The sequence below is a fragment of the Arthrobacter sp. M71 S08 genome, from assembly GCF_059089725.1.
The window spans coordinates 57,672-246,781 of record NZ_JBNHEY010000005.1 but is presented as its reverse complement, the minus strand read 5'-3'; the positions used below and the strand labels follow the sequence as shown (position 1 = coordinate 246,781).

General features: G+C 63.3%; 189 protein-coding genes, 3 tRNA genes, 1 other RNA gene, 2 pseudogenes and 1 riboswitch (1 of these 196 only partly in view). Of the genes and pseudogenes, 79 read left to right on the top strand and 116 right to left on the bottom strand.

The features are described 5' to 3' along the window. Window positions 1-61 precede the first annotated feature (61 nt). The 4 genes from ilvC to ilvD all read right to left on the bottom strand — a co-directional run bounded on the left by ilvC (window position 62) and on the right by ilvD (window position 5,648). Window positions 62-1,090 carry a ketol-acid reductoisomerase gene (gene ilvC / locus AC5RTB_RS12520; RefSeq protein ID WP_494061394.1) on the bottom strand — a complete coding sequence of 343 codons (1,029 nt, stop codon included), beginning with the start codon at window positions 1,088-1,090 and terminating at the stop codon, window positions 62-64. An 89-nt stretch (window positions 1,091-1,179) separates the two neighbouring features. Further along, the gene (gene ilvN / locus AC5RTB_RS12515) at window positions 1,180-1,692 is read right to left on the bottom strand and encodes an acetolactate synthase small subunit (protein ID WP_490889057.1); all 513 of its coding nucleotides are present in this window, start codon (window positions 1,690-1,692) and stop codon (window positions 1,180-1,182) included. A 2-nt stretch (window positions 1,693-1,694) separates the two neighbouring features. After that, window positions 1,695-3,584 carry an acetolactate synthase large subunit gene (locus AC5RTB_RS12510; protein WP_494061393.1) on the bottom strand — a complete coding sequence of 630 codons (1,890 nt, stop codon included), beginning with the start codon at window positions 3,582-3,584 and terminating at the stop codon, window positions 1,695-1,697. A 348-nt stretch (window positions 3,585-3,932) separates the two neighbouring features. Next, the gene (gene ilvD, locus AC5RTB_RS12505; RefSeq protein WP_494061392.1) at window positions 3,933-5,648 is read right to left on the bottom strand and encodes a dihydroxy-acid dehydratase; all 1,716 of its coding nucleotides are present in this window, start codon (window positions 5,646-5,648) and stop codon (window positions 3,933-3,935) included. 234 nt (window positions 5,649-5,882) lie between these two features. Here ilvD and AC5RTB_RS12500 point away from each other — a divergent pair, with 234 nt between their 5' ends. Further along, the gene (locus AC5RTB_RS12500; protein ID WP_494061391.1) at window positions 5,883-6,359 is read left to right on the top strand and encodes a hypothetical protein; all 477 of its coding nucleotides are present in this window, start codon (window positions 5,883-5,885) and stop codon (window positions 6,357-6,359) included. A gap of 3 nt (window positions 6,360-6,362) precedes the next feature. Here AC5RTB_RS12500 and AC5RTB_RS12495 read toward each other — a convergent pair whose 3' ends face one another. After that, window positions 6,363-7,331, bottom strand: coding sequence for a 2-hydroxyacid dehydrogenase (locus tag AC5RTB_RS12495; protein ID WP_494061390.1), 969 nt, complete (start codon window positions 7,329-7,331; stop codon window positions 6,363-6,365). A 307-nt stretch (window positions 7,332-7,638) separates the two neighbouring features. On the opposite strand from AC5RTB_RS12495, the gene AC5RTB_RS12490 reads away from it, so the two are divergent. Both AC5RTB_RS12490 and AC5RTB_RS12485 read left to right on the top strand, forming a co-directional pair. Continuing rightward, the gene (locus AC5RTB_RS12490; RefSeq protein WP_494061389.1) at window positions 7,639-8,766 is read left to right on the top strand and encodes a PQQ-dependent sugar dehydrogenase; all 1,128 of its coding nucleotides are present in this window, start codon (window positions 7,639-7,641) and stop codon (window positions 8,764-8,766) included. Window positions 8,767-8,856: 90 nt separating this feature from the next. Further along, window positions 8,857-8,929, top strand: a tRNA-Lys gene (locus AC5RTB_RS12485). Window positions 8,930-9,088: 159 nt separating this feature from the next. Here AC5RTB_RS12485 and AC5RTB_RS12480 read toward each other — a convergent pair. Next, window positions 9,089-9,583 carry a MarR family winged helix-turn-helix transcriptional regulator gene (locus AC5RTB_RS12480; protein ID WP_494061388.1) on the bottom strand — a complete coding sequence of 165 codons (495 nt, stop codon included), beginning with the start codon at window positions 9,581-9,583 and terminating at the stop codon, window positions 9,089-9,091. Between the two features lie 149 nt (window positions 9,584-9,732). On the opposite strand from AC5RTB_RS12480, the gene bcp reads away from it, so the two are divergent. The 8 genes from bcp to AC5RTB_RS12440 all read left to right on the top strand — a co-directional run bounded on the left by bcp (window position 9,733) and on the right by AC5RTB_RS12440 (window position 19,881). After that, the gene (gene bcp, locus AC5RTB_RS12475) at window positions 9,733-10,203 is read left to right on the top strand and encodes a thioredoxin-dependent thiol peroxidase (protein ID WP_494061387.1); all 471 of its coding nucleotides are present in this window, start codon (window positions 9,733-9,735) and stop codon (window positions 10,201-10,203) included. A 97-nt stretch (window positions 10,204-10,300) separates the two neighbouring features. Further along, window positions 10,301-10,385 (top strand) — tRNA-Leu (locus AC5RTB_RS12470). Between the two features lie 256 nt (window positions 10,386-10,641). Further along, the gene (locus AC5RTB_RS12465) at window positions 10,642-11,331 is read left to right on the top strand and encodes a fasciclin domain-containing protein (protein ID WP_494061386.1); all 690 of its coding nucleotides are present in this window, start codon (window positions 10,642-10,644) and stop codon (window positions 11,329-11,331) included. 350 nt (window positions 11,332-11,681) lie between these two features. Beyond that, window positions 11,682-13,415: an ABC transporter substrate-binding protein gene (locus AC5RTB_RS12460; protein ID WP_494061385.1), complete on the top strand. Its 1,734-nt coding sequence runs from the start codon at window positions 11,682-11,684 to the stop codon at window positions 13,413-13,415. A 128-nt stretch (window positions 13,416-13,543) separates the two neighbouring features. After that, window positions 13,544-15,040, top strand: coding sequence for a malate:quinone oxidoreductase (locus AC5RTB_RS12455; protein WP_494061384.1), 1,497 nt, complete (start codon window positions 13,544-13,546; stop codon window positions 15,038-15,040). Between the two features lie 44 nt (window positions 15,041-15,084). Further along, entirely contained in the window at window positions 15,085-18,252 is a 3,168-nt protein-coding gene (locus tag AC5RTB_RS12450) for an efflux RND transporter permease subunit (protein ID WP_494061383.1), read from the top strand. 35 nt (window positions 18,253-18,287) lie between these two features. Beyond that, window positions 18,288-19,370, top strand: coding sequence for an LLM class flavin-dependent oxidoreductase (locus AC5RTB_RS12445; protein WP_494061382.1), 1,083 nt, complete (start codon window positions 18,288-18,290; stop codon window positions 19,368-19,370). Continuing rightward, window positions 19,363-19,881 carry a MarR family winged helix-turn-helix transcriptional regulator gene (locus AC5RTB_RS12440; RefSeq protein WP_494061381.1) on the top strand — a complete coding sequence of 173 codons (519 nt, stop codon included), beginning with the start codon at window positions 19,363-19,365 and terminating at the stop codon, window positions 19,879-19,881. The genes AC5RTB_RS12445 and AC5RTB_RS12440 overlap by 8 nt, the downstream gene beginning before the upstream one ends. Here the strand turns inward: AC5RTB_RS12440 and AC5RTB_RS12435 are convergent. Then, on the bottom strand, window positions 19,874-20,677 hold the full coding sequence (locus tag AC5RTB_RS12435; RefSeq protein ID WP_494061380.1) for a transglutaminase-like domain-containing protein: 804 nt from the start codon (window positions 20,675-20,677) through the stop codon (window positions 19,874-19,876). The genes AC5RTB_RS12440 and AC5RTB_RS12435 overlap by 8 nt on opposite strands. Window positions 20,678-20,767: 90 nt before the next feature. On the opposite strand from AC5RTB_RS12435, the gene AC5RTB_RS12430 reads away from it, so the two are divergent. Further along, window positions 20,768-21,718 (top strand): oxidoreductase, encoded by a 951-nt coding sequence (locus AC5RTB_RS12430; protein ID WP_494061379.1) that lies wholly within the window; start codon window positions 20,768-20,770, stop codon window positions 21,716-21,718. 157 nt (window positions 21,719-21,875) lie between these two features. Here the strand turns inward: AC5RTB_RS12430 and AC5RTB_RS12425 are convergent, their stop codons facing one another. Beyond that, window positions 21,876-22,658 (bottom strand): hypothetical protein, encoded by a 783-nt coding sequence (locus tag AC5RTB_RS12425; protein WP_494061378.1) that lies wholly within the window; start codon window positions 22,656-22,658, stop codon window positions 21,876-21,878. 74 nt (window positions 22,659-22,732) lie between these two features. On the opposite strand from AC5RTB_RS12425, the gene AC5RTB_RS12420 reads away from it, so the two are divergent. Further along, window positions 22,733-23,044: an alpha/beta fold hydrolase gene (locus AC5RTB_RS12420; protein WP_494061377.1), complete on the top strand. Its 312-nt coding sequence runs from the start codon at window positions 22,733-22,735 to the stop codon at window positions 23,042-23,044. On the opposite strand, the gene AC5RTB_RS12415 is transcribed toward AC5RTB_RS12420, so the two are convergent. From AC5RTB_RS12415 to AC5RTB_RS12395, 5 genes are all read right to left on the bottom strand, one after another. After that, window positions 23,006-24,154: a cysteine desulfurase family protein gene (locus AC5RTB_RS12415; protein ID WP_494061376.1), complete on the bottom strand. Its 1,149-nt coding sequence runs from the start codon at window positions 24,152-24,154 to the stop codon at window positions 23,006-23,008. The genes AC5RTB_RS12420 and AC5RTB_RS12415 overlap by 39 nt on opposite strands. After that, on the bottom strand, window positions 24,151-25,077 hold the full coding sequence (nadC, locus tag AC5RTB_RS12410) for a carboxylating nicotinate-nucleotide diphosphorylase (protein ID WP_494061375.1): 927 nt from the start codon (window positions 25,075-25,077) through the stop codon (window positions 24,151-24,153). The genes AC5RTB_RS12415 and nadC overlap by 4 nt, the downstream gene beginning before the upstream one ends. After that, complete coding sequence (gene nadB / locus AC5RTB_RS12405; protein WP_494061374.1) at window positions 25,074-26,621, bottom strand: L-aspartate oxidase; 1,548 nt, start codon at window positions 26,619-26,621, stop codon at window positions 25,074-25,076. Before nadB ends, nadC begins: the two co-directional genes overlap by 4 nt. Beyond that, the gene (gene nadA, locus AC5RTB_RS12400; RefSeq protein WP_494061373.1) at window positions 26,618-27,919 is read right to left on the bottom strand and encodes a quinolinate synthase NadA; all 1,302 of its coding nucleotides are present in this window, start codon (window positions 27,917-27,919) and stop codon (window positions 26,618-26,620) included. Before nadA ends, nadB begins: the two co-directional genes overlap by 4 nt. Before the next feature lie 82 nt (window positions 27,920-28,001). Next, window positions 28,002-28,712, bottom strand: coding sequence for an NUDIX hydrolase (locus tag AC5RTB_RS12395; protein ID WP_494061372.1), 711 nt, complete (start codon window positions 28,710-28,712; stop codon window positions 28,002-28,004). Window positions 28,713-29,051: 339 nt separating this feature from the next. On the opposite strand from AC5RTB_RS12395, the gene AC5RTB_RS12390 reads away from it, so the two are divergent. Both AC5RTB_RS12390 and AC5RTB_RS12385 read left to right on the top strand, forming a co-directional pair. Next, complete coding sequence (locus AC5RTB_RS12390; protein ID WP_494061371.1) at window positions 29,052-29,852, top strand: alpha/beta fold hydrolase; 801 nt, start codon at window positions 29,052-29,054, stop codon at window positions 29,850-29,852. Between the two features lie 139 nt (window positions 29,853-29,991). Further along, window positions 29,992-30,957 (top strand): serine/threonine-protein kinase, encoded by a 966-nt coding sequence (locus AC5RTB_RS12385; RefSeq protein WP_494061370.1) that lies wholly within the window; start codon window positions 29,992-29,994, stop codon window positions 30,955-30,957. 82 nt (window positions 30,958-31,039) lie between these two features. Here AC5RTB_RS12385 and AC5RTB_RS12380 read toward each other — a convergent pair whose 3' ends face one another. Continuing rightward, complete coding sequence (locus AC5RTB_RS12380) at window positions 31,040-31,219, bottom strand: hypothetical protein (protein ID WP_494061369.1); 180 nt, start codon at window positions 31,217-31,219, stop codon at window positions 31,040-31,042. Between the two features lie 137 nt (window positions 31,220-31,356). Beyond that, a complete protein-coding gene (locus AC5RTB_RS12375; RefSeq protein ID WP_494061368.1) occupies window positions 31,357-32,232 on the bottom strand; it encodes a DNA-formamidopyrimidine glycosylase family protein in 876 nt (291 codons plus the stop codon). A gap of 147 nt (window positions 32,233-32,379) precedes the next feature. On the opposite strand from AC5RTB_RS12375, the gene AC5RTB_RS12370 reads away from it, so the two are divergent. Beyond that, window positions 32,380-33,051 carry a TetR/AcrR family transcriptional regulator gene (locus tag AC5RTB_RS12370; protein WP_494061367.1) on the top strand — a complete coding sequence of 224 codons (672 nt, stop codon included), beginning with the start codon at window positions 32,380-32,382 and terminating at the stop codon, window positions 33,049-33,051. Window positions 33,052-33,127: 76 nt separating this feature from the next. On the opposite strand, the gene AC5RTB_RS12365 is transcribed toward AC5RTB_RS12370, so the two are convergent. Further along, window positions 33,128-34,465, bottom strand: coding sequence for an MFS transporter (locus AC5RTB_RS12365; protein WP_494061366.1), 1,338 nt, complete (start codon window positions 34,463-34,465; stop codon window positions 33,128-33,130). 192 nt (window positions 34,466-34,657) lie between these two features. Between AC5RTB_RS12365 and AC5RTB_RS12360 the strand changes: the two genes are divergently transcribed. Continuing rightward, entirely contained in the window at window positions 34,658-35,365 is a 708-nt protein-coding gene (locus AC5RTB_RS12360; protein ID WP_494061365.1) for an IclR family transcriptional regulator, read from the top strand. Here AC5RTB_RS12360 and AC5RTB_RS12355 read toward each other — a convergent pair. The 3 genes from AC5RTB_RS12355 to AC5RTB_RS12345 all read right to left on the bottom strand — a co-directional run bounded on the left by AC5RTB_RS12355 (window position 35,358) and on the right by AC5RTB_RS12345 (window position 41,028). Continuing rightward, window positions 35,358-36,701, bottom strand: a complete 1,344-nt coding sequence (locus AC5RTB_RS12355) for an MFS transporter (protein ID WP_494061364.1) — start codon at window positions 36,699-36,701, stop codon at window positions 35,358-35,360. The genes AC5RTB_RS12360 and AC5RTB_RS12355 overlap by 8 nt on opposite strands. 71 nt (window positions 36,702-36,772) lie before the next feature. Beyond that, window positions 36,773-39,868 (bottom strand): AAA family ATPase, encoded by a 3,096-nt coding sequence (locus AC5RTB_RS12350; protein WP_494061363.1) that lies wholly within the window; start codon window positions 39,866-39,868, stop codon window positions 36,773-36,775. Beyond that, window positions 39,865-41,028 carry an exonuclease SbcCD subunit D gene (locus AC5RTB_RS12345; protein ID WP_494061362.1) on the bottom strand — a complete coding sequence of 388 codons (1,164 nt, stop codon included), beginning with the start codon at window positions 41,026-41,028 and terminating at the stop codon, window positions 39,865-39,867. Before AC5RTB_RS12345 ends, AC5RTB_RS12350 begins: the two co-directional genes overlap by 4 nt. A 171-nt stretch (window positions 41,029-41,199) precedes the next feature. On the opposite strand from AC5RTB_RS12345, the gene AC5RTB_RS12340 reads away from it, so the two are divergent. Further along, on the top strand, window positions 41,200-42,153 hold the full coding sequence (locus AC5RTB_RS12340) for an ADP-ribosylglycohydrolase family protein (RefSeq protein ID WP_494061361.1): 954 nt from the start codon (window positions 41,200-41,202) through the stop codon (window positions 42,151-42,153). Window positions 42,154-42,162: 9 nt separating this feature from the next. On the opposite strand, the gene AC5RTB_RS12335 is transcribed toward AC5RTB_RS12340, so the two are convergent. From AC5RTB_RS12335 to clpS, 9 genes are all read right to left on the bottom strand, one after another. Next, window positions 42,163-43,152, bottom strand: a complete 990-nt coding sequence (locus AC5RTB_RS12335) for a 3'-5' exonuclease (protein ID WP_494061360.1) — start codon at window positions 43,150-43,152, stop codon at window positions 42,163-42,165. An 88-nt stretch (window positions 43,153-43,240) separates the two neighbouring features. Then, window positions 43,241-43,891 carry a GNAT family N-acetyltransferase gene (locus AC5RTB_RS12330; RefSeq protein ID WP_494061359.1) on the bottom strand — a complete coding sequence of 217 codons (651 nt, stop codon included), beginning with the start codon at window positions 43,889-43,891 and terminating at the stop codon, window positions 43,241-43,243. Further along, window positions 43,888-44,547, bottom strand: coding sequence for a DedA family protein (locus AC5RTB_RS12325; RefSeq protein WP_494061358.1), 660 nt, complete (start codon window positions 44,545-44,547; stop codon window positions 43,888-43,890). Before AC5RTB_RS12325 ends, AC5RTB_RS12330 begins: the two co-directional genes overlap by 4 nt. 86 nt (window positions 44,548-44,633) lie before the next feature. Next, window positions 44,634-45,269, bottom strand: coding sequence for an RdgB/HAM1 family non-canonical purine NTP pyrophosphatase (gene rdgB / locus AC5RTB_RS12320; protein ID WP_494061357.1), 636 nt, complete (start codon window positions 45,267-45,269; stop codon window positions 44,634-44,636). Further along, on the bottom strand, window positions 45,262-46,065 hold the full coding sequence (rph, locus tag AC5RTB_RS12315; protein WP_494061356.1) for a ribonuclease PH: 804 nt from the start codon (window positions 46,063-46,065) through the stop codon (window positions 45,262-45,264). Before rph ends, rdgB begins: the two co-directional genes overlap by 8 nt. A 63-nt stretch (window positions 46,066-46,128) precedes the next feature. Further along, entirely contained in the window at window positions 46,129-46,920 is a 792-nt protein-coding gene (locus AC5RTB_RS12310; protein WP_494061355.1) for an MBL fold metallo-hydrolase, read from the bottom strand. Next, a complete protein-coding gene (murI, locus tag AC5RTB_RS12305; protein WP_494061354.1) occupies window positions 46,917-47,873 on the bottom strand; it encodes a glutamate racemase in 957 nt (318 codons plus the stop codon). Before murI ends, AC5RTB_RS12310 begins: the two co-directional genes overlap by 4 nt. 94 nt (window positions 47,874-47,967) lie before the next feature. Further along, window positions 47,968-48,534 (bottom strand): DUF2017 domain-containing protein, encoded by a 567-nt coding sequence (locus tag AC5RTB_RS12300; protein ID WP_494061353.1) that lies wholly within the window; start codon window positions 48,532-48,534, stop codon window positions 47,968-47,970. A 9-nt stretch (window positions 48,535-48,543) separates the two neighbouring features. Further along, window positions 48,544-48,849, bottom strand: a complete 306-nt coding sequence (gene clpS / locus AC5RTB_RS12295; protein ID WP_490889132.1) for an ATP-dependent Clp protease adapter ClpS — start codon at window positions 48,847-48,849, stop codon at window positions 48,544-48,546. Window positions 48,850-48,957: 108 nt separating this feature from the next. Here clpS and AC5RTB_RS12290 point away from each other — a divergent pair, with 108 nt between their 5' ends. Together AC5RTB_RS12290 and AC5RTB_RS12285 are read left to right on the top strand one after the other, a co-directional pair. Beyond that, on the top strand, window positions 48,958-50,289 hold the full coding sequence (locus AC5RTB_RS12290) for a nicotinate phosphoribosyltransferase (protein WP_494061352.1): 1,332 nt from the start codon (window positions 48,958-48,960) through the stop codon (window positions 50,287-50,289). Further along, entirely contained in the window at window positions 50,286-50,909 is a 624-nt protein-coding gene (locus AC5RTB_RS12285) for an isochorismatase family protein (protein WP_494061351.1), read from the top strand. The genes AC5RTB_RS12290 and AC5RTB_RS12285 overlap by 4 nt, the downstream gene beginning before the upstream one ends. A 47-nt stretch (window positions 50,910-50,956) precedes the next feature. On the opposite strand, the gene AC5RTB_RS12280 is transcribed toward AC5RTB_RS12285, so the two are convergent. The 7 genes from AC5RTB_RS12280 to AC5RTB_RS12250 all read right to left on the bottom strand — a co-directional run bounded on the left by AC5RTB_RS12280 (window position 50,957) and on the right by AC5RTB_RS12250 (window position 59,841). Next, window positions 50,957-52,735 (bottom strand): DEAD/DEAH box helicase, encoded by a 1,779-nt coding sequence (locus tag AC5RTB_RS12280; protein ID WP_494061350.1) that lies wholly within the window; start codon window positions 52,733-52,735, stop codon window positions 50,957-50,959. Beyond that, window positions 52,732-54,180: an MFS transporter gene (locus AC5RTB_RS12275; RefSeq protein WP_494061349.1), complete on the bottom strand. Its 1,449-nt coding sequence runs from the start codon at window positions 54,178-54,180 to the stop codon at window positions 52,732-52,734. Before AC5RTB_RS12275 ends, AC5RTB_RS12280 begins: the two co-directional genes overlap by 4 nt. Before the next feature lie 64 nt (window positions 54,181-54,244). After that, entirely contained in the window at window positions 54,245-54,541 is a 297-nt protein-coding gene (locus tag AC5RTB_RS12270; protein WP_490889139.1) for a DUF3039 domain-containing protein, read from the bottom strand. Window positions 54,542-54,582: 41 nt separating this feature from the next. Beyond that, the gene (locus AC5RTB_RS12265) at window positions 54,583-56,154 is read right to left on the bottom strand and encodes an ABC transporter permease family protein (RefSeq protein ID WP_494061348.1); all 1,572 of its coding nucleotides are present in this window, start codon (window positions 56,152-56,154) and stop codon (window positions 54,583-54,585) included. Next, entirely contained in the window at window positions 56,136-56,966 is an 831-nt protein-coding gene (locus AC5RTB_RS12260; protein WP_494061347.1) for an ABC transporter ATP-binding protein, read from the bottom strand. Before AC5RTB_RS12260 ends, AC5RTB_RS12265 begins: the two co-directional genes overlap by 19 nt. Window positions 56,967-57,046: 80 nt before the next feature. Further along, on the bottom strand, window positions 57,047-58,045 hold the full coding sequence (locus tag AC5RTB_RS12255) for a co-chaperone YbbN (RefSeq protein WP_494061346.1): 999 nt from the start codon (window positions 58,043-58,045) through the stop codon (window positions 57,047-57,049). 65 nt (window positions 58,046-58,110) lie between these two features. Then, entirely contained in the window at window positions 58,111-59,841 is a 1,731-nt protein-coding gene (locus AC5RTB_RS12250) for a DUF8094 domain-containing protein (protein WP_494061345.1), read from the bottom strand. A 244-nt stretch (window positions 59,842-60,085) separates the two neighbouring features. Between AC5RTB_RS12250 and AC5RTB_RS12245 the strand changes: the two genes are divergently transcribed. Further along, a complete protein-coding gene (locus AC5RTB_RS12245; RefSeq protein ID WP_494061344.1) occupies window positions 60,086-61,405 on the top strand; it encodes an AI-2E family transporter in 1,320 nt (439 codons plus the stop codon). 25 nt (window positions 61,406-61,430) lie between these two features. Here AC5RTB_RS12245 and AC5RTB_RS12240 read toward each other — a convergent pair whose 3' ends face one another. After that, window positions 61,431-62,219, bottom strand: a complete 789-nt coding sequence (locus tag AC5RTB_RS12240) for an alpha/beta hydrolase (RefSeq protein ID WP_494061343.1) — start codon at window positions 62,217-62,219, stop codon at window positions 61,431-61,433. Window positions 62,220-62,289: 70 nt separating this feature from the next. After that, window positions 62,290-62,610: an Rv1322 family protein gene (locus tag AC5RTB_RS12235; RefSeq protein ID WP_494061342.1), complete on the bottom strand. Its 321-nt coding sequence runs from the start codon at window positions 62,608-62,610 to the stop codon at window positions 62,290-62,292. A gap of 65 nt (window positions 62,611-62,675) precedes the next feature. On the opposite strand from AC5RTB_RS12235, the gene nucS reads away from it, so the two are divergent. Next, window positions 62,676-63,371 (top strand): endonuclease NucS, encoded by a 696-nt coding sequence (gene nucS, locus AC5RTB_RS12230; RefSeq protein WP_494061341.1) that lies wholly within the window; start codon window positions 62,676-62,678, stop codon window positions 63,369-63,371. A 316-nt stretch (window positions 63,372-63,687) separates the two neighbouring features. Continuing rightward, complete coding sequence (locus tag AC5RTB_RS12225; RefSeq protein WP_026545871.1) at window positions 63,688-63,891, top strand: cold-shock protein; 204 nt, start codon at window positions 63,688-63,690, stop codon at window positions 63,889-63,891. A 115-nt stretch (window positions 63,892-64,006) separates the two neighbouring features. Here AC5RTB_RS12225 and AC5RTB_RS12220 read toward each other — a convergent pair whose 3' ends face one another. The 12 genes from AC5RTB_RS12220 to AC5RTB_RS12165 all read right to left on the bottom strand — a co-directional run bounded on the left by AC5RTB_RS12220 (window position 64,007) and on the right by AC5RTB_RS12165 (window position 73,593). Beyond that, complete coding sequence (locus tag AC5RTB_RS12220) at window positions 64,007-64,438, bottom strand: DUF2550 domain-containing protein (protein WP_494061340.1); 432 nt, start codon at window positions 64,436-64,438, stop codon at window positions 64,007-64,009. Window positions 64,439-64,449: 11 nt separating this feature from the next. Beyond that, entirely contained in the window at window positions 64,450-64,734 is a 285-nt protein-coding gene (locus AC5RTB_RS12215; RefSeq protein WP_204531162.1) for a F0F1 ATP synthase subunit epsilon, read from the bottom strand. Between the two features lie 6 nt (window positions 64,735-64,740). Further along, a complete protein-coding gene (gene atpD, locus AC5RTB_RS12210) occupies window positions 64,741-66,204 on the bottom strand; it encodes a F0F1 ATP synthase subunit beta (protein ID WP_494061339.1) in 1,464 nt (487 codons plus the stop codon). 81 nt (window positions 66,205-66,285) lie between these two features. After that, entirely contained in the window at window positions 66,286-67,179 is an 894-nt protein-coding gene (locus AC5RTB_RS12205; RefSeq protein ID WP_494061338.1) for a F0F1 ATP synthase subunit gamma, read from the bottom strand. Window positions 67,180-67,264: 85 nt separating this feature from the next. Beyond that, window positions 67,265-68,899, bottom strand: coding sequence for a F0F1 ATP synthase subunit alpha (gene atpA, locus AC5RTB_RS12200; RefSeq protein WP_494061337.1), 1,635 nt, complete (start codon window positions 68,897-68,899; stop codon window positions 67,265-67,267). 101 nt (window positions 68,900-69,000) lie between these two features. Beyond that, window positions 69,001-69,816 (bottom strand): F0F1 ATP synthase subunit delta, encoded by an 816-nt coding sequence (locus tag AC5RTB_RS12195; RefSeq protein ID WP_494061336.1) that lies wholly within the window; start codon window positions 69,814-69,816, stop codon window positions 69,001-69,003. Next, on the bottom strand, window positions 69,816-70,367 hold the full coding sequence (locus AC5RTB_RS12190; protein WP_494061335.1) for a F0F1 ATP synthase subunit B: 552 nt from the start codon (window positions 70,365-70,367) through the stop codon (window positions 69,816-69,818). Before AC5RTB_RS12190 ends, AC5RTB_RS12195 begins: the two co-directional genes overlap by 1 nt. A gap of 50 nt (window positions 70,368-70,417) precedes the next feature. Then, window positions 70,418-70,621, bottom strand: coding sequence for an ATP synthase F0 subunit C (gene atpE, locus AC5RTB_RS12185; RefSeq protein WP_009356484.1), 204 nt, complete (start codon window positions 70,619-70,621; stop codon window positions 70,418-70,420). Window positions 70,622-70,697: 76 nt separating this feature from the next. Next, window positions 70,698-71,522: a F0F1 ATP synthase subunit A gene (gene atpB / locus AC5RTB_RS12180; protein ID WP_494061334.1), complete on the bottom strand. Its 825-nt coding sequence runs from the start codon at window positions 71,520-71,522 to the stop codon at window positions 70,698-70,700. A 75-nt stretch (window positions 71,523-71,597) separates the two neighbouring features. After that, on the bottom strand, window positions 71,598-71,939 hold the full coding sequence (locus tag AC5RTB_RS12175; RefSeq protein WP_494061333.1) for a hypothetical protein: 342 nt from the start codon (window positions 71,937-71,939) through the stop codon (window positions 71,598-71,600). Beyond that, window positions 71,926-72,408: a Cg1360 family ATP-synthase-associated protein gene (locus AC5RTB_RS12170; RefSeq protein ID WP_494061332.1), complete on the bottom strand. Its 483-nt coding sequence runs from the start codon at window positions 72,406-72,408 to the stop codon at window positions 71,926-71,928. The genes AC5RTB_RS12175 and AC5RTB_RS12170 overlap by 14 nt, the downstream gene beginning before the upstream one ends. A gap of 78 nt (window positions 72,409-72,486) precedes the next feature. Continuing rightward, window positions 72,487-73,593, bottom strand: a complete 1,107-nt coding sequence (locus AC5RTB_RS12165; protein WP_494061331.1) for an MraY family glycosyltransferase — start codon at window positions 73,591-73,593, stop codon at window positions 72,487-72,489. A 263-nt stretch (window positions 73,594-73,856) separates the two neighbouring features. Between AC5RTB_RS12165 and AC5RTB_RS12160 the strand changes: the two genes are divergently transcribed. Beyond that, on the top strand, window positions 73,857-74,738 hold the full coding sequence (locus tag AC5RTB_RS12160; RefSeq protein WP_494061330.1) for a glycosyltransferase: 882 nt from the start codon (window positions 73,857-73,859) through the stop codon (window positions 74,736-74,738). A 17-nt stretch (window positions 74,739-74,755) separates the two neighbouring features. Continuing rightward, window positions 74,756-75,688, top strand: a complete 933-nt coding sequence (locus AC5RTB_RS12155; protein ID WP_494061329.1) for a glycosyltransferase — start codon at window positions 74,756-74,758, stop codon at window positions 75,686-75,688. 2 nt (window positions 75,689-75,690) lie between these two features. Here the strand turns inward: AC5RTB_RS12155 and AC5RTB_RS12150 are convergent, their stop codons facing one another. The 9 genes from AC5RTB_RS12150 to argS form a co-directional block, all read right to left on the bottom strand. Continuing rightward, the gene (locus AC5RTB_RS12150; RefSeq protein WP_494061328.1) at window positions 75,691-76,464 is read right to left on the bottom strand and encodes an L-threonylcarbamoyladenylate synthase; all 774 of its coding nucleotides are present in this window, start codon (window positions 76,462-76,464) and stop codon (window positions 75,691-75,693) included. A gap of 13 nt (window positions 76,465-76,477) precedes the next feature. Continuing rightward, entirely contained in the window at window positions 76,478-77,341 is an 864-nt protein-coding gene (gene prmC / locus AC5RTB_RS12145; protein ID WP_494061327.1) for a peptide chain release factor N(5)-glutamine methyltransferase, read from the bottom strand. Window positions 77,342-77,355: 14 nt separating this feature from the next. Further along, the gene (prfA, locus tag AC5RTB_RS12140) at window positions 77,356-78,432 is read right to left on the bottom strand and encodes a peptide chain release factor 1 (RefSeq protein ID WP_494061326.1); all 1,077 of its coding nucleotides are present in this window, start codon (window positions 78,430-78,432) and stop codon (window positions 77,356-77,358) included. A 238-nt stretch (window positions 78,433-78,670) separates the two neighbouring features. Continuing rightward, window positions 78,671-80,836 carry a transcription termination factor Rho gene (gene rho, locus AC5RTB_RS12135; protein WP_494061325.1) on the bottom strand — a complete coding sequence of 722 codons (2,166 nt, stop codon included), beginning with the start codon at window positions 80,834-80,836 and terminating at the stop codon, window positions 78,671-78,673. 349 nt (window positions 80,837-81,185) lie between these two features. Further along, entirely contained in the window at window positions 81,186-82,160 is a 975-nt protein-coding gene (thrB, locus tag AC5RTB_RS12130; RefSeq protein ID WP_494061324.1) for a homoserine kinase, read from the bottom strand. After that, the gene (thrC, locus tag AC5RTB_RS12125; RefSeq protein ID WP_494061323.1) at window positions 82,153-83,283 is read right to left on the bottom strand and encodes a threonine synthase; all 1,131 of its coding nucleotides are present in this window, start codon (window positions 83,281-83,283) and stop codon (window positions 82,153-82,155) included. Before thrC ends, thrB begins: the two co-directional genes overlap by 8 nt. After that, complete coding sequence (locus tag AC5RTB_RS12120) at window positions 83,283-84,617, bottom strand: homoserine dehydrogenase (RefSeq protein ID WP_494061322.1); 1,335 nt, start codon at window positions 84,615-84,617, stop codon at window positions 83,283-83,285. Before AC5RTB_RS12120 ends, thrC begins: the two co-directional genes overlap by 1 nt. A gap of 8 nt (window positions 84,618-84,625) precedes the next feature. Next, window positions 84,626-86,086, bottom strand: a complete 1,461-nt coding sequence (gene lysA, locus AC5RTB_RS12115; RefSeq protein ID WP_494061321.1) for a diaminopimelate decarboxylase — start codon at window positions 86,084-86,086, stop codon at window positions 84,626-84,628. Between the two features lies 1 nt (window position 86,087). After that, window positions 86,088-87,728: an arginine--tRNA ligase gene (argS, locus tag AC5RTB_RS12110; RefSeq protein ID WP_494061320.1), complete on the bottom strand. Its 1,641-nt coding sequence runs from the start codon at window positions 87,726-87,728 to the stop codon at window positions 86,088-86,090. Window positions 87,729-87,865: 137 nt separating this feature from the next. On the opposite strand from argS, the gene AC5RTB_RS12105 reads away from it, so the two are divergent. From AC5RTB_RS12105 to AC5RTB_RS12090, 4 genes are all read left to right on the top strand, one after another. Continuing rightward, the gene (locus tag AC5RTB_RS12105) at window positions 87,866-88,330 is read left to right on the top strand and encodes an FMN-binding protein (RefSeq protein WP_494061319.1); all 465 of its coding nucleotides are present in this window, start codon (window positions 87,866-87,868) and stop codon (window positions 88,328-88,330) included. Next, complete coding sequence (locus AC5RTB_RS12100) at window positions 88,327-89,196, top strand: FAD:protein FMN transferase (protein ID WP_494061318.1); 870 nt, start codon at window positions 88,327-88,329, stop codon at window positions 89,194-89,196. The genes AC5RTB_RS12105 and AC5RTB_RS12100 overlap by 4 nt, the downstream gene beginning before the upstream one ends. After that, window positions 89,197-90,714, top strand: coding sequence for a ferredoxin--NADP reductase (locus AC5RTB_RS12095; protein WP_494061317.1), 1,518 nt, complete (start codon window positions 89,197-89,199; stop codon window positions 90,712-90,714). An 87-nt stretch (window positions 90,715-90,801) separates the two neighbouring features. Next, window positions 90,802-90,874 (top strand) — tRNA-Arg (locus AC5RTB_RS12090). Between the two features lie 38 nt (window positions 90,875-90,912). Here AC5RTB_RS12090 and AC5RTB_RS12085 read toward each other — a convergent pair. Continuing rightward, window positions 90,913-91,482, bottom strand: coding sequence for a DinB family protein (locus AC5RTB_RS12085; RefSeq protein WP_494061316.1), 570 nt, complete (start codon window positions 91,480-91,482; stop codon window positions 90,913-90,915). Between the two features lie 100 nt (window positions 91,483-91,582). Between AC5RTB_RS12085 and AC5RTB_RS12080 the strand changes: the two genes are divergently transcribed. Next, window positions 91,583-92,551, top strand: a complete 969-nt coding sequence (locus AC5RTB_RS12080) for a helix-turn-helix transcriptional regulator (protein ID WP_494061315.1) — start codon at window positions 91,583-91,585, stop codon at window positions 92,549-92,551. On the opposite strand, the gene AC5RTB_RS12075 is transcribed toward AC5RTB_RS12080, so the two are convergent. Together AC5RTB_RS12075 and AC5RTB_RS12070 are read right to left on the bottom strand one after the other, a co-directional pair. Continuing rightward, entirely contained in the window at window positions 92,538-93,044 is a 507-nt protein-coding gene (locus AC5RTB_RS12075; protein WP_494061400.1) for an alpha/beta hydrolase family protein, read from the bottom strand. The two genes, AC5RTB_RS12080 and AC5RTB_RS12075, sit on opposite strands and share 14 nt — an antisense overlap. A 1-nt stretch (window position 93,045) precedes the next feature. Beyond that, window positions 93,046-93,477, bottom strand: a complete 432-nt coding sequence (locus AC5RTB_RS12070) for an alpha/beta fold hydrolase (RefSeq protein ID WP_494061314.1) — start codon at window positions 93,475-93,477, stop codon at window positions 93,046-93,048. A gap of 52 nt (window positions 93,478-93,529) precedes the next feature. Here AC5RTB_RS12070 and hrpA point away from each other — a divergent pair, with 52 nt between their 5' ends. Next, window positions 93,530-97,429, top strand: a complete 3,900-nt coding sequence (gene hrpA / locus AC5RTB_RS12065; RefSeq protein ID WP_494061313.1) for an ATP-dependent RNA helicase HrpA — start codon at window positions 93,530-93,532, stop codon at window positions 97,427-97,429. On the opposite strand, the gene AC5RTB_RS12060 is transcribed toward hrpA, so the two are convergent. Genes AC5RTB_RS12060 through AC5RTB_RS12050 form a run of 3 tightly spaced genes read right to left on the bottom strand, consistent with a single transcriptional unit; the run spans window position 97,426 to window position 99,797 of the window. Beyond that, window positions 97,426-97,854: an HIT family protein gene (locus AC5RTB_RS12060; protein ID WP_494061312.1), complete on the bottom strand. Its 429-nt coding sequence runs from the start codon at window positions 97,852-97,854 to the stop codon at window positions 97,426-97,428. The genes hrpA and AC5RTB_RS12060 overlap by 4 nt on opposite strands. Further along, window positions 97,851-98,912 (bottom strand): NAD(P)-dependent alcohol dehydrogenase, encoded by a 1,062-nt coding sequence (locus tag AC5RTB_RS12055; RefSeq protein ID WP_494061311.1) that lies wholly within the window; start codon window positions 98,910-98,912, stop codon window positions 97,851-97,853. The genes AC5RTB_RS12060 and AC5RTB_RS12055 overlap by 4 nt, the downstream gene beginning before the upstream one ends. A 54-nt stretch (window positions 98,913-98,966) precedes the next feature. After that, complete coding sequence (locus AC5RTB_RS12050; RefSeq protein WP_494061310.1) at window positions 98,967-99,797, bottom strand: sulfurtransferase; 831 nt, start codon at window positions 99,795-99,797, stop codon at window positions 98,967-98,969. Window positions 99,798-99,946: 149 nt separating this feature from the next. Between AC5RTB_RS12050 and AC5RTB_RS12045 the strand changes: the two genes are divergently transcribed. Further along, window positions 99,947-101,617, top strand: a complete 1,671-nt coding sequence (locus AC5RTB_RS12045; RefSeq protein WP_494061309.1) for an alkaline phosphatase D family protein — start codon at window positions 99,947-99,949, stop codon at window positions 101,615-101,617. On the opposite strand, the gene AC5RTB_RS12040 is transcribed toward AC5RTB_RS12045, so the two are convergent. Further along, window positions 101,607-102,275 (bottom strand): MBL fold metallo-hydrolase, encoded by a 669-nt coding sequence (locus AC5RTB_RS12040; RefSeq protein WP_494061308.1) that lies wholly within the window; start codon window positions 102,273-102,275, stop codon window positions 101,607-101,609. The two genes, AC5RTB_RS12045 and AC5RTB_RS12040, sit on opposite strands and share 11 nt — an antisense overlap. A 118-nt stretch (window positions 102,276-102,393) precedes the next feature. Between AC5RTB_RS12040 and AC5RTB_RS12035 the strand changes: the two genes are divergently transcribed. Then, entirely contained in the window at window positions 102,394-102,825 is a 432-nt protein-coding gene (locus AC5RTB_RS12035; RefSeq protein WP_494061307.1) for a Fur family transcriptional regulator, read from the top strand. On the opposite strand, the gene AC5RTB_RS12030 is transcribed toward AC5RTB_RS12035, so the two are convergent. From AC5RTB_RS12030 to AC5RTB_RS12020, 3 genes are read right to left on the bottom strand one after another with little or no spacing between them, the layout of a single operon-like run. Further along, entirely contained in the window at window positions 102,822-103,703 is an 882-nt protein-coding gene (locus AC5RTB_RS12030) for a metal ABC transporter permease (RefSeq protein ID WP_494061306.1), read from the bottom strand. The two genes, AC5RTB_RS12035 and AC5RTB_RS12030, sit on opposite strands and share 4 nt — an antisense overlap. Next, entirely contained in the window at window positions 103,700-104,527 is an 828-nt protein-coding gene (locus AC5RTB_RS12025; RefSeq protein ID WP_494061305.1) for a metal ABC transporter ATP-binding protein, read from the bottom strand. The genes AC5RTB_RS12030 and AC5RTB_RS12025 overlap by 4 nt, the downstream gene beginning before the upstream one ends. A gap of 44 nt (window positions 104,528-104,571) precedes the next feature. Further along, the gene (locus AC5RTB_RS12020; RefSeq protein ID WP_494061304.1) at window positions 104,572-105,579 is read right to left on the bottom strand and encodes a metal ABC transporter substrate-binding protein; all 1,008 of its coding nucleotides are present in this window, start codon (window positions 105,577-105,579) and stop codon (window positions 104,572-104,574) included. 154 nt (window positions 105,580-105,733) lie between these two features. On the opposite strand from AC5RTB_RS12020, the gene AC5RTB_RS12015 reads away from it, so the two are divergent. Both AC5RTB_RS12015 and AC5RTB_RS12010 read left to right on the top strand, forming a co-directional pair. Then, window positions 105,734-106,072: a hypothetical protein gene (locus tag AC5RTB_RS12015; RefSeq protein WP_494061303.1), complete on the top strand. Its 339-nt coding sequence runs from the start codon at window positions 105,734-105,736 to the stop codon at window positions 106,070-106,072. Between the two features lie 21 nt (window positions 106,073-106,093). Continuing rightward, a complete protein-coding gene (locus tag AC5RTB_RS12010; RefSeq protein ID WP_494061302.1) occupies window positions 106,094-106,882 on the top strand; it encodes a nitroreductase family protein in 789 nt (262 codons plus the stop codon). A 59-nt stretch (window positions 106,883-106,941) separates the two neighbouring features. On the opposite strand, the gene AC5RTB_RS12005 is transcribed toward AC5RTB_RS12010, so the two are convergent. The 3 genes from AC5RTB_RS12005 to guaB1 all read right to left on the bottom strand — a co-directional run bounded on the left by AC5RTB_RS12005 (window position 106,942) and on the right by guaB1 (window position 111,225). After that, window positions 106,942-108,042, bottom strand: coding sequence for a hemolysin family protein (locus AC5RTB_RS12005; protein WP_494061301.1), 1,101 nt, complete (start codon window positions 108,040-108,042; stop codon window positions 106,942-106,944). Beyond that, a complete protein-coding gene (locus AC5RTB_RS12000) occupies window positions 108,039-109,388 on the bottom strand; it encodes a hemolysin family protein (RefSeq protein ID WP_494061300.1) in 1,350 nt (449 codons plus the stop codon). Before AC5RTB_RS12000 ends, AC5RTB_RS12005 begins: the two co-directional genes overlap by 4 nt. A gap of 388 nt (window positions 109,389-109,776) precedes the next feature. Continuing rightward, entirely contained in the window at window positions 109,777-111,225 is a 1,449-nt protein-coding gene (gene guaB1 / locus AC5RTB_RS11995; protein WP_494061299.1) for a GMP reductase, read from the bottom strand. 221 nt (window positions 111,226-111,446) lie between these two features. Here guaB1 and AC5RTB_RS11990 point away from each other — a divergent pair, with 221 nt between their 5' ends. Next, window positions 111,447-115,277 carry a multifunctional oxoglutarate decarboxylase/oxoglutarate dehydrogenase thiamine pyrophosphate-binding subunit/dihydrolipoyllysine-residue succinyltransferase subunit gene (locus AC5RTB_RS11990; protein ID WP_494061298.1) on the top strand — a complete coding sequence of 1,277 codons (3,831 nt, stop codon included), beginning with the start codon at window positions 111,447-111,449 and terminating at the stop codon, window positions 115,275-115,277. Window positions 115,278-115,408: 131 nt separating this feature from the next. Next, entirely contained in the window at window positions 115,409-116,008 is a 600-nt protein-coding gene (locus tag AC5RTB_RS11985; RefSeq protein ID WP_494061297.1) for a GDSL-type esterase/lipase family protein, read from the top strand. A gap of 38 nt (window positions 116,009-116,046) precedes the next feature. Here the strand turns inward: AC5RTB_RS11985 and AC5RTB_RS11980 are convergent, their stop codons facing one another. After that, window positions 116,047-117,018: a zinc-binding dehydrogenase gene (locus AC5RTB_RS11980; protein ID WP_494061296.1), complete on the bottom strand. Its 972-nt coding sequence runs from the start codon at window positions 117,016-117,018 to the stop codon at window positions 116,047-116,049. 191 nt (window positions 117,019-117,209) lie between these two features. Between AC5RTB_RS11980 and AC5RTB_RS11975 the strand changes: the two genes are divergently transcribed. Beyond that, window positions 117,210-117,284 (top strand): 50S ribosomal protein bL37, encoded by a 75-nt coding sequence (locus AC5RTB_RS11975; RefSeq protein ID WP_369299106.1) that lies wholly within the window; start codon window positions 117,210-117,212, stop codon window positions 117,282-117,284. An 87-nt stretch (window positions 117,285-117,371) separates the two neighbouring features. Here the strand turns inward: AC5RTB_RS11975 and rsrA are convergent, their stop codons facing one another. Together rsrA and AC5RTB_RS11965 are read right to left on the bottom strand one after the other, a co-directional pair. Beyond that, window positions 117,372-117,632 (bottom strand): mycothiol system anti-sigma-R factor, encoded by a 261-nt coding sequence (gene rsrA / locus AC5RTB_RS11970; protein WP_323958805.1) that lies wholly within the window; start codon window positions 117,630-117,632, stop codon window positions 117,372-117,374. Further along, window positions 117,629-118,306: a sigma-70 family RNA polymerase sigma factor gene (locus tag AC5RTB_RS11965; protein WP_494061399.1), complete on the bottom strand. Its 678-nt coding sequence runs from the start codon at window positions 118,304-118,306 to the stop codon at window positions 117,629-117,631. Before AC5RTB_RS11965 ends, rsrA begins: the two co-directional genes overlap by 4 nt. Window positions 118,307-118,619: 313 nt before the next feature. On the opposite strand from AC5RTB_RS11965, the gene AC5RTB_RS11960 reads away from it, so the two are divergent. The 7 genes from AC5RTB_RS11960 (at window position 118,620) to AC5RTB_RS11930 (ending at window position 125,466) form a co-directional block, all read left to right on the top strand. Then, the gene (locus AC5RTB_RS11960; protein ID WP_494061295.1) at window positions 118,620-119,201 is read left to right on the top strand and encodes a DoxX family protein; all 582 of its coding nucleotides are present in this window, start codon (window positions 118,620-118,622) and stop codon (window positions 119,199-119,201) included. 5 nt (window positions 119,202-119,206) lie between these two features. Then, complete coding sequence (aroA, locus tag AC5RTB_RS11955) at window positions 119,207-120,538, top strand: 3-phosphoshikimate 1-carboxyvinyltransferase (protein WP_494061294.1); 1,332 nt, start codon at window positions 119,207-119,209, stop codon at window positions 120,536-120,538. Beyond that, window positions 120,535-121,656, top strand: a complete 1,122-nt coding sequence (gene rsgA, locus AC5RTB_RS11950; protein WP_494061293.1) for a ribosome small subunit-dependent GTPase A — start codon at window positions 120,535-120,537, stop codon at window positions 121,654-121,656. Before aroA ends, rsgA begins: the two co-directional genes overlap by 4 nt. Before the next feature lie 174 nt (window positions 121,657-121,830). Then, on the top strand, window positions 121,831-122,034 hold the full coding sequence (locus AC5RTB_RS11945) for a cold-shock protein (protein ID WP_026545912.1): 204 nt from the start codon (window positions 121,831-121,833) through the stop codon (window positions 122,032-122,034). Between the two features lie 158 nt (window positions 122,035-122,192). Further along, window positions 122,193-123,017 (top strand): histidinol-phosphatase, encoded by an 825-nt coding sequence (gene hisN, locus AC5RTB_RS11940; RefSeq protein ID WP_494061292.1) that lies wholly within the window; start codon window positions 122,193-122,195, stop codon window positions 123,015-123,017. Window positions 123,018-123,073: 56 nt separating this feature from the next. Further along, window positions 123,074-123,188, top strand: a riboswitch (SAM riboswitch). 44 nt (window positions 123,189-123,232) lie between these two features. Beyond that, window positions 123,233-124,591 (top strand): aminotransferase class V-fold PLP-dependent enzyme, encoded by a 1,359-nt coding sequence (locus AC5RTB_RS11935; protein WP_494061291.1) that lies wholly within the window; start codon window positions 123,233-123,235, stop codon window positions 124,589-124,591. 92 nt (window positions 124,592-124,683) lie between these two features. Further along, on the top strand, window positions 124,684-125,466 hold the full coding sequence (locus tag AC5RTB_RS11930) for a class I SAM-dependent methyltransferase (protein ID WP_494061290.1): 783 nt from the start codon (window positions 124,684-124,686) through the stop codon (window positions 125,464-125,466). A gap of 4 nt (window positions 125,467-125,470) precedes the next feature. Here AC5RTB_RS11930 and AC5RTB_RS11925 read toward each other — a convergent pair whose 3' ends face one another. Continuing rightward, the gene (locus AC5RTB_RS11925; RefSeq protein WP_494061289.1) at window positions 125,471-125,656 is read right to left on the bottom strand and encodes a hypothetical protein; all 186 of its coding nucleotides are present in this window, start codon (window positions 125,654-125,656) and stop codon (window positions 125,471-125,473) included. Window positions 125,657-125,787: 131 nt separating this feature from the next. On the opposite strand from AC5RTB_RS11925, the gene AC5RTB_RS11920 reads away from it, so the two are divergent. The 7 genes from AC5RTB_RS11920 (at window position 125,788) to AC5RTB_RS11890 (ending at window position 131,047) form a co-directional block, all read left to right on the top strand. After that, window positions 125,788-126,696 carry a metal ABC transporter substrate-binding protein gene (locus AC5RTB_RS11920; RefSeq protein ID WP_494061288.1) on the top strand — a complete coding sequence of 303 codons (909 nt, stop codon included), beginning with the start codon at window positions 125,788-125,790 and terminating at the stop codon, window positions 126,694-126,696. After that, window positions 126,693-127,475 (top strand): metal ABC transporter ATP-binding protein, encoded by a 783-nt coding sequence (locus AC5RTB_RS11915; protein ID WP_494061287.1) that lies wholly within the window; start codon window positions 126,693-126,695, stop codon window positions 127,473-127,475. Before AC5RTB_RS11920 ends, AC5RTB_RS11915 begins: the two co-directional genes overlap by 4 nt. Beyond that, window positions 127,476-128,354, top strand: coding sequence for a metal ABC transporter permease (locus tag AC5RTB_RS11910; protein ID WP_494061286.1), 879 nt, complete (start codon window positions 127,476-127,478; stop codon window positions 128,352-128,354). A 1-nt stretch (window position 128,355) separates the two neighbouring features. Then, entirely contained in the window at window positions 128,356-129,081 is a 726-nt protein-coding gene (locus tag AC5RTB_RS11905) for a metal-dependent transcriptional regulator (RefSeq protein ID WP_494061285.1), read from the top strand. Further along, entirely contained in the window at window positions 129,078-129,479 is a 402-nt protein-coding gene (locus AC5RTB_RS11900; RefSeq protein ID WP_494061284.1) for a fluoride efflux transporter FluC, read from the top strand. Before AC5RTB_RS11905 ends, AC5RTB_RS11900 begins: the two co-directional genes overlap by 4 nt. Continuing rightward, window positions 129,476-129,874 carry a fluoride efflux transporter FluC gene (locus AC5RTB_RS11895; RefSeq protein ID WP_494061283.1) on the top strand — a complete coding sequence of 133 codons (399 nt, stop codon included), beginning with the start codon at window positions 129,476-129,478 and terminating at the stop codon, window positions 129,872-129,874. The genes AC5RTB_RS11900 and AC5RTB_RS11895 overlap by 4 nt, the downstream gene beginning before the upstream one ends. Window positions 129,875-129,946: 72 nt before the next feature. After that, entirely contained in the window at window positions 129,947-131,047 is a 1,101-nt protein-coding gene (locus AC5RTB_RS11890) for a carboxylate-amine ligase (protein ID WP_494061282.1), read from the top strand. A 68-nt stretch (window positions 131,048-131,115) separates the two neighbouring features. Here the strand turns inward: AC5RTB_RS11890 and AC5RTB_RS11885 are convergent, their stop codons facing one another. Together AC5RTB_RS11885 and AC5RTB_RS11880 are read right to left on the bottom strand one after the other, a co-directional pair. Beyond that, window positions 131,116-132,840 (bottom strand): alpha-glucosidase, encoded by a 1,725-nt coding sequence (locus AC5RTB_RS11885; protein ID WP_494061281.1) that lies wholly within the window; start codon window positions 132,838-132,840, stop codon window positions 131,116-131,118. 70 nt (window positions 132,841-132,910) lie between these two features. Beyond that, on the bottom strand, window positions 132,911-135,052 hold the full coding sequence (locus AC5RTB_RS11880; protein ID WP_494061280.1) for an alpha-galactosidase: 2,142 nt from the start codon (window positions 135,050-135,052) through the stop codon (window positions 132,911-132,913). Window positions 135,053-135,187: 135 nt separating this feature from the next. Between AC5RTB_RS11880 and AC5RTB_RS11875 the strand changes: the two genes are divergently transcribed. Beyond that, a complete protein-coding gene (locus AC5RTB_RS11875) occupies window positions 135,188-136,321 on the top strand; it encodes an ROK family protein (RefSeq protein ID WP_494061398.1) in 1,134 nt (377 codons plus the stop codon). Here the strand turns inward: AC5RTB_RS11875 and AC5RTB_RS11870 are convergent, their stop codons facing one another. The 16 genes and pseudogenes from AC5RTB_RS11870 to AC5RTB_RS11795 all read right to left on the bottom strand — a co-directional run. Then, window positions 136,322-136,546, bottom strand: a complete 225-nt coding sequence (locus AC5RTB_RS11870) for a hypothetical protein (protein WP_494061279.1) — start codon at window positions 136,544-136,546, stop codon at window positions 136,322-136,324. 49 nt (window positions 136,547-136,595) lie between these two features. Next, entirely contained in the window at window positions 136,596-138,776 is a 2,181-nt protein-coding gene (locus AC5RTB_RS11865) for a S8 family serine peptidase (protein ID WP_494061278.1), read from the bottom strand. A 153-nt stretch (window positions 138,777-138,929) separates the two neighbouring features. Continuing rightward, window positions 138,930-139,297, bottom strand: a transfer-messenger RNA (tmRNA) gene (ssrA, locus tag AC5RTB_RS11860). Window positions 139,298-139,434: 137 nt separating this feature from the next. Next, the gene (locus AC5RTB_RS11855; RefSeq protein ID WP_494061277.1) at window positions 139,435-139,806 is read right to left on the bottom strand and encodes a hypothetical protein; all 372 of its coding nucleotides are present in this window, start codon (window positions 139,804-139,806) and stop codon (window positions 139,435-139,437) included. Then, complete coding sequence (gene smpB / locus AC5RTB_RS11850) at window positions 139,803-140,276, bottom strand: SsrA-binding protein SmpB (protein ID WP_494061276.1); 474 nt, start codon at window positions 140,274-140,276, stop codon at window positions 139,803-139,805. The genes AC5RTB_RS11855 and smpB overlap by 4 nt, the downstream gene beginning before the upstream one ends. Before the next feature lie 117 nt (window positions 140,277-140,393). Further along, entirely contained in the window at window positions 140,394-141,929 is a 1,536-nt protein-coding gene (locus tag AC5RTB_RS11845) for a peptidoglycan DD-metalloendopeptidase family protein (protein WP_494061275.1), read from the bottom strand. Between the two features lie 28 nt (window positions 141,930-141,957). Then, the gene (ftsX, locus tag AC5RTB_RS11840) at window positions 141,958-142,869 is read right to left on the bottom strand and encodes a permease-like cell division protein FtsX (protein ID WP_494061274.1); all 912 of its coding nucleotides are present in this window, start codon (window positions 142,867-142,869) and stop codon (window positions 141,958-141,960) included. Further along, complete coding sequence (ftsE, locus tag AC5RTB_RS11835) at window positions 142,866-143,576, bottom strand: cell division ATP-binding protein FtsE (RefSeq protein WP_494061273.1); 711 nt, start codon at window positions 143,574-143,576, stop codon at window positions 142,866-142,868. The genes ftsX and ftsE overlap by 4 nt, the downstream gene beginning before the upstream one ends. 154 nt (window positions 143,577-143,730) lie before the next feature. Next, a complete protein-coding gene (prfB, locus tag AC5RTB_RS11830; protein ID WP_494061272.1) occupies window positions 143,731-144,846 on the bottom strand; it encodes a peptide chain release factor 2 in 1,116 nt (371 codons plus the stop codon). 37 nt (window positions 144,847-144,883) lie between these two features. Then, window positions 144,884-145,351: a pilus assembly protein TadG-related protein gene (locus AC5RTB_RS11825; RefSeq protein ID WP_494061271.1), complete on the bottom strand. Its 468-nt coding sequence runs from the start codon at window positions 145,349-145,351 to the stop codon at window positions 144,884-144,886. Then, the gene (locus AC5RTB_RS11820; RefSeq protein ID WP_494061270.1) at window positions 145,348-145,665 is read right to left on the bottom strand and encodes a hypothetical protein; all 318 of its coding nucleotides are present in this window, start codon (window positions 145,663-145,665) and stop codon (window positions 145,348-145,350) included. The genes AC5RTB_RS11825 and AC5RTB_RS11820 overlap by 4 nt, the downstream gene beginning before the upstream one ends. A 118-nt stretch (window positions 145,666-145,783) precedes the next feature. Then, window positions 145,784-146,194: a TadE/TadG family type IV pilus assembly protein gene (locus tag AC5RTB_RS11815; protein ID WP_494061269.1), complete on the bottom strand. Its 411-nt coding sequence runs from the start codon at window positions 146,192-146,194 to the stop codon at window positions 145,784-145,786. Window positions 146,195-146,198: 4 nt separating this feature from the next. After that, a complete protein-coding gene (locus AC5RTB_RS11810) occupies window positions 146,199-146,417 on the bottom strand; it encodes a hypothetical protein (RefSeq protein ID WP_494061268.1) in 219 nt (72 codons plus the stop codon). Between the two features lie 58 nt (window positions 146,418-146,475). Beyond that, a complete protein-coding gene (locus AC5RTB_RS11805) occupies window positions 146,476-147,408 on the bottom strand; it encodes a type II secretion system F family protein (RefSeq protein WP_494061267.1) in 933 nt (310 codons plus the stop codon). Beyond that, window positions 147,408-148,265, bottom strand: coding sequence for a type II secretion system F family protein (locus AC5RTB_RS11800; protein ID WP_494061266.1), 858 nt, complete (start codon window positions 148,263-148,265; stop codon window positions 147,408-147,410). Before AC5RTB_RS11800 ends, AC5RTB_RS11805 begins: the two co-directional genes overlap by 1 nt. After that, window positions 148,262-148,567: pseudogene (locus tag AC5RTB_RS11795) on the bottom strand (CpaF family protein); the annotation flags it as partial. The pseudogene AC5RTB_RS11795 and the gene AC5RTB_RS11800, both read right to left, overlap by 4 nt. A gap of 1,375 nt (window positions 148,568-149,942) precedes the next feature. Here AC5RTB_RS11795 and AC5RTB_RS11790 point away from each other — a divergent pair. Next, window positions 149,943-150,251 carry a hypothetical protein gene (locus AC5RTB_RS11790; RefSeq protein ID WP_494061265.1) on the top strand — a complete coding sequence of 103 codons (309 nt, stop codon included), beginning with the start codon at window positions 149,943-149,945 and terminating at the stop codon, window positions 150,249-150,251. A 697-nt stretch (window positions 150,252-150,948) separates the two neighbouring features. Here the strand turns inward: AC5RTB_RS11790 and AC5RTB_RS11785 are convergent. Next, window positions 150,949-151,443, bottom strand: a complete 495-nt coding sequence (locus AC5RTB_RS11785) for a hypothetical protein (protein ID WP_494061264.1) — start codon at window positions 151,441-151,443, stop codon at window positions 150,949-150,951. A 180-nt stretch (window positions 151,444-151,623) separates the two neighbouring features. Here AC5RTB_RS11785 and AC5RTB_RS11780 point away from each other — a divergent pair, with 180 nt between their 5' ends. After that, window positions 151,624-152,148, top strand: coding sequence for a nucleotidyltransferase domain-containing protein (locus AC5RTB_RS11780; protein WP_494061397.1), 525 nt, complete (start codon window positions 151,624-151,626; stop codon window positions 152,146-152,148). Here the strand turns inward: AC5RTB_RS11780 and AC5RTB_RS11775 are convergent. Further along, window positions 152,132-152,355 (bottom strand): annotated as a pseudogene (locus AC5RTB_RS11775) (ribonucleotide reductase barrel domain-containing protein); the annotation flags it as partial. The gene AC5RTB_RS11780 and the pseudogene AC5RTB_RS11775 overlap by 17 nt on opposite strands. Window positions 152,356-152,398: 43 nt before the next feature. Beyond that, window positions 152,399-153,058 carry a recombinase family protein gene (locus AC5RTB_RS11770; protein WP_494061263.1) on the bottom strand — a complete coding sequence of 220 codons (660 nt, stop codon included), beginning with the start codon at window positions 153,056-153,058 and terminating at the stop codon, window positions 152,399-152,401. Window positions 153,059-154,704: 1,646 nt separating this feature from the next. Here AC5RTB_RS11770 and clpX point away from each other — a divergent pair. Continuing rightward, complete coding sequence (gene clpX, locus AC5RTB_RS11765) at window positions 154,705-155,967, top strand: ATP-dependent Clp protease ATP-binding subunit ClpX (protein WP_494061262.1); 1,263 nt, start codon at window positions 154,705-154,707, stop codon at window positions 155,965-155,967. A 411-nt stretch (window positions 155,968-156,378) separates the two neighbouring features. Here clpX and AC5RTB_RS11760 read toward each other — a convergent pair whose 3' ends face one another. Next, on the bottom strand, window positions 156,379-156,639 hold the full coding sequence (locus tag AC5RTB_RS11760) for a hypothetical protein (RefSeq protein WP_494061261.1): 261 nt from the start codon (window positions 156,637-156,639) through the stop codon (window positions 156,379-156,381). Between the two features lie 49 nt (window positions 156,640-156,688). Between AC5RTB_RS11760 and AC5RTB_RS11755 the strand changes: the two genes are divergently transcribed. The 6 genes from AC5RTB_RS11755 (at window position 156,689) to AC5RTB_RS11730 (ending at window position 162,388) form a co-directional block, all read left to right on the top strand. After that, window positions 156,689-157,471 carry a hypothetical protein gene (locus AC5RTB_RS11755; protein ID WP_494061260.1) on the top strand — a complete coding sequence of 261 codons (783 nt, stop codon included), beginning with the start codon at window positions 156,689-156,691 and terminating at the stop codon, window positions 157,469-157,471. Between the two features lie 65 nt (window positions 157,472-157,536). Continuing rightward, window positions 157,537-157,857 carry a hypothetical protein gene (locus tag AC5RTB_RS11750; RefSeq protein ID WP_494061259.1) on the top strand — a complete coding sequence of 107 codons (321 nt, stop codon included), beginning with the start codon at window positions 157,537-157,539 and terminating at the stop codon, window positions 157,855-157,857. Window positions 157,858-158,721: 864 nt separating this feature from the next. Further along, window positions 158,722-158,856: a hypothetical protein gene (locus AC5RTB_RS11745; protein WP_494061258.1), complete on the top strand. Its 135-nt coding sequence runs from the start codon at window positions 158,722-158,724 to the stop codon at window positions 158,854-158,856. After that, window positions 158,843-159,622, top strand: coding sequence for a metallophosphoesterase family protein (locus AC5RTB_RS11740; protein WP_494061257.1), 780 nt, complete (start codon window positions 158,843-158,845; stop codon window positions 159,620-159,622). Before AC5RTB_RS11745 ends, AC5RTB_RS11740 begins: the two co-directional genes overlap by 14 nt. A gap of 90 nt (window positions 159,623-159,712) precedes the next feature. Then, complete coding sequence (locus AC5RTB_RS11735) at window positions 159,713-160,327, top strand: hypothetical protein (RefSeq protein WP_494061256.1); 615 nt, start codon at window positions 159,713-159,715, stop codon at window positions 160,325-160,327. A gap of 504 nt (window positions 160,328-160,831) precedes the next feature. Continuing rightward, the gene (locus AC5RTB_RS11730) at window positions 160,832-162,388 is read left to right on the top strand and encodes a hypothetical protein (RefSeq protein WP_494061255.1); all 1,557 of its coding nucleotides are present in this window, start codon (window positions 160,832-160,834) and stop codon (window positions 162,386-162,388) included. 144 nt (window positions 162,389-162,532) lie between these two features. Here the strand turns inward: AC5RTB_RS11730 and AC5RTB_RS11725 are convergent, their stop codons facing one another. Then, a complete protein-coding gene (locus AC5RTB_RS11725; protein ID WP_494061254.1) occupies window positions 162,533-162,688 on the bottom strand; it encodes a hypothetical protein in 156 nt (51 codons plus the stop codon). 235 nt (window positions 162,689-162,923) lie between these two features. Here AC5RTB_RS11725 and AC5RTB_RS11720 point away from each other — a divergent pair, with 235 nt between their 5' ends. Then, complete coding sequence (locus AC5RTB_RS11720; protein WP_494061253.1) at window positions 162,924-163,406, top strand: DUF805 domain-containing protein; 483 nt, start codon at window positions 162,924-162,926, stop codon at window positions 163,404-163,406. A 201-nt stretch (window positions 163,407-163,607) separates the two neighbouring features. Here AC5RTB_RS11720 and AC5RTB_RS11715 read toward each other — a convergent pair whose 3' ends face one another. Next, window positions 163,608-163,763: a hypothetical protein gene (locus AC5RTB_RS11715; RefSeq protein WP_494061252.1), complete on the bottom strand. Its 156-nt coding sequence runs from the start codon at window positions 163,761-163,763 to the stop codon at window positions 163,608-163,610. A gap of 150 nt (window positions 163,764-163,913) precedes the next feature. On the opposite strand from AC5RTB_RS11715, the gene AC5RTB_RS11710 reads away from it, so the two are divergent. The 4 genes from AC5RTB_RS11710 (at window position 163,914) to AC5RTB_RS11695 (ending at window position 165,690) form a co-directional block, all read left to right on the top strand. Further along, a complete protein-coding gene (locus AC5RTB_RS11710; protein ID WP_494061251.1) occupies window positions 163,914-164,657 on the top strand; it encodes an SOS response-associated peptidase in 744 nt (247 codons plus the stop codon). A 216-nt stretch (window positions 164,658-164,873) separates the two neighbouring features. Further along, entirely contained in the window at window positions 164,874-165,140 is a 267-nt protein-coding gene (locus AC5RTB_RS11705) for a hypothetical protein (protein WP_494061250.1), read from the top strand. Then, window positions 165,137-165,496 (top strand): hypothetical protein, encoded by a 360-nt coding sequence (locus AC5RTB_RS11700; RefSeq protein WP_494061249.1) that lies wholly within the window; start codon window positions 165,137-165,139, stop codon window positions 165,494-165,496. The genes AC5RTB_RS11705 and AC5RTB_RS11700 overlap by 4 nt, the downstream gene beginning before the upstream one ends. Window positions 165,497-165,513: 17 nt before the next feature. Continuing rightward, window positions 165,514-165,690 (top strand): hypothetical protein, encoded by a 177-nt coding sequence (locus AC5RTB_RS11695; protein ID WP_494061248.1) that lies wholly within the window; start codon window positions 165,514-165,516, stop codon window positions 165,688-165,690. On the opposite strand, the gene AC5RTB_RS11690 is transcribed toward AC5RTB_RS11695, so the two are convergent. From AC5RTB_RS11690 to AC5RTB_RS11675, 4 genes are all read right to left on the bottom strand, one after another. Then, window positions 165,687-166,640, bottom strand: a complete 954-nt coding sequence (locus tag AC5RTB_RS11690; RefSeq protein ID WP_494061247.1) for a DUF6308 family protein — start codon at window positions 166,638-166,640, stop codon at window positions 165,687-165,689. The genes AC5RTB_RS11695 and AC5RTB_RS11690 overlap by 4 nt on opposite strands. A gap of 89 nt (window positions 166,641-166,729) precedes the next feature. Beyond that, entirely contained in the window at window positions 166,730-167,578 is an 849-nt protein-coding gene (locus tag AC5RTB_RS11685) for a Fic family protein (RefSeq protein ID WP_494061246.1), read from the bottom strand. After that, the gene (locus tag AC5RTB_RS11680; protein ID WP_494061245.1) at window positions 167,571-168,299 is read right to left on the bottom strand and encodes a helix-turn-helix domain-containing protein; all 729 of its coding nucleotides are present in this window, start codon (window positions 168,297-168,299) and stop codon (window positions 167,571-167,573) included. The genes AC5RTB_RS11685 and AC5RTB_RS11680 overlap by 8 nt, the downstream gene beginning before the upstream one ends. Window positions 168,300-168,358: 59 nt before the next feature. Continuing rightward, window positions 168,359-169,069, bottom strand: a complete 711-nt coding sequence (locus AC5RTB_RS11675) for a hypothetical protein (protein WP_494061244.1) — start codon at window positions 169,067-169,069, stop codon at window positions 168,359-168,361. 265 nt (window positions 169,070-169,334) lie between these two features. Here AC5RTB_RS11675 and AC5RTB_RS11670 point away from each other — a divergent pair, with 265 nt between their 5' ends. Beyond that, window positions 169,335-169,859, top strand: coding sequence for a hypothetical protein (locus tag AC5RTB_RS11670; protein WP_494061243.1), 525 nt, complete (start codon window positions 169,335-169,337; stop codon window positions 169,857-169,859). After that, complete coding sequence (locus tag AC5RTB_RS11665) at window positions 169,853-170,470, top strand: RES family NAD+ phosphorylase (protein ID WP_494061242.1); 618 nt, start codon at window positions 169,853-169,855, stop codon at window positions 170,468-170,470. Before AC5RTB_RS11670 ends, AC5RTB_RS11665 begins: the two co-directional genes overlap by 7 nt. A gap of 108 nt (window positions 170,471-170,578) precedes the next feature. On the opposite strand, the gene AC5RTB_RS11660 is transcribed toward AC5RTB_RS11665, so the two are convergent. From AC5RTB_RS11660 to AC5RTB_RS11650, 3 genes are all read right to left on the bottom strand, one after another. Then, window positions 170,579-173,845: a S8 family serine peptidase gene (locus AC5RTB_RS11660; RefSeq protein ID WP_494061241.1), complete on the bottom strand. Its 3,267-nt coding sequence runs from the start codon at window positions 173,843-173,845 to the stop codon at window positions 170,579-170,581. A 160-nt stretch (window positions 173,846-174,005) separates the two neighbouring features. Then, a complete protein-coding gene (locus AC5RTB_RS11655; protein WP_494061240.1) occupies window positions 174,006-174,845 on the bottom strand; it encodes a hypothetical protein in 840 nt (279 codons plus the stop codon). 46 nt (window positions 174,846-174,891) lie between these two features. Next, entirely contained in the window at window positions 174,892-175,197 is a 306-nt protein-coding gene (locus AC5RTB_RS11650) for a hypothetical protein (RefSeq protein ID WP_494061239.1), read from the bottom strand. 144 nt (window positions 175,198-175,341) lie between these two features. Between AC5RTB_RS11650 and AC5RTB_RS11645 the strand changes: the two genes are divergently transcribed. After that, a complete protein-coding gene (locus AC5RTB_RS11645; protein WP_494061238.1) occupies window positions 175,342-175,548 on the top strand; it encodes a hypothetical protein in 207 nt (68 codons plus the stop codon). Further along, a complete protein-coding gene (locus tag AC5RTB_RS11640; RefSeq protein ID WP_494061237.1) occupies window positions 175,548-175,793 on the top strand; it encodes a hypothetical protein in 246 nt (81 codons plus the stop codon). The genes AC5RTB_RS11645 and AC5RTB_RS11640 overlap by 1 nt, the downstream gene beginning before the upstream one ends. 8 nt (window positions 175,794-175,801) lie before the next feature. On the opposite strand, the gene AC5RTB_RS11635 is transcribed toward AC5RTB_RS11640, so the two are convergent. Then, window positions 175,802-176,785, bottom strand: coding sequence for a GmrSD restriction endonuclease domain-containing protein (locus AC5RTB_RS11635; protein WP_494061236.1), 984 nt, complete (start codon window positions 176,783-176,785; stop codon window positions 175,802-175,804). Window positions 176,786-176,931: 146 nt separating this feature from the next. Here AC5RTB_RS11635 and AC5RTB_RS11630 point away from each other — a divergent pair, with 146 nt between their 5' ends. The 3 genes from AC5RTB_RS11630 to AC5RTB_RS11620 all read left to right on the top strand — a co-directional run bounded on the left by AC5RTB_RS11630 (window position 176,932) and on the right by AC5RTB_RS11620 (window position 178,374). After that, window positions 176,932-177,588, top strand: a complete 657-nt coding sequence (locus AC5RTB_RS11630) for an HNH endonuclease family protein (RefSeq protein ID WP_494061235.1) — start codon at window positions 176,932-176,934, stop codon at window positions 177,586-177,588. A gap of 284 nt (window positions 177,589-177,872) precedes the next feature. After that, on the top strand, window positions 177,873-178,091 hold the full coding sequence (locus tag AC5RTB_RS11625) for a hypothetical protein (RefSeq protein WP_494061234.1): 219 nt from the start codon (window positions 177,873-177,875) through the stop codon (window positions 178,089-178,091). Between the two features lie 61 nt (window positions 178,092-178,152). Further along, window positions 178,153-178,374: a hypothetical protein gene (locus AC5RTB_RS11620; RefSeq protein WP_494061233.1), complete on the top strand. Its 222-nt coding sequence runs from the start codon at window positions 178,153-178,155 to the stop codon at window positions 178,372-178,374. 50 nt (window positions 178,375-178,424) lie between these two features. Here the strand turns inward: AC5RTB_RS11620 and AC5RTB_RS11615 are convergent, their stop codons facing one another. From AC5RTB_RS11615 to AC5RTB_RS11575, 9 genes are all read right to left on the bottom strand, one after another. Next, entirely contained in the window at window positions 178,425-178,832 is a 408-nt protein-coding gene (locus AC5RTB_RS11615) for a hypothetical protein (RefSeq protein WP_494061232.1), read from the bottom strand. A 98-nt stretch (window positions 178,833-178,930) separates the two neighbouring features. Continuing rightward, on the bottom strand, window positions 178,931-179,407 hold the full coding sequence (locus AC5RTB_RS11610; protein WP_494061231.1) for a hypothetical protein: 477 nt from the start codon (window positions 179,405-179,407) through the stop codon (window positions 178,931-178,933). A 77-nt stretch (window positions 179,408-179,484) separates the two neighbouring features. Continuing rightward, window positions 179,485-180,015 (bottom strand): hypothetical protein, encoded by a 531-nt coding sequence (locus AC5RTB_RS11605; RefSeq protein ID WP_494061230.1) that lies wholly within the window; start codon window positions 180,013-180,015, stop codon window positions 179,485-179,487. Continuing rightward, window positions 180,002-180,421, bottom strand: coding sequence for a hypothetical protein (locus AC5RTB_RS11600; protein ID WP_494061229.1), 420 nt, complete (start codon window positions 180,419-180,421; stop codon window positions 180,002-180,004). Before AC5RTB_RS11600 ends, AC5RTB_RS11605 begins: the two co-directional genes overlap by 14 nt. A 145-nt stretch (window positions 180,422-180,566) precedes the next feature. Continuing rightward, complete coding sequence (locus AC5RTB_RS11595; protein WP_494061228.1) at window positions 180,567-180,764, bottom strand: hypothetical protein; 198 nt, start codon at window positions 180,762-180,764, stop codon at window positions 180,567-180,569. Window positions 180,765-180,896: 132 nt separating this feature from the next. After that, the gene (locus AC5RTB_RS11590; protein WP_494061227.1) at window positions 180,897-181,874 is read right to left on the bottom strand and encodes a hypothetical protein; all 978 of its coding nucleotides are present in this window, start codon (window positions 181,872-181,874) and stop codon (window positions 180,897-180,899) included. Window positions 181,875-183,026: 1,152 nt separating this feature from the next. Further along, on the bottom strand, window positions 183,027-183,242 hold the full coding sequence (locus AC5RTB_RS11585; RefSeq protein ID WP_494061226.1) for a hypothetical protein: 216 nt from the start codon (window positions 183,240-183,242) through the stop codon (window positions 183,027-183,029). A gap of 107 nt (window positions 183,243-183,349) precedes the next feature. Then, entirely contained in the window at window positions 183,350-184,282 is a 933-nt protein-coding gene (locus AC5RTB_RS11580) for a DUF4429 domain-containing protein (RefSeq protein ID WP_494061225.1), read from the bottom strand. A gap of 692 nt (window positions 184,283-184,974) precedes the next feature. Continuing rightward, window positions 184,975-185,721 (bottom strand): Ltp family lipoprotein, encoded by a 747-nt coding sequence (locus tag AC5RTB_RS11575; RefSeq protein WP_494061224.1) that lies wholly within the window; start codon window positions 185,719-185,721, stop codon window positions 184,975-184,977. A gap of 513 nt (window positions 185,722-186,234) precedes the next feature. On the opposite strand from AC5RTB_RS11575, the gene AC5RTB_RS11570 reads away from it, so the two are divergent. The 5 genes from AC5RTB_RS11570 to AC5RTB_RS11550 all read left to right on the top strand — a co-directional run. Continuing rightward, the gene (locus tag AC5RTB_RS11570; RefSeq protein ID WP_494061223.1) at window positions 186,235-186,543 is read left to right on the top strand and encodes a hypothetical protein; all 309 of its coding nucleotides are present in this window, start codon (window positions 186,235-186,237) and stop codon (window positions 186,541-186,543) included. A 205-nt stretch (window positions 186,544-186,748) separates the two neighbouring features. After that, complete coding sequence (locus tag AC5RTB_RS11565; protein WP_494061222.1) at window positions 186,749-187,141, top strand: hypothetical protein; 393 nt, start codon at window positions 186,749-186,751, stop codon at window positions 187,139-187,141. A gap of 105 nt (window positions 187,142-187,246) precedes the next feature. Continuing rightward, window positions 187,247-187,405 (top strand): hypothetical protein, encoded by a 159-nt coding sequence (locus AC5RTB_RS11560; RefSeq protein ID WP_494061221.1) that lies wholly within the window; start codon window positions 187,247-187,249, stop codon window positions 187,403-187,405. A 609-nt stretch (window positions 187,406-188,014) separates the two neighbouring features. Next, the gene (locus tag AC5RTB_RS11555) at window positions 188,015-188,695 is read left to right on the top strand and encodes a DUF1963 domain-containing protein (RefSeq protein ID WP_494061220.1); all 681 of its coding nucleotides are present in this window, start codon (window positions 188,015-188,017) and stop codon (window positions 188,693-188,695) included. A gap of 144 nt (window positions 188,696-188,839) precedes the next feature. Continuing rightward, window positions 188,840-189,110 carry the 5' portion of a hypothetical protein gene (locus tag AC5RTB_RS11550; RefSeq protein WP_494061219.1) on the top strand. The gene runs 92 nt beyond the window's last position, so 271 of the gene's 363 nt are visible here — the first part of the coding sequence; it begins with the start codon at window positions 188,840-188,842; the stop codon falls past the right edge of the window.

The following is a 189,110-nucleotide window of genomic DNA, read 5'->3' as shown; positions in this document are numbered from 1 at the left end:
GGAGCAGTGCGAGGGCAGCGCATCCATGACGGCGTTGACGGCGTTGAAGTGGTTGATGTTGTTAAGGGGCCCGAAGTAGTTCTTCGGTGTAGTCGTCGTTGGTCTTGATCCACGAGAACAGCTTGCGCAGCTCACGTCCCGTTGCTTCGATCGGGTGATCTTCACCCTGCTTGCGCAGCTTGGCGAATTCGGGAGCACCGGCGTCCTGGTCGTCAATGAAGCGCTTGGCGAAGGCACCGTTCTGGATGTCCGCGAGGACGGCCTTCATGTTCTCCTTCACCTCAGGGGTGATGACCCGCGGGCCGGAGACGTAGTCGCCGTATTCCGCCGTGTCGGAGACGCTCCAGCGCTGCTTCGCGATGCCGCCTTCAACCATCAGGTCGACGATGAGCTTGAGCTCGTGCAGTACCTCGAAGTAGGCAACCTCCGGCTTGTAGCCGGCCTCGGTGAGCGTCTCGAATCCGTACTGGATGAGCTGGGACGCACCGCCGCAGAGCACTACCTGCTCGCCGAAGAGGTCGGTCTCGGTCTCTTCAGTGAAGGTGGTCTCGATGACGCCTGCACGGGTGCCGCCGATGGCCTTCGCGTAAGACAGTGCCAGCTCACGAGCCTTGCCGGACGGGTTCTGCTCCACGGCAATCAGGTCGGGAACGCCCCGGCCTGCTTCGAACTCGCGGCGGACGATGTGGCCGGGGCCCTTGGGAGCCACGAGGGCCACGTCGACATCGGCCGGAGGCTGGATGTAGCCGTAGCGGATGTTGAAGCCGTGGCCGAAGAACAGGGCGTCGCCAGCCTGCAGGTTGGGGGCGATGTCCTCGGCATAGACATGGCGCTGGACCTGGTCCGGGGTAAGGACCATGATGAGGTCGGCTTCGGCAACAGCGTCGGCCACGTTCAAGACGCGGAGGCCCTCAGCTTCGGCCTTGGCACGGGACTTCGAGCCCTCCTTGAGGCCGACGCGGACGTCGACTCCGGAGTCGCGCAGGCTCAGCGCGTGGGCATGGCCCTGGCTGCCGTACCCGATAACAGCCACGGTGCGGCCCTGGATGATCGAAAGGTCTGCATCGTCGTCGTAGAACAACTCGGTCACTTGTATTTCTCCTGTGATGTGATTCTGCTGCCCACCTATCGTGGACAAGCGTGGTTTCGCGTTACTTGGTGCTGCTTGTGCGCTACTGGCTATGCGCTCCGCAGCGCCCTGTCACTCATTGACTTGGCGCCGCGGCTGATCGCGAGCGTCCCGGACTGCACTATTTCGCGGATGCCGAACGGCTCCAGCACTGACAGGAGCGCTGTGAGCTTTTCGGCGGTGCCGGTGGCTTCGATGATCAGCGAGTCTGTGGACACGTCAACCACTGAAGCACGGAACAAATCTGCTGCCTGGGTTACCTGCAGCCGTGTTGCGGCATCCGCACGGACCTTGACCAGGATGTGGTCGCGCTGCACGGAAGATTCGGGAACAAGCTCAACGATCTTGATGACGTTGATCAGCTTGTTCAGTTGTTTGGTGACCTGTTCGAGCAGGTCACCCTCTGCTTCGACCACAACCGTAATCCGGGACATTCCGGTCACTTCGGTGGGGCCGACAGCCAGGGAGTTGATATTGAAGGCGCGCCGTGCGAACAGGCTGGCGACGCGTGTCAGGACGCCCGGGACGTCCTCGACCAGAACGGAAAGGGTATGACGGGCCATGGTTAGTCCTCCTGCTCCCAGTCCGGGGTCAAGTTGCGGGCAATCTGGATGAGGTCGTTGCTGACGCCGGCAGGCACCATGGGCCAGACCATCGAGTCCCGGCTGACGACGAAGTCGACGACGACGGGACGGTCGTTGATCTCAAGCGCCTGCTGGATGGTGGCATCGATGTCCTCGTCCCGCTCACAGCGCAGTCCGGCGCAGCCATAGGCGTCAGCCAGCTTCACGAAATCGGGAACGCGAACCGTGTTGTGCCCGGTGTTCAGGTCAGTATTGGAGTAGCGGCCCTCGTAGAACAGGGTCTGCCACTGACGCACCATGCCCAGGGACGAGTTATTGATCACCGCCACCTTGATGGGGATGTTGTTGATGACGCAGGTGGCGAGCTCCTGGTTGGTCATCTGGAAGCAGCCGTCGCCGTCGATCGCCCACACCACACGGTCCGGATCGCCGATCTTGGCACCCATGGCTGCGGGCACCGCGTATCCCATGGTGCCCAGGCCACCGGAGTTGAGCCAGGCATGCGGACGCTCGTACTTGATGAACTGCGCTGCCCACATCTGGTGCTGGCCGACGCCGGCCGCGTAAACACCTTCAGGGCCGGTGAGCTCGCCGATGCGCTGGATGACATGCTGCGGCGCGGAAAGGCCGTCGTCAGGCTGGGTGAACCCGATGGGGTAGCTCTCACGGAGACGGTTCAGTACCGTCCACCAGGCGCTGTAATCAGGGGCGCCGGCGGCGGCGAACTGCTCGCGTAGAGCCGCGGTGAATTCCGGAATGATCTCCTTCACCGAGCCGACAATCGGTACGTCCGCGGTGCGGTTCTTCGAGATCTCCGCCGGGTCGATGTCTGCGTGAATGACCTTCGCGCCTGGAGCGAAGCTCGAAAGTACGCCGGTTACGCGGTCGTCAAAGCGGGCGCCGAGCGTGATCAGCAGGTCGGACTGCTGCAGAGCGGTCACCGCGGACACTGAGCCGTGCATCCCCGGCATGCCGACGTGCTGCGGATGGGAGTCGGGGAACACGCCGCGGGCCATCAGGGTGGTGACAACGGGTGCGCCGACAAGTTCGGCGAGTTCCAGCAGCTCGGCAGCTGCACGCGCCTTGACCACTCCGCCGCCCACGTAGAACACGGGACGTTCGGACGCCATGATGAGCCGGGCCGCTTCACGAACCTGCTTGGAATGGCCCCGTACAACGGTGCGGTAACCGGGGATATCGATTTTCGGCGGCCAGGAGAAGGTCATGGACCCGACCTGGGCATCCTTGGCGATGTCCACCAGCACCGGTCCGGGACGGCCGGTGGAGGCAATGTGGAAGGCCTCGGCCAGGACGCGCGGGATGTCCTGGGACTTGGTTACCAGGTAGGAATGCTTGGTGATCGGCATGGTGATGCCGACGATGTCCGCTTCCTGGAAAGCATCGGATCCGATGACGGCACTGGAAACCTGGCCGGTGATGGCGACCATTGGTACGGAATCCATGTGTGCGTCGGCGATCGCGGTGACCAGGTTGGTGGCGCCGGGACCGGACGTTGCAATACACACGCCTGGGCGATCCGTGACCATCGCATAGCCCTGCGCAGCGTGTCCGGCGCCCTGCTCATGACGAACGAGGATATGCCGGAGCTTGGTGGAAGCCATCAGCGGGTCATACGTCGGGAGGATCGCGCCCCCCGGAAGGCCAAAGATGTCATCCACGCCGAGTTCCTCGAGGGCGCGGACAATCGCCTCGGAACCGGTCATCTGGGTGGGCGGCACCGCGCGGTTGGGTCCGAGGACGGGGCTGGCGTGAGCCGCCGCAGCGTCCCTACCCGACTGTTGGCCGGGCGCCGCCGGGGCGGCTTGTTTGGCTGCCATCAGCGCTGGGCTGATGGGCGATCCCTTGGACATCCTTGAACTTCCTTTGTATCCAGCACAGCGTGATCGCTGCGCAAAATGTTCTGCGCGTTGTGTTCGGTGGGAACAAAAAAACCCCTCAGCCTGGTGGGCTCTGCGAGGGGTTTGCGCGTGACGTAGAAGTACCAGTCGAGGCTTTAGGCCACGCGCTTGGTAACTAGGACTACGGATACGAGCTGCATACCTGTAGTTTTCACTCCCCCGCGAAGAGTGTCAACAGCACCCCCCGCCGTCTCACTATGTGGACAAGGCTTCCAGTTACTGGACACTAACTGAAGACTACGACGGCGCTGAATGGCCGCCGTCGCAGTCTTCAGTCCTGCTGGTGAAACTAAGAGCGCACTAGCCGCAGTATGCGCCCTCGGAAGCCGAGTGCACCAACTTCGCGTACTTCGCCAGTACTCCCCTGGTGTACCGGGCGGGAAGCGGTTCCCAGCCGAGCTTCCGGCGCTCCAGTTCCTCAGGCTCGACCAGCAGATCGAAGGTCTTGTTCGGGATGTCAGCCCGGATGCGGTCGCCGTCCTCGACAAACGCGATCGGACCGCCGTCCACTGCCTCCGGCGCGACGTGGCCGATACACAGGCCGGTGGTGCCGCCCGAGAACCTTCCGTCCGTCAACAGGAGCACGTCCTTGCCAAGACCGGCGCCCTTGATCGCGCCGGTGATGGCCAGCATTTCCCGCATCCCGGGACCACCCTTGGGCCCCTCATAGCGGATAACGACGACGTCGCCCGCCTTTACCTCGCCTGCAGCGAGCGCCAGGAGGGCTCCCTGTTCGCGCTCGAAGACACGAGCGGTACCCTCGAACACCTCGGCGTCAAAGCCGGCAGTCTTCACGACTGCGCCCTCGGGAGCGAGTGATCCCCGCAGGACGGTCAGGCCACCGGTCTTGTGGATGGGGTTATCCAGGGCGCGCAGGATCTTGCCGTCGAGGTCCGGCGGATTGATCGACTCAAGATTCTCAGCCAGGGTCTTGCCGGTCACGGTCATCACGTCGCCGTGCAGGAGCCCGGCGTCAAGAAGTGCGCGCATGATTACGGGGACGCCGCCGATCTTGTCCACGTCGGTCATGACGTAACGGCCAAACGGCTTCAGGTCTCCCAGGTGTGGAACCCGGTCACCGATTCGGTTGAAATCATCGAGCGTCAGATCGACGTCGGCTTCGCGTGCAATGGCGAGGAGGTGGAGGACCGCGTTCGTGGATCCGCCAAAGGCCATGGTGACCGCAATAGCGTTCTCGAACGCCTTCTTGGTCATGATGTCGCGGGCCGTGATACCAAGGCGCAGCAGGTTGACGACAGCCTCTCCCGACTTACGGGCGAAATCGTCACGACGGCGGTCGGCTGACGGTGGCGCGGCAGAACCCGGCAGCGACATGCCGAGCGCCTCGCCGATGCAGGCCATGGTGTTCGCGGTGTACATACCTCCGCAGGCTCCCTCTCCCGGGCAGATCGCGCGCTCGATGCGGTCGAGATCCCCCTTGGACATCTTTCCCGCTGCGCACGCGCCGACGGCTTCGAAGGCGTCAATGAGAGTGACTTCCTTCTCGGTGCCGTCTTCCAGCTTGACCCAGCCGGGCATGATCGAGCCTGCGTACAGGAAGACGCTCGAGAGGTTGAGGCGGGCAGCCGCCATGAGCATGCCAGGCAGGGACTTGTCACAGCCAGCCAGCAGGACGGAGCCATCGATGCGCTCAGCCTCCATCACGGTCTCCACGGAGTCAGCGATGACCTCGCGGGAGACGAGCGAGAAGTGCATTCCTTCATGGCCCATCGAGATACCGTCGGAGACCGAGATGGTTCCAAACTGCATGGGGAACCCGCCGCCTGCGTGTACGCCTTCCTTGGCTCCCTGGGCAAGCCGGTTCAGGGAAAGGTTGCAGGGCGTGATCTCGTTCCAGGAGCTCGCGACGCCGATCTGGGGCTTGGCGAAGTCAGAATCGCCCATCCCGACCGCGCGCAGCATGCCACGGGCGGGCGCTCGCTCCATGCCGTCCGTGACTGCACGGCTTCTCGGCTTGATATCTGGTGTTGCTTTGGCTTCGCTATCCACGCTCATGGGTAAAAGTCTAGGCCCGGCGCGACACCGCCTCGTGCGTGTGACCCACCTATTACAGGAGTGCCGGTCGGTGTGCCGCCTCACATCCGGGATTAATCCCTGCCAAAACGGCTCCGAAGAACACCGGCGTGTTCATCGGGTAGGGTGGTCGGCGCGGACCTTGTGCGGCCGGCCATCGGCGACCGCATCCTGACCAGCCGTCCCGCGGGCATATCCCCTACCCAGGCTCATGACATGACCCCCCAGTTGCCGCACGCCTCATCCAACGAGCCCGACAGCGACGCTCTCAAAACCATACTGAGGGGGATCTTTGACTCCCAGATCCTGAACTACGGTGACTACAACCTGGTCTTCGCCGTGAACGAGCGTCGCGAGGGCAGGGACGCCGATGGTGTCCGGATCAGTAAACCGAGGTACTACGTCATCGGTTACCGTTGGCAGCCGGCAGAGCTCATGGTGGCTCCCGTCAACGGCCAGACCCTCACAGGCGGCGGTGTCCCGGTGGAGCTGAATATGACCAACCTCTCCCATGCGGTTCAGTTGGCGGGCGGCGACTATGAGGTGGGCACAAGCACGGGCAGAACGTTCCGCTTCGGAGTTCAGCCCGAAGTGATCTTCAAACCTGCGCCGGGCAAAGAACTTCGGCTCGAACAGGCGAACGACTGCGCCGACTTCGAACTCTTCATGCAGGCATTCGTCGCAATGGCGTAGGCGCTACCCCCCGGTGCGGTCGGGTCCCCACGGCCCGGGCACCACCAGGTTGACCGGCTCCTGTCCGGCAGCGAGCGCTTCGAGCTGCTTCCGGAGCAGTCGCACGATTCGCGGCCGGAACGCACCGGTATTTCCGCCGTTGTGAGGGGTGATGATCGCATTGTCCGCAGCCCAGAGCGGGTGATCGGCGGGAATGGGCTCAGGGTCGAAGACGTCCACGGCGGCGCGCAGGCGTCCGCTGACAACCTCAGCCGTAAGTGCGTCCGAGTCCACCACGGGTCCGCGTGCCACATTGACCACGAGGGCGCCGTCGGGCAGAGCTGCGAGCACCTCCCTGCCCACCAGGCCGCGGGTGGAGTCTGACAGCGGGGTAATAATGATCAGCACATCGTGTTGGGCCGCCAGTTCGACGAGCTCGTCGCTGCTGTGCACCTGTCCGCGTTCATCCGACCGGGCGCTGCTTCCGACCCTCGTGAGCTCAACCTCGAAAGCGTCGAGGCGCCTGGCGATCTCCTCTCCGATACCGCCCACTCCAAGCAGCAGTACCCTGCGATCGGCGAGACCGGGGAAACGACCCGGCTTCCACACGCCCTCACGCTGGTTGAGTACCGCGACATCGATACCGCGAAGTGACGCGATTGCCAGTCCGATTGCCATCTCCGCAGTGGCCGCCGCATGGACTCCAGCTGCACTGCACACCGCGACGCCGTCCCCTGCCATCTCCGGCACGCCCTCGTATCCGGTGGACTGGGTCTGCACCAGTTTGAGCGCCGGAGCAGCCTGCAGCTGTTCGCTGAGATCGCCCCTGGACATGTACGGCAGAACCGCAACGTCGATGTCCTGCAGGTCCGCACCGACCGGCGCGGCCTGGAAGTCCCACACGGCGAGGTTGATTCCTTCAGGAACAGGCTGAAGGGCTTCCAGGAGATCGTGATCGGGCACTGTGACGATACGGATGGAGGGAGCTGTCATCCGTTCAGCGTATCGGCAGCAAAGGACCGCCCGAACGTCACCGCTGCATGCCCGTGTGTCCCCGGCTGAGCCGGACGGGCGTATGGACAGCCGTTTTCCGCCGTCGTAACGTTCTAGGCATGCGGGCCGCGCGGGATGGAAAGCGGGACGGTGGGATGGACTCAGCACTCTGGGCTCTGCTCATCAGCTCCGCGGTGCTGGCAGTCCTCTGGTACCGGAACCGGTCAGAGGCCGCTCAGAGCACAACCCGGAACGAGTGGACGTTGACGCTGGCTGAGACCGTAATCCCCTCTTCCAGCAGGAAAAAATGACGGTGTGCCGCCCCGGGTTGCCCATCAGACGTGCCGCGGGCATTGTTACAGCATTCAGCCTGCTCGTCGGCCTCACCGCGTGCAACGTCGGACCTGAATCCGCCCCGATTATCCAGCAGCCCGATCCTTCAGAGCCGACGCCGCGCGCGTCCACCACCACGGAATCCGTTCCGCCGGAGGCAGACCCGACAGTCACAGCCGACCTCGTCACCGGTCTCGGCATCCCCTGGGCCATGGCGGCGCTGCCGGACGGAAGCCTCATCGTCACTGAGCGGGATACTGCGGAGGTTAAGCGGATCGTTGACGGTGAGGTTGAAGTCATCGGCGTGGTGGAAGATGCAGTCGCTGCCGGCGGTGAGGGCGGACTGCTCGGTGTTGCGGTTCCACCCGATTTCACGGAGGATCCGCGCCTGTTCCTCTACTACACGAGCCCGGACGACAACCGGGTCGTCAGCATGGCCTATGACGAAGGCGGACTGGGCAATATGGAAGAGATCCTGACCGGGATCCCGAAGGCAAACATACACAACGGAGGGCGCATCAAATTCGGCCCCGACGGGTACCTATACATCGGCACCGGTGACGCAGCCGACGCAGACAATGCCCAGGACCGGACGAGCCTCGGGGGGAAGATTCTTCGCTTGCGTGCCGACGGTGCACCCGCACCGGGTAATCCTTTCGGTACTGCTGTTTATTCGCTTGGTCACCGCAATGTGCAGGGTCTGGACTGGGACTCCGAAGGCCGACTCTGGGCGAGCGAGTTCGGCCCCGACCGCGATGACGAGCTGAATCTCATTGTGCCCGGCGGCAACTATGGGTGGCCCGCCGTCACCGGGGCCCCGGGAGACAGTGACTTCATCGACGCCCAGGTCGTGTGGCCGTCCACCGCCACCTCGTCGCCGAGCGGCATGGCCATTGTCGATGATGTCGCCTTCATCGGCGGTCTGCGGGGCGAGCGGCTGTGGCGGGTTCCTCTGGCCGATGCTTCCGTGGGAGAGCCGGTCAGCTACTTCGACGGTACTTACGGACGGTTGCGGGACACGATTGCGGGGGGTGACGGCGAACTGCTGATAGCGACCAACGAGGGTGGCAGTTCGCGTATCCTGCGGGTGAAAGTGCAGTAGCTCACTTTCGGCAGTGCAATTTCAACTTTTCGCCAGAGTGCTGGTAGAGTTTAGTGCTGTTGCGGAACGCGGTAGGACCGGATTTCGCAGGCACCTCTAGCTCAACTGGCAGAGCAATTGACTCTTAATCAATGGGTTCCGGGTTCGAGTCCCGGGGGGTGCACAAAGAAGAGAATCCTCCCGCCGGGCGCACCGGCGGGAGGATTTTCTTATCCTCCTCAGGCACAAACGGCAGGGGCAACCGATGGCTCACCGGTTGCCTCTGAATGGAAATTCTTCTACTGCTGGTCTTCCTGCAGGCCCGGACTGTACCGGGACGCTGCTAATCCTTACTCAGCGCAGGCTCCGGCAGGCCCACCTGCGGCACACCAGAACCAGGAGCCGCGGCTTCCCAGCTCCAACGAGGTGCGCCAAGATCCCGAATGACGCCCTGCAGGTGCGATCTCAGTTCGTTCGATACGAGCCCCTCGCCGGGGATGAGCGTGCGCTCGACGTCCTGGGCTTCGCCGAGGACACGACGTCCCTCCGGCGTGATCGAGACAGCATGGCTGCGACGGTCCACATCGCTGCGGGTCCGGGCAATGTGTCCCCGCACTTCAAGGCGTGACAGCGTCTTGCCCATGGTCTGAGCCTGTACACGAACAAGTTGCGCGAGGTTGGCCTGCGTCATGGCACCCTGGGATTCCAGGACCCCAAGCGCGATCACCCCGGCATGCGTTACGCCAATGGAAACCAGCCGTTCATTCCATGCATGCTCCACCAACCGAGCGGCCGTCGTCAGTAGTCGACCTGTCGGCCATTGCTCGAGATCCGGCATTTGCTGAAAACTTCCTTCCGCCCCACGCTGCCTCGTGCAGCCTCGCTGGGGACCTTCAAATCCACCCCCATATGATAGCTACGGCCGAAGCCGTAACTCGGGCGAGTTGCACGGCTGATGCACAATTGAGACCGAAAAGAGAGGCTCGTATGTCAGAACGATTCCAGGCCGGGGACCGCGCACCCGACTTCACACTCCAGTCGGCGGACGGTTCCACCGTTTCACTAGGCGACTTCGCGGGAGAGAACGTCGTTGTCTATTTCTATCCGGCGGCAGCAACACCGGGCTGCACGACTCAAGCCTGTGATTTCCGGGACAACCTCGCCTCACTGGGTTCAGCGGGTTACAGGGTCGTCGGCATCTCCCCCGACTCAGAGACCAAGCTCCGCTCCTTCACCGAAACCGAGGAGCTTACCTTTCCGCTGCTCTCTGATCCTGACCACGCAGTGGCCGAGGCCTGGGGAGCCTGGGGCGAGAAAAAGAACTATGGGAAGACCTACGAGGGTCTCATCCGTTCCACCGTCGTTGTAGATGGATCGGGCCACGTTGCACTGGCCCAGTACAACGTGAGGGCTACCGGACATGTCGCCAAATTGCGCCGCGACCTGGGGATCGATTAACCGGTCAGGGATCAACCCGTAACCAGGAACTGAACGCCGACTGAACTGAGTACAATGGAGCGTGCGTTGGCCGGTTTCGGCAAGTCAGCGCACCTAAGCGCGAGTGGCGAAATTGGCAGACGCGCTGGATTTAGGTTCCAGTGTCTTCGGACGTGGGGGTTCGAGTCCCCCCTTGCGCACCAGTCATTACGGTCGTCTCAGACGCCGAATGTAGACCCCCGGCCTTGCCGGGGGTCTACTGCTTTAACCTCGGCCGGTTGACCTCACGCGGTCCTCGATCACCCTCCCCCGACAGCCGTGTGCAATTTCTTTTCATCCTCACCCATCCACCGACATTTCCCAGCCGAAGTAAACGTGAGACATCTACACGGTGTGTTCGTCCGGAAATCAGACCATCACGTTTTGTCGCGGGGTCGAAATCTTTAAAGGAGAATTGAAATGGAACTTCTGAAGCGCAGGAACCTTTCCGTACTCGGTGTCGCAGCTGTGGCTATGTTCGGCCTGGCGGCATGCGGCGGCGGCGAGGAAGCCGCCACCGGCGATTCTGAGACCACCGAATCGACAACGACGGAGACCTCCGAGGCGGAGATGACGGAGGAATCGACGGATGAAGCAATGGACCCCGCCGCAAATCTGGTGGGTCCCGGTTGTGAAGATTACGCAGCGCAGGTTCCGGATGGAGCAGGCTCTGTTTCCGGCATGGCTGAGGACCCCGTGGCGACTGCTGCCTCCAACAACCCGCTGCTCACCCAGCTGACGGCGGCTGTTTCCGGCGAACTCAACCCCGAGGTTGATCTTGTCGACACCCTCAATGGCGGCGAGTTCACAGTCTTCGCACCGGTCGATGAAGCCTTCGAGGCCCTTGATGCCGAAACCGTTGAGGCTCTGAAGACAGATGCAGACCTCCTCAGCGGCATCCTCACCTACCACGTCGTTGAGGGCCAGATGGCTCCCGAGGAGGTGGCGGGAACCCACACCACGGTCAACGGTGCTGAGCTGATGGTCGAGGGCGAAGGCGACTCCATCACTGTCGGCGAAGAGAGCGCGGCCGTGATCTGCGGCGGCGTCCAGACCGCCAATGCCACGGTGTACCTGATCGACGCCATCCTGATGCCCCCGGCCGAGTAATTCCCCCGAACAACAACGTCGAGCAATTGGGTTGGATAATCAAGCCACCCACGTAGGCCAAGTGATTCAGCCCGGCGATTGAGCCAGTTTATTAGGCCATGTAAGTGGTCCGCGTAATCAGGCAAAACAATCATGCGAGAAGACGCTCGATATAAACTCCCTGATTCGAATCCTCTAATATGCTTCAGGGAACAAGGCGGGTATCTGCACCTCGGTGCAGATACCCGCCTTTATCCGTCTTGAGGCTGCCACTTTCACGGCGCCGCGATCAGCCGTCGTCCAGCCTGGTGACCTACACTGGATATTCCGTCCGCAGTCCTTGCCCACTGCACGCGCGCCCAGAGGAGACCATGCCAGCGAGCCCCACGCACCGCCGTCGTAGGCTGTCGCTGCCACTGCGTGCGCTCGCGGCCGCTACTGCTCTCGGGCTCACCGCGTGCACTGCGGGAACTCCAATACCCACCACGACGACGGCGCGCGCCACCTCCACGGAACCGTCGAAACCGGTCGGAGACACCACCACCGGCACGTTCGCCTTCGGCACCGCCGCGGATCCCACCGGCCTGGACCCGGCGCTTGCAACAGATACTGAGTCATTCCGGGTCACCCGGCAGGTACTCGAGGGCCTTGTCGGGATTGATCCGCTCACCTCTGAACCGGCTCCGCTTCTGGCCACCTCATGGGAAGAACGGAACGAAGGCCGGGCCTACGCCTTTGATCTGCGCGAGAACGTGCTCTTCCATGATGGCCAACCGTTCAACGCGGCGGCTGTCTGCGCCAACTTCGAGCGCTGGTACACAATGCCCGCGGAGACCCGTCTGGCGGACGCGGCTATCGCCTTCAGATCCGTGTTCAAAGCATTCTCGGACAATCCCGAGGCGTCTGTCTACGACTCCTGCCAGCCTCTCGGCGAGCATAAAGTGCTCATCCGGCTCACCGGGCGCCTGACCTCGTTCATACCCGCCCTGGCCCTGCCCGGTTTCGGCATGGCCTCGCCCCAGGCGCTTGAGGAGCTCAATGCCAACGAGCGGACTGTGGAGAAGGACGGCAGGCAACTCTCCGAGTTCGCACTCAGCCCCGTGGGTACGGGACCGTTCACCTTCGAGGCGTGGTCCGAGGATGAAGTGACCCTGAGCGCCTATGACGACTACTGGGGCTCGCCGGGTGAAATCCAGACCGTGACGTTCCGGACGATCCCCCACCCGGATGCCCGCCTTCGTGCCCTATTGGACGGGGACATCGACGGCTACGACCTCGTGACCGTGGACAACGCCGCTGAGCTGGCCCGCGAGGGTCAGCAGATTCTCCAGCGCGACCCCTATTCGGTGCTCTACCTCGGGATGAATCACGACTTCCCCGGTGTCGACGATGCGCTGTTCAGGCAGGCAGTTTCCCACGCCATCGACAAGTCAGCACTCATCGATGGCCGCTTCCTGGACGGCACAAGCCCTGCAACGCAATTCACCCCGCCAAAACTCGGCGTCACCAACGAGGAGATCACCGACTACGAGTACAACCCGGAGCGTGCAAGGGAACTTCTGGACGAAGCCGGATATGACGGGGAGCCTCTCCCCTTCCACTACCCCCGCAACATCTCCCGCCCATACCTTTCCTCCCCGGAAAAGGTATATGCCGAGCTGAGCCGCCAGCTCACCGCGTCCGGCTTCAACATACGGCCCGTCCCCACCGAGTGGTCACAGGGCTACATTGAGACCGTCCAGACCGATGACAACCGGGCCTTCCACCTGCTCGGTTGGAGTGGAAGCTACCAGGATCCCGACAACTTCGTCGGAGTGCTCTTCGGCAGTTACAAGGAAGAGTTTGCATTCCGCGACAACCAGCTCTTCAGCAAGGTCGCGCGCGCCGTCACCCTTCCCAACGGTGAAGAACGCACAGCCGCTTACCGGGACATCAACGAGAGCATCGCCGTCGACGTTCCGGCGATTCCGCTCGCGTTCCCCATCTCGGCCGCGGTGGTCTCGCCGCGGGTGCTCAGTTACCCCGTGAGCCCGGTGATGCACGAGGTGTTCAACAACATTGACCTCGCCGATGTCGAGCAGCCCACACCCTCGAGAGGCAGCTGAATACGGAACTCGCCAGCCAGCTTGACTGGGATGAGGATCACGCCGCCGGCGGGGTGTTCCAATTTAGGGAACACCACCGCCAGAGGCTACGCTTCAAGGGCTAGCGCCCTTGCTATTGGAGACCCATCGTGACTGCTGAGAGCCAGGCGGGAAAGCCCGCGAACCACACTGACGTCGTTCTTATTGGCGGCGGAATCATGAGCGCCACCCTCGGTGCGTTCCTCAAGCAACTGCAGCCGGACTGGGGTATCACTCTTTTCGAGCGGCTCGACCGAGCCGGGCTGGAAAGCTCGGACCCCTGGAACAACGCCGGAACCGGCCACGCCGCACTCTGCGAGCTCAACTACGCCCCGGCCGGCACGGACGGCTCAGTCGATCCGTCCAAGGCCATCGCCATCAACGAGCAGTTCCAGGTCTCCCGGCAGTTCTGGGCCCACATGGTATCGAACGGCCATCTCAGCGATCCCGGCAGCTTCATCAACGCTGTACCGCACATGAGCTTTGTGTGGGGCGAAGGCAACGTGGAGTACCTCCGCCGCCGGTATGAGGCCCTCCGCACGCAGCCGCTCTTCAAGTCGATGGAGTTCGCTACGGACCACTCCGCCATTGCCGAGTGGTCCCCGCTCATCGTGAAGGACCGCAATCCCTCACAGCTCGTGGCGGCGTCGCGGGTGGCCGGTGGAACAGACGTCGATTTCGGCGCACTCACGCGCGGCCTCACAACCTACCTCGGCGAGAACGACGTCGATCTCCGGTACGGACAAGACGTCACCAACCTGTCCAAGACTTCCCAGAACCGCTGGGATGTCACGGTCCGCAACCGCGCAACCGGACAGCAGCACACGGTCAACACCCGCTTCGTGTTCATCGGCGCCGGTGGCGGTGCGCTGCACCTGCTCCAGAAGAGCGGAATCCCTGAAGGGCGAGGATTCGCCGGGTTCCCGGTCTCCGGTCAATTCCTGCGCTGCACCAACCCCGATACCGTCCAGCAGCACAATGCCAAGGTGTACGGGCAGGCGTCGGTCGGTGCACCGCCCATGTCCGTACCGCACCTCGACACCCGCTACGTCAACGGGGAACGGTCTCTGTTGTTCGGTCCGTACGCCGGATTCTCCACCAAGTTCCTGAAGCGCGGATCGCTGCTGGACCTGCCGACCTCAATTCGGCCGTCCAACCTCGTGCCAATGCTCGCAGTAGGCAAGGACAACATTCCGCTCACGAAGTACCTCATCAGCGAGGTGCTCAAGAAGCGCGAGGCGAAGAACGAGTACCTCAGGGAGTTCGTACCGTCAGCCGATGGCGACCGGTGGGAACTGATCACCGCGGGCCAGCGTGTACAGGTCATCAAGAAGGCCCCCGGGAAGGGCGGCGTCCTGCAGTTCGGCACCGAGATCATCACTTCGGCTGACGGCACTGTCGGCGCCCTGCTCGGGGCATCCCCCGGAGCGTCGACCGCGGCACCGATCATGATCGAGCTGATGCGCCGGTGCTTCCCCGGACAGCTTGCTGCCTGGGAGCCCAAACTGAAGGAAATGATCCCCGGCTACGGGACGAAGCTCAACGAGAATGAGTCGCTTGCCGATGACGTCCAGTCAATGACGGACAGGGTGCTGGGGCTCAAGTAGATCGCGGCGCCACCAGGACTGGTTGCCCGCAGAAGGCAGAACCGATGTTCCGTTTGGCGCAACTGTCCCTGGGGAATCGCGCACTGATTGCCCTGATCACCGTGTTCGCTGCGGTGTTCGGGGTAATTACCATGGGCTCCCTGAAGCAGGAGCTCATTCCCTCGCTGGAATTTCCCCAGATCACGGTGGTGTCCTCCCTGCCCGGGGCCAGTCCGGAGTATCTGGACAAGCAGGTCAGCGAGCCGCTGGAACGAGCGCTGAGCGGTGTGGAAGGGCTGGAGTCGTCGTCGGCGACCTCACGCAACGGCGTCTCCACGGTCAGCCTGATGTTCGCCTACGGCACCGACCTTGACCGCGCCCGCGGCCAGGTTGACCGCGCTATCTCGACTGTGCGGCCAGTGCTTCCGGAGGATGTGGAACCCCAATCGCTGGCGGGCAGCATCAACGACCTCCCCATCGTCTTCATGGCGGTGTCCTCTGATCAGCCGCTCAGTGAACTGGGTGAAGAACTGTCGCGCCTCACCGTGCCGCAGCTCCAGAAGATAGAGGGGGTACGCAGCGCGGAGATCACCGGCGGCGCGGAACAGCATATCTCCATCCTTCCCGCCACTGGGGACCTTGCAGCCCAGGGACTCACCATCGGTGACATCGTTGACGCCCTCGAAAACAACGGTGAACTGTTCCCCATCGGCACAATGGACGAGGGCGAACGCTCGCTGACCATCCAGGCCGGCAGCCCTATCCAGTCACTGGAAGACATCCGGAACCTGCCCATCCTCCCCCAGGACCCGCCGGCTGGTTCCGACGCCACCGCCCCTGTGACCATCGGCGACGTTGCGGACGTGACAGTAGCGGACGACGACGCGACCTCCATCACGCGGACCAACGGCGTCGAGACGCTGGCACTGACCGTGACGAAGGTTCCATCGGCAGATACCGTCACGCTCTCGAACGCAGTCGCCGCCTTGATCCCGGAGCTAGAGGCCGAACTGGGTGACGGTGCGAACATCACGGTGATCTTCGACCAGGCGCCCTTCATCGAGCGTTCCATTTCCGATCTCACCACCGAGGGCCTGCTGGGACTGGGATTCGCCGTCCTCGTCATTCTGGTGTTCCTGCTCTCGGCCCGCTCCACCCTGGTCACCGCGGTGTCCATCCCGCTGTCATTGCTGATCACGTTCATCGGGTTGGCAGCCACCGGTTACTCGCTCAACATCCTGACGCTGGGCGCGCTCACAATTGCGATCGGTCGCGTTGTCGACGATTCGATCGTGGTCATCGAGAACATCAAACGCCATCTCAGCTACGGGGAAGACAAACGCTCGGCGATCCTCACAGCCATCCGTGAGGTGGCCGGGGCCATCACCGCCTCCACCCTCACAACGGTGGCGGTGTTCGCCCCGATTGCCTTCGTCGGAGATCTCGCTGGTGAGCTGTTTCGGCCGTTCGCGCTGACCGTCACCATGGCCCTGCTCGCGTCGCTGGCCGTCTCGCTGACGATCGTTCCGGTGCTCGCTTACTGGTTCCTGCCCAGGACCCGGCTTTCCTCCGGCCCGAAGGATCCCGCGACTGCGGCGGCCGAGCAGCGGTACCTGGCAGAAGAGAAGGAGAAGCGCTCCTGGCTTCAGCGTGGCTACCTTCCCATTCTCCGCACCACCCAGCACCACCCGGTCTGGACTGTAGCGGCCGGAGTGCTGGTGCTTGCCGGGACGGTTGCGTTGGTGCCCTTCATGCAGACGAACCTTCTGGGCAACACCGGCCAGAACAGCTTCAGCATCACTCAGCGCCAGCAGCCGGGCTCGAGTCTGGAGAACACCGTTGCCGAAGCCGGGCGCGTGGAGGAAGTCCTCTCCCGTTTCGAAGAAATCCGGGATGTGCAGGTGACCGTCGGGAACGCGCCCGGAGCTGTTGGTGCCCGGTTCTCCGCGGGTGCTTCCACCGCAGCGTTCACGGTGACGACGGAGGAAGAAGCCGACCAGCAGCAACTGCAGAACGATGTTCGTGCCGCGCTCAGTGCACTCGAGGGAGCCGGCGAGATCGCCCTGTCGACCCAGCAGGGTGGTTTTGGCACGTCCAACACGGTGGACATCAACATCACCGCGCCGGAGCCTGACATTCTGGCCGAGGCAAGCGACGCCGTCGTCGCCGCCATGCAGGGTGTACCGGGGTCGAGGGACGTGACGTCCAACCTCGCTGCGGCTCAGCCGCAGATCCAGGTCAGCGTGGACCGGGCGGCCGCGGTTCGGGCCGGGCTGAGCGAGGGCCAGATTGGCGCCCTGCTCGGAGGCAACGTCAGCGCCGTCCCCGGCGGTGTGGTCCGGCTTGAAGCCACCGATTATCCCATCCTGATCGGGGAAGGGACCGAGATCACCAGCCTCGACCAGCTCCGCGATCTCTCGGTGCCGACCCCCGCCGGGCCGGTCCCCCTGACGGATGTCGCAACAGTCGAGGAGGTACAGGTTCCGCTGACGATCACCAGCTCCAACGGTGAACGGACAGCGCGGATCTCGATCACGCCGTCGGAAGACAACCTGGGCGCCCTGACCGCGGCGGTCACCGAACGCCTGGAGGACGTGACGCTGCCGGTCGGGGCAACGGCCACCCTGGGCGGGGCATCGGAGCAGCAGGCGGAGTCCTTCGGCCAGCTGTTCCTCGCACTGTGGGCTGCGGTAGCCATCGTGTACGTCATCATGGTTGCCACGTTCAAGAGCCTCATCCAGCCGCTGATCCTTCTCGTATCGGTCCCGTTCGCCGCGACGGGCGCCATTGCCCTGCTGGTGATTACCGGGATCCCATTGGGTCTGCCTTCGCTGATCGGCATGCTGATGCTGGTGGGGATCGTGGTCACCAATGCAATCGTCCTGATCGACCTGATCAACCAGTACCGCCGGCCGCATGACGGTTCTGTTGGGCTCAACGTCGCGGACGCGATCACGCGTGGAGCCAGGCAGCGGCTTCGTCCGATCCTCATGACGGCGCTGGCGACCGTCTTCGCCCTGACGCCGATGGCGCTCGGTCTGACCGGCGAAGGCGGCTTCATCTCCCAGCCGCTCGCCGTCGTCGTCGTTGGAGGCCTGGTTTCCTCAACGCTGCTGACGCTGGTGCTGGTTCCGGTGCTGTACCGGCTGGTCGAAGGCCGCCGGGAGAAGCGTGATGAGGTGGCGGAGGAGTGGGAACAAATCCAGGAAGACGCTGGTTACGGAGTACAGTAGATGCAAATGCATGTACTTCTAGGAGGAGGAATCCCATGCAGATCGGTATCTTCAGCGTCGGTGACGTAACGGTTGACCCCACCACCGGCACAGCTCCCACCGAGCACGAACGCATCAAGGCCATGGTGACCATCGCGAAGCACGCCGAAGACGTTGGACTGGACGTCTTCGCCACCGGCGAGCACCACAACCGCCCGTTCGTCCCGAGCTCCCCCACCACCATGCTCGGATATGTGGCGGCGCAGACCTCACGCATCATCCTCTCGACCTCCACGACGTTGATCACCACCAATGATCCGGTCAAGATCGCCGAAGACTACGCGATGCTCCAGCACCTCGCCGACGGCCGGGTGGACCTGATCCTCGGACGCGGGAACACCGCGCCCGTTTACCCCTGGTTCGGCAAGAACCCGCAGGACAGCGTTGAACTCACGGTCGAGAACTACCATCTGCTGCGCCGGCTCTGGGACGAGGACGTGGTCACCTGGGAAGGCAAGCACCGCACGCCGCTGCACAACTTCACCTCCACCCCCCGTCCGCTCGACGGCGTCGCCCCCTTCGTCTGGCACGGCTCCATCCGGACGCCCCAGGTCGCCGAGATCGCGGCGTACTACGGTGACGGCTACTTCGCGAACAACATTTTCTGGCCGAAGGAGCACTACCAGCAGCTCATCTCGCTCTACCGGGAACGGTATGCGCACTACGGGCACGGCACTGCGGAACAGGCGATCGTCGGGCTGGGCGGGCAGTTCTTCATCCGCCCCAACTCCCAGGATGCCATCAACGAATTCCGTCCGTACTTCGACAACGCGCCGGTGTACGGTCACGGCCCATCGCTGGAAGACTTCAGCTCCCAGACGCCACTGACCGTGGGCAGCCCGCAGGAAATGATCGACAAGACGCTTTCCTTCCGCGAATTCTTCGGCGACTACCATCGCCAGCTATTCCTCGTGGACCATGCCGGGCTCCCGCTGAAGACGGTGCTGGAGCAGCTCGACCTGTTCGGTGCCGAGGTGCTGCCTACCCTGCGCAAGGAGTTCGCCGAGCGCACACCTGCATCGTTGCCCGCTCCCCCGACATTCGAGAACCGCAAGGCTGCGGTGACCGCCGATGTCTGAGTCCGCCGGGGCACCGATGCGCCTAACCGCCGAGGCCTGGGAGTCCCTCTTCCGGGCGCAGGTGGCGGTGATGCGTAGGCTCCGGCGGGAAGGGTCCTTCTCACCGCTCGCAATCGGTGAGTACGACGTCCTTTTCAATCTCAGCCGCTGCCCCACCGGCTGGACCAGGCTCAACGAGCTGAACAGCCACCTTCTCATCAGCCAGCCGAGCCTCAGCCGGATGGCGGAGCGCCTTGAAGACAAGGGATTGATCCAGCGCAAGCAGGCGCCCGACGATCAGCGCGGTGTCCTGCTGGCCCTCACCGACGAAGGACGCCGGCTCCAACGCGAGATCGGTGCGGCGCATGTGCGCAGCATCCATGCCCTGCTCGGGCCGATCCTTGACGAGGAGGAACTCGAGCAGCTGCTGCGCCTGACCACAAAGCTCAGGGCAGGTCTGGAGAACGACGCCGCGCCCCCCGGCCGGTCTGACGGCCGGCTTGCGCTGGGCCGGCGGATGTTGCCTAGCTGAGCTGCACCAGCGAGGTGCCGTCGTCGTCGTGCAGGGTACCTGCCGTGGCCGTGACCTTGAGTGTGTCCAGGGTGAGACTGCCACCGACGGTGGACAGGAACGCCGTATCGGAGGCGTCGCGTCCTGTTGCAATGCGCAGAAGGTTGGTCCGTGGTGCCAGCCCTGTTGCATCGACGACATGCCACGCGCCGTCCACCCACGCTTCCACCACCGCGTGGAAGTCCATCGGCGTCAAACCCGGCGCGTACACGGAGACCAGTCGGGCGGGGACGTCCTTGGCACGCAACAGCGAAATCACCAGATGCGCATAGTCGCGGCAGACTCCGCGGCGGGACAGCAGCGTATCCGTTGCGCCGTCGGTATGTCGGGATGAGCCGGAGACATAGCTGAGGTTGCCGCTCACCCATTCCCGCACGGCCGACAACAGTTCACTGCCCTGCATGCTTCCGAACAGGGCGTACGACGACGGCAGCAGACGGTCCGATTCGCAGTAGCGGCTGGGACGCACATAGCGGATGAGGTCGGCGTCGTCCTTTTCGGCGGCGGCCGCCGTGCCCGAGACCTCCGCACGATAGTTCAGTTCAAGCGTTGCCGGCCGATCGAGCGTGAGTGTATGAAGGATCCCCCCATGGAGGTCCTCGACGGGAGTGAGCGCCACCGGTTCTCCGTCGGCCGTAACCTCAAGGACTTCGTCAACGGATGAGTACCCGGCATTGCGCGCAATCGCCACAGAGAAGGCCATCGACGTGTTGGCGCGGGTGTTGGCGGTCAGGTGAGCCGTGACGGTTCGATTCATTCCTCAAGCTCCTGGCGGATGTCGGTGAGCGTTGACTGTGCCGGTCTGGAACACTGGCTGTAACACGGTACGACGAGAAAGGCGCACTTTGTGAATCGCTCAATCAAGGACACGTCCGGAGAGTCCCGCCTGGACGGGCTGACCGCCGTCGTGACCGGTGCCAACAGCGGCCTCGGACTGCAAACCGTTATCGGCCTGGCCCGGCGCGGCGCGTCAGTGGTTCTGGCGTGCCGCAACGAGGAACGGGGTGCGGCCGCCCTGCAGCGGGCGCGCGACGCGTCCGGGAGCACGTCGCTGACCCTCCGGCAGCTCGACCTCGCAAATCTCGCGTCAATCCGGTCCTTCAGCCGTGCCTGGTCCGGCCCGCTGGATCTCCTGGTCAACAACGCGGGGGTGATGGCAACACCGCTGAGGCGCACGGCTGACGGCTTTGAGCAGCAGTTCGGGATCAATCACCTTGGTCATTTCGCGCTGACGGGACTGCTGCTGAACGCACTGCGCCAGTCGGCCTCGGCGAGAGTGGTCACGGTCTCCTCGCTGGCCCACAATCGCGGGCGAATCGACTTCGAGGACCTCAACGCCCGTTCCCGGTATCGGCCGTGGAAGGCCTACAACCAGAGCAAATTCGCCAATCTGCTGTTCACGATGGAGCTCGACCGCCGGGTGCGCGCTGCAGGCTGGCCGCTGGTCGCCGTTGCCGCACATCCCGGGTTGTCCACGACCAACCTCACCACCGGAATGCGTGGTGCGGCAGTTCTCGACCTGATGGGCGGTTTCTTCCGCCTCATGGGCCAGTCGGATGTGGAGGGCGCAAAGCCGATCCTGCTGGCTGCCACCGGGACGCAGGTGCACGGCGGCGACTATTACGGCCCGAACGGACCCGGCGAAACCCGCGGCGCCCCGGTTCTTGTTGCTCCCTCTCCCTCAGTACTCGACGAGGCTGTCGCTGCGAGACTTTGGGCAGTCAGTGAGGAACTTACCGGTGTGACGTACGAAGGACTTCCCGCCGGCCACAGCTCTGACTTCCGCTCCGCCCCTTGAACAGAGCCGAATGGTAAGCATTCTGTTTCCCCGACAAGGAGTACGAGTCGCCCGCCGAGGTCAGCAGAGCCGTTTCCAAGTAGGGACTCCCCGTCTGCCAGAATGTGGCAGACGCCCATATAGCAGTCGGCCTGACTGGCAATCTACGTGAGGAACGTCAGCTCGCTACCTGAAGCGACATGATCATCCTGCGTATCTGGTCGAAGTCCTTCTGACCGAACCGCTTCTGAGCCTCCGCAATCGTCGCAAAGGAGGCGGTTCGGGAGCCTACCTGCGCCGGCTCCAGGGCGCGAAGCTGGATGCCGTCGCCGAAGGAATACAGCCCGATGTGCTCCGGTCCCTGGACGGTGTTGTACAGGACGCACGCCGCGCCTTCCGCTCCCCCGACCATGTCAGTAATCCCGTATGAACTGAAGAAGCGGTACCCCTGGATCAGCCGTACCACGAAGCGTGGCTCAATGGACCTCTCTGCTTCCGCTGTCGATGGGATGTCGACCGGCTCGCTGCTGAGCACAATGTAGGGCCTCGCGGCGTCCGCTGCACAGTCCCCCGATGGAGGGGTGATCCGGGTATGCAGTTGAGCCACGGTTGCACCGTCGGCATTCGACACGTCAAAGTGAATACCGCCCTCATCGAAACCTTTCCCCGGGTCTTCGATCGCCTCTACCGTCCAGTCCTCCGGCACCTCGAAACTGACAAGCCGTTGCTCGTCTGTGAAGGCGGTCCACCCGTCGCCCGGCGCCGCTCGTTCCGGAAGCATCGGAAGCGCAACAGGGGTCGGGCTGGCTGTTGCCGGAGCGGAGCTCGCCGGTGGGGCACTTCCGGAAGGACTGGCCGGTGGACGATCACCAATCTCGAAGTCCTCGCACCCCGTGATCGTCGCCGTAACGGTCAGAAGCATGACAGCACCGAGGAAACCAAACCTCACTGGTCGCGTCATAATCGATCCTTCCGGGTAGCCCTGCTTCCACTCTATGCAGTGAAGCAAGCCGCCTGGAGGCATCCGAGGCAGGCGTGGCGCAGAATCACTACCATGAAGTGCTTTGTCCACGGCCGGCGTCATTCATTGCTGCAGCGAGCGCGTTGAGAAAGTACGACGTCGGCACCTGGCAATCCATCGCGACGCCGACAGTTCTTGCACGGGGAAGCAGGGACATCTTCACCCCACCGTCCGAACTGCGCGCGCTTGCAAACCTCATTTCGCATGCCCGGAGCATGGAGCTGGCCGGCTCCGGGCACTTCGCGCACCTTGAGGATGCGGCCCATACCGCCGCACTGCTCACGACCCTAAGCGCGGCTACCCAACCCCTGGACAGTCTTGACTGACGAGACAACGGCTCGTGCGGCGAGCGCGATCTCTGCGTCGCTCGTTGCAGCTGTCCAGGACAGGCGCAGTGCGGTCTGGGCGACCTCGGCTTCGAGGCCCAGTGCCAACAGCACCGCGGAGGGCTCACTGTCACCCGCAGCGCATGCCGATCCACTCGAGGACACCACACCCGCACGCTCAAGTTCGAGCAGGATCGCCTCACCGCTGGCGCCCGGGAAACAGAACGAAGCGATATTGGGCAACCGCTGCGTACTGTGTCCGGTCAGAATGGCGCCGTCCACTCCGCCGAGCACAGCGTCAATCACATGGTTTCGGCACATCACCGAGGCAGCCGAATGAGCAACCCGCTCCTGCTGCGCCAGCCGTAACGCCGTCGCGAGCGCCACCGCGCCCGCAACGTTCTCGGTGCCGGACCGCTTCCCGCGCTCCTGCCCACCCCCGTGTACAAGCGGCTCCAACGGAAGCCGCGAGCGGACGAAGAGAACGCCGCAGCCTTTCGGCGCGCCGAGCTTGTGACCGGAGATGCTCATCGCGTCCACACCGAGCTCGACGGTATCCAGAGTCAGCCAACCGGCAGCCTGAACGGCATCGGTATGGAAGGGCACTCCCTGCTCATGGCACACTGCCGCCAACGCAGGGATGGACTGCACGGTGCCGACCTCGTTGTTTGCGTACATGAGCGTGCACAGTGTGGTCTCTTCGGTCAGCGCGGCGCGGAGAGTCTCTTCCTCCACAAGGCCCTCCGCGGTCACGGGAAGGAGGGTGATCCGGAAGTCGTGCAGCCGCTCGAGGTAATCCAGGGTTTCGAGCACGGCCGGATGTTCAATCGCCGACGCGACGATATGTTTCCCCCTGGGCCGCGCCAGTGCGATCCCCTTGATTGCGAGATTGTCCGCCTCCGTGCCCCCCGAGGTGAAGACGACGTCGTTCGGTTTGCAGTTCAGCTCCGCTGCTACCAGCCGGCGCGCATAATCCAGGGCCCGTGCGGCAGACTCACCCACGGTGTGGTGGCTGGACGGGTTCCCGTACTCGGTGGTGAGCAGCGGCCACATGGCTTCGAGCACCTCCCGACGTACTTCGGTAGTGGCAGCGGCGTCGAGGTAGATCACCGCACGCCGTCCGCAATGCTCTGGCTGGGGCCCCCTGCATCGAACGCGGCCGTGTCGATACGGATGTCGAGGCCGAGATCGAGCGCCCGGACACTGTGGGTCAGGGCTCCCGACGAAATAATGTCTACGCCTGTGCGCGCGATGGCACCGACGGTTTCCAGCCTCACGTTTCCGCTTGCTTCCACGAGTGCGCGCCCGGCAACCAGTTTCACTCCGGCTGCAAGGTCTTCGAGACTGAAGTTGTCGAGCATGATCGTATCCACACCGGCTGCCAGTACCGGTTCCACCTGGTCAAGGCGGTCCACCTCGACCTCGAAATGGACGGTATGCGGCAAGCGCCGGCGCGCAGCCCGCAGCGCGTCTGTTACATCGATTGCACCGCCCTGCGTCAGTACCGCAAGGTGATTGTCCTTGGCCATGACGGCGTCCGACAGGCTGAAACGATGATTGGTCCCTCCGCCGCAGCGCACCGCATACCGTTCAAGAACCCGCAGCCCCGGGGTTGTCTTTCGAGTGTCCACCACGCGGGCTCCGGTTCCGGCGACCTCGGCAACAAATCGGCCAGTTAGCGTCGCGATACCGCTCAGGCGCTGTGCCAGGTTCAGTGCCACACGCTCGGCAGTGAGGACGGGCCGTGCGGGGCCGGACACGACAGCCAGCGCCGCACCGGCGTCGAACGCGTCGCCGTCACGGACCTCGAACGTGACCCGGATCCGCGGGTCGGTCAGGCGCATGGCTGCCTCGATGACCTGTTCACCGCAGAAGACGCCCGGTTCGCGTGCAATGACGGCCGCTTCCGCGTGTGCTTCCTCGGGTATGAGCGTCTGGGAAGTCACGTCTCCCCAGGGTGCGTCTTCGGCGAGCGCAGCCGCAACGATGCGGTCGATGTCAGCAACGGACGGTCTGGCGAGTGCAAAAGTCACGAGGTGCTCCTCAGGATGATGGGGCTGCCCGACGCGTCGGACATGGCGGGGTAGTCGGCACGGTAGTGAGCTCCACGTGATTCCCTGCGCGCGAGTGCTGCCGAGGCGATGAGCCGGGAGCAGAGCAACAGGTTCGCGGTTTCTCTCTCCCCGAGCGAGGAGCCGGTGGAATGCCATTCGGCGAGTTGCTTGGAGGCAACGCGGAGGCCGGCATCCTCGCGGAGGATTGAAACGTATTCGGACATGACACGCCGCACATCACCGCGGGCAACCTTGAGCGGACCCGGTGCCAGTGTGAGCGTCTCAGCTTCGACGATTGGCCAGGCCGCGGGTCCGGCGGCAATCGCTTCCGCGGCCCGTGCACCGAAGACCAGTCCCTCCAGCAGAGAGTTGGACGCGAGCCGGTTGGCGCCGTGCACCCCGGTCCGGGCAACCTCTCCTGCCGCATACAGCCCCGGCAGGGACGTCCGGCCCTCGGTGTCCGTGACCACACCGCCCATCCAGTAGTGCGCCGCCGGGACGACCGGCAGCACGTCGCGCCCCCAGTCGAGCCCGGCTTGCCTGGTCACCGCGGTCAGACTGGGAAACCGCCGGGCCAGGAAGTCACCGCCGAGCGAGGTTGCATCGAGGAACACCTCCGTACCGCCGGTCCGCGCGAGATGCAGCGCAATGCTCCGGGAAACCACATCACGTGGGGCGAGTTCAGCGGCGGGATGGTAATCGGCCATGAACCGGTGCCCGGTCCCGTCCCTGAGCACCGCTCCCTCGCCACGCACCGCCTCGGAAATGAGCGGGTGTCCGGGAACGTTGAGCGATGTCGGGTGAAACTGGAAGAACTCAAGGTCAGCGACAGCCGCACCTGCCCGCCAGGCGGCAGCAACGCCGTCGCCCGTGGCGAGCGACGGATTTGTGCTGTGCTCGAAAATACCTCCCGCGCCGCCTGTCGCGAGCACGACGGCGTCGGCGGACACCGCCCGAAGCCCACCATCGCGGAGAACGACGGCGCCCGTCACCTTCCCGCCGCTCACGACGAGGTCGGTGACGAACGCGTGTTCCTCCAGGCTGATACCCGGATCCGCCTGGACAGCACGGATAAGCGGAGCAGCCATTCCTGCTCCGGTCGCGTCACCGCCGATGTGGAGGATGCGCGCTGCTGCGTGCGCCGCTTCCCGCCCGAGAGCCAGGTGTCCGTCGACGGTGCGGTCGAAGAGTACACCGAGGTGGATCAGCCTGCCGATACTTGCCGCCGCCCCGGAGGACAGCACGCGCACTGCTTCTTCGTCACAGTGCCACGCACCTGCGGCGAGGGTGTCTGCCATATGGGACCCGACGCTGTCCTCGCCCGGCGCTGCCCCAACCCCGGACCTGTCGAGCAGCGTTGAATCGGGAAGGACCGCCGCTATGCCGCCCTGGGCGTACCAGGTATTGCTTTCGGCAACCTCGCCCTTGGCAAGAATCGTGACGTGCACATCCGAACGCCGGCGTAGTTCCAACGCCGTGTACAAACCGGCAATACCGGTGCCGATCACGAGGACATGATTCACGGCTTGGCCGCCAGCATCCGTTCCAGTGCCACTCGTGCATGAGTCGCCACCTCCGGGTCCACCACGATCTGGTTGCGGACTTCTCCCGCTACAAGACCCTCAAGCACCCAGGCCAGATACCCGGGATGGATGCGGTACATCGTCGAGCACGGGCAGATGACCGGGTCGAGGCAGAAGATGGTGTGCTCGGGGTACTCCGCGGCAAGCCTGTTCACCATGTTGATCTCCGTACCCACCGCGAAAGTGGTGCCCGGAGCTGCCGCGGCGATAGCTTTCCGGATGTAGTCCGTTGAACCGGCTTCATCCGCAGCATCGACCACCGGCATGGGACATTCCGGGTGCACGATGACCCGGACGCCCGGGTACTCGGCGCGCGCTTTCTCGATCTGGTTGACGGTGAACCTCTTGTGGACGGAGCAGAAGCCGTGCCAAAGGATCACCCGTGAATCCAGCAGCTCCTGCTCGGAGTTGCCGCCTAGCACCTTGCGGGGGTTCCACATGGGCATCTGGTCGAGTGGTACACCCATTGCCTTCGCCGTGTTGCGTCCAAGGTGCTGGTCGGGGAAGAAGAGAACCCTCTGGCCGCGTTCGAAAGCCCATTCGAGCACTGTGGCGGCGTTGGAAGAGGTACAGACGATGCCGCCGTTCCGGCCGCAGAATGCCTTGAGCGCTGCGGAGGAATTCATGTAGGTGACCGGGATGACCGGTTGGCGGCCGGCGTCGTCGGGCTCTGATCCGAAAAGTTCCTCAAGCTGCTCCCAGCAGTCGGCTACCGAGTCGGCGTCAGCCATGTCTGCCATCGAGCAGCCGGCGGCAAGGTTGGGCAGGATCACGTTCTGATCGGACAGGGAGAGGATGTCCGCGGTCTCGGCCATGAAGTGCACCCCACAGAACACGATGGCCTCAGCGTCCGGTCGGGTCAGCGCCGCGTTGGCAAGCTGGAATGAATCACCCACGAAGTCGGCATGCTTCACAACCTCGTCACGCTGGTAGAAGTGGCCGAGGACCACGAGGCGGTCTCCTAGCGTTTCCTTCGCCGCAAGGATGCGCGCTTCGAGTTCCGCCTCACCGGCAAGCCGGTACTCCTCGGGCAGCGCGCCCTGACGGGGGGTCGAAGCCGGAGCGATGTCCTGCATGGATGCACCGGGACCGTAATCAGGACCCTGTGCAGGGCTGGTGGGGATGTCGAAGTCCCATGGGTTCTTGGCGAGGTCGGGACTGCACGTTCCGCCCCGTGCTCCTGACCGCCCCGCGTCCTCGCGCGTCATGAGCTGAATGGCGGTATTAATGCTCGTCATGGGACTCTCCCTGGTGGAAACGGGCTCGTGTAAGCCGGTGGGTACTGGGTGGGGTTGGGTGGAGGTTCATGGTCACGGCGCTTCAGCCTGCTGCGGCTGACGCATTGCCGTCTGGCACCGGACCGGCGTAACGGTAGAGCCGCGGCGGTCGGTGGCGCGTGCCGGTGAGGTAGTCGTCGGTGGGCTCAATGTGCGGCGTTGCACGGAGCTGGCGACGGAAATTAGCCGGATCCAGTTCCTTGTCCAGCACCGCCTCGTAGACCTCGCGGACCTGGGCCAGCGTGAAGCGATCCCCGAGGAGGTGGTAGGCGATGGAACCGTACTCCATCTTGTTGCGCAGTCGCCAGAGCGCGTAGTCGACAATCTCGTTGTGGTCGAACGCAAGCCCTTCCAGCCGGTCCGCCCGAAACCATCGAACGTTCTCGGATTCGCGCGTCAACGCAGCCTCGTCCGGTTGCACCAGCGCCCAATAGACAATGGACACCAGACGCTGGCCGACAGAGCGATGCATGCCCCCGAAGGCGTACAGCTGTTCGAGGTATCGAGGCGCCAGGCCGGTGGTTTCAAGCAGATTGCGTGACGCCGCGTCCTGCAGGGATTCGGAATGCGCCAGGGGCCCTCCCGGAAGCGCCCACTGGCCAAGGTATGGCTGGCGGATGCGCCGCACCAGCGGCAGCCACAGGGTCGGGCGTCCGGAGGCCTCGCTGGGGCGCAGGCCGAAAATGACCGTAGAGATAGCCAACGACGGCGGCTGCTGACTCCGCTCGGAGACATTGGCTGACGTTGTGCTCATCCGGCACCCCCTTCCAGGTACGCTGCGACGGGTTATCAGACTAGTTATGGTCAAAGTGACCATAACTCATTGTAGACCGCTCCCCTGCCAGGAACGAATCGGCCCCTGCGAGGCGGTCCTTTACCTCACGCGTCTGGGAACTGCATGGGAATACGTCCCTTCGATTTGCTTTCTCACAGGAGCGGTGACTAAAGTCACACGGGTTGGCCACTGCTGGCCGGGCGGCGGAGATCTGTTCAATGGAGCACAGTTCTCTGCCGCTTTTCTTTTCCCGGCCACCCGCCCTCGGGGCGATAGAGTTCAGGGAAGAGCCGCAGCACGGAGACCCGGGAGGAACGCATGGGACGACACAGCGATCACCTTGTTGAGGGGACGAATCCGGGGCTGAATGTAGTCGTTCATGAGCCGGCTTCAGCATCTGCGCTGAGGCCGGTACTGCTCCTTCACGGATTTGCATCCTCCGCCAAGCTCAACTGGGAAGATTCCGGCTGGGTGCGTGCACTGACGGACGCCGGCCGCGAAGTCATCACGATGGACCTGCCCGGCCATGGTTCAAGCGCCGCGCCGGAAGAAATGGACGCCTACTCCCCCAGCCGCATCCGCGCCGATCTGTTGCAGATCCTGCTGGATGCGCATGTCCGCCCCCTGGTCGAGGATCGCCCCGATAGCGGCGTCGACATCATTGGCTATTCGCTGGGCTCACGGCTCGCCTGGGAATTCGGCGCAACACAACCGGAACTGGTGCACCGAATGGTTCTGGGCGGACCGGGAACCGGTGACCCCCTGGCCTCGTTCGACCTTGCCGCTGCGCAGCAGTTCCTGACCGACGGAACCCCCATTGAGGACCACTCAACCAACGAGCTCCTACGCATGGCACGCCTCATCCCGACAAACGACGTTTTCGCGCTGCTGACCATGGTGGAGGCCATCAAGCGGGAGCCCTACGTTCCCGCAGATGCAGTACCTCACATGCCCCTGCTTCTCGTGGCCGGAGACCAGGACGAACGCGCACGCACCCTTCCGGATCTGGCGGAACTGAGCGGCCGGGCGGAAATTGTATGGCTGCCCGGGCGCACCCATACCAACGCGGTCACTTCGCGCGCCTTCAAGAGCGCGGCGATAGACTTCCTCGCTGCGTAACAATTCCCAAACTTTTGATCGCTGACGTAGTGGGCTGTCTTCCGTACTGCCTCCGACACGGTAGAATAATCGAGGTGATCAGCATGCTTATCACCTGCTTTTCACCCCATAACTTTTCTTTCTTCCCCGGAGGTCTCACGTGGATGAACTCCTGGCCGAGCGGTACCAACCCATTGAGTTGATCGGTACCGGCGGCGCAGCATCGGTGTTTCGGGCACTGGACCGGAACCTCGGCCGGGACGTAGCGATCAAGGTCTTCAACCCCACTACATCCGATGATGACGACTACCGGCGGCAGCACACGGAAACGATGCTGCTGTCGACGCTGAACCACCCCGGATTGGTGACGCTTCATGATGCCGGTCTCCAGGAAGACGGCACCGGCAAGACCACCAGCTTCCTGGTCATGGAACTGGTGGACGGTCTGGACCTGCGCAAACTGCTGAAGTCAGGCCCGCTGCCTTCCGAACACGTTGCGCAGCTGGGCGCCGATCTCGCAGACGCTCTGGCGTACATTCACGCGCAGGGCGTCATCCACCGTGATGTGAAGCCGGCCAACATCCTCATGTACCACTCGGGCGAACACGAAACACGTCTCTACCCCAAGCTGACTGATTTCGGCATCGCACGGATGGTGGAAGCAACCCACTCCACAGCCCACGGCGCCACTATTGGCACGGCCAACTACCTCAGCCCGGAGCAGGCGGAGGGAACCACCGTGGAGGCTCGTACCGACATCTATTCGCTGGGCCTGGTGCTCCTCGAATGCCTGACCGGCGAAAAGGCGTTTCCCGGCCCCGTTGTTGAAGCGGCCGTCGCCCGCCTGCTGCGGGACCCCGAGGTGCCCGAATCTCTCGGCCGCGATTGGGTCCGGTTGCTGACACGCATGACCGCCAGGGACCCGCAGGCCCGCCCCGATGCTCATGAGGTCGCTGTGGCGCTGCGTGCTTTGGGGTCCGACAAGGACGATGACGGCACCATGACGCTCAACCTGCCGACCACGAGCGAGGCACAGATGGACACGCCCGACGTCATTACGGGCGGGATAACCACCGGAAACGTGCACATCCCGGAACCGCCGTCACGGGCGCCGTCCCTCGGCTAGCTCCTTTCCCGAACAAGGAACGGACCCGCAGCACGAAGGCGCTGCGGGTCCGTTCTTAGTTACGGGGTTCGTGAGGCTGCCGCTAGCTGCCGCCCCCTTCGGAGTCCTTCCCGGTGTCTTCCTCGGGTTCGAAGCTGCTCGGCTCCTCAGTGGTGGTGGCGCCAACGCCGTCCTCTGTATTGGGAATGGTTCCCTCCGGCTCCGTGTGCGACGAATCCTCGCCCTGGTCGTCCTGCGCGCGGTCGCTTGGTTCACTTGTCATGATGACCTCCGTGGTTGGAACCGGATTTCTTACACTCTCGATCTTAGGGTTCCCGGTGGAGCAGTAAAAGGGCAGGGCATCAGCGACGATCCTAATCCGGCAGACGAGTGCACCTCAGAAGGTATTAAGGTGCCCGGTCACTTCAGGAATTTGGAGGTCCGCCGGTCAGCAAGCGGTTTGCCTCCCGTTTGGCACTTCGGGCAGTACTGGAGCGCCGAATCGGCAAATGACACCTCCCGAACGGTGTCACCGCACACGGGGCAGAGCTCGCCGGTTCTACCGTGCACTCTCATTTCGCGCCGCTTGGCATCCTTCAGTTCCTTCGCTGGTTTGCCTGCAGCAGCGCTGATAGCGGCTCCGAGAACCGAGTGCATGGCCTCGTGCAGCGTCACCAACTGCTCGTCACTGAGGTTGGCCGCCAGCGCAAACGGGGAGAGTCTTGCGGCATGCAGGATTTCGTCGCTATAGGCGTTGCCGATCCCCGCAATGAACGATTGATCACGCAGCACACCTTTCAGTTGGCTGCGATGTCCGTGCAGCATCGCCACGAACTGTTCCTGCCCGACATCCAGCGCTTCCGGACCCAGTCTGCTTACGCCCGGGACCTCGGCGACATCACGCACAAGATAGACCGCGGCTGACTTCTTGGTGCCGGCCTCTGTGAGGTCGAACCCATGGCCGGAAGGTTCGGTGCACCTCAGCCTGAGCGCGATAGGGCCTTTACCGGGCCGCAGAAGGGTGTCAGGCATGGAATCGGACCACCGAAGCCACCCGGCACGCGCCAGATGCATCACGAGGTGGACACCTTCCAGACTCAGGATGAGGAATTTACCCCGCCTGTCGACGCCGATGAATTTCATGGAGGACACCGCTGAAAGCGGCACCTCGGCCGTCTTGAGCACGGCGAAGGAACCAAGCTGAATGTCCCGTACACGGGCGGGGGCGCCGCCGTCGGGAACCAGTTTGCTGGCCAGGAACTGGGCGAGCCCCTGCACCTCAGGCATCTCCGGCATGGCACTACGGTAGCAGCGGACACGCTGCCCAGGAGGGCGGCGCCACGCACCATCCGTGTCCGCGGGACCACTGCAGGATGTCTTCCATTACCGTGTAGGTGAGGGAGCATCCCGCTCCGGGCTGGGAAGGATTCAGGAATACACGCAATGGTCAGCGCAACCGGTTCGTCCCGTCGATCAGCCGGCAGGCCGCTGAGCAGGGTTCTCTCCCAGGAAGCCATCACCCGGGCCGCCCTCACGCTCATCGAATCCCGCGGGTATGAGGGGCTGACCATGTCCTCCCTGGCGCGCGCGCTGAAGGTGGCACCGTCGTCGTTATACAACCACGTCGAGTCCAAGGGTGACGTACTGATTCTGGTGCAGGACCACGTGATGACCCAGGTTGACGTATCGGGGTTCGAGACAGAGCCGTGGAATGAGGCCATCCGCCGGTTCGCATGGTCCTACCGCGATGTCTTCACCCGGCACACTCCGCTTATCCCGGTGATCGCCGTATTGCCGGTGAGCGGTGCCCCGCAGACCCTGGCCGTCTATGAGGCGGTCACCCGCGGGTTTGAAAGGGCGGACTGGCCGGAGCCCCTAATTGTTCCGGCAATCATCGCGTTGGAGTCCTTCATTTTCGGGTCCGCTTTCGACGCGACTGCCCCTGAGACGATCTTCGAGTCGGGGCAGCTCGCAGGACACTATCCGCGATTTACCTCCGCAGTATCTGCGCAGAAGAAGACCGCGGACCAGCGGCAGGCCGACATAGCATTCGGCATGGGGCTTGACGCGCTCATCCTCGGCTTGCGAGAACGGGCGGCCGGGTACTCAACGTAGCCACAGGCAGCAGGAAGGCCGCCCCACCGGCACCCGGTATTCCTACCTGCGGGCGGTGAAGCGGCCTTCTCCGGTGCTACTTCGCTTCCGTGTGGCTTTCGGTTACACGCAGCGGCACCCCGCGTGTTTCCTTCACAAGGGTCACGCCCACGAAGGAAATGACGCACAACACCATGATGTACACGCCGATCGAGATCGAGGATCCGGTGCCCGTCAGCAGCGCTTCCGCGATCAGCGGGGCGAAGGCTCCGCCCAGGATCGCGCCCAGGGCGTACCCGATTCCGATCCCGGAGTACCGCACGTTCGCCGGGAACATTTCGGCGTACATCGCCGACATCGGTCCGTAGGACAACCCGAGGCCGATCGTGAGGATGAACAGTGCAACACCATAGGCGACGATATTGCGGGTATCGATCATGAGGAAGAGCGGAATCATCCAGACAAAGATGAGAGCGTAGCCAATCTGGAACGTCCGCACCCGGCCTATGCGGTCTGAGAGGATTCCTCCGTACATTGTGAAGGTGAGCCACCCGAATGAGGCCAGCAGGGTGGCGAACAGCACGGGTCCTCCAGGCATGCCGAGCGTACGCTGGGCGTAGGCTGAGAAGAACGCGATGAGCAGGTAACCGGCTGCGTTGTTTGCAATGAAGATAGCTGCCGTGAGCACAACCTGCTTGGTGCTGTGCTTGAAGAGTTCCTTGAGCGGAACCGACGACTCCAGCTTCCGCTGGGTCATCTCCTTGAAAACGGGGCTCTCGGCGACTGCCATGCGAATGAAGAACCCGACCACGATCAGCACGACGGAGAGCAGGAACGGCACACGCCATCCCCAGGTGAGGAAAGCTTCCTCGGACATCGACGAGCGGAGCACGAACAGCACGAGGGTCGCGAGGATCATTCCAAGCGGAACACCGATCTGGGGGTATGCGCCCCAGAAACCGCGCTTGTTCACAGGTGCGTGCTCAACGGCCATCAGGGCAGCCCCACCCCATTCGCCGCCGGCCGAGAAGCCCTGGAGGACACGCAGGAGCATCAGCAGGATGGGCGCCGCGACGCCAATCTGGGCGTAGGTCGGGAGGAGGCCGATCAACGCCGTGGCTGTGCCCATCATCATCAGGGTGAAGACGAGCGTGGCCTTGCGCCCGATGCGGTCGCCGAGGTGACCGGCGACTACTGCCCCGAGTGGCCGGAAGAAGAAACTGATACCGATCGTGGCCCACGAGACCAGCTGTGCGAGTCCGGGACTGTCCTCGTTCAGGGGCGCAAAGTACAGCTGCGCGAAGATGAGACCCGCCGCCTGCGCGAAAATGAAGAAGTCGTACCATTCGATGGTTGTGCCAACCATTGTCCCGGCGACTACCTTGCGGTCCTCCCGGGACATACGCTGCCGAGGGGCAGCCGTTGAAGACGTCATTGTTACTCCAAGTGGACGGATTGAATTACCGACAGAACGTTCGGTAATTGTGGTCTAGATCATACCCGTAATCAAGAGTGCGGCCCAGTCCTGCGGAGATCGCATGCAAGTCTAGTGGGGAGAGGGTGGCTGGGATTTCCCTTGTTGTTCGATAGTTGAACATATCGTTCCGATATAGAATAATATCCGAACGTGACCCCCGACACAACGATTCAGCATTCACAGACCCTCTCCCGCGGTCTGCGTTCCCTCGAGATACTTGCGGACGCCCCGAGGGCGTTATCCATCGCAGAATTATCCGCGGAACTGGGAGTGCATCGTTCCATCGCGTATCGGATCGTTCGGACACTGGAGGATCATTCGCTTGTCGTCAGGGATGATGCGGGCAAGATCTCGTCGGGTCCCGGTCTTGCCGCGCTCGCCCGGGGAGTCTCCCGCGACCTTCAGACCGCTGCGCTTCCGGAACTGACCGTTCTGGCGAATGAACTGGGTATGACCGCTTTTGTTGCTGTCTGGGACCGCCATGACTGCGTGACGCTCGTTACCGTGGAGCCGCGTCATTCCCGTGCCGCCGTCGCGCAGCGTCCGGGGACCCGGCACGCCTTCAGCGCGGGAGCGCCTGGGATAGCGATTCAGTCCGCTGTCAGCGAGGAGGAGTGGGAACGGCTTGCGCCCGGTCAGCTTTACCGCGCCGAATCTGCTTCGGCGCGGACGCAGGGATTTGCCACCAGTCACGACGAGGTCATTGCCGGCCTGTCTTCTGTTGCCGCGCCAGTCAGGGTACCGGGGCGCCTGCCCGCGGCGGTTGCCGTCGTCTATATCCGTTCGGCCCACCCGGAGGCCGAACTCGGCGCCCGGATTGCAGCCAGTGCCCGCGCCATTGAGGAACAGCTCAGCTGACCTCTGCGGCTTCCGGACTGCGACGAAGGACACCGGCTGAGACGAGACCCAGGAACAGCAGCACGACGGCGGCCACGACAGGCACCAGGAAAGCATTCGGCACACTGCCCTCCGCCAGCGCTCCGGCAATCGAAGCGCCGATGGCGGTGCCTGCGACGATTCCACTCGCCAGCAGGGTCATCACGGTCCCGACCAGATGCTTGGGCGCCACCAGCGAACCAACGCTGAAGATGCTGACCATTGTTGGTCCTACGGGGAGGCCGAGGACAAGCAGTGCGGCGAGCATCAGCGGAATGTCAGGCGCGAGGAGGGGCAGGAACGCGGCGATGCTCATGGTCCCGGCTGAGGCCACCCACCGCAGCGGGTGCCTGAATCGCCGCGGCCAGTACGCCACGGACAGCGCGGTGAGCGCGGAGCTGATGCCCATGACGGCATAGAGCAGGCCGGCAGCCGTCTCAACGCCGAAGCCGCCGGCGAAGGCGATCAGTGCCGTCTGCGTTGAGCCGAAGAACGTTCCCATACTCACCATGCCAAGAACCGGCAGCGCCACGAGCAACCGCGCGCGCGAAGTTCCTTGCTTGCCTACCATGCGGGACTCCTGAACCTTGGGACGGCGGCGCAACGGAATCACCGCCCGTTCGGTGGGGTGGACAGCGAAGGCGGAAACGAAGGCAACAGTGAGCGCCGCTGCCAGCGCCAGCGGCAGCCAGGGCGCAATGAGGCTGGCCAGTAGCCCGACCAGGGCAGGACCGAGTACGAAAGTCAGCTCGTCCGCCGTGCTCTCGTAGGAGAGCGCGGTATCAAGGTCGGTTGGACGCTTGCCCTGGGTCAGTGCCATCCAGCGAACCCGTGCCAGGGGGCCAATCTGCGGGCAGGTTGCACCCATCAGGAACGAGGCAATCAGCGTGGGCAGGAGGCCGGCGCCATCACCCTGGAGTCCGCTGACGGCAAGCAGGGCGACGATGGCCAGAGCGTTGAGCGCAGCCGCGACCAGCAGGGCCGGGCGCTGGCCGTGACGGTCGGCCAGGTAGCCGAGAACCGGCGCGCCCAGGGCGGAGCCGATTCCCACCGACCCGGCTGCGAAACCGCCGAATGCATAGGAGTCAGTGGCGGCGGTGACGAGGGTGAGCGCTCCGATCGTGAGCATCGCCAGTGGCAACCGTGCGACCAAACCCAGCGGAATGAAGCTTGAGCCGGCAATGTCCGGCAGACGGCTGAAGCGTCCACGATCGCTAGCGGGCGGAAGTGTGTTGCGGGGAACGGGCGGTGTACCCGATCGTGCGGCGGACGCCTGTTCGGGCGGAAAAGTCTCAGATTCAGAGGTTGGTGTAGCCATGTGTCTTCCGGGTACTTCGAAACGCGCATCGTCCCTCCTCCCGATGCGCCCAACCCGATAACAGCTCGATTTTACACTCGCTGGAGCTGATTCACTAAGCGGACGCTTGAGCCTCTCCGGCCCTTGGAGACGTGCAGCTGCGCCGGTATCCGTTGCTTGAGTTCGCCGACGTGGCTGACCAGGCCGACCACGCGTCCGCCGTCGCGCAGGTTTTCGAGGGCGTCCATCACCTGTTCGAGTGACTGCTCGTCAAGGCTTCCGAATCCTTCATCGACGAACAGTGTTTCGATGTCGAGGCCGCCTGACTCCTGCTGTACAACGTCCGCCAGCCCCAGCGCGAGCGCCAACGAGGCCATAAACGATTCCCCACCGGAAAGCGTTGCGGTGTCGCGGCGCATTCCGGTCCAGCTGTCGATGACGTTGAGTCCGAGCCCGGACTTCCGGTTTCCCGACTTCGAGTCGCTGTGCACCAGAGAATACCGCCCGTCCGACATCTTCTGCAGCCGCGCGGTGGCGGCGTCTGCGACCTGTTCCAGGCGGGCGGCAAGCACGTAGGTCGCCAGGCTCATCTTGTAGAGGTTCTCGCCGTTGCCACGGGCTGTATCCGCGACCGATTTCGCGAGCTGGTATGCCTGCCGCAGCGGGATCAGACGTTCCTCAAGGGCTGCAGCGCGGTCCGCGTACGAACCCAGCTGAACTACGGACTGTTCAAGCAAACCCACCTCAAGCACAGCGCGGTCAAGCCGCCTGGCCGATTCTGCTTCGTCGTTGGCGGCGGAGGCAATTTCGTCCTCCCCAGGGAGCGCCCCGCCATCCTTCTCCAGGGCGGCCGCGGCAAGATTCTCCGGTCGCTCCAGGTCCCGTTCGATCCGGTGAGCTGAATTCTCGGCGTCCCGGATGGCCTGCTCGGCACGCTCCACCTGCGCGTCACTCAGCAGGGCGTCACGGACAGCATCCGGCGACGCGAAATTCGTTGCTGTCAGTTCGGTATGTAATGCGGCTTCGGCTTTCTCCAGTCTCGTCTCTGCCTGCTCGCAGCGGCTCAGTGCGGCGCACACCGCGCCAAGCCGTCGCTCCGCCGTCTCAAGCGCCGCTGCCTTTTCAGACGCGGAGTTGTAGGGACCGCGCACCTGGGAGAGCCTCGCGGTCAATGCAGCCCGTTGTTCCAGAAGCGCTTCAAGCCGTGATGAGTCTTCAGCCTGGCTCCGAGTGAGGTCAGCCTGTTGGTCCTGCAGGCCGGTGAGCTTTTGCTCCAGCTCGGATTTTCGTGCGCTGATTTCCGTGGCCGCGCGTACCGCCTGTTCCGCTTTGGCATGTTCCTGTTCAAGTGATGAGAGCGCGGCGCGTAATTCAAGTTCCGGTGTGTCCCCGCTACGGGCGCGCAGACCAGCGGCTCTGAGAGCCGCTGAGTCGCGAGCCGCTGAGGTCTCCCGCAGCCGGACCTCGGCGTGTTCCTGGTGCGCACGCGCGAGCTCCTCTTCCTCGCGGCTCACCAGGGATTGCGACCCTGCTGTTGCCGGCATCGGATGTTCTTCGCTCCCGCAGACCGGACATGGCTCGCCTGCGCTCAACCGAGCCGCGAGTTCCGCTGCTGTTTGTTCCAGACGCAGCTGGAGCTTCCGCAACCAGTCCCCCTTCGCGGTGAGGAAGAGCGCCTGCTGTTCCTTTTGCTGCTCCTCGAGCTCCCGCAGGGAACGTTCCGCTAGTTCCGCCTGCGCCAGCAACTCCAACCGGGCGCCAGCTTCCGCACAGTCAGTTGCCAGCTGCGCCGCGCGTCCTGCTGTTGCCTCGGCAAGGGCCAGCCCCGCTGTGAGCTCCGTAAGCTCCTGTCCGAATTTCTCCTGGGCCCGCCTGCACTGGGCCGCTTCCAACCTCTGGTCTTCGAGCCTGCACTTGAGATCCTGGATTCGCCGCGCGAGCTCGGTGAGGTCATCTTCCAGCGGAAGAACCGCCCGCGCCTCGGCCAGCTTTTCCCGAATCTGCTCGTGTGCCCGCGAGGAGCAGGCCAGCGACCCCATAGCCTCCGGCTCGAGGAGTTCGGGTACCTCGTGCCCCACCGCAGGGTCCGTCTTCAGCTGGAGCGTTGCGGAAAGGAGTTGCTCCTGGTCGATGCACAACTGTTCCGCTGTCTCATCCCGAGCGTGGAGAGGTCCGTGGAGGATCTGTGCCCGCCTGTGGTTCTCCAGGCTGGACCGCAGCGCTGCCGCCTTCCCCAGCGCAACCTGGTTCGCCTCAGCCTCGGCCGTGAGGCGGCGGAAGGCAATGCGGTCACGGCGTTCGGCCTCAAGCCTGGAACGCTGCTTTGCCGAGGCATCCCGCAGTGCGGTGAGCTCCTTGGCGTGGCGACGCCCTGTAGCCAGGGCGGCCGTCAACCGATCCTGCAGTGCACCAAGATCCGGTTCCGGGGCAGCAGGTTCGCTTCCCCCCGGGATCGTGTCGGACAATTCTTCTTCGGGAAGCACTGAGGGAGTCGACAAGGGTTCGGCAGATAAGCCGTGACGCTGTACTTCTTCAGCAGCCCGGGCGAAAACATCCTCCAGTTCCCCCTCGACCTTTTGAACCCGTGCAGCGGCTTTGGCGGCGTGGTCCGCGAGCATCTGCTCCACGGTGGAAAACCGGTCGGTCGCGAACAACCGCTGCAGGAGCTCACCGCGAGCGGTAGCGTCCGACCGGAGGAACGCCGCGAACTCGCCCTGCGGCAGCATAACCACCCGTGTGAACTGCTCACGGTTCATCCCGAGGAGGTTCTGCAGTTCCGCTCCAGCCTCATCGTTGCGGGTGGAGCGGACGACCCACTCCCCCGCAACCCGCTCGCGCAGGAGCGTTTTTGCCTGCTCCGTGGTTGTTCCGATGCCCCGCCTGGACGGCCGGTTCCAGGACGGGTTCCGCGTGACTTCCAGACGCCGGGCTCCCGCCGAGAATTCGCAGACCACCTCCGGCGCGAGGCCGTCTGGGGCGTGGTCGCTGCGCAACCGCTTGGCGTTCTGGCGCGCCCCGGGGACAGAACCGTACAGGGCGTAGCAGATCGCGTCGAGCACACTCGACTTACCCGCGCCGGTAGGCCCGTTCAGCAGGAACAGCCCCTGCTCGGTGAGGGTGTCGAAATCGATGTGCTGGCGTTCAGCGAACGGGCCGAAGGCCTGTATCTCGAGCCGGTGGATTCTCATACGCCGCTCTCCGCAGCACGCAGGGCATCAATTGTTTCGGCGAACAGGGCCGCCTCCTCCGCGTTGGCCTTGCGCTGGCGTACGTGCTCAAGGAAGCCGCAGCAGATCGCGGCGTCGTCAGCCGCCTGTGCGATGCGTTCACTGTAGGTCCGTTCCTCACCGGGGGTTCGCGACGCAGGTTCGAAGGCGAGCACCAGTGTGCCGGGGAAACGGGCGCGCAGCCGTTCCATGGCGTGCTGCGGCCGCTCAGTGTCAGTCAGCGTCACGTGGCACCAGGCACCCTCTGCTTCAACATAGTCGGGTGAGGAGATGAGCTCATCAATGGGACCGCGCAGAATGGCCAGGTGGCGTGGCGGTGTCCACCTCACCGTCCTGATCCCGCCCACACCATCCAGCCCGATGTCGATGAGCCAGGCACCCTTCGACTGATGTGCCTCCGAGAATGAATATGCCAGCGGAGAGCCGGAGTACCGGACGCGCTCACGCAACTGCTGTTGACCGTGCAGGTGACCCAACGCAGCGTAGTCAAAATCCTTGAAGAGATCCAACGGCACCACGCCGAGGCCGCCCATGCTGAGCTCCCGCTCGCTGTCCGACCCGACACCACCGCTCACGAAGGTGTGTGCCATGACCACTGAATGTACGGTGTTCCGACTCCGACGGCGCGCCAGATCAGTCCGCACCCGTTCCAGCGCCGCGGACGTCACAGCAGTATGCGTTGCACTCACACACCCAAGCCGGTCCGCAACCATGCGCGGTTCCAGATACGGCACTCCGTACACTGCAACCTCAACGCCATTCTCCAGCGGGAATACCGCAGGGCGTCCGATATCTTCCAGCCGCGTGCGCAGGTGGACGCCGCCGCGCTCGATCAGCTTTCCACCGAATCCCAGCCGCACTGCTGAATCATGGTTGCCGCTGCTGACAACCACTTGCGCGCCCGCCTCCGTGATCCGTTCCAGCGCCTCGTCGAAAAGTTCGACGACGTCGACAGCAGGCAGCGCGCGATCATAGACATCACCGGCAATCAGGACCACATCCACGTTCTCCTCGCGGACCGTCTTCTCCAGCTGGTCGATGAAAAGTTGCTGCGCCTCAAGCATTCCCACCCCATGGAAGGATCGACCCAAATGCCAGTCCGACGTGTGCAGTAACCTCATGATTCCAAGCTACCGGCCACCTCCGACAGTTCCGGACGGCAACGCCGCGGCACCGTCGAACAAGGCGCGAACAGGGCTGGTGATCTCCATTACCGGCTGCCGGCGGAGCTGTCGTTCGTCCCGAAGCGACGCTGTACGAAATCACGCGCATCAGCTGCCTACACTGGCGGGGTGACTCATTCCGCACGCTTCTCCAGCACACTCCGCAACAGAATCACCGGTTCGCTCCTGGGCTGCGCGCTCGGTGAGGCAGCCGCAGGATCACCCGACGCTTCCTCGTTCGCCGATGCCACCCAGCTCACGCTTTATACGGTTGACGGCATGACCGAGGTGCTCGAGTGGGCCAACGACGGCGTCGCGGCCGACGAAGCCGCCTGCCTCTGGCTCGCCTATCTCCGCTGGCTCGGCACCCAGGGTGAGACACCGCCGTCGTCCGCTCCCGCTCCTCCCGCCCGCTGGATCGACCGGCAGGAGGTTCTCCACCGCCGCCGGGAACCCGACGCCGCCAGCCTCCGCGCACTCAGGAGCGGTGACATGGGCAGCCGTCAGCGCCCGCTGGAACGGGCCGACGACGGACCAGGCGCGCTGCAGCGCTCCGCGCCTTTCGGACTGGTCGCCAATGTGCCGCCCGCGATGATCGAGAAGCTGTCACTTGACGCTGCAGCAATCACTCACGGCAATCCCAGCGCCCAGGTTCCCGCGGCCGTCTTCGCCGGCCTGATTCACGTGATCGTCGTGGACAATCATTCGCTGCCTGAAGCGGTGAGTGCGGCGGCAGAGCATGCAGCTACGTTGGGGGCGGCGCCGCTGTCCGAACAGCTGCAGGCATTGAGCGCAGCTACCCCTGCGGTCACGGGAGAGGATGCAGCGAGCGTTCTGTGCGCGGGGATCCGACTGGTCCTTGCCACCGCGGATGACGACGGCGCGGCTTCCATGCGCGCGCTGCTCGCCGCAGCGGCGGAGCAGGAAGGACCGGCAACACGGGTCGTCGGTGCTGTTGCCGGCGCCATCGCCGGGGCTTTACACGGTCGTGACTCCCTCCCTCCCGCTGCATACGAGCGGCTGGAAGGATCCGGCGTCGTCGAGGAAGTGGCCGCGCGCTTCGCCGCGGCGATGGGCGCCTGAGGGGCAGCGCTACTGGCTGGTGACGGGCCAGCGTCCGCCGGTCATCTGCAGGAATTCCGCTTCGGAGAGTACTTCGATGTTCTGTCCCCGGCTGTGCAGTTCCATCACACGCCGGGCTTTGCCCGTCACGCGACCGCTGCGCAGGTCCGCGGCCACGAAGCCGTTGCCGACCACCAGCACCGTGGTCCTTCGTGTCACCGTGCTCGCAGGCTGCGCGCCCAGCACCGCTGCACGCTGCTTCGCCTGTGGTCTCGGGATACCCAGATCGCCGGTGAATACAACGGTCTGTCCATACAGCGGATGCGTCGGGTCCGCACCCGGGTTCGGCTCCGGGTTCAGCCCCTCGTCCGGCCACCCTGCCCAGCCCGAGGCAGGCCCGCGTTCCAGTGCCGTCCGGGTTGCCTTGGACAGCTCAGACACCCCCGGCTCGTAGGCCTGCAGGCGAGACAGTTGGAGGCGGTGCCCTGATACCAGTTCATCGATCGTCGACGCTTCCGCGCGGCGCGCGATATCCACCATAATGCCGGCGCATGCGCGGGCATCCTCGACGGCGTCGTGATGGTTCACCAGCGGCACGCCGGCGGCCTCCGCGACATAGGGCAGCGAGTAGGAGACAAGGAAATAGCTGCGTCGTGACAGCAGAACTGTGCAGGCGTAGTCATAGGCAGGACCTGCCAGGTTGGACACCTCGAGCGCCGAGCGGATAACCCCCATATCGAAGGCGGCGTTGTGCGCCACCACGACGTCGTTCCCGATGAAAGCGCCGATCTCCGGAAAGAGCTCACCGAAGCGTGGCTGTTGCGCCACCATGTCGGCGGTGATTCCGTGAATGGCGACGTTGCGCGAATCGAATTGATCGTGGCCGGCGGGCGGGCGCATCAGCCACTGTGCTTCCTCGACGATGCGGCCGTCACGGACCTTCGTGAGCCCTACGGCGCAGGGCGAACCGCGAAACCCGTTGGCAGTCTCGAAGTCGATCGCCGTAAACTCAATTGCCACCAGATCACGGTATCGGGTGATGGGTCTCCAACCCCGGAACCGGCTCCGCGTGGCGGGCGGCTACTGCGCCCTGCGAGCCCCCGGCGCTCTACTGCGCTCCAAGAGATGGCAGGATCCGTTCCACGCCATCCACCTCCAGCGCCCAATCCGGCCGTCGGAACCGGCCTGCCTCGAGGCGCATGTGCACTTGCTTCGTCACCTCACATGCGCGGGCAACTACTTCGGAAACACCGTTGGGTTCGTAACCCAACCCGCGGGAAACCCCGAGTGAGGCGCTGTTCCATTCGGCCGCTTCGGAGAGGGCAGTTTCAGCACCGAGGTGGTCGAATGCAAACAGGAGGATTGCCGACCGCATTTCCCTGCCGATGCCACGTCCCTGCACGGACTGCGTGAGCCAGGAGCCGCTGCTGACTGTCCGCAGGATCGAGAAATCGCGGGCAGAGAGGTCCTGCATGCCAACCACGCGGCCGTCGAAGCTTACGGCGAAATTGATGGTCCAGTGATCGCGTTCGAGGGAACAGCGCTGGCGCCACTGGTGCTTGACCGTCTCGCGGATCAACACATCGCGGGGAGCATCTGTCCACGGCACGCTGAACGGCATCAATGCCGGATCATGGACGCCGGCCAGCACCGCATCGACCAACTGGGGCAGCTGTTCGTCCCGGACGGGCGTCAGCGACAGCCGCGGAGTTCGAAGCTCCAGTCCGAAGAGCGGCCACACGTCGGTAAGCCGCATCATGACGCTTCGCGCTTGCGCCGCACCTTCCGCACCTTGCTGATGACGAAGAACGCCATCAGAAGCACGACGGCGGCAATCACCAGTTTCTGGAAGATGTCCGCATACTGCTCCACGAGGTGCCAGTTCTCACCCAGATGGAAGCCGGCCAATACGAAGATGGAGTTCCAGATGAGGCTCCCGGCGAGGGTCAAGCTGAGGAAGGTCCAGACGGGCATTCGTTCGATGCCGGCAGGAATGGAGACCAGGCTGCGGAAGATCGGCACCATCCGCCCGAAGAACACGGCCTTGTAGCCGTGGCGGTTGAACCAGGCCTCAACGCTGTCAACGTCCTCAAGATCAACCAGCGGCACCTTGCCCACCAGTCGGCGCATGCGGTCGCGTCCGAGCAGCACGCCCAGCATGTACAACAGGTAGGCACCCACGACAGACCCGGTGGTGGTCCAGAACAGCGCTTCGAAGAGGGTGAAATCTCCACGGCTCGCGGTGAATCCAGCCAGCGGAAGGATGACTTCGCTCGGAAGGGGCGGGAAGAGATTCTCGAGAGCGATGGCAAGGCCTGCACCGGGCGCGCCGATCGTCTCCATCATGGTCACCGCCCAGTCAGCGACACCTCCGAGTGTGGATTCATTCCCGGTCTGCAGGGGCAGGTAGCTCACGAAAGTCCTCATATCCCGGTTAAGTTTGCCCTATCGAACTGCGCGTGCCGTAAGCGGCTGCTGAACGCCGGCGCATGACGGGACGGTCAGCGCAGGACCTCGATGATCGACGGCAGCAACGCGGCGAACGCCCTGGCCCGGTGGCTGATGGCGTTTTTCTCTTCAGGGGTCAGCTCGGCACAGCTCCGGTTTAGACCGTCGGGCTGGAGGACGGGATCATATCCGAAACCGCCGTCTCCGCGCGGCTCGTTGAGCAACGTCCCCTTCAGTTCGCCTTGCGTCACGACGTCGGCGCCGTCAGGCACCGCCAGCGCCGCGGCGCACACGAACCTCGCCGCCCTCCGGTCCGCCGGAATGTCGGCAAGCTGGCTGAGCAGCAGCCGCAGATTCGCCGAGTCATCACCGTGCCGCCCGGCCCACCGGGCCGAGAAGATTCCGGGAGCGCCTCCCAGCACGTCAACGGCCAGGCCGGAGTCATCGGCCACTGCGGGGATGCCCGTGGCTTCCGCTACTGCACGTGCTTTGAGAAGCGCATTCTCCTCGAAGGTTGTGCCGCTCTCCACCACGTCAGGAGCACCCGCCGCGACGGCATCAATCACCTGCGTGTCGACGTCGAGGCCGGGGACCTGGTCCCTCAGCAGGGCGCGCAGTTCACGCAGCTTGCCCGCATTGCGGGTGGCGAGAACCAGCCGTGCCGGTGCGGACTCAGTGTGCTCAGGCACCGGCAGCTTCCCCCAGCGTCTCGCGCTGAATCTGTGCAAGCTGTGACGTGCCCAGCAGGGCGAGGTCAAGCAGTGCGTCCAGTTCGTCCCGGTCGAACGGAGCGCCCTCGGCGGTCCCCTGAACCTCGACGAAGCTTCCGCTTCCCGTCACGACGACGTTCATGTCAGTCTCCGCCCGGACGTCTTCGACGTAGGGCAGGTCCAGCATCGGCACACCGTCGATGATGCCGACACTCACTGCCGCGACCGTGTCGGTCAATGGACGGGAGGACTGCGGGATGATTCCGTGTTCCTTGGCGTACCGGATTGCCTCAGCGAGCGCCACATAGGCGCCGGTGATCGCGGCGGTGCGGGTGCCGCCGTCGGCCTGCAGCACATCGCAGTCCAGGACAATGGTGTTCTCCCCCAGCGCCCGGGTGTCAATGATCGATCGGAGGGACCGGCCGATCAGGCGCGAAATCTCGTGGGTACGTCCGCCGATTCGGCCCTTCACCGACTCCCGGTCTGAGCGGGTGTTGGTGGCACGGGGAAGCATGGCGTACTCGGCTGTCACCCAGCCTTTGCCCTCTCCCTTCAGCCACCGGGGAACGCCGGTGGTCAGCGAAGCAGTGCACAGGACCCTTGTATTGCCGAACTCGATCAGTGCGGACCCTTCGGCCTGGTTGGACCAGCCGCGCGTGATGCTGATGTTCCTGAGCTGGTCCGGCGCCCTGCCGTCTGCCCGGACAACTCCACTTCCGGAAGTGGATGGGGACGTGGATGCGGAAACGGACCCGGGAGAGGAAGGGGAAGTCATGGGTCCAGTCTGCCAGAGGCGGTTCTGTGTGAGCGATTCACGCCGCTGCTGCCCGTCCCGCCGTCATACCGAGTAGGAGACCCCTGCAACCGCGACGGCGACGTCCCCCGAATAGCTGCTGCGCGCCTCTTCCATGGTGCGGACGGCGTCATTCCAGACAGGGAGGTGGGTAAGCAGCAGCCTCCGCGATGCGGCTGCGGACGCGACGTCGCCGGCCCGCTTTCCCGTCAGGTGGACACCGCGGACGGCGTCGTCCCTGCCTTCATGGAAAGCAGCTTCGCAGAGGAAAATGCTTGAATCGGCTGCCGCCTCAATGAGACCGTCGCACGCGTCAGTGTCGCCCGAGTAGGTCAGGATCCGCTTGCCGCCCGGAGCATCGGGGTCCGCCACCTCGACGCGTAGCGCGTACGCCTCCTCGACCGGATGAAGGACGGGATAGGGCGTGATGCTGAAGGGCCCGACCTGCACGGGCGTCCTCGGTGACCAGGCGTGGAACTCGAAGTCCTCATGCATCCCCGGTTCCGGGTCCAGCCCGTAGGCGGTGGCCATCCGGTCAGCAGTGCCGGCGGGCCCCCACACGGGGATTCGCGGCTGGTTCCAACCGGCAGGGTCCCAGTGGACTGCCACATGCAGCCCGCACAGATCCATGCAGTGATCGGGATGCAGGTGGGACAACAGGACGGCGTCAATATCCCGCAGGTCCATGTAACGCTGCAGCGCGCCCAGTGACCCGTTGCCGAGGTCAAGCAGGATCCGCCACGTCTTGCCATCCTCCTGCACCGTAACGAGGTAGCAGGAGGCAGGCGAATGCGGCCCTGGGAAAGATCCGCTACACCCCACAATGGTCAATTTCATGCGCGGCGGCCCCCGCCGGAGCCGGCATCGGAGCGGGCGGTCGCAATCATCTCGGGCGTGATGCGAGCCATGCTTCCCGTCGGATACTGGGCCGACACATGGTCCACGTGCTCCACGCTGAGGACTTCCGGCCCTAGAAAGCGCCGTGCGAGCTCCTCGAATCGCGCTGCGTTCCCGGTGGCGACGAAGTGATGCTGGGGCTGGCCGGAGCCGGTGCGCAGGAGGTCATGGGAAACGAGTGCACGATAGACGTCCTTGGCGGTTTCCTCCGCACTGGAGACGAGCGTTACGGAATCGCCCATGACATAGGAGATCACGCCCGTCAGCAGCGGATAGTGGGTGCAACCGAGAACCAGAGTGTCGACGTCGGCTTCCCGCAGCGGGTGCAGGTAGCGGGCAGCGGTTTCCAGAACCTCGGAACCTGCGGTGACGCCGGCTTCCACATAGTCGACGAAGTCCGGACAAGCCGCGGAGAATATCTCCAGATGCGGCGCCGCGGCGAACGTGTCCTCGTAGGCACGGGAGCCGACGGTGGCGCTGGTTCCAATGACACCTATCCGGCCGGTGCGTGTCGAGGCCACGGCGCGCCGGACGGCCGGCTGGATCACCTCGATGACCGGAATCCCATATCGGGCGGTGTAGCGCTCGCGGGCATCCCGCAGCACGGCAGCGGACGCGGAGTTGCAGGCGATGACCAACAGTTTCACGCCGGAATCCACCAGTTCGTCCATCACCCCGAGCGCGTGGGCTCTCACCTCCGCGATGGGGAGCGGACCGTACGGGGCGTGGGCGGTATCTCCGACGTAGAGCACCGATTCGCGGGGTAGCTGGTCGATGACTGCCCGGGCGACGGTGAGACCTCCGACGCCTGAGTCGAAGATGCCGATGGGTGCTTCGGTGGACCTCAGAGCGGCCATCTCGGCAGCCTCAGAGTCGGCAGGGTCAGAACTCATGATCCTTTGAGAATAGGACGCGCCGCTCCGGTTGGCTAAGAGATGAGGCGTGTCCTTAATCACAGTGCGCCCCCATCAGTGGGGGCCGTGTCCGTCATTCAGAGGGCTCGACAGACGCAAGGAGAGCCTGCATCAGCCCCTCCTGGACCCAGGTGACGAAGTTGTAGACCAGAGCCAGATAAGACTCAAGATCATCCGCGTCCTCAAGGTCCGCAATCTCATGCAGTCGCGCTGCGTCTTCGTCGGTTTCGATCTCGAGTCGGTCAGCCAGGACCAGCCGTACATCATTGAGCGCCCGGGCCAGGACCTGAGCCTGGTCCCGGTTCAAGACCATCTGGGTGTTCTCGAGCAGCAGCGCTGCCCCGCGCAGGGCCCCGACCTTCTCCTCCCGCAGCGAGCGCTCGGTAAGGCGGCGGAATTCCAGCGCCCCGTCGTCGTCGTCTTTCACCGCATCCGGCAGCAGGCGGATCACCGCGCTGTCGTCGGGCTTCACGGCTTCCATATCCAGCCCTACCAGTGCCACGAGGGGATCCTCGTTCTCCCGTTTTTCCGGTTCGAGCAACTGCACGACGTCGGCGAACAACCGTCGCAGCAACCTCACCTCGCCGGGTTCAAAGTCACCGGCGATACCACGCCGGGTTCTCCTGAATGCTCTGGCCACTGCCGCTCCCTACGCGTCCGCTGTCTGGAAAGTAGCCCACAGGCCGTACGAGTGCATTGCCACGGTGTCCCGCTCCGCCTGTTCCCGCGAACCGGTGGAGACAACCGACCTGCCCAGCTCATGGACCTCAAGCATGAGGGTGCGCGCTTTCGCCTCGCTGTAGCCGAAGTAGGTCTGGAAGACGTACGTCACATAGCTCATCAGGTTGACCGGGTCATTCCACACGATGACCACCCACGGCACGTCGGTACTGGTCAGCGAGTCTTCTTCCGTCGCCTCAGTCTGATGGGTTTCGGGAACAACGCCAACACTCATGGTCCCCATTGTAGGTTGGCGGGCGGTTGCCTCCTGCGCGGCCCCCAGCCGCCCATTGTGCATGCGCTCCCGGTACTCACAGAGCGACCACGGGGCTAGAGTTTTGGTGTGAGCCCACATAAAACCTGGCAGCACCCCAATTCCGCGCTCTACACAGACCACTATGAGCTGACCATGCTGCAGGCGTCCCTTCATTCGGGTGCCGCGCACCGGAAGTCCGTCTTCGAGGTCTTCACCCGGCGCCTGCCCGAGGGGCGCCGCTATGGGATCGTGGCGGGAACCGGGCGCCTGTTGGAGGGCCTGAAGCATTTCCGGTTCGAGCAGCCGCAGCTGGACGCGCTGTCCGCGGCTGGAGTCGTCGATGACGCCACGCTCGGCTGGCTCGCGGACTTCCGGTTCACCGGCAGCATCTGGGGGTACGCCGAGGGCGAAGCCTACTTCCCGTCCTCCCCCATCCTCATCGTGGAGGGCTCATTTGCGGAGGCGTGCATTCTCGAGACGTATCTGCTCTCCGTCCTCAACCATGACAGTGCCATTGCGTCCGCCGCATCCCGCATGACCGGGGCTGCCGGAACCCGCCCGTGCATCGAGATGGGTTCCCGGCGGACGCAGGAGGAATCAGCTGTGGCAGCCGCGCGGGCAGCTATCATCGGTGGCTTCGCCAGTACCTCCAACCTCGAGGCAGGACGCCGCTACGGCATTCGGACCGTCGGCACGGCAGCGCATTCCTTCACACTGCTCCACGATTCCGAGCCCGAGGCCTTCGCCGCGCAGGTCGCCGCCCTCGGGAAGGGCACTTCCCTCCTTGTCGATACATACGATGTCGAGCAGGGCGTCCGCAACGCTGTCGCCGCGGGAGGGCCGGATCTCGGAGCGGTGCGCCTTGACTCCGGTGACCTCGTTGAACAGGCCCGTTGGGTGCGGCAGCTGCTCGACGATCTGGGCAACCACCAGACGCGCATTGTGGTCACCTCCGACCTTGATGAGTACGCGATCGGCCTGCTCGCGTCCGCTCCGGTGGACTCCTACGGCGTCGGCACCTCCCTGGTCACAGGATCGGGAGCGCCCACCGCCGGCATGGTGTACAAACTGGTGAGCCGGACGGACGACGACGGCGCTTTCGTCTCGGTGGCGAAGGTTGCCAAAAACAAGGCCTCCGTCGGAGGCCGCAAATACGCGCTGCGGCGTCTCAACGAGTCAGGCACGGCGGTCGCCGAAGTGGTCGGGATCGGCAATCATCCGTACGACGACGGCAACGACCGTCCGCTCCTGCACCAGTTCGTGGCGGACGGCGAGGTGCTTCCGGGGTGGACCGGCCCGGAGGGTGTACAGCGCGCCGTCGAACGCCATCGGGTGTCCATGGCAGAGCTGCCGAGCTCCGTAATGCGGCTCCAACGAGGGGAGCCCGCTATACCCACCGAGTACGAGGAGTCCGCATGACACGCGCACTTATTATCGTCGACGTACAAAACGATTTCTGCGAGGGCGGATCCCTGGCGGTCGCCGGCGGTGCCGGCGTGGCCCAGGATCTCAGCGATTACATCGACGCGCAGGGCGACCACTACGACTACATCATCGCCACCCAGGACTGGCATATTGACCCGGGCTCCCACTTCTCCGACCAGCCGGACTTTGTGGATTCATGGCCCGTGCACTGTGTGGCGGACCAGCACGGTGCCCAGTTCCACCCGAATCTGGACACCGAGGGCCTCGACGCCGTCTTCCGCAAGGGCCAGTACGAGGCGGCGTATTCCGGCTTCGAGGGCGTTCTTGCCCCCGAGGACCAGGTGCCCACCGGTGACCAGAAACTGGGCGCGGCCGCTGCGGTCACAGCCGACGACGCCGTTTCCCTCGACGACTGGTTGCGGGACCGCGAGGTGGATGAAGTAGCGGTTACCGGCCTGGCGGCCGACTACTGCGTGCGAGCCACTGCCCTGGATGCTGTGGGAGCCGGATACACCACGCGCCTCCTGGTCGACTACACCCGTCCGGTCCACTCCGAACGCCTCAGCGAGGTTCTTGCCGAGCTGGAGGACGCCGGCGTCGAACTCGTCGACTGATGTCTTCCCCGGCCGCGGCGTTGCAGCGGACGTGCCAAGGGCGTGGGTCAGGTGCGTCCGATGAACCAGTCCTGAAGCTTCTTCAGCCGCCGCCGTAGCTGCTCCTCGTTCGCCTGGGCCACGGCCGGACCGCCGCACGCCTTGCGGAGTTCAGTGTGTACGACACCGTGCGGCATCCCGGAACGGGCAGACCACGCCGATACGTTCTTGGCGAGCTGGCCACGCAGTTCAGTGAGCTGGCGGTGGTCTATCACCTCAGGAGCGACCGGCTCATGCGCGGCAACCGGGCGTCGTCGTCGTGACTGCTGCTCCTGCTGCCGCTGCCGAAGGAGGGCGCCCACCTGATCGGCGTCAAGCAGGCCGGGGATTCCGAGGAAGTCAAGCTCCTCTTCGCTGCCCATTTCACCGCCCGTGCCGAACTCACCGCCGTCGAAAAGCACGCGGTCAAACGCGGCCTGCGACTCGAGCGCCTCAAACTTTTGCTTGGTCAGCTCACTGGAGGCCTTCTCCTCACGGTTCGCCGCCTCCATCAGCGCTTCTTCGGGCGCGAAGCCGTCCTCGTTGTTCTCCGGCCGGTCGAGCGCGTGGTCCCGCTCCACCTCGAGCTGGTTTGCCAGCGCCATGAGGTTCGGCACCGAAGGCAGGAAGACCGACGCCGTCTCCCCCCGCCGTCGTGCACGCACAAACCGTCCTACGGCCTGCGCGAAGAACAACGGCGTGGCAGTTGACGTGGCATACACGCCGACTGCCAGGCGCGGAACGTCCACGCCCTCGGACACCATGCGGACGGCGACCATCCAGCGCGTCTCGCCGGCAGAGAATTCCTCGATCTTTCCGGACGCTTTGGCGTCATCGGAAAGGATGACCGTGGGCGATTCACCCGTGATCTTCTTCAGCTGCCCTGCGTACGCCCGGGCATCCTCATGGTCGGTGGCGATCACCAGGCCGCCCGCGTCCGGGACGGCGCGACGGACCTCGGTGAGGCGCCGGTCCGCCGCCGCGAGCACTGCCGGAATCCATTCACCGTTCGGGTTCAGGGCGGTCCGCCACGCCTGGGCGGTGATGTCCTTGGTGACAGCTGCTTCGCCGAGCGAAGCTGCCATCTCCTCCCCCGCGCTTGTCCGCCAGCGCATCTGGCCGGAGTAGGCCATGAACATCACCGGACGGACTACGTGGTCCCGGAGGGCGTCGCCGTAACCGTAGGTGTAGTCAGAGCGCGAACGGCGGATACCGTCCGCGTCCTCCGCGTACTCGACGAACGGGATGGCCGCCGTGTCCGAGCGGAACGGTGTTCCGGTGAGGGCAAGCCGGCGGGTTGCGGGTTCGAACGCTTCGCGGATGCCATCGCCCCAGGATAGTGCGTCACCGCCGTGGTGGATCTCGTCGAGGATCACCAGCGTCTTTGCTGCTTCAGTCTTGGCGCGGTGCAGCATCGGTTTGCTGGCCACCTGCGCGTAGGTCACCGCGACACCGATGAAGCCCTCGCCGTGCCGACCGTCGGCATTGCGGAAATTCGGATCAATCGACAGCCCGACCTTGGCGGCGGCATCCGACCACTGCCGCTTGAGATGGTCCGTGGGAGCAACGACGACGATTCGGTTGACGATCCGCCGTTCCACCAGTTCCGTGGCGACCCGCAGCGCAAATGTGGTCTTACCTGCCCCGGGCGTTGCTACCGCCAGGAAATCCTGGGGAGAGTTCGCGAAGTATTTCGCGAGTGCCTCTTCCTGCCACTGCCGAAGCTTGGGTGCGGTACCCCAGGCGGCTCGTTCCGGGTACGCGGGAGGAAGAGCCGGACCGGCGCCGAACAGTGCATTGTTGCTCACTCTTGGGACGGCACCTTTCGTGTGTCGGTCGTTGCTGGGGAGGGTTCCCGGTCACCCCGGGCAGCCCTCAACCCGGCCACTATACCGACTACCGCGAAGACGCACAGAGCCAGCCAGATTGCAACAAAGACGGGTACCTGCCCGGGCGCATCCGGGTCCCGCAGGAGGGCGAACAGGCCACCGGCACCGGCGGTTCCGATAACTCCGCCCAGCTGATCCGAGAGTTGCAGCGCGGCCGAATTCCGGCCCTGCTCGCTCGGCGGCGACAGCTTCAGGACGAGCACCGACGTGCTGGAGAGTGTCAGTCCCATGGCGAAGCCGGCAGCACTCCACACGAGCACGAGAACCCAGAACGAAACCTCGGCCGCTGCTGCGAGGGCGAGGCCCCCGATGCACAGAGCCAGCAGGGATGAGCCGATGACCAGCAGCCATTGTCGGCGGAAGCTCACGCGGGCCTGGACGAAGGAACCCGCGCTCCACCCGATCGCGGCAGCACTCAGGGCAAGGCCCGCTGTCGATGCGCTCAGACCGCGGGCGGAGACCAGCATCAGGGGGACGAAGGCTTCCGCGCCGAAGAAAGCGACCGTCAGCAGCCCACGCGTGGCAATGACGCTGGGTAGCCCCGGCGCCAGGCGCACTGTCCCGGCAGGCAGAAGCCGGGGGAAGGCAACAGCAGCGGCAGCAAATCCGGCCACGCCCAACGCCACCAGGAGCCAGGCCGGAACCGGATCGGCAAAGCCGTCGGCGGCTATTTTCGTCAGGGCAAACTGGGCTGCGAATACACCAGCCGCGAGCAGGACGCCGGTCGCCGCGTTCCTGCGCGCCGCCGCGTCGAGCGGCTCACGAACTCCGGAGACCTTCAAACGCTCAGTACGCGGCCAGACCAGCAGGAACGCCGCAATAACCACGGGAGCTACGCCCAGGAAGACCCAGCGCCAGCTCGCCTGCTCGGCCAGCACGCCGGAAACGTACGGCCCGATCAGCGAGGGCACCACCCACGCGGCGGCAAGCCAGCCGAACACCACCGGCTGCGTTCGCTGGGGGTACGCCCTTGCGATGATTACGTAGACGGCAACAATCATGAAACCGCCGCCGAGTCCTGACACAGCGCGTCCGGATGTCATGATCCAGAAGGCCGGAGCGCTTCCGGAGACAGCCAGGCCGGCAACCATGAGCCCCAGGCCGGCGGCCAAGGCGGGGCGGGGCCCACTTCGATCGCACCAGATCCCGCCGAGAACGCTACCGAGCAGCGAGGCCGTGAGGTACATGGAGAAAGCCAGCCCATAACTGGATACCCCATCAAGTTCCGCGGCCACAGACGGCATTGCCGTCACCACCGCCATAGCCTCGAAGGCGGCGCAGGTGATGATGGCGATGACCCCGACCGTCAGTGGCCGTAGAGAGGACATCTCCCCCTCACGCGGCAAAGCCTCAGGTTGCGACATGGCTCCCTCACGAGCATGCGAACGTCCGCCGGGCCGGGCCCGGCGGACGTGTCAATCAAACTTCCTAGGACTTATCCCCCGGACGCATGGAGTTGTAGATTTCCTTGCACGTAGGGCACACCGGAAATTTCTCGGGGTCCCTGCCGGGCGTCCAGACCTTGCCGCACAGAGCGATTACAGGCTCTCCGGACAGCGCCGACTCCATGATCTTTTCTTTGCGCACGTAGTGGGCGAACCGATCCCTGTCACCGGGCTCAATCTCCTCGCGGAGCTCTTCGCGCTCGATCGTAGCCGTGGATGTGCCGGAATCGCCCGGTGCTCCGTGGGGGCTGTCATCAAATGGGTCTGCTGGCGTGCTCATTGCTCCATCCTACTGCTGATGCTGCATACCGGTCAGGGGCCTCACTTATTGACGCTGACCGCCTGCAGCAGTTCGGGCCCGCGCTTGTCATACCAGGCACCGCCAAGGCGAATACCGCCGATGAGGACCGCGCTACCGAACACCAACCCCGCCAGGAGCGTCAGCCAGCCGAACATGGCGGTCCCAGTAAGAAGGTACGCAATTGCCAGCGCAATCTCGGGCAGCAGGAGCACCAGCAGAACTACCCAGCCGAGGAACTGGATGGCGAGCATCGAAAACCCCGTTCCGGGCGGTGTCTTGAACGGACTCTCGCCGGGAAGCGGAACGTTGTAGGTGTAGCGCGCGGAGAGGACACTTGAAAACCCTGCCCCGCTCAGGAGCGCGCCAAGACTCAGCCCGAGCATCATGGGGAGATCCGCCAGCGAGCCGCTCATCCAGAGCGGGACGATGGTGAAAACCAGCACCACGGGCACTGCGAACACCATCAGGGCGATTGTTCTGCCCGCGCGATCTGCCGTGCCGCTCACCCCTGCCGAGAGGTGAAGCCAGAACGCGGTGTTGTCATAGGAGATGTCCGCCGAGATGGACCAGGCAAGCAGGAAAGCCGTGATCGGGCCGAGATAGTTCAGCAGGAACAGGTCACCGGACCCGCCGCTGATGAACCAGAGCAGAATCGGCAGCAGCGGCACCACAATAATTGATGCGGCATACCGCGGGTCACGCATCCAGTAGGTAAGGGCGCGTGCGGCGACCGCACCCGTAGGCGTTGCTGGAAAACGTGCGAAGAAGCGAAGCCGGCCCGCGCCCTTACGGGTCACCGCGTTGTACGGGGGTGTGACCAGTGCATGCCTGAGGCTCTTGTACCAGAGGTAGACCAATCCAGCGATGGTGCCCACACCAATAGCAAAACGTGCCAGAGCAGTAAGCGCTTCACCCGCGGCGAGGTCCGCAGGGATGGCAACGAACACACCGAGGGGCGTCCACGCCAGGACATTCGTCAGTTCCCCCGCGAACTGGGGTGAGTTCTGGAACCCTGCGGTGATCCCCCCAAATATCGGACCGAGAAGGATAAGAGGGATGATTGCGATCGTCGAGCTGAGGTCCTTGAACCGTCGCGATGAGGCGAGCGCCGTACCCGCCGTCGTAATCAGACGGGAGCCCACGATGCACAGCAGGACAATGCACACCGCGCAGATGATCGCTGCAACCGCAGCAGCGGGATAGCGGATCCAGGTCAGGGTCAGGGTCAGGAACGCGATCAGCGTAACGACACCCGGGATACCGATAACACCGCCGAGAGCGAGTCCGGTCATAAGTTGGCGCATCGGTACGGCGAACGTGACAAACCGGGCAGGATCCAGCGTCATGTCGACGCCCGAGGCAACGAGAGGGATGACCAGCCAGCCAAGCACAGCAGCAGATCCGCCCAGCACCACAACGGTCCGGATCAGTCCGGGGTCCAGGGCGCCGAGACCTATCAGGCCAGCCACTATCAGTCCCAGCAGGCCCAGGCCGTACAAACCCCCAAGGATGACTCCGACGAGTTGCCAGGTGCTGCGGCGCAGCGAATTGCGCAGAAGCAGCAGTTTGAGCCTCAGGAGGTGCGCAACCACGACAACCCCTCCGCGGTGTTCCGGCCCCCGACAAGTTCAACGAACCGGTCTTCGAGACTCGCGTCACCACGCACTGCGTCAACCGTGCCTGCGGCCAGCACGGTTCCTGCGGCGATGACGGCGACGTGGTCGCACATACGCTGGACCAGATCCATGACATGGCTTGAAACGATCACGGTCCCGCCGGAGCGTACATAGGTGGCGAGGATGTCGCGGATGTTGGCCGCCGAGACCGGATCGACCGACTCGAACGGCTCATCCAGCACCAGAAGGCGGGGTGCGTGAACGAGTGCGGAAGCCAGGGCGATCTTCTTCGTCATGCCGGCGGAGTAGTCGACCACGAGGGTTCCGGCGTCATCCGCCAGGTCCAGTGCCCGCAACAGGTCCGCCACCCTTGTCGCGACCTCGTCCCGGTCCATTCCGCGAAGCAGGCCGGCGTAGGTTACCAGCTGTTCTCCGGTCAACCGGTCGAAGAGCCGGACACCATCCGGCAGTATTCCCATCAGCCGTTTGGCCTCGAGCGGGTTATGCCACACATCGAGGCCATGCACCCACGCCCCGCCATAGTCCGGGCGCAACAGTCCCGTGGCCATGGAGAGCGTTGTGGTCTTGCCCGCACCATTCGGCCCGACCAGCCCGTAGAACGACCCGGCCGGAACATCGAGGTCGATGCCGTTGACCGCGACCTTGTCGCCGAAGCGTTTCGCCAACCCGCGCAGCGCCAGTGCGGGCCGGCCGGCCGCCTGGGGGTTGACCGGTTGCTCATGCGGTTCCGGGGCAGGCGGCAACGAGGGGAACGACGGGGAGGTCATGCGTCAACGCTAACAACGGCGCCGGCCGCATTCGTCATCCGAAAGGACGAAAACCCGCAACGCACCGGTATCGATAGTGACTAGAACAGCGCCCGTGCCAACGCGCTGCGCGCCTTGTTCACCCGCGGGTCAGTGGGACCGATGATGTCGAACAGCTCCAGGAGACGGACACGTGCCGCTTCCCGGTCCTCTCCAGCGGACCGGGCAACGAAGGTGGTCAGTCTCGCGAAGGCGTCCTCGACATGCCCACCCGCCAAGTCCAGGTCGGCTACGGCCAGCTGGGCCTGTACAGAGTCAGGAGCTTCTGCCGCCGCGGTGCGCAGGGCGACGGCGTCCGCGTCCTGCAGCCGCTGCATCAGCTGTACCTGCGCCAGCCCTGCCTTCGCGTCGGCGTCAGCCGGCTGTTCCGCGAGCGCCTTCCGGTAGGCAGCGGCAGCTGCGGCATAGTCGCCTGCCTCGATGGCGTCGAACGCCTCCTGGTGCAGCGGCGGAAGGGGCTCTTCAGCCGGTTCGCCCGCGCCCGCGGCATCGCCGGCCGGCGCGTCATTCAACGAACCGCTCACACCGTTCGCCTGCGCGACCTTCAGGAGCTCATCGACGTAGGTCCTGATCTGGGGTTCCGCGAGCATACCCTCGAACAGCGGTACGGGCTGACCCTTCAGGATGCCGACCACGGTGGGAACGCCCTGCGCCTGGAAGGCCTGCGCGATCCCGGGCTGCGTATCGAAATCAACCCGGGCGAGCAGGATCCGGCCGGCCTGTTCCACTGCGATCGTCTCAAGGACCGAGAGAACCTGCGACGACTGTTCGCTCCAGGAAGCCCCGAGCGCAACGATCACGGGCACCTGGGCGGACAGCTGCACCAGCTGCGGGAAAACCTGCTCGGTGACGTCGACGATATAGGCGCTGCCGCTTTCCGCTGCACCGCCGTTGGCGGGGCCTCCGGGGCCCGGTGCGCCCGGGGTGCTGCCCGGCGCATTGCTGGACTGCGCCCGGGCTTTCAGTGCCGACAGGTCGACGGCGCCGCGCAGGTTCATTGACGACGGCGCGGAGCCGCCGGGGATATTCGGAGTGGTCATGCTTTCACCTTATTACTGGGGCAATACCCGTGGGCAAGACAGATCCCGTCAAGGATCTTCGGGCGTCATCGTAATTTGGCGGAAAGCAACTGCTGCGCAGCACCGATGACGGTGATTTTCGTCCCGCTGCCTTCGGCTGGAACATACATCATGACTGCCTCCCCGTAACGGACGTCGATGCCGTCCTCCGTGGACTCTTCGCCCGTGAGCGCCTCATAGACCGTATCCTCAAGGGCGATTGAGTCACCGGGTCCCTCCGGCACGCTGCTGTACGTGTGGTCGAGATATCCGAACACCATCGCTCCCCCGTCACCGGTCGAGATTGCCCTCGTGTGATCAGCAACGGGCTTATGGGTGAACGTGATTTCGGCCGAATCATTTCCGGCATCAGCCACCACGTCGGACTGGAACGAGGTGATCGCATCCGCGAAGGAGTTCGGCTCGAATGTCGCCTTGTTTCTGCCGTCCGGCCTGGTCAGGTAGTCGGCAATGGCCGCAACTGCATCCTCCGGGGAAGCTACGAGGTCCTCACCGCCGTCGACTGGAACCTCCTGAAGCCCGTCCGGTGATCCCGCTGTGGGGAAGGTTGTGCCGGGCAGCATCTGGATGGAGGAGGTTAGCCGGTAATTGGAACGGGGGTCCTCCTGCACGAGCACTAGCGCCTGCGGCACCGGGTTCGCCTCACCCTGCGTCAGCGCGACGACGGTGCGCGGCCATTCGTTCCCAGCCGGGATCATCGTCGTGAGCACCGGATCGGCGACAACCGGGGTGGGTGCGGGTACATCGTCAGCCTGGGCACGAACTGAATAATTGGCACTCCGCAGGGCGGCGGCCGAGCCGGCAACGCGCGGCTCAAGGAGGGTGGCGTCAGCGGCGGCATCGGCTTCGGTGACCGTAGTGGCGACGGAAGCAAGAATGCGGTCGAGCTGGCTTTCCAGGATCACCGGGTGCTGCTGAGCCGCCTCGGCGTCAGGCGCCGCGGATTCTGAAGGGGCGGCGGATTCTGTGGCAGCCGGCTCACTCGGCTGGGCCGACTCGGTCTGGGATGCGTGGCCTACAGCAGTTCCGGAGATCCCGAGCGCGCCCGCCAGTCCAATCGCTGCCCATGGGCGAACGGGATGAGCAGTGAAAGCGGCTCCCGAACCGCCGTGACGGTTCTGCTGCCGGGCGTAGGCGCGGGAACCGACAGTGGCCGGTTCACGACGGGGTCTGCCCGGCATCATGAAGGCAAGGGCAATACCGAGGACCAGCAGCAGCGCGCCCAGGATGATCAGCGGAACCGCCCACGGCGTCGCTGTGTCGTTGGCGCTGGTGATCGATATTGCGGTGGGAGCAGGAGATTTGCCGTCGCCGGCGATGAGGATGGACCACTCCCCCTCGCCCGGGTCCAGCCAGCGGTGGGTCAACGTGCCGTCCGCGGTTTCCTCGCTCGTCCAGAGGTCCGCGCCGCTCGGATTGGGAACCGTCTCCTCACCTTCCGCGAATTCGGTCAGCAACTCGTCTTCTCCCACACCGGTCACCGTCAGGTGAGCCGCGTCTGCCACCCAGGCGTCGACGTCGGATGCCCTGCCGACAGCGAGAGTGAAGGTGCCCTCGGATTCCACCGTAATGTCAACGTCCTCGGTCTCGGTGTCCCTGGCACCGGCGTCAATGACTGTGACGGGTCCGCTGCGTGCATCAGCCGGGACCGCGACCGTCACCGTTTCCGACGGCGCCCACCAGGTGAGCTGGCCGATACCCAGCAATACCAGCAGCGCGCCGATCGCCATGACGGGAACAGCAAGAGGAAAGCGCACGCGAAGACCTAACGTTGAGTTGGGTGAAGCCCGGACCACCGGGCAAAAAGGACTAGACCCATGGTAACGAAATGTGTTGGCAGTACCTGCCGGGCACCGGCATCGGTCCCCAGGGGAGGCTCCCCCATCCAAGGCCCGGATGGAGGCCTGCGTTTGCCACGAAGAGCCTTGCGGTCCTGTTACTGTTTCGCTAGTCATACAAGGGTTCTGCCCGTGCCGATACGCGAACGAAAGCGGACCATACGTGAGTGAACACGAAGACGTGCCGATCAGCGAGCCTCTGCCTCGCCCGGCGTCGTCAGTGACGGAGCCGCCGGAGGCGCCTGACGCGGAAGAAACTGTTCCGCGTGTTGAGGCACGCCGCCGGGCACTGGGCATCGCCATGGCGCGCCTGCGGCACCTGATGCCGGTCGCGCAACCCCGGCCGCGGTTCGAGTTCCCGCCTGAAGTCAGCGATGACATTCCCGTGGACGAGTCGGTCACAATCAGGGACCCCCGGCTGAAGTTCGGCGGCCCGCAGCCGCGGTCGATGCGCCAGCACCCCATCCACTTCGGTTTCATGGCCAGCGTCGGTGCAGGGCTGGCGCTGCTCGCATATTTCATGATCACCAACGTCGGCCATCTCCTCGTCTGGATCGGCGCGGCACTGTTCATTGCCCTTGGGCTGGACCCGATCGTGCGCTGGCTTGAAAACCGGCGTTTTCCCCGCCCAGCCGGCATCACCCTGGCACTGACGATGCTTGTGGGCATCATCGTGGCTTTCTTCGCGGTCCTTATCCCGACGATCGTCTCGCAGACGGCCCAGCTCGTTGAACGGGCTCCGGGCTACGCGCGGGAATTTCTTGCTTCCGACTTCTTCCAGAGCGTCGATCAGCAGTTCGAGTTGCGCGAACGGGTGACAGAGGAAGTAAATCGGTTCTTCGCCGATTCCGAGGCGGTCGGCGGCATCTTCGGCGGCGTCGTGGGGGTCGGTACGGTCATCCTCAACAGCGTTTTCGGCGTCCTGGTGATCCTGGTGCTTACGCTGTACTTCCTTGCCTCACTGCCGGCGATGAAGAAGTGGGCCTACCGCCTTGCCCCGCGCTCGCGCCGGGCGCGCGTGGAGCGGCTCGCCGAGGAGATCACGAGCAGCGTCGGCAACTACGTGATCGGGCAGGCGTGTGTCGCCCTGCTGAATGCAAGCTTCGCGTTCATTTTCATGACGATCGCGGATGTGCCGTTCTCGGTCCTCCTCGCATTCATTGTGGCGATGCTCGCATTCATACCGTTGGTCGGCGCCATGATTGCCGCCGTCGTCGTGAGCCTTGTGGCTCTCACCGTCGGGTGGCAGACCGCGGCGCTCTTCGCAGTGATGTACGTCGCCTACCTGCAGGTGGAGGCCTACTTCATCTCTCCGCGCATCATGCAGAAGGCTGTGGCGGTGCCGGGTGCGGTGGCCGTCATCGCGGTCATCGCGGGCGGAAGCCTGCTGGGCGTGCTTGGGGCACTCATCGCCATTCCGCTGGCGGCCGGTGCGATGCTGCTCCTCAAAGAGGTCTTCATCGCCCGCCAGGACAACCAGTAGCGGCAATTCGAGGGAGGACAGCACGCTAGTCAGCGCGCGCCGTCGGACCTTCCCATTCGGTAGGCAGGCTAACAGCCTTTCCGAGTACGACGCCGGCAATCTCATCAAGCACGCGGCTTACGTACTTCTCCCCCACCCACAGGTGCTTGGCGCCGTCGACGCCGACGACGCGCGCCTGCGGCACTCTGGCGAACCGCTTGGCGGCTTCCTCCGGCTGGAGATAGTCATCATGCTCAGGGACCAGGACATGCAGCGGAAGCTCTGACTCTGCCCAGGAGTCAAGGTCAGGATCCTCGGCGCGGTGCAGCGGAGGTGAAAGCAGGATGGCGCCCTCGATGAGCTCCGCGACAGGCTCCCTCGCTCCATACTTCAGGCATAGCTCCGTGCCGAAGCTCCAGCCGACCAGCCATACGTTGGTCAGCCCTTCGTTGACGACCCACTGCACAGATGCTTCGAGGTCGTGCTGTTCCAGGCCGCCGCCGTCGAACTCGCCGTCGCTGCAACCGCGCGGGGATTCGGTGCCGCGGGTGTTGAAGCGAAGAACCGCAATATCCGCCAACGCCGGGAGCCGGAAGGAGGCCTTACGGTAGACATGGGAGTCCATGAATCCTCCCGCAGTGGGAAGCGGATGCAGCGTCACGAGCGTCGCTGCCGGCGTCTTGCCCTCGGGTGCGGCGAACTCGCCCACCAGCGTCTTGCCGTCCGCCGTCGTCAATTCAATGTTGCGGCGGGAGGCGGGCAACACTGTCCCCGCCCTGATCTCGGTGGGTTCGGAGCTTTCGGAGAACTGATACGCGGGCTCTGAGCTGCTCATTTGACTCAGTCTACTGAAAATTTGCAGGTGGGACCCCGGTGGGGATCGGCCCGCAGTTCGTGTCAGCAGGCTAACCGGAGCGGCGGGTCCGCCAGCACGTTAGATGCCAGTGGCGTCGGTCTGCCAGCGCGGTTTCCGCACCAAACAGTGAATCCTCCTGCCATGCCACCAGGTGGGCAAGGCCCGGCGGAATGTCGCGGTGGCAGCCCGGGCACAGGTAGTGCTTGGCAGCGTTCCGCTCAGTGATTCGCCGGACGGACCAGACACCGTCGGCGGCGGATTCCCTGGTCGGGATGCCCGCGCGGGCGCGTTCAAGATCCAGTTCCGGCGCCTCGGACCACTTCGGGCGCGGCTGGCCGCGGGGCTTTCGCGGCCGGTTGGATCGGGGCATGAATCCAGTCTGCACTGAAGGCTCCGTGAACAGGAAACTGCCAGCGGCCCGGTAAAGTGCCAAGGGTGCGTTTAGTGATTGCCCGCTGCTCCGTTGATTACATCGGACGCCTCCGTGCCCACCTTCCGTTGGCGACCCGACTGCTCATGGTGAAAGCCGATGGGTCGGTTCTGGTTCATTCCGACGGTGGTTCATACAAGCCGCTGAACTGGATGAGTCCGCCGGCCAGCCTGAGGATCCTCGAACCCGCGGCCGAGGACGCCGGATTGGGCGTGACCGAAACCTGGAATGTGCAGCATGCCAAGAGTGATGACCGCCTCGTGATCAGCATCCACGAGCTGCTCCACGAAAGTTCGCACGATCTTGGTGTGGACCCCGGGCTGGTCAAGGATGGGGTGGAAGCCGATCTGCAGAGACTCCTCGCGGAGCAAATTACCCTCCTCGGCGACGGTTATTCGCTTATCCGCCGTGAGTACATGACCGCCATAGGTCCGGTGGACATTCTGGCGCGGGACGGGCAGGGACGGACAGTTGCCATCGAGCTGAAACGCCGCGGCGACATTGACGGCGTCGAGCAATTGACCCGGTACCTGGAGTTGCTCAACCGGGATCCGCTCATGGCGCCGGTCAAGGGAGTCTTTGCTGCCCAGCAGATCAAGCCCCAGGCGCGGGTACTAGCCCAGGACCGGGGCATCGACTGCCTCACCCTGGACTATGACGCCATGCGGGGCGTCGACGACGTCGATTCGCGCCTCTTCTAACACCAACACCGCGGACGGTATGCGCTACATGACCGGTTTGAACCGGTTACCGCAGTCCTGACCGTCCGGATATTCGAGTTTCCCCTTAACAATCGGTTTAATCGGCGGATTGTCCGTTGACCAGCCCATACGCCTATGTGATGCTTATTTCAGTCTTTGTGTACGTGGTTTTCATGCTCGCAAGACAGGTTGCGAGCGTGAAGTTTCGCGTAGGTACAAGGTCATTCCTTTACTCGGTGGAATTCACGCGAAGTAACTCGCGGTCGGCACGCAGGGTGCCGATTGGAAATATGTTCCATTATGAGGAGAAATACAAATGGCACAGGGAACCGTGAAGTGGTTCAACGCTGAGAAGGGCTTCGGCTTCATCACGCCGGACGACTCCGAGGGCGACGTTTTTGTTCACTACTCCGAAATCCAGACCGGCGGATTCCGGACCCTTGATGAGAACCAGCGCGTGCAGTTCGAGATCGGCCAGGGCGCCAAGGGCCCGCAGGCTACCGGTGTCACTGCGCTGTAACTCGTCCTTACGGAAACAGTCAGGGCCCCCACTTGTGTGGGGGCCCTGACTAGTTAATTGGACTGCGCCTGTAGTTCATTGGACCGCGCCTGTAGTTCGCAGAACGCCTAGGCAGCTAGCGCCAGGTGCCGATGCCAACCACCGGACCTGCTTCAAGCCAGGAGGATAACCCAGCGTAGACGTCAAACTTCATCGCGAGGAGCACGTCAGCGCCTTCATAGCTCAACATGACCACTATTGCCCCGGGTTGGATCTGTGCCTTCTCCACCTCCGTGGGCTGACGCCAGCCCTTCAGTTCGAGAGAGCTGCGCAGATACCGGTGCCGCGGCCGTGGGCTGAGCGAAACCAGCCGTAACCATTCCAGATGCTTGTCCGTATAGCGACAAACCCCCATCCGCCACCCCTTGGAGGGGAGACGGATGGAGGCGTCGAAGGTTCCCAGCGCTGTCCGCAGCTGATACTGGCGGAGGCAGAAGGCGCCAATCATTAGCACCAGCAAGGCAAAAAGCACCCCGAGCGTGATGAACGTGATACCGATTCCGTCCATCAAGCCAACTGCTACTTCGCGTCTGCGGTCACTGAACCGCCAATCCTGGCGTTGTCGGCAACAATCACCACGCGGTTGCTGTCGACGGAGAAGAATCCGCCGTCAACACCCACCGTGAGACGCTCGCCGGAAACCGGCTGAATAGCAAGTTCACCTTCTGCGAGGATTGCCAGCACCGGCGAATGTCCGGGAAGGATTCCAATCTCACCGTCGGCGGTGCGGGCTTTGACCATGGTCGCCGCGCCGGACCACACGAAGTGATCCGCCGCGACGATTTCAACCTCAAGCTCGGCCATCGGGGATTACTTTCCGCTCTGCTCTTGGATCCGCGCCCACTGACGCTCGACGTCATCGAGGCCGCCGATGTTGAAGAACGCCTGCTCCGCGATGTGGTCCAGATCGCCGTTGCAGATGGCGTTGAAGCCCTCGATGGTGTCCTTGATGCTGACGGTCGAACCCTCAACGCCGGTGAACTGCTTGGCAGTGTAGGTGTTCTGCGACAGGAACTGCTGGATGCGGCGTGCACGCGAGACGACAATCTTGTCTTCTTCGGAGAGCTCGTCAACGCCGAGGATGGCGATGATGTCCTGGAGTTCCTTGTTCTTCTGCAGGATCTGCTTCACGCGGACGGCAGTGTTGTAGTGATCGTGACCGATGTACTGAGGATCAAGGATACGCGAGGTCGAGGTCAGCGGATCAATAGCCGGGTACAGACCACGCGAAGCGATCTCACGCGAGAGTTCCGTGGTCGCGTCGAGGTGCGCGAAGGTGGTGGCCGGAGCGGGGTCGGTGTAGTCGTCCGCCGGCACGTAGATGGCCTGCATCGAGGTGATCGAGTGACCCTTGGTGGAGGTGATGCGCTCCTGGAGGAGGCCCATCTCATCGGCAAGATTGGGCTGGTAGCCCACTGCGGAAGGCATGCGGCCAAGCAGGGTCGAAACCTCGGAGCCCGCCTGCGTGAAGCGGAAGATGTTGTCGATGAAGAGCAACACGTCCTGCTTCTGCACATCGCGGAAGTACTCCGCCATGGTCAGTGCCGAAAGCGCAACACGAAGACGCGTTCCCGGCGGCTCATCCATCTGGCCGAAGACCAGCGCGGTGTCCTTGAGGACGCCTGCCTCTTCCATTTCGACCCAGAGGTCGTTTCCTTCACGCGTGCGCTCGCCAACGCCGGCGAATACCGAGGTACCACCGAAGTTACGTGCCACACGGGTGATCATTTCCTGGATCAGAACCGTCTTGCCGACGCCGGCACCACCGAAGAGTCCAATCTTTCCACCCTTGATGTAGGGCGTCAGAAGGTCGATGCTCTTGATACCCGTCTCGAGCATCTCCGTTGAACCCTCGAGGGACGCAAAGGACGGAGCCTTGCGGTGGATCGGCCAGCGCTCGGTGATCTGGAGCTGGGATTCTTCCACGTCAAGGGGCTTGCCCAGAACGTTGAAGATGTGGCCCTTGACGCCGTCACCGACGGGAACCGAAATAGCAGCACCCGTGTCCTGCACGATGGTGCCACGGACAAGGCCGTCAGTTGCCTGCAGGGAGATCGCGCGCACCAGGTTGTCGCCCAGGTGCTGCGAGGTCTCGAAGGTGATGGTGTGTGTCTGGCCGTTGAGGGTCACCTCGGTGGTCAGCGCATTGTAGATGGCGGGAATGGCGTCAGCCGGGAACTCGACGTCGACAACCGGGCCGATGACACGGGCAATGCGGCCGGTCGCGCCGGGGGCAACTGAGTCCGTACTGTTCTCAACAGTCTGGGCAGTCATCTCTCTCACTTCATTCGGTAGATGGCGTGGTGCTAATAATAGTGCGGTTGGGATCCCATAGGGATCCGCGGAGGCCTGCGGTCAGGACGCGCTCAGTGCGTCTGCACCCGCCACGATCTCCGAAAGCTCCTGCGTGATCTCCGCCTGGCGGGCGGTGTTGCGAAGGCGCGTGTACTTTTTGATCAGTTCGGTGGCATTGTCGCCCGCGGACTTCATGGCGCGCTGGCGTGCCGCCAACTCACTCGCGGCTGCCTGAAGCAGAGCTGCGAAGATCCGTGACTCGATGTACCGCGGAAGCAGTGCATCGAGAACTCTCTCGGGTTCGGGCTCATACTCGTACAGCGGAAGGAAGTCCGACTCGCTGGCGGCTTCCTCTTCCACGACCTCCAGTGGCAGGAGTCGGACAACCGTCGGTTCCTGGGTAACCATCGAACGGAAACGGGTGTAGACAACGTGGATCTCGTCCACGCCACCGTCTTCGAAGTCCGTTCCAAACTGCTCCAGTAGCACCCGACCGACCTCGCGGGCGGTGTCGAACTCCGGCGCATCTGTGCCGCCGGTCCACACCTGCTCGTAGGACCTGCGGCGGAAATCGAAATACGCCTGGGCCTTACGTCCGACCAGATAGGTCTTGACTTCCTTGCCCTCTTCGCGCAAAAGCTCGATGAGGGATTCAGCCTGCTTCAGCACGGTGGCAGAGTAGGAGCCTGCCAGGCCTCTGTCCGCCGTCATGATGAGCACTGCCGCGCGCCGAATCTGCTCCGGCTCGGTGGTCAGCGGGTGATCGATCTCGGACTGCGACGCCACAGCGGAGACTGCACGTGTAATTGCGTTGGCATAGGGCAGTGACGACGACACACGGGCGCGTGCCTTGCCAATGCGAGAGGTGGCGATCAGTTCCATCGCCTTGAAGATCTTCCGCATCGACGTCGTCGACACGATCTTCTGGCGGTAGACCCGGATCTGGGCTCCCATACTTGTCCTTTCCTTCGTAGTCCCTTCGAAGGCACTACGGCTCTGGCATCGGGCGTTCGCGCTCAGTGCGCGAACGCCCGCACCGTTAGCGCTTCTGCTTGACGATCTTTTCCTGGTCTACAGCACTCTCATCGAGCGGGCTGTATTCCTCGTGCCCTGCGACAAGACCGTCATGGCCCTCACCGAAGAAGCCCTGCTTGAAGTCCGTGATATGAGACTTCAGCTCGTCCACGGTGGAGTCTTCGAGCTGGTTGGTCTGTGCCAGCGTGTTCAGCACGGCGGACTTGTGACGCAGGTGCTCAAGGAACTGGGACTCGAACTTGCGGATGTCCTCAACCGGAACGTCATCCAGGTACCCGTTGGTGCCGGCCCAGATCGAAACGACCTGCTCCTCCACCGGGAAGGGTGCATACTGACCCTGCTTCAGCAACTCCATGAGGCGTGCGCCACGGGTCAGCTGCTGGCGCGAGGCCGCGTCCAGGTCCGAAGCGAACATGGCGAAAGCCTGCATGTCGCGGTACTGGGCGAGATCGAGTTTCAACGTACCCGAAACCTTCTTCATCGCCTTCACCTGTGCGGCACCGCCTACGCGGGACACCGACACACCAACGTCAACAGCGGGTCGCTGGTTCGCGTTGAACAGGTCGGACTGAAGGAAGATCTGTCCGTCGGTGATCGAGATGACGTTGGTCGGGATGTAAGCCGAGACGTCGTTCGCCTTGGTCTCGATGAGCGGGAGACCGGTCATCGATCCGGCACCCAGCTCGTCGGAAAGCTTGGCGCAACGCTCCAGCAGACGGGAGTGCAGGTAGAACACGTCACCGGGGTAAGCTTCGCGTCCCGGCGGGCGGCGCAGCAGCAGTGACACGGCCCGGTACGCCTCAGCCTGCTTGGAGAGGTCATCGAAGATGATGAGGACGTGCTTGCCGCCGTACATCCAGTGCTGGCCGATAGCCGAACCTGCGTAAGGCGCGAGGTACTTAAAGCCGGCGGGATCAGACGCAGGAGAGGCCACGATCGTGGTGTACTCCAGAGCGCCCTTGTCTTCAAGGGTCTGGCGGACGGCAGCGATCGTCGACGCCTTCTGCCCGATGGCGACGTAGATGCAGCGAACCTGCTTCTGTACGTCACCGGACTCCCAGTTGGCCCTCTGGTTGATGATCGTGTCGACGGCGATGGCGGTCTTGCCGGTCTGACGGTCACCGATGATGAGCTGGCGCTGGCCGCGACCGATCGGAATCATCGCGTCGATAGCCTTCAAGCCAGTTTGCATCGGCTCGTGTACCGACTTACGCTGCGTTACGCCCGGAGCCTGGAGCTCGAGAGCGCGACGCGCCTCCGCCTTGATCTCACCGAGATCGTCGATGGGCTGTCCCAGTGGGTCCACCACGCGGCCGAGGAATGCGTCACCGACGGGAACGGAGAGAATCTCTCCGGTCCGGTGCACTTCCTGGCCTTCCTCGATACCGGTGTAGTCACCGAGGACAACGACGCCGATTTCGCGGGTGTCGAGGTTCTGGGCGAGGCCCAGCGTGCCGTCTTCAAAGCGCAGCAGTTCGTTCGCCATGACAGAGGGAAGACCCTCTACCCTGGCGATGCCGTCACTTGCGGTTGTTACGCGGCCAACTTCGACCCGCTCCGCGTTTCCGGGTTCGTAGGACGCCGCGAACTCGTTCAACGCATTACGGACGTCGTCGGCGTTGATGGTCAATTCGGCCATCTGCAGTCCCTGCTCTCCTGTGTTGTGATCACCGCGGTGAGCGGCGACCGGTGTTGTATTCGTCTGTGTCGAAGCCCGCGAGCTTCAGCGTTGGCCGGCAGCTAGACAGCCATCTTCCGGCGGAGGTCAGACAGGCGGGTTACCGCCGTGGCATCCACCACTTCGTCCCCCACCTTTACGCGAACGCCGCCCACAAGCCGTGGGTCCACGGTCACATTCATCTTGAGATCCCGACCATAGAGTGCGTTCAGCCCAGCCTCAAGACGTGCATATTGCGTATCCGACAGCGGACGGGAGACGCTGACGTGCGCAATCCACCGTTCCTGGCGCAGGGCTACAAGCTCAATGAAGCGTTCCACCAGGGCGGAAGGCCGGAATCCGCGTGGCGAGAGAACCGCCTGGCGGATCAGGAGCCGAGCTTCATCCCCGGCCTCGGGAACGAGCTTCAGTGCAAGGGCCACCTTGGCAGACCCTGCTGCCTGCGGCTCAGACAAAGCCCGCTGCAGATCGTGGTCCGATTCAACGACGCGCAGGAAGGAGAAGAGATCGTTCTCCAGCCCCTCGAGCCCCTGGATCCCCTGTCCCCTGTTCTCCGCCACGGCGATAGCTACGGTCGCAGCAAGTGCTTCCAGTGCATCGCCGAGGTCGCGGGGCTTGGCCCAGCGACGGGCAACGAGGTCTCGGACGATCTCCCCGGCTTCCGGTGAGATGCGGCCGGCGAACAACCGAGTCACAAGAGCAACCTTGTGCTCGCCGTCGCGGTTCGGATCTGTCAGGGCACGGCGAAGTCCCGCATTCGTATCGAGTGCGTCAAGCACGCCGAAAAGTTCCTCCGCCAACGTCAGCGTTGCTGAGCTAAGGCGGGGTTCGAGCTCGAGTCGTGCCGCCGTGAGGGACTGGCTTGATACGCCTGCCATTACTTGGCTGCACCTGCGCTCTGGGTAGCGGACTGCGCTTCCAGGTCAGCGAGGAAACGATCGACGACGCGGGCTGAACGTGCGTCATCGGCCAGGGACTCGCCGACGATCCGGCTGGCCAACTCAGTGGCAAGGGTTCCGACCTCAGCCCGCAGCGAAACAACAGCTGCCTGGCGGTCGGCCTCGATCTGCGTCGCAGCCTGTGCGGAGATGCGGTTGGCCTCATCAACAGCCTTGGCCTTGAGCTCCGCCAGGATCTGGGCGCCCTCAGCACGTGCTTCCTCGCGAATGCGATTGGCCTCGGTGCGAGCATCCAGGAGTTGCTGCTTGTACTCCTCGCGGGCCGCGTTGGCCTCAGCCTGAGCGGCCTCCGCCTTCGCGATACCGCCCTCAATGGCTTCAGTCCGCTCTGCAAACGTCTTCTCAAACGCCGGCATGACGAACTTGATAACGATGTACATCAGTACAGCGAAGCCTGCGACCGTAACCAGTAATTCCCACAGGTTCGGTGCGAGGGGACTTTCAGCTGCAAGTATGACTGCGCTATCCATGTTTCACCCGTCTTTCTACAACTAGTCTGTTTGGTTGACCAGCGACTCTTCTAGAGAACGAAGGCGAAGACCAGACCGAGGATGGCGAGGGCTTCGGTCAGTGCCAGACCCAGGAATGCGATCGGCTGCAGTACGCGCTGCGCTTCGGGCTGACGAGCAACACCGTTGATGTACGCGGCGAACACGAGGCCCACACCGATACCACCGCCGATTGCGGAGAGACCGTAACCTACGAGGTTCAGATTGCCTTCCATTTTATTCCTTTCAAGATGCCGTGCTAAGCGGCAGGTTGGTTGGGATCATCCCCAGCGGGGAAGACTTTGTTACTTATTAGTGGGCGTCCGCATGGAGCGCGCCCTCGATGTAGATCGCGGCCAGCAGGGTGAAAACGTACGCCTGCAGGACCATGATCAAAGCCTCAAGCATGTACATCGCAACCGCTCCGCCGAGAACCAGAAGACCGGTTCCCTGCAGCAGGATGTTCCCGGACAGCGCCATGAACTCGATTGCGCTGCCTGCCAGCATCACGATGAGGTGACCGGCCAGCATGGTGGCGAACAAACGGAGCGAGTGCGTCACCGGGCGGACCAGGAAGTTCGAAATGATTTCGATCGGGATGACCAGCGGCATGATGTACCACGGCACTCCCGACGGCACGACGGCAAGTTTGAAGTAGCGAAGACCGTGCTTCTTCACGCCGACCGCGATCCAGAGGATGTAGAAGATCGCCGCGATCGCGTAGGCACTGCCCGGGTGGGAGAAGCTCGGAATCTGCAGCAACGGCACGGCACCGAAGATGTTGTTCACCAGGATGAAGAAGAAGGCGGTGAAGAGCCATGGCACGTACTTCAGGAAGTCACGGCCACCGATGATGTCCTTGCCGATGGAGTTACGGACGAACCCGTAGGCGGCCTCGCCGACGAACTGCATTTTCCCGGGTACCAGCTGGCCTCGGCGCGATGCAACGTAGAAGAACGCGCCGATGAGGACGACTGACAGGATGACGAGCAGCATCTGCTTGCCGAAGCCAGGTGTGAACCAAACGCCGTACTCAGTGTTCCACGGAAGAATATTCGGCGGATGCGCTTCTTCGATCGTGGGTGGGACAAAGCCCTCTTCAGTGGTGGTTTGAGCGGGGAGCGCAAGCGCGATCAACGCGTTTCCTCTCTGCAGTGTCCATCGTTGGGCGTGGTTAAATCGGGCACAGAGTTACTGCTCCGACGCATGAAGTTATTTGACGTCACTCTGGGGACCTTCCTCCGGACCGTTCTTGCGTTCCGGCGAAGAACCGGAGGCGGAAGGGTTGGAACGAGTGAGGTTGTGCTTGTAGGAAAGGTAGAAACCACCCACGGCACCCAAGAGGCCCCCTGCGAGCACGAGTAAACGCGTTCCCAGGAGATTGTCCAGAGCCAACCCTATCAAACTCCAGACCAGGATCCCGCCAATGATGTAGCTGAAAACGGCCAGCCCGGCGTTGTAACCGGCTTCGCCGTATCGCCCGCGGGCATCGGCGTCGGGGCGTTCGTTACGCGGATCTCCCCCTGCATCCGGCTGACCCTTATGCATGTCCATTCACCGCCTGCCCTCCGGAGATGGGACCGCCGTCGTAGTCGTTGTACAGCTGATGGCGTGCCCGCGCGAAAACGGCTACCTCGACGAGCTGCCACAGGACCACGGCGCCCACTGCGGATCCGAAGAACCACTCGCGGTCGAGCCACTGCGGTGCACCGATAAAGAAGAGGACGACTGCGAAGCCGACCACTTTGACGGCGTAGGTGACCATAAAGACGCCGAGAGCCCCGCTTGGATTCGAGCGTCCGACAAAGTGTCCGATAAGCAGGCTGACCGCAAAGAAGAGTGTTACGACGAGGTAGCCGAAGGCGGCGCTGGTCGCTGCACTCCCCCCGCGCATCAGGTATGCGACGGCTACCGCGATAACGAGCGCGGCGCCCGTCACAGCGACGCACCGGACAAGTATGCGCAGCCACAAGGAACCCGTGGGCCCCGATGCGCTTGCGCGCCGGGCACGTGGTGTCTTCATGGGGTTCCGTTCAATCTGGGGAGGTCTGTGCAGATAGCACCACCCGACCTGAAGATTCTACAACACGTAGAACTCTACTTATCCATGAACCTTTCGATCACGGAAATAGGGAAGCGCTGTAAACGTGGCCAGGAGCAGGACTGCCACGATGTCGATCACTATCACCAGCTGCCAGGGCAGGAACGCGAAGGCAATCCCGCCGAAAGCCAGCACGAAGGTCCACAGATACATCATGGACACCGCGTGGCGGTGTGAGTAGCCGAGGTCGATCAGCTTGTGGTGAAGGTGTCCCCTGTCCGCCGACCACGGAGTTCGCTTTGCTGCGGTTCTCCTGATGACTGCCAGACCAAGATCCAACATTGGCACCACCAGGATCGCAATGGGCAGGATGATGGGCATAACTGTCGGTAAACCGTTGGCTCGGTCGTAAAGTCCGGAGAATATCTGACCGGTCGCTGCCATGCCTGCGGAAGCCATCAGCAGGCCGATGAGCATCGATCCGGAGTCACCCATGAAGATCTTCGCCGGATGGAGATTGTGCGGAAGAAACCCGAGACAGGCTCCTACCATCAGAGCCATCAGGAGCGTTGCCAGGTCCGAATAGTCAGGAAGAAGGGCATTCCGTCGCACCCAGTACGAACACAGGAAGAATGCTATGCCGGCTATGACGGCGACGCCTGCGGCCAAACCGTCAAGTCCGTCAATGAAGTTGATGGCGTTCATGGTGACGACGATGAGGAAGACGGTCAGGAGCACCTGAACCACACGGGATTCGATGGGGAGAGGACCGGGAATGAAGGGCAGGACGGACATCCGGACGCCCCATGCGGCAACGATGGTGGCTCCGACGATTTGGCCCAGTAACTTGACCCACCACCGGGCGTCGAAGATGTCATCGATCACGCCGACGACCATGATCACGACGGCGCCGGCAAGAATCCCCCACGGCGCGATGGTGTCCTTGAATATTTCCTTCACAAAGTAGGTCTGCGACGCAACCAGCAGGGTTACGGCGAACCCCGCAAAGATTCCCAAACCACCTAACCGGGGCACAAGGTCTGAGTGGATGTCCCTGGAGCGGATCGGAGCGTAGACCCTGAATCTTTGCGCGATCCTGCGCGCTCCCCAGGTGCTGAAATAGGAAATGAGGGCAGCCAAGCCCAGCATGAGCAGATAGATCGTCATCTAGCTGAAAACCACGCTCTCATCACAGGCCATCAGCCGCTCGCGGGTCATTCCGGCCGTGGCGCTGGCGCCTCGGCCACTGAACACTCGCATGCGTCCATTGTGCCACTGGGGATGAGTCGTACCCCGCAAGAGGGCATTTCGTCCGGCGATTTGCGTTGCGCGATGTCTGGCCGCCAGGTCCTTGTAATAGGGTGGACCTGTCTTGTGATCGACCGGATCATGCCCCAGATAGCGAGGATTTTTTGCAGAATAAGGTGGCGGTGGCGGCCGTAACATACAACCGCCCCGATGAAGTGAAGATTCTGCTCGATTCACTCGCAGTCCAGAGCCACCTACCAACTTCGGTTGTGTTGGTCGACTCAGGGTCGGAAGCGGTCGGAGACATTGCCTCCTCCAGCGCCGCACCTGTCACATATGTGCGGTCGGAGACGAATCTTGGCGGCGCCGGCGGGTTTTCGCTTGCTATCCTCACCGCACTTGCATCAGGTGCTGACTGGGTGTGGATCATGGATGATGACGCCCACCCGGAGGACGCGGAAGCTCTCGCCACTCTCCTGAGCGCTGCCAATGAACGGGCCCTGGACGTGATCAGCCCGCTGATTGTGGCCCCGGATGAACCCCAGAAGTTGTCCTTCCCGATGAGGCTGGGGGGGCACCTGATTCATGACCGCGCCGAAGTCGAACCCATGTCCTTCATCCCCGACATCGCGTCCTTCTTCAACGGAGCGTTAATCCGGTCAGAAGTATTTTTCAGGGTTGGTTTGCCTGACCTCCGGCTGTTCATTCGCGGAGACGAAGTGGATTTCATGCTGCGTCTCCGTGCGGCAAAAGTGCCCTTTGGCACTCTCACGACGGTAGCGGTTACGCACCCGCCGGGCTGGAGTGAGGTGAAGTATATTCTCGGCGACCGGATGCACATCCTGGTACCGGAAACGGCGTTCAAGCAGTTCTACTTCTACCGCAACCGGGGGCAGCTGACCCGGAAGTATCGGCGGTTGAAGTCCCTCGTCGCCGACCTGACGGGTTACCCCGTTTATTTCTGGCGTACACGGGACATGCAGGGGTTAATCAAGTGGGCGAGGACCTATGCCGCCGGGTTGCGCGGCCAGTCCTTCGGTCCCCCCGAGAAGCAGGATCATTGAGCTCGGAGGAAGGGAGCATGAGCTTCCAGATCGTCATCACGACCTTCAACCGCGCAGGGTATCTCCGCCGATTACTCTCGTCCATCGCCGAGGCAATCCCGGCTCCGGACAAGGTGATCGTGGTGAACAACGCGAGCACGGACAATACGGCGACGGTCTTAGCAGAGGCGGCTGCTTCCTATCCCTTCCCGTTGATCGAAGAACGACTCGCGGAGAATCGTGGCGGTGCGGGAGGGTTTTCAGCCGGGGTGAAGCGGGCGCTGGATGAAGGTGCGCAGTGGTTGTGGCTGATGGATGACGACGTGGAAGTTTTGCCAGGGGCGATCGGTGCGCTTCTGCCGTGGCTTGGCGAATATAGCTGCGTCATCGGGCGACGGTATGACTGCAATGGTGAACCCTTCTTCTGGCAGCACAGCTTCAAGGAGTTTTTGGGAGTTTTCCTCCCTGTTCCTGGTGACGTCTTCAAAGAAAAGGACACGTTCGCCACTAACGTCGGCGTATTCGAAGGCATGGTCGTCAGCGCCGCCGCTGTTCGAAGTGTCGGTCTTCCCGACCCCCGCTTCTTCATTACCTGGGATGACGCGGTGTACGGCTGGCTCATCTCACTCGAACGCCCCGTGGCCTACGTGAATGAATTCACCCTCCGTAAGATACGTCCCCAGAAGCAGATCGACTTCGGAATACGCCACCTCAACGACTCGAGCGATTTGAGTCGGTTCTACGTGATGAGGAATCGCGGCTACGTCGCCTGCTACTTGCGCGCGCACAACAAGTACAACGCTCTGGGGTTCGCGCTCGGAACCGCAATCACAGCGGTGAAGGAAGTCGTCCGGCTCGTGGCGGTCGAGCGTACGTTGAAAGGCCTGGGCGCGCTTTGGAGGGGCTGGAGGGCATCCCGGATTCTACTGAAGGATAAGGATTGGCGCCCTATGCCGCCTCTGACCGAATAGGGTCAGTTCGATACTTGAGGAGGCCGCGGCACATCGACGTGGTCCCCGTTAACGTCCGGGCTCTCGTCCGAAGTACTCCCAGCCGCTCCCTCCGCATCCTCGTTGGTTGCAGCGGCATCATCGTCCCGGGTTCCCAGGACAATCCCGGGTACCACTGCGCGCATTTCCTCGAAGGAGATGACGCCTTCACGAACCACTATGGGCAGGTCGCCGGTGGTGTCCACGATGGTCGATGCGCCGGCGTCGGCTGAACGTGGGCCGTCCTCGAGGTACACCTCGACCGAGTCTCCGAGCTGCTCGTACGCTTCTGCCGCAGTAACAGCTGCAGGCTGTCCGGTGCGGTTGGCTGAGGAGACCGCCAGCGGGCCTGTCAGGATGAGCAGGTCCAGGGCAACGCGATCATTTGGCATGCGCAGTGCCACGGTTCCGAAGGTGTCGCCGAGGTCCCAGGTCAGGGAGGGCTGGGCATGGCAGATGAGGGTCAGCCCGCCGGGCCAGAATTCCTCCGCGAGCCGGCGCGCCTCAAGGCTGATATCGATCGCCAGTCCGTCCATCGTCTGCAGGCGCGGGATGAGGACGGGCGGCGGCATACTGCGTCCTCGGCCCTTGGAAGCCAGCAACGTAGCAACAGCCTGCGGAGCGAAGGCGTCGGCGGCGATCCCATACACCGTGTCAGTAGGAATCACCACGCACTGCTTTGCGGCGAGCGCGCGCTGCGCACGCGCAATGCCCTCACTGCGCTCGGTCGGATCGGAACAGTCGAACGTGTCACTCACGCGAGCCATCCTTTCATTTACTGCCGTGCCATGGCACATCGGTTCGAACAGCCGACGTCGCGCGGTCCCGCTCGGAGAGGTCCTGGTGCGTGCGGACGGTCGTCCACGACGGATCCATGCCGAGGATCCGTGCCAGGGCTGCGGCCTGGACCTCCGCGTGTTCCATCACGAAGAAGCCCCCAGGTTTGAGGAGGCGTGCGGCAGAGGCTGCGGCAGCCAGCGGCAGTCGCAGTCCGTCGGCGCTTCCTCCGTAGAGAGCGATCTCGGGATCGTGCTCGGCCACTTCCGGCTCCCGAGGAACAGCGTCGGTGGGAATGTACGGAGGATTGGAGACGACGACGTCGAACGTTTCGTTCTTCTCTGCCAGCGCCTTCGCGTAGTCCCCCTTGACCAGGGTGACATTCAGCGGCGCGAGATTGCGTTCAGCCCAGGCGAAAGCAAGATCGCTCAATTCGACGGCGAAGACATCCGCTTCCGGCACTTCCTGCGCGATCGAACCAGCGATGGCACCCGAACCGGTACCAAGGTCAGCCACACGGGCGCCGGGAAAGAGCCGCGCGGCATCGATGGCGAGCTGGGCAACGGTCTCCGTCTCGGGACGGGGAATGAAGACGCCCGGTCCCACCGCCAGTTCCAGTCCGCGGAAGTACGCGAGGCCGGTGATGTGCTGCAGAGGCACGCGCTGCGACCGCTCCGCGACGAGCTCGCTATAACGTTCCGGAGCAGCTGCACCGATCAGGGCAAGCGCACGGACCCGGCCGACGCTCTCCCCCAACAGGTGTGCAGCAAGAAGCTCGGCGTCGGTCCTGGGGCTCGGCACGCCTGCCTCCGCAAGCGTCGACGCAGCATCGCGCAGGGCATCGGCCAGCGATTCCATGGTGCTGTGCGCTCCTACGCGTCGTCGCCAATGGCGTCGAGCCTGGTCTGTTCGTCCAGCTCAATGGCGGACTGCACTACAGGTTCAAGTTCACCATTCATGACGGCGTCAAGGTTGTACGCCTTGTAACCGGTGCGGTGGTCAGCGATGCGGTTCTCCGGGAAATTGTAGGTGCGGATGCGCTCTGAACGGTCCATGGTCCGCACCTGGGACTTGCGGATGTCAGAATTCGCAGCGTCGATCTCTTCCTGCTTTGCGGCAAGGATGCGGGAACGCAGGACGCGCATGGCTGCTTCACGGTTCTGCAGCTGTGACTTCTCGTTCTGCATTGCGACGACGATGCCCGTGGGAAGGTGCGTGATGCGAACGGCCGAGTCAGTGGTGTTCACAGACTGTCCGCCGGGTCCGGAGGAACGGTAAACGTCAATCTTGAGGTCGTTCTGGCTGATCTCAACCTCTTCGGGCTCATCGACCTCGGGCAGCACCAGCACGCCGGCGGCGGAGGTGTGGATACGCCCCTGTGACTCTGTCACCGGAACGCGCTGCACCCGGTGGACGCCGCCCTCAAACTTGAGGCGCGCGTACACGCCTTCAGCCGGATCATTGGACGAACCCTTGATAGCCATCTGGACGTCCTTGTATCCGCCAAGATCAGACTCCGTTGCTGAGATGATCTCGGTCTTCCAGCCGCGGGATTCGGCGTACCGGGTGTACATGCGCAGGAGGTCACCGGCGAACAGTGCAGCTTCGTCGCCGCCTTCACCGCCCTTGACCTCGATGATGACGTTCCGTGCATCGTTGGGGTCACGCGGGATGAGTAGGCGACGCAGGCGTTCCTGCGCCATCGCGAGCTGCGCCTCAAGTTCGGGGATTTCCGCAGCGAACTCTGGGTCGTCGGCCATCTCACGGGCAGCTTCGAGATCATCCTGAAGTGCCTGCCAGCGCGTGTGTGCTTCGACGATTCCGCTCAGTTCGGCGTAGCGTCGGCCAAGCTTTCGGGCCAGTGACTGGTCAGCATGTACGGCTGGATCGGACAGCCGAATCTGCAGATCAGCATGCTCGTCAAGCAGGCCCTGAATGGACTCAAACATGGCAGACACAACCTCTTTCGGCTCTTTCAAGCCAGTCTAGATTAGGACGATTCGTTCCCGCGCATCCCTGCATTCGGTAGGCGGGTTAACTGAGGAGCCGCTTATATTGCCGGCCTGCGAGCGTTCGACGACTCCCAACCTGCGCAAAGCTCAGGGCGGGGCCATCGTCGTCTCTCGTTCGGGCCTGGTTACCACCAGCAGGGGCGGGGCCGGCAATATAAGCGGCGGAGTACCTTAGCTAATCGTTGTCGCTCTTCGCTCCAAGCGTGGTCTTCTGGACCTGCATGAGGAACTCCACGTTCGACTGGGTCTCCCGGATCTTGTTGGTGAGCAGCTCAAGTGCCTGCTGCTGCTCCAGACCGGAGAGGACCCTGCGGAGCTTCCACATGATCTTGACCTCGTCCGCGGAGAGGAGGTTCTCTTCGCGGCGCGTGCCTGACGCGTTGACATCGACGGCCGGGAAGATGCGCTTGTCCGCGAGGTTGCGGGACAGGCGCAGTTCCATGTTGCCGGTGCCCTTGAACTCTTCGAAGATCACTTCGTCCATCTTGGAGCCGGTCTCAACCAGTGCCGTAGCGAGAATGGTCAGCGAGCCGCCGTTCTCAATGTTGCGCGCTGCTCCGAAGAAGCGCTTCGGCGGGTACAGGGCCGCTGAATCAACACCACCCGAGAGAATGCGGCCTGACGCCGGCGCTGCCAGGTTGTAGGCGCGTCCGAGACGGGTCATCGAGTCGAGGAGTACGACGACGTCCATGCCCATTTCAACGAGGCGCTTGGCGCGTTCGATCGAGAGTTCAGCGACAGTGGTGTGGTCATCCGCGGGGCGGTCGAAGGTGGAGGCGATGACCTCACCCTTGACGGTTCGCTGCATGTCGGTAACTTCCTCGGGACGTTCGTCCACGAGGACCATCATGAGGTGCACTTCCGGGTTGTTCACCGTGATGGCGTTCGCAATAGCCTGCAGGATGAGGGTCTTGCCGGCCTTCGGAGGCGAAACAATGAGTCCGCGCTGGCCCTTGCCGATCGGTGCCACGAGGTCAATGACCCGGGGACCGATCTTCTTGGGCTCGGTCTCAAGGCGCAGACGCTCGGAGGGGTAGAGCGGAACAAGTTTCGCGAAGTCAACGCGGTCCTTCAGCTCTTCCGGGGTTTTCCCGTTGACGGAGGTCAGACGGACCAGCGCATTGAATTTCTGGCGGGTGCTGGCCTGGCTCTCGCCTTCGCGGGGCGCACGGATGGCACCGACGACGGCGTCGCCCTTGCGCAGTCCGTACTTCTTGACCTGTGCGAGCGAAACGTAGACGTCGTTTGCACCGGGCAGGTAGCCGGAGGTGCGCACGAACGCGTAATTTTCCAGGACATCCAGGATGCCCGCGACGGGCAGCAGGACGTCGTCATCGGTCACCTCGACGTCGTCGACGTCGGGATTCTGGTTACGGCCCCGGCGGCGCTCGTTGCGGTCGCGGAAGCGGGTGTTGCGGTCGTCCTCGCGGTTGTTGCGGTTACGGTTGCGCCGGTTGCGGCTGTTGCCTTCGTCGCGCTCACCACGGTTGTCGCGGTCGCCGCCACGGTTATCGCGGTCGCCGCCACGGGTATCGCGGTCGCCGCCACGGTTATCACGGGTGTCACGATCGCCACGGTTATCGCGGGTGTCGTCGCCGGAGCGGCGATCGTCGTTGGAGCGCCGTTCGTTACGTTCACGGTTCCGGTCGCGGCGGTCATTGCGCCGCTCGCCCTGGCCTTCGCCCTGGGAGTCGGTGCTTTCCGCACTCTCGCTGTCCTGCTGGTCGCCCTGCTGACTGCCCTCAGCGTCAACGGCTTGTGCACCGGTTTGCGCATCGGAGTCAGCGCGTCGTCCGCCGCGACGGCCGTCGCGGCTTCGGCGGCCGCGGTCAGCGGTTTCGGCTTCAGGTGCGGAGGTTTCCTGCGCAGCGCCACCTTCGGACTCAGCGGCGGAACCCGCAGCTTCATCGTTCGGGGCACTGTCCTGAGCCGCCTGGTCCGTCTTCACGACACCGTCGCTGACTGCACGCCGATTGCGGTTGCGGGTGCGGGAAGGCTTCTCCGCAGGCTCCGATGCCTGCTCCTGCTCAGCAACGTCGGAACCGTTCTGTGCGGAAGCGTTGCGCGTTGCGCCCTTGGCAGGCGCTGCGTCTTCCTGTGCCGGGGCGGACGACGCCTTGGGGCGGTCCGCTACTGCGGAGCCGCGCTGGTGGTCGGAAATTGCGGCTACAAGGTCACCCTTGCGCATACGGGAACCCACGGAAATGCCAAGCTGGCCGGCAAGAGCCTGCAGTTGGGCGAGCTTCAGTCCGGCAAGTCCGGAACTTTTGGAAGCTGGTGCGCCGTTCGTTTCGGCGGCTTGGGTATCCACGCCTGTCGGCAGGTCAGTGGTTTGAGTCACGAAGGATTCCTTCCCCCTCGTCGGGCGATCCATCTCTGATGTGGATCGCGGTGTGGTTTGCCCGCCGCCAAGTCGTGAAGAGTTGGAAGCTAAGGTTTTCGGTGCTGACCGGATGCTCTCCGGCATGGCCGAGCGTGCTGAAACCTCAAACCCGGTGCGTAGCAGTCACGATGTGATGTGCTGCCGCATCAGGTTCTGGGAGGTACACCTGAGATTGAGCCACTGCTGACACACAGGCAGTTTCACGACGGTCACAGAAATGACGGCCAGATCAACAGAAGCACATCTGAATACGGAACTGCCTTCGTGGCATCGGTGAGTGATTAACGTCAACGATGCAAGCTGGCGATTACCGTTGGTGCACCTTCACTTTAGCACCTTCTGTGTCAACGTTCAGCCGCAGAACACGCCAATCGGTGCCCTCTTCCATACCGACGACGATGCGTTCCACCGCGGAAATGACCGCGGCTGCCTGGTCCTCTCCGACGGCGAGCGTCATCACAGTGGGACCGGCACCCGAGATCACAGCGGCGAAGCCCTCTGCCCGCAGGGCGCGCATCAGCGTGGCACTGTGCAGCATTGCCTGCGCACGGTAATCCTGGTGCAGCAGGTCTCGGGTGCCGTCGAAAAGGAACTCCGGCGCCGAGCTCATGGCATGCACCAGGAGTGCTGCACGGCCGGAGTTGGAGGATGCGCTGTTGTGCGGCACCGAGGCCGGAAGCAACGCTCGCGCCGCCTCTGTGGACAACTCGCTGGCGGGAATCGCCACAACGGGCACCACATCGGGGTGCACCGGGATGATGGTGCTCTGGTAGGCCCGGCCAGTTTCCCAGGACACAGCCAGCGAGCCCAGCAGCGCCGGGGCCACATTGTCGGGGTGTCCTTCAAGCGTGGAACACAACTGCAGCACGGCCCGGGCGTCCATCCGCGCGGACTCGGGCAAAAGGGCATTCGCAGCCAGCACCGAGGACACGATGGCCGCTGCCGACGATCCGAGCCCCCGGCCGTGCGGAATGATGTTGCGCGTCTCGATCTCCAGACCCGGGCTGGAGAAGCCCGCCCGCTCCAGCGTGCCGAGGATAGTAGCGGCGACGAGATGCGTCTCGTCCCGCGGCAGGGACTCTTCGCCCTCGCCGGTTACCGTCACCTTCGTCGTTCCGGAATCGGTGGTGCGCACGAGCACCGAGTCGTAGAGCGTCACTGCCAGGCCGAGGCTGTCAAAGCCCGGACCAAGGTTGGCGCTTGTCGCCGGAACCTCGACCGACACTTCCTGCCCGGATGCGACCACGGCCGCTGCGGCCACGGCCGGTGCTCCGCTAAGCATCTGCCGGCTGGCCTACGTGTGCGTCGGCGAGTCCGAGCGCGCCTGCAACGCTGACGACGTCGAACTCCACCTTGGTGGGCACGACGTCCGAACCGTCAGCCGTCTTGAGCGCCCACTGCGGATCCTTGAGTCCATGTCCGGTCACCGTGATGACGATGGTTTTGCCCTGGGGGACGTCACCGGCCGCATGCTTCTTCAGCAGCCCTGCAACTCCAGCAGCTGACGCCGGCTCCACGAAGACACCCTCGCGGGAGGAGAGCCAGCGGTGTGCCTCAAGGATTTCTTCGTCTGTCACTGCCTCGATGAGCCCACCGGATTCATCCCGCGCAGAAATCGCCTGGTCCCAGGACGCAGGATTGCCGATCCGGATGGCCGTGGCGATGGTGTCGGGCTCCGTGACCGGGTAACCCTTCACGAGCGGCGAGGCACCTTCTGCCTGGAAGCCCCACATGGTTGGGGTCTTGGTCGAAACCGCGGGCAGTTCACCGGCCGTCGGCGAGGTGTAGGGCTGCGAGTACTCCTTGTAGCCCTTCCAGTAGGCAGTGATGTTGCCTGCGTTGCCGACCGGGAGCAGGTGGTAGTCGGGAGCATCTCCCAGGAAGTCGACAACCTCGAAGGCCGCAGTCTTCTGCCCCTCGATACGCGCAGGGTTCACGGAATTGACGAGGAACACGGGGTAGGACTCCGCCAGCTTCCGCGCCACCTCAAGACAGTTGTCGAAGTTGCCGTGGACCTGGAGCAGCTCGGCTCCGTGCGCGATGGCCTGGCTGAGTTTGCCCATCGCGATCTTGCCGTCCGGTACCAGCACCGCGCAGGTCAGCCCTGCCTGTGTTGCGTAGGCCGCTGCGGACGCAGAGGTGTTGCCCGTGGAGGCACAGACCACTGCCTTGGCTCCGGCCTCAACGGCTGCGGTGATGGCCATCGTCATGCCGCGGTCCTTGAAGGAGCCGGTGGGATTCATTCCCTCGACCTTCAGGTACACGCTGCAGCCGGTGCGTTCGGAAAGCGCCGGTGCATGCACCAGGGGTGTTCCGCCCTCACCGAGCGTGATCACCCGGGTAGATTCCGTCACGGGCAACCGGTCAGCGTATTCGCGGATTACTCCGCGCCATTGGTGAGCCATTAGACTCCCTCTACTCGGAGGACCGATGTCACCGCGTTGATGACGTCCAGATCCTGGATGTGTTTCACAGTTGCCGCCAGCGCCGACTCAGCGGCCCTGTGCGTGACGATGCGCAGTTCCGCACTGGCCTCACCGCCGTCGTCCCCCGCGTGGATGGTTTGGCGCATGGTTTCGATCGAAACGCCATGCTCGGCGAAAAGGTGCGCGATCTTGGCGAGCACGCCCGGCTGGTCAGCCACGTCCAGCCCGATGTAGTAGCTCGTGTTCACCATGTCGATACTGAGGGCCGGGACGTGCCCCGTGGTGGTTTCGGTTCGGCCGGGTCCGCCGAGGACCATGCGGCGGGCAGCGCTCACCACATCGCCCAGGACGGCGGAGGCGGTCGGTGTGCCGCCGGCTCCCTGACCGTAGAACATGAGCTCGCCCGCGTTCTCCGCCTCAATGAAGACGGCGTTGAACGCACCGCGCACAGCTGCGAGGGGATGCTCCCGCGGCAGGAGGGTGGGGTGCACGCGGACGCTGACGCCGTCGTCGCCCGCCTGGTCCTGCAGCAGCTCCGCGATTGCAAGGAGCTTGATGACGAAGCCCGCGTCCTTGGCCGCGGCAATGTCTTCCGCCGAGACCGAGCTGATGCCCTGGCAGTGCACGTTCTCCAGCGCAAAGCGGGTGTGGAAGGACAGGGAGGCGAGGATCGCGGCCTTGGATGCGGCGTCGTATCCCTCGATGTCGGCGGTCGGGTCAGCCTCGGCGTAACCGAGACGCTGCGCGTCCGCCAGGGCATCGGCGAACTGAGCGCCGGTGGTGTCCATCTGGTCGAGGATGTAGTTCGTGGTGCCGTTCACGATGCCGAGCACGCGCGTGATGCGGTCACCCGAAAGGCTGTCGCGGATCGGGCGCAGGATGGGAATGGCGCCGGCGACGGCAGCCTCGTAGGACAACTGGACGTGGGCGCCGTCCGCCCGCTCATAGAGTGTAGGTCCGTCCTGCGCGAGCAGCGCCTTGTTGCCGCTGACGACGGTGGCCCCGTGGTCTATGGCACGCAGAATCAGGCTACGGGCCGGCTCAATGCCGCCCATGAGCTCGATGACGATGTCCGCGCCCTCGACCAAGGACTCCGCGTCCGTGGTGAACAGCTCCTGCGGCAGCTCGGCTTCACGGGGTCCGTCAATTGAACGCACGGCAATACCGGTGAGCTCAAGCCGTGCACCGGTGCGGGCTGCGAGGTTGTCTGCGTCTTCCAGGAGGATCCGCGCAACCTGCGAACCGACGTTTCCGCAGCCCAGCAGGGCAACACGCAGTGTTGCGTTGGGAACGGTGGTGTGGGGGGCATTCATCAAATCGATCAGGCTCCTGCTTCGAGAGTTGCTCGGTCGTTTCTCTCCTGGCGCAGCACGTCGCGCGAGAGGAGGTCTTCTTCGGTTTCGCCGCGCACGATCAATCGCGCTTCGCCGTCCTTGACAGCGACGACGGGCGGGCGGGGGAGGTAGTTGTAATTGCTGGCCAGTGACCAGCAGTAGGCACCGGTTCCGGGAACCGCGATGAGGTCGCCGTTCGCGGTATCACCGGGCAGGTACACGCTGCGTACCACGATGTCGCCGCTTTCGCAGTGTTTGCCGACAACCCGCGACAGCAGCGGCTCCTCGAGGGAGGTACGGGACGCGACCGCCGCCGAGTAGTCGGCGTCGTACAGAACCGGCCGCGCGTTGTCGCTCATACCGCCGTCAACGGAAACATAGCGGCGTGGGTGGGAGGCGCCGTCGACATCCACCTGGACTGTCTTGGTGGTGCCGGCGGTGTACAGCGTGCAGGTGCTCGGGCCGACTATTGCACGGCCGGGCTCAATCGAGATCCGCGGCGCCCGCAGACCGTGCTCGGCGCAGGCATCGCCGACGACGGCGGCCAGCGCCTGCGCGATGACGGCGGGCGAGCGCGGCGTGTCAGCTTCGGTGTAAGCGATGCCGTAACCGCCGCCCAGATCGAGTTCCTTCAGTTCGACGCCGTGGCGGTCGCGGACCTCCGCCAGGAATCCGAGGAGCCTGCGCGCCGCCAGTTCGAATCCCGCCGACTCGAAGATCTGCGATCCGATGTGACTGTGAACGCCAAGCAGGCGGATGGACGGGTGCCCCAGAGCGGCTGCCACCGCCTGCGCTGCCGGTGAGTCCCCGCCCGACGACGACGGCGCCAGCGACAGCCCGAACTTCTGGTCTTCGTGCGCGGTGGCAATGAATTCGTGGGTATGGGCGTGGACGCCGGGGGTGAGCCGGAGCATCACGTTGGCGGTCGCGCCGCGTGCCTGGGCCAGCGCACCGACACGCTGCAGTTCATCAAGGCTGTCGACCACGATGCGGCCGACCTCAAGCTCGAGCGCACGGTTCAGCTCGGCATCGGACTTGTTGTTGCCGTGCAATGCGAGCTGGCGCCCCTGCAGGCCGGCGCGGATTGCGACCGCGAGTTCTCCACCGGAGGATGTGTCGAGGCGGAGCCCTTCCTCCCCTACCCAGTGCGCCACCTCGGAGCAGAGGAACGACTTGCCCGCGTAGTAGACGTCCACTCCCCCGCACAGGTCCCGGAAAGCGGCGTTGAACGCGTCACGGAAACCCCGTGCCCGGGTGCGGAAATCATTCTCGGACACCACGTAGACGGGTGTCCCGAACTGCTCGGCGAGCTCAGTAGCCGATACGCCGTCCACAGACAGCACGCCGTTCCGCGCCCTGGTAACTGTGGAAGCCCACAGGGCGGGGTTGAGCGTATTGGCGTCCTGAGGGTAGGACAGCCAGTCGGGAGCAAGAGGTGAGACAGCCACGCTACATCCGTTCCGGCGCCGAAACGCCCAGCAGGTCCAGCCCGTTGGCGAGCACCTGGGTTACGGCGTCATTCAGCCACAGCCTGGTGCGGTTGGTGTCGGTAACCGGATCGTCACCCAGCGGTGTGACACGGCAGGCGTCGTACCAGCGGTGGTAAGCACCGGCGATGACCTCAAGGTGGCGCGCGACGCGGTGCGGCTCGCGGAACTTCGCTGCCTGCGCCACAACGGCGGGATAGGAGCCGAGGTGGGCGAGCAGTTCCTCGTCAGCCGCCTGGTCCAGGGCACCGGCGTCGAAAGCGGACCGGTCAACGTTCGCAGCGGCAGCGTTGCGTGACACGGCGCAGGTACGGGCATGCGCGTACTGCACGTAGAACACCGGGTTCTCGTTGGTGTTCTTCTTCAGCAGCTCCGGGTCCAGGGACATGGCGGAGTCCGCCGGAGAGCGCCCGAGTGAATAGCGCAGCGCGTCAGCTCCCAGCCAGTCCAGCAGGTCGCGGAGTTCGATGATATTTCCGGCTCGCTTGGACAGCCGGGCACCGTTGACGGAGACCATCTGGCCGATCAGCACTTCGATGTTGGTGTCCATGTCATCACCGGCGCACGCGGCAATCGCTTTGAGCCGGCCGATGTAGCCGTGGTGGTCAGCGCCCAACAGATAGATTTTCTCGGTGAACCCGCGGTCCTTCTTGGAAAGGTAGTACGCTGCGTCCGATGCGAAGTAGGTCGGTTCGCCGTTGGCCCGGATCAGGACGCGGTCCTTGTCATCGCCGAAGTCCGTGGTGCGCAGCCAGACCGCGCCGCCGTCGTCGTACACGTGGCCCTGCTCGCGCAAACGGTCCACGGCCTCCTCGACTGCACCGGCAGCATGCAGGCCGGCCTCCGAGAAGTAGACGTCGAAATGCACGCCGAACGCGGCCAGGGTCTCCTTGATGTCATCCATCTGGGCGCGGTATGCGATGTCCCGCACCACCGGCAGGGCGTCCCCGTCCGGCAGTTCCGCCGCGTCGGGGCGCTCCGCAAGCACCGTACGGCCGAGGTCGGCGATGTACTGCCCCGGGTAGCCGCCTTCCGGCGTCGGCCTTCCCTTGATGGAGGCAAGCACGGAGGCGGCGAAGTTGTTCATCTGGGTACCGGCATCGTTGATGTAGTACTCCTTGGTGACCTCCGCACCGCTTGCAGACAGCACTCGTGCCAGGGAGTCACCGAGGGCAGCCCAGCGCGTGTGCGCCAGGTGCAGGGGGCCGGTGGGGTTCGCGGAGACGAACTCCATGTTGATCACGTGGCCGGCGAGCGCAGCATTTGTACCGTAGGCATGGCCGGCTTCGACGATGTTCCGCGCGAGTTCACCGGCGGCGGCGGCTTCGAGCCGGATGTTGAGGAAGCCCGGACCTGCGATATCCACGGAAGAAACACCGTCGATTCCCTCAAGCCGCGATTTCAAAATGCCCGCGAACTGGCGTGGGTTCATGCCCGCCAGTTTCGACAGCTGCAGGGCGATGTTTGTGGCCCAGTCCCCGTGGTCGCGGCTCTTGGGCCGCTCGACTCGCACCTCTGAAGGCAGCTCCACGTCAATTTCGCCGGCAGCGACGGCGTCTTTCAGGCATGAGGAGATTGCGGAGGAGAGTTCTTCGGGAGTCACCCATCCAGCATAACGGCGCGGGTCTAATCCCCCTGATTCTGTGACGGACGCCTTATTGCGGAAGGCCGGTTTGAACCGAATCGGGGGCGCTAGCGTTGTACGGAGCAGAACCGGCCCAAGCCCATCAAGGAGATTTTGTGACGAACGCCGTGAACAAGCCTTACCAGCGTTGGACCCTGACGGGGCTCGCGGCCGCTTCCCTCCTGGGTTCAGCCGCGTGTGCTGCCAGCCCGACGCCGTCGCCTGGGGCGGGTGGGGATGCCGCCAACGCCGCAGCGGAGACGGCCGTCGGCGCTGGGACCGGCGAGTACACAGACGGAACTTACTCGGCCACCGGGTCATACCAAACGCCCGGTGGTGAGGAGTCGATCGGAGTGACGGTCACCCTCGAGTCGGGCAGCGTCGCAGACGTACGGACCGAACCCATGCCGAGTAACCCCACCACCGAGCTTTACCAGGGCAAGTTCAGCAGCGGGATCAGGGAGCAGATCGTGGGGACGCCTCTTGACGAGCTGAAGGTCGAAAAGGTGTCCGGATCGTCCTTGACCAGCGGTGGCTTCAGCGACGCGATCGAGCAGATCAAGAGCGAAGCCGCGCAGTGAGCCCGGCGGGCTACGGGCAACAGTACAGCTTCGACGCAATCGGCACGAAGTGGCAGATCGACACCCCCGGTGCCCTGTCCGGTGCGGCCCGCGCCGCCGTATCCCGCGTGATCGAAGAGTACGACGCCGTCTACTCCCGCTTCCGCCCCGACTCGAAGATCCTGGCGCTCACCTCCGGCGGGAGCGTCGATCTGCCGCCTTCGGGCGAAGCGCTGGGAAACCTTTACCGGAGGCTCTACCGCCTCACGGACGGTGCCGTGTCACCGCTGGTGGGCCGGTCGCTGGAGCAGTTGGGGTACGACGCCGGTTACTCCTTCGTGCCGCACGGCGCCCCCGTGTCGGCAACGCGCTGGGACGCAACGTTCCACTGGCAAGGATCGACCGTGCGGTCGGCACGACCGGTCACGCTCGATGTGGGGGCGGCCGGCAAAGGGCAGCTCGTTGACCTGGTGTCGGCAACGCTGCGGGACTGCGATTTCCCGGAGCATACCGTAGACGCCGGCGGGGACATGCTGCACACCGGTCCCTCAGCCCTTCGGGTAGCGCTGGAGCACCCGTACACACAGGATTCGGCCATCGGCGTCGTGACTCTTCAGAACCGTGCACTGTGCGCATCGGCCTCCAACAGGCGCCGTTGGGCTGACGGCCTGCACCACGTCGTGGATGCCACAACCGGGCAATGCGTCGATACAGTGGTTGCTACCTGGGTGCTGGCCGACGAGGCGCTCGTCGCGGACGCGCTGGCCACTGCACTTTTCCTTGTCCCGCCCGAAGTGCTGCTGACCGAGTTCGATTTCGACTACGTCCAGGTTCACTCCGAGGGACGCGCGCAATTTTCATCATCCCTGGCAGGAGCGTTGTTCTAGATGGTCGGACGGCAGAACTGGCTCACGGAGGTCGATACGTTCCTCGGCCGCGCCACCATGTACCGGCTGGTCATGGTGCTCCTGCTGGTCCTTGCCGCGTACGCGTTCGCCCTGTCCGCCCTCGGGCTTCTCGCGTTCACGCCGGCAGAGCTCGCCGCGACGCTTGCCACCGCCGTCGTCGCCTCCTGGGGCGGTACGCGCGTGATGGCGATGATGCTCCGAACCCGCCCGCACAACGAGTCGTCGCTGATCACCGGCATGCTGCTGTTTTTCGTGATGTTTCCTTCCGATGAAGCAGCGGGCGTAGGCGGCATTGCGCTGGCCGGGCTCATTGCGGCTGCCTCCAAGTACCTGATCGTCTTCCGCGGACGGCACATCTTCAATCCCGCAGCGTTGGGCGCCGTCGCCGTGACGCTGCTTGGTCTCGGCGCCGCAGCGTGGTGGGCAGCCAACCCCGCCATGTTGCCGCCCGTGCTGCTCAGCACCATCCTGATCCTGTACCGGACGCGGAAGCTTTCGATGGGAGCGGTGTTCCTCGTCCTGGCTGTCGGTATCCTGGTGGCCCGGCTGGCGGCCGGCGGCACGGATCCCGCCACCGCCGTGCAGTTGGTCTTCGTGTCTTACCCGGTACTCTTCCTGCTCGGCTTCATGCTCACCGAGCCGCTGACCCTTCCGCCCAGGCGCTGGCAGCAGTGGCTGGTGGCCGCCGTCGTCGCAGCGGTGCTGGCCCTGCAGATCAACATTCCGCCGGTGTTCCTCGGACCGGAGTACGCGCTCCTGATCGGCAACGCCGTAGCGTTTACCATGGGCCAGCGGCGCCGCATCCGGCTGCGCTACACCGGATCCCGGCAGCTCACTCCCACGAGCGCCGAAGTCTCCTTTACGCCCGAGGCACCGGTGCGTTTCGAGCCCGGCCAGTACATGGAGCTCACGCTGCCCCACGCGAGGGCTGACCGCCGCGGGCTCCGGCGCATCTTCAGCATCAGTTCCCCGCCCGACGACGGCACCATCCGCTTCGGCCTGCGCCTGTCGGACCCACCGAGCTCATTCAAATCGGCCCTGTTGAGCCTGCGTCCCGGCGCATCCGTGGATGCGACCGCAGTGGCCGGTGACTTTGTGCTGCCCGCCGATCCCTCAGTGCCGCTGCTGCTGTTTGCCGGTGGAATCGGCGTGACGCCGTTCCTCAGCCAGATCCGTGCGGGGGACGGATCCGGGCAGGGCCGCGACATCGTTCTTGTCTACGTGGTCAGCGGACCCGCCGAGCTCGGTTACGTCGAGGAGCTCGCGCCGTACCGCGTGATCCTGTTCTGCCCCGGCGAGCCCGGGCCGCTTCCGGGCAGCTGGGTTCACGGCGGCACGGGCTTTCCCACCGCCGAGGAACTGCGCTCCCTCGTACCGGATCTGGGCCGGCGGAGTGTCTATCTGTCCGGATCTCCGGTGACCCTCGCGCGGGCGAAGCCGGTTATCAGCGACGCCGGCGGGACGTCCATCCGGACCGATGCCTTCCTCGGCTACTAGGGCTGCCCACAGCGTTTCGTTCAGCCAAGTTTTCCCTGCTAAGCTTCATAAGTCCCTTTCGGCCACTGGTTTACTTCAGTGGACCGTGCCCTCGTAGCTCAGGGGATAGAGCGTCTGCCTCCGGAGCAGAAGGTCGTAGGTTCGAATCCTATCGAGGGCACTTTTTCCCACCTGAACGTCTCTGGGCAGTCCAGATGATCAGGACCGTTCACCGTGTATGTAGCGGTGCGTCCACAAATCCCGCAGGAGCGCCACCTCGGCCAGATGGTGAATCATCTCCCGGTTGATGTGCTGGATCAGCGCAGCCATGGGAGCCTCGGCGAACGGGCCCTCCGCCGGGCCGACCGGGCGCTCTAATTCTTCCCGCGAAAGCGCGGTGACAGCGCCGGACCAGTGCGCATACATACCGTCCAGCTGTTCGAGGGCTTGCCCTGCTTTCCCCGGGTACTCATAGTTTTCATAGCTCACCGGTGCGCCGCCGAAGTGCGAAGCGAGCCGCGCGCCCAACACGCCGACCAGCATGTGCCCGAGCCGCCAGGCGATGGTGGTGACCGGAGCCGGCGTGGGTTCCGGAATGGCGAAGTCGATCGTGTAGTCGCCGCCGCCGACCTGAAGCGGCGCGGTGCCCGTGCCCCTCGGACGTACATTCCAGCTTCCGGGTACCGGCTCCCAGAAGTACTCCTCATCAGTCAGTCCATCCAGCCTCGGGCGCGCCTGATTCTCCCAGTGCCATTGAAGCTGGTCCGTCAGTTCCTTGCCGATGTCCATGTTCCTTCCCTTCCTTCCTGAAGTTTCCTGCGTGGCGTTGATCAAACTGTAGAAGCCGTTGCGGACAGGAACTGTCCGCGTCTATGGGTACCGTGGTGGCATGTTGGAAACCTCGGCGAGGCTGCTGCAACTGCTGTCCCTGCTTCAGCTTCGGCGGGAGTGGACCGGATCCGCGCTCGCCGAACGGATGTCCGTTACCGAACGCACGGTCCGCAGGGATATCGGCAAGCTGCGGACCCTGGGGTATCCCATCCATGCCTCCCCCGGTATTGCCGGTGGCTACCAGTTGGGTGCGGGCGCGCAGCTTCCCCCACTGCTCCTCGACGACGACGAAGCCCTCGCCGTCGCCATCGGCCTCAGCGCCGTCACGGCAAGCCCTGTTTCAGGGCTCGGGGAAGCCTCCGTCCGCGCCCTCACAAAACTGGAACAGGTCCTTCCGGGCAGGCTGCGGCCGAAGTTCGCCGGCCTCCGCACCGCGGTCACCCGGATGGCTGCCGTCAGCACACCGGTGAACCCTGAAGTCCTCACTGCGCTCTCTTCCGCCATCACTGAGCGCCGGGTCGTGGTGTTCCGGTACGCACGGCACGACGGCGAATCCTCCCGCCGCGTTGTTGAACCCGTGCGATTGGTGGACACCGGACGGCGGTGGTACCTCGTCGCATGGGACACCGCAAGGCAAGACTGGCGCACCTTCCGCGTGGACCGGTGCCAGAGCGTCCCGTCCCCGCGGGAAAAGTTCGCCGCACGTCCGCTTCCCGCCAAGGATCTTGCCGCTTACGTCCAGAAATCAATCACCCGTTCGCCGTACAGTTACGACGTCGTGGTGCGTATCCACGGCCCCCTTGCAGACATCGGCCAGATGGTCCCGCCCAACATCGCCGAGCTCGAGGACGACGGCGGATCCACTCTCATGCGCTTCGGGGCAGACTCCCTCGACTGGCCGCTCATGCACGTAGTGGCGTTGGGCTTCGAATTCGACATCATTGCACCCCGGGAACTCCGGGAGCACGCCGCGGCAGCTGCCGAGAGGCTGATCCGCGCAGCCGGGAGCGGGGTCAGGAGCGACTGAAATGTGCGGCAGCGCGGGTCACCTCATCAGCCATTCCACTCCCCCCGTGGCCGTCCTGATCGATGATCACAAGCTCCGCCGCAGGCCAGGCTTTCGCGAGGTTCCAGGCGGTTGACAGCGGCGAACTGACATCCAGGCGGCCGTGGATCATCACCCCGGGAATGGACGCAATGCGGTGCATGCGGTCCAGCAGTTCGTCGCCCCCGAACCCGGCGTTGCGCCAGTAGTGGGTCACGAGGGTTGAAAAAAGCAGGCGAAATTCGGGCGGCTGATGCTGGAGGTGCGGTGTCGCTTTGGGGTCCAGCGACACGTGCACGTCCTCCCAGATACACCAGGCGAGGGCTGCCCGCTCGCGCTCTGACGCATCGGGGCCTGTGAGCAACCGGTAATAAGCGTCGATCAGCCTCTCATCCGGCGCCGGATCCGCCGCAGCGCGGAAATCGTCCCATTCCCTGGGGAAGACCCGGCCCATGTCCTCGGTGATCCAGGCGATTTCAGCGGCCGACGTCGTCGTAACCGCTGCGAGGATGAGTTCCGAGACGCGATCGGGGGTGCCTCTGGGCGTAGGCGAGACTGAGTGTTGTCCCCCAGGATCCGCCGCAGATCAACCATCGCCCAACCCGCAAGTGTTCTCGCAGCATCTCCATGTCTGCGAGGAGCTTCGGGGTGGTGTTGGTGGAAAGATCCGCCGCAGGATCGCTACCGAGCGGAAGGCTGCGTCCGCATCCCCGCTGGTCGAATCCGATAATGAGGTATTTCTCGGGATCGAAGTGCTTCCTGTAGCCGCCCCGCATTCCCGATCCGGGACCGCCATGGACGTAAAGCGCGGCTTTTCCGGACGGGTTCCCGGACGCCTCCCAGTAGATTTCGTTCCCGTCCCCGACTGGCAGCATTCCGGAGTCGAAGGGTTCGTCGGAGGTGAACATCCGCCCAGCCTACGCACTGGTCCGGCCGCGCCGAGTAAACTTACAGGTAATCATGTCGCTGACAATCTCTTACCCTGCCCAGCTCCCTGTCTCGGAACGGCGGGCGGACATCATGGCTGCCATCGCAGCGAACCAGGTCACCATCATCGCCGGCGAGACCGGCTCGGGAAAAACTACGCAGATTCCCAAGATGTGCCTGGAGCTGGGGCTTGCCCAATCCGGGATGATCGGCCATACACAGCCTCGCCGCCTTGCAGCGCGCACGGTTGCCGAGCGCATTGCGGAGGAACTGGACGTCAAGCTTGGTGAAGAGGTTGGCTATCAGGTCCGATTCACCGGGGAGGTTGGGCGAGGCACCCGCATCAAACTGATGACGGACGGCATCCTGCTCGCCGAAATCCAGCACGACAAGCTGCTGAAGAAGTACAGCACCATCATCATCGACGAGGCTCATGAGCGCAGCCTCAACATTGACTTCATCCTCGGCTACCTCAAGCGCATCCTGCCCAAACGCCCGGACTTGAAGCTGATCATCACCTCCGCCACCATCGATCCGGAGCGCTTCGCGGACCACTTCGCTGCGGATGAAGCGGCACCCGAGAAGAAGCCTGCGCCCATCATCGAAGTCTCGGGGCGCACCTACCCGGTCGAGATCCGGTACCGTCCGCTGAGCCAGCCTGCCGGCGACACCGAATCAGATTCAGACGATGAGCTGGAAGAAGACCGCGATCCGCTCGACGCCGTGTGCGACGCAGTTGACGAACTGGCAAGCGAATCACCCGGAGACATCCTCGTCTTCTTCTCCGGCGAGCGCGAGATCCGTGATGCTGCCGACGCACTCCGCTCGCGCGTGCAGGTGAACCCGCGCCTGCGCGGGACGGAGATTCTGCCCCTCTTTGCCAGGCTGTCGCTGCAGGAGCAGCACCGGGTTTTCAATCCGGGTGGCCCGGGCCGGCGCATCATCCTGGCAACGAACGTCGCGGAAACGTCGCTCACCGTGCCGGGAATCAAGTACGTCATCGACACGGGCACCGCCCGTATCTCCCGGTATTCGCACCGCACGAAGGTGCAGCGGCTTCCCATCGAGCGCGTGTCGCAGGCCTCGGCGAACCAGCGGTCGGGTCGATGCGGCCGTGTGTCCGACGGCATCGCCATCCGCCTTTACTCCGAGGAAGACTTCGAGTCCCGACGGCCATTCACCGACCCGGAAATCCTGCGAACCAACCTTGCGGCCGTGATCCTCCAGATGACGGCCATGGGCGTGACGCGCGGCCCGAAGGATGTTGCTGCCTTCCCCTTCGTCGAGCCTCCCGAATCAAAGGCCATCAACGACGGTGTCACGCTCCTCCGTGAGCTCGGCGCAATGACGGCCGACGGCGGCATCTCTCCGGTGGGCCGGCAACTGGCCCAGTTGCCGGTGGATCCGCGCCTCGGACGCATGATCGTGGAAGCCGGACGCCGCGGCTGCGCCAAGGAGGTCATGGTTCTGGCCGCGGCCCTCACCATCCAGGATCCGAGGGAACGTCCCCAGCCGGATCAGGCGGCAAAGCTTCAGAGCGCAACGGAGAAGCACCGCAGGTTCGTGGATGAGAACTCGGACTTCACCGGGTACCTGAATCTCTGGCGGTACCTGCAGGACCAGCAGAAGGAACTGTCCTCCACACAGTTCCGCAAGCTGTGCCGCAATGAATTCATCAATTACCTCCGGGTGCGCGAATGGCAGGACCTTTTCGCCCAGCTGCGCCAGCTCGCCAAGCCGCTCGGCATCACGCTCTCTCCGGCCGAGGTGGACCCGGTGGCCCAGCACGACGCCGTCCACATCAGCCTGCTGTCCGGCCTGCTCAGCCACATCGGCCTGTATGACCAGCGGAAGCGTGAATACGCCGGTGCCCGCGGCACCCGGTTTGCCGTCTTCCCCGGCAGCGCCCTGTTCAAGAAGAATCCCGACTGGGTGATGGCCGCAGAACTGGTTGAGACATCCCGTCTGTGGGCTCGAGTAGCGGCAAGGTTCGATCCGCTCTGGGCCGAGGACGTTGCACCGGATCTGGTGAAGCGCAGCTACAGCGAACCGCACTGGTCGCGCAAGATGGGCTCGGTGATGGCCTACGAGAAGGTCACCCTCTACGGCGTGCCCATTGTTCCCCAGCGGCGCATCAACTACGGCCGGATCGACAGGGAACTCGCCCGTGAACTTTTCATCCGGCATGCGCTGGTTGAGGGCGACTGGCGCACCCATCACAAGTTTTTCCATCGCAACAAGGCCCGCATTGCCGAGATCGAGGAGATGGAAAACCGCATGCGCCGCCGTGACCTCATGGTCGACGATGAAACGCTGTTCGAGTTCTATGACGCACGCGTGGGCAAGGATGTGGTGTCCGAACGCCATTTCGACAAGTGGTGGAAGCAGGCCCGCCAGGACAACCCCGAACTGCTGGACTTCAAGCCTGAGGAACTCCTCAGCAGGGATGCTGATCTCGACGAGACCGCTTTCCCGAAGACGTGGCGCCAGCAGGGGTTCGAACTGCCGCTGAGCTACGAGTTCTCCCCGAACGTTCCCGGTGCCTCGGACGGCGTCACTGTGCAAGTCCCCATCCTCTTCCTGAACCAGCTTGAACCGGCACCCTTCCGGTGGCAGATTCCGGGGCTGCGCGTGGAGCTTGTGACAGCGCTGATAAAGTCCCTGCCCAAGCAGGTCCGCAAGAACTTTATTCCCGCTCCGGACGTCGCACGGTCCGCCGTCGACGTTCTCCATGCCGACTTTGACCCTGCGCGGGACGAACTTGAGCCGTCGCTGGAACTGGCCCTGCGCAGGCTGAAGGGACACGTTATCCCGCCGGGATCATGGAACCGGGATACGCTGCCGCCGCACCTGCTGATGTCCTTCCAGGTGGTCGATGCAAACGGCCGCATCCTCGACGAGGACAAGGACTTGTCCTCGCTGCAGGACAGGCTCGCCCCGCAGACACGGCGCGCGATCGCCGAATCCCTTGGGGCAACGCCGGGGTCCGTGCAGCAGACGCAGAAGGTGGCGCGCCGGAAGCAGCCGGTGCCGCCGTCGTCGTCGGAGACCGGCCCCGGCATCAAGGAGGTCAGCGGCGCAACAGCGTGGACGTTCGGCGCGGTCCCGCGGGAGGTGTCCCGGATCGTCGGCGGGCACCGGGTAACCGGGTATCCCGCGCTCGTTGACGAACAGACCGCCGTCGGGCTCAGGGTCTTCCCCAATGCTGCCGAGCAGTCAGCGGCGATGCGCGGAGGCGTCATCAGACTCCTTGCGCTGCGCGTCCCGAGTCCCGCCCGGTATGTCCTGGAGCACTTGAGTAACTCCGAGAAACTCACCTTCAGCCAGAATCCGCACGGCAGTGTCAGTGCTCTGATCGAAGACTGTTCAATAGCGGCGATTGACAAGCTCACGCCCGAGCAGCTGCCGTGGACCGTCGAGGAGTTCGACGCGCTGTACGAGACCGTCCGGGCAGACCTCATCGATACGGTGTTCACCGTGACCGCAACGGTCGAGAAGATCCTCGCGAGTGCCCGCAGAATCGAGAAGCGGCTGAAGGGCTCCACGAGCCTGGCCCTCATCACCGCCCTGAACGACGTGAAGAGCCAGCTCGAGCAGCTCGTCTTTCCGGGATTTGTAGCCACTACGGGTTATGCCCAGCTGGCCCATCTCCCCCGCTACCTCGCCGGTATCGAGAAGAGGCTGGAGAAGCTTGAGACCAATGTCCAGCGCGATGCTCTGAGCACCGCGATCGTGCAGCGCCTCGAAGACGAGTACGACGACGCCGTGGCGGCTGTCGCTCCACACGGACGTCGGGTGCCGCCCTCGTTGGGACGGGTTCGCTGGATGCTTGAGGAACTCCGGATCAGCCTGTTCGCGCAGGAGCTGGGAACCGCCTACTCGGTATCCGAGAAGCGCATTCGCGCCGCCCTCGGAGAAGCTCTCGCCGCCTAGGCAGAGGGAACATTCTCGGCATACCCGGCGTCGCGCAGGGCGGCCCGGAGCCGTTCCGCGTTCTCGTCGAGCTTTGCCGGTTCGGGGTTGTGGTCGACGTTGTGCACGTCGAAGTCAGCAGCGCTCTGGGTGGGCCAGATGTGTACGTGTACGTGGGGGATCTCGTACCCCTCAACGAGCACCCCGATGCGTTTGGCGTTGAACTCCGACTCCTGCACCTTGGCGATCTTCTGCGCAACGTTCATGACCTTGCCGAGCAGGTCCGGTTCCAGGTCCACCCAGTGCGCCACCTCACGGCGGGGAACAACCATGAGGTGCCCGTCGGTGATGGGCTGGATGGTCAGGAATGCCACCACATCCTCGTCCTTCCAGACGAAACGGCCGGGGATTTCACCTTCGATGATCCGGGTGAACAGCGTGCTCATGAGTCCTCCTTCAGGGAGCTGGCGTCAAGAACGAACCGGTACTTTACGTCTCCCGCAACCATGCGGTCATAGGCCGTATTGAGCTGGTCGGCTGTGACAAGCTCAATATCCGACACCACTGAATGCTGCGCGCAGAAGTCGAGCATCTGCTGGGTCTCGGCGATACCACCGATAAGTGAACCGGCGTATGTGCGCCGCTTGCGGACCAACAGGCCAGGGTCGACGGCCGGCATCGGGTCTGAGGGCAGTCCGAGCTGGAACAGGGCACCGTCGAGCCGAAGCGTGCGGATGAGCTGGTTAAGATCATGCGGCGCCGCAACCGTATCGATCACCACATCCAGGGTGTTCGCGGCGGCCGACATGGCGTCCGAATCCCTGGAGATGACCACACGGTCGGCTCCAAGGTCCCGTGCGGCATCCACCTTGCCGGACGAGGTGGTGAAAACCGTTACCTCCGCGCCCATGGCCTTGGCAATCTTCACTGCCATGTGGCCGAGTCCGCCGAGCCCGACGACGCCGACAGCGTCCCCTTTCTCGACCCCGAAATGGTTCAGTGGCGAAAAGGTGGTGATGCCGGCACACAGAAGCGGCGCGGCGGCGGCCGGGTCCATGTTTTCGGGGATCCGAAGAACGTAGCCTTCGTTGACCACGATGGAAGTCGAGTAACCGCCCTGCGTGGTCTCGCCGTCGTGCCTGCGGTCCGGAGTGCCGTAGGTGCCGGTCATCCCCTTCTCGCAGTATTGCTCCAAACCGTCGGCGCAGCTCTCGCACTCGCGGCAGGAGTCCACCATGCAACCCACTCCCACCCGGTCACCGACGGCGAACGACTCTACCGAATCCCCCACCCGGGTAACCCGGCCGACGATCTCATGCCCGGGCACCAGCGGATAACGGGCAGCGCCCCACTCACTCCGGGTCGCGTGGACGTCCGAGTGGCACAGTCCGCAGAATTCGATGGCTATTTCGACGTCGTCGTGGTGAGGTTCCCGGCGCTCAACGGTGGTGCGGCCCAACCCGCTGGACGCCGACGTAGCGGCGTAGGCGTATGCAGTGGTCATACCGGTTACTCTCTCACAACGACGTTCGTCAGGCCGAGCAGGGCCTGCTGCCCGTCAGGGACCGGTGGCCACCGGCAGATCCGCCCGCTGGGACCATTGGGACCATGATCCCGGATACAGCGCCGCCGCGAATCCGGCGACCTCGAGGGCAGCGATCTCGTGCGCGGCGGTAATGCCTGACCCGCAGTACACGGCGACGTCGACGGTGTCCGTGATGCCCAGCGCAGCGAACCTCCGGCGCAGCTCCTCTGCCGGCAGGAAAGTCTTCTGCGCCGTGAGGTTCTCCGAGGTAGGAGCGCTGGATGCCCCTGGGATATGGCCGGCCTTCGGGTCAACCGGCTCGATCTCTCCACGGAAACGCTCGGGTGCCCGGGCGTCGAGCAGCACACCGTGCTGCGTCAGGGTCAGAACGTCCTCGACTTTGAGGACGGGCATGTGGCCAGAGCTCAGGATTACATCACCGAGGCAGTGCTGCTCCTCGCCGCGCTCGGTCTCGAAACCGGCCGCCTGCCATGCACCCAGTCCCCCGTCGAGCAGGTAGACGCTGGTCATGCCCGCATCGCGTAGCAGCCACCACAACCGCGCCGCCGCCAGGTTGCCCGTGTCGTCATACGCAACAACAACGTCACCATCGTTGATGCCCCACCGACGGGCAGCTTCCTCGAACGTCTCGGGTTCCGGCAACGGGTGCCGTCCTTCCGCCACGGACGGGGCTGAACAGAGTTCCTTTTCAAGGTCCACGTAGACGGCGCCCGGGATATGAGCTGATCGGTACTGCTCGTGACCGTGGGGATTACCCAACGACCAGCGAACATCCAGCAGGACGGTCTGCTGACCGGAGGTCATCCGGTTCCGCAGCGCCTGCACGTCCATCAGAGTCTCCATGAAGATCTCCTTATGAAAGTGTGACCGGTGGCACACCGGTCTAGGTGTGAGCCAAGTTCACCACAGCTCCGCTGTCCGCTCCAAGCCCGTCACCCCGGGATGTTTTTGCTGCTCTGGCCCTCCAACCCGTCAGGGGGTACAAAAGGGTAATGACAGCTACTCTGGTGCTCGGTCCGATGCTCCGGTATGTCGATGAAACCTCGGCCACCGTGTGGGTGGAGACCAGTGAAGCATGCGCGGTCGTGGTGCGCGCCGACGGGAACGAATGGGCCGCTTCCACGTTTGCTGTCCATCACCACCACTACGCGCTCGTGGAAGCGTGGGACCTCACCCCGGGTACGACCCTGCAGTACACCGTTGAGATCGACGGCGAACCTGTATGGCCGGAGCGCGGCTCACCTTTCCCCGCCCCGTCCATCCGCACGCTTCACCCCGACAGGCGGTTGCGGCTCGCGTTCGGCTCATGCCGCACGAGCGTGCCCCACGACCGTATGGGTAACGCTACCCACGGCGTCGATGCGCTGCGCGCCTATGCGCTCCATCAGGCAGACAACCACGACGACGACACCCGTCCCGATCTGGTCGCGTTCCTCGGCGACCAGGTGTATGCCGACGCAACGAGCAGCGAGATGCAGGACTTCATCAAGTCGCGCCGGTCGCTCCATGAGCCGCCCGGGGAGGAACTGCAGGACTACGAGGAGTACGCCCACCTGTACAAGCTCGCCTGGTCCGACGAGGCGAACCGCTGGCTGCTCTCTACCCTCCCAAGTGCGATGATCTTCGACGACCACGACATCCGCGATGACTGGAATGCGTCGCTTTCCTGGCGGGAACAGATGCATTCAACCGCGTGGTGGCATGACCGGATTGTCGCCGGGCTCTCGTCCTACTGGGTATACCAGCATCTCGGGAACCTCTCCCCGGCAGCCCGCGCCGAGGACATTCTGTGGAGCCGGATCAGGTCCCATACCGGCCCGGAAGAACTTGATTTCACCGCAGAGCTTGAGGCATTCGCCGAACGGGCGGACTCTGACCCGCTCAGCTACCGCTGGAGCTACTGCAGGGACATCGGCGATGTGCGGATAATCACCGTCGATTCGCGTGCCGCGAGGGTCCTTGATCCCGGCCGGCGCTCCATTCTGGACGAGGTTGAACTCGAGTGGCTGAACGAGCACTTTCGGGGTGGCGTGAGGCATCTGCTCGTTGCGACCTCGCTTCCCTTCCTCCTTCCCCGCGGCCTGCACTTTATCGAGGCGTGGGATGAGGCGCTCGCCGAGGGCGCGTGGGGAAAGCGGGGTTCACGGATCGGCGAGGGCCTTCGGCAGCTTCTCGACCTCGAGCACTGGAGCGCGTTCCAGCGCAGCTTCCGGTCCGTTGCGGACCTTGCTACCGAGGTTGCAGACGGTAAGCGCGGCCCGGCCCCGCAGACAGTGACTTTCCTCTCCGGTGATGTCCACTTTTCCTACATTGCGGAGATTGACCGATCCTCCGGCAGCCGGATTCTTCAGGTCGTCTGTTCACCCATCCGCAACCCGCTCCCACGCGTCCTACGGTTTGCCACGGTGGTCATGTCCTACAGCGTCGCCAGCCCGATCGGTTCCCTCGTGGCGCGCTCGGCAAAGGTGCCGAAGCCGCCGTTCTCGTGGACGAACATCAAGGGCCCGTGGTTTGACAACAACCTGGCTGTACTCGAAGACACCGATGACGGGCTGAAGCTGCGATGGGCAACCGGCGTGACCGACGGCGACCCGGACGCCCCGCAGCTCAAGGAAGTGGCCACCTATACCGTCACACCCGAAGGACGACGCGTCAGAGGGTGACGCTCTGGCCGGCCGCCAGGTGCTCGAAGTCCGTTCCGTAGTGTTTCCCCAGCCGGGAGACATGGCCCTCGACCATTGCCAGGCCGGTCTCGTTCAGCAGCGCGTCATGGATCTGGTGGGCCCGCGGCGCCCGGACGGACGTCACGAAATCGATCACCTCGGCGGTCTTTGACCATGGAGCGTGCACCGGCACCAGCAGCGTGTGCACCTGGACCCCGTGCGGGACTATGAACGAGTCACCCGGGTGGTAGAGGGCGCCGTCGATCAGGTAACCGATGTTCTTTACAACCGGGATATGCGGATGAATGAGAGCGTGCTGCCCACCGAAAGTCTGAACGTCGAAGCCTGCGATGGTGTACTGCCCCTCAGGTTCCAGAGCATGGACGCGGGCAGCGGCGCCGTCGTCGTCGTCTGCAAGTTCCTCCTCCAACCGTGCAGCCACGCCCTGCGGGGCGTACACCTCCAACCGGGAGTCAGCGCGGACGGCGGCGGCGATCCTTTCCTTGTCGAAGTGGTCGGCGTGCTCGTGGGTTATGAGGATCGCCGCCGCCCCGGAAACGGCCTCTTCGACTTCCGAGAAGTTCCCGGGATCCAGGACGATCCGGGTCCCGTCCTTTTCGAGGCGGACGCACGCATGGGTGAACTTCGTCAGCAACATCCGCCCAGACTATCCCCGTTCGACCGCTCTGTCTGCGGCCCCGCCCACCGGGCGCAGCGTTCGCCGGTGCTACCCTTGACGCGGGTCGAATTGAGTACACGGGAGGTGACCAGCCGGCATGTCATCGGAGGCAGAACAGCCGGTCCGCAAGGGGTCGGAGCAGCGGGTGACCAAGCAGCGCCGGGCGGTCAGCGCCACCCTCGATGACTTGGACGACTTCGTGAGCACGCAGGAGCTGTACCGCAAGCTTCACGAGCGGGGCGAGTCGGTCTCTTTGGCCACCGCGTACCGGATCCTGCAGTCAATGGCAGATGACGGCCTTGTCGACGTACTGCGTAACGGCGAGGGCGAAGCTGTCTACCGCCGGTGCGCCGTCGAGCATCACCACCACCATTTGCTGTGCCGCAAGTGTGGACGGGCGGTAGAGATTGAGGCGCCGGCGGTCGAGCAGTGGGCTGCACGCATGGCGCAGGAGCATGGGTACACAGACGTAGCCCATACCGTCGAAATCTACGGCCTGTGCCCGGAGTGCACCTCCGCGAAGAACTAGGCCGGCTGCGCCGCGCGGAGCTCCGACGTGGTGGCCTTCTTTGAACGGTGCCAGTTGATGGCCCTGCACACCAGGTAGATCACGAAGGAAATGGTCGTCACATAAGGGCTGATCGGAATCCGTCCGCCCAGCGCCAGCAGGATGCCGCCCACCACCGATGTACAGGCGAACGCGACGCTGAGCAGCACCACCAGCCGTGGTGATGAGCTGACCTTGAGAGCCGCCGCTGCAGGCGTGATGAGAAGCGCGAGCACCAGCAACGCGCCTACCACCTGGATGGACAGCGCCACCGAGACTCCCAGCAGGAACATGAACATCAGCGACAGCCCGCGCACCGGCACGCCCCGCGCCTCCGCCAGCTCCGGGTCAACACTGGCAAACGTCAGGGGGCGCCAGATGGCGCCGAGGGCAACCATGACGACGACGGCGCAGCCCGCCAGGAGCGCAAGCTGCACCTGGTCTACTGAGACGATCTGCCCGGTCAGCAGGCCAAACTTGTTCGCCGCCCTGCCCTCATAGAGCGCAAGAAAGAGGATTCCCAGGCCAAGCCCGAACGGCATGATGACGCCGATGATCGAGTTCCGGTCCCGGGCGCGGATGCCCATCAGCCCGAGCAGAAGAGCAGCTATCACCGATCCCGCCAGCGAACCGAACACCACGTTGGCACCGATCAGCAGGGCAAAAGCGGCACCGGCGAAGGAGAGTTCGGCGATCCCATGAACAGCGAAGGCCAGGTCCCGCATCATCACGAAGGTACCGATCAGCCCACCCAGCAGACCCAGCACAGCACCCGCCCAGATCGAGTTCTGCACCAGCGGGAGCAGCTCGGCATAGTTGTCGAACGTGAAGATCGCCCGGAATATCTCGTCGAAGGTCACGGCAGCGCTACCTCTGCATGGTGGTGGTGTGTGGTCGCATCCGGCAGGCCCACCACAACAATGCGTCCGTTGTTGTGCATGACGTCCACTCTGCTGTCGTAGAGATCGGACAGGACTTCGCTGGTCATGACATCCTGTGGCCGGCCGACCCGGAACCGTCCGCCAGCGAGGTAAAGGACTCGGTCAACGTAGTCGATGATGGGATTGATCTCGTGCGTCACGAAGACCACTGCGGTGTTGTGGTCGCGACACTGATCATTGATGAGTTTGCTCACGGCCTGCTGGTGGTGAAGGTCGAGTGAGAGCAACGGTTCGTCGCAGAGGAGCACCTGCGGATCGGTGGCGAGGGCCTGGGCAGCGCGCAGCCGCTGCTGTTCCCCGCCGGACAACCGTCCGACCGGCGCGTCCGCGTACGACGACGCCCCCACCTTCTCAAGGAGCGCGTCCACCGTCTGCCGGTAGGTTCCCCCGCCCCGGCGGAAACCCCAGCGGTGTCCGTCGATGCCCAGGCCCACCAGGTCACGTGCGCGCAACGGGGTTTCGGCTGCGAAGGACTTCTGCTGCGGGATGTAGCCGAAAGCGCGGCTGCCGCGGTGAAGTGCGTGACCGTTGACTGTGGCTGTACCTGAATCAAGCTCCTGCAGGCCAAGGAGCACTCTCAACAGGCTCGTTTTGCCCGAACCGTTGGGACCGAGAACGGCAAGGAACTCCCCCGGGCGGATGTCCAGGTCCAGATCATGCCAGAGCGTCCGGCGGCCAAAAGAGAGGGACGCCGAGCGCAGGCTCGCCACGGGTGAAGCGGCAGCAGCGCCGTCGTAGGCCACGCGGCCTCCTAGCTGCAGAATTGGGAGTGTCTTGGCCAATTCTGTCAGGACTTAAGAGCTTCGGCGATGTTGTCGACGTTGGTGGTCATCCAGGAAATGTAGTCAGCGCCCTCGGGGAGGGTCTCGGTAAAGTTGACTACCGGCACTGAGGCCGACTCGGCCGTGCTGCGGACTGTCTGGGTCTGCGGGCCTTCGGTCTGCTCGTTGTATGCCAGGAACGCAACGGAGCCGCTCTTCATGAGTTCCTGCATCTCGTTCAGCGCGGCAACGGGCACATCCGCGTCCTCTTCGATGGCCTCCGTGTAATCGGCGGGGGTGACATCCTCAAGCCCGGCAGCTTCCAGGAGGTAGGCGGGAACCGGCTCGGTGGCGGCGACGGCTTTTCCGTCGGCGTCGGGGGCCAGTGCCTCAGCTCGATCCTGCAGCCCGGCAATCTGCTCTGCGAAGGAGGCGGCGTTGCTCTCGTAGGTATCCGCGTTCTCCGGATCGAGCGCAGACAGCTTCTCCCCTACTGCGCCTGCGAGGTCCGCCATGGCGTCCAGCTTGTACCAGACGTGCTCGTTGAAATCACCGTGGGCGTGCTTGTCCTCAGCATGGGCCTCCTCTTCCGAGTGGGTCTCCTCCTCAGCGTTAGCTCCCTCCTCGGCGTGGGCCTCTTCCCCGGCAGCTACGCCGGCGATCTCGACGGCGCTGAGAATGTATTCGTGGTCCAGCTCCGCGGAGTCGGCGAGGGTATGCAGGAAGGAATCGTAGCCGCCACCGTTCTCCACCAGAAGGTCTGCTTTGGACACAGCGAGCTTGTCCTGAACCGTGGCCTCGTAGGAGTGCGGATCCTGGCTCAGGCTATTGACGATCGCCGTCACTTCCACGTGCTCGCCACCCACAGACTCGACGATGTCCCCGTACACGTTGGTGGAGGTCACAACCTGCAGCGCACCCGATCCTGATGCCTGTCCGGAACCTTCGGCTTCCTGTCCACAGCCGGTAAGAGCCAACGGAAGGAGAGCTGAAGCGGTGATCGCCGCCGTCGTTCGCGCGTACATACTGCGCATGATTGTCCTCAACTTTTTTCTGGGGAGAGTATGGGAGCCCTCGACGGGCTGATCCAACTCTAACCTAAACGCGAATCATTCGCATTTCAGGCAGGAGGCAGGAATGGGAAGATGATGCCGTGTCGACTCACACCGTGCGGTGGTACCCGGGCCCATGACCGCGATGGCCCTGCTTTTTGTGCTGGCGTGCGCAACCTACGTGCTCAACGCCTGTTTTGGTGTGGCGGTGCGGACCGGACTGGTCGATTCGAGTGGGTTCCGCTGGCTTCATCATGGGCTTTATGTCGCCACATTCGGCCTGGCACTGGTTGCCGCAAGTTCGCTCTGGTGGGGCCGCACCCAGGCAGGTTGGTACCTGCTTCCGGCGCTGGTGGCCCTGGCTGCCCTCCCCTACGTCGGGTCCGCACGACGCCACCCCTACCGGCATGTATGCGCTGCGACGGTTCCGTTGCCGTTCTATATCCTGAGCGTGATAGTGGCACTTGCCTCCTGATCCGCAGACCCTAGGACAATAGTGGAATTCCTTGATGTCGTCTTCAATCGCAAGACCACCAACGGCCCGTTTCTCCCCGATCCGGTAAGTCAGGATCACCAAAAGCTGTTGATGCAGGTGGCCGGCGCCGCACCCTCACAGTTGAACAGCCAGCCGTGGCGCTTCGTCATCATCGAGGACCGGGACACCATTGGGCGGATTGCGGCCATAAGCGGCGAGAGCATGACCCAGGTCATGGCTGAGGGAACGTTTTTTGAGCGCTACAAGCGCTATTTTCGCTTCAGCGAGGCCGAAATGGACGAGCGGCGGGACGGCATGCTCTTTGACCAGCTTCCCGCCGTGCTCCGCCCCTTCACGAAGAAGGTCTTCACTCCGTCGGGGCAGACGCTGATGAACAAGCTTCGTGTGCCGCAAACCCTCGGGGAGGAAAACCGGAAGCTAGTTGCAGGCTCGCCACTGTTGCTGGGCGTCATGCTGGACAGGGGCGAATACCGCCCCGGCGAACTGTCGGGCTTCTACTCGGTGTTCAGCATGGGCGCCGCGATGGAAAATCTGTGGCTGACCACCGTTGAGCTGGGAATGGGCATCCAGTTTGTCTCCTTTCCCATGGAGGTCCCGGCCAACTGGAGAAGGGTCGAATCGATTCTCGGCGTACCGGAAGGGTTGGAGCTGATGGCGGTGTACCGGCTGGGCTACCTCCCCGAAAAGCAGCGCCGCCCCGCCATCGACTGGTCAAGCCGGCAGCGGAAGCGCCCCTCCCAGTACGTGTTCCGGAACAGCTGCGCTACCCCCCAGGAGGGCTGGGACTGACGATCCGGATCGACGCGGGGACCTTCTCACGGCTGAAGGTCCCCGATCCGAATCTTCGGTCAGCCTGCTTCCCTGGTTCCCAGGTGCATGCCCTGCTGGAGGGATTCACCGGTTCTCCGAAGTCCCTGGTTCTGGGTGGCGTCACGGATTTCCCCGACCAGCTGCTCAATGACGTCCTCCAGGAAAAGCACGCCCCGCGCATGTCCGTCATGCGTCATGACGCGAGCCAGATGGGAGCCGGTACGCTGCATGATCGCCAGTGCGTCCTCGATCTCATCGTCCACGCTCAGGTTGGCGAGGGCGCGGACCTTGTTCTCCGTGATGGGTCGCGAGTAGGCCGCTTCCGGCATGGACATGACGTCCTTGAGATGCATGTACCCGGTGAGGTTGTTGTGCTGGTCGACCAGCACAAAGCGGGAAAACCCGGTGCGTCCGACAGCCTTCTCAAACTCCTCCGGGGTGGAGTCGGTGCTGAGCGTGACGAGTTCATCCAGCGGAACCATCACTGTTCCGGCCGTCTGCCCCGAAAACTCGAGCGCGCTGCTGATCAACCCGGCGTCGTCGTCCACGAGTCCGTGTCTCGTGGACTCCTGGACGATGGACTGCACCTCCTCCAGCGTGAAGGACGAGGTCACCTCATCCTTGGGCTCAATGCGCATAGCGCGAAGGATGTGGTTCGCTGCCCAGTTCAGGCTTGAGATGACAGGGTGCACTACGCGCGCCACCATCACGAGCGGCGGCGCGAGGAACAGCGCAGCCTTGTCTGCCACCGATACCGAGATGTTCTTCGGCACCATTTCGCCGAAGGTGACGTGGAGGAAGGTAACGAGCGCCAGTGCGATACCGAACGCAATGCCGTCGGCCAGGGCCCCCGGCAGCCCGATCGCTTCAAGCGGAACCACCATCAGGTGGTGAATAGCGGGCTCAGCCACCTGAAGGATCAGCAGGGAACACACGGTGATACCGAGCTGTGCACAGGCGAGCATTAGCGAGACATGCTCCATTGCCCACAGCGTGGTTCGCGCACGTTTCGAGCCTTCTTCAGCGAGCGGCTCAATCTGGCTCCTGCGCGCGCTCATGACGGCGAACTCGGCACCAACGAAGAACGCATTGGCGATCAGGAGGATGACCAGCCACAGTATTCCTGCCCAGTCGCTCATCGTGTACCCCCTACGGCCGGCGTACCGGGATCTGACTGTTCCGCGTCTTCGGACACGATCGGGATGAAGCTGATGCGGTCGATCCGGCGCCCGTCCATGCGTTCCACTTCGAGGATGCCGCCCGCTACCTCAACCCTGTCGCCGACGTCGGCGATCCGGCCGAGGACGGACATCATGAATCCGCCGACCGTCTCATAGCCGGGTTCGTCAGGCACTGCAAGGTGCGGTATCTGGTCGCTGACCTCGTCAGGACGCATGATGCCCGGGAAGAACCAGTTACCGGCCGCACTCTGCAGGACGCCGGCCTTGAGCTTGTCGTGCTCGTCGGCCACCTCACCCACGATCTCCTCGACCAGATCTTCGAGGGTCACAACACCGGCCGTGCCCCCGTACTCGTCCAGTACGACGGCAAGCTGCAGGTTCGCCTCCCGGAGCTCACTCAGCAGGGAGTCCAGGTGAACGGTCTCGGGAATGCGCAGTACATCGGTCATGATCGTTCCGGCCGGCAGCTCGGCACGCTTTGACCGGGGCACGGCCACGGCCTTCTTGACGTGTACGACACCACGGATGTCATCCGGGGACTCGCCGATAAGCGGGAATCTGGAGTATCCGGTACTTCGTGCCAGATCGACGACGTCAGCCACCGTCTGGTCCGACTCGATCGTTGCCATTCGGATTCGCGGCGTCATGACATCAGCAGCGGTACGCTGCGAAAAGCTGAAAGTGCGGGCGAGGAAGTTCGCGGTGCCCTGGTCGAGGGTTCCCAGTTCGGCTGACCGCCGCACCAGTGACGACAGCTCGGACGGCGTTCGCGCTCCCGAGATTTCTTCCTTCGCTTCGAGGCCGAACAAATGCAGGACCCGATTGGAAAAGCCGTTCAGGACAACAATCGCGGGCCTGAAGATCGCGGTGAAGATGAGTTGCGGACGCGCGAGCGCCCGCCCGATCCTGAAGGGCAGGGCTATTGCCATGTTCTTGGGCACCAGCTCACCGATCAACATCGAGAGCAGGGTCGCCAGCACCATGGCGAGGATGAGGGAGATCGAGGCCCGTGCGGATTCCGGGACGCCGACGGCGCCCAGCGGCGTCTCAAGCAGGCGCCCAACCGACGGTTCCATGACATAACCGGTGAGCAGCGTTGTCAGGGTGATGCCCAGCTGGCAACTGGAGAGTTGCGTGGAGAGCGACTTCAGGCAGCGGAGCACCGGCTCTGCCCGCGTGTCGCCTGAATCCACCGCCCGCTGAACATAGGTTTGGTCGAGCGCAACGAGCGCGAACTCAACAGCGACGAAGAAACCGGTGCCGAGGATCAGCAGCAGACCGGCAAGCAGGTACAACCATTCCATTACTGGGCCACCGCCGAGGGAAGCACAGATGCGCCGGTGCTAACCGGCGCACCGGGTTTCGGAGGTTCCGACGGTTGGGAAGGCTCGTCCGGTTGGGAAGGCTCCGGGGCCGCGGCGTTGCCGGAGACAAGGTCCCCGGATTCTCCGGTATCCGCGCACGGGGCGGCGACCGCGGACGGTCCGCCTACTGCTGCGTGCACGGAAGCGAATGAGTGATGGGCATGTGAACGGGGATTGCCGGCACTGGATGGCTGCGCTGCACATCGGATCGATGCTGCCTGTCGCTGCGTGCGCGCCATGGGCCGGCCCCTAGAGGAACTGTCCATAAGGTCTCCAGTTTACAGCAACGGCACCGTCCTCGACACGAAGCCCTCCGGCTGACGTCGTTCTACCAGCTCTGCTGGAGCGGACGGCCTTCCTCATAGCCCGCCGCCGACTGCACGCCGACGATTGCCCGGTCGCGGAACTCCGCGAGCGACCGGGCTCCGGCATAGGTCATCGAACTGCGCACACCCGCTGTGATCATGTCCAGCAGATCCTCAACGCCGGGGCGGGCCGGGTCGAGATACATGGTGGAGGTCGAGATGCCCTCCTCGTACAGTCCCTTGCGGGCCCGCGCGAACACGTCGTCCCGCTGTGTCCGGTTCTGGACAGCGCGGGCGGAGGCCATGCCGAAGCTCTCCTTGTACTGGCGTCCCTGGCTATCGGTCTGCAGGTCTCCAGGGCTCTCGTAGGTGCCGGCGAACCAGGATCCGATCATCACCTGACTGGCACCGGCTGCCAATGCGAGTGCCACGTCCCGCGGGTACCGGACGCCGCCGTCCGCCCAGACGTGGGCGCCAAGCTCCGCCGCAGCCTGCGAGCACTCGTAGACGGCCGAGAACTGGGGGCGGCCTACCGCCGTCATCATCCGGGTGGTGCACATGGCGCCGGGCCCCACGCCGACCTTGATGATCGAGGCTCCCGCCTCCACCAGGTCGCGCACTCCGTCGGCGCTCACTACGTTTCCGGCGACGACGGGAACAGAGGGGTCGAGTGAGGTAACCGCCTTGAGTGCGTCGAGCATCTTGCGCTGGTGGCCGTGAGCCGTGTCCACCACGAGGACATCCACACCGGCTTCGAGCAGTTCGGCCGCCTTGGCAGCGACGTCGCCATTGATGCCGACGGCGGCAGCCACCCTCAGCCGTCCCTGGCCGTCCGTTGCGGGCTGGTAGATGGTGGACCGCAGCGCACCCTTGCGCGTGATAACCCCGGCGAGTTGACCGTCCCGTGAGACGGCTGCGAGAGATGCGCCCGCGGCGTCGAGCTCTTCGAAGGCCTCCTGAAGAGCTGCGTCGCGGTCCGCGGAGAACTGAGAAGCTTCAAGGTTGAGAGGGGTCCGCATAACAGCCTCAAGGGAGGCGAAGCGGTCCACACCTTCGCAGTCGGCTGCACGGACTACACCGACGCAACGGTTGTCATCGTCGACCACCATGACGGCTCCGTGCGCCCGCTTGTTGATCAGGTGCAGCGCGTCAATCACCGTGTTCCCCGGCTGCAGCTTCAAAGGTGTCTCGAAGATGAGGTGACGCTGCTTGACCCATTGCGTGACTTCTCTGATGACCTGCGTGGGTACGTCCTGCGGAAGTACTGCAAGTCCGCCCCGCCGGGCCACGGTTTCCACCATGCGGCGCCCGGTGACGGCCGTCATGTTCGCGACGACGAGTGGGATAGTTGTGCCGGTTCCGTCATCGCTGGACAGGTCGACGTCAAAGCGTGAGATGACTTCGGACGCCGACGGTACAAGGAAAACGTCCGAATAAGTGAGGTCAGTTGAGGGCGTGTTGATGAAACGCACGGGTGCTCCTGCGGTCGGTTACACAAGCGAGTGTATGCCGAATCTGACGCGGATCCCGATCCGTGTCCGGGGATGGCGTACCTGCGCGCAAGGAAGCCGTGATGATTGGCTTGTTGCCCAAAACTGTCATTAGACTGAAGGTTAGGTCAACAGGGTCAGGCGAGCGCCGACGTAAACCTTTTTTGGGCCAAGGGCAACTCATGGAAGAGGGCGTATAACAAGTGCCACAACAACCCAACCACCGTCTACCGGAAGAGTTCGGCGGGAACGAATGGCTTGTGGATGAGCTCTATGAGCAATTCCGGCAGGACCGGAGCTCGGTAGACAAAAAGTGGTGGAGCCTTTTCGAATCCTTCGAGGCTGAAAACAGCGGCTCGGACAATGGGCGGCACGCAGCGCAGCGGTCGGCCGGTTCCGACCCCCACCCCACTACGCGGGAACTGCCCGTCGTATCGACGGAGCAGAACGCTCCGAAAGCCTCGGGTGAGTCACCTGCCGTGAGCCAGGAGTCCGGCAAGCCTCCGGTCGCCAAGGACTCCGGCAGGGACAAGGGCGCGGAGCAGCAGGCGCCTGAGGCCAAGACTGAAGCCAAGGCCGAGGCTAAAACTGAGGCGAAGCCGGAGAAGGCTCCAATCCCCGCGCAACTCCCCAAATCGGAGCTGAACCCCGAGATGGACGAGGACACTGTCACGATCCTTCGCGGGCCGGCCAAGGCGATCGCCACCAACATGGACGCCAGCCTTACGGTTCCCACTGCAACCAGCGTTCGTGCTGTTCCGGCCAAGCTGCTCATCGACAACCGTGTGGTCATCAACAACCACCTGGAGCGCGCTCGCGGCGGAAAGGTCTCGTTCACCCACATCATCGGTTACGCGATCATCAGGGCCCTGGCGCAGTTCCCGTCCCAGAATGTCTACTACGACGTCGTCGACGGCAAGCCTGCAGCGGTGCAGCCGGCCCACGTGAACTTCGGCCTGGCAATCGACATGCCGAAGCCGGACGGCACCCGTCTGCTGGTCGTGCCCAACATCAAAAAGGCTGAGACGCTCAACTTCTCCGAGTTCTGGCATGCCTATGAAGACCTCGTGAAGCGGGCAAGGGCAGGCAAGCTCGGCGCTGACGACTACGCCGGCACCACTGTCTCCCTCACCAACCCCGGCGGCATCGGAACCGTTCACTCGGTTCCCCGCCTGTCGAAGGGTCAGGCCTGCATCATCGGCGCCGGTGCGCTGGAGTACCCGGCCGCCTTCCAGGGTGCCAGCGAGAAGACGCTGTCACAGCACGCCATCAGCAAGACGATCACGCTTACCTCCACCTATGACCACCGCGTCATCCAGGGCGCAGGCAGCGGTGAGTTCCTCCGGATCGTGCACCAGCTCCTGCTCGGTGAGCAGAACTTCTACGACGACATCTTTGAAGCCCTGCGCATCCCGTACGAGCCTGTGCGCTGGAGCGCGGACATCCAGGTTGATCCGATGGACGAGATCAACAAGGTTGCCCGTATCCAGCAGTTGATCCATGCCTACCGTGTGCGCGGCCACCTCATGGCGGACACCAACCCGCTCGAGTACGTGCAGCGTAAGCATGCCGACCTCGATGTCCGCACCCACGGACTGACGTTGTGGGACCTGGACCGCGAATGGCCCACCGGCGGTTTCGGCGGGAAGCCCGCGCTGAAGTTCCGGACCATCCTTGGCGTACTCCGGGACGCCTACTGCAGGACCACCGGCATCGAGTACATGCACATCCAGGATCCCGAGGAACGCCAGTGGTTCCAGGACGAGCTTGAGCACCCGTATTCGAAGCCGAGCCGCGAGGAACAGCTGCGCATCCTTCACAGGCTGAATGCTGCGGAGGCCTTCGAGACCTTCCTGCAGACCAAGTTCGTCGGCCAGAAGCGGTTCTCGCTGGAAGGCGGGGAATCACTGATTCCGCTCTTGGACGCCATCCTCTCCGACGCCGCCGACGACGGACTGGATGAGGTGGCCATCGGTATGGCTCACCGCGGACGCCTCAACGTCCTCACCAACATCGCCGGAAAGACCTACGCCCAGGTCTTTCGGGAGTTCGAGGGCACGCAGGATCCGCGTTCCGTGCAGGGTTCCGGTGACGTTAAGTACCATCTGGGCACTGAGGGCACCTACACCTCAGACAGCGGCAATGAAACGAAGGTCTACCTCGCGGCCAACCCGTCGCACCTGGAGGCCGTCGATTCTGTGCTTGAGGGCATTGTGCGTGCCAAGCAGGACCGCCTGGATCAGGGGGACACGTTCCCTGTCCTGCCGATCCTGATCCACGGTGACGCTGCATTTGCCGGCCAGGGCGTGGTGGCAGAAACGCTGAACCTCTCCCAGCTTCGCGGTTACCGCACCGGTGGAACGATCCACATCATCGTGAACAATCAGGTCGGGTTCACGACTTCGCCCACAGCATCCCGCTCCTCGGTGTACTCCACCGACGTAGCGAAGATGGTGCAGGCTCCGATCTTCCACGTGAACGGAGACGATCCGGAGGCCGTGGTTCGCGTAGCCCAGCTCGCGTACCAGTTCCGCCAGCGGTTCAACAAGGATGTCGTCATCGACATGGTCTGCTACCGCAGGCGCGGCCACAACGAGGGCGACGACCCCTCGATGACACAGCCGATGATGTACAACCTGATCGAGGCAAAGCGTTCGGTGCGCAAGCTGTACACCGAGGCACTGATCGGTCGCGGTGACATCAGCCAGGAAGAGGCCGAACAGGCATTGCGCGACTACCAGGAGCGGCTCGAGCGTGTCTTTGCCGAGACGCACGCGGCCCAGACGTCGCCAATTCCCGTGGTCACCAAGGACTCCGCAGCTGTGTCCAACATCGAGCGTCCCATCGCCCAGCGCGATAACGGAGTGGGAGTGCCGGTGAGCACGGCGATCACCGCGGAGACGCTCGCACACATCGGAAAGGCGCACCTGGCCTTCCCCGACGGCTTCACAGTCCACCCCAAGCTCAAGGCGTTGCTCGAGAAGCGCGAGCAGATGTCACGTGAAGGCGGGATCGACTGGGGCTTCGGCGAAATAGCGGCTTTCGGTTCCCTGGTGATGGAAGGCGTGCCGGTACGTCTTGCCGGGCAGGACTCCCGCCGCGGCACCTTCGTCCAGCGGCACGCTGTGTTCCACGACCGCGCCAACGGCAACGAGTGGCTCCCCCTCGCTGAGCTCAGCGAGGGACAGGCCAAGTTCTGGATCTACGACTCCCTGCTTTCGGAGTACGCAGCCATGGGCTTCGAGTACGGCTACTCCGTGGAGCGTCCGGACGCCCTCGTGCTCTGGGAAGCCCAGTTCGGTGACTTCGTCAATGGGGCGCAGACCATCATCGATGAGTTCATCTCTTCGGCCGAGCAGAAGTGGGGCCAGCGTTCCTCGCTGGTACTGATGCTCCCCCACGGCTACGAAGGCCAGGGCCCGGACCACTCCTCAGCACGCATCGAGCGATTCCTGCAGATGTGCGCGGAGGACAACATGGTCGTGGCCAACCCCACCACGGCAGCGTCGCACTTCCATCTGCTGCGGCGGCAGGCATACAGCCGGCCCCGGAAGCCGCTCATCATCTTCACGCCGAAGCAGCTGTTGCGGCTGAAGGCAGCGGCAAGCAGTGTCGAAGACTTCACGCAGGGCGGATTCAAGCCGGTCATCGAGGACACCGCCGGGCTCAACCCGTCGGAGGTCAAGCGCGTGCTGCTTGTTTCCGGTCGGCTCTACTTCGATCTGGCAGCCGCCCGTCAGAAGGCAGACGACACCTCAACCGCAATCCTGCGCGTGGAGCAGCTTGCGCCGCTCCCTGTGGAGGAGATCAAGGCCGCCATCTCCGCTTACCCGGATGCGGACCTGGTGTGGGCGCAGGATGAACCGGCAAACCAGGGCCCCTGGCCCTTCATCGGCCTGAACCTCCCACAGCACCTGGACCGTCCGCTTCGCCTGGTATCCCGCCCGGCCTCTGCATCGACGGCCACCGGGTCAGCCAAGAACCACGCGGTGGAACAGGAGATCCTCATCAAGAACGCGTTCAACCGCAACTAGTAAGCCTGGGGCCCGAACGTACAATGGGCAGGGTCTGTTGGGACCCTGCCCATTGGCGTTTCCCGCATCGGATGGCGAGGCAATCATGCCGCCCATCCAGAAACAACACGACAAGCAACCAGAGGTGACGAGTGGAACAGCGCAGAATAAGGCTTGCCGCAGTGGGAGACGAACTTCTCGCGGGACTGGGTGATCCGCGGGCGCTCGGTTGGCTGGGCAGGGTCTTGGCGCGAACCACACCGGATAACGCAACGCTCGAAGCGTTCAGCCTGGCCGCTCCGGGTGAGGGAACCGAGGCTCTGGCCGCCCGCTGGCTGGAAGAGTCCAGCCGCAGGTTTGCCGAGAATACCGAAAACCGGCTGCTCATCGGGCTGTCGGACCGAGACCTCGATCTGGAAATTTCGACGGCGCGGAGCCGGCTGAATCTCGCGAACATCCTCGATGGGGCGGCCCAGATGAGCATCAAGGTGCTGGTGGTCGGACCGCCGCCGGGACTGGATGCGGAGCGCAACCGCCGGCTTGCCGACCTCTCGGCAGCTTTCGCCGATGTGACGACGCGCCGTAAACATGTCTACGTCGACACCTTCACTCCCCTGCACGCCCATGAGCAGTGGCGTTCTGATCTGGCCAAGAACGGCGGCGGACCGGGTCAGGCGGGCTACGGTCTCATAGCGTGGCTCGTCCTGCACCGCGGCTGGTTCCAGTGGCTGGAGATTCCCGCGCCCGCCTGATGCCGGGAGGACTGTCCGAGGGCGCGAAGGCCTGAGCTTCAGCTCCCGTGGTCGAAGACGACCTTCCCGAAGACGCCGCCGCCAGCCATCCGCTCAAATCCTGCGCGTGCCTCCCCCAGCGCATGCACTGAGTCGATGGTCGGGCGAACCCCGGTCACCGCAAGGAACCGGGCCAGGCGCTGGAGCTCGTCACGGGTGCCCATCGTGGAGCCCAGCACTCGCAACTGCAGAAAGAACACACGGTTCAGGTCCGCCGACGGGGCCGGACCGCTCGTGGCACCGCAGGTAACGACGGCGCCACCCGGCTTGAGCGCTTTCAGGGAGTGCGCCCAGGTCGCTTCTCCGACCGAATCGAATACGACGTCAACGCGCTCCGGAAGCCGGGCGCCGGCGTCGAACGCGTCTGCCGCCCCCAGCTCCAGCGCCAAGCGGCGCTTCTCTTCGCTGCGACTGGTCACCCACACCCGGTAACCGGATGCTCCGGCGAGAAGGATGAGCGCGGTGGAGACACCGCCTCCGGCCCCCTGCACCAGGATGGTCGAGCCCGGAGCAGCCGGCGACGTCGTGAACAGCATCCGGTATGCAGTCAGCCAGGAGGTCGGCAGGCATGCTGCTTCCTCGAAGCTCAGGTCTGCGGGCTTCGGCACCAGATTCCGCTCCGGCACCCAGACGTAGTCCGCCATTGTGCCGGGATAGTGCTCGGAGAGCAGGGAACGGCTGGGGTCCAGCGTTTCATCACCCTGCCAGCCGGGCGAGGAGATGACGCTGTGCACGATGACTTCGTTGCCGTCGTCGTCCACTCCGGCGCCGTCGCATCCGAGGATCATGGGGAGTTTGTCCTGTCCCAGGCCCACCCCGCGCAACGTCCACAGATCGTGATGGTTCAGTGTGGATGCCCGCACCCGGACCCTGCGAAAGCCGGTCGGCGCAACAGGTTCCGGGAGCTCACCGACCCGCAGTCCGTCAAGCGGGGAGTGAGCGGACATCGACTCGGCGTACACTGCGCGCATTCGGCGCTCCTTTACTCCGGGCTTGGTGAGAATGCTTCCGCTCCATCCTAGGCACGAGCCGCACTGCAGAGGGCCCGCACGGCCGACCGGCCCGTTTAGGTTCACTGCGCTTGCGTGTGGGAGACTTGAGGGCAGTCCGGACCCATGTGGTCGATCGGCAAAGCCAATATAGGCAACGTAAGGAGGCAGCCATGAGCAAGCGTGCACGCAAGCGCCGTGATCGCAAGCGCGGCGGCGCTAACCACGGTAAGCGCCCCAACACCTGACATCACGGTCAAAGCAAACCGAAGAACCCCCGTACCTGTACGGGGGTTCTTCTGTTTGCTTTGACCGTGATCTTTCGTAAAGGATCCCTAGTGGTCCACGGTCTTGATCTGGCTGATGCGATCGAGAATGTTCGCCTTCAGTTTCGCCGGTGCAACCTCTGTGCAGGACCGCTTCACAACCGACCGGATGAGGCACTCCAGATCGTGTTCCTGGGCGCATTCCGGGCAGTCCTCAAGGTGGTCCTTGATCTCGACCAGGTCGGCATGCGAGAGCGCACCGTCCAGGTACTCGTACAACCGTTCGATCCGTGAGTCGTCGCAGTCGCCAAGGCTATGGCAGTCGCTCATTTTCCGTTCTCCTGTGTAGTTCCACTGTCAGCTGTGGACGCGCGTACCGAAGCACCCATGCCGCGCTCGTGCGCGTACTCGGACAGCAACTCCCGCAGGAGCTTGCGTCCACGGTGCAGCCGTGACATCACGGTGCCGATCGGGGTGTTCATGATTTCCGAAATTTCCTTGTAGGCGAAGCCCTCGACGTCCGAGAAGTAGACCGCCAGGCGGAACTCCTCGGGGATGGCCTGCAGAGCCTGCTTCACATCCGAATCGGGAAGGTGATCGAGTGCTTCCACCTCAGCCGAACGCAGTCCTGACGAGGTGTGCTCGGCTGCCTTGGCCAACTGCCAGTCCTCGATGGTGTCCGAATGGGACTGCAGGGGCTCGCGCTGCCGTTTGCGGTACAGGTTGATGTAGGTGTTGGTGAGGATCCTGTACAGCCACGCCTTTAGATTGGTGCCCGGCTTGTACTGGTGAAATGCGGAGAACGCCTTGGTGTAGGCCTCCTGCACCAGATCCTCTGCGTCGGCCGGGTTGCGTGCCATTCTCATTGCGGCCGAGTACAGCTGGTCCACATACTGCATGGCATCCCGCTCGAACCGCGCCGTCCGCTCCGCAACGGACTCGGTGGACAGGTCCAGTTCCTCATCTTCGGCCGGGGTGGGCCCCGCCGCGGCTGTGGTATTCATTGCTGCAAAGTCTACGCGTCCGATGGTCTGCCGGCGCTGCGCCGGGCGGGCAGGTGCGTCCACGTGGATGCGCGGCGTGTGGTCTCGTACCGATGTTGCTGTACCCATCTGCTCCTCGTATCCGTCTGTTCAATGTTCAGGCTCCGGTATCCACAACCATCGGACGGAAGCGGATATTCCGGCTCGGACCCCGCAGCGGATCGCCTCGGTGCGCCAAAGGTGCAAAACTAGACACATCCATCCACGGTTGTAACTGACTTTGTTCGCATAAGTAGATCCGGTGCCTCCAGGGTGCTGGAAGCCAGGAGGCATTGTGACCCTTGTTCGCGTACTCGCCCGCCCATTGCTCGCCAGCAGCTTCGTCCTCACGGGCATTGACCGGCTTCGGCACACCGACGCCACGGCCACAGCTCTGCGTCCCACCCTGGACCGCATCACCAAGGCGGTGCCCGCTGCAGCATCGGCCACGAGCAACGAACAGCGCGTTGCGAAGGTCCTCGGCGCCGCACATCTCGGTGCGGCTGTGCTGCTGGGGATCGGCCGTTTCTCGCGGCTTTCCGCGACGGTGCTGGTGGGTACGTCGGTACTGAACGCGATTGTCGAGTTCAACAACGCCGACTCATCCACGTCGAAAGCCCGCAAGGACCGGCGTAACCAGCTCATCAAGAACCTCTCCCTGATGGGGGCCGTACTGCTTGCAGCGGTCGACACCAACGGACGGCCGAGCTGGGCATGGCGTGCAGAACACTTCGCCGAAGACGCGCGCCGCAACGCCCTCGCTCTGAGCCATGACACACGCAAGAGCGCCCGTTCGCTGGCCCGCGACACAGAAAAGCGCCTCAAGCTGGCCGAGAAGGCAGTGCGCAAGACGGCCTCTGAAGTCACGGGTAGCTAAGGGGCATGAGCGCGCTGTCCACTGCACCATCCACGTCATTCTGGCCCGCACCACACGCACGAGGCCCCGTTGATGCAACGGTCGAGGTCCCAGGGTCGAAGTCACTGACCAACAGGTACCTCATCCTTGCTGCACTCGCCGACGGCCCGAGCAGGCTGCGCGCTCCGCTGCACTCGAGGGATTCACAGCTGATGGTGGATGCCCTGAGGTCGCTTGGTGCCCGCGTAGAGGAGGTCGAGGGCGACGGTACCTTCGGACCCGACCTGCTCATCACGCCCGTCCCGGCGGATGCATCGGGTGATGCAAGCGTGGACTGCGGCCTGGCCGGTACGGTGATGCGTTTCGTCCCGCCGCTGGCAGCGCTCCGCAAGGGACGCACCTCGTTCGACGGCGACCCGCATGCCCGCCGGCGGCCGATGGGTGCAGTGATCAGCGCGCTGCGTGGTCTCGGTGTCCACCTCGAGAACGACGACGACGCCCTCCCCTTCACAGTCGCCGGTTCCGGATCCGTGGAGGGAGGCACCCTGGTCATTGACGCCAGCGCCTCCTCGCAGTTCGTGTCGGCGCTGCTGCTCGTTGGTGCGCGTTTCACGGAAGGTCTCCGTCTGCAGCATGTGGGCAAGCCTGTTCCGAGTCTGGATCACATCTCGATGACTGTCCGCGTACTGCGCGAGGTCGGCGTCTCCGTGGACGATTCGGTGCCGAACACGTGGCGCGTCGAGCCCGGAACCATCAACCGGTTCGATGTGCGCATCGAGCCCGATCTTTCCAATGCGGGACCGTTCCTCGCGGCGGCCGTTGCCACCGGCGGCACCGTACGGATGCCGCACTGGCCCGCCAACACCACGCAGGTCGGTGAGAAGTGGCGGACCATACTGCCCATGCTCGGTGCCGCCGTCGAACTGACCAGCGATTCCACACTGGTGGTCCGCGGCTGCGGGACCATCACTGGCGCTGAACTCGCGGATACCAGCGAGCTGGCGCCTACTGTGGCTGCGCTCTGCGCGCTTGCACAATCGCCGTCGGTGCTGACGGGGATCGCCCACCTGCGCGGCCATGAGACGGACCGTCTCGCGGCGCTAGTCGCCGAGATCACGCGTCTTGGCGGCGATGCCGAAGAGACGGCTGACGGCCTGATCATTCGCCCGGCACCTCTGCATGGTGGCCCGTTCCACACCTATGATGACCACCGCATGGCCACCGCAGGAGCGATCCTCGGCCTTGCGGTAGAGGGCGTCGAGGTCGAGAACATCGCGACTACCGGTAAGACCATGCCCCAATTCCCGAAGCTGTGGGAGGCAGTGGCAGCCACCGCTGATCCGAGCGGCCCACTGTGACACCCTCCGGGTCCAGGCGTGGGACCTCCTCCTGGGACGAGTCCGACGTCCGTATCAGACCGAACAAGAAGGGTTCCCGTCCCCGCACCAAGGATCGCCCGGCCCACGATGACGCGGTGACCGGCCGGATCATCACTGTGGACCGCGGACGGTATACCGCCGTCGTGGATGAGGACACCGACGCGGAACGCATTGTCATTGCTGCACGTGCCCGGGAGCTGCGCCGCTCCCCCGTCGTTGCCGGCGACCTTGTCGCGTTGGTGGGTGACGTGAGCGGCGAGCCGGATACCCTTGCCCGGCTGGTCCGGATCCAGGAACGCCACACCCTCCTGCGCCGCAGCGCCGATGACACGGACCCCGTGGAGCGAGCGGTGGTCGCCAACGCCGACCAGCTGGTGATCGTCGTGGCTGCCGCCAACCCGGAACCGCGCACCGGATTCATTGACCGCGCGCTGGTCGCCGCGTACGACGCCGGCATCCAGCCGCTGCTCTGCGTCACCAAGGCGGACCTCAAGGACCCGGCGGACCTGCTGGCCAATTACGAGCACCTTGATCTGCCCATCATCACGAGCCAGACCGCGTCCACGCCCGACGCCGTCGAAACGACGTCCGCCAGCGGCACGTCCGCACTGCTGGCCCCGGGCGCCGTGAGCCTGCTGAAAAGTCTCCTGGAGGGGAAGGTGAGCGTGCTCCTCGGCCACTCCGGAGTGGGTAAGTCCACGCTGGTGAATGCGCTCACGGGGGCCAACCGCGCCACCGGCGGCGTCAACGCGGTGACCGGCCGCGGTCGCCATACCTCTTCGTCCGCCTACGCGCTGAAGGCTGCCGACTCCGCGCCCGGAACCTGGATCATCGACACGCCGGGGATCCGTTCCTTCGGCCTCGCCCATGTCGATGCCGACCGCATCCTTGCCGCCTTCCCGGACCTCGCGCCCGGAACCGAGCAGTGCGAACGCGGGTGCAGACACGACGACACCGCAGTCAACTGCGGGTTGGACGGCTGGGTCGATTCCGGGGAAGCCGGAGAATCAGGACCCGTGCGCCTCGCTTCCCTTCGGCGGCTGTTGGGTGCAGGGATTGAGCATCCGCAGGGCTCGAAAGAGCTGGGTATGCAATAGCTTGTTGCGTGCAGCGGCCCATACCCTGCTAGACTGATGGAAGTTGTTGTGTTGCGCACGAATGTTAAGCCTTGATTTCTCTACGGAGTTCGAAAGCTTTTTTTGCAGGCGATATGAACACCGCGACGGGAACCCCGAAGTACGGGGGGATCCTACACTCAAGGAATGATTTAAATGGCAACAGGTACAGTCAAGTGGTTCAACGCTGAAAAGGGCTTTGGATTCATCGCTCCTGACGACGGCGGCGCTGACGTCTTCGCTCACTTCTCCGCAATCAACTCCGGCGGCTTCCGCTCGCTCGAGGAGAACCAGAAGGTCAGCTTCGAGACCACCCAGGGACCCAAGGGCCCCCAGGCTGAGAACATCTCCGTTCTCTAACTCTTAGTTTTCAAAGGAAGGGACGTCGGCTATCGGCCGATGTCCCTTCCTTGCGTTAAGACCCAGCTGGCGGGCTTCTACGGCGTGCAAAGGGCACTCAACGCCCCGGGCATCGGGCCTCCCGCATCTGCGCGTCCCGAGGATATAGGTTGAACTGTATGAACCTCCAGAGCTACAACGATGACCTTCGCCTTGCCCATGTGATGGCCGATTCCGTCGACGACCAGACCATGTCCAGGTTCAAGGCGTTGGATCTGGCGGTTGAGACCAAGCCGGACTTCACTCCGGTCACCGATGCAGACAAGTCAGCGGAAGAGGCAATCCGCGGACAACTCTCACGCGCCCGCCCCCGGGATGCCGTGCTCGGCGAGGAATTCGGGAGCAGCGGCGCGGGCTCACGACGGTGGATCATCGACCCGATCGACGGCACCAAGAACTTCGTGCGCGGTGTTCCCGTGTGGGCCACGCTCATCGCCCTGGTGGACGAGGGTCGCCCTGTCGTCGGCGTCGTCAGCGCTCCCGCCCTCGGGAAACGGTGGTGGGCAGCAACCGGAACGGGAGCCTTCACCGGCAAGTCACTGGCCGCCGCAACACGCCTGCGGGTCTCGAACGTGTCGCGCCTGGAAGATGCGTCACTCTCCTACTCGAGCCTGTCGGGATGGAAAGAACGCGGCAACCTCGATGAATTCGTGTCGCTCACGGAATCGGTCTGGCGTACACGGGCCTACGGTGATTTCTGGTCCTACTGCCTCGTTGCTGAGGGCGCTGTGGACATTGCGTGCGAGCCTGAACTCAACCTGTACGACATGGCGGCACTGGTGCCGATCGTTACGGAAGCCGGTGGCCGGTTCACGTCATTGGAAGGCGCGGATGGACCGTTCGGCGGCAACGCGCTGGCCACCAACAGCACGCTGCATAACGACGTCCTGAAGATACTCAACCCTTCGCTGGACGATCTGCTCCAGGAAAATACGGGCGCCTGACGTAGCCACGTAACAAAACGGGCGGAGACTCCAGACTGCCCTATTCTGGATTCATTGGTCACGAGTGCCAGCGCTAAACCCCGGTTTGCTGGCCGGCAACCCTCCTTCCGCGGTGGGGTGCCCCGGGTGACGACCAGGCCGTTCCGGAAAGTGGTTCGGCAAGCGCGGGGCCTCCCTTGGCAGGTCCCTTGAGACCACCATGGGGTTAACCTTCTGTGAGCAATGCACTTCTTGAGAACACCACCGAACTGTCCGCGGCACCGCTTGCATCCGTGCTGGGCGCTGAACTGCAGGCGCCCCTGGTTGACGGCACTGCTGTCCGCTACGTCAACCTGGATTACGCCGCTTCGACGCCGGCACTGCAGCAGGTCAATGACTATCTGCAGAGCATTCTGCCCTACTACGCGAGCGTTCACCGGGGCGCCGGGTACACATCTCAGATTTCAACGTCGCTGTACGAGAAGGCACGGAAGACCGTCCGGAACTTCGTGGGCGGCCGTGCAGACGACGCGGTCATCTTCACCCGCAACACCACGGACTCCCTGAATCTCCTGGCAGGTTGCGTACCCGCGGGCGGCGAGGTCCTTTACCTCGACCTGGAACACCATGCCAATCTCCTGCCCTGGCTGGACCGCCCACATCGCGGAATTGTCGCGGCTGACACGATAGAGGCGACGCTCACCGCTGTGGAGGAGGAGCTGGCGTCCGGGGGTATCAGCCTGCTTGCCGTGACCGGTGCCTCGAACGTGACCGGTGAGGTTCTGCCCATCGACAGGCTTGCCGCCCTCGCCCATGCCCATGGCGCGCGCATCGTTGTCGACGCAGCCCAACTGGCGCCGCACCGGCGGATGGACCTCGTGCGTGACGGAATCGATTACGTCGCTTTCTCCGGGCACAAGCTGTATGCACCGTTCGGATCCGGAGTTCTGGTCGGCAGGCCTGACTGGCTCGACGCCGGAACGCCACACCTTGCCGGCGGCGGTGCCGTGAAGGCGGTGAAGGTCGATTCGGTCTCATGGACAACCGGCCCTGCGCGGCATGAGGGCGGGTCGCCGAACGTCCTGGGCGCAGCGGCGCTGGCGTATGCAACGGAGGTTGTCGCGGCCCTGGACCCGGAGGATTGGCTGTGCCATGAATCAGACCTGCGGAACGCGCTGGTGGACGGGCTCTCCGCCCTCACCGGCGTCACCGTACACCGCATCTTTTCTGACAGCACCGACGCAATCGGTGTGGTGAATTTCTCCGTCCACGGTTACGACGCCGGCCTCGTCGCCGCCTACCTTTCCGCAGAGCATGGCGTAGGGCTGCGGGACGGGAAGTTCTGCGCCCATCCGCTGTTGAAGCGCCTGGGCCTGCCATCGGGCTCCCTGCGCGCCAGCTTCGGACTCGGATCCCGGCAGGACGATGTCGACCGACTGCTCACCGGTCTCACCTCGCTCATCCGCGATGGGCTGGGAACCGACTATGTAGTTGACGCAGGGCGCTGGGTACCGGCTGTCGAGACCCGTTCCTTCCCTGACTGGGCTCCGCACACTCCGGGAACGGCGGGCGCGGCACCCTGCACAACCGACTGACAGCGCGTAGCTGACCCTCCCCGTTCCCGAGTAGCTCGGACCGGGTGATTTAATTGACGGGTTCTGATCAAGTATCGACAGGAGCTGCCGTCATGGGCGTTGGAGGTCCGCGCCTCGCTGAGCACCGCCGTCGTGAGTTGGCTCGGGGCTACCTGCAGGACAGCGAGCGCTATGAGCGCGTCCGTCCAGGGTATCCCCCGGAGGCTGTGGACTGGCTGGTCCCAACGGATGCACGACGCGCGGCCGATATCGGGGCCGGAACCGGCAAGTTCACGAGGGAGCTCACCCACCGTTGTCCTGCGGTGACGGCGATTGATCCGTCCGAGGACATGCTCTCCGTCCTCGGACAGCAGCTCCCATCAGTGGCAAGAGTTCAGGGCACGGCCGAGGCTTCCGGACTCGGCACTGCGAGCGTTGATCTTGTTTCGATCGCCCAGGCTTGGCACTGGTGCGACGCGGCGTCGGCGAGCGCGGAAGCAGCGCGCATCCTCGTGCCGGGAGGAGTCCTCGGCCTTGTCTGGAACCAGCTGGACGTGAGCGTGCCATGGGTGCACCGGCTTTCCCGCATCATGCATGCCGGCGACGTGTTCCGGCCGAGCTACCGTCCGGTGCTGGGACCGCTCTTCTCGGAACCGGAATCGGTGGTAGTCGCGTGGACGCAGGCCCTCACGGTTCCGGACATCGTGGAACTCGCGCGGTCCCGCAGCTATTACCAGAACGCTTCGACAAGCACCCGGGCGAAAGTTGAGGCGAACCTGTTCTGGTACCTCAACGACCACCTCGGACACGATCGCGAAGCCCTGCTCAGCCTGCCGTATCTGACCTACTGCTGGCGGGCCACCCGGCTTGGCAGCGCCTGCCCCGCCGGCTTATGAGACCCTAGTCCGGGTTCGAGCCCTCGGACGTTTTTGTCGCGAAATCCGCACCCTCGGCAGGATCCTGCGCGTGCGTGCCTGTGTCAGCGGGGTCCTGCGAGCGGTCCCCTTCCGCCGGCTGTTCGGTGTGCTCGCGCGGTTCTTCTTCTTCGTACATTGACTCTTCCTCGTACTTTGACTCTTCGCTCATCTGCGCCCCTCCCGGGTCTCGTTGGTGCCCTGCACCCACTCTGCACCGCCGGACAGGTCCTGTCGAGGGAACCTTCGCCCGAGAACCGGCTGCGTCTGGCCATTCGAGGACAAAGCGGGCTAAATTTAGGTATGCCGAAATTCTTGATTCCGGTATGCCTCATCTGGTTGCTTGCTCTGGCGGGATGCGGCATCCCGCGCGCGGACCGTCCAGCGGCCGCTACTGACCCGCGCCCTGTCGTGCTGACCACTTTCTCCGTCCTTGCGGATCTCACCCGCGCGGTGGCCGGCGGCCATATCCGGGTTGAATCCATCACCAAAGTCGGTACCGAGATTCACGGATATGAACCCACGCCCTCCGACCTCATCAACGCTCATGATGCCGACCTGATCCTCGATAACGGCCTGGGCCTGGAGCGCTGGTTCGAGCGTTTCGTACTGTCTGTCGATGCGCCGCACGTGGTGCTTTCGGAGGGCGTGGTTCCCGTTGATATCAGGTCCGGGAATTATAAGGGGCTTCCCAATCCGCACGCGTGGATGTCACCGAAGGCAGCGAAGATCTATGTCGACAACATCGTTACTGCATTGTCGGACCTTGATCCAGCCAATTCCGAGGACTACGCAACCAACGGAGCCGCGCTGAAGGAGGAACTCCAGATACTGCTGACCGATCTCGAGAGCGCCTTCCAAACCGGCGGGGCAACGCCGGCGCTAGTCACCTGTGAGGGAGCCTTCTCCTACCTCGCCCGTGACGCCGGCCTGGAAGAAGCTTTCATCTGGCCGGTCAATTCCGACAACGAAGGCACCCCACGGCAGATCAGGGATGTTATCTCGTTTGTCGAGGAGCACAACGTGCCAACAGTCTTCTGCGAGTCCACTGTGAACCCCTCGGCGCAGCAACAGGTCGCCCGCAGCACCGGGGCCACGCTTGCCGGCCCACTGTACGTGGACTCGCTGTCGGAGGCCGATGGACCGGTGCCCACCTTCCTTGACCTGTTGCGGCACGACATCAATCTCATTGTCGAAGGATTAGGCTCATGACCCTGACGTCCACCGGACAAACTACACATCCGGCAATCGCCGTCGAACGTTTGAGCGTGCACTACGGCGACGTCACAGCGCTCGACGACGTGAGCTTCACCCTCGACCGCGCACAGGTGTGCGGACTGATCGGGGTGAACGGCTCCGGAAAATCCACCCTCTTCAAGTGCCTGATGGGGCTAGTGACCGCCCAGCGAGGTTCCCTAGCCCTCTTTGGCCGGACCTCCACGGCCGCCCGGAAAGGCAAACTTGTCGCATACGTGCCGCAATCCGAAGACGTCGACTGGAACTTCCCCGTGTCTGTCGGCGACGTCGTCATGATGGGGCGCTACGCGCATATGGGCCCGCTGCGGCACCCGTCGCGGGCCGATCGTAACGCCGTAGCTGAAGCACTCGAGCGGGTGGGACTGACCGAACTGCGCAACCGGCAGATCGGGGAACTTTCCGGCGGGCAAAAGAAGCGGGCCTTCGTTGCCAGGGGAATCGCGCAGGACGCCAGGCTCCTCCTCCTTGACGAACCCTTCGCCGGTGTCGACAAGGGCAGTGAGGGCACCATAGTCCAACTCCTTCACCAGCTGAAGGATGAGGGGCGCACCGTGCTGATGTCCACGCACGATCTCGAGGGCCTCCCCCAACTGTGCGACCGCGCGATCCTGCTCCACCAACGCATCCTCGCCGAGGGAACGCCTGCCAGGGTACTCACCCACGCCAACCTGGCGCGGGCGTTCAGCGCCACGGGCTCACGCGCAGCCGCCACTAACGCCTCACCCGGAGCATAAGTGGACCCCGTCACATTCATCCTCGAACCGTTGCAGTACGGTTTCCTTACCCGTGCCCTCCTCGTCACCCTGGCGGCTGCCGTCGTCGCTTCGGTTCTGTCCTGCTGGCTCATCCTGATGGGCTGGTCGCTGATGGGGGATGCAGTGTCACACGCCGTGCTGCCCGGGGTAGCGCTTGCCTACATTGTCGGTATTCCATTTTCCATCGGTGCGTTTGTATTCGGGGCGGGGGCGGTTGCGTTGATCGGTGCCGTGAAATCAACCACGAAACTGAAGTCCGATACAGTGATCGGTGTGGTGTTCACTGCGCTCTTCGCCGTGGGTCTCGCGATCATCTCGCGGACACCGTCCCAGGTGGACCTCATGCACATCCTTTTCGGAAACGTTCTCGGCGTCACTGACGGCGAACTGTGGCAGGTGCTGATCCTCGGAGCGCTGACGCTCGGAATTGTGCTGTTCAAGCGGCGCGACCTCACGCTGCTGGCGTTTGACCGCACGCACGCGCACGTCATCGGGCTGAACACCAAGGCGCTGGGTGCACTCCTGCTGGGGCTTCTCGCCCTCAGTGTGGTGGTCGGGCTGCAGGCGGTGGGGATTATCCTCGTCGTGGCGATGCTGATCACACCGGGCGCCACGGCGTTCCTGCTCACGCGCAGCTTCGACCGCATGCTGATTCTTGCTGTCCTGATCACCACCACGGCCGCCGTCTCAGGGGTCTATGCGAGCTACTACCTCGACATTTCCACAGGAGCATCCGTGGTGCTTGCGCAAGCGCTGGCTTTCGCCGTGGCCTACTTCGCGGCGCCACGTACCGGACTCATCCGGCAGCTGAGACAACGACGACGGCGAGCCCGTCCCGATGTCAAGCAGGCCGCCTGATATGGCCGCGAAAGCAAACGCTCCCGGCAGTGATTCCTCGAGCGTCCAGGACTACGTGAAGACCATCTACGCACTGTCGGAATGGCACGATGAGCCGGTGACGGCGACACGGCTTGCAGGACGGCTGTCGGTAGCGAACTCCTCCGTGTCGGAGATGATCCGGAAGCTCGCAGAGCTCGGGCTGGTCGACCACAAGCCATACCGACCCGTTGAGCTCACCGCCGACGGGAGGCGCCTGGCACTGGCCATGGTGAGGCGCCACCGTCTGCTCGAGACTTTTCTGGTACAGGACCTCGGCTACCGGTGGGACGAAGTGCATGATGAGGCCGAACTGCTCGAGCACACCGTCTCCGACACCTTCATCGATCGGTTGGACGCCCGGCTCGGCTTCCCCGCCGTGGACCCGCACGGTGACCCAATCCCGACGGCGGCAGGCTCGATTTCCCTTCCGGACGCGCTCCCCCTGGACAACTTCGACGACGGACACTCGGGACGGGTTACCAGAATCAGCGATGAGAACCCGCAGCTCCTGCGATTCCTGGCCGCGGAAGAGGTGGGCATCGGTTCTCCCGTCACGGTGCTGCGGCGGACTCCTTTCGGCGGTCCCCTGCAGGCCCGCGTCGGCACCGGCAGCGGCGCCCGCGATCTCAGCTTCGGCCACGAGCTCACCCGGTCCATCTGGGTGGAATCGGTGGGAGAACACGCCGGCTGTAGTTTGGTCCTATGACCGCACAGCCGCACGCTCTTTCTGAACGCATTGGCTGGAAGATATGGGCCGCCGTCGCGGTCGGCGGGTTTGTTGGAACGGAAGCGCGCTATCTGCTCGGTCTGCTGTTTCCCGAAACTCCCTCGGCCTTTCCCTGGACCACCCTTGGAATCAACGTTGCGGGAAGTTTTCTGCTCGGCTGGCTGACGGCCCTGTGGGCCGCCGGCACGCGGCAACCCCGATGGCTGCAGGCTGGGCTCGGGCCAGGCATCCTCGGCTCTTTCACCACGTTCTCGGCGGTCACGCTGACGACTGTCACGGAGCCCGGCTTCCAGGTGCCATATCTGGCGGGGTCCCTCGCGGTGGGCATGGCGGCCGCAGCAGCGGGGATCGCGGCCGGACGGCGGACAGCGGCGTGATCATCGCGGCAGTGGTCGGCCTCAGCGGCATGGTCGGTGCGCTGGTTCGCTTCGGCATCGACAGGGCGTTTGAAACGCTGCGTGCGCGGCGGCGCCACCCGGTACCGCCGAAACCTCCGTTCCCCGGCGGCACACTGGTTGTCAATACCCTGGGGTCCGGCGGCATCGGCGTTCTCTGGGGCATGCTCCTGAACTCCGCCATCGATGCCCAGTGGTATTCGGTGTTGGCCGCCGGGCTGGCGGGCGGGCTCACCACGTTCAGCACCTTCACGGTCGGCGCCGTCTCACTGTGGCAGGGCAGGAGGCGGGCCGCCGCCGTCGTTCATGTGATTGCCAACCTCGGATGCGGGCTCGCGGCAGTGTGGCTGGGCCTGCTGGCGACAGCCGCTGTGTAACACCGCCACCCATGGACGCCGGGCTGTCTGCCTACACTGGGGGAAGTTGCTCGCTCCATCGGAAGGCCCTCCATGACCACGCTGGGAATTGAAGAAGAGTACCTCCTGCTCGATCCGGCATCGGGGTTGCCCGTCTTCAATGCATCCGAGGTCCAGGCGCTGCTGGAAACCGTCGGCACGGTCGAGAGTGAAGATATCCAGCGGGAGTTGCTGAGTTGCCAGATCGAGATGGCGACACCGGTGTGCCACACGCTCACGGAAGCGGAGGAATCGCTCCTGAACTTCCGGCGGCAGCTTTCAGCCGCGGCGCGGAAGTCCGGCGTCCGGGCGTCCGGCTCGGCAACCGCGCCGCGCATCGAGGAGGGTTATCCCAAGCTCACGGACAAGCAGCGCTATTACGAGTTGAAGTCGAGCGCCCGGGGAATCGTGGCGGACCAGTTCGTCAACGGACTGCATGTGCATGTGGGGATTCCGGACAAGGAGACCGGTGTGCAGGCGCTTAATCGGATTCGTCCGTGGCTTCCGATCATCACCGCGCTCAGCACCAACTCGCCGTTCTGGCTGGACCGGGACAGCGGATTCGCCAGCTGGCGGACGGTGCACTACCGCCGCTGGCCAGTGCAGGGTTGCCCGCCCATTTTTGCGGATGCCGCAGATTACGAACGGCGTATCCAGCGGTTGCTCGACACCGGAGTAATCATTGACCGCGGCGTCCTCACCTGGGTGGCGCGGCTTTCAGACCACTACCCCACCCTTGAGGTACGCACGGCCGATTCCCAGCTGGAAGCGCAGGACTCCGTGCTGATTGCGGGCCTGGTACGCGGCCTGGTCACTACGGCGGTCGAGGAAGCGCTCGCCGGTACTCCGTACCCTGATCCGGATCCCGAGCTGCTGGACGCAGCCCAGTGGCAGGGGGCGCGGGAGGGACTGAGCGACGTCGTCGTCAATCCCCTCACCGGAAAGCTGACGCCCGCCCGGGAACAGATGAACCGGCTGCTGGAGCACATCGGCACCGCACTGGACGACGCCGGTGATTCGCACTGGATTCAGACCTGCCTGAAGACGGTATGGGAGCGGGGAACCGGCGCGGTCCGTCAACGCCGGGCAATGGAGAAGAGCGGAATAACCGGACTGATGGACCTCTACACCGAGACGCTCACCGCCGAGCGGTAAACGCGAACTGTCAGGACATACCCCTTTTGGCGCGCCATAAGGGGTGTGTCCTGCTATTTAGGGGCGGTTCACAGCTGGAGGATACGCACTTCCCAGGGGCGAAGCTCGGGGGTGGGCTCCCCGTCGTAGTTGCCAAGGACCAGCGTCCCGCCGCGCGCGGATTCTGCGAGCGATGGATCGTCCGGCAGAGCCAGCGTGTCACCGGAGACATTCCCGAGGACCAGGAGCGTCGTGGCATGGTGCGTGCGGGTGAACGCGTACAGAGTGCGATGTTCCCCGGCGAGCATCGCGAACCGGCCCAGGCGGACCGTCTCGTTCTTGTGCCTGAGCTCGATGAGCTGTTGGTAAAACTTGAACACGGACTTCTCCGCCGCGCGATCAGTCTCGGCATTAACCAGCGTGTGGTTCGGGTTGACTCCGATCCACGGTGTGCCGCTCGTGAACCCAGCCTGCTTTCCCGCCGTCCACTGCACGGGCGTGCGCGCGTTGTCCCGACTCATGATGCGCAGGTTCCGCAATACATCTTCGGGATCGTGTCCCAGCGGCCCTGTTGCCTCGTAGAAATGATTGATGGACTCGACGTCGCGGAAGTCGTCGACCGTCTCGAAGGGGGCATTGGTCATGCCGATTTCCTCGCCCTGATAGACGTACGGCGTACCGCGGTGCAGGTGGAGCAGCGCGGCCCAAAGTGTGGCGGACTCGTACCGGTAGGCGCCGTCATTGCCGAACCTGGAGACCACCCGGGGCTGATCGTGGTTGTTCAGGTACAGGCTGTTCCAGCCCGTTTCGGCCAGACCCTTCTGCCACCTGTTCCACGAGGTCTTCAGGTCGCGTAGGTCCAGTCCCTTGTAATCCCACTTGCCGCCCTCGCCGTGGTCGAGACCAACGTGCTCGAACTGGAACACCATGTCCACTTCACGCCGGGCGGGATCCGTGAAGAGCTTCGCCTCGTCGATGGTGACACCGGGCATCTCACCAACCGTGATCAGATCTGACTCGCGACCATCGAAAACCTCGCGGTGCATCTCGTGAAGGTATTCATGAATCCGCGGACCCGAGACGAAATACCGTGAGCCGTCGCCCCACAACTTTCCGTTCGGTAACGGCCCGTCAGGCAGGGCGGGGTCCTTGGAGATGAAATTGATTACATCCATGCGAAAACCGTCGACACCGCGGTCCAACCACCAATTCATCATCTCGTAGACCGCCCGGCGCACCTCGGGGTTCTCCCAGTTGAGGTCCGGCTGCTCGGGTGCGAACAGGTGCAGGTAGTACTGACTGGTGGTGCGGTCCAGTGTCCAGCTCGGACCGCTAAATGCTGAACCCCAGTTGGTGGGCTCGGCACCCTTCTCTCCGGCTTCGAAGCCCTCGCGGGCATCCCGCCACCAGTACCAGTCCCGTTTGGGATTGTTGGTCGACGACGCGGATTCCACAAACCAGGGATGCTGGCTGGACGTGTGGTTGACCACGAGGTCCATAAGCAGCTTCATCCCCCGTCGGTGTACGCCCTCTAGGAGTTCAGCAAACTGCTCAAGGGTGCCGAAGGTCGGATCGATCTGTCGGTAATCGCTGATGTCGTAGCCGTTGTCGTGCTGCGGCGAGGAGTAGATCGGGGACAGCCACACCACGTCCACCCCGAGTTCCTCGAGGTGATCGAGCTTGCCGATGATCCCGCCGAGGTCACCGACGCCGTCGCCGTCGGAGTCGGCAAAGCTGCGGGGGTAGACCTGGTAGACAACGGCGCTCGTCCACCAGGCGGGGTCGGCAGCTGCGTTTTCGGTACTGGGGCTCATATGGTTGATCCTCTCGTCACGCCCGAGACTACCCATCGCTGGGCCAAAAGGTACACCAGAAGCAATCTCCCTATGCTGGGTGCGCCCGGACTTCGATCAGAACAGACTGTTCGGGGAAGAGCACCGGCGCCTGCACGCCGAGTGCGCCCAGGAGTCGGCCGCTCATCGCAATGGGTGTCCCGGAACGCGCTGCTTCCGCCCAGGCCAGGGCGGATTGGCCCTGGTCTGCATAGTCGAAGGATGCCGGTGCGATGGTGTACGTCCTCGCGGGATGCAGGCCGGGGAAGGTGATCCTCCCGGGCGGGTAGGACGCGCTGGATCCTGTGAGCGAATAGCCGTACAACGCGCTCTGCCGGTCGCGGGCGACAATGCCCCGTAGGTCCATTGAGGGGTCCGGCAGGTCCGCGTGCACGGTGATCCCGTTATGAAGGACATCCCGCCAATGTTTGTGCAGCTGAACCCAGGAACCGAGTTGGTCCAGCTCATCGTCATTGAGCCCGGAGATGTCCCATTCGACGCCGAAGTGACCGAAGATGGCGGTAGCGGCACGGAATGACAGCGTGTGGGTGCGGCCGGTGGAGTGGGAACGGGGACCGCCCACGTGCATGCCCATCAGTTCCGGTGGAACAAGCAGCCCGGTGTGCTTCTGGTTCACCAGCCGTTCGATGGGGTCGATGCAGTCACTGGTCCAGATGCGGTCAGTATGACGCAGAATTCCCATGTCCACCCGCGCGCCGCCGGAGGCACAGGACTCGATCTCCAGCCCCGGGTGGCGCTCCTTCAGCTCGGCCATCAGCCGGTAGACCGCCTCGACATTGGAATGCACGACGGCGGCACCGCTGGTTGCGTCGCTGGCCTCCAGCAGGTCGCGGTTGTGATCCCACTTGATGTACGCGATGTTGTTTGCGTTGAGGACGTCATCGATGCACGTCAGGATGTAGTTATACGCGTCAGGGTTCGCGAGGTTGAGCACCTGCTGCTGCCGGGCTGCCACGGGAAGCCTGCCCGGCGACTGAACGATCCACTCGGGATGGTTGCGGGCAAGCTTCGAGTCCGGGTTGACCATTTCAGGTTCGAACCAGAGACCGAACTCCATCCCCAGGGCGTTCACATGCTCAATAAGTGGCGTGAGACCCTCCGGCCATACTTTCTCGTCAACAAACCAGTCCCCCAGCCCCGCGGTGTCATTCCGACGACCCGTGAACCACCCGTCATCGAGTACGTACCGTTCAATCCCAGCCTGGGCTGCCCTGTCAGCCAGCGCTTTCAGGGTGGACAGGTTGTGGTTAAAGTAGACGGCTTCCCAGGTGTTGAGAGTGACCGGTCGCGGCCGTACCGGGTGTTCGGGCCGGTTTCTGAACTCGCAGTGGAAGCGGGACGCAAGTTCGTTCAGCCCGTCACCCCAGGAGCCAAAGGCGTCCGGCGAGGTGTAGGTCGCTCCGGGAGCGAGAGTCATCTCCTGGGGCAGCAACAGCTCACCGCATGCAAGGAACTTCTCCCCGGAGGGCGTCTGCTCCGCGATGTACTGGTGGTTTCCGCTCCAGGCCGCATGCACAGCGTGAACCAGACCCCGCTCGAAGCCGAACGCCGTCTCCCCCGCGGCCATCAGCACGGTGGCGTCAGCACCGGGACGGCCCCGCCTGCTCTCGCGGTGATAGGAGCCTGTGGTGAGGTTATGGCGTTGGGGTGAGCGCTCGCGCAGGTGACGGCCGGTGTGATCAAGGACCTCCTGGACGCTCGCGGGAAGCGGGAAAACCGCGAAGAGGGAACGCACTTCGTACTCTTCGGTTCCGGTGTTCGTGACGGCCACCCGCTGGTGGAGAAGGCCGGCCGCAGTCAGGGTGAGCCGCACCGTCAGGGTGAGGTCGGCGTCGTCGTCGTGGGCTGTCACCCTCAGCTGGTGGTCATCGGCATCAAGCTCTGCGACCTGAAAGGCAGGCGTGAGGAAACGTCCGCGGCGGTGGCCTGTGAACGCCGGGGTGCCCTGCCAGCCGTAGGCCTCCAGCGGAACCAGGGAGAGGCGGGCGGGTTCATCAATGCTGCCGGATACACGCTGCGGGACGGACGCGGCCGTCAGGGACTCAAGCTCGAAGGCCGGTATCTCCCCAAGAGCCGGCCCCCAATAGAGGATGGTGGGAAATCCGGCGGTGGTGGTGTCGACAAGCACGCTGGTGTCGGCGCGGGACAGGTGGAGAGTGCCTGGCTGATGCATTCAATAGTTTTACCGTAGAACTAACCGGCCGTCAATTGACTCCGAACTCACGTGAGGCGCGCTTCTTATCGCTACAGTTGGCCGTAATATCTTTCACAGTGAAAGTAGTAACGCGATGGAAGGAACGCCGTGAACATGGTCGCGTCCCTCTCTCCCGACAGTCCTTCCCGCCTGCTCGCGAGGGAGGTCCTGATCGGCGGTCCGCTGTCCCGGGGAGAACTGTCCCGGCGCCTCGGACTCTCGGTCGCGAGCCTCACCCGTCTGAGTAAGCCACTGATCGAGGCCGGCATCCTGCAGGAGGGGCGCGAGGTTCTTGAAGGCGGCGTCGGCCGGCCAACCAGGCCCCTCGAAGTGCCGGGCGGAACGCACAGGTTCATCGGAATCAAGCTGACCGGCGATGCTGCCTGCGGGGTAGCGACGGACCTGAGATGCCAACCCATCGACACAGCGCAGGAGCCGCTCGGCAGCGAGGCTGTTGATGACGTCGTGAACGCGGTTGCCGCCGTCGTCGACAGGCTGGCCGACGGTGATGCGGTCGATGGAATCGGCATCAGCATCGGCGGCAAGGTAAGCAACGACGGCACGGTGCCGCGCGCGCCGTTCCTGCACTGGCGCAACGTACCGCTGGGCGGCCTCGTCCAGGAACGCACCGGTATGCCGGTCACCGTAGAGAACGACGTCGTTGCCCTCACCGTGGGCGAACAATGGTTCGGCGCGGGCAGGGGGATCAACAGTTTCGCGGTGCTCACCATCGGCGCCGGCGTGGGTTATGGCCTGGTCATCAATGATCGCGTCATCGCTCCGATGGATACCGGGCTCGGGGTGGTGGGGCACTATCCGGTAGCTCCATCCGGACCGCTGTGCCGGGAGGGGCACCGGGGATGCGCAGACGCCGTGCTGACCGTGGCAGGCATTCGCGGCCAGTTCCGGATGGCCGCCGGCAAGGACTGCAGCTACGAAGAAATCCTTGAACTGGTGGACGGCGGCGACAGGCTGGCGTCCCTGGTGGTGAAGAGCGCAGGTACCGCGCTTGGCACTCTCGTTGCCGCCGTCGCCAATCTCACCATGGTGAACCTCGTGATCCTGTCCGGCGAAGGCGTCGCTCTGGCGGACGTCGCATCCGAGGAGATCACAGCGTCGATTCTTGACCACAGGGATCCCGAAGCCGCACCGGTGCGGCTGGTGCGTGAGCCGAGCGACTTCGCCCAATGGGCACGAGGAGCGGCGGCCGTTGCTATCCAGAGCTCGATACTGGGGCGAACCCGCTAGCTATCGTCCCTCGTTTCGTCTGGTGAGTCCCACGATCAGGCAAAGCAGCCCGATGGCGAGCGGAAGCAACGTGTACAGGGTGTGCGTACCGCCCAGGTAACTCATCACGAAAAAGTAGATGAACGTGCCCACGACGAGCACAAGACCGATCGTGATCAATGCCCGGCCCCGGTGTGGAGGCGGCAACGGAGGCAACCACGACGGGCGGTCATTCATCCAGCTCACACGGACAGTCTACGTTCGCGTGTTTCCCGGTAGGCCGGCATGGCCGCAATCAGCGGAAGAGGTTGTAGCTGCTCCATCCGGACCCGATGACGGAGCGGCTGCCCCAGCGCCCGCCGGCGAACGGATAGTAAGCGAGTCTGCCGTCGGTGAGCCGGGTCATCAAGCCCTGTTGACCGATCCCGCTGAAGCCAGGCAGGTCAGTCACCGAGTCGATGATCTGCCACCCGCTGCCAACCGTCTTGCGTGCCTCCGGCAGGAAGCGCCCGCTTCCGTCCGAGCGGTACTGGACAAGCTTCCCGTCAGATTTCTTCGCGAGGATGTCCATGCGGGAGTCGCCGTCGAAATCGGTCATCGTCAGGTACAGGCCACGCCAGCCTGTACCGATGCCGGTCCGCGGGCTCAGGCCAGCGCCGGCGGCGTTTCCGTAAAACCACAGCGCACCGTTGGGATCCGTAGCGACGATCCCGGGGTACAGGTCTCCGGAACGCCACTTTCCCACAGTCAGGAAGTAGCCACCCCAGCCATGTCCGATGGACTGGGCCGGCGCGAACCCTCCCTCGTACTTCCCTGCGTAGTACGCCAGCCGTCCGTCCTTCCACTGGGCGATGATGTCCAGTACACCGTCCTGGTTCCAGTCGGTGACAAAACCGGTCTTCAGGGATGCCCATCCGCTGCCGATGCTCACCCGCCGCAGGAAACCGCCCGTGCCGTTCGACGGGTACGCCCAGAGCGTGCCGGCGGAATCTGCGGCGACCACATCGGCAGGGCTATGGAGAGACGGCGAATAGGTTACGCCTGCAGCCTGCCTGAGTGCAGCACCCGCGTCGACGATGCCGGCGCCGCACCCCGCGGTGCACTTCCCGGCCAGTGGTCGGGCCGATGCCCGCAGGATCTGCTCGACGTGAGCCGGTTTCAGGGCCGGATTGACCGCAAGTATCAAAGCGGCAACTCCGGCGACGTGGGGTGCGGCCATGGAAGTACCCTGCATGTACCGGTACGTCTCGCCGGACGGATCGATCTGTCCGATATTGGACGTGGACAGAATGTTCTGTGATCCGGTGCTACCGTCTCCACCCGGTGCGATGACGTCTACTTCGGGTCCGTAATTGCTGTAGCTGGCGATGTTTCCCAGCCGGCTGCTGGCTCCAACCGTCACTACGTTCGCGCAGTTTGCAGGCGCAACCTTCGCTGCGGGTTGTGCCTCATTGCCGGCAGCAGCGATGACGACGGACCCTCGTTGCACCGCAGAATCGATGGCCGATTGCAAAGTGGGACCGCACGCTTCCTCAGATCCAAGGCTCATGTTGATGATCCGCGCCGGAGTGGTGTTCGCCGGAACACCCTTCACGGTTCCCCCAGCTGCCCAGGTGAGCGCGTCGACGGTGTCGCTCAGGAACCCTCCGCAAGCTCCCATCACGCGAAGCGGCAGGAGCTTTGCCCCGTACGCCACCCCCGCCACTCCCCTGCTGTTGTTCGCCTCGGCCGCCACGATTCCCGCCACGTGAGTGCCGTGCCAGGAAGAGTTCGTCGGTTCCTCCCCGGGTTTCGGGATGAGGCAGGCATCGCCCGGGTCGCTGGGATCGGGGTCGCGGCCGTTGCCGTCGAGCGCAATGAACGGATCGGCAACGAAGTCATAGCCGGCAAGGCTGTTGCGCGCCAGGTCACTGTGCGGCGTGTGGCCGGTATCAAGGATGGCTATGGTCTGGCCAGTACCGATGGAACGCGTCCACGCTTCCGGGACCCGAAGGCCCCCGGCCTCCTCATACAGGTTCCACTGGTACTGGTATAGCTGGTCATTGACCGTGGCCAGCGGACGCATGAGCACGTCCTCTTCGGCGTACTCCACGTCAGGATGGGCATTGAGGAACGCGACGACGTTATCCGCACCCTGCGCCGACACTTCACCGGCAGCTTGGACCACCACCGCACCGCCCACCGTTTCCCGCAATTCCTTGACCGAGATTCCGAGCTCCTTTGCTAGTCGGCCGTAGGCGTTGCCCCGGTTGCCCGGCTCCGCGGCTGCGCCTTCCCCGAACTTGACGATGAAGCGGTCCGTGGACTGCATCGTGTCCGAGTCTGCTCTGAGGGGGCCTGTCACTACGTCGTCGGAAATGACCTGGGTCGGAGTGGAAGTCGCGTGGACCGGAGGTGCCGCCAGCAGAGTGCCGCACACCGCCGTCGTAATGGCGGCTGGAAGCAGAGCACGGAAGCCGGGACGCAGAAAGGGCATGCAGAGTCCTGAAGGTTGTGGAAGGGAGCGGCGATGAAGTCTACGGTACAGAAATCGACTCACCGCGGGGGCAGTCCTGTGCATAACTTGCCGGTCTTCACGGGATAAAACTGAGGCGGACATAGAAAAAGCCCCGGCGAACCGGGGCTTCGTCAGTGGAGATGGCGGGAATTGAACCCGCGTCCGATGCAGTTTAGTCAGGGCTTCTCCGGGCGCAGTTTGCGTCGGTTTTTCTCAGCTCCAGCCATCATGCAAACAAGTGGCTGCCGAGCTCAGTTGCATAAGAGTCCCCTTGGTTCCTGCAACGAAAACCAAGAGCAGTGGCCCTCTAAATGACGCCAGGATCCGGGTCGAGAGCATACCCGGGCTGACGGACTAGCTCCGCTGCTTAGGCAGCGAGAGCGAAGTCAGTGCGCTTCTGTTCGGCACTTATTGTTTTACAGAGAGCGTTTACGAGATAACTCTGTATCCTCGGCCCGCTTCCCCTGTCGCGACCAACATCGTCGAAACCTGTCATCCCCATATGCAGTTATCAATCAGCGTGATCAATCAACCGTGCCAATCAACGTTGCTGTTCCCGGATTGCTCCGGGTTATCCATTCTAACGCACCCGGGCCCGGAATGATTCCCTAGCGGCTTCGAGCCCCGATGCCCGCTGCTAGAACCTGATCCCAAGGATGACGATCTGGGCCTGCCACAGCATCAAGACGACAAACGACACGGCCACAAAAGCCAGTCCCAAGGCTGCCAGCGCGGTCGTCGCGGCCTGCTTGCGCCGAAAACTCCACCAGAAGACGGCGATGTTGAGCAGGACCAAGACCGGAGAGATCCAGACAAGAATCTGCGCGAAGAAGACATAGATCAGGAAGAAGAAAGGGATCAACGCCAGGAATCCAGCCGGAACCACTGCGAACAGCAACAGCAGGTTGACGATGGCACCGATCGTCACCCACCAGGGGCGCTTGTACCTGAGTTCCGATTCTTCTTCGACGTCGTCGGGTTCCTGCGCATCCCAGAAAACGTCGCTCATGCGCCGAGGTTCCGCTCTCGCATGGCCCGTTGCGCTTCGCGGTTGTCCTGTTGCTCCCGCAGGGTCTGGCGCTTGTCATAGTCCCGCTTACCGCGGGCAATGGCGATCTCCACTTTCGCGCGCCCGTTGAGGAAGTACAGCTGCAACGGAACGATGGTGAAGCCGCTTTCCCGGATCTTGTGGGAGATTTTGGTGAGCTCCTCGCGATGCAGGAGCAGCTTACGACGACGGCGCGCGGCATGGTTGGTCCAGCTGCCCTGCGAATACTCCGGGATGTGGATTCCCTCAAGCCAGAGTTCATCGTTGTAAAAGATTGCGAACCCGTCCACCAGTGACGCCCGGCCCGCGCGAAGTGACTTCACCTCGGTGCCCTGCAGTGCGATTCCAGCCTCATAGGTGTCCAGCACCTGGTAGTCATGCCGGGCCTTCCGATTGGTGGCCACTACCTGACGGCCACTTTCCTTGGGCACGGTTCAACTCCTTCAATAGTGCGGTGCGCTTCAGAACTGAATACAAACAACGCGTCCTAGTCTACGGCGTCGGGCTGTCTGCGGCTGTTCATGGAGCGTGAGCTTCAGCATCGGGCGCTAGAGGAGCCCCATCGGATCGACCAAGCTGCCGTTGAGAACCGTCTCGAAGTGCAGGTGACAGCCTGTTGAGTTGCCCGTAGTGCCGGTGTACCCGATCAGCTGGCCCGCGCTTACGCGCTGTCCCGGTCCCACGAGATAGCTCGAGAGGTGGTAGAAGTTGGTGGCCAGCGCATTGCCGCCGACGACGCCGTGATTCAGCACGATCCGGTTACCTGCCCCTGGGAGAGCGTTGACGTCTGCGTACCAGACTTCACCTGCCGCGGGAGCGTACAGCGGCGTTCCGCAGGCTACTCCGTAGTCGATCCCGGTGTGGGTGTAGCCACCGGAGCCGTTGAAGTCGATAGTTCCGAGCGGCGTGGGACGCCAGCCGTAACCGGACGTGATGGGCCCGCTTACCGGGGACCGCAGCGCGAACGCTGACGGGCTCGACGCCGGCGGCGGCACAATCACGGGCGCTACCGGCTTGGGCACGACCGGGGCCGGCACCACCACGGGCGCAGGTTTGGGCCGGTTGGCCGCGGCGGCGGCTTCAGCGGCACGCCGGTTGGCTTCGGCTGCCTCTGCAGCCGCGCGGCGGTTGGCCTCAGCCGCTTCAGCCGCGCGACGCTCGTTCTCGATCCGTGCCCGTTCCTCGGCCTCTGCCTTCAGCCGTGCTCCTTCCCGCTTGCGTGCCTCTTCGATCAGCTTGCGCTGGCGTTCGGCAATGTCGACAACGACCTGCTGGTGCGCGTCCTCGACCTTGGCGAGCTTCGCTTCGATCACCGGCTTCTGCTTCTGCAGCTTGTCAGAGAGAGTTGACGTATCAGAGATGAGTTTGTCGACCTTGGCCTTTTCGGCCGCAGCTTCATCGCGGGCAACCTGCTCAGCGGCGAGGGCGGCGTCCGCCTTGGCTTTCAGGTCAACGATTTCCTCTTCAACCGCGACGAGGCGCGCCTGCGAGTTCACGTTGGTCGCGTTCTGCTGGGCCAGTCGTTCAAGGGCGGAATTCTGGTTACGGAGTGCCTGCTCCACCAACTCCATGGACGCGAAGCCGTCGGAGCCTTTGCTGCCGAGCATTAGCGAGAGGCCGGTGGGGACACCGCCGCTTTTGTAGGCCTGGGTCGCGATCTGACCGATCACCTTGCGGGTCTCAGCCATCTCGGCTTCGTCCTGCTTCAGCTGCTCGGTGATCTTGTTCTTGGTTTCCTGCGCCAACTGCACACGTTGGGCCAGCGCGTTAACCTCACCGGTCGCTGCTTCGACGCGGCCCTGCGCGTCGGCGAGTGACTGTTGCGCACCAGGCAGCTGGCCCTGGTAGACCTTCAGCTGCGCGATCGTCTCTGCAATGTCCGAGTCGAGGTATTCAATCGACTGCTGAACTTCCTCAATCTGCTTCTCCAGAGCCGACTTGCGGTCTTTGAGCTCATCCGCGTGGACGGGGCCGCTCAGCGTCATCGTGAGCGCTGCCACGGTGGCCAGCGACAGGGCAGTAAGCGTTCTTACGCCAACGGAACGGCGAAGCTGTCGAAGCTCACAGGAGGTTACGCTGCGCATATGGTCTCAGTTCTCACGATTACCTACCCTAAACCTTCAAGTAACGTCTGAGGGTCAGGAGGGACGAAGCGCCCGCCAGGAGTGCGCCCAGAAGGAACAGCGCGGGAACCACCAGCAGGAGTTCCTGCGTGGAGATGAAGCCCATTTGCGGGTATTCGCGTGCAAGCCACTCCCCGCCGTAACGGAGCACAGCCCACAGCGTCCCGGAAGCGATAGCTGCACCCAAAATAGCTGCGATGACGCCCTCGAGAATAAAGGGGAGCTGAATGATCGCCTTACTGGCGCCGACCAGGCGCATGATGCCCGTCTCCCGTCTCCGGCTGAAGGCAGAAAGGCGGATGGTTGTTGCAACGAGCAGGATGGCGCCCACGCTCATGACGACGGCAATCCCCAATGCGACGAGCGATGCGATATTGATGTAACCGAAAATCTCTTCGAGGTACTCGCGCTGATCGCTGACAATATCCACGCCGGGCTCCGAGGAGAAAGCCTCGCTGATCACCTCGTACTTTTCGGGATCCACCAGACCCACGCGGAAGGATTCGGGAAGCTGGTCGGCAGTGATTGCCTCCACGATGGGCGAGTTCGCGAGTTGCTCTCGGAAGTGGACCAGAGCCTGGTCCTGCGACTCGTACCCCACCGTGTCCACGTAGGTGCTGAGCTCCGGCGATTTGAGTTTCGCCTCGACAGCACTCCGTTGTTCATCGGTGACCGGCCCTGATGCGCAGCTTTCGGAGGTGGAGTTTTCGACGCACAGGAATACGGCAACCTGCACGCGGTCATACCAATACCCCTTCATCTGGTTTATCTGAAGCTGCAGGAGACCGGCCGCCCCGACGAAGGTGAGCGAGATGAAGGTGACGAGCACAACCGACACCACCATCACGAGGTTTCGCCGCATGCCTGAGGCGATCTCGCCGAGAACGAACGCAAACCTCATCCGGCGGCCGCCGCCGTCGTCGTTGATCCGATGTAGATGCCCTGCGCGTCATCACGGACTACTGAGCCGTCCCGGAGCTCAACGACCCGTTTGCGCATGGTGTTGACGATGTCGTCGTCGTGCGTTGCCATCACCACTGTGGTGCCGTTCTGGTTGATCTTGTCGAGCACCTTCATGATTCCCAATGACGTGGTGGGATCCAGGTTTCCCGTTGGCTCGTCAGCGAGCAGGATGCCCGGCTTGTTCACAATCGCGCGCGCAATAGCCACGCGCTGCTGCTCACCGCCGGAGAGTTCATGGGGCATGCGGTTGTTCTTGCCCTCCAGGCCGACAGTTTTCAGTACCTCCGGAACCGTTTCGCGGATGACCGCCCGGCTTTTTCCGATGACCTGCATCGCGAAGGCGACATTGGCGAAGACTGATTTGTTCGGCAGAAGCCGGAAGTCCTGGAAGACGACGCCGATGCCGCGCCTGAGCTTCGGAACACGCCAGCTCGGGATGTTGGCAACGTTCTGCCCTGCTACGTACACCGCGCCGCGGCTGGGCCGATCCTCCTTGAGCACCAGCCGGATGAACGTCGACTTGCCGGAACCGGAAGCGCCGACCAGAAAGACAAACTCACCCCGGTCAACATCCAGGGTGACACCTTCAAGGGCCGGCTTCGACTTTTGGTCGTACACCTTGGTGACTTGCTCGAATCTGATCATGATTTTTCTGCGCCCACATCCTTCTGCCTGTGCTCGGGCATGGGTGGAGGAAGCAAGCACCCAGCTTCCTCTGACTATAGGCAGCCCGCCGACGCAACGGCGCGGCATGGGGGCGGTGTGTCGCGATCTATCACCGGCGCCCCCGAAGCCGCGATCAGTCGTCGCTGTTGCGGTTGTTGGCGCGCCAGCGGATGCCCGCGTCGATGAAGTCATCGATCTCACCGTCGAACACCGCAGACGTGTTGCCCACCTCATGCTCGGTACGCAGGTCCTTTACCATCTGGTACGGGTTCAGCACGTAGGACCGCATCTGATCTCCCCAGGATGCCTTGACGTCGCCCGCGTGTGCCTTCTTCTCGGCGTCCTCTTGCTCCTTCTTGAGCAGCAGGAGCCGCGACTGAAGGACCCGAAGCGCGGCGGCCCGGTTCTGGATCTGGGACTTCTCGTTCTGCATCGAGACGACAATGCCCGTGGGGATGTGGGTCAGCCGCACGGCCGAGTCCGTGGTGTTGACCGATTGGCCACCCGGGCCGGAGGAGCGGAAAACATCCACGCGGATCTCGTTGTCGGGGATTTCGATGGAGTCCGTCTGCTCGATGAGCGGTATGACCTCGACCGCCGCGAAGGACGTCTGGCGCCTGCCCTGGTTGTCGAAGGGGCTGATTCTCACCAGTCGATGGGTGCCCGCTTCGACTGAGAGAGTTCCGAAGGCGTAGGGAGACTTGACCTCGAACGTCGCTGACTTCAAGCCGGCTTCTTCCGCATACGAGGTGTCCAGCACCTGCGTGGGATACCCGCGGCGTTCGGCCCAACGCAGATACATGCGCAGGAGCATCTCGGCGAAGTCAGCGGCGTCCACTCCCCCGGCACCGGAACGTATGGTGACAACTGCCTCGCGCTCGTCCCACTCACCGGCGAGCAGGGTTACGACTTCGAGTTCATCGAGGGCCCTGCTCAGGGAGGTGAGTTCCTTGACGGACTCGGCGCGGGAATCTTCGTCGTCCTCATCCGCCGCGAGTTCGACCAGGACTTCCAGGTCGTCGATGCGGGCAGCCAGCTTTTGGATCCGCGCGATTTCGGTCTGCTTGTGGGAGAGGCGTGACGTAATCTGCTGAGCAGCGGAGGGGTCATCCCACAGGTTCGGTTCCCCTGCCTGCTCGCTGAGTTCGGCAATTTCTGCTCGGATCGCTTCGACGTCGGTTACGGCCACGATGGAGTCGTATTTTGCTCGGAGGGCGCGGATCTCCGCGGAAAAATCAATATCTGCCATGGTGTTTCAAGACTACGTCATGGTCCTGCCGGCACAGTTACCGTGTCAGGTCTGCCCGTGCGTCGGCCGTCGCGGCAATCGGGATGCCGGCGGGAACCAGGAAATTCACGATCGGGGGATGAACAACCGCAGTGAGAACCACCCGTACGGTTCGGGAGTCCGGGGCTCCTGTTGCGGAATCCAGGGCAAGCCCGTTGAAGCGCGGAAGAGCGCCGGAGCGCTCAAGGTAAGCGGCGGCCGTCCGTGAAACGGATTCGGAATCGAGTGTGGGGGCCGGCTCGCCCCCGTCCGCGTCGATGGAGGCTACCGAGAACGTGTCGGCTGCACTGAGCGCCGCTCCGTCCGCTACCGACAGCAGCTTCTTGTGCTCGATGTAAACGGCGGAGACAGCAGTGACCACCGCAACAACCAGCAGCGAGAGCAGGATGTAGCCGATGATCAGTACCGTGATCTGACCCTCTTCGTCGGCGGGACGGTCGTCGCCGCCTGGGCGGGCCGCCATCATCCGAATCGCTCCACGAGTTGGGTGGCGCTCGAATCAACCGTCGCGGCCGACGTATTCAAGCCCGGCATGGTGGGAATCAGCGGGAGGGGAACGCTCAAGTCAACGGCGACGGTAACACTCGATCCTGGTTCGAGACAGGCGCCGCCGCAGGTAATCGCGATCTCCGCATCCTCGGACGGGAAGCCAAAATCAGTCACCGCAAGCTCGACTGCCTGCTGCGCACGGGCGTAGGCCTCTTCGGTTGTCGCCGAGTCCACAAACACTTTCGCCGCCTGGTCGGCAGCACCGACTACGGCGAAGGATGCCCCCTGCACGGCACCCACCGTCAGGACAAGGTAAACGACCGGAACCAGGAGGAGCAGTCCAAGGAAGGTGAACTCGAGGACCGCGCTGCCGCCGTCGTCGTCGGATTTGGCAGCAGCGCGGACATGCTCAGGAAGGGAGCGCAGAATGACCCGTCACCTCCATGGTTCCGCTCGGACCGATAAATCCGATCACTGGTATAGGGGCCCGGACGGTTACCTGCAGCACGACCACCCCTCCTCGGTTGATCTGCCTCACCGATACGTCCTGCGCATACGTGCTGTTGATCGCGTCTGCGATCAGGGAACTCGTACGGGCAGCAGCGTCGGCGGGCGAACGGTCGGCCAGGGTTCCGTAACGAGCGCCGGAGGAAGCCGCGTCGATCAGGGTGTTTCGCACGTGAAGGACAAGCGTGAGCTGCACGATAGCGATGAAGAGTACCGTCACCAGCCCACCAATGAGCGCGAAGTCGACAGTCGCAGCGCCGCGTTCATCCGCGAACCCATGGCGGGGCGTTGTGCGTTGGGGCCGGTGAATCACCGCCCTATCGGCTTACGCGACTGATCGCTTCGTTGAACAGTCCCTCCAGAGCTGGGGAGGCAATCGCCAGGAGCCCTGCCACCAGGACAGCAGACATTAGCGTGATCATCACCCAACCAGGGACATCTCCGCGCTCGGGATGGTCCTCTGACCAAGGGACGGCCACATGAATTCGTAGAACGGCGGTCGTGAACAGGAAGCTTGCGATGAGGCGGTTACGCATGCTGGATTCCTCTCTTTCGTGTGTTGTTTTCGTAGGGAGTCGAAGGTACGTTGCGTGGTTAGAGTCCAAGGTTGATCAGGGCGATGCCGGGGTAAACGGCAAAAAGTACAGTTAGCGGCAAAACGCCGAACACCAGAGGCACCATCATGGCGATTTCCTTGCGTCCGGCGGACTCCATCAATTCCCGTTTGGACATGTCTCGTACGTCCTGTGCCTGCGCGCGGAGGACGTCGGCGAGCGGTGTACCACGCTCAACCGCAACGCTGATGCCGTCGATGAACCGCACGAGCGGCGCCAGCTGCGTACGGTTGGAAAAGTGCTGGAGGGACTGCAACAACGGCGTTCCGGCTCGCGTCTCGGCGAGGACCCGGGCGAATTCCTTGGTGAGTTCGCCGTGCCCTGTCCTGCAGATGCGCTCGAGTGCTCCGGTAGCGCTCTCCCCCGCACTCACGGCAAGGGCCATCAGCTCGGCGAGGCTCGGAAACTCCGCCAGGATGCGGCTTTCCCGTTTCCTTATCTCGGCGCCCAACAGGTAGTCCCGGAGCAAATAGCCGCCGGCAGAGCTGCCGAACACAATGAGAACGGCCAGCATCGGGTTGAAGCTTCCTGAAGCTGCGAGGGTCAGGATGATGGTTGTTGATGCGGCAAGCCCGACGCTCCCCCAAATGATCTGCTCAGCACGGAAGTCGAGGACGGTTTGTGTTCTTCCTGCCTGCTCCAGCCTTCGCGCGAGAACGGATGAGGCAGGGCTGAACTTATTGAGCCAGGTGACGGCGTCGCGGGCGACCGGTCGGATGATGCGTTCCAGGGGCCCAAAGGGCGCCACTGCCTGTGCGTGGAGGAGCCTGGAGCTTACGTCGACCGACTTCAGCTGAGGAGCGATGCGCTCAGCGAATCGGGGCTGGCGCATCACCGGCAGCCGAACGAGGATAAGCCACAATCCCGAGCCGAGACACGCACCGACGAGGGCAGCAAGGGAGAGCGCGGCCATCAGCGAAGCACCCGCTCGTCATCGGGAAGTGCACCAATGCGCAGCATCGCCCAGTAGCAGAACGCCGATACCAGCAGTCCGCCGACAAGCACTATTGCACCGCCCGCGGTGTTGTAGGCAGCGACGGCCTCCTGGCGGGTTGAAAGCAGGGCGAGCACGATCCACGGCGCCGCCACAGCAAGACGGGCAGCATTGACTGTCCACGACTGACGGGCTTCCAGTTCACTCCGGGTGCGTGCGCTGTCCCGCAGAAATTCCGCCAGTGTGCCGAGCAGTCTTCCCAAGTCGGTGCCACCGACTTCGCGGGTAAGGCGCAGTGCTTCCATGATCCGGTCCGCCACCGGGTCCGCCAGGCGATCCTTCAGCCGGTCCAGCGAATGATCGAACTGTCCGCCGGACCTATAGTCAGCGGCGAACTCAAGAAAAGCCGGCCGCAATTCCTCCGGCCCCTTCACGCCAAGCTGCATCAGCGCTTCGGGGAGAGACAGACCGGCCCTGATCGCGGACCGCAGGTGGTCAACGACATCAGGCCATAGTTCCCTCAGTGACGCTGTGCGTTTGCGTGCGCGCCACCGCACCACCATCACAGGTGACAACCCACCGAAGAGGGCAAAGCAGACCGCAATGGCCGGTGTTCCGGTGAAGACGAACACAACAAGAAACACAAACAATCCGGCGACTCCACTGGCCGCGAACAGGCCGCCAGCTGACACCCGCTCCACTCCAGCCCGCAGGAGGAGTTCTTCCACCTTTGCCTTGCGCTGCTTGGTCTTCTGGGAACGCGGGGGCACGACCCACATTGACCACCAGATCAGAAACAGTCCCGCTCCAAGTGCAACACCGACTGCAACGGTCATGACTGATTGAGGAGTGAAGCGACGGTATAACCGGCAGACGCGAATTTTTCCTCGGCCGGCATCGTCGAGGCCGTGACCCGCAGCTCGCCATCGACCCGTTTGAACACGGTCGACGTCTCAATCACGCCGTTCTCGACCCTTCGGCCCAGGGCAACGATTTCCGTTACACGGCGTTGCCCGGAACGCTCGCGGACACAGTGGACCACCAAGTCAATGCAGGAGGCAACAGTAGGCACCACGAAAGCGCTCGAAATGTTCTCTCCCGCCAACAGAGGAAGAGTACATATCTTCGTTATCGCGTCAGTGATACGTAGAGAAAGACGTGTACCGCTGGGCGTCGGCGACGCGCGTCAGCACCACTTCCCACACTCCGAGGCTTCTTGACGTGATCTTCTCGAGAAACGGCCGTTCATTGGGAGACGGTTTCCGAGGATGTTCCACGAATTATGCTTACTTGCAGGCTTTACACCATGACGACAATGACTCGGCCCATCGCTGTTTTGGCGACTGGCATGCGCATCGAGGTTAGGCGCTAGGCTGCATCGACGCAGCGGCGAACGCGGGTGCAAGGACGATGCTCCATGTGGTGACTGCGGCCTCGACTAGCGTGGCCACCATGAGAAAAGACTCAATCAGCTACTGGCAGAGAAGAACAGGACTCTCATAGTCTCCCCCGGTAACCACGACAATTGGCACAATGCGGCAGCTGCAAATAGACGACGGGATGGCCTCTTGGCGTTCCAACATCAAAGTGCTTCCTCGATTTAGCCGGACCGCGGTAGAGGGATTCTTGATTCCGCGTTAGCCGAACCTCACCGATCGTGCCCTGTGCCGACCCCCGCATGAGGATGTTGATGGCGCCCGACGGGCCCTTCAAAACCTGCGTCTATGGAGACCGAACACAGCTGACAATCGTTATGTCAGTTCGGGGTCATACGTAGATCGCGATAGGCACGACCTTAATGGAGACACCCCGCACCCGAGATTCCAGACGGAGTCTAAGGTAATCGGAAGGATCAAGGTCATCCATCGGGGCATAATCCTGCTCGCTGTCATCGTAGTTGCTGTCAGAGTCCTCACGATCAGCTCTGGCGCGGATGGTGTTTTCCGGACTCTTTGACCGTCACCCGGGTCTGAACATCATCACCCACCATATGGGCGCCATGATTCCTTACATGGAAGGACGCATCGACTGGGCTGGGCGGACCAGTTCGGAAGCCGCACCGACGACCCCGCCTACTCGAGCCTCGTCGACCGCTTGAAGCGCGAACCGATCGATTACTTCCGGGAATTCTATGCAGACACCGCACTCTCGGGCTCGGCAATCGGTACGCGTTGTGGCTTGAAATTCTTCGGTGCGGAACGGGTTGTCTTCGCCAGCGACCGCCCATTCGACCCGGAAGGCGAGCCACTCTTCATCCCGGAAATGATCCGCATCGTCGAAGAACTCGATATTAGTGCGGCAGATCGGGAAAAATCTTCGCCGGAAACATATCAAGGATCGCCGGTCTGGACCTCGAAGAAGACCTGGTACTTACCCGGCACGGTCACGTTCGCTGAGACGCCTGTGGTCTCTCAAGTTATCTCGCCACAGACTTGTCACGGGTGTACCCCAAGGCCGCATCGGGCCATTCGATGTAGGTCATACAGCGGCAAAAGAGCTCTTATTCTGAGGTAATGGCTTCTCCAGATCAGTTCAGCCCTCGAGTAATCGCGGAGCTGAACGCGCACATAGACGCTGCTGAGAACCACCACGCCCGGCGCTGGGGGCTTCCTGATGACTACTACTACATGGGCACACGGTCAAAGAAGGATGACAAGAGCCAAGTCGAGCAACTGGACCATACCGAAGTGCCGCCACCAAGGGGCGAAGTGGTCTGGACAGAAGAGCAGTACCTGAAGAGAGTCAACATAGATCAACTTCGCGCCAACATCCGGCTATACATAGAAACGGTCTCGCAGGATGTTGACCAGGCCGGAGATTAGGCGGGAACTTTTCCGTGTGCTGAATGTGCCAGGACTTGCGTCACTCGTTATCCCGTTCAGGCACATCGAAATACCAGCCGGAACGGATGTCTTCCGCGCCCGCCGCATCCAGAATCTGGAGGAGATACGCACACAAAGCGACGTTTGGACAGCATTTGGAATCCGATGCCAGATGGGTTCCGAACTTGTCGCCTGCATACCCCGCAGGCTGAAAACGCCACCGTACCTTTCTGATCAGGCCGGACGGGTTCCAGATACGGAGCATACGCCGTGACCAGCAAGAGGTTGTCGACCTGAAGGACCGCCTGAAACGCACCTACGGCGGATTTCCTGAAGTTCAGAAGCCAGTTCTGACTGGACCGAAGATGAGGTGCAAAGGACCCAGTTCTTGCATGGGATAGCCCAGTCGACCATCTCTTAGACCGTCGAGGCTCATTTCGAAGTCTCAGGGCTTCGCTTCCTGTTGGTTTAAGGCTCACTGGCAGGCACGGCGGGAACAGTTGGCCGGGTTCGCCCGGGAGCAGGGCCGGATGCCCTCGTTCCGGAACCGGGACGAGGATCTGGAGCGCCAGCTGGGAACGTGCTTCACTTGCAGCGGGGCTTCCCAACGGCAGGCTGCCCGATACGCACCACCAGCTGCTTGATGACAACGTGCCGGGCTGGAACACCTGACTGGATTGAGCCTGAGGGCTTGTGCCTACGGAAGGGCGTCGTAGCCGAGGCAGAGCCAAACAGCGGCAGCCAGCTCGTCCTGACTTAACCCTGTCTTAGCCGCGGAGATCTCGTTGTACAGGGATACGGTGCTCGCTTGCAAAGCGTTGGACGAAAGCTTGGCCTTATTGATCGCTTCGTTGCGCTTCTTCACGTCGTCGTGAAACGCCTCGAGCCCCTGACACCCAATGCCGATGGCTAGACCTGCTTCGTCTTCGTCTGTGGCTACCGCATATATCGTCTTAATCTGGGATTGGGCCTCGGTCCACACGGTTTGCAGGTGGGCCTCGGGAGCCACTCTCTTGAGTGCTTCCTCGCTTACCCCGTACTCCTTTGCGTATCCGGATACGTTGTCAGCCCGCATGACGACCTCTTCGGACCCCCTGCCCGCCATACGGAAAATATCGTCGGCTGCGCCACTGCCGAGCCTCAGACCTCCGCATGCCGTTAGAACAGAAACTGCCAAGATCAGCGCGACCACGTGAACTCCACGACGGACGGCGACTAGTTGGTGATGACAGTGCCTTTGCCAGCCGTGCATCAGGGCTCCTTCCGTGCTTCCAAGCCCAGCACCGCGAGTACAGACACCAGCAGTGTGGCACCGACTTCGTGCCACCACAAGAGTGGATGCCGATCCGGTTGAGGATCCTGTGGAGGTCCGCTGAGGAAAGGAATACCTCAACGCCAGCGCGCTGCCCAGCAGATCGTCAGCGAAGTTGCTATCTGGGCGGAGCAGGATGACAGAGTGAGAGCTGTTGCTCTCGTGGGGTCCTACGCTCGAGGAGCTGAGCGAATGGCTAGCGATGTCGACTTAGTGGTGTTGAGCGATACTCCCACAAGCCTTGAAGACGCTCGCTGGTTCCAACGGCTCCGTCCTAGGTCGCGTCTCATCCGCTCCGACGTATGGGGGCCAGTACGCGAACGCAGATTTCGGCTGGCATCAGGATTGATAGTGGAATTGGGCATCGCTCCCTCGAGTTGGGCTGATTTCTCCTTGGACGAGGGAACGCGTCGCGTCCTAAGCGACGGCTACCGCGTTCTGTACGACACAGATCTTCTCCTCCGGTGTCTTGCCCGTGACTCCCCTTGCCGATGCCGATTTGTGGATCCAATCCAAGCACGGAAAAGCCCCGGTAGGCGATGTAGGCCGGAGCTTTTTCGTTACTGCGCTAGAGCGCGCAGCTGACGCATCCGGCGACATCAGTACGCTCCAGCGCGAGCTGGCGGAGACCGATGTAGTAGAGCGTCTCGATGCCTTTGTGTCAGGCGTAGATCTGGACGCGTTTGATGTCGCGGTGGTTGCGGTGTCCTTGAAGAACAGCGTCAGCGACAGGCCCTGGTCGACGTGCTGGGTGGCAGGGGCGTACGTGCCGATGATCTTCTCGTAACCGATCAGGTTCTCTCTCCCGTACGGCGCAAAACGCTCGTCCCGCTCTTCACTTTCGAGCAGGCAGCTTCTGTTTCTTTGCATATTGAGATCTGCCACGCTTGTACTCGACCGTTCCCGCCTTCGGTTCCTTCTCGGCGCCGTATTGCTTTAGATAGCGATACGCGGTCGCGCGCGACCATCCAACTGCATCCGCGGCATCCGCCATGGTGTCGCCCTCCGAGAGCAGTTGACGGAGCGTCCGTACCTTCCGTTCAACTGATTCAGGCTTTGGTGCCGGTCGGCCGAAAATCACTCCTCTTGCTTGCGCCGCCATTACGCCCGCTCGGACACGCTCATTAATTAGCTCACGCTCGTACTCGGCGAGAGTCGCGAATAAGTGGAGTTGCAATCTCCCTTGCGCCGTCGACGGATCCACGCCGTCGATGAGTGAGCGTAGTTGGATGCCGCGTTGGGTCATCTCATTGACGGTGTTCACGACGTCGATCAGAGAGCGCCCAAGCCGATCGATCCTCCACACGAGGACATGGTCGCCCTCCCTCGCGTAGTCAAGTAGTGCGCTCATCTGAGGTCGATCGCGAGCCGATTTCGCTCCCGATAACTCGTCAATAAAAATCCTGTCCCGGGCGACTCCAGCTTCCACCAGCGCCTCGACCTGCATGGTGGCTCGCTGATCAGTCGTACTGACGCGCGCATATCCCAAGTACATCGCCCCTCCTCCGTCTAAATGGCTCATGTCCTCTTAAGGACAAGCGAGCCATCCCCCTGCAACAGGGTTCCTGAGACATTTAGCATCCGGCTACGACAATTCTCGTCCCGCGTCTCCTAGTGGATCGGCAAAGTGGAGTTCATAAGACGCGAGCTGAAGCCAGGCACTTGTCGTACCGGAGATGCTGCGCTCTGGCCGGCAAGACCCCTCGCAACACGTCACAGGCCAACGACTCGCGACCTTTCACTCCGTTGGCTGTGCGCTTGCGATGGGCCAAGTTCAGGTACGAGCCGCAACCAAATGTCATCTCCGAACGGGTGCCAACCGGGCACTCGCTACTGGTATAAGCGCGATCATGACAGCACAGTTCCGCGGGCTCTGTTACCGATACTGCTCGCCGGGCCTTGGGGTGCGCCTACAAGTCATACCGGTTCGTTGTAGATCAGGTGTTGCAGTGCCGTCACGCTTGGACGGAATCAATGATCCGAACCCACACTGTCGGCGCTGTTCTTGCCGAAGTACCAGTGTTGCTGTTTGTTCCGGGCTGGCGATATGTAAGTTGAGGTTTTTCACTCGTGAACTGTGCTGTCGGCTGGTCCAGTAATCCGTGTTTTCCTCGTCCCAACGTCCGTTCGCTTAGCGACTGCTCCGTTTTGGTCGAGGGTAATCGATCTGATGAGTGGCCGGTCCTGCACTGCACATAAATGTTTGACGCATTGGACCGAGGACTCTGATCGATTCGCTTTCTAGGATCGCTGTGCCACCTTGTGCTTGTTCCTGAGGTTTAGTACTCAACGTGCTACATACGCAGAATCCAAAATGACGCAGGCAACGCTTCGGCAGACTTTCTCCTTCCCTTCTGAGTTTCTTGCCCCAGTCCATGCGCAGATTCTGAAGGAACGGGCGTCACTGGTTGACGAAGCTTCCTTTCGATGGCTGTTCGGGTCGTGAATGATGGCCATCCTGCCAAGAAAATCGCCGGTATCAGGATCAGCCGCCCACTGCGTTCCTGTGCGGTCGAGCGTCGACTCCGGAGATTGCGTGATGAGAGCGTCCGGCTCCCCTGTCCAGGTGTCCTATCGCTGTCCTATCACCTGGTCGGACAGAAAATTCCGCGTCATTGCTGGGAAGTAGGGCCCCCTATAGTAGTTGTCCTATCAAAATGTGTTTTAAGAGATATATATAAGGGCCCTCTATATGGTGGCCACCCTTTCATGTACAACCCCTCTCTATGGAGATGTACAAAACCAAAAATCGTCCGGACAGCCGGACAAAACCCCAAAAAGCGGCTCTGACTAGGCGTTTTACTGTCCCGCCAGGTGTAGGACACGCGATTTTCCGGTAGGACAGATAGGACAGTTCGCGAGGACTTGACCGCACATGATACCCTGACGAGCGAGTTACCGTCCATTAGCGAGGAGGGGTATCAATTCCCCCGCGCCGGCCGAACTCATTCCCCGCTCAGTGCTCGGCGAAATCGCGCTTCGAAACTGATCCACCCGTTTTTCACCCTTCCTAGAAATCTCCAAGCGTTTTCTACGCATGGGGTCTGGCACCAGGGTGGACTCGAATAGTCCCCGGTGGCCCTATCGTTCGAACGGGGCACCGGCCAACAGGGCCCCGGTAGCGAAAGCAAGGGGTGCGGCGTGACTCGACTCGGTGAACCAGTGGATCTTCTGAAGTGCTCATTCTGTGGAAAGAGCCAGAAGGCCGTCGTGAAGCTCATCGCCGGACCCGGCGTCTACATCTGCAATGAGTGCATCGAACTCTGCAACGACATCATCGACGAAATCGAGGTCGAAAACCCCGGCGCGAAAGAGTCGTTCACGCTGGCCAAGCCGCGCGAAATCTACGCGTTCCTGGAGGAGTATGTCGTCGGCCAGGAGACCGCAAAGCGGACACTTTCGGTCGCCGTGTACAACCACTACAAGCGCATCCAGGGACTCGACGAGGGTGGCTTCGACGACGTCGAGCTGGCCAAGTCCAACGTGCTCCTGGTCGGCCCCACCGGCTGCGGCAAAACGTACCTGGCGCAGACCCTCGCCCGGAAGCTGAACGTCCCGTTCGCGGTCGCTGACGCCACCTCCCTGACCGAGGCCGGCTACGTCGGTGAAGACGTCGAGAACATCCTCCTGAAGCTCATCCAAGCCGCCGACCACGACGTGAAGCGGGCCGAGACCGGCATTATCTACATCGACGAGATCGACAAGATCGCCCGGAAGTCGGAGAACCCCTCCATCACCCGCGACGTCTCCGGCGAAGGCGTGCAGCAGGCGCTGCTGAAGATCATCGAAGGCACTGTCGCCTCCGTTCCACCGCAGGGCGGCCGGAAGCACCCCAGCCAGGAAATGATCCAGCTGGACACCAAGAACGTCCTGTTCATCGTCGCCGGTGCCTTCCCCGGCCTGGACGAGATCATCGGCTCACGCGCTGGCCGAAAGGGCCTGGGTTTCGGTGCCTCCCTGGAGTCGCTGATCAGCAAACCCTCATCCGGTGAAGTGATGCCGCAGGACCTGGTGAAGTTCGGCCTCATTCCGGAATTCATCGGCCGGCTGCCCATCATCACCTCGGTGACGGAGCTGGACCGCTCAGCGCTCATCAACGTGCTCACCGGTCCGAAGAACGCACTGGTGAAGCAGTACCAGAAGATGTTCCGCCTCGACGGGGTGGAACTGCGCTTCGAGCCTGACGCCCTGGATGCAATTGCGGATCTGGCCACTGCCCGTGGAACCGGTGCACGCGGCCTGCGCGCAATCCTCGAGGATGTGCTGCTGCCGGTCATGTTCGACCTTCCCAGCCGCGAGGACGTCGCCACGGCGATCGTCACGGCCGAGACGGTGCTCGATAAGGCTGAGCCCATCCTGGTCACGCACGAGGAAGCTGAGCGGTTGCGAGGACAGACCGCCTGAAGCGGTCAGACCCTACAGGCCTGCAGCCCGCACAGGGCAGCCGCCTTGTCGGTTCCATCCGCGAGCCTCTTATGACTCTCAGTCCGATGTTGGTCCTACCGAAGTCACTACGGCCGCGGGCCGAATTCGCAAGCTTGGTCGAGTGATCCGAGCAGCACTGCAGCCACCGCTGAAGAGACTAGAGCAGTTGCCGTTCCCTCGTGGCCGCCTTTTTTCGGACGCTGCCCTTCGTCGCAGCGGGAGTGCCGCAGTGCAATGAGCCCTTCGACAAGTCGGCCGAGCTCTGGCGCTACCCTACGGAATGTGAGGAGGAGCCATGTGCCACCCTGATTGATGAGTGGGAGGCCGTCTTCCTTTGGGGGAGGCGGCCATCGTCGAGCACAGGACCATCGCCAAGCGAGTGGCATAAGATCATCGCCAGGGAGCACCTTCACGGTGCATCATTTTTTGGGGACCCATGAGAACCGCTTTTCCTTCCGTAATGGCCATTTTGGCGTGTGTGGCATTGACCACCGGTTGCGCGAATCCTGGGACGAGCAGCCCCACTGCAGAACCCTCGGCAACGGCGACACCCACGCCATCGCCCACCAAGGTCCCCGCCACCTCCGCGAAGCCTTCGCCCACGGCCGCCGCGACCAGCACTCCCCCGCCATCGCCATCGCCGCCCCCCACGGAGGACGTCCCAGCACTGAGCGAGACGTTCACCTCCCCGGATGGCGCCTTGAGCTTCCGCTACCCGACAGGTTGGACCGTAGCTGAGACGGCGAACCAGCAGTCCAGTGAGAACACCGCCTACCGGTCGTGGAGCGTCACCGCACCTGACGGCCAGACCGCGCTGGAGCTGGGAATCAGTGCCGGCATAGCCCCGATTGGGTTCGCGCCCCTCACTGCAATCCTGCCGCAAGGCGCCATCCCTGGCGTCAGTGACCATGTCGCGAAGGGAGCCCGGACCGTTGTCGCCGCAAGCCCCGGCCAGGCGCTGGGTGGCACTGGAGCCCTGTTATTCGGCATGGCTGCCGACATCGGCGGCGACACCACGATGTTCAGCCTTCCCTGGCGCGAGGGCCATCCTTTGTCCTTCAATGGCAGGAAGGAGCTGGGCCCTAACGACCAGGTTGATCTCGGTGCCGAAGCGGAAAGGTACGCAAGAGACCCGCAGTTCCGGAACGAAATCCTCCCCATCATCCAGTCACTGACCGCATCGGCACCCCCACCCTGGGGACAGACAGCGACCGGCGGCAGCCAAGCAGCAGGCGACTGCGTCGGTGCACGCTACACCTATCAGAACCTGCAGTGTGTGACGTGCGATGAGGCGAAGGCCATCCTTCAGACCGTGCTCGACACCGGAGGGCCACTCGGCGCCCGTAGCCACGTCACGTCCGAGTACGAGTGCTATGAATCGAGCTATGTCGAGAAGACCGAAGGTTACCCCCTGATGACGTGCTGGGCTCTGGACGGCAATGGCCAGCGTGGTCAGGTCGTCCTCGAAGCCAACGCCCGGTAGTCACGCCCGGGAAGGCTGTCCAAGCCCTCCGCACACATGGCGCTCAACGACTATCGAGGAGAACCATGGCACTCAGTGCACGCCGTGAGCATCACGACATCATTCACCACGGCAGTTCCTGGGAGGTACTCAACCCACAAGCTGCCAGAATGCCGACCGTCGCCTACAAGCGGGGCACGGACACACTGCAGGTCGCCTGCGATTCAACGGGCCGTGTGGTGGCCGCCAAGTACAACGTCCGACGCATGCACGGGCGTCGCCTGTGCGACATCATCTCGGACCTCCTCTCGGAGCCACTCAGGGAGCCGACACGGGCGATGCTCACTGAACCGGAGCGTGTGGTCTCCGGCGTACTGGAGAACATCTACTGCGCCAACAGTTCCTGATCGTGCGTACCGACGACGGTGAGACGCTGGAGTTACTCTCCACGAATTCGGAAGGCCCAGGGCAGGGACCCTTTTGTCAGTTTCCTGCTCGCGCTGCAGGGCCACTGGCTGGAGATGTCGACAATCATGGACCTGTGCGTGAGCAAGAAATTCCCCGTCGTCGTGCGCGCAAACTCGTATGGAGGGGCCGTCGGGTAACGCTCCAAATCCTAAGGCTAGGCACCGGCAGGCGGCGTCCAGGATTGAGGCCGGAACGAACCCGGAACGGCGCAAGTACTCCCGGCGCTCAGCGAAGCGCTAAGTATCTCGCTCCGGATCCACGAGGGTGACCCCGGGCTCCAGGTGGGACATGGATGCAAACTGGCCCCCGACGGTTATCTAGCCCCCTGCCATATGTGTCAGGTTGAGCCAGCCCAGATACACACCGACTGTGCCTGACATACGTCACTCACCCAGTCAGCAATGTGTGCGGGGTCAATATCAGCGAGTTGTTCGGCGAGTCATCAAGTACTCCTAATGTCGAACCTCAGCGCCGCGGCAGGAAGAAAAGTAGCACCAAGACGAGACTGTCCGCGGGACCGGGTTCTGAGAAGGGCCCGTTACATTCGCATCTTTGACATCGCGGTGTCGCTTCGCCGAACCTGCGGTCGCTGGTTGAGAGAGCAATCGGGCGCTGTGATTGCGACATCTCTGGTTTGGCAGCGGGGCTGCCACGATGGTCATAGTATGTGTGTGCAGCCCGATCAGCCAAGCAAAAGGGTCTCCAGAATGCTCAGCCGACTGAAGGCAATCTTCACTCGACGGAGGAAGCAGCCGGACGGCGCGCTCTCCTGGCAGCTGACTAGAGCTGCCATGGAGCGGGCGATGAGCGATAACCCCACTGCGCAGCGCATGGGCATGGCTCAGCTCGACATCCTGTCGCGGAGCGAACTGACGAACGATATGGACAAATTCATCGCAGCCGACGCCGTTGAGGTACTAAAGCGTGAGCGGAAGTAGCCGCCCCATAGCCTTCTTCGGCGATTGGCATGGCCACATGGGTTGGACCTTGGGATGCATCGACGCCGCTGAGAAGGTTGGCGCAAAGACAATGATTAGCGTTGGCGACTGCGCCTTGGATTGGCCGGGGGCACAACGGGGCCGCTACGAGAAGCGCGTCAACGGCATTCTGGAACAGAAGGACATGCGCCTTCTGGTCAGTCCTGGGAACCACGATAATTGGGACACGATCCTCAAACTGCAGCCGGAAGAGGACGGCTTGGCCCGATGGCGCTCCAACATCTGGATTCTGCCGCGCGGCGGACGCACCATCTGCGAGGGCCTCACAATCGGAGGACTCGGCGGCGCTTTCAGCATTGATTCCCAACTCAGAACCGAAGGAAAGGATTGGTGGCCTCAAGAGGAGCCAACTCCAGAGGAAGCCCAGCGTCTGATCGAAGGCGGCCCCGTGGACGTACTTGTCACACACGATGCTCCTCTGTCTGTACCCCTGAAAAGCGATCTAGAGCTTCCTGCCGGCTTCGACGAGCGGGCCAATCAAACGCGCATCCTGCTCGACGACGTCGTCGCCAAACTCACCCCGGCGCATCTCATAGCCGGTCACTGGCACCAGCGCCGCATTCGCGAGATTGCCCATCCGGACGGCGAGGTCACCAGAGTCGACATCCTGGCGAATGAGATGCACAACCTAGGTAACGCCATCCTGATGCACCCGTCCGAAGGGCGTCCGCTGAAGATCGAACCGCTGAAGGTAACGAGCCGATGAACGGCATCAGCGGAGGAATGCGGTGAGCCTGTGGAGGTTGAATCAGTGATTCAGAAGAGCAGTCCGGGGAGCCCGCGTAGCGTTGAGGCCATGGAAAGTGTCGAGGTCAGCTCCTCCGTCATGCAGACCCCCATCATTTTCTGCGACCGCTTCTCTGCGCTGATCCTATCGTTTCGGCTGCGCCTCGATGCGCACCTTGCACGGCATGAACGGCGCGAAGTGCTGGGAGTGCGGCGCGAGTCGGTGGCCGATGTCCTTGAGGTTCCGCGACTCCCCGCCGGCGTGATGGGGTCCGGGCTATTCCTCGGCGCTGCGGTTGGAGCCGCAGTAGGGGCGTTGAGCGTGGTGCTCGGGGTTAGCCAGCCCGGAGGCCTCCTTGGGTCCGGCTCGTGGGGAATGACGCTGGCCGTCATCGGCCTCGTTTACGGCGCCGGTGTCGGGTCTTTCGCTGGAACACTCGCGGGCATGGCGACCTGGGTGCTCGATAGGCTTCTGATCGCCATGCGATTGTCCTATCGACTGCGGTCAAGCATCGAATGCGCCCTGATCGCGCTGGCCACCGGAGTCGCTTCGGCGCAGGCTTTCGCTGGCCTGCCACTTTCGTCCATGCTGATGATGGGTCTGATTGGCGCAGTGCTCGCCGGAATCGCTTCGGGAAGGTACTTCGTTCGGCGCAAGAAGCGTCACAGGACCACATCACCCTAGGCTGTAGGGGCCCATCCGTGCCGGTATATCTTGCTGACTTGCGTTGAGCGCTGCCCGCTGCGCTCCCGGCACTTCACACCCCTTCATGCCCGTGCAAGGTGCGCATCACAGTTGAGCCAATCGGGTGATCTTGGCTCTGCGATCAGCGTCCCTGAATACCCGGCAGAACCCGCGCCCCGAGGCGCGTTGCCCAACGCGCGTCTCTCCTATATCTTCAGCGGTAGAACGTGCGACTGCGGATCAGTCCCACACAGATCAGGGGACACGCACGTGAACCCAACTTTAAGCCTGCCCGGACGCCGGCAGCGGGCCATTGCAGTATCATGCGCCGCTTTGACGACGCTCATCTTCTTCTCACCGGTCGCTCCGGCCACCGCCACGACTGCCGATCCTCCGACTGTCAGCGAAGCCTCTTCGGTACCGTCCGGGACGTACGAGGGTGTGCCCTCTGTGGGAAGGTCTTTCACCGTCTGAGTCCAGTTCGATCGAACCAAACGGTATGACGTGATCCGTATCGAATGGCTGGTGGATGGCCAGCTCAATGACCAGACCGGGTCGTACTTCTACCCGGAGGATTCACATTTCGGGAAACGCCTCTCGGCCCGTCTGGTCTTGAAGGAATACGGTGCCGAGCAGGTCAGCTACCTCTTTGGAGAGTCTGAGCCTGTTCTGGGCTCCATCTTTCCCGACGCGTGGTATCTCCATGTTGACGCCATCCTAGGGAAGAGTATTCCCATCGATGTCCGCCAGGTGACTACCCGGCCCGCCTTGGCCAGCAATCCCGAACCAGTATTCGTGTGGTCCCGGAATGGCACCCCGATCGTGGGGGCCGATGCTGCGTCCTACACGCCCACCGAAGAGGACATGGGCGCCGAAATCAGCGTCACCGTGACGTTCTCCGCCCCGGATTACCGAACCGTGACCCACACAAAGTCCTATGGCACAGCGTTCCGCGGATACCTGACCTCGTCCCCGGTCATCACCTGGGCCGGTGGTGGCGCGACCTCGGCTCCCGCCGGCGCTGTGCTGCACGCGACGACACCGCCCCCAGGTTCGCCGCCAGGGGTGACCTATCAGTATCAGTGGATTGATTCGTACTGGGGGTGGCTCCACGGAGAGACCGGTCAGACGTTCACAACGACGGCCAAGAACATCGGCAGCCGCATCACTGTGCAGATCACCGCATCCGCCCCGGAGTACAAGAGCACGTACTACCGCAGCAAGGATTCTGCAGCGCCGCTCATCAAGGGTGTGTTCGCCGGGCTGGCCGCCCCGACCATCAAGGGCACCCTGAAGGACGGGAACATCGTCACCGCGGTCCCTGCAACGCCGACGCCGGCCGCAGACGTCATCGAGTATCAGTGGTACCGCGGCAGTGAATGGCTCACCCACTGGGACACGGACCCGACCTACCTGCTTGCTCGGGACGACGCGGGCAAGAAGATCACCGTCCGTGCCCGGTACAGCAAGAAGAACTACTTCACGGCGACGGCTGTGTCTGCGCCGGTTACTCCCCCGGCCTACTTCGACTATTTCTACCCGCCGGTCATTCATGGCACAGCAGCTGTCGGTTACACCGTCAAGGCTGAAACGTGGACGGACGTCGTCTTACCCAGGCCCAGCAAGACCACCTACCAGTGGCTGCGCGACGGCAAACCGATCACCGGGGCCACTGGGCTGAGCTACCGGCTCACCTCGACGGATCAGTGGCGGCAGATCACCTTCCGTGAAACCCATACCCGCGCCGGCTACCACCCCTCGGTGTGGACCTCGCCGGCCATCAAGCCGGCGGCCCTGTTCACCAGGCTGGCCAACCCGGTGGTGACAGGCAGAACCGCAGTCGGCCAGACGCTCAAGGCAACGGTGACCGCCCCGTACCCGGCTCCGACGACTACGACGTGGCAGTGGATGCGCAACGGCAAGCCCATCGCCGGTGCCACCCGGCCGACCTATACGCTCACCCGGTACGACCGCGACGCGTTCATCAAGGTCAAGGTCGTCTTCCGAAAGACCGGGTACCTCGGCACCGCGCGCTACTCCGCGCAACGGTGGCTGCCCTAGCCAGTGCTGCCGATCTGACTCAGTCCTTTGAGCGTCGCTTGTAGAGAATCCGGATGGCCACACCGATGAGAAGAAGCAGGAGCACCCTGACGATGATGACGCCAGCTACGTCACCGTGCGGCGTACCAGCACCTGTTCATCTTCCTAGGACGCGTTGGTGTCCTGGTCCGAACTCTCCCAGGCGGTGACGGTCCTGTGGCCAGGGTTCAGGTAGGTGTGGTTATCGGCGATGACCTTCTCAGTCTTCGGTGTTGAGACCGTCCATGTGCCGCGACAGGTCTTGCACTTGATTGTTCCCATATCCATATCCGCCCCAAAGTAATCCTGCTGAGATCAATTGATTCCAGCATCCGGGTATGACGGTTTACGGGTCAACCTATTTTGTCCACTCGTGAGAGTAACTTGAGAGGCCCTTGAAGTTACCTTGCAGTAACCACCTGATGGCGCTTCAGGGACAGTCGAGGCATGTGTGACGCTTTGTCATATCCGAGACCTATGATGGGGCCATACGTCCGACATACATCTTGGGGGAACCATGACTCATCCTCAGTACCAGACGCCCGGAACACCTGCGGCCATCTCCGAGCCGCCGCTCTGGGCGCCGTATTACGGGGCTCCGTTCAAGGCCGCCGTGCAGCGCTTCTGGAAGAAGTACGCAACGTTCTCTGGCCGGGCCAGCAGAAGCGAATACTGGTGGTGGACACTGGTCTCGGTCGTTGTCACCTTCATCATCAACATGCTCGGCGGCGGGGGCGCGATCGACCCGACCACCGGCATGCCAGAAGGAGGATCAGCCTTCGGAATAATCCTGGCGTTCCTGTGGCTGGCAGCCACAATCATCCCGTCGATCGCGCTGATCATACGGCGGCTCCACGACGTGAACATGAGCGGATGGTTGATCCTGATCATGCTCGTGCCGTTCCTGGGTGCCCTGGCGCTGCTCGTCTTCATGATCCTGCCGCCCAACCCGGCTGGTCAGCGCTATGACCGCCCAGAAGGTGTACAGGCAGGTTACTGACAGCCCCTTTGGAAGGCCGGGCTGCGGGTGATTATGCCCGGCTTCCACAGGACGCATGCCGGGTCGTGAGCGTCCATCAATCTTTTGAGCGTCGCTTGTAGAGAATTCGGATGGCCACACCGACGAGAAGAAGCAGGAGCACGGCGACGATGATGGCGGCAGCTTCGTCACCGTGCGGTGTCACCAGCACTGATTCATCTCCTAGGACGCGTTGGTGTCCTGGTCCGAGCTCTCCCAGGCGGTGACGGTCCTATGGCCGGGATGCAGGTAGGTGTGGTTGTCGGCGATGACCTTTTCGGTCCTCGGTGTTGAGACTGTCCATGTGCCGCGACAGGTCTTGCACTTGATTGTTCCCATATCCATATCCGCCCCAAAGTAATCCTGCTGAGATCAGTTGATTCCAGCATCCCGGGGTGACTGTTTAGCCGTCAACCATTTTTGTCCATTCTCAGGAGTAACTTGAGAGCGCCTTGAAGCTACCTTGCAGTAGCCACCCGACGGTGCTCGGTGAGGCACAATCGAGGCACGTGCGGACGCTTCTTCATTTCCGGAAACAAGGCCGACCTGGTCAAGTCCTTCGAGATCCAGGAGGCCCCGGTCGAGCTCCGGCGGTCCTGGAACGTGGCTCCGATGACCGACATCCCGATCGTCACCGAGAAGGCCAGCGCTGTCGATGGTGCGGATGGCGAGCTTACCCGCAGGCTTCAGGCAGCCAGGTGGGGCCTGGTTCCCGTTTGGGCCAAGGACCCGAAGCTGGGCTCGAAAATGATCAATGCGCGCAGCGAGACGATCCTGGAAAAGCCATCTTTCCGGAAGGCCGCTGTGAAGCGCCGCGCCCTGGTGCCGGCGGATGGCTATTACGAGTGGCTGAAGAACGACGACGGATCGAAGACGCCCATCTACCTGCACCCGGAGGATGAGGGGGCGTGGCTCGGCTTTGCTGCCCTGTATGAGTTCTGGCCGAACCCCGACCTTGCCGAGGATGACCCGGAGAAATGGCTGACGACAGCGACCATCCTCACCCGCACGGCGACCGACGCCCTAGGCCATATCCATGACCGGACCCCGGTTATCGTGCCGCCGGATCTGCGCGGTGACTGGCTCAACCCGGCACTGGATGACAAGGATGAAGTGCGGCAGCTGCTGGAGGCGATTCCGGAGCCGCATCTGCTCCCCCGTGTCGTCGATAAGGCTGTCGGGAATGTCCGCAACGATGGCCCGCAGCTGATCGAACCGGTCGGCAAAGAGTAGGCACTGAGAGACGGGCGGGGCCGGTCTTGGGGGCGTTGGGCCCCGCCCGTGGGTGCTCTCGCCCAACCACCAAGGCGGCTGCTCCCGGATCAAGAATGCATCCCCGGGCTTGCTGATTCCTTGGAAGATCTCGGGCCCGGTCCTCCCTCCCTCCATCTGATGCCCCGGTGAATGGGAAATGTTTCACCGGCCGCCGTACACATGACGCTTATGACAATGAGCGGGTTTGAGGAAGAGGCGCGGCGCCGAGCCGAGAACCACGGCGATATGGCCGTCAACGCCAGCGACATTGTCGAGCTCTACGACCGCATCCATGAGCTGGAGAAGCACATGAAGACCCCGTGCGCGTGCGGCTCGATGTTGCAGGACACCTCACTGCACTGCCCGCTTCACCCCGAAGTGAGGGTGCGCACTTTCAATGAACGTATGGACTTCGAGCAGGCTTTCGATGCTCGTGTACTGGAAGGCAAGAAGAACCGATGACTGTTCCCACCGCAAACTATGAGCGCCGCATACCGGCCAAGCTGATCGTCCGCCTCGACAACGGCGAGGAGTTCGAAGCGAAAGCCGAAGACCTCGAGAAGTTCGGGCTCGTTGAACGCACTGCCTTCATCGGCCAGGTACGCAGGGTGGTCGTCGACGGGCTGGCCGAGTCGAAAGCCGGCAAGGAAGGCGGAGAGTTTCAACTCCAGCCCTTCGTCTCGCTCCTGGACACAGCCGCCTACGCACCCGGCAACCTCACTGACGAAGTGAAGGCAGACTACGGGCAGAAGCTCCTCGACATTGAACAGGCGCTTGAGAAGGAAGCACGCCGCAACGAGGGCGGCCAGGACTACTGAGCTTCCCAGTTAGGCTGGTGACAACGACTCTTGGGGGACCCATGATTTTCGGCTCACCGCCACTAATGATGCTGATCTATGTGCTCGTTCCAGCCTTGATCAGCGCACTGATGCTGTACGTCGTCGTCCGCTTCGGCGTGAAGCACGGCATGCGTGCCTACTACGCGGAGGAACGTCGCGAGCCCAGAGCTTAGGGGTTGCTGGGTTTCTGCGGATCCTTGGCGTAACGCCAGAGTGCAACGTCCATGATCCTGAGCCTGGAGATGTGAGGTACGCCAGCCTTTGCGCCGATCCGGTCGAGCCGCTCGCCCAATCCGGGATCGTCCTGGAAGGTCTGGAACCAGCGCTCCCACTGCAGGGCGGAGTTCTCGAGTCCCATCTCGGGCCCGACCTCCGAGTCGTAGATGGGGATGAGCGCTGGCCGCTTCCGGGCCATGAGCTTGCTGGCCGTCGTCGGTCCGATGCCCCAAGGATCACTGTGTGAGCGCAGGACATCCCAGAGCTTCTGTCCGGGGCTGTCTTTGCCGAGGAGCTCGTCGAACTTCTTCCGGGTGAGCTCGGTGAAGTCCAGGCCCATGGGCAACGCGGCGAGGAGTCCGCGGATCTCGGAAGCCTTCTCCCTCAGTCCGGCAGCGGCCTCCGGGAGCACGAAAACGGACAACATGGAAACGGCGACGAAGTCGTCACTCGTCAGTTCGTTCGCTGTCGCGCCGTCACCACCGCCGGCCCACGTGTCGAAGTAGGCACCGGTGTAGTACTTCCGGCCCGACTTCTTGATGTCGTGAAAATAGCCGCGCACGTACTCAACGGCCTGATCGAACCCGGCTTCGGCCAGGATTGGGTGGCTCCCAGTCGCCTCTGGATGGTGGTACGGGGCCGAAGGATCTCCGTCTTCATCGTTATCTCTCGCGACCGCCCGCCGGAGGATACGGCTGAAAAGTGAGGACATGGCTGGATCCTCAACCACCTCGATGACCTCTTCAAGTTCGGCAGCGACCTTCCCGCGCGGACTCTTCATCACAGCCTCAGCTATCCGGTGCCAATCTCGGATGTCGCCTCGCTCCACGGCGGTTAGCAGCCCCTCGAATCCCCATTCCTCGACGGGCGCATCGGGATCGACGTTCAGGTTCCGGAACTTGACCATGCTTCGCACCCTTTCTGGGCCAAGTTTATTTGGTCTGTGGATAAGGCGGGGAGCACTCCCGGCGGGGTCCTGGAGTGCCTCGCTCTCGCCTAGTCGTTCGGGCGGCAGTCGAGGATGAACTCCATCAGCGGAGTCGCATCGGCGTCGGCGTACAGGATGATGAGATGCTGGTTGAATTCCAGGCGGCGGTTGAACGGGATGGAGATCGCATCACGGCCGGACCTCATAAGGATGCCGTTCATCATGAGCCGCGACGTCCGCTTGTTGCCATCGAAATAGAACTGGTGCCTGGTGCCAAAGCAGAAGTATGCGACCGCCCGTTCCACCGGATTAGGCAGCTGCTCGAGGTAGGTGAGTCCATCGGCATATTCATCGCGCAGCGCCTGGCCGCCGTCTTCGCATCCGGTCGCACTGAATGTCCCGTACTCACCGAGGTTCACCGTACCGCCGCCGCGGACCGAACCTTCACCGCGGAAGTGCCCGGCTTCGATCGCTTCGTGCGGGGCGACGACACCGTGCAGTCGGTCCGATGTTTCCTTGCCGAGAGTGAAACTGCCATCAAGAACCAGGTCGTGGAGCTGCCGGGTGGATTCGGCCAGGGCGAGAACTTGGCGTTCGTCCTCCAGCCGGTGCCCGCCGACGGTCACCCCGTCGAGCAGCGTCTGCACTTCGGGGAGTGTGTACGGGTTACCTTCCAAGGCGGCCGCATCCCAGACGTGGCCTGCCAAGACTGCTTTGAACCGGGCGAGGGCGCGTTCCACCGGCATCTCCACCATCACATTCCAGTCCGGCCCTGACGAAGACCAGCTGAAACCCATAATTTCGAGGCGAGTGTCGTCCGCAGGTTTCAGCAGATTCGGCGAAGGTTCAGGCCGTCGTGGAGCTGGACGCTTCTTGTACTGGTTGGATCCCACGCTCCACCGGGATTGATCAGCCATTGTTGCCCCACTCTTCAGTCAGTTCTTCGGCCAGTTCTACCGTGTCAGCCATGCCGTAACAGTCAAGGATCACCTGGATCGGATCGGCCCAAACGATACCGCCGTCGCTCCATGCCCCCGTTGAACTGGCCTCGTCCAGGGGTAGAAGGATGACTAAGGCACCTTGGTCCGCCTTGGTCGGGGTTGATCGGCTCAATATACCGGCCGCTCGTTTGGGGTCTTCCGTGTAGATGATGATCGGGCCCGACAACGCAGTTGCCCCGATGCGTTCTGCTGCAGGGGCCCCGCTGGCCGCCCATCGTGTGCGGGTCGCCGCGACTGTGGAGCACACGCGCAGGAACGGCCAGCCTGTCTTCATCTCAATGGCGCCGGGCCGACACACGGGCGGCGCTGACGCCCCAGCTTCACGTGCCAGCGCACGCGGTCGTGGCTCGCCATCTGGGCTTGCCCACCGGATCAGGGCTCCAGCAACGTCTCCGGACGGCTCTGCGCCTTCGAGGATGGCCCTTGCGGCGGCGATGGCCTCCGGCATGCACAAAGCTTCGGTCTGTGTCGGTAATTGTCGGCCCGCAGCTGCCAGCACCCTTGCGGCCATGCCCATGGTGGGATCGATCTCGCCCTTTTCAATCCGGGTGATCGTGGACGCTGACACGCCAGCCCTCCGGGCGAGCTCAGACCGGCTCAACGGAGAGTTGCGGATCACCTCAGCTATGCATTGCATATACGCAATGGTATCTTGCTGTGTTGCTTATATGCAACGCTTGGCGTTTGATCGAAGCGTCAGGATGCCCGTAGCCGCGAGATGACCTCATAGTCGGCACCGTGCGCGGCCCGGTCCTCATCGGAGGGCGAATGTCCGAGGGCCCGGAAGTATGCGGCCACCGTGTAGACGGCCAGGGTGGTCTTCCCGGCCACCACTTTGCGCGCAGTCCGGGCGTCGTGGCCGACCGCTTCGCCGAGCTGCTCGTAGTCGAGCTCTGAGTCCGCGAAGTCGGCGGCCAGCTTGGCGCGTGCGGTTCCGTCCAGGAGTGCCCGGTGCGCTGCGTGGTAGTGAACGTCCCGGTCCGACCACATGTCCTTCACCGGTGCAGCGTCCTCGAGGCCGGTGAGCGCAGGCCCGTCGTAGCCGTACTCGGACAGGTCGTTCCCGTCGGTGAACACCAGGCTCGCCGGCACGTCCGCGTGAATGATCGGCCAGTCATCTTCCTGGTCCGCCTGGATGGCGTGCTCGCGCGCATAAGCCTCCGACAGGGTCACCCAGTCGGCCGGGTTGATTGCCCCGATGCCTGGTGGCAGTGCACGGTAAATGCGCACCGTGGCCTCCGGATTCCCGCGGGCGGACCGCAGCTGCCGTGGCGTCTCCTCATCGGCTTCACCGTGGTACTCGGGATGGTCGTACACGTCGTCGCCGAAGGCATCTGCCAGCCGGTCCAGGGAGCTGCTGTAGCCGTCGTTGTGCGGCGCCTGATGGAATACCCGGTAGTCGCTCACAGCGTCCATGCTAGCCCCGGACAGGCTCACTGGAGCCTCCGCATGGGACATCGAAGTGAACTGCCCGCCGCTGGGGATTCCGGGCGGCTGGCGGGGCTGGAAGGTGGTCACACTGGCTTGTGTGCGGCCCCACTACTCCTCGGCAAACGACGGGCGAGCTCACCTTGGCGGACGTTCGGAGGATGTCGCGGATGCGAGTGTACGGCTCTTACGTCCCGCCTTTTCCAGAGATAAGATGGAACTCAGGAAATGATGGGAGATGGTCATGAGTACTGCGCTTCCCGAACGGCTGACCGCTGAGGCGGAACAAGCTGTCGTCAACATGCACCGCAGCATGGCAGCTCTTGGTGCGGCCGTGTCAGCGGTGAAGGTCCCGGTCTCCCCGCAGATGGCCCGCGGCGTCCAGGCAACCGAGAATGCCTGGCGTGACATCGAGGCAGAGTTTGGCATGCTTACCGGGGTTGAAGTCGCCGAGTTGCTGGGCTCCCGCTCAAGTAACCCGACCGGGTACGCCACCGACAAGCGGCGCGCCGGGAAGCTGATCGGTGTCCGCCGCCGCAACACATTCCTCTACCCGGGGTTCCAGTTCGACCGCGCCGAAGGACGAGTCTTGCCGGTGATCCCGGAGCTGCTGAAGGTCGCCAAGAAGTACGACAAGACTCCGGAGGGCCTGGCGCAATGGTTGTGCGCCCGCACCGGTCAACTCGGTGACGACCGGCCGGTGGATCATCTGGCCGAGCCTGATCCGGTCCTTGAGGCCGCGGAAAACCATTACGGGGTCGAGTGGTAACGGGGCCGAAGGGCCCTTTCGAGCCGCAGAGCTTCACCCTCGAGGCCGGTACGCTTCTTTACCGTGTCTTCAGCAATCGCTCCGGAAGACCAGCGAACGCCTTCAATCCCGGGGTTGGCCGGCGGACCCGGTTCGCGTTCTTCGGTGACCCTGCTGTGCCTGTCCTTTATGCCGCCCAAACCGAGGAAGCTGCGGTCTGTGAAACCCTGCTCCATGATGTTCCGATCGACGGCGGGATGCTCAACCACGACGACTACGGGGACAAGGTGATGGGACGGCTCGTTGTGGCCCGCGACCTGAACCTCGTCTCCTTCATGGGCACCGGCCTACGGGCGATCAAGCTGGAAGAAACGGACATCACCGCTACTCCGGCCTCCCGGTATGGAGAGACCGTGGCTTGGGCTGAGGCGGCGCACGCTGCCGGTTATGACGGGGCCGTGTGGATGAGCCACCGGTGCAACACAGACAGGGCGTTCGTTCTCTTCGGTGACCGGGTTGGTGCCGCTGACCTGGAAATCGATCCACAGTTCGCCAGGGTGTTCGAACTCGGTCCTGACCGCGCCTGGCTCTCCGACTTCTGCGCGCCTCTTCACGTCGACGTCCGCTGGTAAACGGCTCGGCATGTAGCGTGTTCAACAAGCCGGCATGCTCACGAACAAGGGCACGCGAAAAAGCGGCCACCCACCGGTTTCGGTGAATGGCCGTCTTCGGTCCTGCGCCTAGATGATGGCGTTGAACGCCTGCCAGCCGGAGCCGATCTTCACGGAGCCGAGCCAGCCGCCTTTGCCGTTGCCCTTGTAGAGCTTCAGGACACCGTACTTGTCGCGGGTCATCACGTCGACGTTGCCGTCACCGTTGAAGTCGCCGGGTCCGACGATGGCCGTGAAGTTCTGCCAGCCGGATCCGATCTTGGCCCGGCTCTTCCAGCCGCCGGTGCCGTTGCCCGGGTACAGGTACAGCACACCGGCCTTGTCACGGGCCATCACATCGACATTGCCGTCCCCGTTGAAGTCGCCGGGGGCGATGATGCTGGTGAAGTTCTGCCAGCCGGATCCGATCTTGGCCCGGGCCTTCCAGCCGCCGCTGCCGTTGCCGGGGTACAGGTACAGCACGCCTGCACTGTCGCGCGCCATGACATCGACATTGCCATCCCCATTGAAATCGCCGGGGGCGATCATGCTGGTGAAGTTCTGCCAGCCGGAGCCGATTTGCACACGAGGGCTACCCCCGTTGGCACCGTACAGCCACAGCCTGCCCATGGGGTCGCGGGCGAGGATGTCTGCGCGGCCGTCGCCGTTGAAGTCGCCAGGCCGGACCATGCTGGTGAAGCTCCCGTATCCGGTGCCGACATACCAACGTGGCTGCCAGCCGCCCTTGCCGTTGCCGGGATAGATGAACAGTTTGCCCTCTTTGTCCCGGGCCATGACGTCTGACTTGTCGTCCCAGGTGGAATCCCCGAACACGAGGGCTGCCAAGACCGGCTCGGTCGGTGCGCTGGTGACGGTCTTCGTGACGTAGCCGAGATTGGAGCCGGTTACGGACACGCTGATGGCTTTACCGGTGTCCTCGGCGGTCAACCTGTATTTGGCGGCCGTCGCGCCGCTGATCGCACTGCCGTCACGAAGCCATTGGTAGGACAGGGTGGTTCCCGCCGTCCAGGTCTCCTGAAGCGAGGTCAGCATGCTGCCGACCCTCGCTACCCCGTCGATCTTCGGTGTGGATGCCGTGAGCGTCCCAGCCGGGATGCTGGCCGTAGGCGCGGACTTCGCGATATGGGTCGGGTAGAACGCTTTGGTACCAGTGACCCAAACTGAGATCGACTGATTGAAGTCCTCGCCGGTGAGCGTGTACCTGGAGGAAGTGGCACCGGCAATGGGCGACTTGCCCCGATACCACTGGTAGGCGAAGGTGTCCGGCTCCACCGACCAGATCCCCCGATAAGCAAAGAGTTCGTGCCCGACGATCCTCGTCCCGTTGATGACTGGAGTGGGAGCTGAGAAACCATTCCCGACGATGGTCGACGTCTCTGCGGAGGTACGGGTGGCAGTCTGGTAGCCGTTCTTGGATCCGGTGACCCGGACACTGAGCTTTGTGCCCAGGTCCGTCGAACCCACGTGGTAGCTGGACGCGGTCGCGCCGGAGATCGGCTCGCCGTTGCGGAGCCACTGGTAGGCCAGGGTGACCGGAGCTGGCCCCCACGGGACATCGTTCACGGTCAGCCCAGCACCCATGAGTGAGGAACCGTAGATGACCGGTGTTACAGCGGTGAGGGTTCCCTCGGCCACTGGACCGGGTGATACCAGTTCGGCGGTGCCCGGCTCGTATCCGTCCTTGGTTCCGGTAGCGACGACGGTGACCTGCTGGCCGAGGTCTTCAGGGCGCAAGGTGTAGGTGTTGCCTGTGGCGACGGGAGTCGTGTTCGCACCTATGAACCATTCGTAGGTCACCGCTGCAGGTGCGGGCAGCCAGTCGGCGATGCGCGCAGTAAGGGTGGACCCGACGCGCAGGTCACCGTCCATGAAGACTTGTCCGGGCCCTACCTGTAGTGCGGGGTCAGGGACCACGCCGCTGACAGCTGCCGCGACCGCTGCTGGAGCGTTGACGATGCCGGTGCCGGCCCCGTACGGGTTGGCGCTGAGACCGGAGAACGGTTTGGCTGTCGCTTTGAGCTGCGATTCGACCAGTGCTGGAGTCAGTGAGGGATTGGCTGAGAGCATGAGCGCGACGACGCCGGCGACATGGGGTGCAGCCATGGACGTGCCCTGCATGAAGGAGTATCCGCTGCCGGCAACGGGACCTTGCTGCCCGGTGTTCACGGTCGAGAGGATCGTTCCTTCGGCACCGTACTGGCTGTCCCCGCCGGGTGCGCTCACGTCGACGGGATCACCGAAGTTGGAATACGGGGTCTCGTATCCGTCGGGGCCGGTAGCGCCCACTGTGATGACGTTGTTGCAGTTGCCAGGCGAGTAGAACGCCGCATCATCGGCTTCGTTGCCGGCTGCTGCGACGATGACACTGCCACGGGCTACCGCCGCGTCGATGGCGGCCTGGTAACTGGTTGAGCACAGGTGGTTGCCGGACAGGCTCAAGTTGATGACCCGTGCCGGATTGGGGTTGGCGGGCACCCCTGCCACTGTTCCGCCGGAAGCCCAGGTGACCCCATCGATGACGTCGGAAGACCAGCCGCCACCGCACCTGCCCAGGGCACGGACCGGCACCACCTTCGCGGTCGGTGCTACTCCGGCGATGCCCCGGCCGTTACCGGTGACCGCAGCGATCGTCCCAGCCACATGGGCCCCATGCCAGGACGACTTGGAAACAGGACAATTGGTCCCGTCGCTGTAGTCTCCCTCATCGCGCGGATTATTGTCGCGGCCGCCGCCATCGCGGGCAATTCCAGCGTCGGAGATCATGTCGTAGCCGGGCAGCGCATTACCATCCAAGTCCTCATGAGGGACGGTCCCCGAGTCGACGACGGCGACAACGACGCCCGTGCCGGTTGTGGTATCCCAGGCTGGCTGGACGTCCAGGCCGTACGGCACTTGGAAGAGATCCCACTGGTGGGAGTAGTACGGGTCGTTGGGTGCTACGGCAACCGCCGAAACCAAGGTGTCGGCCTCGGCGTATTCGACCGAAGGATCCGCTTCGAGGGTGGCGATGAACTCTTCGGCTTCGGCGGCGTCCAGCTGCCGGCCGGTCTTCACCACGTTGGCCCCGGTGCTGATCCCCCGCAGCTCTTTGACGCTCACGCCCAGGTCCTTGGCGGTCGCCCCATAGGCCTTGCCGCGGGTGGCCGCGGTGCCGACGGTCTCCTTGAACTTCACGATGAACTGATCGGTTGGCTGCACGGTTGGCACAGTGCGGATGGTGTCATCCAGTTTCGGTTCCGGCAACGGCTCAGCGGACGCTGGGACTGCGAATAGGGTGGAGCCGAGGAGCGCCACAACGGTGGCGGCAGCGGCGGATGCAAGGCGGGGGCGACTCATAAGCGTCCTTGAGGTGAGGCCCGGTGCGACGGGCGTCGGGAGCGCCCAGTTGCATCCCCCGCGCGTAGCTTATACGAGAGAAGGAATTTCGAGTTACTGGGCGATTTGGCGTGGTTCAGCGTTATTCAGATACGTGCGGTGGCCCGTATGCATGGCGTGTTCATCGATTACTTCGCAGTGTGGGCTGAGCCGCTAGACCGGCACCGGAAGTGATCCCGGCAGCGCGGAGGGTGCGACGGCGGGCCCGGTTCATTCCGCGGACCAGGAGCAGGTCATCGTTGGCGTCCATGGCGGTCCGGCAGTGGTGGCAGTCCATGGTCAGGCAGGGCTTCCACTTGTCGTCCCAGCCCGCTTCCCCGCTCCCCTGCCGGTGTGATTCGAGGAGTTGGGTGACACTTGCCTTGGCGTCCAGGTATTCGGGCACCAGGTCATCCAACGGGTGGGAGGTGACTTTCCCGGTGCCCAGAATGAGCTTGGCTTCGCTGTTGATGGGAACGCCGGCCTTGAGCAGCTGCTCGGCGTAGGCGGCCAACTGCATCAGCGCCGACCCTTTGGCGGAGCGTGCCAGCTTGGTGTCATAGACGGTCCAGCGTCCGCCGCGTTCGCGGACCAGGAAATCGGCGCGGCCGTGGAAGGAACCGTCGAAAAAGGATGCCTGGTAGATGACGTCGTAGTAGCCGGCCAGGGCCGCCAGGGTGCAGTTGGCGGCGTGCTTCAGCTTGTCCCTGCGGAGTCCCGGATCCGAGTCACCGATGAAGACCCGGTCTTCACCGTAGGTGGCGATGAAGTCGGCCAGGACCGCTTCCTCATGCTTCTGTCCCAGCTCGGCGGTCAGTTCCAGGAGCGGGTCGGCAACCTTCTCCCGGCGTTCCGTGCGGCCGAGGAGGACATCGAGGCTGCGAACCGCCGAGTACCGGCAGGAGGTGCCCTTGACGATGTCCGTGGCGGACACGATGAGGTCTGCTGGGGCGGTCTCGTCAGTGGCGGGGAGGAAGAACATGGTTCGGCTCCAAGTCTGGTCGGTTGCCGTTGACCATGCGTCGACGTCAGCCGGGAGCCGGCACTTCGGGAGTCCTTCGGTGGGTGTCGATGATCCGCAGCGGGTCGACGATAGCGTGGGATTCGGAGGCCTTCGAGATGGCTTTCGCCAGCGCCTGGAGAGCAGCTGTTGCCTCATCGAGCGTCAGTCCGCCGTCGAGCGTCGTGATGGCCGTCTGTCCGGCCAGGTTGTATCCGATGGAATGACCGCGCTCATCAGGCGTGGTGCTGCTGAGGCGACCGATCCTCAAGCGATCGATGTGGTCGGCGTTCAGCATTTCCGTCCCGTCGTCCAGGGAAAGGAAGGTTGGCATCAGGGTCCTCACGTGTCGGCGGCTTGCCACCGACGTCATGCGCAGACCCGAACCGGGCAGCCATTCACAGCCTCCGCACACATATGCGCGTGATCGATACCACCGCATGACCCTTCGGCCGACGGCCACCTGAAATAGGATCCGATGATGGAAACAGACCAGCTCCTGAGTACATGGGTCTTCGCCAAAGAACCGACCGCGCAGAACGTAGCAGCGGCTCTGCGCGAAGTGGCCGGTTACACAATTCCGGATGGCAGGGAGATCGACACTGTCGTCCTCACACCCACGCTCGATGGGCATCAGTTCAGCATCCAGATGGTCTGCTCCTCAGCCGAGACAGGTGAGCACTGATGGGAACTCTAGCGACCGAGAAAGTACAGTCCTGGGCTCTTTGTCTTCCCATCACGGTGGACAGGGCGGACTTCGGAGCGTTCATGGATCATCTGGCCAGCACGCTCGAAGCGGAGCCCGACTGCATGGTGAGATCGATCGTCATCCAGCGGGAGATGGATACGGAGGAGTACGACTCCGAGTGTCGCCCCGAATTCCCGTGGTCAGCGACTGTCGCCCTGGCACCGCACTCGAGCCCTAGCTGACCACCTAGTTATTCGCAGCCGACACCGTCGCCGTCTCCATCGAACTTCGAGGAGAATCCTGGGTCACCGACCTTGATGGGTGCAGCGCCTGCCGCCCGCACCTCGGTGCAGTTCGCATAACTGACCTCTCCGGATGACTGATCGGCGGGCTGCTCCGCTGGTTCAGGTGTTGCTTCGGCTTCGATCGGCTGCTCGGCCGGTGCAGGCTGCGTCTTGATCGCGCCAGCCACTCCACCTTCGGTGGGCACCGGCTGGTCCGGGCAGGTGGAGAGGACCCGCTTGATGGCGTCCTTCTCTGGCGCGGTCACCCAGAGGTCGTATTTGGCCTTCACTGCGGTCTGCAGTGCGACGTATTCGCAGCGGAACGCCTTGTTTTTCGGGAGCCAGGTGGCCGAGTCCCCATCTCCCTTGGATGAATTTTCGGGCCCGGAAACCACGAGCAAATTCAAAGGGTCATTGGCAAACAGCTCACGGGTTTTGGGGTCCAGCTGCTGGGCGCCTGTCTGCCATGCCAAGCTCAAGGGTATTAAATGGTCAACCTGAGCGGCGCTGCTGGTGTCCTGGCCGCGGACGAAATTGATGGTCGTGGCGGTGAACGGGTCGGCGAGCACTCCGGTCAGGACTACGCAGTCCTTCGTGCCCGGCTTGAAGGTCACGTCAGTGAGATCTCGGAGCAATAGGTCATTGCGAGTGTCACAGCCATTTCTGTCTGTGTCAGCCCATGCGGGGCCGAACTGCTCGCGGTCGTACCCGGTCTTCGGAGCGCGGCCTTTCACCTCGATCGTCTCCAGGAGAGCAAGCGCTGTTCCAGCTTCAGCCTGCGCATGCGAACCAGTCTCGGTGGATCCGGTGACATCCGGGAGTGAGGGGCTTTCGGCGCCGACAGATGGGGTGCACGCAGTGAGGCCGACGAGAACTGCGGCGGAGGCTACGAGGGTCTTGAGCGATGTCTTCACCTCACCCATGTGTGCGGGTGCAGCCTCGTTCCTCATCGCGTTCCACCCTACCGTGCGTCGCAGCCTCAATCTTCAACGAAGTAACTCCGAAGGTTTGCCACATTTGACCTGAAATGTGGGTGCTCGATGCCAAGATAATCTCAGCGTCCGCTGGGGGCGCTTCGCACTCCTGGGGGATAACCATGAAGCTCAAATCCGCACTCGTCGTCGCGCTCACAACGGGTATGCTCTTCACCGGCCTCAGTGCCCCGGCGCAGGCTGCCACCACCTACACAACGGACCTGCGCAGCGCCGTACGCGCCCTCCCCGTCGCTGTCGAGAACAACGCCGGCTACGACCGGAACCGCTACTTCGGGCAGTGGAATGACCAGAACAAGGACTGCCAGAACACCCGCGCCGAGGTCCTCATCCAAGAGAGCAAGGTCGCCCCGAAGTTCACGACCACCAAACTCTGCACGGTCGCAACCGGCAAATGGGTAACCAGCTTCGACAACAAGACCCACACCTCCGCCAGCACGGTCCAGATCGACCACATGGTGCCCGTCCACGAAGCGTGGGGATCCGGTGCACGGAACTGGACCCAGGCCCGCCGCGTTGCCTTCTACAACGACCTCGGCTACGCCGGGTCGCTCAACGCTCAGACGAGCAGCTTGAACTCTGCGAAGCAGGCCTCCGGACCCGAGCAGTGGATGCCACCAGCTAACCAGTGCTCCTACATCGCCCAGTGGACCGTCGTAAAGGCACGCTGGGGCATGACCGTCGACAAGACCGAGAAGGCCGCGCTGATCAAGTGGGCTGACAAGTGCGCCGCCATGAAGCTCACCATCACGAAGGTCTAATCGGCCTGCCGTGCGCTCGTAATCGGACGCATACTTGGAGCAGCGGGGGTCCTTGCGAGGAGGGGAAGACTGTGGACGGTGTGCGGCGCAGTCCGTTGATTGTCTACGCATTCTCAACTGTCCTCTTGATGGGGTGCGCGGCGTCGGCGCCACCAGGGGCGTCAACCGCTACCTGGCAGCTGGCTTCTCCGGAAGCGGTCTCTGCAGGTTCCCAGGAGCTGGATGTCGCTGTTACTCGGCTGGGATGTTCAGGTGGCAAGACCGGCTCGGTATTGGAACCTCAGGTGAAATACGAGTCGGACCGCATCTTGATCCGCACGGACGTCGTCGCACTCGACGGTGCTCACGAATGTCCAGGGAATGACTCGGTTACCCTCACCGTCGACCTAGACGAACCCGTGGGTGAACGCCAGCTGATCGACGCTGCGTGCCTGGAGACGGAAGCCTCGGACACGGTCTTCTGCACGGACGACGGCGTCCGCTGGCCGGCGACTCCCCGCTGAGTCAGGCTGGAAATGGTTCTGCCCGGACCGCTCCATGGCAGGATGCTCCTATGGGGGAACAATGAGAATACTGATCATTACCGCGGTCATCTCCGCCGTGCTCATCGGCTTCACCGTGTGGGCCCTATCTGGGATAGCAATCCTGGAAGGAGTCGCCGTAGTGGCACTGTCGCTGCTGATCTCGTTAGCGCTGGGGCAACTCAGGGAGAAAGACGTGAAGCTCACGGCAGACGATACCGGGCAGCGTCATCATGGCGGACGCGGTGGTGGCGGACTGATCTGAAGCCGCAGACGTCGTCCTGACTGGAAACCTGCAGGCCGGTCGTCCTGCCGCTAGCCCTCGTCGCCTCGTATTGCGTCACGCAAGTCCGAGGCAATCTTGAGGGAACGAGAAGCTACGTCGGCGTGTAGTGCGCGCTGCTCCTGAGGCAGCCTTTCGCCCTCGGAGAGCGCCCGATCGGTTGGCGCCGCCGCGGTAAGTGCTTCATGCACAAGCTCCCACCAGGAACGGGCCATCGTCACCGTGCATTGGCTGTCCTCGGCAGGCCATCCTTCGATGCTGCCTGCTGCGTTAGGTGAGCCCGGTACCTGATCCCACCCTGCTCGGCGGATGGGAGGTATGCGCTCAGCGAGGGTCGGGTCGGTAATTGCAGAGACGGCCGCCAGGTTGTCCAGCGTGCCGTCTATCAACACCCAGTCCGCGACGGGCAGGGTTACTGACAGCTCGTCATCCGGTTCCATACAAGCAGGATAGGCACAATGGTGAGACCATCAGGACCACAGACAGTGGTAGCTTGCCGCCGCGCATAGGCGTGATGGTGCAGCAGCCACGAAGCCAATCACCCAGCAAGGGGCCGGCGGAGTCTCTTCTTTGTTCTTCGGGGTCGAGCACCCAGTTTGGTGCCGGCGGCCACCAGGGTCAGCAGGACGAGCCCAGCAGCGAATGCGACGGGTGTCCCTACTGCATAGGACATCGCTATGGTTCCGTCGATGAGGTGACCGCGCACCACGTCAAGGAAGATTGCCGCAGCCGACAGCAGAACCACCAGAGGCACCTGGGGCAGCCCGACCAACAGCGACAACGGGATACTCAGGACGATACCCAGAAGGCGGCTGACCAGGTAAGCGGACAAGGGTGCAGCCAGAATCAGGGCGACGAGCCAGCCGGGCGGAAGTTCCTGTGTCGTGGAGGGATTGCGGACAAATACTGGGATGAACACCAACGTTGTCGCGGCTGCTGCCGCGGCGCCCACCCGATCGACACCTCGAAGAGATACCTCCTCAGTCGGACGGCCATCGTCACCAGAAGCATTCATGTCGAGCCTGTCTTCACTCAAGGATTGAGAGTCCTCAGTTTACGCTTTTCAGCCCAACGGCCGACTGAGAATCCTCATCACAGACGGCCGCGGATCGCCGCAATCCGATTCGACGGGACGGCCTCGCCTAGATTCTGTTCCAGCCAGCGGAAGAACCGTTCGGCCTCATCCACCAGGCTGACCATGAACGGGACCGGCTCGACCATGACGCAGGTGGACCCCACGCTGAAGAATGTCCGTCCCCGGACGGTTTCCAGGATGATTGGGATCGGTTGGTCGGGGAATGAAGCCTCGGCGCGGTCGTTCTCCAGGAACTCCTCCACCAGGCTGAGCAGGTACGACCAGAGTGCGACGACGTCGTCGACCATGCTGGCTTCGATGAGCTCCACGCCTTGGTACCGGAGCTGGACCAGGCCCTCGTTCCACTGCTTGTTCCGTTGCCGGTGCTGGTGCCATAGAGCCGCTGCTTCAGCCGGGTGCTCGAAGATGTCCAGCAGATACTCGTCGGGCCTCTCAGCGATGGCGAAGGGATCGGCGGCCTTGACCTTGAGGATCGAGGTACTGCTGACCAAGTGTTCTGAATAAGCCCCGGGGCTACTGGAACTCATGGTCGGATCGTACCGGTCCGTCCCGCCACCAACGCTCAAGAGGGTCGCCGCCAAGACCAGGCTTGGTGTACTCGGCGTCGACGGCGTCGGCGAAGCATTCCTTCTGCTCGTCGGTCAGCTCCACCCATACGCTCCGGTCGACGTGCACCCAGATGGCAGCGAGCGTCTCCTGCTGCATGACAGCTTTGGTTTTCAGGGGCGACTCGTCCCGGGAGGGGAAGTCGTAGATCGCGTACATGAGTTCATTAACTGCGTCGATTGCTTCCTGGCTGGCACCATCAGCCTTGAGCTGCTCGAGCTTCTCCTGGGCGAGTCGTGTGTGTTTGTGGGTAGTAGCGACGCGCGTCCTGTGAAGGAGCGGTGCGATAGCTCCGGCAATCTCGCTGTCGGTTGGGTGGGTGCTCATGTGGCTGCTCTCTTTCCGGGTCTGCAGGTATGGACTGCATGTGTGCGGGATGGCAGCCAAGGCTCACCGTTGCGGCGGAATCAGGGCACAAAAAAACCCGCCGGGCTCTCGGCGGGCTGAACAGTCGGAAGCGTCGGTCGTGGGCTCATCGTTCCTCCATCCGGAGGGCGGCACGGACACGGGATGAACGCGATTCGACGCGGTTGGTGAGGCCGGTGCGGTGTTTGCGGGCCTTCTGGTCGGCGTGCACGCCTGCAGCGCCGGAGGAGGCGAAGCGCACCCGGTCCGAGACGAGCTCGGCCGGCAGTGCGAAGCCGGGCTTGGTTTTGGCCTTGGTAGCCATGGTCTTTCCTTCCTGTTGGTACCAACCATGTGTACGGCATTCGCCGCAAAACTCACAACAGGCATGGGAAAGCCCGGCCGTCCACCGTGGGTGGGCAACCGGGCTTCGCCTCGACCAGTGAATTCCCGTCGGCTACGGTGCGACTTCGATCGTCGCCCAGCGCCGGGTGTCTCCGGGCTTGTCCGGGGTGGATGCCACCGCGACGTAGGTGCCCGGAGTAATCCCCGGGGAAAGGGTGATCGTGAAGGCGTAGTTTCCGGCCGGGTCGGCGGTCGTGAACTGGTCGCCGATGACGGAGGCGTCGGTCTGGAAGACGCCCAGGTTGATCTTGATCCGTTCCCCCGCCTGGTAGCCGCTTCCAGTGACGGTCACGGAGCTGCCGGGCTTGGCGCTGACTGCCACTCCGCCCGGCTCCTTGGTCAGCGTAACGATGCTGTTCACCGGGCCGCTTGGTGCTGGCTCGCCGTGGGGCGGCGGGACGAACGGGTCGTCCGGTCCGGCCGGGAGCGGATCAATGGTCGGGACGGGCTCCTCGGGCTGCTCCGGCTCGGGTGCTGGTTCCGCGGTCGGTTCCGACTCGGGGGCCGGTTCCGCGGTCGGTTCCGACTCGGGGGCCGGTTCGGTCTCAGCAGTGGCTGCTTCAACTTCCTCCGGTGAGGAAGTCGGTGACGGGCTGGCGGACGCTGACGGCTTGGCTGAACGCGTGGACTTATCGGCGGCAGGTTCAGAAGAGCTGCCGGCACATCCGGCGAGGAGGCCGGCAACCACGGCGAGGGCGAGGACTGAAGGGATCTTAGACAAGGCGGTCTTTCGTGAAGGGATGAATAGGGTGGCGAAGGATCGCCGGGGGCTTGCGGTTCGTCTCAGATCACACCATGGCACGCTCGAGGTTTCCATCGGATCGCAGCTGACGCGCATCGACATTGAGTACGCACTGCCATACGAGCAGGTCCAGATGCCTGCCAGGCCGACGGCACCGGCTGCGTGGTCTTCGGTGAACTGGGCGAGCAGCCCGACGCCGCTCTCTTCGGTGAGCTGGCGCAGTTTCGGGAAGGATTCCGCGTCGGACGACTCGTAGCGGCTGTACCCGGCACGGACCTCTTTGGCCACCCGTCCTTACGTCCGTTCGCTGAGCGACTGCTCCGTTTTGGTCGAGGGTAATCGATCTGATGAGTGGCCGGTCCTGCACTGCACATAAATGTTTGACGCATTGGACCGAGGACTCTGATCGATTCGCTTTCTAGGATCGCTGTGCCACCTTGTGCCTGTTCCTGAGTTCAGTACCCGACCTGCGAGCACCTGAGACTTGAGCTGACGCAACCAGTGTTCGGCGGATCGCCTTCTTCCCTTCTGAGTTTCCTGCCCCAGTCCATGCGCAGATTCTGAAGGAACGGGCGTCACTGGTTGACGAAGCTTCCTTTCGATGGCCGTTCGGGTCGTGAACGATGGCCATCTGCCAAGAAAACCGCCAGTATCAGGATCAGCCGCCCACTGCGGTCCTGTGCGGTCTAGCATCGACTCCCGGAGTTTCCGTGCCGGAAGTTCCGATCACCCTGTCCAGGTGTCCTATCACTGTCCTATCACCTGGTCGGACAGAAAATTTCGCGTCATTGCTGGGAAGTAGGGCCCCCTATAGTAGTTGTCCTATCAAAATGTGTTTTAAGAGATATATATAAGGGCCCTACATATGGTGGCCACCCTTTCATGTGAAACCCCCCTCTATGGAGATGTACAAAACCAAAAAACGGCCGGACAGCCGGACAAACCCCAAAAAAGGGCCTCTGACTAGGCGTTTTACTGTCCCACCAGCGGTAGGACAGGCGATTTTTCGGTGGGACAGATAGGACAGGCCAAGCGGACTTGCTTTTATGTGATACCCTGACGAGCGAGTTACCGGCTATTAGCGAGGAGGGGTATCAAATACCCCCGGCCCGCTAACACCGGCAAAACACTTCCCGCCCGTCACAGTGCTGGCATCACCCTACCTCCCGCCAGACACACCCCTTTCTACGCGCTGTGGTCACACCAAGGCAAAGACCTCACCCGCTACTTCCCTGGTCTGGTGTACACCGCCGAGAAGCCATGCCGTCATCTGGACGAGTGACCGGCTCGACTTCCAGTCACTCGAGGCGCGAATGCCCTCTTCAAAGAAGAACCTGCCGATGCTGGTTGGCGAACGCCCTGCATCCTTCGCCGCTTTCGACCTACTTGAGGTGGCCCGCACGCACAAACGCCGCCTGGCGTTTTAGGACCGGCGCGATCTCACACAATCGGGAGCGCGGAGCCGAAAACCAGCCCCCGCAGGTGAGTGTCAGATAGAGGAGTTTCTCCCCGTCTCGCGGAGATAAGCGCCGAAGGCGGAGCGTTGGAACCGCGGTACGACCCTGCCCTCGCCAAAAGTCCATGGTGGTGCATTTCGTTCTGGATGCGGTTCCAGTTGATTGCTGCCACGTTGGTGGCCCAGAGGGAAGATGACACGCTGTTCGTTCGTCCTGAGATGTAATCACCCCTCTATGCGCGCCGGCGTCTGACGGCCAAGAGGTGGTGCGGATTGACGAACGTTCGTCAGGTTGAGGAGTCGACCGTTAGAGCCGTCCCAGCAGATCAGCCTTCTTTGCGGCGAATTCCTCGTCGGTGAGGATGCCTGCATCCCGCAAACTGCCCAGCTTCTCCAGCTGTGCCAGGATGTCTGTGTGGGGAGGGGTAGCGGGCTCCGCTTGTCGCGGAGCATGAAGGTCGCGCTGCGCCTTCTCGATGGCGTCGCGGAGGGCCAGGAACGGCGCCTGCTCCTGCACACCAAAGACCACCGTGTTCTCATCTTGACTGGCGTCCCAGGTCTGCCTGCCGAACTTGCTTCGCGTCTCGTTTGAGCCACTGGCCGTGATCTGCATGTAGCCGGACATCACCCATCCCGCGGGCTTGATGTGGATGTTGGAGATGGCAGTCAGCGGGAACCGCTTGGTCCCTTTGCCAATGACACCACGCTGCATGCCGATGTGTTGGATTGTGACGAAATGGCCGTCGAACGAGATGTAGCCGACGCCGGCGGCGCGAGCTAGAACGGCGTCCGCAGGAATCTTGTATTTGGCTCGGAACTTGTCATCAGCGATGCCCATTAGCGGTGTCGGCGAAGCAGCTTGTGCCGCCTGTGCAGGGGTCAGCACCCCAGCGACTCCCTTCTGCTGTTCAGCCTCCAACACCTTCTTGAAATGGGTGAACGCCTGCTCCTCATGGCTTCTGAAGGAAAGGTCCAGGGATTTCGCCGGCCCGTCGGCCGTGACTAGCTTCAACAACCCGTCCCGGAACGACCCCGGTGTACGGAGATTGATCTCGGCAACGCTTTGAAGAACCACAGTCTGTGGCTGGACTCCGACGCCGGTCTTGGCGACGATGACGCCGTCGAAGTATGCGACCCAGCAGGTATTCCCCGGGGCTACGAGCGCCTTCTCGGGAAGCGGGTGCTTACTGCGGATCTTCGCTACCCGTTCATGGTACTTCTGCTCTGGTGTCTGGCCCACTGGTCTCCCCTGCTCGTATTCCCCGGCGGCTCTATCCAAGCACGGAAAGCCCCGGCACGCACAGGCGGCAGGGGCTTGTCGCTTAGTGCGTCAGCGCGTCACAGTGCGCAGCTGACGCACCTTTGAACATCAGTTCCCTCGAGCGCTGTAGGCGGGCCGACATCACGCTCACCGACCCCTCCCTCGCTGTTGCATCTGCTCACCGCAGTATCCGACTGAAAGTAAGGGCATGGCGCACACCTCGACCGATACAAGGACTGCTTCGAACTCGCGGCCTACTATTCACTGCTGGTTCTGTGACACAGCCTCGATTGTTGGCGTGGTTCTCTGATCCCTGACCGATGTGCATAGAACCATGACATGACACCGCGACATGTGCGAAGGAAGTGGCGGCTACCGCGGCGTCGGTCAGCACCTCGACTACTGGATCGCCTATGAGGCTGCTTGCGGGCAGGAAACCCAGGGTGCTGGGGCTACATCAGCATCATGTTCCGGCACAGACGATACGGAAGTCGTCGGGCCGGACCGCAAGAAGGCGGTAGCGTCCGAATGGCCCACCTACAAAACTTCAACCATCAAGAAAGCACGTCGAGTTGCTGGAGCCAGCTGCAGACTGATCGAAGTTCAACAAAAACCGGCCCGTCCAACAAACCGCAATGGTCTGTCTGGCGGGCCGGTTTCGGCGTCTGGCTTTAGAGACCCGTCTGGCTCACACCGTACTCAGCCTGCTCAGGAGTGAAGCCCTCGAAGAGCAGCTGGTCAATGAGCCCCTGCCGAGAGAAAGCTGAGAATTCGAGGTAGCTCTTAGCCTTCTCGGCTGCCTGCTCGTTCCAGTCAACATCAACCCGCTCCACAGCCCATGCTGCATCCTCGGGGGAGAAATCCTCGAAGACCAGCTGGTCGACCAGGCCTGGCTTCGAAAAGGCTGAGAAGTCCAGGTAGCTTTCGGCTTTTCTCAGCGCGTTCTGCTGGCCTGGGGTGCCGGCCTCTGCTGCAGCCTTCGCCGCTTCAGCTTCCTCGGCGGCCTTGGCCTCTTCCTCGGCCTTCTTTGCCGCCTCGGCATCCGCCGCAGCCTTAGCTTCAGCTTCGGCTTTCTCCTTGGCTTCTGCTTCTTCCTTTGCCCTTGCTTCCGCCTCGGCTTCTGCCTTCTCCGCAGCTTCTGCGCTGGCTTTCGCCTCGGCATCCTCGGTGGGTTCGGCGGCGGCCGTCGTCTGGGTGGTGTCCGAAGCAGTCTCGGCTGGGTCCTCCCCACCGCCACCGCAGCTTCCGATAAGGATGAGTAAAGCCAGAACACCGGCGGGGGTGATTGCTCGCTTCTTCTTATACCAGGGCCGCTTCGGCTTCCCGCCGGCCTGTCCTACGGACTGGCTTCCCCCGGGCTGCTGGCCCGGCTGCTCCCCATACGGGTGCCCGTAGGGCGATGGCGTGTTGTCTGACATAGGAGACCCCCTCATTGGATCGCGGAACGGCGATCACTAATGCGTATTGCTGCTCTGAAGGTGAATCTCAGAGAATCCCCAAGACAACGCCCCCATTGCCGCGAAATGATGAAATCCCAACGTTATCAAGTGCTAGGTGAATAAGGCGCGGGATGTAACAAATCTGGTGACAAAGGTTCGCGACCTGACTGGCGGTGTGCCTTTCGACGTCGACGGCGCGGCTGCTCTTCTTGATCGGCGGGGTGACGGCATCTGAACCCCATCTCGCACGTCGATAACTTCGTTCGACTTATAAGGGGCTGGTTCGATGATCCTAACGCTGCAATATTCAGGTCTCATGAGCTAGAGGTTGGCGGACACTTCCGAAATCCCTCCCCGAAGCTAGACACACCGAGCCAAACTGTCTCACATGTTTTCTCAGGGCAGCAGTCTCACAAGTCCTTGAGGACTGAGCGAGACTGCTGCAATTCTTCCCCACCACCAAATGTCGAACGTATGTTCTACATTTAAGGAGTGGGTCAGAATAAGCGGTACGGTGCCGCGTACGTGGACAGATGGATCGAGGGATGGATCCTTCGCGAAGAGCCCATGATGCTTACACCCATTGAGATCGACCTCGAGAACCATCCGCCCACGGACTTCCCAACACCACGCAGGGTTAACGTGTGGATCAGGTACCCCACCAAGGCCGTGCGCCTCAAAGCACACGCCCTCGCGTGGAACAACCGAGCAGTGAAAATCCGCTTCCTCGAACCCACCATCAAGACCGAGCGAGAAGGCTGGGTATGGGCCAACGCCGTAACGCCGGAAAAGCCCTCGTAAGCGGCAGCAAACAACTACTGCGAACCCGCAATAGTTGGCGCTTATGCGACGTTATCTACGCATATGCGTAGACCTCTCGACCCCAAGGCCCAAGGCCCAATGAAACTCACAACCGGCGTGTTCAAACTGCTGAAACTCGGCTCAGCAAGTAAATCTATCGCTGCGAACAGGTTTGCTTTGGCACTCTCCGCCGTAGGCGGTTTACATGATCGAGCAGATTCATGCAACTGGGCATGGAGACTGGAAGATTCACACCGCGAGCGGAACGATCTACCGCTTCGAGGTCTCGAACGCCGGTTCCTTACTTACCCGCTATGTGCAGATCACGGCGACCACTCCCCAGTACCAGCATTTGCCTGTATATGACCTCAGAAAGTACGGCGAACCGATTCCCGTCCTCGCATTCTCCGGTGTGCAGCTCGACGAGGAGATCCTCTTCACCCCAGCCATCAGAGGTGACGCCATCGAAACAGTCCGCCGCACCACGCCCGCCGTCAGCATCGACGCTTGGGAAGACGAACCGACACCCGAGGAGCTACCGCACCGGGCTCCCCGTCTACCGTGGGTGCCAGCCGAGATTCGGATGATCGAACTATGACCGGTCATCCCGCCAACGCGTTGGTGAAGAAGGGCGGCCCGTTCTATGACACCGACGGGCTGACGACCTGGTTGGGCCTCCCCTACCGGGAAATTTAAGATCGGCGTGAAAAACGAAGAAATCCTCGGATGCCCTACGGCTGAAGGTGAATTCATCTACCCGGTCTGGCAGTTCCAAGACAACGGTGAGCTACTGCCCGGCCTGTCCTCCATCCTCAAGGTGCTGTCGAGTGGAACCGATGACAGTTGGACGTGGGCACTGTGATGACAGGCATCTGTCCCAGGTGAACTGAATCGCAAGACGGTAACGGAGTGGCTTCGCGACGGAGGCGACGAAGAGCCGGTCCTCCAGCTTGCTGCTAACGATGTTGCTGCGCGGGCGGCATGATTACCCGAGACGGAACGCGCCGCAACGGTCGGCACGCCGATCGATATAGACCGGAGCGCGAATGGGAAGACAAACAACTCCAGATCTTGGCCGCACGGTCCCACGGGACACTTCGATGACGAGCCACCGATCGAGTGCCTGACCGATCCGAACAGAATTCTTGCCGGAGCCCCAGTCGGATCAAAACATCGTGGTGCGCGGCGCAGGGCGCTCGTCCAAGGGTCTTTCTGGCTGCGAGCTCGGCCCGTCTGCAAGGATGACGGTGGGCGAAGGGAAGCCGATGACAGAGTTCACCGTCCCGATTCACGGACCGTACGGAAGCATCGAGCAGTGGCTGACGTCTGTCGGCGCTGCGCACCTCCTACCCGAGTTCGCCTACTCGCCCGTCTTCAGTGAGCAGCGTTCGAGACCGGTGAGCAGGATCTGCGCGATGTATGGCCCGATGGCGCGTGGATCAGCTGGCTGGGCGGACCAGCTGTCGCACCGTTGGAGTCTTGGCCGCGGCGACCGGACGGCAAGCCGCTCGCCCACGTTGCCGCCATCCACCTCTCGGACCTGGACTCGGTCATCGATGCCGAAGGCAAATCGGCCTGGCCCGACGGCACTCGATGCGAAGGGCTGCCGACCTCCGGTGTGCTCGAGGTCTTCCATGACCTGGAGACGTTCGGCGACGAACCCGGCGACGCTAAAGGTTGGATGGTGCGATGGGTCGACCCGGAGCGCGGTGAGCTGATCGATCCGCCGTCCGATCTGGACGCACCGGTTGCCTGCCAAGCCATGATTCCCTTGCCCGGCTTCACGCTGCCTTCCGCTGCGGACGCGGCCTCCGGATCCCACGCCCGGTTCGACCTGATCGAGTCACTGCAGTCCGAGTACCAGCGGTGTTGGTCGTATCAGCGCACCCTATCCTGGGCCGACGCACCCATTCCCGTCAGCCATGCCTATGGCCACAGCCACCGTGGCCACATCAACGCCGTGAAGCAGAAGCTGCCCGCCGTCCTGCCGCTTGCCGACGGTGATGAGTACCGGCTCATCCTCGACCTGGAAAGCTGGACGACCCTGGAAGGTTGGTTCGGCGACGCCGGCCACGTCGAAGTGTGGATGCGCGAATCCGATTTGGTGTCCCGACGCTTCGACCGAGCCTGGTGCCTCATCCGGACCGACTGATCCTCACGCGGTGAGGCGCACGGTCGTGTCCGCACACATTGAAATCATGATCGTTCTCCATGCCCTTCCCGCCCACTCCGCTGAAGCCGGCTGCGTCCTCGTCCGCGTCGAGAAGCATCACCGGAGACCCGCTCCTACACCTTCGTGACCAGGGGTGGCGGCAAAGCGAACCTCCGCGTCCGCGCCAGCTACCTGAACAGAGTCGAGACGACACTGGTCACCCCGGCCTGTGCGATCCACAAGAGCTCGTTCATCGAACAGGAGCTGCGCCTGGCGATGCCGTGCACCGGGTGGAACGAATACCAGCGCCTCGCCTGGTACGCCGCGAAGCACTTCCTCGAAACCAACGAGCGTCTCGCCCAGGAAACCTCGAACGTTGAGGCGATCGCCGACCTTGAAGCCGAAGCCGAGCGCA

Bases quoted from the DNA above. Each gene is read 5' to 3' on its own strand.
- AC5RTB_RS12255 (WP_494061346.1), bottom strand. From the start codon at position 58,045: ATGACCACTCCGAATATCCCCGGCGGCTCCGCGCCGTCGTCAATGAAC.
- AC5RTB_RS11700 (WP_494061249.1), top strand. From the start codon at position 165,137: ATGACTGTTCCCACCGCAAACTATGAGCGCCGCATACCGGCCAAGCTG.
- AC5RTB_RS12495 (WP_494061390.1), bottom strand. From the start codon at position 7,331: ATGACAGCTCCCTCCATCCGTATCGTCACAGTGCCCGATCACGATCTC.
- AC5RTB_RS12070 (WP_494061314.1), bottom strand. From the start codon at position 93,477: ATGTTCACCTCCGACGAACCCTTCGACTCCGGAATGCTGCCAGTCGGG.
- AC5RTB_RS12080 (WP_494061315.1), top strand. From the start codon at position 91,583: ATGTTGGAAACCTCGGCGAGGCTGCTGCAACTGCTGTCCCTGCTTCAG.
- AC5RTB_RS11930 (WP_494061290.1), top strand. From the start codon at position 124,684: ATGGGCGTTGGAGGTCCGCGCCTCGCTGAGCACCGCCGTCGTGAGTTG.
- AC5RTB_RS12165 (WP_494061331.1), bottom strand. From the start codon at position 73,593: ATGACGATCTATCTGCTCATGCTGGGCTTGGCTGCCCTCATTTCCTAT.
- AC5RTB_RS11770 (WP_494061263.1), bottom strand. From the start codon at position 153,058: ATGTACTTGGGATATGCGCGCGTCAGTACGACTGATCAGCGAGCCACC.
- AC5RTB_RS11865 (WP_494061278.1), bottom strand. From the start codon at position 138,776: ATGCCCTTTCTGCGTCCCGGCTTCCGTGCTCTGCTTCCAGCCGCCATT.
- AC5RTB_RS11880 (WP_494061280.1), bottom strand. From the start codon at position 135,052: ATGCATCAGCCAGGCACTCTCCACCTGTCCCGCGCCGACACCAGCGTG.
- atpE (WP_009356484.1), bottom strand. From the start codon at position 70,621: ATGGAAGGCAATCTGAACCTCGTAGGTTACGGTCTCTCCGCAATCGGC.
- AC5RTB_RS11685 (WP_494061246.1), bottom strand. From the start codon at position 167,578: ATGGCTGATCAATCCCGGTGGAGCGTGGGATCCAACCAGTACAAGAAG.
- AC5RTB_RS11735 (WP_494061256.1), top strand. From the start codon at position 159,713: ATGGAAAGTGTCGAGGTCAGCTCCTCCGTCATGCAGACCCCCATCATT.
- prfB (WP_494061272.1), bottom strand. From the start codon at position 144,846: ATGGCAGATATTGATTTTTCCGCGGAGATCCGCGCCCTCCGAGCAAAA.
- AC5RTB_RS12190 (WP_494061335.1), bottom strand. From the start codon at position 70,367: ATGGATAGCGCAGTCATACTTGCAGCTGAAAGTCCCCTCGCACCGAAC.
- AC5RTB_RS12235 (WP_494061342.1), bottom strand. From the start codon at position 62,610: ATGCCCCGATCCAACCGGCCGCGAAAGCCCCGCGGCCAGCCGCGCCCG.
- AC5RTB_RS11715 (WP_494061252.1), bottom strand. From the start codon at position 163,763: ATGGGAACAATCAAGTGCAAGACCTGTCGCGGCACATGGACAGTCTCA.
- AC5RTB_RS11645 (WP_494061238.1), top strand. From the start codon at position 175,342: ATGATGGAAACAGACCAGCTCCTGAGTACATGGGTCTTCGCCAAAGAA.
- atpA (WP_494061337.1), bottom strand. From the start codon at position 68,899: ATGGCCGAATTGACCATCAACGCCGACGACGTCCGTAATGCGTTGAAC.
- AC5RTB_RS12460 (WP_494061385.1), top strand. From the start codon at position 11,682: ATGCCAGCGAGCCCCACGCACCGCCGTCGTAGGCTGTCGCTGCCACTG.
- AC5RTB_RS11800 (WP_494061266.1), bottom strand. From the start codon at position 148,265: ATGACCGTTGCAGTCGGTGTTGCACTTGGAGCGGGACTGTTTCTGATC.
- AC5RTB_RS11705 (WP_494061250.1), top strand. From the start codon at position 164,874: ATGAGCGGGTTTGAGGAAGAGGCGCGGCGCCGAGCCGAGAACCACGGC.
- AC5RTB_RS11670 (WP_494061243.1), top strand. From the start codon at position 169,335: ATGAGTACTGCGCTTCCCGAACGGCTGACCGCTGAGGCGGAACAAGCT.
- AC5RTB_RS11920 (WP_494061288.1), top strand. From the start codon at position 125,788: ATGCCGAAATTCTTGATTCCGGTATGCCTCATCTGGTTGCTTGCTCTG.
- AC5RTB_RS12440 (WP_494061381.1), top strand. From the start codon at position 19,363: ATGTCTGAGTCCGCCGGGGCACCGATGCGCCTAACCGCCGAGGCCTGG.
- AC5RTB_RS12225 (WP_026545871.1), top strand. From the start codon at position 63,688: ATGGCACAGGGAACCGTGAAGTGGTTCAACGCTGAGAAGGGCTTCGGC.
- AC5RTB_RS12220 (WP_494061340.1), bottom strand. From the start codon at position 64,438: ATGGACGGAATCGGTATCACGTTCATCACGCTCGGGGTGCTTTTTGCC.
- murI (WP_494061354.1), bottom strand. From the start codon at position 47,873: ATGAGTTCTGACCCTGCCGACTCTGAGGCTGCCGAGATGGCCGCTCTG.
- AC5RTB_RS11900 (WP_494061284.1), top strand. From the start codon at position 129,078: ATGACCGCACAGCCGCACGCTCTTTCTGAACGCATTGGCTGGAAGATA.
- AC5RTB_RS11595 (WP_494061228.1), bottom strand. From the start codon at position 180,764: ATGGCTACCAAGGCCAAAACCAAGCCCGGCTTCGCACTGCCGGCCGAG.
- AC5RTB_RS12005 (WP_494061301.1), bottom strand. From the start codon at position 108,042: ATGAGCGACTGGGCAGGAATACTGTGGCTGGTCATCCTCCTGATCGCC.
- AC5RTB_RS11890 (WP_494061282.1), top strand. From the start codon at position 129,947: ATGACCACGCTGGGAATTGAAGAAGAGTACCTCCTGCTCGATCCGGCA.
- AC5RTB_RS11845 (WP_494061275.1), bottom strand. From the start codon at position 141,929: ATGCGCAGCGTAACCTCCTGTGAGCTTCGACAGCTTCGCCGTTCCGTT.
- AC5RTB_RS12020 (WP_494061304.1), bottom strand. From the start codon at position 105,579: ATGCGCAGTATGTACGCGCGAACGACGGCGGCGATCACCGCTTCAGCT.
- AC5RTB_RS11565 (WP_494061222.1), top strand. From the start codon at position 186,749: ATGATCGAGCAGATTCATGCAACTGGGCATGGAGACTGGAAGATTCAC.
- AC5RTB_RS12365 (WP_494061366.1), bottom strand. From the start codon at position 34,465: ATGACGTCTTCAACGGCTGCCCCTCGGCAGCGTATGTCCCGGGAGGAC.
- AC5RTB_RS12195 (WP_494061336.1), bottom strand. From the start codon at position 69,816: ATGGCAGGCGTATCAAGCCAGTCCCTCACGGCGGCACGACTCGAGCTC.
- AC5RTB_RS11640 (WP_494061237.1), top strand. From the start codon at position 175,548: ATGGGAACTCTAGCGACCGAGAAAGTACAGTCCTGGGCTCTTTGTCTT.
- rsrA (WP_323958805.1), bottom strand. From the start codon at position 117,632: ATGAGCGACTGCCATAGCCTTGGCGACTGCGACGACTCACGGATCGAA.
- AC5RTB_RS11745 (WP_494061258.1), top strand. From the start codon at position 158,722: ATGAGCGATAACCCCACTGCGCAGCGCATGGGCATGGCTCAGCTCGAC.
- AC5RTB_RS12045 (WP_494061309.1), top strand. From the start codon at position 99,947: ATGACAGCTACTCTGGTGCTCGGTCCGATGCTCCGGTATGTCGATGAA.
- AC5RTB_RS12375 (WP_494061368.1), bottom strand. From the start codon at position 32,232: ATGCCGGAGATGCCTGAGGTGCAGGGGCTCGCCCAGTTCCTGGCCAGC.
- AC5RTB_RS12035 (WP_494061307.1), top strand. From the start codon at position 102,394: ATGTCATCGGAGGCAGAACAGCCGGTCCGCAAGGGGTCGGAGCAGCGG.
- AC5RTB_RS11575 (WP_494061224.1), bottom strand. From the start codon at position 185,721: ATGTCAGACAACACGCCATCGCCCTACGGGCACCCGTATGGGGAGCAG.
- ftsX (WP_494061274.1), bottom strand. From the start codon at position 142,869: ATGAGGTTTGCGTTCGTTCTCGGCGAGATCGCCTCAGGCATGCGGCGA.
- AC5RTB_RS11660 (WP_494061241.1), bottom strand. From the start codon at position 173,845: ATGAGTCGCCCCCGCCTTGCATCCGCCGCTGCCGCCACCGTTGTGGCG.
- AC5RTB_RS12435 (WP_494061380.1), bottom strand. From the start codon at position 20,677: ATGAATCGAACCGTCACGGCTCACCTGACCGCCAACACCCGCGCCAAC.
- clpS (WP_490889132.1), bottom strand. From the start codon at position 48,849: ATGAGTGTTGGCGTTGTTCCCGAAACCCATCAGACTGAGGCGACGGAA.
- AC5RTB_RS12260 (WP_494061347.1), bottom strand. From the start codon at position 56,966: ATGACCTCCCCGTCGTTCCCCTCGTTGCCGCCTGCCCCGGAACCGCAT.
- AC5RTB_RS12015 (WP_494061303.1), top strand. From the start codon at position 105,734: ATGACCGCGATGGCCCTGCTTTTTGTGCTGGCGTGCGCAACCTACGTG.
- AC5RTB_RS11720 (WP_494061253.1), top strand. From the start codon at position 162,924: ATGACTCATCCTCAGTACCAGACGCCCGGAACACCTGCGGCCATCTCC.
- nadA (WP_494061373.1), bottom strand. From the start codon at position 27,919: ATGACGAGCATTAATACCGCCATTCAGCTCATGACGCGCGAGGACGCG.
- thrB (WP_494061324.1), bottom strand. From the start codon at position 82,160: ATGCTTAGCGGAGCACCGGCCGTGGCCGCAGCGGCCGTGGTCGCATCC.
- AC5RTB_RS12480 (WP_494061388.1), bottom strand. From the start codon at position 9,583: ATGCCGGATCTCGAGCAATGGCCGACAGGTCGACTACTGACGACGGCC.
- AC5RTB_RS11610 (WP_494061231.1), bottom strand. From the start codon at position 179,407: ATGAATGCTTCTGGTGACGATGGCCGTCCGACTGAGGAGGTATCTCTT.
- AC5RTB_RS12000 (WP_494061300.1), bottom strand. From the start codon at position 109,388: ATGGAATGGTTGTACCTGCTTGCCGGTCTGCTGCTGATCCTCGGCACC.
- AC5RTB_RS12355 (WP_494061364.1), bottom strand. From the start codon at position 36,701: ATGGCTACACCAACCTCTGAATCTGAGACTTTTCCGCCCGAACAGGCG.
- atpD (WP_494061339.1), bottom strand. From the start codon at position 66,204: ATGACTGCCCAGACTGTTGAGAACAGTACGGACTCAGTTGCCCCCGGC.
- AC5RTB_RS12450 (WP_494061383.1), top strand. From the start codon at position 15,085: ATGTTCCGTTTGGCGCAACTGTCCCTGGGGAATCGCGCACTGATTGCC.
- AC5RTB_RS11690 (WP_494061247.1), bottom strand. From the start codon at position 166,640: ATGGTCAAGTTCCGGAACCTGAACGTCGATCCCGATGCGCCCGTCGAG.
- AC5RTB_RS12050 (WP_494061310.1), bottom strand. From the start codon at position 99,797: ATGGAGACTCTGATGGACGTGCAGGCGCTGCGGAACCGGATGACCTCC.
- AC5RTB_RS11680 (WP_494061245.1), bottom strand. From the start codon at position 168,299: ATGCAATGCATAGCTGAGGTGATCCGCAACTCTCCGTTGAGCCGGTCT.
- AC5RTB_RS12285 (WP_494061351.1), top strand. From the start codon at position 50,286: ATGACACGCGCACTTATTATCGTCGACGTACAAAACGATTTCTGCGAG.
- AC5RTB_RS12095 (WP_494061317.1), top strand. From the start codon at position 89,197: ATGGTCGGACGGCAGAACTGGCTCACGGAGGTCGATACGTTCCTCGGC.
- AC5RTB_RS11750 (WP_494061259.1), top strand. From the start codon at position 157,537: ATGGCACTCAGTGCACGCCGTGAGCATCACGACATCATTCACCACGGC.
- AC5RTB_RS12205 (WP_494061338.1), bottom strand. From the start codon at position 67,179: ATGGGAGCCCAGATCCGGGTCTACCGCCAGAAGATCGTGTCGACGACG.
- AC5RTB_RS11885 (WP_494061281.1), bottom strand. From the start codon at position 132,840: ATGAGCCCCAGTACCGAAAACGCAGCTGCCGACCCCGCCTGGTGGACG.
- AC5RTB_RS12350 (WP_494061363.1), bottom strand. From the start codon at position 39,868: ATGAGAATCCACCGGCTCGAGATACAGGCCTTCGGCCCGTTCGCTGAA.
- ilvN (WP_490889057.1), bottom strand. From the start codon at position 1,692: ATGGCCCGTCATACCCTTTCCGTTCTGGTCGAGGACGTCCCGGGCGTC.
- AC5RTB_RS12240 (WP_494061343.1), bottom strand. From the start codon at position 62,219: ATGAGCAGCTCAGAGCCCGCGTATCAGTTCTCCGAAAGCTCCGAACCC.
- AC5RTB_RS12060 (WP_494061312.1), bottom strand. From the start codon at position 97,854: ATGAGCACGCTGTTCACCCGGATCATCGAAGGTGAAATCCCCGGCCGT.
- AC5RTB_RS11925 (WP_494061289.1), bottom strand. From the start codon at position 125,656: ATGAGCGAAGAGTCAAAGTACGAGGAAGAGTCAATGTACGAAGAAGAA.
- AC5RTB_RS12370 (WP_494061367.1), top strand. From the start codon at position 32,380: ATGGTCAGCGCAACCGGTTCGTCCCGTCGATCAGCCGGCAGGCCGCTG.
- AC5RTB_RS12510 (WP_494061393.1), bottom strand. From the start codon at position 3,584: ATGTCCAAGGGATCGCCCATCAGCCCAGCGCTGATGGCAGCCAAACAA.
- prmC (WP_494061327.1), bottom strand. From the start codon at position 77,341: ATGGAATCGCTGGCCGATGCCCTGCGCGATGCTGCGTCGACGCTTGCG.
- bcp (WP_494061387.1), top strand. From the start codon at position 9,733: ATGTCAGAACGATTCCAGGCCGGGGACCGCGCACCCGACTTCACACTC.
- AC5RTB_RS11620 (WP_494061233.1), top strand. From the start codon at position 178,153: ATGAGAATACTGATCATTACCGCGGTCATCTCCGCCGTGCTCATCGGC.
- AC5RTB_RS11600 (WP_494061229.1), bottom strand. From the start codon at position 180,421: ATGAGCACCCACCCAACCGACAGCGAGATTGCCGGAGCTATCGCACCG.
- AC5RTB_RS11905 (WP_494061285.1), top strand. From the start codon at position 128,356: ATGGCCGCGAAAGCAAACGCTCCCGGCAGTGATTCCTCGAGCGTCCAG.
- AC5RTB_RS12445 (WP_494061382.1), top strand. From the start codon at position 18,288: ATGCAGATCGGTATCTTCAGCGTCGGTGACGTAACGGTTGACCCCACC.
- AC5RTB_RS12390 (WP_494061371.1), top strand. From the start codon at position 29,052: ATGGGACGACACAGCGATCACCTTGTTGAGGGGACGAATCCGGGGCTG.
- AC5RTB_RS12465 (WP_494061386.1), top strand. From the start codon at position 10,642: ATGGAACTTCTGAAGCGCAGGAACCTTTCCGTACTCGGTGTCGCAGCT.
- AC5RTB_RS11630 (WP_494061235.1), top strand. From the start codon at position 176,932: ATGAAGCTCAAATCCGCACTCGTCGTCGCGCTCACAACGGGTATGCTC.
- AC5RTB_RS12500 (WP_494061391.1), top strand. From the start codon at position 5,883: ATGACCCCCCAGTTGCCGCACGCCTCATCCAACGAGCCCGACAGCGAC.
- AC5RTB_RS11965 (WP_494061399.1), bottom strand. From the start codon at position 118,306: ATGAATACCACAGCCGCGGCGGGGCCCACCCCGGCCGAAGATGAGGAA.
- AC5RTB_RS12120 (WP_494061322.1), bottom strand. From the start codon at position 84,617: ATGAATGCCCCCCACACCACCGTTCCCAACGCAACACTGCGTGTTGCC.
- AC5RTB_RS12085 (WP_494061316.1), bottom strand. From the start codon at position 91,482: ATGGACATCGGCAAGGAACTGACGGACCAGCTTCAATGGCACTGGGAG.
- AC5RTB_RS11615 (WP_494061232.1), bottom strand. From the start codon at position 178,832: ATGGAACCGGATGACGAGCTGTCAGTAACCCTGCCCGTCGCGGACTGG.
- AC5RTB_RS12275 (WP_494061349.1), bottom strand. From the start codon at position 54,180: ATGTCGCAACCTGAGGCTTTGCCGCGTGAGGGGGAGATGTCCTCTCTA.
- ftsE (WP_494061273.1), bottom strand. From the start codon at position 143,576: ATGATCAGATTCGAGCAAGTCACCAAGGTGTACGACCAAAAGTCGAAG.
- AC5RTB_RS12330 (WP_494061359.1), bottom strand. From the start codon at position 43,891: ATGATGCGGCTTACCGACGTGTGGCCGCTCTTCGGACTGGAGCTTCGA.
- AC5RTB_RS11825 (WP_494061271.1), bottom strand. From the start codon at position 145,351: ATGATGGCGGCCCGCCCAGGCGGCGACGACCGTCCCGCCGACGAAGAG.
- AC5RTB_RS11725 (WP_494061254.1), bottom strand. From the start codon at position 162,688: ATGGGAACAATCAAGTGCAAGACCTGTCGCGGCACATGGACGGTCTCA.
- AC5RTB_RS11655 (WP_494061240.1), bottom strand. From the start codon at position 174,845: ATGTTCTTCCTCCCCGCCACTGACGAGACCGCCCCAGCAGACCTCATC.
- AC5RTB_RS12490 (WP_494061389.1), top strand. From the start codon at position 7,639: ATGACGGTGTGCCGCCCCGGGTTGCCCATCAGACGTGCCGCGGGCATT.
- ilvD (WP_494061392.1), bottom strand. From the start codon at position 5,648: ATGAGCGTGGATAGCGAAGCCAAAGCAACACCAGATATCAAGCCGAGA.
- AC5RTB_RS12310 (WP_494061355.1), bottom strand. From the start codon at position 46,920: ATGAAATTGACCATTGTGGGGTGTAGCGGATCTTTCCCAGGGCCGCAT.
- hrpA (WP_494061313.1), top strand. From the start codon at position 93,530: ATGTCGCTGACAATCTCTTACCCTGCCCAGCTCCCTGTCTCGGAACGG.
- AC5RTB_RS11605 (WP_494061230.1), bottom strand. From the start codon at position 180,015: ATGAGTTCCAGTAGCCCCGGGGCTTATTCAGAACACTTGGTCAGCAGT.
- AC5RTB_RS12040 (WP_494061308.1), bottom strand. From the start codon at position 102,275: ATGTTGCTGACGAAGTTCACCCATGCGTGCGTCCGCCTCGAAAAGGAC.
- AC5RTB_RS11980 (WP_494061296.1), bottom strand. From the start codon at position 117,018: ATGCGCGCAGTGTACGCCGAGTCGATGTCCGCTCACTCCCCGCTTGAC.
- AC5RTB_RS11650 (WP_494061239.1), bottom strand. From the start codon at position 175,197: ATGCCAACCTTCCTTTCCCTGGACGACGGGACGGAAATGCTGAACGCC.
- AC5RTB_RS12395 (WP_494061372.1), bottom strand. From the start codon at position 28,712: ATGAGCACAACGTCAGCCAATGTCTCCGAGCGGAGTCAGCAGCCGCCG.
- AC5RTB_RS11805 (WP_494061267.1), bottom strand. From the start codon at position 147,408: ATGGCCGCGCTCTCCCTTGCTGCCCTCGTCGGTGCGTGTCTCGGCTCG.
- AC5RTB_RS11810 (WP_494061268.1), bottom strand. From the start codon at position 146,417: ATGCGTAACCGCCTCATCGCAAGCTTCCTGTTCACGACCGCCGTTCTA.
- rph (WP_494061356.1), bottom strand. From the start codon at position 46,065: ATGACTTCCCCTTCCTCTCCCGGGTCCGTTTCCGCATCCACGTCCCCA.
- thrC (WP_494061323.1), bottom strand. From the start codon at position 83,283: ATGGCTCACCAATGGCGCGGAGTAATCCGCGAATACGCTGACCGGTTG.
- AC5RTB_RS12175 (WP_494061333.1), bottom strand. From the start codon at position 71,939: ATGGACATGCATAAGGGTCAGCCGGATGCAGGGGGAGATCCGCGTAAC.
- aroA (WP_494061294.1), top strand. From the start codon at position 119,207: ATGAGCGCGCTGTCCACTGCACCATCCACGTCATTCTGGCCCGCACCA.
- hisN (WP_494061292.1), top strand. From the start codon at position 122,193: ATGAACCTCCAGAGCTACAACGATGACCTTCGCCTTGCCCATGTGATG.
- AC5RTB_RS12055 (WP_494061311.1), bottom strand. From the start codon at position 98,912: ATGACCACTGCATACGCCTACGCCGCTACGTCGGCGTCCAGCGGGTTG.
- AC5RTB_RS12155 (WP_494061329.1), top strand. From the start codon at position 74,756: ATGAGCTTCCAGATCGTCATCACGACCTTCAACCGCGCAGGGTATCTC.
- AC5RTB_RS12215 (WP_204531162.1), bottom strand. From the start codon at position 64,734: ATGGCCGAGCTTGAGGTTGAAATCGTCGCGGCGGATCACTTCGTGTGG.
- AC5RTB_RS11875 (WP_494061398.1), top strand. From the start codon at position 135,188: ATGGTCGCGTCCCTCTCTCCCGACAGTCCTTCCCGCCTGCTCGCGAGG.
- AC5RTB_RS12425 (WP_494061378.1), bottom strand. From the start codon at position 22,658: ATGACGCGACCAGTGAGGTTTGGTTTCCTCGGTGCTGTCATGCTTCTG.
- AC5RTB_RS12380 (WP_494061369.1), bottom strand. From the start codon at position 31,219: ATGACAAGTGAACCAAGCGACCGCGCGCAGGACGACCAGGGCGAGGAT.
- AC5RTB_RS11635 (WP_494061236.1), bottom strand. From the start codon at position 176,785: ATGAGGAACGAGGCTGCACCCGCACACATGGGTGAGGTGAAGACATCG.
- AC5RTB_RS12270 (WP_490889139.1), bottom strand. From the start codon at position 54,541: ATGAGCACGCCAGCAGACCCATTTGATGACAGCCCCCACGGAGCACCG.
- prfA (WP_494061326.1), bottom strand. From the start codon at position 78,432: ATGTTTGAGTCCATTCAGGGCCTGCTTGACGAGCATGCTGATCTGCAG.
- AC5RTB_RS12170 (WP_494061332.1), bottom strand. From the start codon at position 72,408: ATGAAGACACCACGTGCCCGGCGCGCAAGCGCATCGGGGCCCACGGGT.
- AC5RTB_RS11945 (WP_026545912.1), top strand. From the start codon at position 121,831: ATGGCAACAGGTACAGTCAAGTGGTTCAACGCTGAAAAGGGCTTTGGA.
- AC5RTB_RS11790 (WP_494061265.1), top strand. From the start codon at position 149,943: ATGGCTTCTCCAGATCAGTTCAGCCCTCGAGTAATCGCGGAGCTGAAC.
- AC5RTB_RS11855 (WP_494061277.1), bottom strand. From the start codon at position 139,806: ATGAGCGACGTTTTCTGGGATGCGCAGGAACCCGACGACGTCGAAGAA.
- AC5RTB_RS12345 (WP_494061362.1), bottom strand. From the start codon at position 41,028: ATGAGGTTACTGCACACGTCGGACTGGCATTTGGGTCGATCCTTCCAT.
- AC5RTB_RS11915 (WP_494061287.1), top strand. From the start codon at position 126,693: ATGACCCTGACGTCCACCGGACAAACTACACATCCGGCAATCGCCGTC.